This is a genomic window from Nioella aestuarii, from assembly GCF_050896395.1.
Taxonomy (GTDB): domain Bacteria; phylum Pseudomonadota; class Alphaproteobacteria; order Rhodobacterales; family Rhodobacteraceae; genus Nioella; species Nioella aestuarii.
On sequence record NZ_JBPBBA010000003.1, the window covers coordinates 1 to 205,919 of the forward strand.

The following is a 205,919-nucleotide window of genomic DNA, read 5'->3' on the forward strand; positions in this document are numbered from 1 at the left end:
TCATTTGGCCTTTTTTGTATTCCTCCGCATACATTTCCGCTGCCGGATGCGTTTTGAGGAAAGAGGTGGATTGTTGCGTCATTGTCGTCTCCCTGTGACACACTCTCTTGTTTTTTGCCCGCCTTCAGGTCAGAGAGCAGCTGAGCCCAAAGATCGGTTACGAAGAGCATTAGCGCACCTTTACAGCCCATGCGTCAATGGTGCCGTCATGTCTTTTTTTGTCATTTTGCGACATGCGGATCGATTAAATGCGACACGCTTGGCTTTCTGTGTCCTGTGCAGCTGCGGCATTGGCCGCGGGTCACGGGATCAGCCTGAGATCAGAATCTGCTGCGCAGGTGGCAGCTTTCGAAAGTCCGACGGGGTTCGCCCGGTCAGTTTAGAAAAGGCGCGTGTGAAATACGCGGCCGATGAGAACCCAAGTTCCGAGGCGATATCGCGGGCGGCCATGTCCGAGTCTACCAGCATTAGGCAGGCTTCATGGACGATGCGTTCCTGCAAGATGGCCAGTGCCGGGCGCCCCGATGCATCCCTGCAAATGCGGGACAAATGCGTTGGCGTGACGCCAAGCTGTTCGGCATAGTCCGCCACGCCCTTGCCGGTGCGAAAACCTCGTTCGACAAGGGTTGCGTATTTTTCGGCAAGGATATGGGTGCGATCGCGCAGGATGGTCCCGTCGTGAATGGCCAGCTGCCGAGCGACCCAGACCGAGACCAGAAGGCCATAGGCGCGCAAGGCCTCGTCCCAGGAAACGGCACGGGCGGCCAGTTCCTGTTCGATCTTGTCGAGATAGCCGGAAAACTGCGATTGCGCCTCGACGCTGGTCACTCGAACGTGAAAGGGCACCGTTGGCAGGTTGAGCGTCGGGTCAAGCGGCAGTTCCAAAAGCTCACCCTGAACCTGCGTTGACAGTTCCAGCGACATCATCGTGGCAGCCGGGATGAACACCACGGTATTGGGGCCATAGCCCCGCGTCACCGCGCCGATGGAAAACCGCCCCTGACCACGCGTGAACCAGAACAGCTGCGGTCGTGGATGAGAATGCAGCGTCGCATGCCGCCAAGGGGCAGCGCTGCGCAACTTGGCCAGCGATGTGACACGGTAGACCTGAGACATGGAGCGGAGCCTAGGCGCAGATTCCTGTTAAGGAAAGTGATCTGTTGGCAAAAACTTTCGGGGCGTCTCAGGGCAGGGATATCGCCTGCCAGTCCCGCATCCGGGCCCGAAACCAGGTGCGCTGGCGTTTGGCGTATTGTCGGCTGCCGATGATGGCAGCCTCGCGGGCGTCGTCCAAAGACATCTCGCCACGAATGACCGCGATCAGCTCTGGCCCGCCAATGGCCTTCGCGGCACCGGCGGCGCGATGCCAGTCAGGTTCCAGCGCACGCGCCTCTTCCAGTGCCCCACCTGCAAGCATCAGGTCAAACCGCCGTTCGATTCGCTCCGCCAGCCAGTCGCGGTCAGCGTCCAGCAGCAAGGGCTGCGCACTCGCAAGGGGCAGAGCGGGGGCGGGTGTCTCTGCTTGCCAATCAGACAGCGGCCGTCCGGTGGCGCGGAGCACTTCCCACGCGCGCTGAATTCGCATGGGATTTTGCCGGTCGATGCGGGCAGCGATCACGGGGTCATGGCGATCAAGCGTCGCCAGCATCTCAGCGGGCTCCAGCGCATCGGCCTCCGCCCGGATGTCCGTTGGGGTTGGCGGAATTTCGGCCAGGCCTTCCGTCAGGGCCGAGAAGTTCAGCCCGGTGCCGCCGACAATGATCGGGCGAAGCCCGTCTGCCAGCAACGGCAGCACGTCTCGCAACCAGTGGCCGGTGGAATACTCGGCGTCAAAGGGCACATGGCCAAAAAGCGCATGGGGCGCGGCGGCTTCCTCCTCGGGCATAGGGCGCGCGGTTAGAACGCGCCAGCCGTCATAGACCTGCAACGCATCGGCATTGACGATCCGTCCGCCTTGCCGATCAGCGATTTCCAGCGCCAGGGCGGATTTGCCAGACGCGGTCGGGCCGGCGATCAGAATCGGCTGCTCGGCAGAAAATGTATTTATATTTATCAATGCTGTACGGGCCGTCCCTATCTTCTGTCTCCGGTTCCGAAACACATCCGATTGACCGTTGAACCTGCACGCTATTTAGGCCATGTTGCGCCCGGTCGCAAAGCGGCCCAAACTTGTGGCACATCCAGCGCCAGTCCTATCATCGCCAATCAAGGATTCCCCATGCCCTCCGACACCGCATCCGCACCCGCCTATTCCCGCGTCATGCTGAAAATCTCGGGAGAGGCGTTGATGGGCGATCAGGGCTATGGGCTGCATCCCCCGACCGTCGAGCGTATCGCCAAGGAAGTGCAGTCGGTGCATTCCATGGGCGTGGAAATCTGCATGGTCATCGGTGGCGGCAACATTTTCCGCGGCCTCCAGGGCAGCGCCCAGGGGATGGAACGGGCGACGGCAGACTACATGGGGATGCTGGCCACGGTCATGAACGCGCTGGCGATGCAGGGCGCTCTGGAAAAACTGGGCATCCACACCCGCGTCATCAGCGCCATTCCGATGGATCAGGTCTGCGAGCCATACATCCGCCGCCGCGCTGTGCGCCACCTGGAAAAAAAGCGCGTGGTGATCTTTGCCGCCGGTACCGGCAACCCCTATTTCACCACCGACACCGCTGCAACGCTGCGCGCCAATGAAATGAACTGTCAGGCGATCTTCAAGGGCACCAAAGTTGACGGGGTCTATGACAAGGATCCGGTCAAATACGAAGACGCAGAACGCTATGACACGATTTCCTATGACGACGTGCTGGCGCAGCATCTGGGCGTCATGGATGCCTCGGCCATTGCGCTCGCGCGAGAGAATGACATGCCGATCATTGTCTTCAGCCTGGACGAGCCCGGCGGCTTCAAAGGTATCCTTGCCGGGGAAGGCACCTATACAAAGGTGCTGTGAACGGGGTAGAACCCAATCAACGATCAAGACCTGACGGAGTAACGGGCATGTCCGAGGACGATATCGAGATTGATCTGGACGATCTGAGCCGCCGGATGGATGGCGCTTTGGCGTCCCTCAGAACGGAATTTGCATCATTGCGCACGGGTCGGGCATCCGCCGCGATGCTGGAGCCGGTGCAGGTTGAGGCCTATGGCCAGATGACACCGATCAACCAGGTGGGCACGGTAAACGTGCCTGAGCCGCGCATGGTCACCATCAATGTCTGGGACAAGTCGATGGTGAACAAGGTGGAGAAGGCCATTCGCGAAAGCGGCCTTGGCATCAATCCGCAGATGAACGGCACCATCATCATGCTGCCGATCCCGGAATTGAACGAGGAGCGCCGCCGCGAACTGACCAAGGTGGCCGGAAACTATGCCGAACACGCCCGCGTTGCGATCCGCAATGTACGACGTGATGGTATGGATCAGGTCAAGAAGGCCAAGGCAAACGGCATGTCTGAGGATGACCAGAAGCTATGGGAAAGCGAGGTCCAGGACCTCACCGATGCCCATATTGCCAAGGTCGACGCCTTCCTGGCTACCAAACAGGAAGAGATCATGCAGGTCTGAGGACCTGTGTGATCGCCCAGTGGGGAAGGCCGATGGCCCCTAAGGACCAAGAAAGCAGCACCCCACGCCATGTGGCGATCATCATGGATGGCAATGGCCGGTGGGCCAAACAGCGCGGTCGTCCGCGTCTGGTGGGCCACCACGCCGGGGCGCGCCGTGTTCAGGAAATCGTCGAGGCCTGCACCCCCTTGGGCGTCAAGTACCTGACGATCTTTGCCTTTTCGACCGAGAACTGGAAACGTACCCAAACCGAAGTTGCCGGGCTGATGCGCCTTTTCAAGCGCTTCATCACCAACAAAGCGCAGGAATTGCACGCCAAGAACGTCCGGGTTCGCTTCATCGGAGACCGGGTCCGGCTGGAGCCGCGGCTCCAGGACATGATGGACAATCTGGAACTTCTGACTGCCGATAATACCGGCGTCAATCTGACCATCGCTCTGAATTATGGCGGTCGGGACGAGGTGGCACGCGCCACCAAACGACTGGCGCAGGATGTGGCGGCGGGCAAGCTGAAGCCGGAAGATGTCGATGGCGAGACACTGCCACGTTACCTGGACACCTGCTACCTGCCAGACCCGGATCTGGTGATCCGCACCTCTGGCGAGGCACGTATTTCCAACTTCCTGCTCTGGCAGTCAGCCTATGCGGAATACGAGTTCATTGACACGCTCTGGCCCGATTTTTCGGATGAAGAATTTGCCAAGGTTTTGGCCCGCTACGGTCAGCGCGACCGCCGCTTTGGTGCGGTGAAGGCATGAGCGGCGCGGGAAAATGGGGCGATCTGGGGCCGCGCGTGGCCTCTGGTGTTGCATTGGCAGCTGTAGGGTTCGGATTGATTTATGTGGGTGGCTATCCGCTTCTCATTGGATTGGTCGTGCTTGGCGGTTTCGGCATCTGGGAATTGCATCGCCTGCTTGGGGGGCAAGCTCCCGTTCGTGCCGGGGGGCTTGCTGCAACGGCAATCTTCGCGACCTGTTTTGCCCAGATATTCACCTTTGCTACCGGCGAGGGTTTTCTCGATTCCATTTATCTCACGCCTTGGATTGTTCCGTTCCTTGGGCTGGCCCTTTGGGGCGGTGTGCAGAATGTCGAGGCGCAAAACCGTTGGATCTTCGTGCTCTACGGTATGTTCTTCCTCTTTGCTGTCGCCGGCATGTTCTATTTGCGGATCATGTATGGACTGATCTTCGTTGCGTTCCTTGTGGGCGTCGTGGTCGCAACCGATATCGCAGGCTATTTCGCGGGGCGTATCATCGGCGGGCCAAAATTCTGGCCACAGGTCAGCCCCAAGAAAACATGGTCCGGCACCATTGCAGGCTGGATCGCCTCTGCTGCCGTGGCCTGGGGGCTGCTCGGATTTGAACCTGTCATGGTCCTGCTGATCGCGCCGCTATTGTCGCTGGCCTCGCAGATGGGCGATGTGGTGGAAAGCGCAATCAAGAGGCATGTGGGCGTCAAGGACGCCTCCAACCTCATTCCTGGCCACGGCGGCGTGCTGGACCGGTTTGACGGAATGACCGGCGCAGGTGCCGTTGCGACGCTGGCCATGGCCACGGTCGGGGGCCTGTTGATGTGAGCCGTTCGGTCAGCATCTTCGGGGCCACCGGGTCAATCGGGCAAAGCACGCTCGACCTTATCCGGCGCGATCGGGGGGGCTATCGCATTGTGGCACTGACTGGTGGGCGCAATGTGGCGCAGCTTGCCGCAGACGCCCGCGAATTCAATGCCGAGATTGCCGTCACCTGTTTTGACGATTGCCTTCCTGCGCTGCGAGAGGCGCTGTCTGGCACCACGATTGCTGTGGCAGCAGGGGAAAAGGCGTTGATTGAAGCGGCTGACCGGCCCGCCGACTGGACCATGTCCGCGATTGTCGGCGCTGCGGGGCTTGCACCTGGGTTTCACGCGCTGCGACACGGGCGGACTTTGGCACTGGCCAACAAGGAAAGCCTTGTGACCGCCGGACCGCTGTTAATGGCAGAAGCCCGCGCCCATGGCGCCCGCATTCTACCCGTGGACAGCGAGCATTCCGCCGTGTTCCAGGCATTGGTGGGCGAGGATATGGCCGCAGTCGAGCGGATCATCATCACGGCCTCGGGCGGCGCGCTGCGCGATTGGCCGCTTGAACGGCTTGCACAAGCGACCGTTGCCGACGCCTGCAAGCATCCCAACTGGGACATGGGCAAGCGGATCACCATCGACTCGGCCTCGATGTTCAACAAGGCGCTAGAGCTGATCGAGACCCGCGAGTTTTTTGGGATCAGCCCGGAAAAGATCGACACCGTCATTCACCCTCAGAGCATTGTTCATGCGCTTGTGGGGTTCAATGACGGGGCGCTGATGGCGCATCTGGGCGCGCCCGATATGCGCCATGCCATCGGCTATGCGCTGCACTGGCCTGAACGGCGGAACTTGCCAGTGGATCGAATCGACCTTGCCAAGCTTGCGACGCTAGATTTCCGCCCGGCGGACGAAACGCGGTTTCCCGCGTTGCGCTTGGCGCGGCAGGTCATGGAAACCGGCGGCGGGGCAGGGACGGTGTTCAATGCCGCGAAAGAGGTGGCGCTCGATCATTTCATCGCCGGAAACATCCGGTTTACCGACATGGCGGGACTGGTAGAGGCGACACTTGACGCGATGTCGCGCGAAATTCGTCTTACCGATGCCATGGACAGCCTTGAGACAGTGCTGCAAACCGACCATCTGACACGGATCCGGGCAGAAGACCTGGCCAAACCCAGACAGGAGCAGACCGCGTGACCGATCTTATCCCCACCTTTGGTGGCTTTGCCTTTACCATTTTGGCCTTTGTTGCGGCGTTGTCGATCATCGTCGCGATCCATGAATACGGCCATTACATCGTGGGGCGCTGGTCGGGAATCCACGCGGAAGTGTTCTCGCTCGGCTTCGGTCCGGTGCTTTTTTCCCGAGTGGATCGACGCGGAACCAAGTGGCAGATCGCGGCGTTGCCATTCGGCGGCTACGTGAAGTTCCTTGGCGACGCGGATGCGGCATCGGGCAAGGATGCGGCCGCCTTGGATGCGCTTGACGCCAACGAGCGGCGCCGGTCGATGCATGGCGCGCCGCTATGGGCGCGGGCTGCCACCGTCGCGGCCGGGCCTGTTTTCAACTTCATCCTGTCGATCATAGTGTTTGCGGGCGTGATGATGTTTTCCGGTCAGGCGTCCGACGAACCGGTCGTGGGTGACTTGCGCCCGATGCCCGCCGAGATGCAGCTGTTGCAACAGGGCGACCGAATTACCGCGATCGAGGGCCAGCCCGTCGAAAGCCTTGCCGATGTGTTCGAGCTTGGCCGCACGCTCGCCCCGGCTGCCAGCCTGAATTATGACATCCAGCGCGATGGTTCTGCCATGACGGTTCAGGCCAATTTTCCTTTGATCCCCGTGGTTGAGAGCATCACACCGCGGTCTGCCGCGATGGATGCGGGCCTTGAACGCGGCGATGTCATCCGCACAATCAATGGCGATCCGGTTTATGCGTTCGAGCAATTGCGGACGGCGGTTGAGGCTTCACAGGGCGCGGATCTTGCATTGGAGGTCTGGCGCTCTGGCGAATTGATCGACATCACTCTTGCCCCGCGCCGTATGGATCTTCCATCGCCCGAGGGCGGGTTCGAAACCCGCTGGCTGATCGGTGTCACTGGCGGGCTGTTTTTTGGTCCGGAGATCACCCATGTCGGGTTCGGATCAGCGATCACCGCTGGCGCAGCAACGGTTGTGAATGTGATCCAAACATCGCTGTCAGGGCTTTGGCACATGATCACCGGAGCGATTTCCAGCTGTAACCTGCAAGGCCCGATTGGCATCGCTGAAACCTCGGGGGCGGCAGCCAGCCAAGGGCTGGACAGTTTCTTCTGGTTCGTGGCGGTTCTGTCTACAGCCGTTGGATTGCTGAATCTCTTCCCGATTCCGGTTCTGGATGGTGGTCATCTTCTGTTCCATGCGTTCGAGGCCGTGGCAGGGCGCCCGCCCTCGGACAAAGCGCTGCGGATCTTTATGACCGTTGGCTTGACGCTGATCCTGTCGCTGATGCTGTTTGCCCTGACAAATGACCTGTTCTGCCCGTAACCCGGCAGGACAGGTTGGGCATGTTGGGCAAATCTCCTAAAAAGCGAAACAATTCGCAAAAGCGTCAAGGCCATGCCCAACTCCCGCCCCAATTGACCGCGAGTCTTGGTGCTGCAAGGGCAATCCGCCCGTAGACAGACCGAGGCAAGACCCATGAGAGTGATCAACAACAGCTACCGCAGCTTCAGCTTCTTCGTAGAGGTGAATATCGACCGGTTCCTGGTGCCAGTGACGATTGTCGGCGCCTTGACCGTGGCCGCCTGGCTGGTCACACTCTGAATTCCAAGATTGTCGGCCCCTGCCAGGGCCACGATACGATGCAAACCGGCGCCGGTCAGGCCGCCGGTTTGGCGATTCAACACCCGAATAATGTATATCTTGTGCCACGGTCAGGAATTACTCCTACACCGTGGGTTAACGCGTTTTGACAAGCCCCACCTCGCACGATAGAGCTTTCTATAGCTTAGATACTTGGCGGGGCGGATTCGATGGATGTGATAACGGGTTTTTCCGGTAGTTTCAGGCGTTTTGCCGCCGTTCTTGCCGTATTTATGGCAGGGCTGATTCTGGTGCCGGGCGATGCTCAGGCGCAGACCTACCGCTTCACCTCGTTTTCCGTCGAAGGGAATGACCGTGTCGATCCTGCCACGATCCTCGCGTTTCTTGACCTTCCCGCCGGTCAGACGATTTCTGCCGCGCAGTTGAACGACGCGTATCAGCGTCTTCAGAATTCCGGCCTGTTCGAAAGCGCCGAACTTGATCCACGTGGGTCGCTTCTCGTTGCCATCGTGCAGGAATACCCAACGATCAACCGCATCAATATCGAGGGAAACCGCCGTCTCGAAGATGATATGCTGATGACGGTTGTCTCCTCGCAGCCACGTCGTGTGTATTCCCCGTCTCAGGCCGAGCAGGATGCCGCGTCGATCACTGAGGCATATCGTCTTCAGGGCCGTCTGACCGCAACCGTAACCCCGGTGATCATCCGTCGCGAAGAAAACCGCGTTGATCTTGTGTTTGAAGTGACCGAAGGCCGGGTCGTCGAAACCGAACGCATTGCCTTTGTTGGCAACCGCGATTTCAGCGATCGCCGCTTGCGCCGTGTTCTGGAAAGCACTCAGGCAGGGATCTTCCGGCAACTGATTGGATCCGACACCTTCGTTGCGGATCGTGTCGCCTTTGACCAGCAGTTGCTGACCGACTTCTACCGTGACCGGGGCTATATCGACTTTTCGGTGCAAAGCGTGACGTCGGAACTGGCGCGCGAACGCAACGCGTATTTCATCACGTTCAATATCCGTGAAGGGCAGAGCTTCTCCTTCGGTGAAATCACCACCATCAGCGAGATTGCCGATGTGGATGCAGGTCCGTTTCAGGATGCGATACGTGTGCGCCCCGGCGTTACCTATTCGCCGCGGCTGGTGGACAGCACGATCACCCGGATGGAAAACCTGGCCTCCAGCATGGGGCTTCGGTTTGTCCGCGTTGAGCCCCGCGTGACGCGTAACGATGCCGACCTGACGCTTGATATCGAGTTCGTCATCACCCGCGGAGATCGCGTCTTTGTCGAACGCATCGACATCGAAGGTAACGCCACAACCCTTGATCGGGTAATCCGCCGTCAGTTCCGCAGTGCCGAAGGCGATCCGCTGGACCCGCGCGAAATACGGCAAAGCGCCGAGCGTATTCGCGCCCTCGGATTTTTCTCCGACGCGCAGGTCCAGAGCCGCCCTGGGTCCACACCGGATCAGGTTATTCTGGATGTCGATGTTTTTGAGCAACCCACAGGCTCACTTGGCTTCGGCGTGAACTTTGCAACCGACACTGGTGTCGGCCTTGCCGTGAACTTCTCAGAACGCAACTTTTTGGGGCGGGGGCAATCTCTGAACTTTGGCTTCGACACGTCAGAAGGGTCGCGCAGCTTTAACTTCTCGTTCGCGGAACCGGCCTTCTTGGGGCGTGATCTTCGGCTTGGCCTTGCTGCGTATTACACCACCACGACGCAACAAAATGCGACGTTCAGCACGCGGAGTGTCGGGTTTAGTCCCTCGATCGCCTTTCCTCTGACCGAAAACAGCCGCTTGGCTTTGAACTATCGCATCTCCGAGGACAGCATCTTCGACGTGCCGACCACGTCGTCCGATATTCTTGAGCGTGAAGCTGGAACCCAGCTGACCTCTTCTGTTGGCTACACGTATACATACAGCACCCGCGGTACGGGGCTTAATCCTAATGCAGGGATCAGCTTTAGCTTTGGTCAGGACTTTGCCGGCCTTGGTGGTGACTCCGACTACATCAGGACCACTGCGGCTTTCGTAGCTGAAACTACAATCATGCGAGAAGAGGTGTCTTTGCGGGCGACCTTGGAAGGCGGCGCATTGAACATGTTGTCTGGCAATAGCCGTCGTACCGACCGCTTTGGCTTGAACAGCCGCCAGCTGCGCGGTTTCGATGGAAACGGTGTTGGTCCGCGCGATGTTAATGCAGCAACAACCGATGCGTTGGGTGGTAATTACTATTTCGCGGCCCGGTTCGAAACGGCATTCCCCATTGGTCTGCCCGAGGAATATGGGATCACCGGCGGCCTGTTTTATGACATCGGGTCCGTTTGGGGGCTGGATGATGTAGTCGGCGAAGGCGGTATGCTTGTTGATGACGATATGCATATTCGTCAGTCGGTTGGTGTCTCGATCTTCTGGGATACTCAGATTGGTCCGTTGCGCTTTAACTTCAGCCATGTGCTGCAAAGCCAGTCTTATGACCAGACCCGCAGCTTTGACTTCTCCGTCGAAGCCCGGTTCTGACAACGGGCAATGCGCCTCATCTTGATATCTCTCGCGATGCTGGCCCTTTCCGGGCCAGTTTTCGCTCAACCTCTGTCGATCGGGCGTGTCGATGGGCCGCCGATTGTAATTCTCAACCAGGAACGATTGTTTTCGGAATCCCTGTTCGGTCAGCGTGTTCAGACAGAGCTTGAGCAGGCGTCCAGCGACCTGTCGCGTCAGAATCGCGAACTGGAGGCGGCGCTTCTGGAAGAGGAGCTATCCCTCACAGAACAGCGCGCAACGATGAGTGCTGAGGAATTCCGCCCTATAGCGGAAGAATTCGATACCCGCGTCGAAGAAATCCGCGCCGTTCAATCGGAACGGCTGCGAATGCTCAGCTTACAGGCGGATGGGGCTGAGCAACTGTTCATCGAACTGACAACACCCATATTGCGGGCGCTGTTGGCCGAGATCGGGGCGTCTGCCGTGCTCGATTCCCGAGTTGTGATTTATGTGGCCGAAGGGGGCGACGTTACGGACATGGCGCTGCAGCGGGTCAATGCTCAACTGGGCGATGGCGGAGAAGAGCCGATCCTGGACCGGCTAATCCCGAACGCGCCCTAACCGCTGCTTGTCGGCTCCGGCCCGAATTGCTACCACCAAGACAGGTAAACAAGAAGGAACGCAGCCCTATGACGGCCGACAAACCCACAACCGCCGATATCGACCTGATCCAGCGGATCATCCCGCATCGCTATCCGTTCCTTCTGGTGGACAAAGTGCGCGATATCGTTCCGTTCCAAAGTGCTGTTGGCATAAAGAACGTAACAATGAACGAGCCGCATTTTCAGGGTCATTTCCCCGGTGTGCCAATCATGCCTGGTGTCACAATCATCGAAGCGATGGCGCAGGCCGCCGCGATCATGGTCGGCGTTTCGGCCGATTTGGCGGACAAGAACATGCTGGTTTATTTCATGGGCATCGACGGTGTGAAGTTCCGCCGCAAGGTGGTTCCTGGCGATGTGCTTGAACTGAATGTGTCGGTCATCCGTGGCAAGCCTGGCGGCAAGGTCTGGAAATTCGCGGGACGCGCCGAGGTGGAGGGTGAGCTGGCTTGCGAGGCAGAATTCACTGCAATGATGGATCTGCCCGCCTAGGAGTGCGCCCAATGGCTATTGATGCCAGTGCCGATATCCATAGCTCGGCCGTGATCGAACAGGGTGCCGTCATCGGCCCCGATTGCCGGATCGGCCCGTTCTGCGTGGTCGGGCCTGACGTCGTGCTTGGGCGCGGCGTTGTGCTGAAATCACATGTCGTTGTTACCGGCAATACACAGGTCGGCGATGAAACGACCATCTTCTCATTCGCGGTGATCGGAGAGATCCCGCAGGATCTGAAGTTCAAAGGTGAGAATACGCGCCTTGTGATTGGTCAGCGAAACCGCATCCGCGAACATGTGACCGTGAACTGTGGCACCGAAGGCGGTGGCGGCGTCACGCGCATCGGCGACGATGGCCTGTTCATGGCCGGTTGCCATATTGCCCATGACGCGCAGGTCGGTGATCGGGTGATCGTAGTGAACTCTGCTGCTGTTGCGGGTCACTGCGTGATCGAAGATGACGTGATCATCGGCGGGCTGTGCGGAATTCACCAATGGGTGCGCATCGGCAAGGGCGCAATTATCGGCGCCTTGTCCATGGTCACAAATGACGTGATTCCTCATGGCCTGGTTCAGGGGCCACGCGGGGAACTTGATGGTCTTAATCTGGTGGGCCTGAAACGCCGTGGCGTTGATCGGGCCGAGATCACCGCGTTGCGTGCCGCCTTCCAGCAACTGGCGCAAGGGGAAGGCACCTTTATGGATCGTGCCCGTCGTCTGTCCGAGGACAATCCGGATTCTCCCCATGTCACCCAGATCGTCGAGTTCATCATGGGTCAGACCGACCGGTCTTTCCTGACCCCGAGGTAAGTTGAATGGCGCGGGCAATCATCGCAGGCGCAGGCGCGCTACCGGGGCTTTTGTTGCAGGCTGGACCGGCTCATATCGTACGGTTGGCCGGTGTTGAGAACGATCCGCTGGACGCGCCTGACATCCCGGCGCGCTTCGAAAGGTTTGGTGCACTTTTTGCAGATCTGCGGGCGGCAGGCGTCAAAGACCTGGCCTTTGCCGGGGCGCTGAGCCGTCCGGCCTTCGACCCCGCCTTGATGGACCCTGTAACCATGGCGTTGATGCCCCGCGTCGCCGGGGCAATGGCGCAGGGTGATGATGCCTTGTTGCGCGTGATCGCAGAAATTTTCGAGGAGCAAGGGTTCCGCGTAATTGGCGCGCTCGACCTTCGGCCGGATCTGACGGCGGCACAGGGGCCAATAAGTGGCACACCGACAGACGCGCAGGTCCGCGATGCCGCCCGCGCACGGTCTGTGCTCGACGCGCTCGGGCCACTGGATGTTGGGCAAGGGGCCGTCGCCGCCAAGGGGCAGGTGATCGGGATCGAGACCCTTCAGGGCACTGACGCGATGCTGCGCTTTGTCGGCGTGTCGCTGCCCGGATCGGGTGGCGTTCTGGTCAAGCGGCCCAAGCCGGGGCAAGATCTGCGCATGGATACCCCTGTGATTGGCCCCGCGACCGTGATGAAGGCGGCTGAAGCCGGGCTATCGGGAATCGAGATTGCCGCTGGCAGTGTTCTGGTCCTTGACCGTGACGCGGTGGAGACGGCGTGCGAGGCTTCGGGCATTTCGCTTTGGGCCGCAGCATGACGCTAAGCCTGTTCCTTATCGCGGGTGAATCCTCTGGCGACAGGCTGGGGGCCGCGTTGATGGCCGGCGTGAAGGAGCTGCACCCGGACGTGATATTTCATGGGGTCGGCGGGCCGCAGATGCAGGCCGAAGGGCTGGACAGCCTCTTTCCAATGGAGGAACTGGCGGTCATGGGCATTGCGGAGGTGCTGCCGAAACTGCGCCACCTCTTTGCGTTGAAACGGCAGGCGGCAGAGGCTGTCGTGGCGCTGAACCCTGACGCGCTGATCACCATCGACAGCCCGGATTTCTGCCTGCGCGTGGCCAAGCAGGTGCGTGAAACCGCGCCGCATATCCGCACAATGCATTATGTTGCTCCGTCTGTCTGGGCGTGGAGGGCAGGGCGAGCGGCCAAGATGGCGCGGCATGTGGATCATGTGCTTGCACTGTTGCCCTTCGAGCCGCCTTATATGGAAGCCGCAGGCATGACCTGCGATTTCGTCGGTCACCCGGTGGTGAACGAACCCGTAGCGAGCGAGACCGAGGCCGCCGCCTTTCGCGCCCGTTATGACATCGCCCCTGACGCGCCCTTGCTGTTGATGTTGCCCGGATCGCGGCGCAGCGAAGTCGGGCGCCTTGCCCCCGTCTTTGGCGAGGTTCTGGCGCAGCTTTCGGCGCGGGTACCGGGGCTGCAAGCCGTGTTGCCGACGGTGGCGCATGTGGCGCCTGCCTTGCGAGACGCTCTCGCGAACTGGTCTGTCAGGACAATCCTGCTGGACCCGAGCGAAGCCCCGGACAGCTACGCCGCAGACAAACGCGCGGCCTTCCGCGCCGCCGACGTGGCCTTGGCGGCCTCTGGCACTGTCTCGCTGGAACTGGCGGCCAATGCCACCCCGATGGTGGTGGCCTATGACATGAACCGTCTGTCGTTCTTCCTGATGAAGCGGGCGGCGTTGATCGACACGGTGACGTTGGTCAATCTGGTCTCCGAAACCCGCCATGTGCCCGACTTCCTGTCACCGGAATGCCGCCCCGAGCTGATCGTTCCGGCGCTGGAAAAGCTGCTGACTGACGATGCCGCCCGCGCCGCCCAGACCGAAGCGATGGACGTTACCATGGACCGTATTGGGGCAGGGGGCGAGGCACCGGGCTTGCGCGCAGCCCGGTCCGTTCTGGCGCATCTCTAGGCGGTGAAATCGGCGGGAACGGCACCGGTCAGACGCAGTAGATCTTCTGGCGTGATCGGCACGATATGGCGCGGGGTGCCCGCCGCCGCATAGACTTTGTCAAAGACAGAAAGGCGCGGATCGAACCAGGCCCGGATCGGGTTCAGATGCCCCACGGGCGAGACGCCGCCAATGGCGAACCCGGTCTGTGCACGGATCAGGCCCGCATCGGCCTTGCCAAGCGGCTCGCCCGCAAGCGCGCCGGCCTTGGCCGCATCCACCTGATTGCCGCCTGCAGTGATGAACAATAGCGCCGCGCCGCTGTCCTCACCCTTGAAGATCACCGATTTGCAGATCTGGTCGATCTCGCATCCCGCCTGATCCGCCGCTTCCGCAGCCGTCCGCGTGCTGCCATCCATTTCCATCACATCTGCCGCCAGCCCGGCCTCTTCCAAGGCCCTGACCACGCGCTTGAGGCTTTTACTCATGTCCGTCACTCCGTTTCCCGGCCCCTTGTTGCCCGCTCCCCCTGCGACGTGCAAGCAATTGACGAAACCTTGGCCGCCCGCCATCACAGAGGGTATGAGCTTTGCATCCCGCCTGACCCGACATCCCATTCCCTTCGATCCCGATCGCGGTTCAGATGCACTTGCGCATTTGCCGGACCTTTCGCCGGACCTTCGCCCGCTGATCGAGGGCGCTGGCGGGTGCAGCCCCTATCTGCTTAGCCTGATCGGAAAGGAAAGGGACTGGTTGGCCGAGGCGCTGACGCAAGACCCTGACGCCGTTCGTCGCGCTTTGCTGCTCGATACCGGGGCCGTGCAATTAAGTGACCTTGCGCCGGAATTGCGCCGGTTGAAACGCCGGGTGGCGCTTTTTGCGGCGCTGGCCGATCTGGGGGGCGTCTGGCCGCTGGAAAAGGTCACCGGCCTGTTAACCGATTTCGCAGATGCCGCCGTTGATGTGGCGATCCGGGAACTGGTGGCGGCAGAGGCGCGGCGCGGCAAGATTCCCGGCATGTCCGAGGAGGACGCGCAGACCGGGGCTGGCATGGTGGCGCTCGCCATGGGCAAGATGGGCGCCGGAGAGCTGAATTATTCTTCCGATATCGACCTGATCGTGTTGTTCGATGAAACCCGGTTCGATCACGGGGACGAGATGGAAGCGCGCGCGAGTTTCATCAAGGTGACACGCCGCATGGCCGCTGCCCTGTCGGATGTGACGCGCGATGGCTATGTCTTCCGCACCGATCTGCGGCTGCGCCCTGATGCGTCCGTGACGCCTGTCTGCATCTCGATGGCCGCCGCTGAGCGCTACTACGAGGCCGAGGGCCGCAATTGGGAACGTGCGGCTTATATCAAGGCGCGCGCCTGCGCCGGCGACATTACGGCGGGTGAACGGTTTCTGAAAACCCTCACCCCCTTCGTCTGGCGCAAGCATCTGGATTTTGCCGCCATTCAGGACACCCATGAGATGCGCGAGAAAATTCGCCGTCACAAGGGCCTGCACGGGCCGATCACCCTGGAAGGCCACAACATGAAGCTGGGTGCGGGCGGCATCCGAGAGATCGAGTTTTTCGCACAGACCCGGCAGATTGTGTCAGGTGGGCGTGACCCTGACTTGCGCTGTCGCGGGACGGTGCCGGCGCTGGCGGCTTTGGCCGAAAAGGGCTGGATAGACAGCACGACACGCGACCGGCTGACCCGGCATTACCGACTGCACCGGGAAATCGAGCATCGGGTTCAGATGGTCAATGACGCGCAGACGCATCTGCTGCCCAATTCCGACGAAGGCTTTGACCGGTTGGCACGGTTTTGCGGCGTGGCGGATACCCGTGATTTCCGCGCGGAGTTGCACGGCCGTTTGGAAGAGGTCGACCGGCTATGCGAACCGTTCTTCAAACCCGAAAAGGTGGAAACCGATCTGCCGGACCTGTCCACCACCGCAGAAGAGATCGTGGCCAGATGGCCAGGTTATCCGGCACTTCGATCTGCGCGGGGGCAGGCGATATTCGCGCGGCTGAAACCTGATCTGCTGACCCGCTTCGCGGCCACCCCGCGCCCGGAAGAGGCGCTTGGCAACTTTGACGGCTTCCTGAAGGGTCTGCCTGCCGGGGTACAGCTTTTCTCACTCTTCGAGGCCAATCCGCCGCTTGTCGATCTGATCGTGGATATCTGCGGAACGGCTCCGGGTCTGTCGCGATATCTGTCTCGGAACTCGGGCGTTCTGGACGCGGTAATCGGTGGGGATTTCTTTTCAGGCTGGCCAGACCGGGAAGATCTGACCGCCCATCTGGAAACGGCCTTTGAGGGTCTGGACTACGAAGGTGTTCTGAACACGGCGCGGCGATGGTTGAAGGAATGGCATTTCCGCGTAGGCGTGCACCATCTGCGCGGCCTGATCCACGCAGAGGAGGCCGGTGCCCAATATTCGATGCTGGCAGAGGTCATCCTGCAAGCATTGTGGCCGCGTGTCTGTGATGAGGTCGCCCGGAGGCACGGTCCCGCGCCGGGGCGCGGCGGTGCGGTGGTGGCCATGGGCAGCCTTGGGGCCGGTCGGCTGACGGCGGGGTCTGATCTTGATCTGTTGGTGATCTATGATCCCGGCGAGGTTGAATTCACCGAGGGACGCCGCCCGCTTGATCCGCGCGGATGGTTCGCCAAGGCCACCAAGACGCTGATCACTGCACTGACCGCGCCGACGGGTGAAGGAAAGCTTTATGAGGTCGATATGCGTCTGCGCCCCTCCGGGCGCCAAGGGCCGGTCGCGACTGCATTGGAAGGCTTCCGCCACTACCAGATGACCGAAGCCTGGACCTGGGAACATTTGGCCCTGACCCGCGCGCGGCCCGTGGCGGGGGACGCCAGCCTCTGCGCCGACATAGAACAGATTCGGATGGAGGTTCTGACCACGCCTCGTGACCCAATTAAGATCATGGCCGACGCACAGGACATGCGCGATCGGCTTGCCGCGGCTGGCCGCGTGGGCGAGGGGCTGGACGCCAAAGAAGGTCCGGGCCGGATGAAGGACGTGGAACTGCTGGCAGAAACCGCCGCCCTGATCGCCGGGGTCCCTGCGCGTGATGTGGAGGGGCAGTTGGAGGCTGGCGTGTCGATCGGCTGGATCAAGGCCGATGACGCGCGCACCCTTGCCGCGGCCCATCACCTCTATGGCCGCCTGAATCACGCCACACGGCTTCTGACGGATCGGCGGCTGGATCTGGACGAGATCGGATCGGGCGGACGCAGCTTCATTTCGCGCGAGGCCGGTGTCGCAGACAGCGCCGAATTGGCCGCGAAATCAGAGAGCCTGCGCATCGAATGTGAGGCTATCATCAATCAGGCGTTGGCAACTCCGCCACGCAAGGAGGATGAGGCATGAAAGACGCAAGCGATCCCAAGAACCTGATCCGAGAGGCGTACCGGATCGAGGGAATCACTGATGGCGAATGTCGCTCGATTTTCATGGATTGGGCCCTTAGCCAACCCGACCCCGATCCCCTGCCTCATATCCAGGTCTTGCTGGACCGTTACGGAATTGATGCTCCGGATCATCCGATGACTGTTGTTCTGAAACAGGGGCTGAACCGTCCGCCCGCTGCGAAACGCCGAGGTGGCCGAGCGGCGCGGGTCATCGAAGGCTGACAGATCAATCCTTGACCCGAGTCGACTGCGCACCTCTTTCCCGGTAGGGGGTGGTGTCGTAATGCGCCCGATAGCATTTGGAGAAATGCGAGGGCGAAGCAAATCCGCATGACAGCGCCACGTTGATCACGCTCATATCGGTTTGCATCAGCAGGTTGCGCGCCTTTTGAAGCCTTAGCTCCATGTAATAGCGCTTGGGACTACGGTTGAGGTAACGACGGAACAACCGTTCCAGCTGCCGCGTCGACATGCCGACCTCTTGCGCCAAAATGGACGGGCTGATCGGTTCTTCGAGGTTCTGCTCCATCATCCGGATGACCTGGCTCAGCTTAGGATGGCGCACGCCAATCCGGGTGGGGATCGACAAACGCTGCGAGTCCTGATCGGTGCGGATCGAGGTGTAGATTTGCTGATCGGCAATCTGGCTTGCCAATTCTTCGCCGTGATCGTTGGCCACAATCGTCAGCATCAGGTCAATGGACGCGGTGCCTCCGGCTGTTGTCATCCGGTTCCCATCGATAACGAAAACCGACTTGGTCAGCTTTACCTCTTCGAACTCTTCAGAAAAGCTATCCTGGTTTTCCCAATGGATCGTTGCGCGTTTGCCATCCAGAAGCCCCGCCTTTCCCATGGCATAGGCCCCGGTGCATAGCGCCGCAATTGTCACCCCGCGCCGTGCTTCTCGGCGTAGCCAGTTGATCAGCTTCTTTGTCGTGGCCTTCTGGACGTCAATGCCGCCGCAAATGACAATCGTGTCTTCGCGGTTCAGTTCCTCAAAATTCATATGCAGCTTGATCCGCGCATAGGAACTGCACTTTGCCTCGTCACCTTCCTCGCCCGCATAGAGAATCTTATACAGGTTTGCGCCGCCGAGCCGGTTGGCGATCCGCAAAGTATCAACCGCACCAGCAAAGCTGAGCAGGGTGAACTGATCCAGAAGCACGAAGATAAAGCGCTTGGGTTGGCGGGGAACGCCATTCAAAAGAGTGACCATTGCGCTTCCTTTCCATCGCGGCCCGGTTGATTTCGCCACGTTTTCTAGCGAAACCACCATTTTTTGGGTTTCGCAATCCCCCGAGAGAACGAATTTCGCATTGGCCCCCGCTTTTCTCTGCCCTATAAGCGCGGTCTGACACTGACAGGAGTTGCGTTATGGCACAGGCATGGACGAAATCGGATTGGCGCGCAAAGCCGCGGATTCAGATGCCCGACTATCCCGATGCGGAAGCATTGGCGGCTGTCGAGGCTCAACTTGCCAGCTATCCACCACTCGTCTTCGCAGGCGAGGCGCGCAAATTACGCAGCCAGCTCGCCTCCGTGTCTCGCGGTGAGGCGTTTCTGCTGCAAGGCGGTGATTGTGCTGAGAGCTTTGCCGAGTTTTCTGCCGATTCCATTCGCGACACCTACAAGGTGATGCTTCAGATGGCCGTGGTGCTGACATTTGGCGCCAAGGTTCCGGTCGTGAAAGTGGGCCGCATGGCGGGCCAGTTCGCAAAACCCCGTTCCGCGCCGACCGAGGTCAAGAACGGGATTGAGCTGCCCTCTTACCGGGGTGACATCATCAACGAGCTGGATTTCACCGAGGCGGCTCGTCTTCCGAACCCGCAGAAAATGTTGCAGGCTTACACGCAGGCGGCGGCAACGCTGAACCTTCTGCGCGCCTTCAGCCAGGGCGGGTTTGCCGATATTCACCGGGTTCACAGCTGGACGCTTGGCTTTACCGATGCCGACGACGCCGATCGCTACCGCGACATGGCCAACCGGATCTCTGATGCGCTCGACTTCATGACCGCCGCCGGCCTGAACTCGGAAACCGCGCATCAGCTTGGAACCGTGGATTTCTACACCAGCCACGAAGCGCTGCTGCTGGAATACGAAGAGGCTCTGTGCCGGATCGATTCGACCTCTGGCCTGCCGGTGGCAGGGTCGGGCCATATGATCTGGATCGGGGACCGCACCCGCCAGCCTGACGGTGCCCATGTGGAATTCGCCAGCGGCGTCCAGAACCCCATCGGTCTGAAATGCGGGCCGACAACTACCGAAGAAGACCTCAAGGTGCTGATGGCCAAGCTCAACCCCAAGAACGAGGCTGGCCGCCTGACCCTGATCGCGCGGTTTGGTGCGGGCAGCGTCGGCGATCACCTGCCGCGCCTGATCAAGACCGTTCAGGAAGAGGGTGCCAATGTCGTTTGGTCCTGCGATCCGATGCACGGCAACACCATCAAGGCGGCATCGGGCTACAAGACCCGTCCGTTCGAGTCGGTTCTGCGCGAGGTGCAGGAATTCTTTGCGATCCACCGCGCCGAGGGAACGGTCCCGGGCGGCGTGCATTTCGAGATGACCGGCAAGGACGTGACCGAATGCACCGGCGGCGTGCGCGCCGTGACGGATGAGGATCTGTCCGACCGCTACCACACCGCCTGTGACCCGCGTCTGAACGCGTCTCAATCGCTGGAACTGGCGTTCCTTGTGGCCGAGGAGCTGAGCCGCGATGGACGTAAGGCTGAGGCAGCGGCTGGCTGAAATACAGTGTGAGTGATTTAAGAAACGCCCCGGATCCTGGCAGGGTCCGGGGCTTTTCCGTTAACCAAGAAGCCTGGAGCGTTCTCAGATCGCGGTTAACGTCGCTTGGCGTTCAGCTCAGGCAAGCCCACCTTGAATGACGCGAAGGCCGGGACTTTTCTGACCGCGCTCTTGCACCGAATGTTCAACTGGCAAGGGGGCTGTGACACCAGCAACGCAAGACGCGCCGATGTGACGAATGCGAAAGCGGCGTGGGGGCAGTCCGATCAACCCGTCCGTGGCCAGAACCCCAAGCGCGCGGTCGATCTCTCCCTCGGGGCCGACCAGCGGCAAAAGGCACATCCGACCTTCCAGCACTACCCGGCCTTGTGCATCGGACACCAGTTCCAGATCCAGAACAGCAGGATCGGAAAAAACCTGAGACACCCTTTGCATCAACCGCTTACGGTCCGAAATTTCAAAAAAGGCCCGCAACGGCATACCCCTTACATCCATTCCCATCGTGTGGTGAAGGTGCTGTCCTGCCAGCCAGAACCGGACCATATCGGCGCGCGTGCGTTCGAGCAAAAAGGCATTGGGCAGGACAGGGCACAGGGCCTGCGGGTCCAGATCGGCCCGGCGCGGCACTGCACCATCCCTGCGAAGGCTGTTCCAGTAAGTCACGACAGTGTTGACCACAGATCCCATCTGCCGGCCTTTTCGGCGCCAGAGAGGCACAACGTTTCGCCGCTGTTCAGAACAGGTTTTCATCTTACGCTCCTGCATTACGGCCCCTGAAACGACCCTGCCCGGCAATAGCGTCGCGCGTGCATTTGTGTTAACGCTGACCCGGAGATCCTTACCCAACCCTTAATAACATCCGTACAATTCAACGAGCAGGGGGGAAAAGCTTAAGTGGTTAATTCGATGACAGGATATGCCGCACGCGATGTGGCATCAGATGGCATCCTTCGCAGTTGGGAATTGCGCAGCGTCAATGGCCGTGGTCTCGATATGCGGCTGCGGTTGCCGGACCGTTTGGGACGGCTAGACATCGCGTTGCGGGAAAGGCTGAAAAAGGTCATTGCCCGCGGATCGGTGACGCTTAGCCTGCGGATCACCAAGGAAGACAGCGGAACCGCAAGCGCAATTGACGAGGCGGCTCTGCTGGAAACGCTGGCAGCGCTGTCCCACATACAGCGCAGCGCCGAAGCACAGGGCCTGCCCGTCAATGCGGTGGATCCCGCCCGAATTCTGAGCTTGCCAGGCGTGATGGCCAGCGGTGGCGCGGATGATATTTTTCCGTCTGATGAAACCCTTCTGGCCGAGTTCGACGAGGTGCTGGCCGCTTTCCTGACCTCTCGTGCAGAGGAAGGCGCGGCCCTGAACCAAACGCTGAGCGATCAGATCGACGCCATGACGCCGTTGGTTGCACAAGCCGCTGCATTAGCGGACGCGCGCAAGGGCACGGCAGCCGACCGGCTGGCAGAAAACTTGAAGAAAATTCTCAACACCGCAGACGGCATGGACCCGGATCGCTTGGCACAGGAACTGGCGCTCCAGGCGGTGAAATCGGACGTGACCGAGGAGATCGACCGTCTCGCCAACGCCCATATTCCCGCAGCCAGGGCGCTGCTGGACGCGGATGGCCCTGTGGGACGACGTTTTGATTTCCTGATGCAGGAGTTCAACCGAGAGGCCAATACGCTCTGCTCCAAGTCCAACGACGCGGCGCTGACCCAGACCGGCCTTGACCTCAAGGTCGCGATTGATCAGATGCGCGAGCAGGTTCAGAACGTGGAGTGATCATGCCCCAACCCGATAGCCGCCGTGGCCTTCTTATCATTCTTTCGTCGCCCTCGGGCGCGGGAAAATCGACGCTGGCCAAGCGCCTGATGGAATGGGATCCGTCCCTGAGCTTCTCGGTCTCCGCCACCACCCGCGCCCCGCGTCCGGGCGAGGTGGACGGCAAGGACTACCATTTCCTGACTGAGAAAGGCTTCAAGACGCTGGTTCGTGATGGCGCGATGTTGGAACACGCCCATGTCTTCGGCAATTTCTATGGTTCGCCCATGGCACCGGTGAAAGAGGCGATCGACAGCGGCTGCGATGTGCTGTTCGACATCGACTGGCAGGGCGCGCAGCAGATCAAGGTGTCGAAACTGCGTGATCATGTCTTGTCAATTTTCGTGCTGCCGCCGTCCATCGCGGAACTGCGCCGCCGTCTGGTCAGCCGGGGGCAGGACGCGCCCGAGGTGATCCAGAAGCGGATGCAGAAAAGCTGGGACGAAATCAGCCACTGGGACGGGTACGACTACGTTCTGGTCAATGACGATCTGGAAGTGACGTTCGAGCGGCTGAAAACCATCGTCAGCGCCGAGCGTCTGCGTCAGCCGCAACAGCCCGGGCTCGCAAGCTTTGTGCGTGGGCTTCAGTCCGAGTTTCAGGAGGATGAACAGTGATTTATGCCCTCGACGGCATCGCACCCGAGATTGCGGACGACACCTGGATCGCACCGGACGCCAATGTGATCGGGCGGGTGGTGCTGGAAACTGGCGCGTCCGTTTGGTTCGGTTGCACCCTGCGTGGCGATAACGAAGAAATTCGGATTGGCGCAGGATCGAACGTGCAGGAAAACACCGTCATGCATACCGACCCCGGCTGCCCATTGCAGATCGGGGCCAATTGCACCATCGGTCACAAGGCCATGTTGCATGGGTGCCAGATTGGGGATGGCAGCCTCATCGGCATGGGCGCCACGGTTCTGAATGGTGCGAAGATCGGCAAAGGCTGTCTGATCGGGGCCGGGGCGCTGATCACCGAAAACAAGGTGATCCCTGATTTCTCACTGGTGATGGGCGCTCCGGGCAAGGTTGTGCGGACACTGGATGAGGCCGCGCAAGCGGGCCTGCTGGCCTCTGCCGAACATTACCGACAGAACATGCGCCGTTTTCGGGCGGGGCTGGTCGCGCAGGGTTAAGCCTTCGTGACATGCACGGTGAATTTCAGATCCTCCTGATCCTGTACCAGCCGAACGCGCTGTCCGTTTTCTGCCGTGTCTCTCGCCAGCAGGGCGAACTGAACGCGAGACGCAGGGAGCGACGCAACAGCAAGCGCCGGTTCATCCAGCAGCTGCCAAAGTGTTTCGTCTATGGCCAGCTTGCGACCTGTCCCTGACAATTCCCACCTCTCACCCTCGCGCCGAACGCTCAGACAGCCACCAAGCGGCAGGACGCTTTCCGCGCAGTTTAGCAACAGAAAGCCCTGCTTTGCGTCCTTGCGAGGCAGATCACCGCGGACCTGCCAATCAACGGTCAGACGCCCGGACCCAAAGATCGCAGCCACGATTTCCCGCATCTCGCGTTCTGACAGGGTTTCGTCCGCCCGGGCTGCACCAAAGGCGACACGGAAAAAGCGGATACGCGCCATGGCATCTTCGATCGCCGATCCGATCAGGTCCAGTTCCGGGCTTCGAGGAGCGCCAGACAAACCGATCAGTTCCATCCCGTTGGAAATTGCGGATAGCGGGTTTACAAGGTCATGGCACAGCCGCGATCCCACCAGTTCGGCAAGTTCAGGCAGGGGGAAGTCATGGCGATCATCCATTACGAAAGGCCCCCTGAAATGGTCAATGATTTGAATGCGATGCTGGAACCGGGCATGATGGTGCGCCACCCTGGCCAGCCCGATTGGGGACTGGGACAGGTGCAATCAAATATCGCCGGCCGGATCACGGTTAATTTCGAACATGCCGGCAAAGTGGTGATCAATGGTGAGCGTGTGGGCCTTGTCATCGAGTTCTGATCCCCTCGGGTCTGTTGCTCTGAAACGCTAGTCCATGCTCGGTTAACAGATTCCTAACGGACCCCCGGAGCTGCCCGCCTGCGGTTGCAATGCGCAAGCCAATCGCTTACCCCGCGCGCAGGAATATCGGCAGGCAAAGCATGGTCATCGACGACACCCAATTCGAGCTGCGTCTTGCGCAAACCGCCGAGGATCTGCGTCTGGCCCAATCCCTGCGCTATGATGTCTTCGTTCGGGAATTGGGAAGCGACGGCGACATGGTGGACCATGCCGACGGGCTGGAGATCGACCGCTTCGACCCGTTCTTCGATCATCTGATGCTGATGGACCGTTCCAGGGAGGATAACCCTTGCGTGGGCGTCTACCGTCTGATGCGCGAGGATCAGGCCGCCGAGGCCGGCCAGTTTTATTGCGACGACGAATATGATCTTACGGTGCTGAAGGCCGGTCCCTTGAAACTGTTGGAACTGGGCCGGTCCTGCGTCCATGCAGATTATCGCGGCGGTACCGCAATGCTTCATCTGTGGAACGGGCTTGCCGAATATGTGGAAAACCACGGAATCGACCTGATTTTCGGCGTGGCCTCCTTTCATGGCACCGATGCCAGCGCGTTCGCCGCCCCCCTGTCGCTGCTGCATCACCGCTATCTCGCACCGCAGGAGATCCGGGTTCGGGCCCGTGATGAGGGGTTCCAGCGCATGGACCTGATCGACGAGGCTGAACTGGACCGGGTGGCAGCCGCCCGCGCGATGCCCTCGCTGATCAAGGGATACCTCAAGATGGGGGGCTTTGTGGGAGAGGGCGCCTTTATCGACCGGCCCTTCAACACGACGGATATTTGCCTGTTGCTGGACGTAAAACGCGTGTCGCAAAAGCAATTCGGTCTTTATGCCAAAGGGGCACGGCGGTGACGATCTGGGATGACGGGCAAGTCCCGGTGGACACCCCGATCACTTGGGCGGGTTGGGTGCGCGTGTTGCGCCGGGGCGGGCCGATTGTCCTGTTGTTGCTGATCTGCTTTCCAGCGCTGCTGATCTTGCGCATCCCGGAGAAGTGGATTTGGGGCTATCGGCGTCCGGTCACGCCATGGATCACACAATTTGTATGTATTTCAGCCTGTTGGCTGATGGGGTTAAAGCGTCATGTCAGTGGTTCTCCATCACCTGCTCGTGGCGCGTATGTGGCCAATCATTCCAGTTGGCTGGATATTTTCGTTCTGAACGCCTCCAAGCGGATCTACTTTGTCGCCAAGGCCGAGGTGCATGGCTGGCCCGGAATTGGCTGGCTGGCGCGGGGCACGGGTACAGTCTTTATCCGTCGTGACCGGCGCGAGGCAAAGCGCCAACAGGAGATGTTCGAGGATCGGTTGCGGGCGGGCCACCATCTGCTGTTCTTCCCTGAGGGAACCAGTACCGACGGTCAGCGGGTTCTGCCCTTCAAAACCACGCTCTTTGCGGCCTTCACCACCGAGACGTTGCGCGATTTCCTGACGATCCAGCCTGTCAGCCTGCGTTATCACGCGCCCGAGGGTGAGGACCCAAGGTTTTATGGCTGGTGGGGCGATATGGGCTTTGGCTACGGGCTGCTTAAGGTGCTGGCCGTCCGGCGGCAGGGCGTGGTCGACGTGATCTACCATCCGCCCTTGAAAGTGGCGGACTACCCCGATCGCAAAGCGCTGGCCTTAGCCTGCGAAAAGGTCGTTCGTCAGGGATTTACCGGATCGGCGCGGTAAGTGCCTTCAGCGCTGCAAGCGGATCCTCGGCTTTCCAGATCTCTTGCCCGATGGCAAAGAAATCGGTGACAGGGGCCAGCTTTGCCACCAGATCGGCCGTCAATGCGCCCTCTGCGACCACCGGCAGTTCGATCATCTGTGACCACCAGGCGAACAGGTCATGTTCTGCCTTGCTGCCATCGCCAAGCGGGCTGTCACCCACAGGGCCGTAGGCGATATAGTCCGCACCCACTTCGCCCGCTGTCATGCCTTCATGGGTAGAGACCCCGCAGAAAGCTCCGACGATGGGATCGGCCCCCAGATCCTTGCGCGCCTTGCGCACGGACCGGGCGCCATCGGTCAGGTGAACGCCGTCAAGGCCAAGCCGTTCCACCATGCCAAGGTGCTTTTCGATCACAAGCGGCACGTCGCGTTCATGTGCAATCAGGCGCAGCGCATCGGCGGCGCGGGCGACCTCATCGGCGTCCGAGGACGCATGGGCCAGCCGAAGACAGGCGATCTCCATTCCGTCCAGAACGGCGGCAAGCTTCGGGGTGAAGTCGTCAATCTCGAAGGCGGGCGGCGTGATCAGGTAGATCTGCGGCTGCTCTGGGGCGTCCTGTGGCATGGGTCTGTCCTTCATCACTATTGGCGCGGTGATAGCCGGTGATGGCGTCGGGAACAATGGGGCGCTTGCATCGCAAAGCCCTCGGATTTATGCGGCTGGCATGGACAGCAAACACCCGCAACCCGCTTTCATCCTCGTGCGCCCGCAGATGGGCGAAAACATCGGCGCCGCCGCGCGGGCGATGTGGAATTTCGGTTTGGACCACATGCGCGTCATTAGCCCACGCGATGGCTGGCCCAATGAACGCGCCGTGGCGCTGGCCAGCGGTGCCGGGCGGCTGCTGGACAATGCGGGCCTTTTCGAAACCACACAGGAGGCGCTGCGCGACTGTACCTACGTGTTCGCCACCACCGCGCGCCAGCGGGGCCTGACCAAACCCATCGTGACGCCTGAGCGCGCCATGCAGCAAGCGCGCGAGATCCACGCTCAGGGCGGTAAGGTCGGGGTGTTGTTTGGCCCTGAACGCGCGGGGCTGGAGAATGACGATATTGTTCTTGCCAACGCCATCGTCTCAGTGCCGGTCAACCCGGAATTTGCCTCGCTCAACCTTGGGCAATGCGTGCTGCTGACCGCTTATGAATGGCGTCGTGCGACAGAAGAGATCGTCGCCGAGGTCATGGAACTGGCCGGGACCGACTTCGCGACCGGGCTGGAGATTGAAAAACTGGGTGATCATTTTGAGAACCGGCTGTCAGAAGCCGGGTTCTTCTTCCCAGAGGCCAAGGCCGAAAGTATGCGCTTGAACCTGCGCAATATGTGGGCCCGGCTGCCGCTGACGCGTGCGGATGTGCAGACGCTTCATGGGGTCCTGCGCCAAATGGTCCGCTGGAAGGAACGTGGCTGACCCGCGACCCATTGCCGTGGCGCTTGATCCTCCCGTGGGGCAGGGCTAGGTCTGGCGGAAAGGAAATGGGAGCCTGAGGCATGAGCGGACAGCGCAGCATTTTTGAAGAGGTCACGGAAACCCGGAAACCCGCCGCTACACCGGGCGCTTTGACAGCAGGCCGGGGTAGGGGGCGCGGTTTTGCGCGGATCTGGCTGATGGTGCTTTTTGTGATGGTGGTGGTGATGATCGCCGTGGGTGGGTTGACCCGGCTGACCGACTCAGGCCTGTCGATCACGGAGTGGGCACCGATATCCGGCGCCGTTCCACCGCTGAACGAAACCGATTGGCAAGCGGAGTTCGAGGCCTATCAGCAGACAGACGAATACCGGTTGCAGAATGCTGGTATGAGCCTCGCTGAATTCCAGTACATCTACTGGTGGGAATGGGGACACCGGCAGCTTGGCCGCACCATTGGCCTTGTCTGGGCGATCGGCTTTGGCTTCATGCTGGCGACCAAGCGTATGCCAACTGGATGGACCGGGCGGTTCTTGCTGCTAGGGGCCCTTGGCGGCGCACAAGGGGCCATTGGCTGGTGGATGGTGCATTCCGGGCTGCAGGAGGGGATGCTCGACGTTGCGTCCTATCGGCTGGCCACGCATTTGGGCCTGGCCTTCCTGATCCTGGGCCTGATCGCCTGGTATGTCTTCCGCCTGTCACGGGACGAGGCTGAACTGATGCAGGCCCGTCGCAACATGGACCGCAAGATGAAGGGCATGACCACGGGCCTTCTGCATCTGTCCTTCGTGCAAATCCTTCTGGGTGCTCTTGTGGCGGGCATTGATGCGGGCCGCATGTTTCCCGATTGGCCGCTTATGTCCGGCGGTTTCTTCCCGCCCGATATGTGGCAGATCGAGCCCCTGTGGCGGAACTTCTTTGAGAACGCAGGCACCGTGCAGTTCATCCACCGGATCGTGGGCTATGTGCTGGTGCTGATGGCGATCGGCATCCTGATGGCAGCCCGCAAATCCGCCAATCGCAGCGTCAAGGGCGCTGCGCAGGTGGCGGCAGTGATGATCTTTGTTCAGGCCACGCTTGGCATCGTAACCGTCATGCATTCCTCGCCCCTGGCGCTGGCACTGCTGCACCAGTTGGGGGCGGTCTTGACGATTGTCCTGATCCTGCGCGCTCGCTTCACCGCGATGCACCCGCGCGCGCAATCCGTAAGGGGAACCTGAGATGTCGGCCTATGACGATCTGATCGCCTATCAGAAAGACACGCAGGCGCTGGCGCAGGTGATGGGACGCCTTGGCTGGGACCAGGAAACCGTGATGCCGCGCGGGGCGGCTGATCAGCGAGCGGAAGAAATGGCGGCAATGGAATCTGTCCTTCATGCCCGCCGCACCGATCCGAGGGTGGGCGAATGGCTGGCCAAGGCAGAGGCCGCAGACGACACGGCCCGCGCCAATCTGCGCCTTATTCGCCGGGAATATGACCGTGCCACCAAGGTGCCTGCCGATCTGGCAAAGGCGCTGGCAAAGGCCACGTCGCGGGCTCAGGGCATATGGGCCGAGGCCCGCGCGAGCGAGGATGTTGCGGCTTTTCTTCCCACATTGACTGAAATTCTGCGTCTGCGCCGAGAGGAAGCCGCCGCCATCGCAGGCGACGCAGACCCCTATGACGCGCTCTTGCAGGATTACGAGCCGGGGATCACCGGCGCAGAGCTGGAGGCGCTCTTCTCTCGTATGCGGCCGCGTCTGGTTGACCTGCGGGGGCGGGTTCTATCCTCGGGCTTTGACCCCGACCCGCTTCACGGCCATTTCCCGGAAGCCGCGCAGCTGGCGCTCTCCGCCGATCTGGCGCGCGTTTTCGGCTATGATTTCACCCATGGCCGCATAGACAAGGCGGTGCATCCGTTCAGCTCTGGGTCTGGCCACGATGTTCGGATCACAACGCGGGTGGATGAGGGCGAGCCCTTTGGCTGTCTCTACTCGACCATCCACGAGGTTGGCCACGCGTGCTATGAGCTGAACATCGACGATGCCTATATGCTCAGCGTTCTGGGGCAGGGCGTGTCCATGGGGGTGCATGAAAGCCAGAGCCGGTCCTATGAAAACCAGATGGGCCGCAGCCGCGCCTTTACCGGTTGGCTGTTCGCTAGGATGACCGATGTCTTTGGGCCGCTGAATATCGGTGATGCCGATGCGTTCCACGCCGCCGTGAACCGGGTACAATCTGGCTACATCCGCACCGAGGCCGACGAGGTTCATTACAACTTGCACATCCTGCTTCGCTTCGATCTGGAACGCGCGCTGATCAAGGGCGATCTGCAAGTGTCTGATCTAGAAGCAGCCTGGAATGACCGCTTTGCCGCCGATTTTGGTGTCGCGGTCGACAAGCCTTCGAACGGGATGCTTCAGGACGTGCACTGGTCGGTGGGGCTGTTTGGGTATTTCCCGACCTACACGCTTGGCAACGTCTATGCGGGCTGCCTGTTCAAAGCGCTTCGCGAAGACTTGCCAGACCTGGATGCGCAGATGGCGGCGGGCGATCTGAGCGGCGCAACAGGCTGGATGGCGGCGAACCTGCAAACCCATGGTGGGCTTTTCGAGCCTCGTAAGGTCGTGGAACGGGCATCGCGCGCGCCGGTCAGCGAGGAGCCGTTGTTGGATTATCTCGACGCCAAGTTCGGCGCGATTTACGGGGTTTAACATGGAAGTGCGGCCAAACCAGGCCGCACGCGGCCCCGCAGTCTGGATGCTGGCGGTCGGCCTGACTCTCAGCTACGCCTGCCTTTACTACATCTTTGCGGCCCTCATCCTGAGCTGGGAGGCCGATCTGGGTTGGGATCGGACAGTTCTGGCTTCGGGGCCGTTTCTGTCCATCGTGATCGCTGCGGCATTGGCCCCGTTCGCAGGCAGGCTGGTAGACCTCGGCAAAGGGCCAGAGGCGATGGTTGCGGGCGCGGTGATCGGGGCAGGGGCCTTGTCGCTCCTGGCCATAAGCCACACACCAGCGGCCTATCTCTCGGCCTGGGCATTGATCGGGCTGGCGCAGTCGGTGGCGCTCTATGAAACCTGTTTCGCATTCCTGATCCGTCGCCTCGGCCCCCACGCACGGGCGGCGATTGTCCGGGTCACTTTGGTGGCAGGCTTTGCATCCACGCTGGCTTTTCCGGCTGGCGCAACGCTCAGTGCTTCAATCGGCTGGCGAGGCGCGGTGTGGGTTGCGGCGGCGGTGATGGCGTTTGTACTGGTGCCGCTATTTGCAATCGCGGGCCGGATGCTGCGCCGGGTAGAGGGTGCGCCGGATACAAGAGAGGCCGACAAGGGCGCTTTGGTCCGGGCGCTACGCTCTGGCAGTTTCTGGATCTTGGCAATCGTCCTGTCGCTTGTGTCGCTCAATCACTGGATGCTGATCAACTACGCCGTTCCCATTTTTGTGGCCCAGGGGGCAAGCCAGCCCTTTGCGGTTCTCGCGGCTTCTACAGTCGGGCCCGCGCAGGTGGCAGGCCGTCTGGTCCTGATGCGATATGAGGCCCGGATCGGTACTGCAACCGCGACCCGGATCACCTTCCTGACCATGGTGGTAGGCACGTTGGCGTTGTTCCTTGCGGGGTTGGAGCCGTTGCTGATCTTCGCCTTCACCATCATTCAGGGTGGGGCAATCGGCATCATGACCATCCTGCGCCCCGTGTTGATTTCAGAGGTTATGGGACCGGCGGGCTACGGCGCGATAGCGGGCACCATACAGATCCCGGCGCTGTTGGCAGGTGCGCTGGCCCCGCTATTGGGCGCGGTCATGCTGGACGGATACGGGGTGACGGGCCTGCTTGGCCTGTCGCTGCTGGTGCTGGCGGCCAGTATCGCAATGCTGACCTTGCTGTTGAGGCGGACCGGCTGACTTAACCTGGCTGCTTCCAGTCAGGCACCCGTTTTTCAATGAAAGCGTCAATGCCCTCGGCCGTGTCGTCGTCCAGCATGTTCTCCACCATCACGGCCCCGGTAAAGTCATAGGCCTGGCTGAGGTTCATCTGGATTTGGTCGTAAAACGCCCGTTTGCCGATGCGCACTGCGCTGCCAAGCTTGTCGGCCACGGTCTGCGCCAGGTCCATCACCTCGTCTTCCAATCGGTCTGCGTGGACGGATCGGTTGATCAACCCGAGGGCTTCGGCACGGTCAGCAAAAATGAAACGGCCTGTGGTCAGCATCTCCATCGCCTGCTTGCGCGGGATGTTGCGTGACAGGGCCACCATGGGCGTAGAACAAAACAGGCCGATATTCACGCCATTCACCCCGAACCGAGTGTCATCGGCAGCCACCGCCATGTCGCATGAGGCCACCAGCTGACAGCCCGCCGCCGTGGCAATACCGTGGACCTGAGCAATGACCGGTTGCGGCAGGCGCGGTATCATCTGCATGACCTCGCCACAGCGATTGAACAGATCACGCAAGGCGGCTGCGCCCTTGTCAGGGGCCTGGCGCTTGGCACGCATCTCCTTGAGGTCATGACCGGCGCAGAACGCTTTGCCAACCCCGCGCAGGATCACGACGCGCTGTGTCTCGGACCCCATCAATTCGGTGAATTCTTCCTTTAGACGCGCCAGCATCGCATCCGACAGCGCATTCAGCGCACCGGGCATATTCAGCGTCAGCCGGGTGATTGGACCAAGATCCTCGCGGATAAGAATATCCTGTGACGTAGCGTCCGACATCTGGCCCTCCCTTGCCAATTCGCTTCAAGACCCGGAATGCTATGCCGAAAGATGGAGGAGGAGCAATGGGACTGCTCATGGACAAATCCGCGCTGGCAGCTTTTTTGCAGGCGGAGTTCCAGCAGGTGGCGGATGATTTCACCGTCGAAGAGGTGCGCGAGATGGGAATCCTCGTACGGCTGAACGTCGATGACCGGCATCTGCGACCCGGCGGCACGATCTCGGGCCCGTCGATGTTCGCACTGGCTGATGTGTCGATCTACCTTGCGGTGCTGGCGATGATCGGACCCAAGGCGCTGGCCGTGACTACGAATATCTCGATGGATTTCATGCGAAAACCTGCTGCGGCCACGGATCTGCTATGCGATTGCCGATTGTTGAAACTGGGTCGTTCCCTGGCTGTGGGCGACTGTCTGATCCGATCGGAAGGAATGGAAGCGCCAGTGGCCAGGGCCTCGATGACCTACGCCATTCCCCCGGAATAACGCGCAAGCCAAAACGGAGCCTCCTCGAAGCGTTTCGTCTCGGGGAGGAAGCCAAAGCACCTGGAACCCGTGAAACTTCAGCAAAGCCTTGTTGCCGTTCGGGGACAGGCCAGTGTGACTCGAAGGTTCATCCCCGGCCTTTCCCATTGGCTCGTCTTCATCACGACCGGTTGTTGGCAGAACCCGCGCTCTAACGGGGTGCGATGGCTGCGTTCAGGGCGCGGCTGGTGTCGCGTGAACAGGCCCAGAAAGCCGCCGCATGTTCACAGGCAGGAAGAATGTCATAAAACTCCGTCGCTCTTCCAGCGCGCTGCGAGGCGCATGGACCAACCCCGAAAAGGCGCGATTTCCCGCCGCTTTCCTCGCGTGCCTTTTGACCCTGTCATTTACCCCGCCTATAAGGCGAAAGCGCCACAGGAGTCGCGGGCATGATCCGATTCATTTTTTCCTTTTTGGGGGCAATTTTTAGCCTCGTGACCAATGGGCTCGTCATGGGTGCGCTGATTGCTGGTGGGGTGATCTTTTCCTTCACCCGCGATTTGCCTGACTATCAGACTCTACAGCAGTATTCGCCCGCCACGATCAGCCGGATCTATAACCGCGATGGCGAGATCATGGATGAATTTGCCGCCGAACGCCGGATCTATGCCTCGTATGAGGAAATTCCGCCGGTCGTCGTACATGCCTTCGTCAGCGCCGAGGACCGCAACTTCTTTGAACATTCCGGCTATGATCCGCGCGCCATCGGAGCCGCGGTTGTCGAGGCGATCCGGTCTCGCGGGCAGGATGTGCGTGGGGCATCCACGATCACGCAACAGGTTGTGAAGAACTTCCTGCTCGATGGTTCGCGCCGGATCGAACGGAAGATCCGAGAGATCATCCTTGCCGCGCGGATCGAGCAGACGCTGTCAAAAGAACGGATCATGGAGCTTTATCTCAACGAGATCGAGCTTGGTCAGCGCTCCTTCGGCGTGGCCGCTGCGGCGCAGACCTATTTCAACTCCGACCTTGTCGACCTGCGCCCCGAACAGGCCGCCTACCTGGCGGCGCTGCCACAATCGGGGGGCACCGCGCTGCATCCGGTGCGCAACTATGAACGCGCTGTCAGCCGCCGCAATTACGTGCTGCGCGAGATGTATGAGAACGGCTATCTTTCGCAAGAAGAGATGGAGGCCGCGCAGGCCATGCCGCTGGAAACCGTTCAGGGCGGCCATATTGAGCCGTTCCGGGCGCAGTTGCCATCACGTGACTATTTCTCTGACGAGATCCGCCGCCAGCTGAGCCGCGATTTCGGAACCGAAGGGTTCCTGTCGGGCGGCTACACCGTGCGTGCCACGATGGATGAAAGCCTTCAGGATGCCGCCGCACAGGCCCTGCGCCGAGCGCTGGAGCGCTATGACCGGGAACGTGGCCTGTGGCGCGAACCGCTGGCAACCATTGAGCCCGAGCTTCTGGCCGCAGCCGAGGGCGAGGGCTGGCGTGAGCTGTTGGCAGAGGTCACCTTTCCGCGTGACATAGATGGCTGGCACGCGGCTGTGGTTCTGGAAGTGGGCAACACCCACGCCCGGATTGGCATCGAAGGCGTTGAGGATGACGAGGACGGCCACTGGATTCCGCCAGAAGACGTGACATGGGCCCGTCCCGTGGATGCAGACGGCAACCGGGGCGATACCGCGCGCACTGCTGGCGATCTGCTGGACGTGGGCGACGTGATCCATGTGCGCGCCATGACCAGCGACAGCGACGGCAGCTTTATCCGCTGGACCCTGCGCCAGATCCCCGAGGTGCAGGGCGGGTTCATGGCGATGGATGTGAACACGGGCCGCGTTCTGGCGATGCAGGGGGGATTTTCCTACCAGTATTCCAGCTTCAACCGCGCGACACAGGCGACGCGCCAGCCGGGCTCTGTCTTTAAGCCCTTCGTCTATGCAACCGCGCTTGATACCGGCTATAGCCCCAACACCATCGTCATCGACGCCCCGATCGAGGTCGATACGGGCGAAGGCATCTGGCGGCCAACCAACGCGTCCAATGAATTCTATGGGCCTGCTCCGCTGCGCACCGGGATCGAGCGGTCACGGAACCTGATGACCGTGCGTCTGGCGCAGGATGTGGGCATGGAGACCGTGGCCCGCTATGCGGAACGCTTCGGTGTCTATGATGAGCTTCAACCCTATCTGGCCAATTCGCTCGGGTCGCAGGAAACCACGCTTTATCGTGTTGTGGCGGCCTATGCGATGTTTGCCAATGGCGGCGAGAGGGTGGAACCCACTCTGGTTGACCGGGTGCAAGACCGGTTCGGTGCAACAGTCTATCGCCATGATCAGCGCATCTGTCAGGACTGCCTGCTAAGCGATTTGCAGGATGGCCGCGCGCCCCGGATCGTGTCGAACCGAGAGCGGGTGATTGACGCAATCACCGCCTACCAGATCACCTCGATGATGCGCGGCGTGGTCCAGCGGGGCACCGCGGCGGGAAGCGTCGGGAATGCGGGCCTTGGCGTTCCGCTTGCTGGCAAGACCGGTACGACCAACGATGCACGCGACGTTTGGTTCGTTGGGTTCTCCAACACCATCGTGGCAGGCTGCTATATCGGCTTCGACACTCCGCGCAGTCTGGGCCGGGGTGCATCTGGCGGCGGCATGTGCGGGCCGGTCTTTGCGCAGTTCATGCGCGAGGCAATTGCCGAATACGGCGGCGGCGAATTCGAAGTGCCGCCCGGCGGCCATTTCTATCCGATTGACCGCTTCTCTGGCCAGAGACTGGAAGAGGGCGCGTCCGGCCCCGACGTGGTGATGGAGTATTTCCGCGACGGCGAAGAACCCTTCTTTGGCATGTTGTCCATTGTCGATGGTGGATTTGGAATGGGGTCGAACCTGCCGATGTTCGCACGTGGCCAGGAACCCGGCGGCGATGGCGGTGAAATCGTCGATGGGGACCCGTTGCCACCCACGGACAGCACCGTGGAAACCTCAACCGGTGGGACTGCTCGGGTGCCCCTTGGTACCGGGTTTGGAGAGCTTACCTCGGGCGGGCTATACTGACCATCATAGGCCCTTGCCCGCTTGCAGCGGCGCGGGGGCTGGTCTACATCCCTCTGACAGTCCTTTCACGAGCCAAGCGAGCAGACCATGCGGGCCGAAACCCAAAGCCATATCGAGAAAATCCGTAAATCCCTGACCCTTCTGGGCCAGCGGATGGACCTTGAAACGGCCCCTCATCGTTTGGAAGAATTCAATGCCCGTGTCGAAGACCCGGATCTTTGGAACGACCCTGAGAAAGCCCAGAAGCTGATGCGCGAGCGGCAGATGCTTGTCGACAAGATGGGCACCTACAAGGCGATTGAGACCGGCTTGAACGACAATGTTGAGCTGATCGAGCTTGGCGAAATGGAAGACGATCAAGAGGTGATCGCCGAGGCGGAGGCCGCGCTGGCCGAGCTGACGAAGACCGCCGCCGCAAAGGAGCTGGAGGCATTGCTGGATGGCGAGGCCGATAGCAATGATACCTTCCTGGAAATCAATTCGGGCGCGGGCGGCACCGAAAGCTGTGACTGGGCGTCGATCCTGGCGCGCATGTATGTCCGTTGGGCCGAGAAGAAGGGCTATGACGTCGAGCTGCAATCCGAAAGCGCGGGCGAAGAGGCGGGCATCAAATCCGCCACCTACAAGATTTCCGGCCACAATGCCTATGGCTGGTTGAAGTCGGAATCGGGCGTACACCGGCTGGTCAGGATCAGCCCTTATGACAGCGCCGCTCGCCGCCATACCTCGTTTAGCTCTGTCTGGGTCTATCCGGTCGTGGATGACAATATCGAAATCGAGGTGAACCCCTCTGATATCCGTATCGACACCTACCGGTCGTCGGGTGCCGGCGGTCAGCACGTGAACACCACGGACTCGGCTGTTCGGATCACCCACATTCCGACCGGCATCGTCGTGACCAGCTCGGAGAAATCCCAGCACCAGAACCGCGATATCGCCATGAAGGCGCTGAAATCACGGCTTTACCAGCAAGAGCTTGACCGCCGAAACGCAGCCATCAACGAGGCGCATGAGAACAAGGGCGACGCGGGCTGGGGCAACCAGATCCGGTCCTATGTGCTTCAACCCTACCAGATGGTGAAGGACCTGCGCACGGGCTATGAGACTTCGGACACGCAAGGCGTTCTGGACGGTGACCTTGATGGCCTGATGGCCAGCGTGCTGGCAATGGACGTGTCCGGCAAGACCCGCGCACAGGCGCAGGCAGAGGACTGATCCATCAACCGGTCCTAAAGCAAGCTGTCCTTATTGGGCTTGGAGATCCTGCCGTTGCTCGTGTAGCAATGTTGCGGGGAGGGCGCGATGACATTCAGCTTTCTTGAACGCGGCAAGGGGCCGCCGGTTCTGTTCCTTCCAGGATCATTCAGCACAACGGCTGCATGGTCCGGGGTATGGGATGCGTTGCCCGACGGGTTTTGTCTTCTGTCGGCCAACTTGCCTGGCTACGCCGGTGCTGATGACCCGCGCATTGCTTCGGACAACTCAATGGCCCGGCTTACGGATTGGTTGTTCGGATGTCTCGATCAGATCGCAGAGCCCGTTCATCTTGTCGGCCATTCCTTTGGCGGGCAGATTGCGATTGCTGCCATGCTGCAAGATCGGCGCAATGTCCTTAGCCTGACAACCTTCGAGGCCAATCCCGTCTTCGTCAAACCATTGGGCCAATCTTTTCCCTGGTTAAGGGACGTTCAAGAGATCGCACCGCGATTGGCCCAGGCCCATGCGCGCAACGATGCGGATGCGGCAGGCATCGTGATCGACTATTGGACCGAAGCGGGCACTTTTGCCGCGATGCCGGAGCGGATCAGGGATTTCTGCAACTCAGGTGTCGCCACAAACCTGAGGGATTGGGACTCTGCGCGATCCTTTGACCCCGAGATATCCGCGTTTCAAGATATTGATCTGCCTGCAACTTTTTCCTGGGGCAGCAGGGCCAGCAAACCCATTGCCGATGCGTGCAGCGCCATTGCGAGGGAATGGCCGAATTGCGCCACACGGATCATTCAGGGGGCAAATCACTTTCTGATCACCTCGCATCCAGAGGATTGTGCGGCCGTCATCGTGGACAGAATTCGGGGTTGCGAGGCGGGATAATTTCTCTTGGCACGGTCAAGCACCTTCCCTTAGCATTTCAACAGGGGAGGACTTCGTGATGAGTGACACCAGCCAGGCTTTGCCCGCCGCCTCGAAAGTGCCCGAGGTCCGGCACATGGACATGGGTGACATCGGCTATGCTTTACGGGCCGGGTGGCAGGATTTCAGGCGCAAGCCGATGATGGGGCTGTTCTTTGCCCATATCTACGTGATCGGCGGCTGGCTTTTGTACATCCTGCTCTTTGTGACTGAACAGATCTGGCTGTCGCTACCCATTACCGTGGGCTTTCCGCTGATTGCGCCGTTTCTGGCCGTTGGCCTGTACGAGGTGTCACGTCGGCTGGAACAGGGTGACACGGATTTTCGGCGCAATGACATATTCGGCGTGGTCTGGCGTCAACGCCTGCGGCAATTGCCTTTGATGTCGTGGGTGATCATCGTCTATTTCCTGTTCTGGTCCTTTTTCGCCCATATGCTCTTTGCGCTTTTCATGGGGCCGTCGGTGTTGATGAATGTCAGCTCCAGCTATGCTTATCTGTTACAGCCTCAGGGACTGGTGATGCTGTTGGTTGGAACCGGGTTCGGGGCGGTGTTCGCGTTCGTCCTTTTTTGTCTGACGGCGATTTCACTCCCGCTCTTGCTGGATAAGGAGCTGGATTTCGTGACGGCCATGCTGACGTCGATCGCGGTCGTCAAACGCAATCCCTTGGTGATGCTCACATGGGGACTCACCATTGCGGCACTCACCTTCGCGGCGATGATCCCGGCGCTGCTTGGGCTTTTTATCGCATTACCGGTCCTGGGTCATGCCAGCTGGCATATCTATCGGCGCGCTCTGGAACACGATTGAGGCGCAAAAACGAAAACGGCCCCGCAAAACGGGGCCGCCATGAACCGTCATTCGCCGGATTTGATCAGGCTTCAGCCGAGCCGTTGGTGGCCGAGGCCACGGGCGCAGCAGCTGCGGGAACAGCGCGCTTGGTGCCGCCATTGGACAGCGGATCTTCCTGACGCTGAACAGAGCCTTCGAAATGCGCACCGCTTTCGATCGCGATGGTCTTGTGGATGATGTCGCCCTCAACCTTCGCAGTCGCGGTCAGACGCACCTTCAGGCCACGGACACGGCCCACGACACGACCGGTCACGACGATATCGTCGGCCACGATCTCGCCCTCGATGGTGGCGCCTTCGCCAACCGTCAGCAGATGGGCGCGGATGTCACCATTCACGGTGCCTTCCACCTGGATATCACCAGTGGTACGCAGATTTCCGGTGATCGTCAGGTCAGAGCTGAGTACGGATGCGGGCGGTTTAGGCTTGTTCGAGGTAAGGGGCATTGAGCTTTTATCCGAGGATCCTGCCTTGGGGGCATCTGCCCCGGTTTCGGGTTTGCTATCAGCGGCGCCAGCCTGTTTGGGGCCGGGTTCATTGATCTTTGACTTAGAAAACATCTCTACCTGCCGTGATGTAGTTCATGGGATTTCGGGGCGTATCACCGGTGCGAACCTCATAGTGGAGATGGGGCCCCGTAGACCGTCCGGTGCTTCCCATATCACCTATGCGATCCCCGCGCGAGACCCTTTGGCCTTCCGTCACCCGGATCCGGTGTAAATGCGCGTAGCGGGTTTCGAAGCCGAAGGCGTGCTGGATGACGATGATATTGCCATAGCCGCTCTGCCGTCCGGCGAAGCTGACGACGCCATCGGCGGTCGCATGGATGGGCGTGCCAGTGGGGCCAGCCATATCGACACCGGTGTGCAACCGGCTGCCGCCATTGAACGGATCGCGGCGGTAGCCAAACGGGGAACTGAGCCGGTAACTGGCGAAGACAGGACGGGAAAAAGGCAATCTTTCCGCGACCATACGGTGAAGGTTCAACATATCAAGCTGCGCCAGAACCTCATTCGCGCGCAAGGAAGCCGTGTCGGGTTCTTCGCCCCTGGTCGACATCGTGATCGGCATCAAAGGGCCACCCTGGCCGTCATAGCTGGCACGCATCTGGTTCACCAGATCATCGGTCGACAGACCCGCCGCAGAGAACATCCGGTCAAGCGGTGCCATCGACATTTCGACAGCATCTTCCAACTGCGCGAAAATCCGCTCGTTGCGTTCATCGGCCAGGGCCTGGGTGAATTCCAGCTCGTCGATTTCTTCTTCGGCGCTTTCCGCGATCTCGAACGCGTCGTCTCGCTGCGCGGCGGCTCGGGCAAGCGCCATGGTCAGATATTCCAGCGTGCGTTCAAGTTCACGCTGGCGACCAGCGGCGGTCTGGACCGATCCGTTTTCGGCCTCGATCTCGGCGAGCAGAGCGGCGGTCTGTTCGCGTGCCTCATCACGCTCTGTCATTACCCGGCGCAGCGTGGTCTGAATCACTTCAACGGCGGTTTCCAGTTCGCGGCGGCGCTCTTCCGAGGCCAGAAGCCGTGATTGCATCGCCGAGACTTCGCCCATGGCCACCGCGAACCGTTCCTGGCTGGCCTGAGCCTCTGATGCGCGGGCATCGCGTTCTTCGGACATGGCGTTCAGGCGCTGTTCATACGCCACCTGCGCCCGTTCCGCCTGTTCGCGGACCCCGCCAGCACTGATGGAATCGATCAGGAAGATTGCTGTCACGATCACGGTCCAGCCAACGAAAAGAGAGCTTCCCGTCAACATGATGGCCTGCGTCGCAGGACGCAGACGCACATAGCGCATGCCCTGGTCGGATTTCAGGAAAAGCCGCTGCTCCGGCAAATACCGTTCAAGCGCACCGTTGAACCGGTCAGTCAGGCGTGTCTTCACGTCGCTGTGCCCCATTACCCTTGTCATAGCCAAATGCGCCGTCCTGTCCCCACAACCCGTCGCACCGGTAAACACCGAATTAGGGGAAAGCCTCCCGAGGCTCAAACCTTTTTCTGCATGGCTGTGGATAAATGGGGCAATTCGCCGGTTTTTGGCGGGTTTTTGCCCATGTCACTGGGTCAGCCCACTGATCCGGATGCAGACAAGGGCCAGTAGAAATCGGGCGGCAACCCGGCCTCGGCGCGTTTTTCTTCGTTGAAGGGCGGTTTTAGCGGTCCGTGGAAATAGGTGCTTACCAGGCGGTGAAACTCGTCCTTGGGGTCGATGTCATTGCGCCCGCACAGAAAATGGAACCATTTTGACCCATAGGCGACGTGGTGAACCTCTTCCGAATAGATGACTTCCAGCGCCGCAACAGCCTCCTGTGCAGCAGGATCACCGGCCTTTCGAAACACCTCGATCATGCCGGGCGTCACGTCCAGGCCCCGCGCCTCCAGCACCATAGGCACTACGGCCAGCCGTCCCATGATGTCCCCGGCAGTATCCTCTGCCGCGCGCCACATTCCTGCGTGGGCGGCCAGATCGCCATAGAAACTGCCCATGCTCTCAAGACACGCGCTGACCAGCTGGAAATGCTTCGATTCCTCGTCTGCCGATTTGACCCAGTCGTCAAAGAAGCCAATGGGCATTTTTATCCGCCCGCCAAAGCGCGCGATGATATCCCAGTGAAGGTCCACGGCATTGAGCTCGATATGGGCAACCGCATGAAGCAACGCCTTGCGTCCCTCCGGGCTTCCGGGGCGGCGCCGTGGAACATCGCGCGGGTCCAACAGGGCGGGTTGCGAAGGACGGGCAGGGCGCAAGGGTGGGTCTGCGGTGCCGATCTCGATCGCGGGCGCATCGCCTTTGCGCGCGGCAAACCATTGTGCTGCATAGCGACGGCTGAGATCTGTCTTTTCCTTTGCATCGGCGGTCTCCAGAACCACCGTTGCCATTTCCGCAAGGCTTGAAGAAGTCACAGCGCCTTCACTGCCTCCAGCACCTCTGCGGCATGACCCGCCACTTTCACCTTCGGCCAGACGCGAGCCACCACGCCACCTGCATCAATCAGGAACGTCGCGCGCTGGATGCCCATGCTTTTCTTTCCGTACATGTTCTTTTCCACCCAGGTCCCATACCGTTCGCACAGATCACCTTCGGAGTCCGAGACGAGGATCACGCCAAGATCATGTTTGGTGATGAATTTTTCATGTTTGGCGACCGTATCCTTGGACACGCCGATCACCGTCGCACCCGCCGCTGCAAATTCCGGCAGGAGGGTCGTGAAATCATTGGCTTCCGTCGTGCATCCTGGCGTGTCGTCGCGCGGGTAAAAGTAAAGCACGACTGGACCGCCCTTCAGGGAAGATAACGATACGTCCGTGCCGCCATCGCGGGGCAGCGTGAAATCAGGGGCGTCTTGGCCTGCTTCGATCATTGGTCTCTCCTTGTTCATCGGCGGGAATCTGCTTTCGGCGATTTGCAAGCTAGGGTAAATCCGGCGAAGATAAACCCTGAAACCGACCGTATCCCTTCGGCAGATCGAGCGCGCATTACGCATGTCAGACACCGGCCCCGACCCAGAGCCGCGCCGCCCAAGGCGACGAGGCCCGCTGCGCTGGATCCTGCGCGGGCTGACGCTGGTCATCGTGCTGGCCGCTGTCGGCATCCTGTTGCTTGCCTTTCCCCCTAGCGGCCGGTCTGTGCCCCTGCCAGACTGGTCGCGGGCCCGGATAGAAGCGGCCATCGATGCCACGATGCCGGGCGGGCATGTCACATTGGGTGAGGTGGGGCTTTCCCTGTCGCGCGGCAACTTGCAACCACGCATCCGGTTTATCGACATGCAGCTTAGCGATGGCGACCGGCCGCGTGTCGTCTTCCCGGTGCTGGAGGTGGAGCTTGACCGCGCCGCCGCGCTCAGGGGAGAGCTACGCCCTCGTCAGGTCTCTGTCGGGGGGGCGGGTCTGCGCATCCGGCGCGATCGGGACGGAAGCTTCGATCTGGCCTTTACGGGCGCAGAGACCGGTGAGGCGCGCGACCTGTCCCAGACCCTCGCGGGCATTGACCGGATGTTTCAGCAGACGGTGTTTTCCCGGCTGCTTCGGGTGGTGGGCGAAGACATAACGCTTGTGATCGACGATGCCCGCAGCGGGGAAACCACGCGGATCACGCAGGCAACACTGGCTTTGGTGCCAGAAGAAGACGCGCTTGTCCTGTCGGTCAGTGGACAGCTGGAAGGCACTGAAGACAGCACCATCGAGCTAAGCTTCAGCCGCCGGCCCGAAGCCGGAGAGACCGAATTTGATGCGGCCTTCATCAATCTCGACAGTGCCGATCTGGCGTCGGCCTCAGACGCGCTGGCCTGGCTCTCGCTTGTCGAGGCGCCCCTGTCGGGACGGCTGTCCACGGTTCTGTTCGATGACGCGACGCTTGGGACACTGTCCGGTGCGCTAGAGGTCGGGGTCGGGCAGGTGGACCCTGGGGGCGGTGTCGATCCGATCCCTCTGAACGGGTTGAACCTGGCCTTTGACTATAACGCCGCCAACGCCCGAATGTGGATTGAAGAGTTCACCATCGACGCCCCGGCGTTGACGGCCCACGTGACCGGCCATGCGACACTGCTTGAGGGGCCGGTCTATGTCTCTCAGCTGCAGGTCAGTCATATCATCGCTGATCCGCCGGGGGTGTTCGAAGCACCGGTCAGCTTTGACGGCGGTGCGATTGATCTGCGATTGCAGTTGTTTCCGGTGGTGGCCATCGACTTCGGCCAGGTGGTTTTGTTTGATCAGGGGCTGCACCTGACCGCTCGGGGCCGGGTCGCGGCAGAAGAGGCAGGGCTTGCCGTGCGCCTCGATGCGGAGATCCCGGAACTGGATGTGTTGCGTGTCACGCCGCTTTGGCCCGTTTCGCAGATCCCGAATACCCGTGACTGGCTGGTCCAGAACGTCATTTCTGGAACCGTACAAAACGTCCATGCCGGTCTTCGCATCGCCCCGCAGACAGAGCCACAATTCGGCTTGACCTTCGATTTCGAAGAGGCAGAGGTGCGTGCCATCCGCGAAATGGCCCCGATCCAACAGGGGCGCGGCTATATGGATATTTCACGGAACGTTATGTCCCTTTCTGTCCATGAGGGCTTTGTCACTGCGCCCAATGGCGGGCGGCTTAGCCTTGGCGGCAGCAACATGCGCATCGAGGACACGCGCATCCGTCATTCCCCGGCCACGTTCGATCTTCAGATCGGCGGGCAGGTGTCATCCGTCCTGACCCTGATCGGCGCGAACCCCTTCAACCTGCTCGATCAGTTCCCCTATGATCCCGGCACGGTCGCCAGCGGTCAGGCGGACCTGGACGTGTCCCTGGCGATGGAAATGCGGCCGCGGATCGCCCCGCAAGACGTGACCTTCCAGATCGCTGGCACGCTGCGCAATGTGCGCTCGGAAGAGTTTGTACCGGGCCGGGTTTTGCGCGCGACTGCCCTGGAGATCATCGCTGACAACTCCAACCTTTCCATCAGCGGTCCTGCGCGTCTGGATGAGCTGCGCGCCACGGCAACCTGGAGCCGGGCGCTCGGCCCCGACAGCACGCCCGCCAGCCGGGTCGAGGGCACCGCCACCCTGACGCCAGAGGTGCTGGCAGATTTCGGCGTGGTGTTGCCGGACGGTATGGTGCGAGGGCAAGGGCAGGCGGCGTTTGACCTTGCGCTTGATCGGGGGCAGCCGCCGCGCCTGTCCGTGACATCCGACCTTGCCGGAATTGCGCTTGCCATCCCTTCGCTCGGCTGGTCGCTACCCGCGGATAGCACCGGACGACTGGAGGCGGAGCTGATCCTAGGCGAAACGCCGGATGTCCCTGTGCTCGATATTTCCGGGAACGGGCTCACCATGGCCGGATCCGTGCAGATCAACGAGGAACGACAGTTTGAGCGGCTTGAGGTGTCACAGCTTCGCGTGTCCGACTGGCTGGACGTGACCGGTTCGCTCGTGTCCCGTGGCCCGGAACGCAGCCCACAGATCAACGTCACAGGCGGTACGGCAGACCTTAGGGGGTTGCCATCAAACGGGGCAGGATCAGGCGGGCAGGGGCTTCCTCTCAATATTCGGCTGGACCGGTTCGAGATCACCGACAGTATCTTTCTGACAGACCTGCGCACCGAACTTTCCGGTAGCCTGATCAGCGGCGAGTTTCGCGGCCTTATGGGCGGGGTGGTGCCGGTCAACGGCTCTATCTTGGGCGAGGTCGAAGGCACCTCAATTCGGCTTCGGTCCAATGATGGTGGTGCGGTTCTGCGCGCGGCGGGCATTTATCCAAACGCTTATGGCGGCGTGATGGATCTCATCCTAAGGCCCCGCGCAGGCGAGGGCCATTATTCGGGCCTACTGACCGTCGACAATCCGCGTCTTCGCAACGCGCCTGCTTTCGCGGAGCTTTTGTCGGCCATCTCGGTCGTGGGTCTTCTGGAACAGATGGTCACTGGTGAAGGCATCGGCTTGGGTGACGTAAGCGTTGCGTTCACCCTGTCGCCCAGTGTTTTGTCTATTCAGGAAGGCACGGCGCTTGGACCCTCCATGGGCCTGTCGCTTGATGGCGTTTATGACCTGCGCTCGCGCTACTATGATTTCGAGGGCGTGGTATCACCTTTATATGTGGTCAACGGGCTGGTCGGCGGGTTATTCACCCCGCGCCGCGAGGGGTTGTTCGGATTCACCTACCGTCTGACTGGCACACCCGAGGACAGTAGCGTCTCGGTCAACCCGCTTTCGGTGCTGACCCCCGGTATCTTCCGGGAAATCTTTCGCCGACCGCCACCGGAGCCTGCTGAATGACCCTCGACGATTTCGATTTCGACCTGCCCGAGGGGCTGATTGCAACGCGGCCTGCCAAGCCCCGGTCATCTGCACGGCTACTGCATGTCGCGGGCAATCTTATGCAAGATTTGCGCGTCTCCGATCTTCCGGGGCTTCTGCGCGAAGGCGATCGGCTGATCCTGAACGATACCAAGGTGATCCCCGCGCGGCTCTTTGGCCAGCGCTGGCGCGACAGCGCACAGGGGCGGGTTTCGGCCAAGGTGGAGGTTACGCTTCTGGAACCGCAGGCCGATGGCAGCTGGTCGGCACTGGCCAAACCGCTACGCAAACTGGCGCTTGGGGAAACGCTGCAATTCAGCGACGAGTTGTCCGCCGACGTGGTCGGGCTGGAGGCTGGGTTGCGACTGCGCTTCAACCTATCGGGCAGCGATTTCGACGCGGCACTGAACGAGGCAGGTGCCATGCCCTTACCGCCCTATATCGCCGCCAAACGTCCCGCCGACGCGCAGGACAAGGAAGATTACCAGACCATCTGGGCCCGCAATCAGGGCGCTGTTGCGGCCCCGACGGCATCACTGCACTTCGATGAGGCATTGATAGAGAGCCTGAGAAGCAATGGCATTCAGTTCACGTTCGTGACGCTCCATGTTGGGGCAGGGACGTTTCTGCCAGTTACGGTAGAGGACGTGACCACTCATAGAATGCATGCCGAATGGGGTGAAATAACGCAGAAGGCCGCCGACGAAATGAACGCAACCCGTGCCTCGGGTGGCCGCATCATCCCGGTCGGGACCACGGCGCTTAGGCTTATCGAAACTGCCGCAGCTCAGGACGGGCAGATTCAGTCCTGGCAGGGCGATACCGACATTTTCATCTATCCCGGCTACCGGTTCAAAATCACCGATGGTTTGATGACCAATTTCCATCTTCCCAAATCAACCTTGATGATGCTGGTCTCTGCGCTGATGGGCTTTGATCTTGTAAAAGATATCTACGCCCATGCCGTTGCCGAAAAGTACCGATTCTTTTCTTACGGTGATGCGTCGCTGCTTTTCCCCGAAAATGACGCAAAAGGCTGTTACCCTGCCTGAATAACGTCGCTTTTTGGCGGTGGCGGTTCCGGCTGCACTGTCATAAGGACCGGAACGACGAGCGGTGGAGCAGCGCCATGAAACAGGTCATCGCAAGTGCGTGGGCCATTCTCCTCGGGTTGATGCTCTTGCAGGTTGGCAACTCTCTGCAGGGCTCTCTGATGGGTGTGCGCGGGGGGATCGAGGGTTTCACCACTTATCAGCTGTCGCTGATCGCCTCCGCCTATTTCCTCGGTTTCCTTGGTGGATCAAGACTTGCGCCCTACATGATCCGGCGCGTCGGGCATGTGCGTGTTTTCGCGGCGCTCGGGTCTTTCATATCCGCCGCGCTGATCCTTTATCCCGTTCTAACCGATGCATATGCGTGGATGGTGCTGCGGGTGATCATCGGCTTTTCCCTGTCCGGCGTTTACGTGACCGCGGAAAGCTGGCTGAACAACTCGGCCACCAATGAAACGCGCGGGCAGGCATTGTCGGCCTATATGCTGGTGCAGATGGTCGGGCTCGTGCTGGGGCAGGGGCTGTTGAATCTCGGCGATCCCTCGGGCTTCGTGCTGTTCATTATTCCCTCGGTTCTGGTCTCGTTGTCCTTCGCGCCGATCCTGCTGGCCGTGGCGCCCACGCCCGCCTTCGAAACCACGCGCCCGATGAGCCTGGTCCAGCTATACCGCAATTCACCTCTCGGCTTTGTCGGCATGATCCTGATGGGTTTTGTTTTCTCGGCACAGTTCGGAATGGCTGCGGTCTACGCGACGCAGGCAGGCATGTCGGTGCGCGAGATCTCGATGATGGTCTCTGCGTTCTTCATCGGCGGTATCGTCTTTCAATATCCGATCGGCTGGCTGTCTGACAAAATGGACCGCCGGGTTCTGATTTTCTTCGTCGCGCTGGCCGGTGCGTTTTCCGCGCTGATCGGGTACTTGTTCGAGAACACGTTTGAGGCAGTGCTGCTATCGGCACTTCTGACCGGTGGCTTGGCACAGCCGATGTATGCGCTGCTCATCGCCTATACCAACGACTATCTGGAAACGCAGGATATGGCCGCCGCGTCCGGCGGTCTGATCTTCATCAACGGGCTTGGCGCCATCGCGGGTCCGCCTGTCGTTGGCTGGCTTATGGGACTGACAGGGCCAAGGGGGTTCTGGTTGTTCCTAGCTATCACCCTTGCCGTCATGGCCGTCTATAGTGGTTGGCGGATGACACGGCGCCAGTCGGCCTACGCCGCAGAGGCGGAGGACTACGACGCGGTACCCTATTCGCCGATCATGCCAACCGCATCCATGGTCGCCGTTGAAACCGCACAGGAACTCTACGCCGAAGCCTCGGAAGAAATGGCCGAGAGCGGCGAATCGGAGGAGCAGAGGCCCACAGGGACATAGCCCTGGGGTTTTGAGGCAGAAGGAAGGAGAGCACTGCCATGACACAGCAATTTGAGGATGTCCTGACATTCTGGCTGGAGGAGGCCGGACCGGACAAGTGGTACATGGGCGGCGAAGAATTCGACGCAGAGATCAGGGAAAGGTTTCTGCCACTTTGGGAAGAAGCCGCAGCCGGCAAGCTGAACGATTGGACCAGCCATCCGCGAAAGGCGCTGGCGCTGATCATCGTGCTGGACCAGTTTCCGCGTAATATGTTCCGAGGTGACGCGAAAGCGTTCTCGACCGATAGCAAGGCAAAAGCCGCGGCCTGCTATGCGCTCAAGCAGGGGTGGGACGAACGGTTCGATCAGCCCACACGGCAGTTTTTCTACCTGCCCTTTATGCATTCCGAAGCGTTGACCGATCAGGATCATTCCGTTCGTCTGACCTGTCAAAAGATGCCAGATGAGCGTGAAGACAAGCTTCCTCATGCGATCGCACATCGCGAGATCATTCGCCGCTTTGGCCGGTTCCCCTATCGCAATGATGCGCTTGGACGGACAAGCTCGGACGAGGAAAAGGATTTCCTTGCGAACGGCGGTTATGGCAAAGTGGTGGAGGAGGCCCGCGCCGCCGCGGTTTGTAAGTAGTTTAATCGTTAAGCTGATATCCCTTCCGGCGTGGTAGATCTGCGTTGAGCGCAAGGCTGTCCTGCCCCCCAGGACTTGCTCTGCGATCAATAATGGTTTAACGTTAAACAAATTTCGACCGGAGGAGTGGACAACGTGGCGGCACAATCTTTTGATACGGTGGTGATCGGGGCTGGACCTGGCGGGTATGTAGCGGCAATCCGTGAAGCACAGCTTGGCCAGAAGGTTTGCATCGTCGAACGTGAACATATGGGCGGCATCTGCCTGAACTGGGGCTGTATTCCCACCAAGGCGCTGCTGCGCTCGTCCGAGGTGTTCCACCTGATGGAACGCGCCAAGGAATTCGGCCTGAAGGCCGACAATATCGGTTATGACCTTGATGCTGTTGTCAAACGCTCTCGTGGCGTCGCCAAACAGCTGTCCTCGGGCATCGGTCATCTGATGAAGAAGAACAAGGTCACGGTGATCATGGGTTCGGCCACCATCCCCGCCAAGGGCAAGGTGAAGGTCGAAACCGACAAGGGCACCGAAGATCTGACTGCCAACAACATCATCCTTGCCACCGGTGCCCGCGCCCGCGAATTGCCGGGGCTGGAGGCGGACGGAAAACGCGTCTGGACCTATAAGCACGCGCTGGTGCCGCCGCATATGCCGAAAAAGCTGCTGGTCATCGGATCGGGCGCGATCGGCATCGAATTCGCCAGCTTCTACAACACGCTCGGCGCAGACACGACCGTGGTGGAGGTCATGGATCGGGTGCTGCCGGTGGAAGACGAGGAAATCTCGAAATTCGCCAAGAAAGCCTTTGAAAAGCAGGGGATGAAGATCCTGCAAAAGGCGATGGTCAAACAGCTCGACCGCGCGGCCGACAAGGTGACCGCCCATATCGAAATCGGCGGCAAGGTCGAGAAGCACGACTTTGACACAGTGATTTCCGCCGTGGGCATCGTCGGCAATGTCGAAGGGCTGGGGCTGGAGGCGCTCGGCGTCAAGGTTGACCGGACCCATGTTGTCACCGACGAATACTGCCGCACTGGCGTCGACGGGCTTTACGCCATCGGCGACATTGCGGGCGCTCCGTGGCTCGCCCACAAGGCCAGCCACGAGGGTGTGATGGTCGCGGAACTGATCGCGGGCGGCAAGCCCCACCCGATCAAGCCGAATTCCATCGCGGGCTGCACCTATTGCCACCCGCAGGTGGCCAGTGTCGGCCTGTCCGAGGCCAAGGCAAAAGAAGCAGGGTATCAGGTCAAGGTCGGTCGTTTCCCGTTCATCGGCAACGGCAAGGCGATTGCGCTTGGCGAACCCGAGGGGCTGATCAAGACCGTCTTTGACGCCAAGACCGGCGAGCTTCTGGGCGCCCATATGATCGGAGCGGAAGTGACCGAACTGATCCAGGGCTATGTCATCGGACAAAAGCTGGAAACAACCGAAGAAGACCTGTTCGAGACAGTTTTCCCGCATCCCACGCTCAGCGAGATGATGCACGAAGCCAGCCTCGACGCCTATGGGCGTGTGATCCACATGTGATCCGACATCCACGAAAAAAGCCCCCGGAAACGTTAGTCTCCGCGGGCTTTTTCATGTCTGGGGCCCAATCAGGGGGCAAGCACCGTAAAGGGTATGCTGGCCAGCGTCCGACGATCCTGGTTCATCACGTAACGGATCTCGTATTCCCCCGGCTCATCGGGCAGGTCCAGCTGCACCGGGTTCCCGTTGCGGGTGTAGGCATAGTCCTCGTGCCCGTCATCACCGACGCGGGATATGGCGATGAAATCGTTCCGGTAATCCGGCCCGTTATGGCCCACCATGATAGATCCACCCGCAATCCCGCTGCGCTCAGTTTCCAGGATCACTTCTATATCAGTCACCGTAACGGGCACGCGGGCCTGAATGCTGCGATCCTGATTGACGTAGTAGCGGATTTCATAGCTGCCCGGCACCGAGGGCATTGTCAGCCGCGACGGGCTGCCTTCTCGGGTATAGACATAGGTCTCATAGCCATCGTCATCGGGAAGCGATGCGGCGATGAAATCGTTGCGATAATCGGGGCCGTCCCAAGTCACCATGACTGTCTCACCCACACGCGCCGTTTCCGGGGCCGTGACGGTGACGGACAGGGCTGTCACCTCAATCTCCCGCCGGGCGATAACGGTTCGGTCCTGATTGAGGAAATACCGCAGTTCATAGCGTCCCGGCGTAACCGGCATTTCCAGCCGGGCCGGGCTGCCATCACGGGTATAGGCATAGTTTTCATATCCGTCAGGATCGTCCATCGCACCGATAGCGATGAAGTCGTTACGATAATTGGGGCCACCCCAGGTGACATTTATCGTGTCGCCCGCCATGGCGCTTTCCGGCGCTTCAATGCTGGCGGAAACGGATGAAACCGTGATCGGACGCCGAGCAATGACTGTGCGGTCCTGGTTGACGAAGTAACGGATCTCATAGTCACCTGGTTCCACAGGCATCACCAGGCGGGCAGGGCTGCCGTCGCGGGTGTAGGCGTAGTTTTCATAGCGGTCGGGTTCATCGACACGACCCACAGCGATGAAGTCGTTGCGGTAATCCGGGCCTTCCCAAGTCACCAGTACAGTTGAGCCCGCCTCGGCGCTGTCAGGGGCGTCCAGACGCGCGCCCACTTCTGCCACGGTGATCGGATGGCGCGCGATCACGGTCCGATCCTGATTAACAAAATAGCGGATCTCGTATTCACCGGGTTCGACCGGCATCACGAGCGCTGCGGGGCTGCCATCACGGGTATAGGAGTAGTTCTCATAGCGATCGGGTTCGTCCATAGCGCCTACGCCGATGAAGTCGTTCTGGTAGTCTGGCCCGGTCCAATGCACTTGCACCGTGGCCCCGGCCTCGGCGGTCGAGGGTGCTTCCAGCGTGGCAATCACATCTGTCACGGTGATGGCGTGGCGGGCAATGACCGTGCGGTCCTGATTGACGAAATAACGGATTTCATAGCTGCCCGGTTCCGTCGGCATCACGAGAGCTGCGGGGCTGCCATCGCGGGTGTAGGCGTAGTTCTCGTAGCGATCGGGTTCGTCCATCGCGCCTACGCCAATGAAGTCATTGTGGTAATCAGGCCCGGTCCACGTCACCTGAACCGTCGATCCCGCAACAGCAGAGGCAGGGGCCTCCAACGTCGCCTCAACAGCGGTGACGGTGATCGGATGGCGGGCAAGGACGCGGCGATCCTGGTTCAGGAAGTAGCGGATCTCGTATTCCCCCGGCTCCACCGGCATGACCAGCGAGGCGGGGCTGCCATCGCGGGTATAGGCATAGTTTTCATAACCATCCGCATCGCTCAGAGCCCCGACAGCGACGAAATCGTTCTGATGATCGGGCCCGGTCCAGTAAACCTGCACGGTCGATCCGGCGACAGCTGTGGCGGGCGCTTCCAGAGTGGCGACGATATCGGTAACGTCGATCATCCTCGTGCCGATCACTTCTTCATCCACCTGCATCAGATACCGCAGCTCGTAACGGCCGGGTTCAGACGGGGCCTGAAGAGTCACGGGATTGCCTTCGCGCACCAAGATGCGGGCAAGGATCCTGTCCTCGCCCGGAACCGCAAGAACGATCTGGTCGGGGTCATATCCCGGTCCGGTCCAGTCCACCGCAATTGGTGTGCCGATCTCGACACTGTCAGCGGCCTCCAGCGTGGCGCTGGCGGGGGTCACATCCAGCATCCGCGTTGCCAGTACCCGCTGAGTGGTTCCGTCCAGATAGCGCAGCTCATACCGCCCGGCCTGCGACGGCACCCGCAGCGGCATCGGGTTGCCTTCGCTGACAAGCCCGCGCGTTTGCACGATATCGTTCGATGGAGTCACGGCGGCAATGACGTCGCCCTCACCCCCCGGTCCGTCCCATGTCACATCGATGGTTGATCCAGCCACCGCGCTGAGTGGAGCCTCCAAACTGGCGGGCAGGGGAAGGGCGCGGATCGTGCGTTCCGCGAGAACCCGGTTCATCGCCGGATGCACGTATTGCAGCAGGTAGTCGCCGGGCTGATTGGGCAGTGTCACCATCAGCGGATTGCCATCGCGCGGGAAGACCTGAACAAAGCTTTGCGACCGGTCGGTTGTCGCCAGCAACAGATAATCCTCTGCCGCACCGGGGCCCGTCCAGCCAACAGGCACAGAGGTTCCGATCACCGCCTCTTCCGGGGCGGTCAGGCTGGCCTCTGGTACAAGCTCCGGCAGTTGAAAGACAAATTCTTGCGGGCCGGGCAAGGTGACCGTGATCGGTCCGCCATGCTGGGTGCCAGTCGCCACACGGGTCAGCGAGACCTGATACATGCCCGGTTCCAGGTCGGTCTGAAGGCTGGGTGCCTCGTGGCGGTCATAAACCACAGCGCCATTTGCATCGAAGATTTCCCACACCAGCGGCGATACCGGCGCAGTCTGCCCGGGCATCACCACCGCACGCAGGGTGACATTGGTCAATGGCGGTGGTGTCGGGGCCACCGCCACCTGAGTCAGCGCATCGGCCAGTTCCTCGGCGTTCGAGGCCGTCAGGAACTGCCCGCCGGTGTTTTCCGCCAGGCATTGCAATTCAGCAATCCCCTCGGGCTCATCCACATCGAAGCCAATCACATGGGCGGTAAAGTCAATCCCCGCCTGTTCCAGCGCCCGGCCAACGGCACAGGGGTCTGCATCGCAGGTTTCACGCCCGTCCGACACAAGGATCACGGTCGCCGCGTTTTCTGTATAGCGCATCTCCTCTGCGGCCTGAATCACAGCATCAGACAGCGGCGTGCGCCCGCGTGGGTTCACGGAATTTACGATGCGGGCAATTTCATCGCGATTGTTCAGCCCTGGCGGCACCATGGTTTCAATATCGCTACAGTCACCGCGCCGGTTGTGGCCATACATCGTCAGCCCCAGCTCCATATTGTCCGGGATCTGGGTCAGCAGGTCGGTGATGACCTCGCGCGCGATAACGATCTTGTTCACCCCGTCGATCTGCCCCCACATGGAATTGGAGGCATCGAGCACAAGGATCGTTGCCGGATTGTCATTGCTCTGTGCCGATACAGGCATAACAGCAAGGAACGACACAAGGAGAGCGGTAAATAGCGTACGCATAGCGGATCCTGAAACATGAAGGTCAAACAATGACCCAATGCTACGCGTAAATGCTCTCCCATGCAAAGTGATCTGTTGCAGGGCCTATCGCCCGATCACGCCACCCGCCATTTCCCAATGGGCCAGCCCGCCGAGGTTATAGACCTCTTCAAGCCCCATATGGCGCAACATCCGAACAGCGATCTGTGACCGGCTGCCAGAGGCGCAATAGAGAACCACGGGCTTGCCCGAGCGGAATTCCTCCAATTGCTCGGGACTGGCCGGGTCCGCCTTCATTCGGAGTGCCGCGAGGGGCACATGCAATGCACCTTCAGCCTTTCCGGTGGTTTTCACTTCGCTCGGCTCGCGAATGTCGATCACGGATATGCGATCCGCTTTCAGATCGCTGACCGCCTGACCGGGGTCATAGGTGAAGTCTGGGCTGTTTGAGCGAAAGAAACCGAACATAGTGGAATTTCCAGGCATAATTGTTCATGCCTTGTGTGGATGTGCGCCCCGCAGAGATCAAGCTCCTTTCGAAGTGGGTTGCACCGGATTCCTCAATCGCACGGGGACCTTACAGATAGGCGCGCAGATTGCCTGCAAAACAGGCAACGCGATAAACGCTCTGTGGATAAAAGTTCACATTATGTTCTTACTTTTTGGTTGGAGACTCGGGCGCGCTCAACTATCTCTTAACCATGACATCCCCGGGGGCAGGCATGGCCGAGCTGAAGAAGATCGAAGTGCGCGGCGCGCGCGAACACAATCTCAAGAATATCGACGTGGATATCCCGCGCGATGAGCTTGTGGTCATTACCGGCCTGTCGGGGTCTGGCAAGTCGTCCTTGGCCTTCGATACAATCTACGCCGAGGGCCAGCGCCGCTATGTCGAAAGCCTGTCCGCTTATGCCCGGCAGTTTCTCGACATGATGGAAAAACCGGATGTAGATCACATCAGCGGCCTTTCCCCTGCGATTTCCATCGAGCAGAAGACGACCTCGAAGAACCCAAGGTCCACTGTTGGCACGGTGACCGAGATCTACGACTACATGCGCCTTCTGTTTGCCCGCGTTGGCACGCCCTATTCCCCCGCCACCGGTCTGCCGATCGAAGCGCAGCAGGTCCAGGATATGGTCGACCGGATCATGGCGATGGAAGAGGGCACCCGCGGCTACCTGCTCGCCCCAATCGTGCGCGACCGCAAAGGCGAGTATCGCAAGGAAATGCTGGAACTGCGCAAGCAGGGTTTCCAGCGGGTGAAGGTAGATGGCGCGTTCTACGAGCTGGACGAACCGCCCACGCTGGACAAGAAGTTCCGCCATGACATCGACGTGGTCGTAGACCGGATTGTAGTCCGCGAGGGGCTGGAAACCCGGCTGGCCGACAGCCTGCGTACCGCTCTGGACCTTGCCGATGGCATCGCCATTCTGGAAACCGCCCCGAAGGAGGGCGACCCGGAGCGTATCACCTTTAGCGAGAAATTCGCTTGCCCCGTCAGCGGCTTCACCATCCCCGAGATCGAACCACGCCTGTTTTCCTTCAACGCCCCCTTCGGCGCCTGTCCCTCCTGCGATGGACTTGGGGTAGAGCTTTTCTTTGACGAACGCCTTGCCGTTCCCGATCAGACCCTGACCCTTGAAGACGGCGCGCTCGCCCCATGGCGCAAGGGAAAATCGCCCTATTTCCTGCAAACCATCGAGGCGATTGCGAACCATTTCGGTTTTGACCCCGCGACCCCGTGGAAGAAGCTGCCCGACACTGTGCAGCAGGTCTTCCTGCGCGGCTCGGGCGAAGAAGAAATCCCCTTCCGTTATGACGATGGCGGCCGCGTCTACCAGGTCACGCGCACCTTCGAGGGCGTCATCCCCAATATGGAACGCCGCTATCGCGAAACCGACAGCGCGTGGATCCGCGAAGAGTTCGAGCGCTATCAGAACAACCGCCCCTGCGGTGCCTGCGGTGGCTACCGCCTGCGGGAAGAGGCGCTGGCGGTGAAAATCGCGGGTCTCCACGTGGGCCAAGTGGTGCAGATGTCCATCAAGGAAGCCGCCAATTGGTGCGCCACGGTCCCCGACAGCCTGACCAACCAGAAAAACGAAATCGCCCGCGCGATCCTCAAGGAAATCCGCGAACGGCTCGGCTTTCTCAACAATGTCGGCCTCGAATACCTGACCCTCAGCCGCAACGCCGGCACGCTTTCGGGTGGCGAAAGCCAGCGCATCCGGCTTGCCTCTCAGATCGGCTCGGGCCTGACGGGTGTGCTCTATGTGCTCGACGAACCCTCCATCGGCCTTCATCAGCGCGATAATGACCGGCTTCTGACGACGCTGAAAAACCTGCGTGACCAGGGCAACACCGTGATCGTCGTGGAACATGACGAAGAAGCGATCCGCGAAGCCGACTATGTCTTCGACATCGGCCCCGGTGCAGGCGTGCATGGGGGCAGGGTGGTCGCCAAGGGCACCCCGGCTGAAATCGCCGCAGATCCCGCCTCGCTTACCGGCCAATACCTTTCCGGCACGCGCGAGATTGGAGTGCCGATTGATCGCCGGAAGGGCAATGGGAAATCAGTGAGCGTCGTGAAGGCAAGCGGCAACAATCTGCAAAACGTCACCGTCGATTTCCCGCTCGGCAAATTCGTCTGCGTGACGGGTGTGTCCGGCGGCGGCAAGTCTACCCTGACCATCGAGACGCTGTTCAAAACCGCGTCAATGAAGTTGAACGGCGCCCGCCAGACGCCCGCGCCTTGCGAAACGGTCAAGGGGCTGGAACATCTCGACAAGGTGATCGACATCGACCAGCGCCCCATTGGCCGCACGCCGCGGTCAAACCCCGCCACCTATACCGGCGCCTTCACCCCGATCCGCGACTGGTTCGCCGGTCTGCCAGAGGCACAGGCGCGCGGCTACAAGCCTGGGCGCTTCAGTTTCAACGTAAAGGGCGGCCGATGTGAGGCTTGCCAGGGCGATGGTGTCATCAAGATCGAGATGCATTTCCTGCCCGATGTCTATGTCACCTGCGAAACCTGCAAGGGCGCGCGCTACAACCGCGAGACGCTCGAAATCAAATGGAAAGGCAAGTCAATTGCCGACGTGCTGGACATGACGGTCGAGGACGCGCGCGAGACCTTCAAGGCCGTCCCCGCGATCCGCGATCGGATGCAGGCGCTTAGCCGCGTGGGGCTCGACTACATCAAGGTGGGTCAGCAGGCGACGACGCTTTCCGGGGGCGAGGCGCAGCGGGTCAAGCTTTCCAAGGAACTCAGCAAACGCTCCACGGGCCGGACGCTCTACATCCTTGATGAGCCCACCACGGGCCTGCATTTCGAAGACGTCAAGAAACTCCTCGAAGTGCTCCACGAACTTGTCGATCAGGGCAACACGGTCGTCGTGATCGAGCACAATCTCGACGTGGTGAAAACCGCCGACTGGATCATCGATATCGGTCCAGAAGGCGGCGATGGCGGCGGCACGGTGGTGGCCGAAGGCACGCCAGAACAAGTGGCCGAGGTCGAGGCAAGCCATACGGGCCGATACCTCAAGCCGATGCTCAAGGGTCGGACCCTCGCGGCAGAATAGCCCCTTCTTCTTTGTCCAAATACTCCCGCCGGAGGCATCCTGCCCTTACCACGGTTCCAACCGCTGAGCCGGGGCGACTGCGTCTCAATCAATCCGTGGCAACGCGGCCCTTCGAGGCCTCCGGCGCAAGCCGGGGGTTGAGAAGGGCCGCTCTCGGGTCGACGCCGACAGGCGGCGAAACCGCGTTTCATTTGCACGGTGGTCCAGGGCGTGTACGCAGGGTCCGCGCCCGGCACCACCCGAATTTGCGCCCGACAGGGCGCCCGGATCGACGCGCCGAAGGCGCGGCGAAATCCCTCTCAGCGCGTCACCAATAACCGCTCCAACCCGTGGAAATGGTAGATATCCGCGTAACGAGGCTCGGCTGACAGCGCCAGCAAGGGACAGCGATCAAACAGGATCGGCAGGGCAATCTGCAGCTCCATCCGCGCCAGCGGTGCGCCGACGCAGAAATGCAGCCCTGCACCAAAGGCAAGATGGGTCGCCGCCGCGCGATCGGGGTCGAAGAGTTCGGGCGCATCATTCACTCGCTCATCATGGCCGACCGAGCCAAGCAGCAGCCCGATTTCATCTCCACGCTGAAAGACATGTCCGAAAAATTCTATTTCTTCATAGGCATAGCGGGTGAACATATGCAGCGGCGGATCAAAGCGCATGATTTCTTCAACCAATGCGTCAACGGTCCTTTCAGGCACGACGACCCCATGTTCCAGCATCGCCTTTACCCCGTTTCCAAGCGTATGCACCGTCGCCTCATGACCCGCGTTCAACAGCAGGATACAGGTGGTGATAAGCTCATCGGTGGTCAGCCGTTCGCCATCCTCCTCGGCTGCAATCAGGCTGGTGATCAGATCATCGCGCGGATCTTTGCGCCGTTCATCCACATAGCCGCGCATGAACCCTACAAACGCACCCGTCGCAGCCACCGCCGCATCCTCATCCGACCGGCTGCGCCCTGCCATGTACATTTTCACCATGTCATTGGACCAGCTCAATAATTTCTCGCCCATTTCCTCCGGAACTCCCAGAAGTCGGGCGATAATCGTCACCGGCAATGGACGGGCATATGCGTCGAGCAGGTCAAATTCGCCTTCGGGAAACTGGTCGATCAGCTCATGGCAGAGGCTCTCAATGCCGTTCCGTAACCCGGCAATCCGGCGCGAGGTGAAGGCGCGCAGAACCAACGAGCGCAGGCGCGAATGGCGTGGCGGTTCCAGTTCCAGCATGGAATGGGCCTCGACCGCATAAAAGGGCTTCAGGTGATCCGGGACCGGTCTGCGAAGCTCTTCCGGCTGCTCTCGCCCGAACCGCCGGTCGCGCAGCACCGCATTCACGGCCTCATGTGTCGTTGCGCAGGGCATGGCGTAATTTTCCCACCAGATCAAAGGCCCCGCAGCCCGCGCACGGGCGTAGAACGGGTAAGGGTTTTGCACGAATTCGGGATCGGTGGGGGATTGGCTCAGGCGCTGCACGCTAATGTCCTCGGTCGCTGGTTGGGCCAGTTTGTCGCCATTGGATCCCGGCTGCAAGCGGTGCGAAATCGGGGCTGGCAGTCGCGCCGGTCTGGGCTAAGCTGAGCATCACGGGTCCGAACCCACACCGTTTGAGGAGGATTTTCCATGATGTATAAGACAGGCACAGCCCTTGCCGGCGCGTTGTTCACCTTGCTGGCACTGCCTGCTGCCGCGCAGGAGGCCGCTTGCGGCGCAGCTGTGCCCGCCGGTCAGTGGGTTGGCGGCAGCTCTGCCGCATCCGACATCGCCACCGCCGCAGCCCCCTTTGACCTCGTGGGCGCAGTGCCGCCCGGCGGATATCACGTGTCGAACTTTACCGTATCGCAGCCGATGCCCATTCGGGTCGAGGCACAGGGACAGTTCGGCGGCGACCCTGTGATCGAGCTGTATGATCAGTTGGGAACACTGGTGCTGACCGATGACGACAGCGGTGGAAACTGGGCGTCCCGTGGTGAATTGACCCTCAATCCCGGCACCTATTGTCTAGCCACGCGCAGCTATGGTGGCGGGCCGATCCAGGCGGATATCCGGGTTGGGTTGATCGACCACGCGGCCCTGACCATGGGCTCGGGTGGATCAAACATTCAGGCTTGCACGGCTGCAACTCCGGCAACACCTCTTGGCAATGGCCCGATCGATCAGGTCGCAGGTCAGGAGGCGCGGGCCACCAACACCGTGAACGGCGCACCCTATTACCGTTTCACGCTATCCTCGCCAACGCCCGTCTCGATCCGTGCCGAAAATCAGAGCGCAGATCCCTATATCTATATCTACGATGCACAAGGCGTGTTGCTGGATGAGAATGACGACTACAACAGCCTAAATGCCCGCGTGGACTTCCCCGAACCTCTGCCCGCTGGCAGCTATTGCATCGGGATGCGGGCGCTGAACAATCCCGATCTGCCTGTTGAGGTCTCTGTTCAGGTCTATTCCGAGGCCAATATGATGCACGACCTCTACGTCAATGGCGAAGCAAGCCCGCCGCCTGACGGCAGTGCTTTCCCGGTGGTGCAGCTTGGCGACCTGTCCACGATGCTGATCAACGATGGCACTGTCGGGGCGGATGCCCGTTGGCTCAGCTTCTCTGTGCCCGAGGGGGGGCTGGTGCTGATCGACGCTGTTGGTATCGGCATGTCAGACCCGATGATTGCGCTGTTTGACGGCGTTGGACGAGAGCTAGCGTTTAACGACGACGCAAACAACTCGCTCGATTCTCAGATTGCCGCGCGGGTGGCTCCGGGCACTTACATGTTGGCGGTGATGCAGTATCACCGGCAGAATGGGGCGATCCGGATTGCGATTGAACGCTACGTCCCGGCGCGCTGACACCACCGGCAGAAAAAAGGAAAGCCGCCCCTCGGGGCGGTTTTTTATCTTGGTGTCAGGACGGTGATGCCGATATTGCCAGCGGCCGCCAGTTCAGGGTCCAGTGACATGGGAATGTATTCACCGCGCCGCCACAGCTCGCCCAGGTTATCATAAAACCGGCTGAGTGGATGGCCCGACTGGCCCGTTGCGGTGATGAACATGGAACTGTCGGGATCAGCGAAATCATAGACCCCGCGATAGCCCGCCGCATGAACGTTACGGAATGGCGTTGGCAATTCGGCGGTGGTCCGGCCCCGGTTCAGCGTGTTGTCGCCGCCCGATGTGGATTGCCGGATATTCACCGCCCATCCAAACAGCGACGTATTGCCAAGAACCTGATGTTCGTGCACCGCCTCATGGGCGTCGCCCCATCTCCAGGACGAGATGTTGCCGCCGTATTCCTCCGTCAGGTATTGCAGCGCGTCGTCCAGAGCCATTCGGGCGATGTCGGTGCAGGTTTCCTCGATGGTCGAAGGTTGCACATCGCACCAGTCGGACGCGCCCTCGATATTCCGATAGACACGCTCAATGAAAATGGGTTCCAGCCGCTGAAACTCGGGCGCAAGCGGCCCAAGCTCATCCTGAACCAGCCGCTGTTGCAGGGCGCGCATCCAGGCAGCGTAGATCAGAGGCTCAGGCAGATGTTCGTTCATCTCGCCGTTCCAAGCCGCCAGCAGGTTCAGAGCCTCACCGCGTTGAGCCTCGATCGTACCGGCGGGTGCGGCTTGCCCCGTGAACCACAATTCACGACCAACCAGCGGCAGCAGGGTGCGCGCGGTCTGCGAAACGGTGTCGAGCTGAGCCTCGATAAAGCTGTCACGGGTATGGACTTGGCGTGACTGCATCAGATGTTCCCACCGGCGAATACGCTGCGTATCGCCCCAGGAATGGCTGACATGAAGCGGATAATCGCGATCTACCATCCGGTTGTTGGTGTTTCCCAGAATGCCGCCCTCTGGGTCTTCGAAATGGGGATTGGCAAAGTATTGCGTAACGCCCTGCCAGCGTTCTTCTGCCACCCATCCGCGCGATGGAATGCGCCCCTGGGTTTCGCTTTCAACCAGCCTCCAGGGCATGTGGCCGATCACCTGCATGGCGATCCGGTCACGAGTGGCAATGGTCAGGTTCTGAGAGGGCGCGACGAAATACTGGCCGGCGGCCTGGGCCTCTTCGATGGTCTGAGCGCGCATCAGCTCCAGCCCGGTCCGCAGCGAGGTGTTGCGATCCGTCAGCGCGGTCCACGCCATGGACAGGACATGGCCGGGCGGAGTGATGGTGCCGAAATTCCAGTGATGGCCAGGAATGACGGGGCCGTTTTCCGTCCAGCGAAGGGTGATGGTGACGGGGGCGCTGTCGGCCACCTCGATGATCGTGCGGCGGGTCTCGAACTCGGCCCATCCGTCGGGCGTGCGGTATTCTTCGCGGTTGTCGGGGTTCAGCTCTTCAATAAAGAGGTCTATGTCATCCATGTAGGAGGACGTAATACCCCATCCGATCTCCTCTCCGCGTCCCGCCAGCACAATCGGCATACCGGGTACGGTTCCGCCGATAACTCCGCCGGTCGAGAGCTCCAGACGCGCAAGATACCAGATTGTTGGTGCCGTCAGACCCAGATGCGGATCATTTGCAAGCAGAGCCGCGCCTGTTGCCGATCGAGAGGGGGCAGCCGCCCACGCATTGGATGCGCCCGCCAGACCCGGCCCCATATTGAGAAAGAGCGGATCGCGCGGGGCGGTGTTGCTGGCGACATAGCGCGGCATGTCGGGGAACAGCGCGGCATATTCGGGCAATTCCGCCACCGGTGCGCCGGGCGGGTTGGGCAGAATATCGGCGAGCCTTGCGGGATCATTCAGCATCAGCGAGGTTCGCGCGCGCAGTACCTCTGTTTCATGGTGGCCCGCCAGTTGCAGCGCCATCATGTTAACGACAGCGATGGAATCCGCGGGCCGCCATGGCGCAATCTCCGGTGAAAACAGCAGCAGTTCCGGCGCCCCCCGGCCAAGCGCCTCATCCGCGACCAGCCCAAGCCATGCATTCACCCCATCGGAATAGGCTTGCAACATCGCCAAGGTTTCGGGGTCTTGCGCCTGAACCGACCGGCTGGCATGGCCGTACAGGTCGAGCCTGCGCATCAGCTCATCAATTTGAAGGGTGCGTTCGCCAAAAATTTCGGACAACCGGCCCTGCGCGGTGCGGCGGGTCATCAGCATCTGCCACAGCCGGTCCTGCGCATGTACGAAGCCTAGCCCGTAGAAGATGTCGCGATCCGTCTCGCCAAAAATATGCGGGACGTTTGCGTTGGTGCGGATAATCTCAACGCGGTCATTCAAGCCAGACACCCGCCAGTCCGTGTCATAGTCAGGGATCGAGCGCGAAAAGATCCACCAGGCCACGAACAGCGTCAGCACCGTCAGCACAAGGGCCGCAGTCACGATCCGGATCATCCAGCGCAGAAAGGGGGCCATAGGCGTCTCTTGTCTTGGGGCAGGTCGTCAAGCGTCCGCACCCTAGCGAGATGCGCGGCGAATGCAACGAAAGAGGCGGCCAAAATGGCCGCCCCGATCAATCAAAACTTTGTTTCCATCAGGGAAGGATACGGGTGTAGCGCTGACCTTCCAGAGTGGCACCGGCGATCAGGCCGGCCTGCCCGAAGACGATGGCCACCACTGGGCTGAGCAAGCTGTTGGTATCGGTGCCGATATTGCCGCCTTGGGTGCTCACCGCGTAGCGCACATCGCCACCGACTGCCCACCCAGAGGAATAGCGGAAATCGCGCAGTGCCTCTTCGGTCATAAAGAACAGCGCGTGGGCATATTGCTGAGCGCCGATTTGCAGGCCGAACGTGGCAGAGGCAGATGAGAAGTAATCGACCGTCGCGCCGTTGATCCGAAGCGCCCCACGGCCATAGCCACCGCCGATGCCAAAGCCCGCCTCGGTGATCAGTGGGATGACAAGCACACCCTCGGCATCGGACATCAGGTTCCGGGTGCCGGGAATGTTGGCATACATAAAGTCGATCGCGCTATCGACGCGGGCGTCGATCCGGCTGCTGGCATTGCTGCCGAGCCCGTTTCCGCAGGCCGAAAGAAGCGGAATGCTGGCCGCGCCCATGATCATGCTGCGTCTGTTGAGAGTGCTCATAGTCTCTACCGCCTGTGTCTGTCCTCAGGATATTGGGCTTTTTCGCCCTTGATGCGCAAAATACGCGGGTTTTTTCCAGGTGTCACGCCAATAGCGCCTAGAAGCGCAGGATTTCGCCGATCATAGGCCCAATGCGGCGCGTTCTGCCTGGCGGGCAGGCTTCCATCGGCGATGAACCCAGAACCATTGTCCAGGCCGTTCGCGAACCTGCGCCCCAAGGCTGTCCATCAGTGCCTGCGTCATCGTTGTGGGGTCGCTATGGGCTATGGGGGCCTCAAGAAGCACGTCAAAATCAACCCCATTGTCCAGCCGACGCGCATAGATCGGCACAACCAAGGCATTGAATTTCAGTGCAATATCCCCAACCGATTGGGCAGTAGGGGCCGGTTTGCCCAGAAAATCGACGACCACACCCTCGCTGTAGTACTGATCAATCAGCAGGGCCCCATGCCCGCCTTCCTTGACATGGCGCATGAAGTTGGCAACCCCACGGCGACCACGGGCAAATGCGGGGCCTCCCACGGCCTCGACCGTGTGAACATAGTGATCGTTGAAATAGCCGTTATTGAGCGGCCGGTAGAGCCCGCCAAGGCTGAATCCCCGGACATTCATTGCGGCGCGCGCGGCCTGATAGTTGCCGAAATGGCCGGATACGAACAGGATCGGTCGTCCCTCTGCCAACGCTTGCCGGGCCGGTTCCAGGCCCGGACCATGGGTGTTCCAGGTCTCCGCCCGCGCCAGTTGTTCGTCAGTTGCGTAGTTTTCGATAATGACGCGACCAGCATTGTCCAGAACCTGTCGCGCAATGCTCCGACGCTCTGCCTCTGGCATATCGGGCCAAACATAGGCAAGATTGGCTCGGGCGCGGCGGGTATATCCTGTCAGGGGACCGATAAGATTTCGTGCGATCCACCCCATGGCCGAGACCCGGACCGTATGCGGCAGAAACAGAAGCACGGCAATCAAGGCCCGCGCCACGCGGTCCACAATCCAATCGCTCCAATTTCGGCTTTGCGTGTCTTCTACGGCCATAGAGGGCAGCTGTCCCTGACATGGTGGCAAACGGCATGGCCACCAGCGTCACACATAAAGTGGGCGCGGGATGATCTCAAGCGGGCAGGCGGGTCAACCTTCGCGTGCGGCGAGGGCGTCGATCTGTCCGCGCATCCCCTCTAGCTGGTAGCCGGCAGCCCCCGCGGCGGCGATGATATCATCGGTGGCAATCTGCCCTGCCTGCGAGAATGCCCACATGACCGAAGACCTCATGCCAGAGGCGCAATAGGCAACCGATGCACCCTGCGCGCTGTCCAGGGCCTCGGCCTGTTCCTCGACATTGTCCATTGTCATCGCCGCGCCATTGACCGGGTTATAAACGAAGGCCAGCCCCGCGGCCTCGGCGGCAGCCTGCATGGCGGCGGCCTGATGGCTCGGCGGCACTTCCATATCTGGGCGGTTGCAGATCACCGTGGTCACGCCTTGTGCGGCCAATTCGGCCATATCGGCCGGATCAAGTTGGCCAGCTACGGAATGATCTTCGGAAAGCGGTCTCAGGTCCATCTGGGGGCCTCATCGTTGCGGATCAGTCAAATGCCTAACCTGCCGCGCGGCCGGGCAAATGAAAAGCCGAAAGCGTGGCGATTTACGCCAAGCCGTTGATCTCGGTCAAAGTGGGGGCAGGTGCGGCGCGATAAACTCTGATCCAGGCGCCGGACCAGGGCGCATACTAGGAACGCCTACGAAGAGGACAAGAAGATGATCGACCTCGTCAAACGCCGCGATAGCATGATGAAACGTCTGGCCGTGCTGGACGTGAAACTGCACGAAATCGAGGATGAGCTGGAAAGCCATAACACCCGTGATTGGGAAGAGGCTGCAGTTGAGCGCGAGGGCGATGAGGTGCTGGAAGGCATGGGGGTGTCCGGCCAGCACGAGATTCGCATGATCAAGGCGGCGCTCCAACGCATGGATGCAGGCGAATACGGGCTCTGCGTCAAATGCGGGGACGAGATTTCCGAGGATCGGCTGGAGGTGCTGCCCTGCACGCCCTTCTGCCGCAAATGCGCGTCCTGATCGACCGCAGGGAACGGCCATGGGTGGGGACTTCTGGCTGTTCCAGCGGGGTCGGGCCTTCGGGTCCGGCCCGCAAATTCTACCACCCGTTTCGTGACACAAAAAGGATCGCCAGATGACCAAACCACACCCGAAAGCGCCCGAAGAAAAGGGCGAGACCAAGGTCGATCCGGCAGCGGCGCGTGTGGACAATCCGCGCCCGGCACCGCGATGGAAGCCCGATCCGGCCCTGGAAGACGACGACGACCTGTTCAACGATATGCCGGTCTGAAAGAGCCGCTGTGCCTGCTCCCTCGTTGGCGCACGCGTCTTTCGTAAAACCGCCCCACGGATCATTCTGCGGGGCGGTTTTCGATTCAGCCGTTCAGAATGCGTGCCACCCGTGGGGCGAAATAGGTCAGCACCCCGTCACAGCCAGCCCGGCGGAAGCTCATCAGGCTTTCCATCATGACCCGCTCGCCGTCGATCCAGCCATTGGCGGCCGCGGCCTCGACCATCGCGTACTCACCTGACACCTGATAGGCAAAGGTCGGAGCGCCGAAAGCGTCTTTGACATCGCGGCAGAGGTCCAGATAGGGCATCCCCGGCTTGACCATCACCATATCCGCACCCTCTGACAGATCACGCTCGACACAGCGCAATGCCTCGTTCCGGTTGGCCGGGTCGATCTGATAGGTCTTCTTGTCCCCCTTCAGAGCCCCGGACGCCCCAACCGCATCGCGGAAAGGACCATAGAACGCACTGGCGAATTTCGCGGCATAGGACATGATCGAGACATTGCTGAACCCCTCCGATTCCAGCGCGTCCCGCATCGCGCCAATCCGACCGTCCATCATGTCGGACGGGCCTAAGATATCGGCCCCTGCGCGTGCCTGCGCCAAAGCCATTTTTACAAGGGCTTCAACGGTTTCGTCATTGACGATGATCCCGTCGCGCACGATCCCGTCATGACCGTTGGCATTATAGGGATCAAGCGCGATATCGGTCATGATGGCCAGATCGGGCACCGCATCCTTGATCGCGCGAATGGCCCGGTTCGAGATGTTGTCGGGATCCCAGGCAATCTCGCACAGCTCGGTCTTGAGGGAAGGGTCGGTGTAGGGAAAGATGCAGATCGCGGGAATACCCAGGTCGTAGGCCTCCTGCGCTGCCTTGACCAGGCAGTTGATGGAAAAGCGATGCACGCCGGGCATTGAGGAAACCGGCTCTTCAATGCTCTCGCCCTCGCGCACGAAGACCGGCCAGATCAGATCATCGACCGACAGGTTGTTTTCCCGAACAAGCGCACGGACGGAGGCGTTGGCACGGGTGCGGCGGAACCGGGTTTTGGGGAAGGGGGCCTGGTTGTTGCGCATGGGGTCTTCCTCCTCATCATGTGTTGCAAAATGGGGTGGCATGTTCGCGCAGTTTTCTCAAGGGCTGGAAACCTGCGCGGTGCGCGACTAATGTTCCCAGAAATTGTGAATTGAGTGGCAGAGCGGCCTTGGATTTTCTCGAACTTGCAACGGAAGTGATCGACCTTAGGTCGTTCTCGAACCTGTGGTACTGGATCGCGCTTGCAGCGCTGTGGTCCACGGCCAGCCATTGGATTGTCGGCGTGCCGTTCGACATGGTGACCCGCGCCCGTCGCGGGCATGAGCGGTCGATCCATGACATGCGCGTTCTGGCAGAAGTCAACGTGAACCGCATCCTTGCGTTGGTCGAGTTATCGGGTGTTTTCGCGATCGGCTTTACTTCGTTTCTGATCACCGGTCTTGCGGTTCTGGGATGGGGATACGACGTTGAGTTCTGTCAGGCTGTCTTCCTTCTGCTTGGCCCGATGTCGGGCGTCGCTGCCCTGAATATCCGCACCGCGCACAAGCTGCGCGATACAGGGTTCGAAGACTTGGGTCGTCGCTTGCGCACGCATCGGATGATGGTGCAGATGATCGGTATGGTCTCAATCTTCATCACGGCGTTCTGGGGCATGTGGACCAACCTGCACTATGGTGCGCTCTGACTTTAACTTCGCGGGGCAACCCACTCATGGATAATAAAAACCATGTCCTCATGGGGGGCGTTCCAGAGGGGTTTGATGCGACCCGGCTGCTGCGGGAATTGTCCACTGGGGATGGCCCCGTGCTACATGTGGCGCGCGATGACAAGCGTCTGGCAGCCATGGCCACGGCATTGGAGTTCTTTGATCCGTCCGTGCCGGTTCTGCGCTTTCCCGGTTGGGATTGTCTGCCATTCGACCGTGTCTCGCCCAATGCCGATATCTCAGCCTCTCGGATGGCAACACTGGCGACGCTGGCCGCCGGGCTGGAGGGGCGGTTCATCGTTCTCACAACGCTTAGCGCCGCCACTCAGTACGTGCCACCGCGCGACCTGCTGAAAAGCTCTGCCTTCGTGGCGGAGGTCGACTATCGTTTGAATGAAGAAGATCTTCGCAACTTCCTGGTTCGTATGGGATTTTCCCAATCCCCCACTGTGATGGAGCCGGGCGATTACGCAATCCGCGGGGGCATCATCGATGTCTGGCCCCCGGGCGAAGACATGCCGGTAAGGCTGGATCTGTTTGGCGATGTGCTGGATGGTGCGCGCAGGTTTGACCCCGCGACGCAACGCACCACCGAAAAGCTGATACGCGTTGAATTCGCTCCGGTGTCCGAGGTCATTCTCGACGACGCTGCGATTGCCCGATTCCGACAGAATTACCGGGTAGAGTTCGGCGCAGGTGGCGGTGAAGACCCGCTTTATGAAGCGATTAGTGCGGGCCGCAAGCATCAGGGTGTCGAACATTGGCTGCCATTCTTTCATGAACGGCTGGAAACCCTGTTCGATTATCTTCCCGATGCGACGATCACACTGGACGACCAAACCACGCCGCAACGGCTGGCCCGTTGGGAAACCATTGAAGATCAATATGATACGCGCAAAACTGCGATGACGCAAAAGGGCCGGATGGACACGGTTTACAAGCCGTGCCCGCCGGAATTGCTGTATCTGACGGATGCCGCCTGGGACACGGCCATCGCAGGTCATCGCGTGGTTCAGTTTTCGCCGTTGCCACAAGCCTCCGGCCCTGGCGTGGTGGATGCGGGCGGGCGGATCGGGCGCAGTTTCGCGCCGGAGCGTCAACAGGAAAACATTAGCCTTTTCGGAGCTTTGGCCGATCATATTCGGTCAGAAAGCAAGCGCCATGCAGTCGTCATGGCCTCTTGGTCCGAAGGCGCGCGGGAACGATTGTGGGGCCTGCTGGAAGATCAGGACATCACAGATCTGACGGAGATCTCCGACGGGCTGGTCGGCCTAAAGGCGGGCAGTGTGAATTTGGCGGTCTGGCCATTGGAGCAGGGCTTTACCGGTGCCGGGGTCACGGTGATTTCGGAACAGGACGTGTTGGGCGACCGCCTGATCCGGCCAAAGCGGAAAACCAAGCGGGCGGAAAACTATCTGACCGAGGCGCAGAGCCTTAGTCCCGGCGATTTGATCGTTCATGTCGATCACGGGGTGGGCCGTTATAAGGGGCTTGAAACCGTTACCGCCATGGGCGCGCCGCATGAATGCATCGCGTTGGAATATGCGGGCGGCGACCGTTTGTTTCTACCTGTTGAAAACATAGAACTTCTTAGCCGATATGGCCATGAAGAGGGGCTGCTGGACAAGCTCGGTGGCGGGGCTTGGCAGGCCAAGAAGGCCAAGCTCAAAGAACGCATTCGCCAGATTGCCGACAAGCTGATCCGCATCGCCGCAGAACGCGAACTGCGCCACGCCCCGGTGATGGAACCGCCCGGCGACATGTGGGAAGCGTTCTGCGCGCGCTTTCCCTACGAGGAGACCGACGATCAGCTGTCCGCCATTGGCGATGTGATCGAGGATCTGGAACGTGGCCGGCCGATGGACCGGCTCGTGGTGGGCGATGTTGGCTTCGGCAAGACCGAGGTCGCCATGCGCGCGGCCTTTGTTGCGGCGGCATCCGGGATGCAGGTCGCCCTGATCGCGCCCACAACGCTTCTGGCCCGCCAACACGCCAAGACCTTTGCTGATAGGTTTCGGGGATTTCCCATCAATGTCAGGCAGTTATCGCGCTTTGTTCCGGCAAAGCAAACGACTGACACCCGCAAGGGTCTGGCAGATGGCAGCGTCGATATCTGTATTGGCACCCATGCGCTTTTGGCCAAAAACATCCGGTTCCAGAACCTCGGGCTTCTGATCATCGACGAAGAACAGCGTTTTGGCGTCGGCCACAAGGAACGGCTGAAGGAAATGCGATCCGAGGTGCATGTGCTGACATTGTCTGCCACCCCCATTCCGCGCACGTTGCAGATGTCTTTGTCCGGGGTTCGTGATCTGTCTCTTATTGGCACGCCGCCTGTCGACCGGCTGGCGATCCGCACCTATGTCTCCGAATTCGACGCGGTTACGATCCGCGAGGCGCTGTTGCGTGAACATTACCGGGGCGGGCAGAGCTTTTACGTCGTGCCGCGGATCGAGGATTTGCCCGAAATCGAGGAATTCCTGCGCACACAGGTGCCCGAGGTCAGCTTTGTCGTTGCCCATGGCCAAATGGCGGCGGGCGAGCTGGATGACCGGATGGTGGCCTTCTATGACGGCAAGTATGACGTATTGCTGGCCACCACGATCATTGAATCGGGCATCGACATCCCGACCGCCAATACGATGGTGATCCATCGGGCCGACATGTATGGCCTCGCGCAGCTTTATCAGATCCGGGGCAGGGTGGGCCGCGCCAAAACGCGCGCATACGCCTATCTTACCACGGAACCGCGTGCGAAGCTGACTCCTGCGGCAGAGAAACGGTTGCGCGTGCTTGGCAGCCTCGACAGCCTTGGCGCGGGTTTCACCATCGCCAGCCAGGATCTCGATATTCGCGGTGCGGGCAATATCGTGGGCGAGGAACAATCCGGCCATGTGAAAGAGGTGGGCTTCGAGCTCTATCAGTCCATGCTGGAGGAGGCGATAGCCAAGATCCGGTCGGGCAACATGGAGGCGCTGACCGATGACGATGGCACCTGGGCCCCGCAGATCAACCTTGGCGTTCCGGTCCTGATCCCTGCTGATTACGTGCCCGATCTGGATGTTCGCCTCGGGCTCTACCGGCGCCTGTCGCAGCTTCACACGAAAGTGGAATTGGAAGGCTTCGCCGCCGAGCTGATCGACCGGTTCGGGAAACTGCCCAAAGAGGTCAACACGCTGTTGCTGGTCGTGCGCATCAAGGCGATGTGCAAACGGGCCGGAATTGCCAAGCTCGATGGCGGGCCAAAGGGCGCGACGATCCAGTTCCATAACGACAAGTTCGCCAACCCTGCGGGTCTGGTCGAATTCGTTCAGGCTCAGAACGGGCTGGCCAAGGTGCGTGATACCAAGATCGTGGTGCGAAGGGACTGGTCCAAGGACAGCGACAAGATCAAGGGCGCCTTCGCCATTGCCCGTGATCTGGCCGAGAAGGTGATTGCCGCGAAGAAGGCTTAACGCCCCTCACGCGGCAGTTTGGTTGCAATCATCAGGCTGATCGCGGTCACCACCAGCACCGACAGAACCAAAGGCGTTGGCGTCCCATTGAAAAGCTGCCCGATCACGGCGCCAATGACCGCACCGCCTACGGTGGCCACGGCCCCCATGACGGAAGAGGTCATTCCGGCTATGTGGCCCATGGGTTCCAGCGCCAGCGCATTTAGGTTGCCGATGGTGAAGCCGGTTGCCGCGAACTGCCCGGCAGTCCAGACGAGGAAGATCCAGAATGTCCAGGGGGCCTCGGTTCCAATGAACAGAAACACCACCCCCGCCCCGACAGAAACGGCAATCTGCGCCATCAAGGCCCGGCGGATAAGCGGCCGCATACCAAGCCTGACCACAAGCGTCGCATTGACCAATGGCGGCAAGGCCGCGAACACAGCAATCCCTGCGAACCAGAAGTGGAAGTGCCCGCCACGGTCGTAGGTTATGTCAAACACCTGCTGAATAGTGCTGATGGTGGCGAAGAGAACCCCGAAGATCATGATCTGGATAAGCGTTGAGAGCATCACCTGCCGATGCCCCAGAACCTCCTTCATTCCGGCCCACAACATGGCGCCCTGCAACGGGCGACGTCTTTCGACCGGCAGGGTCTCTGGCTGGCGAATGCCGACCCAGCCAATGGACACGACGGAAAACAGAACAAAAGCCAGGAAGATGGACCGCCAGCCAGCCAGGGCGATGATCCCCGCGCCGATCATTGGGGCGACGGCGGGAAAGATCATGAAAACCAGCATGGCAAAGGACACGATCCGGGCCATCTCTCGTCCGGAATAGAGGTCGCGCACAAGCGCCATCGAGGCAATGCGCGGCCCGGCGGCTCCAAGCCCCTGAATGGCGCGGGCGGCCAGAACCAGTTCGAGCGTCGGCGCAAAATAGGCCATGACCGCCCCGATCACGTATAGACCCGCCCCCCAATAGATCACCGCTTTGCGCCCGAACGCATCCGACAGCGGCCCGGTGAAAAGTGTGCCCGCACCCATTCCGAAGACGAACGAGGTCAGCACCAGCTGCGCGAGATTGGCGGCGTCCGGCGTCAGCTCCTCTGCAATCTCGGGCAGGGCTGGCAGCATGGAGTCGATCGAAAAGGCGATGGTCGCGAACATCATCCCCATAAGGGCGATGAACTCACCCTGGGACAGGCGGCGGGTATTGGAATCGGTCATGAGCGGCTCGAAAATCTCGGCACAAGGAACGGGGTTTTGGCGGAATAAGCCGCAAAGAGGTCTGGATGGCGCGATTGAATGGCGAGGTCCTCGACCCTTGATCCGTATCCCAGCATGAGCGACGCGGCAACCCCGAGGATCAGCGCCTCAGGCGAGCCGATGATCAGCGCCAGTCCAACAATGCTGACGATCTGCCCCAGATATTGCGGATGCCGGCAGAGCGCATAGGGGCCACGGGTGGCGATCCCCACATCCCATCCACTGGTGCCCTTCAGCCCGAGGGCGGCGGTGGCCCATGTGTGTACAACGCTGCCAATAGCGGCCAGCGGCAGACCCAGTCCAAAACGCAGGCCAGCAGGCAAAACCGGGCTCTGCCCCCAGGTCTGCACCAGACCCACATAAATCAGCGTGGTCAGCCCCCAGGCCCATGTCGCAGTAAAGAAGTTTCCTTTGCGGGGGGGCCATGGACCATGGCCGGGCTGTCTGTCGGACAGGATCAGGATCACGGTCCAGATCACGGTGGCCGACAGACCCAGAATGAACCCGCCGCTCATTCGGCCTCTTTCATCATTCCCCGGATATCCTCGATCACCTTGCCCCACAGTTCGGGCGGTTGCGCACCGGTCAGGACGTGCTGGTTGGCGATGACGAAGGTCGGCACGCCGGTGACGCCACGTTCGCGGGCATGGGCGTCGCGGGCTCGGATGTCGTCCGCATCGGCCTCGCCCTCAAGCAGGGTTGCAACCATGGCCGCGTCAAGCCCGCTTTCCCCGGCAATCTCGGCCAACGTTTCCTTGTCACCAATATCGCGCCCGTCGACGAAATAGGCTTTGAACAGCGCCGAGACGACGGGTGTCTGGCGCTGCTCGATCCCGGCCCAATGGATCAGCCGATGTGCGTCGAGCGTATTGGGCGTGCGCGCGATGCCTTCGAAATTGATCTTCAGGCCGGCCGTTTCCGCGTGCTCCACCACCGGGGCATAGGCCCGGACGGCCCCTTCCTTGCCACCGAACTTGGCCTCCAGATAGGCGCGTCGGTCCATGCCGCCTGCGGGCATGTCCGGGTTCAGCTGGAACGGATGCCATTCGATGGCGAACGGGTGGTCGCCAGCGGCTTCAAGCGCGCGGTCGAGATAGGCTTTGCCGATATAGCACCAGGGGCAGATCGGGTCGGAAAGGATGTCGAGCTTGATCATTGAGTGTCCCTGATCGCGGCGGCCAGCGCCTTACGGTTGAGTTTTCCGTTTGCGCCACGGGGCAGCGCATCCATGCGGGCATAAAGCCTTGGTTGCTTATAGCGCGCAAGACAGGCTTGCGCGTGGTGGCGCAGGTCGGGATCGGAGAGATCGCTGGTATGCGCCAGACAGATGATATGCGTATCTTCGCGGATTTCCACCGAGACCGCGGCGCAATCCCCCACAATCGGCGCAAAAGCGCGCTCGATCTCTTGCGGGGACACGCGAAAACCACCGGCATTCAGCATATCGTCGGCTCGGCAATGGTAGACCAGTGACCCGTCGGGCGCGGCATGAACCATGTCACCGGTTACGAACCAATCGCCGGTCAGCGGCAGGTCGAAGCAATCATTCTCCAGATACCCCAACATAAGCCCGTGATCGCTGCGATGAATGGCGAGAATGCCGGTTTGCCCGAGTGAAACCTCTGCACCGGTTTCGTCCAGAATGCCCACGCGACGGCCTGCCTGTGCGAACCCGAGCGTATGCGGCGGCGCGGGCCGGTCGGGGCTGCCTGAGATGAAGGTCGAGCATTCCGACATGCCAAGCGCTTCGTGGATTGTGGTGCCGGTGGCTTTACACCACGCCTCGCGGATTGGCTCGGACAGCTTTTCACCGGCGCTCAGCCCGTGGCGCAGCTTCGGCATGTGCGCGATTGGGGCGCGCAGCATCTGTCGATAGACACCCGGCGCGGCGGCGAACATTGTAGCGTCATGGCGTTTCAACAGCAGGGGCAAGGCAGAGGGATTGGTCCCCTCGGCCGGTATCAACGCCGTTGCCCCCAAGGACCACGGGTCCAGCAGACCGGTGCCAAGTGTGAAGGTCCAGTTAAAGGCCCCGGCATGAAGCAGACGGTCATTTTCACGCAGCCCATACCATCCTTCGTGCATCAGACGCCGAGCCCAAATGGCCCGATGCGCATGGGCTACGGCGCGGGGTCGGCCAGAGGTGCCGGAGGTGTAAACCAGATAGGCCAGCCGGTTTGGGTCGCCCATCTGGTAGTCCGCACGGTCATGATCGGCCAATGCCTCCAGATCGCTCACAACGGGGCAGGGAAGGGGATCAGGCAAGGCGATGCCTTCATGAGAAAGGATCAGTTTTGGAGCTATCTCTGGGGCGAGACGGCTGATTTCCGGCTGCGTCAGTTGCGCCGAAGTCGGCACCGGGACCAAGCCGACAGCTATGGATGCCAGATAGGCAATGGGAAAGTCGGGCCGGTTGCCAAGACGCAGAAGAATCCGATCGCCCGGTACCACCCCTTGCGCCAAAAGCCCGCTGGCCATGCGCAACACCCGGTCCTCAAGTCGCGCATAGCTCCAACGGTCGGACCGGGTGGGCGACAGCACTGCAAGTGCGATCTTGTCTGGCAGGTGCTGCGCCTGCGCCAGAACATAGGCCGCGAGGTTAAAGGGCGTGGGACAGGGATCCAGCTGTGACATGAAACCGGGGTAGGCAAGGCGCGGGACAGTTGCAAGACCTCGTGGCGCGGGCTAAATCGCTGATATGGATTTTTCAGACGAACCCAGCCTTATCCGCCTTGCCCGCGAAAGCGGCACGCAAGATCGCCCGCAACCGGTTGATCTTGCCATTCGCGTCCGAGAGTTGCGAAAGCAGCGGGAATGGACGCTGGAACAGGCGGCGCAAAAGGCTGGCCTGGCGCGGTCAACGCTGTCCAAGATCGAGAACGGGCAGATGTCGCCCACATATGACGCGCTTAAGAAACTGGCGGACGGGCTGGATATCTCGGTGCCGCAACTGTTCACGCCCACGGTGAATCCCAAGGTCAATGGCCGCCTTGCCGTGACGCAGACCGGCACCGGCGAGCCGCATCCGACCGCCACTTATGAGCACGAAATGCTGGCTCCGCAGCTGACCCAGAAAGCCATGCTGCCCTATCGCGCCCGCATCCGCGCGAGAAGCTTCGACGAGTTTGACGGATGGGTCCGGCACGAGGGCGAAGAGTTTCTATATGTCCTGACCGGCGAGATCCAACTGATCACGGAATTCTATGCCCCGGTGAACATGCGCAGGGGCGACAGCGCCTATTATGACGCGACCATGGGGCATAACGTGATCTCGATCAGCGCAGAGGATGCAACGATCCTTTGGGTGACGTGTCTGGGGTGATCTGCGACGCAAGGTCAGTTCAATCGAACATCGCCCCCAGATCGGCGCTGCTTTCCACACCGATTTTATCAGCGTCCGTGCGCAGGAATGCTTCGCAGGACGCGACGCCGGATTCATATAGCTGATGCAGCACCTGGGGAACCGGTACCACCTTGGTGGCGACCGAGAGCTGCCGCATAAGCGCATCATCCGCGATCATGTGCACCAGAACGTTCTTCATGCTACCGGGGTTCAACGATCCGTCCGCCAGAAGGCGCTGCACGAACCGAATGGCACGAAGCTCGCTTAACAGCGAAGCATTGAAGCTGACCTCGTTTACCCGGTTCTGGATCGCGCGGGCGGTAGTGGGGACATGGTGGCGCACGAGGGGATTGATATTGATGATCAGGATATCGTCCGGCAAATGCGGTTCAAATAGCGGGAAAAGTGCAGGATTGCCCGTATAGCCGCCGTCCCAATAGGCCTCGACCTGACCGGTTTGCGGGTCGTCGATCTCTACCGCCTTGAACAGTGTTGGCAGGCAGGCCGATGCCAAGAGCGGTGCTGTGCCGATCTCGTCCCCGCCAAAGACACGGATCTTGCCTGTGCGAACATTGGTTGCGCATACGAAGAAGTCGGGCCCGTCAGCGCAACAGATATTTTCGTAGTGGAACTTTTCGACAATAGGGTTCAGCGGATTGCCGAAGAACGGGCCATAGCTGTAAGGGCTGACCATCCGGCTGACCGCATCGCCAATCGCGAAGGGCAAGGACGTCTCGATCCAGTGGCTGATCGCCAAGGGCGACACCGCGCCAAGCCAGGCGCTAAACCTTTCATCGGTGATGGCCCCCATCTGCTCCCACAGCCAGGCGAGGTTCTCGCGCGCCAGATCGCGGCTGCCCTGACTGAGCCCTGCCTTCACAGCAGCGCCATTGAGAGCCCCCGCAGAGGTGCCGGAGATGGCGGCGATCTCGATAGATGGCTCTTGAAGCAGCCGATCCAGAACGCCCCAAGTGAAAGCGCCATGCGCACCGCCACCTTGCAGGGCGAGATTGATCCGTTTTGCTGTCATTCGCGGTGTTCCGCTTGTGGCATGGGCAGGACGCCTCCGGCGGGAGTATTTGGACCAAGTAGAAAGGCAGGGCGCGGCGTTAACCTTAATATTGGGCTAACAGGCAGGGGTTAGAGGGCCGTCCAGCCGCCATCGACGCTGATTGTTGTACCGGTGATCTGGGCCGCGGCGTCTGAGCAGAGGAACACCGCAGTGCCGCCCATCTGTTCGACAGTGGCGAATTCGCGCGAGGGCTGGCGCAGCAGCATGACCTCTCGAACGACTGTATCGCGGTCCATGTTATGGGCCTTCATCTGGTCGGGGATCTGCGCCTCCACCAATGGGGTCAGCACATAGCCGGGGCAGATTGCGTTTGCCGTTATTGGCTCTTCCGCCGTTTCCAGCGCCGTTGTCTTAGTCAGGCCGACAACGCCATGCTTGGCGGCGATATAGGCGGATTTGTACGGGCTCGCCGTCAGGCCATGGGCCGAGGCAATGTTGATCACCCGGCCCCACCCGGCTTTGCGCATCATTGGCAGGGCGGCGGCGGTCGTGTGAAAGGCGGAGCTGAGATTGATTGCAATGATCGCATCCCATTTCTCGACCGGGAACTTGTCGATTGCCTCAACATGCTGAATGCCCGCATTGTTGATCAGGATATCGCAGGCCCCTGCCTGTTCGACCAGGGCGCGGCATTCATCCCCCTTGGACATATCGGCTTTTATGTAGCGTGCCGTCACGCCGTGTTCAGTTGCGATACCGGCGGCCAGGGCGTGATCCTCATCCCGATCCGTGAAAGAGTTCAGCACGATGTCGGCCCCTGCGCGGGCCAGTTCACGGGCGATTCCCAGGCCGATTCCCGAATTGGACCCGGTGATCACGGCGGTTTTTCCGGCAAGCGATGTTGTGATGGCCATCGGGGGCTCCTGTCCTTTGCGAATTTGCCAGCACCGTAATGCTGCATGTGCAGTATGGACAGGGGTAAAAGCCGCGCAGTCGGGCCAAAAAAAACGCCGGCACGAAGCCGGCGTTAAGTTATTGAGGCAGGTTTCATACAGGCAAGAAACCTATCGAGCAGTGCCACCTTTATAAGCAATGACTTGCTCAGAGTCCAACCGAAAAGTTTGAAACCAAAACCGGGTAAGGGTAGCGTCTTGGTTAAGCAAACAAGGCATCAAGGGGATTGTTCACAGATGGGCAGGAATTGTTTCAGGCAGATTGCGGGCGTTTTTGGCGTCATGGCGATTCTTTCAGGCGGCGCTGCGGCAGAGCCTTCTTATGGCATCGCTATGTATGGCGACCCTGCTTTGCCCCCAGATTTTGCGCATCTGCCCTATGCCAACCCTGACGCGCCAACCGGCGGGCGGATCGTGACGGGCGAGGTCGGCAGCTTTGACAGCCTCAATCCGCATATCCGCGCAGGATCGACCCCGTGGCAGCTCCGCTTTCTTGCATATGAAAGCCTGATGGGTCGGAGCTGGGACGAACCCTTCACGCTTTATGGTCTGTTGGCCGAATCGGTTGAGGTGGGCGATGGCGGAGCCTGGGTGGAATTTCAGCTTCGGCCCGAGGCCCGATTCTCTGATGGAAGCCCTGTCACCGTGGCCGATGTTATCTGGTCCTATGAGACGCTTGGGACCGAAGGCCACCCGCGTTATCTGAACGCCTGGAACCGCGTGTCTTCCATCGAGGCCGTTGGAGAACGCGGCGTGCGCATAAGTTTCAGCGAACCCGACCGCGAGTTGGCTCTGATCATGGGGATGCGGCCCATTTTGCAGGCCGCACAATGGGAGGGGCGTGACTTTACCGAAAGCGGGCTTGACCAGATTCCGATTTCATCGGCGCCTTACGTGATCGACGATTTCGAAGCCGGGCGGTTCGTGTCGCTACGCCGGAACCCTGATTATTGGGGGGCCGATCTGCCATTCCGCCGGGGCACCAATGTGATTGATGAGATCCGGCTGGAGTTCTTCGGCGATGGCACCGCCATGTGGGAGGCCTTCGTCGCTGGCGAGATCACCACGATCCGTGAAACCAATGCTGCCGATTGGGAAACCAACTATGACTTCCCGCGCGTACAGTCGGGTGACGTGGTTCTGTCAGAGGTGCCTCATGAACGGCCCACAGGCATGTGGGGCTTCGTGATGAACACCCGGTCTCCCCAGTTCGAGGATTGGCGGGTTCGCGAGGCGATGATCCAGGCCTTCAACTATGAATTCATCAACCAGACTCAGAATGGCGGGCTGGCACCGCGCATCACCTCTTACTTCTCCAACTCGATTCTCGGCATGGAACCGGGGCCTGCAACGGGCCGCGTTCTGGAACTGCTGGAACCATTCGCAGATGACCTGCTGCCCGGCGCTTTGGAGGGATATGAATTTCCCGTCTCTGACGGGCGTGAGGCTAACCGGGCTGGTATCCGTGCAGCCATGGGATTGATGGAAGAGGCGGGCTATTCGGTTCAGGACGGTGTGATGACGGGCTCCGACGGGCAGCCCTTCACGTTTGAAATCGTGCTGAGCCAGGGGTCATCCGAGAACCAGGCGATCATCAACATCTATGTCGAATCGCTGTCACGGCTCGGAATCACGCCAACCGTGACGACGATCGACAGTGCTCAATATCGTGAACGCACTGATGCCTATGATTTTGACATGACCTGGTTCGCGCGAGGCGTGTCGCTGAGCCCTGGCAATGAACAGTATCTCTATTGGGGCTGCGACATGGTCGATGTGGAAGGCAGCCGCAATCTGATGGGGGTCTGCAACCCGGCGATTGAGGCCATGGTGGGCGAGATGCTCACAGCGGAGAGCCAGGATGATTATCGCGCGGCGGTCCACGTACTGGACCGGGTGCTGACCTCTGGCCGCTATGTCATTCCGATCTGGTATTCTCCTGTCAGCCGCATCGCGCATGTGCGTGAACTGCACTACCCCGAGATGCTGCCGATCTATGGCGACTGGTTGGGATTCCAGCCCGATGTCTGGTGGTACGAAGAGGAATAATGGGTTTCGCCGCGGCTTTGGCCCGCGTCGTCCGGCGCGCGATCATATGGGTCGCGCGTCTGGGGCTCTGCCCCTGGCCTGAGGGCTCCTTCGGAGTATTTCAGTCCAGAAGAAGGGCATGGACGGCGACGGCTGGCTTGCCTAAGGAGCGTTCATGAGAGACCGCCCTGATATCCTGTGCATCGGATCTGTCCTTTGGGACATTATCGGACGCACCGATCTGCCCATGAGTGCCGGCAACGACAAGCCCGGCCGCATCACCCGTTTGCCCGGCGGGGTGGCGCTGAATATCGCCATGACATTAGTGGGGCAGGGGCTGCGGCCTTCGCTGTTGAGCGTCGTAGGAGACGATGCGGCGGGCACCGCGCTGCTGGTCGAATGCGCGCGGATGGGGATCGAGGTGGATCACGTTCTGGTCGATCACGATTTGCCGACCGATCAATACATGGCCATCGAGGCGCAGGGAAACCTGCTGGCGGCGCTCGCGGATGCGCAGTCGCTGGAAACCGCGGGCGCGCGCATTCTGGCACCGCTGGAAAACGGTGGCCTAGCTAATGTCGATGCGCCATGGATGGGTCCAATGGCAATTGACGGGAACCTGACACTCGATCTGCTGACCGAGATTGCGGCCAGCCCTCTTTTTGCCCATGCGGACCTGCGTCTCGCCCCGGCCTCGCCTGGCAAAGCCGAACGACTGAGGCCCTTCCTGTCCCATCATGGCGCCACGATCTATGTGAATGCCGAGGAGGCCGGTCTGATCTCGGGTGCCGCGACCCATTGCGCTGAAACCGGAGCCGAGGCGCTGCTAAAGGCGGGTGCACGTCGGGTGCTGGTTACAGATGGCGGAAGGCTGGCCGTTGATGCGACACCAGAACGGACGTTGTCGCTTTCCCCGCCCAAAATCACTCCACGCCGGATCACCGGGGCAGGGGACACATTCATGGCGGCTCATATTGCCGCCGAAATCCGTGGCGATACACCAGAGGCCGCCTTGGCCCATGCTCTGTCGACCGCCGCCACCTATGTTGCGGGATAGTTCAATGACCCCTGATCTTCTGACCATGTCACCCGAAGTGGCCAAGGCACTGGCACTAAATGCCCCGGTTGTGGCGCTGGAAAGCACCATCATCACCCATGGGATGCCATACCCTCAGAACCTCGAAACCGCCCGCCGGGTGGAGGACGAGCTGCGCGCTGCGGGTGCGGTTCCGGCGACCATCGCGATCCTGTCAGGTCGTTTGCATGTCGGCCTTACCGCACAGGAACTGGAGGAGCTCGCGCAGGCCGAGGATGTTATGAAGCTCAGCCGGGCCGATCTGGCCGTTGCCATGGCCACGGGCCAGACGGGGGCGACGACTGTCGCCGCCACGATGATCGCGGCGAAGCTGGCAGGGATTGGCGTTTTCGCAACAGGCGGAATAGGCGGCGTTCACATTGGCGCGGAAGACAGCTTTGACATTTCTGCCGACCTCATGGAACTGGCGCAGACCCCTGTGACCGTTGTCGCAGCCGGAGCCAAGGCCATTCTGGACATACCGAAAACACTGGAGGTCTTGGAAACCCAGGGTGTACCGGTCATCACCTTTGGACAGGATGAGTTTCCGGCCTTCTGGTCGCGCAGTTCGGGCTTGAAATCGCCTTTGCGCCTGGATGACGCAAGCGCCATTGCAGCCAGTGCCCTGATGCGCGCGCGCCTTGGCCTGCCCGGTGGCCAACTGGTGGCCAACCCGATTCCCGAAGCGGATGAAATCGCGGCCCAGACACTTGCGCCGATCATCGCTCAGGCGCAATCCGAAGCCAATGCACAAGGGTTTGCGGGCAAGGCAGTAACACCCTTCCTGCTGCAACGCATTTTCGAACTGACCAACGGAAGGTCACTCGAGGCCAATATCGCCTTGGTTCTGAACAATGCGCGTCTGGCTGCGGCAATTGCCCACGCCATGGTCGCAAAGGATTGAACACACTCTCTTGTTTGGCGCGAAACGCACCCTTAGTAACAGGTAAGACAGTTTCTTCAGGGACGACCGGCAAGAATGGAATTGCCCGAACCACCACCGCCGCCCCGGCGCGGCTGGATATCTTCACTACAGGCCAGTTTCCTGACCGGTCTTGTGGTGATTGCGCCCATTGGCCTGACCGCCTGGTTGATCTGGTCCATCATAGGCTGGATCGATTCATGGGTTCTGCCGTTTTTGCCCGACGCCTATAACCCGGCGCTGCTGATCCGGAACTACTTCAATATCGATGTCGATATCCGCGGCATTGGCGTGGGTATGTTCCTGCTGTTCACGATCATCGTTGGCTGGATTGCCAAGGGGCTGATCGGGCGGTCGCTGATCCGCACATCTGAAACCATTGTTTTGTCGATCCCTGGTGTGCGCTCGCTCTATTCCGGTCTGAAGCAGATCACCGAAACCGTTCTGGCGCAGTCAAAGGGGTCTTTCGACAAGGCCTGTCTGGTGGAGTATCCGCGAAAAGGCATTTGGGCGATTGCCTTCATTTCGACCGATGCGAAGGGTGAGATTGCCGACAGTCATGACAAACACATGATTTCTGTCTTCCTCCCAACCACGCCAAACCCGACCTCGGGCTTCCTGCTGTTCCTGCCGAAGGAAGATGTGCAGATCCTGAAGATGTCGGTCGAGGATGCGGCGAAGCTGGTGATCTCGGCGGGGCTTGTCTACCCAAGCACCGGCGACAAGGATGGCGACCGAATCCCAGATGAGGCGGAAGTGGTCGAGGTGGAGGGCACGGCAGCCAGCCTGCTGACGCAACCGACCGAGGCGCAAACCACGCCCGACCGGCGCACCGAAGACGCCTAACTCACCAACATTTCCGGGTTTTGCCGATCTGTCGGGGCAGGGGGGTTGCATTCCCCCCGCCACTGCCTTAATGGCGCGCTTACTTCACAGGCAGAGGCGGGCCCTCGGGGGAGACATCCCTGAAAGGTCCACCGGTTGGGTTCAGTCCCTAAACCTCTGCCAAGGCGCAAACCGGAAAAGGATACTAGGACATGGCGCTTCCTGATTTCACCATGCGTCAGCTGCTTGAAGCTGGCGTTCACTTCGGCCACCAGACGCAACGCTGGAACCCCCGTATGGGCGAGTTCATCTATGGCGAGCGCAATGGCATCCACATTCTCGACCTGACGCAGACCGTTCCGATGCTGGACCAGGCCTTGCAGGTCGTGCGCGAAACCGTCGCCAAGGGCGGCAGCATCCTGTTCGTCGGCACCAAGCGTCAGGCACAAAAGCCCGTCGCCGAAGCGGCTGAGCGTTGCGCGCAGTACTACATGAACCACCGCTGGCTTGGCGGCACGCTGACCAACTGGAAAACCGTGTCCAACTCGATCTCTCGCCTGAAGCAGATCGACGAAGCCATGGAAAACGGGCTGGAAGGTCTGACCAAGAAAGAGCGTCTTGGCATGGAACGTGACCAGGCGAAGCTTCAGGCCTCGCTTGGCGGCATCCGCGAAATGGGCGGCCTGCCCGACCTGATCTTCGTCATCGACGTCAAGAAAGAGGATCTGGCGATCCTCGAAGCCAAGAAATTGGGCATCCCGGTTGTGGCCGTGGTCGACACCAACTGTTCGCCCGATGGCGTAGACTACATCATCCCCGGCAACGACGACGCGGCACGTGCGATCTCGCTCTACTGCGATCTGGTTTCCCGCGCGGCGCTGGACGGCATGACCGCCCAGATGGAAGGCGCAGGCGTTGACCTGGGCGCTCTGGAAGAAGGCAGCGTTGAAGAAGCCCTGACCGGCGAAACCCAAGCAGAGGCAGAAGCCCCCGCCGAGGAAGCCGCAGAAGGCTGATCTGCCTTCACGCATCTGACACATGGACCGGCTAATGGCCGGTCCTATCCATATCCCGAATAAAGGAGCAGACCGATGGCAATTACCGCTGCAATGGTCAAAGAGCTGCGCGAAGCCACCGCCGCAGGCATGATGGACGCCAAGAAGGCCCTGGTTGAAACCAATGGCGATTTCGACGCCGCAGTTGACTGGCTTCGCACCAAGGGTCTGGCGAAAGCCGCCAAGAAATCCGGCCGTGTTGCCGCCGAGGGCCTGGTGGCCGTCGCTGTCGAGGGCGGCGTTGGCGTCGCTGTCGAGGTGAACTCGGAAACCGACTTCGTTGCCAAGAACGCCGAATTCCAGAAGATGGTTGGCGCAATCGCGGGCGCCGCAACCGGCGTGGCAGATGTCGAGGCGCTGGCCGCAGCCGATCTCGGTGGCAAGACCGTCGCTGACACGCTGACCGACAAGATCGCCACCATCGGCGAGAACATGACCCTGCGCCGCATGGCCCGCATCGAAGGCGACACTGTTGTGACCTATGTCCACAACGCCGCTGCCACCGACATGGGTAAAATCGGCGTTCTGGTCGCGCTGACCGGCGGTGATGAGGCGCTTGGCAAGCAGATCGCGATGCACATCGCCGCTGTTAACCCCGCCGCCCTTGACGAAGGTGACATGGACCCGGCCGTGGTCGAAAAGGAACGTCAGATCCAGATCGACATCGCCCGTGAATCCGGCAAGCCGGAAGCCGTGATCGAGAAGATGATTGAAGGCCGCATGAAGAAATTTGTGGCCGAGTCGACTCTTCTGAACCAGGCGTTCGTGATCAACCCCGATCTGACCGTCGGTGCCGCTGCGTCCGAGGCCGGCGCAACCGTGACTGGTTTCGTTCGCATCGAAGTGGGCGAAGGCATCGAGAAGAAAGAAGAAGACTTCGCAGCTGAGGTTGCGAAGGCTGCCCAGGGCTAAGGCCCATGGAAGAGGGGCAGGGGTGTTGGGAGGCGCCCCTGTCACCTGAACTAAAAAAAGCGGTGCTGCGAGGGACAAAGTTGCAGCACCGCTTTTTCTTTCGTTGCCGCGCAAACCTGATTGGGGATGGGCAGGCGCGGGATCAGGGATCTAGAGTTTTTGATCTCAGCACCCTGACGAACTGGACCGCCAGGCCGGAAATGTTCCTGACGGTCCGATGCTCCTGACCGAAGAAATCTCAGCCATCACTCACGGAACTTGAGTAAAGTGACGCAAAGTCATCCCGTGGGAAAGTAAGGAATCCTTTACCTTATCGGCTGAATATTCCCGTTAAGAGAGCTGAGTCCCCGGATCGACGATGAAAATCTGGTTTAGAACCGAGGCTTTGCGCACAGCCTGGGCCGTCGTTTCCACCCCGAGAGATTCCCGCGCGCCGCGCAAATGCTTGTCCACCGTGGCGACCTTTCGACCAAGCAGCAAGGCGATGTCGCGCACCGATTTACCGTCGGCCACAAGCTCCAATACCTCAGACTGCCGAGGCGTCAGTATCCGGCTTTGACCGGTCGCGGGAAGCTGAGTGATTGCCAGATGGGCCACCTGGTTAATGATCTCCAGCTCTTCTCCTTTGTCTTCCCACAGCGCATCCACGTCATTCTGGGTCATGCCAGCGCGCGCGACGAGCCCGATCCCGGCGGCCGAACGTTTGATCGCCATCGGAAAGGAAATCGTGTACCCGCAGGTGATCCCGAACCGCTTGTTCAGCGCCATCAGCTCTCTTCGAGTTGCACCGAGGGGCGTGTTATCCGGGTCATCCCACATGTACCGCCAGCTGATCGCACCGACATTGCGCGACGCCCATTTCATCATCGGCGCATCCCGAAACAGACCATGACCGATATAGGCCTCGATATACTCTGACGGGTAGTTTGTGAGGATCAGCGCGTCCTCGGGATTGGTCAGCGACTGTGCCGATTGAAAACACGTATAGGCATAGATCAGACGGTCAAAACCGTAGCTCTGCATCAGTTTGGTGTGATATTCCCAAAGCTCCTCAACTGTCCGAGCCTTGAGATAGGGCATTAACGATTTCATAGAGCAGCTCCGCGTTCGTTTTCACGAAAGCGCGTACAGACAGAACGGGGCTTGCCCTGTATCAGGCAGCTCAAAAAGTCGCGTATCATGATATTCCCCAAAATCAGACACTAGAATAGTCTGCTAACTTTCAAGCTGTCGAGCGCAATTTCACATGAAATCAGAGTGTTGTGGAATGCGAGATCCAGATGCCGCTCAAGATCGGCGGTTCTTTGCGCGATCGTTGGAAGGGGAAATGTAAGGCGCGTGCATTAAGTAGTCTGCGGAGGGGTCTGTTTTTACAAGTTTTATTGGCAAAGGCCGACCGTGCAGGTCAGCCACGGCTTAACACCATATTTAACATAATCATGATTACAGGCGCAATTGATCTGCGCAGCGAACGTGTTCCAAGACCCGCATCCAGATCTTAACCCAATGCGTAGCCTGCCCCACGGACAGTTCGGATCGGATCCGTATCGCTGGATGCCGTTTTTAAGGCTTTTCTCAATCGTCCCACGTGCACGTCAACAGTACGGCTATCAACATAGATATCCCGGCCCCACACGCGGTCCAAAAGCTGTTCACGAGACCAAACCCGGCCCGGTCGTTCCATGAAAGCCGTCAGCAAGCGGAATTCTGTTGGTCCGAGCGACACTTGCTGCCCGTTGCGATAGACACGGTGTTCTTCCATATCCAGCAAGATGTCTTCGAAAGTCAGATGTTCGCCCACAGCTGCTGGCCGCGTGCGACGCAGCTGGGTGCGCAGTCGGGCCAAAAGCTCGGCCACGGAATACGGTTTTACCACGTAGTCATCTGCCCCGGTCTCCAGGCCACGCACCCGGTCCACCTCCTCCGAGCGCGCAGAAAGCATGATCACCGGGATTTTGCGTGTTTCATCCGCAGCCTTGAGCTGCCGGCACACCTCGATGCCCGAAACATTGGGCAGCATCCAGTCCAGAACAATCACGTCCGGCGGGGTTTCGCGGGCCATGACAAGTGCCTCGTCCCCTGCCCCCGCAGAAATGACCGCGTAGCCTTCGGCGCGGATATTGTAGGCCAGCACCTCGCGTTGCGCGGGTTCGTCCTCGACAATCAGGACAAGAGGCTCACCAGCCATGGCTCATTCCTCCCCGGCACCCAAATCATGGGAAGACTGATCACCCTTTTCTCGTTCATCATCAGGGTATTCACCTGTTGTCAGGTAGATCACCTGTTCGGCGATATTGGTGACATGATCGCCCATCCGCTCGATGTTCTTGGCCATGAAGTGAAGATGCATGCAGGTGGTGATGTTGCGTGGATCTTCCATCATGAAGGTCAGGTATTCGCGGAACAGCGCGGAATACATCTGGTCAACTTCCACGTCCCGTTCGCGCACATCGGCGGCCAGGTCGGCATCGCGCTGGATATAGGCGTCCAGCGCGTCTTTCAACATCAGCTCCACCTGACGGGCCATGCGGCGCAGCCCGGCACCAGATCCGTTGATCTGCTGCATCTGCATGATGACCCCTGCCCGCTTGGCCATGTTCTTTGCATAGTCACCGATCCGTTCCAGGCTGGCGGCCAGACGGAAGACTGTCAGAACGGTCCGCAGATCGCCTGCGGTTGGCTGACGAAGGGCGATGATCAGCGCGGCTTCCTCGTTCAGGCGCTCTTCCAGCTCGTCAATGACCTTGTCAGCTTTGCGGACTTTCTTCGCCAGTTCCTCATCGCGCGTTTCAAGCGCCGTGGTGGCGTCAACAATCGCTTCTTCGACCAACCCGCCCATTTTCATGATCAGGGCTTGGATCGCCTCTAGGTCCCGGTCGAAGGATGCAACGATATGTGATTTGTTTTCCATGGGTTACAGCTCTTTCCTCAACCGATACGGCCGGTGATGTAGGATTCCGTGCGCGAGTCTTTGGGGTTGGTGAAGATCTGGCTGGTATCGCCAAATTCAACCAACTCTCCCAAGTGGAAGAACGCGGTTTTCTGGCTGACACGGGCCGCCTGCTGCATCGAGTGGGTCACGATCACAACCGAGAAGCGCGCGCGCAATTCGTCGATCAGTTCCTCGACCTGCGCGGTCGCAATCGGGTCGAGCGCTGAACATGGCTCATCCATCAGCAGCACTTCCGGGCTGGTTGCCACAGCCCGCGCAATGCATAGGCGCTGCTGCTGCCCCCCGGACAGACCGGTTCCCGGCGCGGTCAGACGATCCTTGACTTCCCCCCACAACGCAGCGCGGCGAAGGGATTTCTCAACGATTTCATCCAGTTCCGCTTTGTTCCTCGCAAGCCCGTGAATACGGGGGCCATAGGCAACATTGTCATAGATCGACTTGGGAAATGGGTTCGGTTTCTGGAAAACCATTCCGACCTTGGCACGCAACTGCACAGGATCAACCTTGGCATCATAGATATCTTCGCCATCCAGCAGGATATCCCCTGTCACCCGACAAATATCAATTGTGTCGTTCATCCGGTTTAGGCAGCGCAGAAAGGTCGATTTCCCGCAGCCCGAGGGGCCGATGAAGGCAGTGACGGTCTTGTCCTGGATGCTAACATCCACGCCCTTGATGGCGTGGGTGTCACCATAGAACACGTCCACCCCATTGGCTGCGATTTTCAGGTCTTTGTCGTCCACGGCGCGCTCCACCATTCGCATATCGTTCATGTCTTCCATCCCCGGGCTTACCAGCGGCGTTCAAAGCGGCGGCGCAGGATCACGGCCATCGCGTTCATGAATATCAAGAACACAAGCAGCACGATTGTTGCCCCCGAGGCACGTTCTACAAAAGCCGGGTCCGAGCGCTGTGTCCAGTTATAGACCTGCACCGGCAGGGCCGATGTCGGGTCGAAAAATCCTTCTGGCGGCGCACCCGGGAACTCCCGGACGAACGCGACCATGCCAATGAGCAGCAGGGGCGCGGTTTCGCCAAGCGCTTGCGCCAGCCCGATAATGGTGCCGGTCAGAATGCCGGGGGCAGCCAGGGGCAGCACGTGATGAAACACCGACTGCATCTTCGAGGCCCCAAGGCCAAGGGCCGCATCCCGGATCGAGGGCGGCACGGCGCGCAGGGACGCGCGGGTCGCGATGATGATCGTCGGCAGGGTCATCAGCGTCAGCACAAGACCACCCACAATTGGGGCCGATTGCGGCAGGCCAGCAAAGTTGATGAAGATCGCAAGGCCCAGAATACCGAAGACGATGGACGGAACCGCGGCGAGGTTCGAGATATTCACTTCGATCGCATCGGTGAAGCGGTTCTGGGGCGCGAATTCCTCAAGGTAGATCGAGGCAGCAACGCCAATCGGCAGAGCCAGCACCAGCACAACGATCATCATGTAGAAAGAGCCCAGAATGGCGATGCCAAGACCGGCTGCTTCTGGCCGTTGATCCGACGCATCCGGCCCGGTGATGAAGGCCCAGTTGAACCGGGTCTCGATCATCCCGGCTTCTGCCATACGGTCGGCCAGCAGAAGTTGCGCGGGGCTGACATTGCTGTCGCGCTCTGCGCTTTCAAGCGTCACGCGACCCTTGAAGTAGCCGTCGATCCTGCCACCGGCCAGCATCTCGAGCGTAACGGTTTCACCGACCATCTCCGGGTTCGCCAGAACCAGGGCGCGCAGCTGCGCAGGGGCTTCCTGGCTGATCATGGCCATCAGGTCGCGGGGGGTTACGCCCTCCATCGAGATCCCCTGCCCTTGCAGATGCTGTTGCAGCGCCTGCGCCAGCAAAGGGGCATAGCCAAAGGTCGTGACACGCGCCATTTCAGCCGGGTCGCGGTTGCCGGCGGGGTCGAGCCGCGCTTCGGCCAGTTCCACCGGGATGGTGATATAGGTCTGCCGGAAGGCACTTGCGCCGTTGCTGACGATCGAGATCACCAGCAGGATCAGGGCCAGAACACCGACCGAGATCGCGGCGAACCCATAGGCGCGAAACCGGGCTTCACTACGGTTGCGCCGCTTCACGCGGTCTGAAGTTGCATAAAGCGAGCTTTTTGGCGGCACGGGTATGGACGCATCGGTCATTCGTATTCTTCCCGGTATTTGCGCACGATATAGAGGGCGAGGATATTAAGCCCGAGCGTGATGGCGAAGAGCGTCAGGCCGAGCGCAAAGGCCACAAGCGCCTCGGGGCTGGAAAAGTCGGTATCGCCGGTCAGCTGACCTACGATCTTAACCGTGACAGTGGTCATTGCCTCGAACGGGTTGAGGCTGAGCGTCGCCGCGGCGCCTGCCCCCATGACCACGATCATGGTTTCGCCAATGGCGCGGCTGGCGGCCAGAAGGACAGCCCCCATGATGCCGGGCAATGCCGCAGGCAGGATCACCTGCTTGACCGTTTCCGATTGCGTCGCGCCAAGCCCGTAGCTGCCATCGCGCAAGGATTGCGGAACCGAGTTGATGATGTCGTCAGACAGCGACGATACGAACGGGATCAACATGATCCCCATGACGATACCCGCGGTCATGACAGAAGAAGACGAGGTTCCGAGCCCAAGGGGTTGCGCAAAGTAGTCTCGCAGCATCGGACCGACGGTAATCAGGGCGAAAAGACCGTAGACGATGGTCGGAATACCAGCCAGAACCTCGATCATCGGCTTGGCAAATCCGCGCAAGCGGCGACCGGCATATTCCGCCAGATAGATCGCGGAAAACAGACCCACCGGAACCGCGACCAAAAGCGCGATAAAGGTGATATAGAGCGTCCCCCAGAGAAGCGGCAACAGCCCGAGGTGAGAGCCACCTTCGAATGACGGGATCCACTCGGTCCCGAAAAAGAACTCACGCGCGGGATAGAGATGAAAGAAGTCTCGCGTCTCCAGCACCATCGACAGCACAATGCCGACGGTGGTCAGGATGGCGATGGTCGAGGCCAGGATCAGGATCGACAAAACCGCGCGTTCCACCGTGTTGCGGGCGCGGAAATCCTTGTGGGTACGGCTGTAAGCGTAACCCAGACCAAGCGCAGCAAGGATTAGGACCGCTGCCGCCATCAAGGCGATGCCGGTATTCTGAAGCGTTCGGTAGCTTTGCGCGGCGGCCAGCACATCTGCGCTGACATCATTGCCTAGCGCTACGCCGATCTCTCCAAGCAATTCCCGGACATCAGCCGTGTCGGCCTGCAGATCCCGCGCTTCGTCGCCAGTCATGCCCCCTTGCTCCACGGCCAGATCCAGGCCGTCCGCCACACGGCGCACATCGGTCATGATCAGACTAAGCTCGCCCGCGCTTTGCGCTGCATCAGAGGGGATTAGCTGTGTAACCTGCCGTTGAATGATCGCAGGCTGGACAAGTAGCCAGACCACCATGACCAGCAAGGCAGGAACGACGGAGGTCAGAAAGACATTCATGCCGTAATAATTCGGCAGCGAATGCAGGACGCGAATATCGCCCCCCGCACTGCTGACCGCACGCCAGCGGCCAAGAACGTAGCCGACGGAACCAAGGGCGAGCACGGCCAGGATGATCCAGATCAGGGGCATATCGGTCTTTCAGATCCGTTTAGTCAGGAAAACGGGGCGCCCTGAACAAATCAGGCCGCCCCGCAGAATGGTCAGGGGATTACATATCGCCCATGGTCACACGCTCGGCGACAATGCGCTGCGTCTCGGCCAGTTCCGGGTCAGAGACCAGACCGTAGGCTGCCAGCGGGCCCCAGGGGCCTGCGATGTCGTCAGACACGAAGAAGTCCGCGTATTCCTGCAGGCCAGGGATCACGTCGAGATGTGCTGCCTTGATGTAGAAGTACAGCGGGCGCGACACGGGGTATTCACCCGATGCAATGGACTCGGTCGAGGGAACCACGCCATTCATGGTGGCAACCTGAAGAACGCTGGTGTTGTTCTGATAGAAGCTCAGGCCGAACACACCGATGCCTTCGGGGTTTGCAGTGATCCGGGCCAAGGTTTCAGTGTAGTCACCGTCGATGTCGACAGACACGCCGTCACCGCGGATCGCCATGCAAGCCTCTTCGGCTGCGTCTTCGTCACCACCGTTGATTTCCATGATTGCAGCCATGGCGCCAGTGTCTTCACAGCCCTGAAGGATCACACGTTCGTCGAACACTTCGCGGGTGCCGTGACGGGTGCCGGGGATGAAAGCGGCGATGGCCTGATCAGCAAGACCGTCGCGAACCTGGCTCCAGTTGGTGTTCGGGTTGGCGACCATGGCGCCATCGACGGGCAGTTCAGCGGCCAGGGCCAGGTACCAGTCAGCCGGGGTGAACTCGAAGGAGTTGCCGTTGATGTCGGAGGCGAAGACGATGCCGTCATAGCCGATGCGCACTTCGATGATGTCAGTCACACCATTGGCGGCGCAGGTCTCGATTTCGGAGGGACGGATCGAGCGGGACGCGTTTGCGATATCGGTGGTGTTCTCGCCGACACCCTCGCAGAAACGGCGCAGACCGGTCGAAGAACCGCCGGATTCCACAACCGGGGTCGGGAAGTCGAAGTTTTCACCAAAGGCTTCGGCAACGATGGTGGCATAAGGCAGAACGGTCGAGGAGCCCGCGATCTGGACGTTGTCGCGGCCCTGGGCAGCGGCGGAGGTGGCGGACACGGCGGCCAGCGCGAGGGCGGACACGGTCAGCTTTGCGAAAGACATGTTGGATTTCTCCGTTTGGTTTTCCTGTCGGAACGCGGTCTGTCGCGCTCTCAGGGGCCATCTATCGGCTGCGCGCTATGCTTTTGTGACAGCTGCGTAACGGTTTTATGACAGTGTAGATCTCAGGGGATTTGTTGGCGTGTCCGGATTAAATGAAATCAATCACTTAATGGCAGGCGCCCCAAAAATTATTCCGTTACACTTGCTGCGTGTCACAGATCACGCGTGTTTTCCCTTCTCAAGCATCCTCTGCATTACGTGATTCCCAAACCGCTAAGGAATCGATTCTCTTGCAAAGCGCGCCCGAGAAGATCAGAACCTGCCGCGACGGATGCAAAAGGGAAAGACCATGGGCAATTTCGAGCGCTTTCTGACGATCTGGGTGGCTCTGGCCATGGTGGGCGGCATCCTGTTGGGCATCGTCGCGCCCTCGTTGATCTTTGCGATATCGGTGGCAGAGGTGGCCTCGGTCAATCTTGTTGTCGCGGTGCTGATCTGGGCGATGGTCTATCCGATGATGGTTGGTGTCGATCCGTCCTCATTGAAAGGGGTCGCACGTCAGCCCACGGGATTGATCATCACGCTGGCCGTGAACTGGCTGATCAAACCGTTCACCATGGCGGCGCTTGCCGTTTTGTTCTTTGAGACTGTCTTTGCGCCCTGGATCGAGCCGGAAGATGCCAGCCAGTACATCGCGGGCCTGATCCTGCTTGGGGCCGCGCCGTGTACGGCCATGGTCTTTGTCTGGTCGCAACTGACCAAGGGGGATGAGACCTATACGCTGGTACAGGTCAGCGTGAATGACGTGATCATGGTCTTCGCCTTCGCGCCGATTGTGGCCTTCCTGCTTGGCGTCACCGATATTGTCGTACCCTGGCAGACATTGCTGCTGTCGGTTGTTCTCTATGTCGTCCTGCCTCTTGTAGCTGGCCTGATAACCCGCGCGCGCCTTGGATCACCAGCGGCCATCGAACTGTTCAAAGAACAGGTGAAACCCTGGTCGGTTATGGGTTTGATCGTCACTGTCGTGATCCTTTTTGCCCTGCAAGGACAGACGATCCTGGATCGCCCAATGATCATTGCGCTGATTGCGGTGCCGATCCTGCTGCAGAGCTATGGCATCTTCGCGCTGGCCTATGGTGCGGCCTATCTCATGAAGGTCCCGCACCGGGTTGCAGCCCCGTGCGCGATGATTGGCACGTCGAACTTCTTCGAACTGGCGGTTGCCGTCGCCATCAGCCTGTTTGGCCTTCAATCGGGGGCAGCGCTGGCCACTGTTGTTGGCGTTCTGGTCGAGGTTCCGGTGATGCTGTCGCTGGTCGCCTTCGCCAACCGCACACGCGGGCGCTTTGCCTAAGCCTTAGCGGGGCAGCACAACCGTAAAGGTGCTCCCCTTGCCCTTCTCACTAGCAATGCGCAGCCGCCCACGATGGCGGTTGATGATATGCTTGACGATCGCCAACCCAAGTCCCGTGCCACCCATTTCACGACTGCGGTGTGAATCGATCCGATAAAACCGTTCTGTCAGGCGCGGAAGATGCATCGAGTCGATGCCCTCGCCCCGGTCGATCACCTCAACCCGAACGACCGGCCCGCGCATGGACCCCCTGCCCTCACCGGTTTCCAGCCGCACCGTTACAGGCCGCCCCCTACCGCCGTATTTCAGGGCGTTCTCGGTCAGGTTGGTAAACACTTGCGTCAGCTGATCCCGGTCCCCCCGGATCAGGTAGGTGCCCGGTTCAGTCACTAAATCCAGCGCGCTGCCCTGTTCCTCTGCCTGAGGGCGCAGCGTGGTCAGCACGCCGGAAATCACATCGCTCAAATCCACGTCCTCAGACGGACGTACCCGTTCTTCCGATTCAACCCGGGAAAGCGACAGCAGATCACCCACCAAGCGGTTCATGCGGAGCGCCTGTTGCTCCATGATCTCCAGAAAGCGGTCGCTGGCGGATGCATCGTCTCTGGCAGGGCCACGCAGGGTTTCGATGAATCCCAGAACAGCGGTTAAAGGCGACCGCAGTTCGTGGCTGACATTCGCCACGAAATCGCGCCGCATCTCTTCGGCTTCACGTAAATGGGTGATGTCGGTGAAATGCAGCAGGACGCCGGGCTGCCCGGCATCAATGGCTCCTATTGGCGATACCTTGACCCGAAACTGGGTTTCGCCTGTCTGATCGGATTTCACATAGCGGGTTTCCGAGGGCGGGTTGCCTCTCAGGACGCTGTCGATCTCTCCCAGCAACGCCGGTTGCCGCAGGGCGGTGATATAGCTGCGGCCCCTGACCCAGCCTCCAAAAAGGGCCTCGGTCGCGGGGTTGATCAGCTCAATCATACCGTCCGAGCCGATGAACAACATCGGGTCGGGCACGGCGTTCAAGGCTGCGGTCAGCGTATTGCGGGCCATATGGGTCCCCCCAAGCGGACAAGTCTTGCCCGCCTAACCGGTGCAAGGCCGATTCGACAACAGGTCCTCGGTCAGACCGTTGCTGCCGCCGCCGCGCATCCAGCCGCGAAATCCGCCTTCAGGATCTCAATATCCTCAATGCCGACGGACACACGGAAGAAACCTTCGGTGATCCCGATGGCCTCACGCTCCGCCACAGGAACCAGCCTGTGCGACGAGGTGGCAGAATGACTGACCGTGGTGCCGACATCGCCAAGTGTTGGGGCAAACGCCATGTCGGGCATGGCACGGATCATCGCGTTCGCGGCAGCTCGTCCGCCCTCGACCTCAAAGCTGACCATGTTGCCAAACTGTCTGTTCAGCAGATGCGCGGCGCGGGCGTGATCGGGGTGATCCGCACGCCCCGGATAGACCACGCGTTTGACGCCCGGCAGGGTCGCAAGATAATCGGCCAGCAGCGCCGCGTTGTCCTGCGATTTCTCATAGCGCAGGTCGAAAGTGTAAATCCCCCGTTCGGCCAGCCAGCAGTCATGCGGGGACGGCGTCGCGCCCATGGTGATCCAGAAAACTTTCATCTTTTCCGCAATCTCCGGATCGCGCGCAGAGACGTAGCCAAGGGTCACATCCGCATGGCCAGCCAGCAATTTCGTCACAGAATGGATGACGATATCTGCCCCATGATCGAAAGGCCTGTAGGCCGTGGGCGTGGTAAAGGTGTTGTCGACCGCCAGCAAAATGCCCTTGTCCCGGCAGAGCGCTGCGATGCCCTCCATATCGGCAATGGCAAGCGTCGGGTTGGCCATGACCTCGACCAGGATCATCTTCGTCTCTGGCCGGATCGCGGCGGTCACGGCCTCCACACTCCCGGTATCGACCAGCGACGTGGCAATTCCGAACCGCGGCAGATCCTGCGTCATCATCCGAAGCGACCGGCCATAGAGCTGATCGCCGCCAATCACATGGTCGCCCTGAGAGAGCAGCCCCATAAGAGCGGTGCCAACAGCAGCCATGCCCGAGGCGCAGATGATCCCCCCCTGCCCGCCTTCCAGCATGTCGATTTTGGCGGTCAGCAGATCGGCGTTCGGGTGGCCCTCGCGGCTATAGGTGTAGCCGTGCTCCTTGCCCTCGTACTGGCCTTCCAGCTGATCGGGGCTTTCCGAAGAATAGACCACCGAGGGCTGAATGGGCGTCACGACCGGGCGGCTCACCCCCGGTTCCAGCGGCATGCGGCGGACGAGAGTCTTGGGCAGGTTGGAACCGTCGGTCATGGGACACCTATGTGAAGGATTGGAAGCAAAGCTGACCTAAATTCAACCGACCAGAAAGGTCAAGCCCGACGCTACGGCCGGGCTTGTGTTGAATGTCGCGATTTAGGTCAGCAAACCTTACGGACGTGTCGTGCCATCGCCCGTGACAAGGTATTTGAACGAGGTCAGCTGTTCCGCCCCGACCGGTCCGCGCGCATGCATCTTTCCAGTGGCGATCCCGATTTCTCCGCCCATCCCAAACTCACCGCCATCGGCGAACTGGGTCGAGGCATTGCGCATCAGGATCGAGCTGTCGAGCCGTTGGAAGAACCGTGCTGCGGCCTCATCATCCTCGGTCAGGATGCTTTCCGTATGGCTGGAGCCATGGCGACGAATATGGGCAATCGCGGCGTCGACATCGTCCACCACCTTTGCGGCAATGATCATGTCGAGGAACTCCTTGCCGTAATCGTCATCGCTGGCCGCTGTTACGCCTTCGATGGCTTGCAACGCTGCGTCCCCGCGCACCTCGACGCCTGCATCCAGCAGCGCCCTGACAACGCCTTGCCCGATCGTGTCCAGCACGTCGCGGTGGATCAGCAGGCATTCCGCCGCGCCGCAAATCCCCGTCCTCCGGGTCTTGGCGTTCAGCACGACGTTCAGCGCCTTCACAGGGTCCGCCGCCTTGTCGATATAGACGTGGCAGATACCTTCGAGATGGGCGAAAACCGGCACCCGCGCCTCGCGCTGGACCAGCCCCACCAGCCCCTTACCACCGCGCGGAACAATGACATCCACCGTATCGGTCATGGTCAGCAGTTCCTTGACCGCAGCCCGATCCCGCGTCGGCACCAGTTGCACCGCGTCCTCGGGCAGACCCGCAGCGCGCAGACCGTCCTTCAGGCACTCCGTCAGCAGGCCGGAGCTGTGAAAGCTCTCCGAGCCACCGCGCAGGATCACCGCGTTGCCGGATTTGAGGCACAGCGCGCCCGCATCCGCCGTCACATTGGGGCGGCTTTCGTAGATCACGCCGATGACGCCAAGGGGCGTGCGTACGCGCTGGATGTGCAGACCCGAGGGCATGTCCCACTCCGTCATGACCGCGCCAACCGGGTCGGCCTGCGCCGCCACGGCCTGTAGGCCCTTCACAACGCCTTCAATCCGCGCCTCGTCCAGCATCAGCCGGTCAAGCATGGCCGCAGAGAGCCCCTTTTCCCGGCCAAACGTCATGTCCTTCTCATTGGCGGTAATGATCTCTGCCCGCCGCGCCCACACGGCATCAGCGGCCGCGTTCAGCGCCTGAGTTTTCTGCTCGGCTGGCGCAAAGGCCAACTCCGCAGCAGCCGCTTTTGCGCGGGTGCCCATCTCGGCCATGAGGGCGGGGATGTTGGACTGGTCGGTCATGTGTGCCTCCGATTAGGGGGAATTTTGAAGATGTTCGAAGAAGAAAGGTTAAAGCGCCATGTCGTCACGATGGATCAAGGCGGCACGGCCCGGATATCCCAGGATTGGTTCGATCTCTGCCGATTGGTGCCCTGCGATGGCGGCAGCCTCGTCCGAGGTATAGCGGATCAGACCCAGGCCAAGCCGCGCGCCGTCGGGGCCTTCCACGGCCACGGGGTCGCCGCGCAGGAACCGGCCAGAAACCGCAGTGACCCCGGCAGGCAAGAGCGACTTTCCCCGGCCAAGCGCCGCAACAGCACCCGCATCAAGCCGCACCGTGCCCTTTGGCTTCATCGCGGCAATCCAGTGCTTGCGCGCGGTCTGCGGATCCTGAGTTGCCGTGAACCAAGTGGCGTTCGCACCATTTTCCAATGCTGTCAGAGGGTTGAGAACCGATCCCTCCGTAATCGCCATGGCACAACCCGCGGCGGTTGAGGTCCGCGCAGCCATCAGTTTGGTCTTCATCCCACCCTTGGACAAGCCCGACCCTGCATCACCCGCCATTGCCTCGATCTCGGGCGTGATCGCCGGGATAACATCATAACGGGTGGCCGACGGATCATCCTTGGGATTGCCGGAATAGAACCCGTCTACATCCGACAACAGGACCAGCTGATCGGCAGCGACCATCGCGGCCATGTTGGCGGCAAGACGGTCATTGTCGCCATAGCGGATTTCATCCGTGGCGATGGTGTCATTCTCGTTCACGATCGGCAGCACGCCAAGGCCAAGCAGGGTGGCCATCGTGTTGCGGGTATTCAGATAACGGCGGCGGTCGGCGCTGTCTTCCAGGGTGACGAGGATCTGGGCAGTGGATATCCCGTGGGGTGCCATCGCTTCTTCATACGCGCGGGCCAGGCGGATCTGGCCAACGGCGGCGGCGGCCTGTGCCTGTTCGAGCGCCAAAACCCCCTGCCCCAGACCAAGAACCGAACGGCCGAGCGCGATGGAGCCCGAGGACACCAGAACCACGTCAACACCACGCGTCTTTATGCGCGCCACATCCTCAGCCAGCGAATGCAACCAATCGGTACGCAACGCTCCGGTGTTGCGGTCGACCAGCAGGGCGGACCCGATCTTGACCACCAGACGCCGGGCGTCCGACAGGCTTACGGCTGCCATGCGTCGGGTGCCTCCTCCGCACCCTTTTTTTCACGCAGGCGCTTTGCGTCGATCTTGCCGCGCAAGGCGCGCAGCACATCTGTCACGCCTATCTGGGCCACACCGGACATGGTCATGACGGGACCGGCAGCAGCCTCCAGCGCGGCTTTCTTTTCGGCCAGTTCATCCTCATCCAGCGCGTCGATCTTGTTCAGGACCGTGATGCGCGGCTTGTCGGCCAGACCGGCACCATATTGTTCGACCTCATGGATGATGGTCTGGTAGTCTTCTACCACATCCTCAGACGTGCCATCGACCAGATGCAGCAGCACCGCGCAGCGTTCGACATGGCCGAGGAAGAGGTCGCCAAGCCCCCTGCCCTCATGCGCGCCTTCAATAAGGCCGGGAATGTCGGCAACGACAAATTCCACCCCATCCACACCCACAACACCCAAATTGGGGTGGAGCGTTGTAAAGGGATAGTCAGCAATCTTGGGCCGCGCGTTCGAGGTCGCGGCGAGAAATGTGGATTTTCCTGCATTTGGCAGGCCAAGCAGACCTACGTCAGCGATCAGCTTGAGCCGCAGCCAAATGGTGCGTTCAATCGCTGGCTGGCCGGAATTTGCCCGACGCGGCGCTTGGTTGGTAGAGCTTTTGAAATGCAGGTTGCCGAAACCGCCATTTCCGCCACGGGCCAGAACCACGCGCTGACCCAGTTCGGTCAGATCTGCGATGACTGTTTCCTCGTCTTCTTCCAGCACCTCGGTACCAACGGGAACGCGCAGAACGATGTCATCGCCATCCTTGCCGGTGCGTTGATTGCCCATCCCCGGCTGACCGTTCTTGGCGAAGAAATGCTGTTGGTAGCGAAAGTCGATGAGCGTGTTCAGCCCGTCGACGGTTTCCACAACCACATCGCCGCCCCGGCCGCCATCACCGCCATCCGGGCCGCCATATTCGATAAACTTTTCGCGCCGGAAGGATACGCAGCCGTTACCACCCGCTCCGGAGCGGATGTAAACCTTGGCTAGATCGAGGAATTTCATGTGTAAGGTTCCCCGCGGGGTCGTCCCGCATGGTCAGAGGGATTAGAGGGAACCGGGCCGGGGCTCAAGCCCCGGCGCGCGCGCCCTCAGCTTAGTTTGCGCAAATAGGTCCAGGTTGGCACCTTGGCGCCGCGGGCCACTGAAAACGCCTCGGCATCACCCAGATAGGCGAATTTGGCGTTGGTCAGCACGCGTGCCGATCCCGGATTGTCCTGAAACACGCTGGCAAAGATCGTGTCATTCATCAGCGGGTTGGCTGCTACCAACGCCTTTACAGCCTCAGACGCCAGCCCGGTGTTCCACATCACAGGTGCGACCCAATAGCTGATTTCAGACTGGTTGCGGTCCATCTGCTGAAGGGAAATCACCCCCATCAGTTCGGACCCGCCCTGTTCCGTGGCATCCATAGCCCAGACATGTTCGCGCCGATCCTCGCGCTGTGCCTTGGCGACAAGCGCTTCGGCCGCGCCTGGTGGCAGCGGATGCGGGATAGAGGTGGTCTGTTCAGCGACACGACGATCGGACGCATACATATTCAGCAGCCCGGCATCCGAGGTGCGCAAGGGCCGCAGCACGAAGCGCGGGGTATCGACGGCGGTCTGTTGAACGATCGTCTCCTGTTTCATTCTGTTCCTCCTCAGAACAGTGGTCTTTCCGGGGTCTCGCCCGCCACCTGCCCTTTTCACTTGGGGCCTCTGGCGGGGCTCCTCAAGGCCACTGCCCCGAAAAGTGAAAGGGGACCGGCCTTGATGCCGATCCCCCTTTTATCTTGCAAAAGGTCCGGCGTTACTCGGCGGCTTCCGCCTCCGGCATCACGGAAATGAAGGTGCGGCCCTTCAGTCCCTTGTGGAACTTCACGGCGCCGTCGACGGTTGCAAAGATGGTGTGATCCTTGCCCATGCCGACACCTTCGCCCGGCCACCATTTGGTGCCACGCTGGCGCGCGATGATGTTGCCCGGGATGACGGCTTCGCCACCGAACTTCTTGATGCCAAGACGGCGACCGGCAGAGTCGCGGCCGTTACGGGAGCTACCGCCTGCTTTTTTATGTGCCATGGGTGTCTCTCCTTATTCTGCGATTTTGGCTTGAGCCTGAGCGACCCAGCCTTCGCGTTCGATGCGGCCCTTGAACGAAAGCTTTTCGTCCATGGCTGCGATATCGTCAGCAGTCCACGCGGCGATCTGAGCGAAGGAGGTCACGCCTGCTTCGTGCAGTTTCTTTTCCAGCGCGGGGCCGACACCGGACAGTGCCTTCAGGTCGTCAGCGCCGGCAGCTTCTGCTGCGGGGGCGGCTTCGGCCTTGGCGGCTTTCTTGGCGGGCTTGGCGGCGGGGGCTGCTTCGGCTGCGGTCGAGACCGAGCCTGCGCCCACGGCTGCTTTCACACCGGTTGCATCCGCGCCAGAGGCGAGAATGTCGGTGATCCGCACGAGGGTCAGCTTCTGACGGTGGCCCTTGGTCCGCTTCGAACTGTGCTTACGGCGACGCTTGACGAAGTGGATGAGCTTTTCGCCCTTGATCTGGTCGATGACAGTGGCCTGAACGGCAGCACCGGCAACAGTCGGCGCACCCAGAACGGTGCTATCGCCACCGAGCATGAGAACGTCGTTGAATTGGATGGTTTCGCCAGCATCGGCAGCCAGTTTCTCGACGCGCAGAACGTCACCGGACTGAACCTTGTACTGCTTGCCACCGGTCTTGAGGACCGCAAACATAGGCATCTTCCTTTTTCTCCCGCGCCCTGTGGCCCCCTACTCGGGTGTTGGTGCGACCGGTGTCGCGCCTCGGACAGCGTGCCCCGCTTTGGGACATCGGTTGTAAATAGCAAGCGCCGCCCGAGTCGTCATGGGCGGCGAATGAAGCCCGCTGATGCCCTAGCCCGCCGGTGAAGTCAAGCGACAAAGGCCGATATTGCCTGACATCAGCCGACGTTTTTCCCCGTGTCGGCACACGCTGCAACTGTGGGCCCTTGCCCATAACACGCTTCGTCGACTGGTGTCGCGTTATCCTACCTGAAACGCCACGTCGACGGCTATCATCATAGGCCTTGCCACATAGCCCCAGGCCCGTTGGTCAATGCGGCGGCGGGGAACATTCTATTAGGGTAGTCCGGCCCGGCAAAGGCTTAGGTGGGCTCCCCTGTCATGAAGATCGCTGCGGCGTTGCCAAGACGGTAGCTCATCTCGGAAAAAACAGCTTCATAGCCTGCGAAGATCGTAGAGTTATAAAGCTGCCCCGCATCGGATTCAGAGAAGGCGATATAGGCTTCAAGCTCCTCATCCGACAGTTCCGCATAGGCCATCAGCTGGAAGGAATAGAGCCACAGGATCGTGTCTTCCCGGATTTCTGGCTCGGATTGCCAAACCTGGGTCAGGATCATGTCCTCCGGGATGGGACGTTCATAAGCGCCGCCATCGGACATGCCACGCAGGAACGAGAAATTGGCGTTCAAAGCGCCCATCACGTTGAAATCCACGAAGTCATTCACTTCAGTAAAGCGTTCGAGCAAGTCCAGCCGGGGATCGGCATCGGCAAGATACTGAAAGTAGACTTCGTTCGCGGCGTCTTCCACCGCCTGATCCGTGATCGCTTCCCACGCGGTCAGTTCGCCCTCTACAATCCGCTCGCCAAGCTCGGACGAGAAGAAGGCCAGGATCTCCTCAGCGCGTTCTTCTGTCAGCCGATCCTCTGGAAAACCCTCGTAAAACGCCGCCCGCAAACTGTCATGCGCATAAAGCCCGTCCACGATGTGTCCCCAAGCCGCGCCACCGCGCCCGGGAAACAGGTCTTCTTCCAAGCCGCGCCCGTCGCGTGTGCCCGCCTGCACCATGATCCCGATGCTTTGCTCAAGGCCGATTGCATCCAGCATCGCCAGCGTATCCTCGCGCAGCGCGACAGAGGTTTGGGCAAGCAGTGGCCCGGCCCCGATGACGAGAGAGACAGACAAACAAATCGCACGCAGCATGAGCGGTCCTTTCGATGGAAACCTGCAATGGCTCTGCATCAGACAATGGGGGGCCGTGTTGGGGATTTCCAGCCATCGTCAGGACAAATCCGCTTGATCGGCGGGAAACCGTCACTTCCCCCCTTGCACGCCCGGAAAGGACCGTCTAAATCCCCGCCTCACGACCCCTGATAAAGCGCGGAGAGGTGCCGGAGTGGTCGAACGGGGCGGTCTCGAAAACCGTTGTGGGTGCAAGCCCACCCAGGGTTCGAATCCCTGTCTCTCCGCCATATCTTTTCTCCATGCATCGTGATCCTGCCGATACTTTGAGTGGTCCTGTGCGATGTGGCACAAAGCACTTCAGCAGAGTCCGGACTCATCGCTAATCTTTACCAAGGTGCGCCAGACAATCGACCCAATGGTTGATCGGCCTGATGCGCTGCCAAAAACAGCCCGATGCCCGGATTTGTGCATCACAGAAGTGGATTGCCCTGCGTCAAAGCATGGCTTTATCCCTGCCGGGTCAGCCTAAGACGACAAGCCGCGTGTCAGACCTTGAAGGCTTTTGCCAGCTCTTCACGTGACAGCTCTGCCTTCGCCTTTTGATAGGAAACGGCACCTCGGTCGATGACGTAGAACTGGTCTGCCATCTCGTAGGCGAAATCGAAATACTGCTCGACCAACACAATCGCCATGTTTCCCTGATCCCGGAGAAATTGGATCACGGTGCCGATCTGTTGGATGATATTGGGCTGGATTCCCTCGGTCGGCTCGTCAAGCAGAAGGAGGCGCGGGTTGGTGACCAGTGCCCGACCGATCGCAAGCTGCTGTTGCTGCCCGCCCGAAAGGTCACCCCCTCGGCGGTTCTTCATTTCCTTGAGAACGGGGAACAGTTCGAAGATCTGGTCAGGTATCATCCGCTTTCCGCGCGGAAGACAGGCCAACCCGGTTTCCAGGTTTTCCTGAACGGTCAGAAGCGGAAAGATCATCCGTCCCTGCGGGACATATCCGACACCACGATTGGCCATCGCGTGCGGGGGAAGTATCGGCAGGCTTTCTCCGTCCAGGGTCAAAGACCCGCCAGAACGTGGATGGGTGCCGGAAATTGCCTTGAGAAGGCTGGTTTTCCCGACACCATTGGTGCCCATTACGCATGTCACCTGGCCGATGCTGGCCTCCATCGAGATCCCGTAGAGAATCTGGCTGCCGGAATAATGTAGGGTCAGGTCAGTGGTGCTCAGCATCATTCAGCGTCCCAGGTAAACGTCGATGACCTGCTGGTTCGAGGTCACGTGATCAAGGCTGCCTTCGGCCAGAACGGAGCCTTCGTGCAGAACCGTCACTTTGCAATTCAGCTTGCGGACAAAATCCATGTCGTGTTCCACAACGACGACAGCACGGGTGCGGGCGGCTTCCTTCAGCAGCTCGGTCGTGTGATCCCGTTCCGGCCCTGTCATGCCTGCCGCCGGTTCGTCGACCAGCAGAAGTCGCGGCTCCTGGGCCAGCAACATTCCGATTTCCAGCCATTGCTTTTGCCCGTGGCTTAGAATGCCGGCAAGGGTGCCCAGATGATCAGACAGCCCGATTTCCCCGGCCAGCTGCCGCACCCTGTCATGATCCGCCTCAGAGGGCTTGAACAGCAGGACCTTGAACGGTCCCCGGTCCTTCTTCAACGCAACCATCAGGTTGTCGGCGACGGTCTGATCCTCGAACACGGTCGGGCGCTGGAACTTTCTTCCGATCCCTTCCCGAGCGATCTGCGCCTCGCTGAGGCCGAGCAGGGAAATCCCCTTGTCGCCCCAGAGCACCCTGCCCTCATCTGGCTTGGTCTTGCCGGTCACGATGTCCATGAAGGTGGTTTTTCCGGCCCCGTTCGGCCCGATCACCGCGCGCAGCTCAGGTTCACCGATCTGAAACGCCAGATTGTTGATGGCGCGGAAGCCGTCAAACGTGACGGAAACGCCGGAAACTTCCAGAAGCGTGCTCATTTCGCGGTCTCCTCAGGGCGTTTTCGAATGATGAAGTCGACCAGACCACCCAAACCCTTGGGTGCAAAAAGGGTGACAAGGACAAAGCCCAGACCAAGAAGAACGGTCCACCAGTCGACCCAATGGATTGTGTAGAACCCAAGGTTCACATCCGGCGCCCGCCCACCTGTAAACCAGGTTGACAGAAGCGACACGACCGCAGCGCCGATCACCGCGCCATAGAGCCTTCCGCGGCCGCCGATTGCCACCCAAACCGCAAGGTAGATCGACGCAATCGGGGCCAGCTCGTCAGGGTTGATGATCCCGGCCTGCGGGTAGTAGAGCGCACCGGCTATTCCGGCGATGATCGCCGTGACGGTGAACACGAAGAGCTTGTAGCCCTCGACCGAATAGCCAAGGAACCGCACGCGTGCCTCATCGTCCCGAATGCCCCGGATCACGCTGCCGAACTTGCCCGACATCACCCAGGCAGCGAAGACATAGGCCACCGCCAGCGCCAGCACGGAGGCCCAGAGAAACCAGATCGAGATGATGCTTTGCGGTACGTCCTCCGCCCCGGGAATGTTCTGCAAGCCTGACAAACCGTTGTTGCCGCGAAGACCGGTGTCGTTCTGAAAGAGGTAGAGCGACAAGGCCAGGGTCATGGCTTGCGTCAGGATCGACAGGTAAACGCCGGTGACACGGCTGCGGAAGGCCAGCCAGCCAAAGACCAGCGCCAGAAGCCCCGGCACCAGCACAACCAGCGCAAGCTGAGCAACCAGGCTATCCGCGAAGGCCCACATCCAGGGCAAACTGTCGCCGCCCACCACGCCGAAAATCTGCACTGCAATGGCGTCGGCAAGCTCGGTCGGTGTCGGCGGCAGCTGCCCCTGAGACAGCGAGGCGGCGATCACGTCCTCCGTCCGCGCGTACATCAGCCACATTCCGATCATGTAGCCGCCGAGCGCGAAGAAGGCGAAATGACCAAGGCTCAGGATACCGCAATAGCCCCAGACCATATCCATGGCGAGCGCGATGAGGCACAGGCAGATTGTCATTCCCAGGGTTTTGACCAGAGAGGTGGAGATCACCCCCATCCCATAGCCTTCGGCCAGCAATGAGACGCCAAGTGCGAAGCTGGCAAGCACGGCAAGCATGATCGGCACAGAGCGGTTTTGGCTGAACAGATCTTTCATGGCTCAAGCCTCTGCTGCGCGGCCCTTTAGGGCGACGATGCCCTTGGGGCGGAACTGGATGAAGAGGATGACGAAGAGGATCATATAGGTCTGCGCCGCAAGGGTGTTCGACGGGTTCAGCCACTCGATCCCCTTTTGCAGGAAGCCGATCAGTGACGCGCCTGCAAGCGTGCCGAAGATGTTTCCAACGCCCCCCACGACCACGGTCATGAAGCTCTGCACGATATAGTTGGCTCCCAGTTCGGGCGTGACCTGCGCGAACAGGCCAATCGCGACGCCAGCAATGCCCGCGATGCCCGAGCCAAGCCCAAAGGTCAGCATGTTGATCCGGTCGGGGTTGATCCCCATCGAAGATGCCATCGAGGGGTTCTGCGTGACCGCGCGCACTTCCAGCCCCAGGCGTGTTTTATTCAGGATCAGCCACAGCAGACAGAAGAACAGAACGCCAAGCCCGAAGATCGCAATGCGGATATAGCTGATCGCAACCACGTCGTTGAACACAAGCGATCCGGCAAGCCAGTCCGGTGCCGTAAAGGGCCGCGCCTGCGCGCCGAAGATCTGCCGCACGATCTGTTGCAGGGCAATGGATATGCCGAAGGTCGCAAGCAGCGTTTCCAGCGGCCGGGAATAAAGCCAGCGGATCACCAGCCGTTCCATGGCCACGCCTGCGCCGAAGGTAATAACAAATGCCAGAGGCAGGGCCACGACGATGGACATCGTGTAATCGGGGATGAACGTTTGCACGACATAGCCTGTATAGGCGCCCATCATGATGAATTCGCCATGCGCCATGTTGATGACGCCCATCACCCCAAAGGTGATCGCCAGCCCGATGGCCGCAAGAAAATAGATCGAGGCAAGTGAGATCCCGTCAAGCGACAGGTCCACCAGCTCCAGCATACCTACCCTTGTGTTAATCGCCGCAACGGTTTCTTCGGCGGCGGTGGTCACGGCAGCAGAGGATTCGCGGTAAAGGTCATAGAACACATGGGCCGCCAGCAGCTCTTCCCGCTCCGCTTCGCTTGGCGATGCTGGCGCAAGGCCAGCCTCAACGAGGCTATCATAGGCAGCGGCGCGCGCGGTCTCTGTATTCAGCGTGTGCACGGGGTAGCCTGCGACCATGCCGTCCTCGATATTAGCGATCAAGGCGTCGCGGCGGTCTACTGCGGTCACGTAGGCGGGCGCAAGATCGGCCTCGACAAGCATGTCATAGGCTTCATCTGTCGGCAGCGCCTCGGTTCCGGGTGTCAGAACACGGGCGATGTTGCCGCTTTCTGGCAGGGTTTCGGCCACTTGCCGGCGGGTGGTCAACAGCGGGTTGAGCGCCGCCCGTGCCTCGACCCTCAGATCACCGGCGAGGCTTTGGATGGCAGCCACCCGCTCGGCTTCGTCCTCCGCAAAAGCGATAATCATGCGGGTTTGCAGCCACTCGGCCGAAGCGCGCAGGTCCGGGTCGGTTTCCTGTTCCAGCATCCGGGCGATAAGGGGCAATTGATCGGCATCGGGGGAACGGTCGATGGCGTCCAGTGCCGTAGCGCGGGTCGCCGGATCGGGCGACAGCAATTGAAACTGAACGAGAGCTGCACCAATCACTGTCTGCACGCCCCTGTTGGGCCGCAGCTGCGTGACCTCTCGACTGCCTGCGGTTCCGATGGCTTCCCCGGTATCTATGTCCAGCAAGACAAAGGGATCGGCATCTTCGTCTTCGACAAATACGAACACCCCGTCGCTGTCACGCATATACAGTTCGCGCGCCTGCCAACGTTGCAAAAATTCTGGAACCCCATTTGCATCGCTGTCTGTCAGGGCATCGAGCACCTCTTGTACCGTTCGGCGCGAGGCGTTTTCGACGAGGTCATGATGAGCTTGAAGAACTGGCTGTAGGCCGGTGGCATCCTGGGCTGACAGGGGCGCGGATGAAAGGAAGACTGCCGTTAAGGCGGCCAGGAAAAGCCTGGTCATGTCGTGAACGATCCAGATTGGTGCGGGAGAGACAGTGGTAGGGGCCGCATGGTCACAGCCCCCACCTGGTTGATCCTTAAGTGCCAGGGATCAGTAGTTCGATTCCAGCTGCACGCAGGTCTCGGTTTCGGTGTTGTACATGCCACAGCCGAGACCGGGCCAATCCGACACCAGCACAGCGCTTTCGGGCAGGTAGTCTGTCCATGCGTCGCCGGGCACTTCATCGGTCTGGCTGATGATCTCAAACTGGCCATCGGCCTGGATTTCACCGATCAGCACAGGCTTGGCGAGGTGGTGGTTGGGCAGCATTACCGCGGTGCCGCCGGTCAGGTTCGGGAATTCCTGGCCATACATCGCTTCACGAACGGCGTCGACGTCGGTGGTGCCCGCTTCGGTCACTGCGTTCACCCACATGTTGAAGCCGATATAGTGGGCTTCCATCGGGTCGTTGGTCACACGGTCCTCGCCGGCAAAGGCTTGCCATGCCTCGATGAACGCCTCGTTCTCGGGGGTATCGGCAGATTGGAAATAGTTCCATGCCGCCAGGTGACCAACGAGGTTGGAGGTATCAAGACCGGCCAGTTCTTCTTCACCGACCGAGAACGCAACCACAGGAATATCGTCGGCAGAGACACCGGAGGCGGCCAGTTCGTTGTAGAACCCGACATTCGCGTCGCCGTTGATGGTCGAGATCACACCGACCTGCTGCCCGCTTTCGCCAAGGGCGACCACATCAGACACGATGGACGACCAGTCGGAATGGCCAAAGGGCGTGTAGTTGACGAAGATGTTTTCCTGAGGGATGCCGTGATCCAGCAGATACTGTTCCAGGATCCGGTTGGTGGTGCGCGGGTAGACATAGTCGGTGCCGAGCAGAGCGAAGGTTTCGACGCCCAGTTCCTCAAGGAAATAGTCGACCGCCGGGATCGCCTGCTGGTTGGGCGCTGCACCGGTGTAGAAAACATTGCGCGAGCTTTCCTCGCCCTCATACTGAACGGGGTAGAACATCAGGCCGTTAAGTTCTTCCAGAACCGGCAGAACCGATTTGCGGCTCACGGAAGTCCATGCCCCGAAGATTACATCAACTTCATGCACGGTCAGCAGCTCACGGGCGCGTTCCGCGAATAGCGGCCAATCCGACGCCGGATCTACCACAACCGGCACGATTTCTTGGCCCAACAGACCCCCTGCTTCGTTCTGCTGTTCGATAAGCATCAGCATGACGTCGCGAAGAGTGGTTTCCGAGATCGCCATCGTGCCGGACAGCGAATGCAGGATACCGACGCGGATTTCTGCGTTTGCACCGGTCGCACAAAGGGCTGCGATTGCGCCCGAAAGTAGCAGTTTCTTCATGGAATTAGTCCCTTCTTCCTCCCTGCATTGTGCAGGTGCAGAAAGTGTTTGCAATTCTTCCTGTTGCTGTCTGCATCAAAATATTGCTATGCCCGATGCAGTTTTTGCATCACCTGGAAAGGTTGTGGCGTGCGTCACCTGCGAATTTACCGCGCGATCCGGACCATTCTTCGCGAAGGTTCAATCCGTAAAGCTGCTGAAATCCTGACGATTTCTCCCTCGGCGCTGAACCGAGCCATTCTGTCATTTGAAGACGAACTGGGGGTGGAGATTTTCGAGCGTCTTCCCGGTGGGGTGCGCCTGTCGGTTGCAGGCGAATTGTTGTTTCGCCACTTGGATGAGCACCTTTCGCGCATGGATGATTTCGTTTCACTCGTTTCTGAAATGCGCAGTGGCGTGGCGGGTGAGCTGCGCCTGTCAGTCAGCCGCGATCTGACAGAGGGTTTGCTGCCCCAGATCCTTGCACGCTATCGCGCTGCGCATCCCGGAATACGGATCAACATCGAGGAATCTGAAGGCCCCGATCTGCTCTCGGCCCGGCGGGTGGACCTGGCGCTTGTGACATGGCCTGAAACCAACAAGGGTTGCGAGGTTCTGCACTCTCATCAGGCGCGCGTCGTGGGCCGGGTCGGCCCGGCCTATCCGTTTGCCGGGCAATCGCTCTCGCTTGCGGATCTCTCTGACCACGTGCTGATCCTTCCGCCCGAGGGGTCTGGCCTACGGGTTGCGGTGGATCTGGCTCTGCGCCGCAGCCGAGCGACACCGCGAACAGTTCTCGTCTATCCGCGCCTGCTGCCCGATCTTGCCACAGCCCCACTGCCCGAGGTTCAGCCTGTTCTCAACTGGCGGAGCACGGTTCCAGACGGGTATGTTGACCTTGCGCCGTTACGGATTGCGCCGGTTCAAATCACGCTGATGAGGCGAAGCGATGGCATCCTGGCCAAACCGGCAGAGCAGTTTCACGCCACGTTGCATCGTTATTTCGATCAGCCTGAATGAGAGGCGAAATCCCCATTCAAAGCGGGGCGAAATACCCGGCGCATCGTCAGAAACCGTTTCCCGCCCCCGGTTGCACATGCAGGATCTCAGAAGGGGCAGCATCAGATGCGGCCGGTCACTGACGTTTTCAGAAGTCTTGCCTTCTTTGCGAACTCACTGATCCCAAGACGTCCATCGGCAACCCTGTGTGGATCGGCGACGATGGATCGCAGCAAAGGTTCCGTTGTCGAAAATGCGAACAGAGACGATCTGGCCGCAGCAGATATCTTGGATTGCGCGGCCCTGCCGCGTCGAAAGCGTGCCAATGCCCGTTCGGCCAGGGCTTTCACACCTTCGGGCCTGCCATCTAGCAGGGGCACCCTGCCGCGTGATTCCAGTTCCGGCACGGCACGCAGAAACGCGCCCACGCCACCGCCCCATGCGATATCTCGCACTGCCTGTTGCGCCTCCTCTGACGCGCCAAGCGCACGTGCGGCGATCCAGGTCAGATTGCCAGATGTCGCGTCGATATAAGCGTCAAATCGCGCGTCATCTTCAAACGCATCGCGGTAGACATCCCACCGGCGCGCCGCAACAAGAGCATCCAGAAGCGGGGCGTCCTCTGCTTGGACAGCTCCGGCGAGGGGCTCTGCCACCTCATGCGCGCGGGCTGGTTTGCCCTGCCCGATCTCCTCGGCCACATCGCGCCAGAACTGCAAGCGCATCTCGGCAATCATCGGCTCAGACGCGACCCATGGGGCGCGCGCCACCTCGAGGTTGAAGGCGTAAATCGGAAAGAGAATGGCACGGGCCGCTGGCGCTGCCGCCATTGTGGCAAGGAACCGGTCCGGGTCGCCACGTTCGACCAATTCAGCGCAGGCCTGAAGGCTCATGCCCCGGGCGCCCCGTCGCGGACCAGCTTCCAGGTGATGGCATCCAGCAAAGCCTCAAAACTGGCATCGACGATATTGGGCGAGACACCGACCGTAGACCACCGCCGTCCGGTGCTGTCCTGGCTGTCGATGATCACGCGCGTCACAGCCTCGGTTCCGCCTTGCGTGATGCGAACCTTAAAGTCCACCAGCCGGATATCGTCGATATAGGACTGGTAGGGCCCCAGATCCTTGGCAAGTGCCTTCGACAAGGCATTCACCGGGCCGCGATCCGCGCCAGTTTCATCCATGCTTTCGGACACAGACAGCATCTTCTGATCACCGATCTTAACCACCACAACGGCCTCGGAGAGGCTGACCATGTGATTGTATTTGTTCTTTCGACGCTCAACCGTGACCTTGTAGCGCTTGACCTCGAAAAAGGTGGGCAATTGTCCAAGCGCCCGGCGAGCCAGCAATTCGAAGCTGGCCTGTGCCGTGTCGTAGGAATAGCCCTCTGCCTCGCGCGCCTTGATCTCTTCGAGAATAATGCCAAGAGCCGGATCGCCCTTTTCAACGGTCAATCCTGCCTCTGACAAGCGGCGGATCAGGTTCGACTGCCCGGCCTGGTTGGACATCGGGATGATGCGGGCATTGCCGACCGTGGCGGGGTCGATATGCTCATAGGTCGTGGGATCTTTGAGGATCGCGCTGGCATGAAGCCCCGCCTTATGGGCGAATGCGGAACTGCCCACATAGGGCGCCTGGCGCATCGGCACGCGATTGAGGATATCGTCCAGCTTACGGCTGATCTTGGTCAACCCGGTCAGCGCGTCGAGGGTGATCCCGGTCTCATAGCGGCTGGCATAGGGTTCCTTCAGCAGCAGCGTCGGGATGAGTGTGGTCAGATTGGCATTGCCACAGCGTTCGCCCAATCCGTTCAGCGTGCCCTGAATCTGGCGCGCCCCGGCTTCCACGGCGGCAAGACTGCCGGCCACGGCGGTTTCTGTGTCATTGTGGGTATGGATGCCGAGCCGCTCGCCGGGGATGCCCGCCGCGATGACGTCAGCGGTAATGCGCCCGATTTCGGCAGGCAGCGTGCCGCCATTCGTATCGCACAGCACGATCCAGCGCGCACCATTGTCGAGCGCAGCCTTGAGACACTCCAGCGCATAGCCCGGATTGGCCTTGTAGCCATCAAAGAAATGTTCGGCATCAAACAGAGCTTCACGCCCCTGCGCGACCAGATGAGCGATGGACTTCGCGATGTTATCCACATTCTCGGGCAAACTGATGCCAAGCGCGGTTTCGACATGGAAATCATGAGTCTTGCCGACAAGGCACACCGCGCCAGTGCCCGCATTCAAGACGCCCGCCAACACATCGTCATTCTCAGCAGAGCGCCCTGCCCGTTTGGTCATTCCAAAAGCGGTCATTGTCGCGCGCGTTTTCGGGGCTGCATCGAAAAAAGCGCTGTCCGTAGGGTTCGCCCCAGGCCAGCCGCCTTCAATGTAGTCTACGCCAAGACGATCGAGCATGTTGGCGATGGACTGCTTTTCAACGGTGGAGAACTGAACGCCCTGCGTCTGCTGTCCGTCGCGCAACGTGGTATCATAAATGTAGAGGCGGGATTTGGTCATACGAACGCCTCCAAAGAAAAATCTTCTCGAAGATTTTTCTGGTTGCCGATCGTAGAAAAATCTTCAGGAAGATTTTTCAGGCCAGAAGAATTTTCGGGAAAATTCTTCATGCCAGCCCCTCCAACTTCGACGCGTCGAATTCCGGGGTCGGCACAAGCTCCACCCCTGACTTCGACATGCGCACTTCCAAACCCGCATCGATCAACGCGGCCTTGAGCCGGTCGACCTCGGAGAAGTCCTTTGTTTGCATCGCTTTGGTGCGCTCTTCGAATAAGAGCGTCGATAGAGAACTCAACTGGGCCTCGGCAGCCAGTTTCTCAGCAGCGCCATCAGACACCCATGCGCCCATGTCAGCAGTATCTTCAAGCAATCCCAACAGGCGCGCGGAAGCCGCAAAGTCATTGACCTCCATTGGATCGACATCAGAGCGCTGCTGGTCGCTGATACTTTTGGCGAGATGAAATAAGCGCGAAATGGCCTTTGACGTGTTGAGGTCATCTGCAAGCGCCTCGACTACATCATTGTCGGCCGTCCCTCCAGGTCCGGCTGACTCTGCCAAGGCTCTCCACCTGCGAAGGGTCTTCTCTGCATCCTCCGCCTTCTTTGCAGTCCAGTCCATTGGTTTGCCATAATGGGTGGACAAGAAAACAAACCGGATCACCTCGCCCGGAATGCCCTGCTCCAGCAAGTCATGGATGGTAAAGAAATTGCCAAGGGACTTGGACATCTTCTTGCCCTCGACCTGCAGCATCTCGTTGTGCAGCCAAACCCGGGCGAAACCGCCCTCGGGATGCGCGCAGCAGCTTTGGGCGATCTCGTTTTCATGATGCGGGAACATCAGGTCGTTGCCGCCGCCATGGATATCAAAGGTCTCACCAAGCAGCTCATAGGCCATGGCAGAGCATTCAATATGCCAGCCGGGCCGTCCCCGGCCCCAGGGGCTGTCCCATCCCGGCAGATCATCTGAAGATGGCTTCCACAGGACGAAATCCATCGGGTCGCGTTTGTAAGGGGCCACTTCGACCCGCGCGCCCGCAATCATGTCATCGACCGACCGGCCAGATAATGCCCCGTAGCCATCGTAGCTTTTCACCGAAAACAGTACATGCCCGTCCGCCGCATAGGCGTGACCCTTGGCAATCAGCGTTTCGATCATTTCAACCATCTGGCTGATATACTGCGTGGCGCGTGGCATCTGGTTGGGCTCCATCACGCCCAAGGCACCCGTATCGTCCAGATACCACTGCGTCGTTTCCGCCGTGATCTCGGAAATTGGCCGCCCGGTTTCTGCCGCCTTAGCGTTGATTTTGTCATCCACGTCAGTGAAGTTGCGCACATATGTGACGTGATCGGGCCCGTAGACATGGCGCAGCAACCGATAGACTACGTCAAATACCACAGCCGCCCGCGCGTTTCCGATATGGGCACGGTCATACACCGTGGGTCCGCAAACATACATGCGAACGTTATCGGACTCGATCGGCTCGAAGACCTCTTTCCTTCGAGTGCGGGTGTTGTGAAACTTAATCGTCGTCATGCCTGATCCTCACGCGGGGCGCTTGCGGGCGGACGTAGCAACTTCTTCGAGAATTTGGAAGCAACGAACGGACGGCTTTGCATGAGTTAACTCGCGGAGTTGCCGGTGCACCTGCCCGGTATCCATCGATGAATACCGGATAGAGGCAAATTAAGTCAGGGTATTATGCGGTTTTTCTGCCATTCTTTCAGTCCGGTTTTCTTTTGCGCTTGCAGGCTTGCACAAGCCTCCTTGTGTGTTGTGAAAGGCCCACCTTCGTTTCCGATGGGGGCATATGGCCGTGTCCACCGCCCAAACCGATCCGACAAATCAAGGCAATGGTCACAACCGAAATCTCGAAGGCAAACTCGCCAAACCGTTCCGGGGGGGGACACGCCCGCGATGGCGATTGCGACAAGAGAACTAAAAGCAAACCCGCCGCACGCAGGAACAGCGTTGCAGCGGTGTGCCCAGACATGAGTCGAGGATTGGTCAAACAGGATTATCCAAGTCGTGAGGCAACTTAGAAAAAGGTCGAAAGGGTGAACTCGAAAAACGTGTCCCCATCCAGCACTGTCAGGGGGTCAAACTGACTGCCGGTTTCAACATGGCTAGCGCTGATCTGGGCGCGCATCCGGTCTCCGATCCGGCGAGACAAGGACAGCGAGTAAAGCTGAGCAGAGCTCTCAAGATCCTGGAAAAGGCCAAACTCTACTCGGCTGTCATTGGGGTCGTTCAGACTGTAGTACAGCCCCAAAAAGGCATCATCGTTAAAAATCGTTGCGGGTTGCATCACGCTTCGATCATCGAAGTGATATTCCAAAGCCAGGATCAACGTGCCATCGGTTCCGGCAAAATCGTAGAAGGTATGATCGCCCCCGATAATGCCCGCCGTAAAGCGCTCGTTATCTGTTTCCCTGACATATCCCTCAAATCGGAACTGCGTGTCTCCTTGGGCATAGACCGCGGTCAGGCCCACTTGCTGGATGTCTTGATAGTAAGGAACCTGGGCCAGGACATTCGGGCCTTCACTGGCCACCGCAATCCCGAATTGGCTGACCAGCAATGCTGCAATCTCGGACACGCTGGTTGGGGTAAGGGTGCCGGCCTCGTAAGCGTCTCGCAGCGCGGTCGACATTTGATCGCAGATCGCCGGAGTTACCGGGCCAGAGGTCGTGACACATCCTGGCAGCAGAACGGCTTCCCTGTTCGTGCCCTGATAGTAGGAAAGTCCGAAATCGAGCGACCCGCTGCCGACGGAGAAATAGTTGCTGTAGCGCAGGGCGACATCAAGCTCATCGTCTTGCTGATAGGTGGCGAAGTCACCATAGGTCGGGAACGGACCGCGCTGGCGGGTTGCTTGGCCGCCATAGTTGCTGCTGACATCCCCCCCAAGAACATAGGCACTGAACGTCCCGATCCCGGTAAAGAAATTCGCGTTCAGCATGGGCGTACCGATCAGCTCGCTGCCGCCAACCTGGTTGGAGGCGTCGCGTGCATTCAGCACGTTCACGATCGTTCGACCGTTGCTGACGCCCCAGTCTTCAACATTGTATCCGACGACAAGATCCCAATTGTCGAAGCTTTGGGTGTAGTAGGCCTTCTGAATGTTGAAGGTGGACCGGTCATTCGCGTCATCGCCCAATCCGTCGAACTGAAACACCAGCTCACCCGGGCCGACGGACATCCCGCCATTCAACTGCATCCCGATAAAAGGATAATAGCCTGCCGGCCCCTGTCCGCTATATTGCCCATCTTCGGTGTAGAAACGGAATCCCAGGTCGATCTGACCTGACAGATCCAACACCGGGCCGTCCGCCAAAGCGGGGATCGCAGAGGCAACGGAAAGCAATCCTGCTATCGCGCATGTTTTCATGACCTGCCCCCCCGGGGATGTGTCTGGATACCCAGCACCATGATACCCGACCGCAAGAATATCGCAGAATTCCGCGTTCAGGTAGCAGGGCCATTAAGCATTTGTCATTTCACTGCCTCAGATGCCTTTTAAGCAACATCTTTGACATTGTTCAGCGTTCTAGTTGATCCGGCGCAGGGCATTGACCGTGAAGGCGTTTTCACGAAGTCCCTGGTTGAACTGGTAGTCTCCCCAGTTAAGCAAGGTGCTTGCGCCCGTAAGATGGTTCGTCATCTCCATGCGTGACGCCCGCCAGAATCGACCCGCGTAGCGCCTGTATCCGCTAATGGCGAGTGTCTTAAGATGCGCCCCCCGCCGATCAAAATAATGAACTTGCTGAAGTCGCAGCTCCTGCTGGTCCAGCCAGATGCGCTGACGGCTATAACCGGAATTCGTGGTCGGGATACGGTCGATCACATGGCATTGGCCAGCGCCGGCAAGGCGCTCATCCGCAATCCAGCGATGATCGAACTTGTCGACTTCCTGATCGACCATGTCCTCGAACGCAAACTCGCTTCCCACGAATGACCCGGACCGCCCGGAGCCACTAATGCGCCGCACCCGTTCCATTGCCGGCAGAAACAACCACTGATCGTCAGACTCTCCCCGATATGCATGGGTCAGCAATGCAGTGTTTCGAATGTCGCCGGGCCAGCGGAAAATCAGCAGGGATCGAGACCGGCCCGGGCCAGTCGTAATCCAACTGGCATCAAATCGGCGGGTTGCTTCCTGCCCACTGGCCGTGCGCAACACCATGTCGCCAGAGACCGAGATATCCTGATATCCGGACTGTCGTTCCGATGCCTCGGTTGCAATCGCCAAACCGCGATCTTCAGCGGCATCGGTGCGTCCCGGGGTGGCCAAAGGCAACAGCGGCAGGGACAGACCAAGAGAAAGAAAGAAGCGGCGATTAAGGCTCATTTTGGGCTCCCTTGGAACAAGGCCAACAGCGCTGGCAACAGTAACAGGTCGGACAAAAGCGCAAAGAATATCACGACAGAGGTCAGCAGGCCGATATGCTGATTAATCGCAAACCCCGACGCTGCCATGATAGCGAAGCCCAGTACCAAGGCAACAGAGGTCAGCACGATGGCTGATCCGACGACCGAGAACGTATCTTCCAAGGCAGCTTGCGTTTGCATTCCCCGACGGCGGCAGCGCAGGTAATGCATCAGGAAATGCACCGTGTCATCGACCACGATGCCAAAGGTCATCGTTGTCACCACGGTCGAGCCAAGATTCAAATCTCCTAGCGTCATTCCCCAAAACCCAAAGGCCAGAACTGCCGGGATCAGGTTTGGCACAAGGCTTAGGGCGCCGTAGCGAAGGCTGCGCAATGTGGCCATCATTGTGATGGAGACCAGAACCAGAACCAGCAGAAATCCCGCCAGCATCTGGCTGTTGTTGCGTTCGGAAATCCGCGCGAAGGCAATGGCGACACCGGAGGCTCGGGTGGCTATCTCAGGCTCGTTTTCGCGCAACCACACTTCTGCATCCGCCGCTACGGCCCGGATTTCGGCGCTATGTTCAGAGCGGATGACCGCGCTTATCAGTGTCTGGGTCCGATCCACATCCATCATCACGTTGAGATCCATGCCAACCGGAAGCGACAGCTCGTAAAACATGAGCAATTGCGCATTGGCAGCCTGGCTATCGGCAACCCTGTGTGAAAGCGGATCGCCACCGCTCATGTTCTGGTTCAGATCCTTGATGATGTCAGTCAGCGACGTGACCGAAACGACCTCTGGCTGTTGCTCCAGCCATGTCACGAACCGGTCGATGCTGTTCAGAAATTCGGGGTCGAATACGCTGGCATCATCTGGGGCCTGAAAGGAAAACTGCAGGCTCTCCAACCCGGTCAATCGGGTCTGAATAGCCTCGGAATCCTGGCGCAGTTCGTAACGGTGATCGAAATATCGGATGACGTTGTCATCATAGTCGATCCGGGTGATCCCAAGCACGGCGATGCCGATCCCAACCGGAAAGATCATCAACCAAAGCCGTTTCTTCCTGATCACCCATACGGCCAACCGGCGCATCTGGTCGCCCGTGACCATAAGCCTCCCGGCCCCGAGTGTTTGGCGACTGCCCAGAAAGGCAGGCAGAATAATGAATACTGCCAAATGCCCGAATATCAGCCCGAAGGCGACGATGTTGCCCATATCAGCCAAGGGGGGCGCAGGAGAGAAATTAAGACAGAGAAAGCCAAAGGCAGTTGTCAGGTGGCTAACTGTAACCGACGCCATGTTTTCACGAAGCGCATGGCGAAATGGGTCTGGATCGTCGCCATGTTCCGTCGTGCGGATCCAGGCCAAGATGATGTGAACGCAGCTGGTCGAGACCAGAACCATGACAGCCAACGGGCTGATCGCCGTTCCTGCCGTCAACTCGACACCGGTCCACCCGGCAAAGCCGTAAGTCGCTACGGTTGATGCAAAAAGAACCGTCAGACAGGCCAATACCTTGAACGCCGAGCCCATGGCCAAGGCAAACAGGATCGTGACCGCCAGAAACGCAAAAGGAACCAGGACAGCGATGTCCTCGATCGCCACGCGGGCCAATAGATTATTTCCTAGCATCGCACCGGTGGCCCTCAGCTCCCATCCCGGTAGATCGGCCCGCCATTCGCTGATCATGTTTCGAAGGGCCGTTTCGGCCTGCCGTCGAACACCCGGCTGATCTTCAGGCAGAACCATGCGGATCGTTATGCCGTAGGCCGCACCATCGGCCGACAGAAGCGTGTTGCGCATATCGTCCGAGGCCAGTGCAAGATCCCGAAACCGCGCCGCAGCCTCGGGCGTGACTTCGGCGAACTCGTCCAGCATCGGCTCCACAAGAATTTCATCTTCAATCGCATAGCTGTGCATGTGATTGACCGGCGAATCCACCCGCAGCGCAAAGGGCATTTGCCATGCGTCCTCTGTCATACGCTGCAAAGCCCGCAAGGTTTCCGGTTCGAAGGACGTGCCCTCAGGGGGGGCGACCATCAGAAGCAGAACGGTTGACAGGGTATAGGTTTCGTCGTTGCTCTGAAGGTCCATGAACTCCTGATTGGACGCACCGAAGAACGCGCGGTTGTCGTCAGATACCCGCAAGCGCGGCAAACCTGAGGCGAGCAGAACCAGAACCGCCGCCAGACCGCAAAACAGCACCCATCTGCGTTTGAGAACGAAATCTGAAAGGCGTTCGGCAGGTGTCATGTGCTGCCTGTGCTGCTGCGTTCAGATAGTTTTTGGTATCCATAGCGCTGGAAGTAATCATGCCAAAGGCGGTCAATCTCGGCCACGATTTCCGGCTCTATCTCAAAGGTGTTTGTCTTGTAGTTGCGGCTGCCAGCGGCCTTTTGCTGATAGAGATTGGCCACCTGATCGAAATCCCCTAGGTCCAGAGCCTCGTAAACTCTGCGCATCGTGGCCAGCGTATCTTCTTTCAGATCCTCATATGAAAGCGTCACGAGCTGCCGTTCAGGGATTTCCGTCATATGGGCGTGATAGATGGCATGGAATTGTGCGAACCCGTCAAGCAGTTTGGCATCAAACACTTCCTGGCTGGGTATCTGGGTTTGCAATGCCTGAGACGCTCGCATGGCATCGCCGGATTTCCGCGCAGAGAAAAAGATGCGGTATGGATCGCGAACGATATGGATGAACCGCGCATTGGGAAACAGGCGAAGGATTTCTTCGATGCGCAGGGTGTGGGCCGGGGATTTCAGAACCAGACGCTTGCCGGGGTTGATCCACTGGACCCGGCGTAGAAACCCGAGCCAAACCCGACGCCAGTTCTCGGCTTCATGCTCTGGCATGTTCTTGGTCTGGATGATTGTGCCGCCCATGGTGTCGCACGGCAGCAAAATTTCCCGGTAGGGAGAATACGCTCCGCTCAGAAGGAGCGCGTGTTCATCTTCCTCCGGGGCGTCAAGTCCAACGCCGACATTGTCCATCGGCCGCCTTGTTGGAAATATCAACCGAAGAAGGGGTTCCAAAGCCCTACGGCCCACCAGGAAACATTCCGGGGTAAAGCAATTTTGCATGGTCGGTGCGGCCAATCCGGGGTCCGCCAGCATGGTATGATGCAGCCATGTGGTGCCGCTGCGCCAATGGCCAATCACGAAAATCGGGTCCGGTTCGATCTTCACCTTCCGGATTGTTGGCTCCAGAAATGCAAGCCCGATCCATTTTCGCAGTTGATTGAAGGATGCCGTCACCAGGATTGTCGCAACCGCAGGGTATCGGCCTGGTGACACGCGTGACCAGTTGCCTTTCATCAGTTTCAGAAACGCGTCCAGCGCCATTCCATTCCAGATCCGCAACGCAAAGGGGCTGACCCCCACATCGCGGGGGCCGATCTTGCGTGTGGTGCCTTCTGGCTCTTTCATGACGCGCTCGTCCCGGTTGTTTCGAGATCGAGCAGGTCACAGATCTTGTCGGCCAACTGAGCTATCTCCTGTGCGGTGTAGGCGATGCTATCATAATACAGGATAAACCCACCCGCGCCGTTATCCGGGCCGATGTTGAACTGAAGCTCTGCCAAAGAGCGGTGATGCATGGAAACATCAACAGTCGAGATCCAATAAGGTCCTACACGCTCTTCCACGCCGATCTCCCGGCTGAACCCCTTGCTGAACAGTGATTGGTTCTGACGCGCGACTGCACGCGGCTGATACGCGCAAAACTGGTTTGGGTAACAACCTGCCGAGATCATTTGGTCTTCCCAGGCAGATCCCCGTCGGGCTGCATCCGAAGGCAGGTGATCTATTGCCAGCATCATCGTCTTGTGCAGTTCAAGAGCACCGGCTTTCACCCCGCCCTTTCCGGCTGCTTGATATGGAAAGATCACATCCAGAGTGCAATCGCCCATATAGGTGGCCAAAGCCGGGTTTGTGCGCGAGATCGGAGACACAAAAATCAACCGGTCCTGATCATAGCACTGGCACAGCGCCTCAAGGAAACCGGTGCAGAACAGTGTTGGCACACCGATATTCATTTGTTCGGCTATTGCGACCTGCCGCGCAGCGCTTTCGGGGGTGATCTTGATCTGCAGCTTGGCTGGCTCAACCTTACCGACTACGCGCCACAACGGCTCCAGCCCTTTCGCCTTTCTTCCAATGTTCGGAGCTTTTGGAAAACTGCGCACCATGTCTTTCCAGAAAGCCTCTATTTTCCTGGCTCTCGAGGGTAGCGGATTTTCATAGTGCTGAACGAACTCCGCATGGCTGACGGCGCGTGATAGGATTGGCAGGCCTATCAGATACTTCAGCAAATCCTCTGTCAGAACCACCATGCCATAGCCGTCTGTGATCGCATGGTGCACACGGGTTACGATGACATCGCCACGTTCGCCGCAATGCACTACGATCATCTCCGCCAGAGGAGAGTCCACCAATTGCATCGGTGCATTGGCAATCGCCTTTATCTGAGATTGAAAGCTCTCATCGTCCAGATCACCCAGATCGATTTCGCGTATCTCGGTGCGCGCATTCGGATCGATGACCGCCATCCACTTTCCACGGATGTTTTGCAGCCGCAAGCGCAGGCAGTCGTGCCGCGCGCTCAGCTTGTCCATAGCCCGGCTCAGGCGCCGCAGATCCACACGGGGCCTAACACGCGTCGCATTGGTCACGACCCAGTTCTGTCTCAGATCATCGAGGCAGTCCGGGTTTGTATACTGATCCAGCAGATACACCTGTCGAGCATCAGCGCGATGGATCTGAAGAGACTGTTTGCCAATCGACATGGCCTCATTGCCCCAGTGGTTGCGCGTCCCTGACCTCATCCGCGGCAGGGTGTGTTTGACCAGCTAGCTCAGACTGAACCGCACTTAGAATCCTGGAAGCATATTCCCTGTCCATGACATCCTGATCGAAGTTCAGGCGTATCCGGGGGTGTTCGCCGCCCTGTTCCACCTGAAGCCAGACATCGTGCAACATGTAAGCCGGTGAAACGGAAGACCACTCCATCGATTGTTCAAACAACACCTGGAACGGCGCCGCTCCCCACTCTGCATAGGCTGATGCAAACTCGGCTGCTGCGGCGTGGCTGTCAAAAGCACGATGATTGGGGGCCATCTTAAGCGTTGGCTCCAGCCCCGCACGCCCGATCCGGTCAGTGTTGTCCGCAGGTACGCGCAGGGGCTGATCCATCTCGAAGGGGCCGACCACTGCATATTTGGTCAGATCCCCGCGCAAAGAGTGGCGGCGATCAATGAGAACCGGGCCGCTGCTCTGCGTCACACGGCGCAGGGCCGACGCAAAGGCACACAAGAGCGTGGCCTCGGTGTACTGCGCTTCAAGCTTTCCGGTGACTTGCGCCGCAGCTCCGTGGTTCAACCCGACACCGGCCGGCAAGAGCGCCCGGCTTCTCCGTGGGAACGGCAGCGCCGAGGCACCGGCACACAGGCTGTACCACCAAAAGGCACGATCCGTCTGAGCATCTGCCCGTTCTGCATCGTACCGGCAGGCAGCCAACCTGGCCAGAACGGCCTTTCGCGGCATTGGCCGGTCGAGCGCATCTCCGCGCAATATGTGCAACACCTCGGTCAGGATCACCTCGCAGGACATTGCATCACCCAAGACAGCGTGCATCGTCACCCGAAGCCTCTGATCTGCCATGCTCAGACGCAGAAACTCGCCCGAGGCGATATCCAGCAAGCGATCGTCGTGACCCTCGACAATCTGTGTTGCCCGTCCATCCAGATAGAGCTGACCCTCATTGTCGAACCGCATGGAGAGCAAAGGATGACGCCGTTCCAGTTTCCGAAGCGCCTTTTCAAGATCGTCCATGGAACTGCCGTGCGGCACTGGGGCTTCGACCGTGTGTTCCATGGCGCGGCGCGCAGCATCAGAGGTCATCGGGGCGCGCGCCATCCGCAACATGCCGACCTGCGAATTACTGGCAAGCAGCCCCGTGTTCGACATTTTGGCCGTTCCAGGTTCATCAGATGCTTCGCCCGCGTCCTCAGCGGCGGCCGAAGCGCGTTTAAGGTTCTCGATCTCGTCGCCCAATATCTTCGAAAGATCGTCGATCGAGGGAGCTTGGAGAAACTTCGAGATCGGCAAAGAGAAGTCCAATGCCGTTTCGATACGGATCTTCAGTTCAAACGACGAAAGACTATCCAAACCAAGTTCGCTCATCGGGCGATCGCTCTGGATCGCAGCTTTGTCGATCTTCAGAACACCAGCGATTTCGTCCATAATGAACTCACGAGCGGCACCAACCAGTGCCTCTCCTTCCAACGTCATCAGGGTTGTCCGCACCTCTTGCGTCGCGCTGCCGTCCGAAAGCAGCGTACTCGCCATGCGTGGACTGGTTCCAAGCGCTGGATTGGCGCGGGTTATCTGGGTCCAGTCGGCGCGCGAATACACAAAAGACGGTGCATCTCTCGTAACACTCAGATCCATTGCGGCGGGAAAATCTGTCGCCGTCAGACCGTGCAGACCCAAGGTTTCGAGATAAGAGGCCAGGGCCGCGTTTCTGGCCACAAAACCCGCATCCGCAATCGCGCCCCAGTCAATGGCAGTACCGGGCCGGCCAAGCGCGGATCTGTAATACGCCAATGCATCAAGAAAGGCATTGGCGGCCACATAGTTACATTGCCCGGCCAAGCCGATGACCTGCGAAATCGACGAGAAGCCTATCAGAAAATCCGGCTCGACCCCGGCCTCGGCAAAGGCCCGATGCAGGTTCCAGCCACCTCTGACCTTGGGGGCCAGAACCTCGGAGATCATGTCTTCCGTCAGCTGATTGGCAAACCCGTCCTTGATGACCGCCGCACCGTGGACAACGCCTTTCAACGGTTTGTCGCTATCGAGATTGCTCTGAACGAATTCTGAAACCGCTGATGCGTCGGTGATGTCCAACGCAATGATATCCACATACGGGCCACGTGCGCGCAGCGTCTCGATGAACCCCTTACCGGTCTGGTCCGTCTTGCCGGACCGAGAGGCCAGCACCAATCGCCCTGCCCCGGCCTTTTATAGCCAATCCGCAATGCTAAGGCTGAAGCCTGCCGTGCCACCTGTGATCAGGTAACTGCCGTTCTTGGAAAGGCGCACCGGCCGGTTCTTGTCGCGACGGACTTGGAACTCCTCCTCCTGCAGCGTCACAACAACCTTGCCCACATGCTTGGCCTGGCTCATGTAGCGGATCGCATCCCCGATCTGGCTGATCGGAAACTCGGTGTACGGAAGGGGTGTTAGCGCCTGGTTGTCCAGCATTCCGATCAACTCTTGGAACATTTCGGCAAGAAGCTCGGGCCTCTCTTCCCCCATGGCCGCTAGATCCAGCACCGAAAGTGACACGTTCCGGCGCAGCGCCTTCATCCCGATCGCCGCATCTTCGTAGACATCACGTTTTCCGATCTCAAGAAAGCGACCATATGGCGCCATGATGTCCAGACCCTTGGCGATATACGCGCCGGGCAGGGAATTGAGCAGGATGTCGACCCCGGCGCCTTTGGTGATCTTCATGACGTCATCAGCAAATTTGAGGGACCGTGAGTCCATCACATGAGGCACGCCCAGATCTTTCAGAAGGCGGCGTTTCTCGGGGCTGCCCGCCGTTGCGAATATCTCCGCTCCGGCAGCTTGGGCGAGCTGAACCGCAGCGGTGCCGACGCCACCCGTGGCCACATGAATGAATACCTTTTCCCCCGGCCGCATCCGCCCCACATGGTTCAGCGCATAATGGGCCGTGGCGAATGCACTGGGAATGGTGGCTGCCTGCGCAAGCGAGATGTGATCTGGCAGCAGGGTCAGAACGCTTGGGTTCACCGTCATGAACCGCTGAAGGCAGCGTTTTCCAAGCCCCATTACCCGGTCGCCAGCTTTGAACGCAGTCACGGCCTCCCCCACGGCCTCGATCACGCCCCCATATTCCAAGCCCAGGTTTTCCCACGCGGGTTCGGGCTCTGCCTCGGCTGGCAACAATCCTGTCACGGCCATGATGTCCCGGAAATTCAGCCCGACCGCAGAAATTCGGACCCGAACCTCGTCCGGTCCGATCGGTTGCAACGGGATTTCGACCAAGCCGACATGGTCGATGACACCGGGATTGTTCATCGTTGCATGGAAATTGATGCTTTTGTCGGCTTTGGGAACGGTCAGCAGCTTCCATTCGAAGTCATCCGGCCCCGCATGGCGTAACCGCGGAACAAGGCACGCCGCGTCGCGCAGGATCACCTCGGTTTCGGGGCCAGGCCGCAGGATCCGATCTGCCAGTTGTGATAAGTTGGACAATGACCGGGTGTCGGCATCGATCAGACGGATCCGGTATTCTGGCGTCTCGGTCGCCAAACCACGCGCCACCGCGACCACCGGCATCTGGGTTAAGATCCGGCTGCTATTGGCTCCGCCGCCGGAATCCGGATAGGCCCCGGATGTCAGGACCACGATTTCAGGCAGTCCATTCTCGCCGCTCCGCGCGAAATCCATGAGGTCGCCAAGCGCGATCAGATCCTTGGTGCATCGGTCGATGGTCCCGAAAAGCTCATCTGTTGAACTGTCTTCCGATACAGACGGCAGCGCCAGAGGCCACGTGACGGCAATACCGGCCAGGTCACCGGCTTCAATCATATCAGCAGCCAGTTCAATCAGCCCGCTGCGGATATCCTCGCCCAGTTCAGAACGCGCGACACCGATGACCTCTGCGCCCGAGGCGGTCAGCGCCTTTGCAAGGGACGCGTCATCCTCCGCTCCGCCCTCCAGCAACAACCAACGACCGACCACCGGTGCAATCTCGGCATCCTCTTCACGCAGGGGCACGAGGTCTTGCCGAACAAAGTGGGCAGGAACCTCATCTCCCTCAGTCTCGGTCCGGGAGTTTGGCAAAAGGCTGATCTTTAGCCGCTCAACAGACATCAGGACACGCCCATCCCCGTCGCGCACGGTAAAGCCGGCGGTTGGCTGCAGTTTGTTGGTCTGCTTGATCTGATCTGCTTCAACGAAAACTTCGTCGGGGAAATCGCCATAAACCCGAATGCGGCCGACGCCGACAGGCAGGCACACTGGATCACCGGGCCGAGGGCCTTTGCGGATGCGCTTCAGTGTCATACGCGGTTCCAAAACCTGAAGACAGCCATCCAGCATCGTCGGATGCGCGAAGTGCCGGTGCTTGGTAGATTTTCCACCCTCTTGCAAAACAACACGCGCATAGGTCTTGGACGCAGTCATCCAGAGCTGATCGATGGTCTGGAAGGCGTCGCCATAGTTAATGAATCCGGTCGAGGTATCGGCAAAGTAGACGTAGTCTGTGTCGATTTCCTTCAAACCCTTGCGCTCTTGGTTGAATGGGCGGGCGGGCGGTGCCTTGACATCGGTCACCCGAACCCGCGCTTCACTTCGCAATACCCAATCATCATTCGCGTCGCGCACCCGTGAATAGAGCTTTACCCTGCCTCTGTCGGGATCGAGGATCGTGCTGAAGAGGATCTCTGCGTCCGGGTCTATGAACAATGCTTCGTGAATGATCGCATCTTCGATCTCCAGGGTCTTGTCGGCCCCGAACTCTTCTCGGCACATGGCGATCATGGTGTCGATGTATCCTGCCGCCGGGAAGATCACGTCCGACTGCAACCGATGATCCTTCAGATACGCATAGGCACGCAGGTTGAGCTCTGAAAGCCAGCTTTTGCTGTTGCCCCGCGCGCGCTGGCCCAGGAACGGATGCTTGATCGGCTTGAACAGCACCAGATCGCTTTCCTCGGATCCCTGCTAGAACGGCTCTGACTGCCATGCATTGGCCGGCAGATCGATATGTCTCGAAGGCTGACCCGTGATTGCAGGCCAATTCAGGTCAACCCCCTGCACGAATAGTTCTGCTGCCGCCTGCGCCATGGTCTCAAAATCCGACGCCTTGCGCGACAACGAGTTCAGAACGCTGACATTCGCCCCCGCCTCCAACGCGGTGCTGCGGGTTGGCCCCGCAAGCGTTGCAGCCGGCCCAAGTTCAAGGAAGGTCGTCGCGCCGTGCAGCAAAGCCGCTTCGATACCTGATTGGAAATTCACCGGGCGGCGCAGATTGAGCCAACCATAGTCGGTGTCGAACCGGGTTTCCGGCCGGCCCGTAACGGTCGACAGAAACGGGATATCAGGAACTGACCAGTCAATCGTTGCCATCTCACGGCGGAACCAATCTTCACCGGCATCAAGATGATAGGAATGCCAAGCGGTATCCACGGTCAGCGCACGGATAAACGTGTCCGGGTTCATCATCTGAAACTCTTCGACGAAATCGTGCAGAGCATCATGATCGCCGCTGATCGTCGTCGACCCCGGCCCATTGATTGCAGCTATTCCAAGCTTGCCGTGGTCGGGCAAAAGGGCCTCGACATCCCGAACATTCAAACCAATGGCGGCCATGGCGCCTTTCTTGCCCAACTGGTCGCGGATGATTCCGCGCTTGGACAGGAACCGTGCCGCCCCGGACAGGGACAACCCACCCGCAAGATAGCTGGCCGCGGCTTCGCCAATGGAATGACCGACAACCATGTCCGGCGTGACGCCAAAATCACGCCATACCGCCGCAAGCCCATATTGAATTGCAAACAGGGCCGGTTGCGTCACCGTCGTATCATCTATCCGAGAGCTGTCCTTGTCGCGCAGCAGTTCTTCCTTGATGGAGAATCCTGCGACCGGATGGAATTCGGCGTCGAACGCCTCGACCGCCGATCGGAAGGTTGCATTGTGAAGCAGCAGATCGCGGGCCATGCCCCACCACTGACTGCCCTGCCCGGCAAAGGTGAAGCACAGCTTGCGATTGCCCTGTCTCTGACCGGTCACGATGTTGGGTTGATCCGTAGCCCCTGCTGCAAGTTTGCGAAGGGCCGACCTGAGTTCTTTCTCGCTTCGAGCCAAAATGGCTGCGCGATACATCAGGTGGCTGCGCTTTGTGGCCAATGCCGCCGAGAGATCTGACAAAGGGACATTTGCCAAGCTCCCACCTTTGGCAAGCTCCCTTAGCAAAGCCGACGCATTTGCCCTGAGCGCTGACTCCGTCGAGCCTGAGATCGGAAAGAAAAGTGGGAAGGACGGCACTTAGCTGTGGTCCTGGGCGACTGGCCTCGCCGGAACGGGGTGGTGATCATAGGAAATCGGGGGAGGTGAAGACAGCAATGCGCAGGCATTCGCCCCGCCAAAACCGAATGAATTGACGACGGCGTGCCGTCGCTCCGCCACCTCTGGAAACGGCTCTGGCTGAATTGGAACCTGAAGGTTGAGAGCGTCAAATGGGATATGCGGATTGGGCGTTTTGAAATGGATGTTCGGGGCCACGGTTCCGGTCTTGACGGACATCGCAGCCTTGATCAGTCCGGTGATCCCCGCCCCGCTTTCCAGATGACCGACATTCGCCTTGCATGATCCCACGAAAACCGGGCGATCGGGCGTGTTCTGGCCGATAACAGTGCCAATCGCCCCGGCCTCGATCGGATCACCGACAGGGGTGCCCGTGCCATGCGCTTCGACAAAGCCAATTTCGGCAGGCGTGATCTGCGTGCTGTCGAACAAGGCAGACAACATGGCGATCTGGGCGTTTTGACTGGGGGCGGTGATGGTGTTGGTCGCCCCGTCCTGATTGGCAACGGTCGCATCAATAATGGCGTGGATGCGATCCGCGTCCGCCCGCGCACGACTGAGCGGCTTGATGACAATCATCCCGACGCCTTCACCCCGCACAAATCCGTTCGCCGCGGCGTCAAAAGTGGAGATTCGACCAGTGGGCGAAATCATGCCCGCCTTGGAAAAGACCATGAAGGGTGATGGATGCGCCATCGCGTTCACACCACCGACAAGGGCCATGTCACATGCACCGCTGCGCAGGTTCCACACGGCTTGGTTAAGGGCAGTCAGAGACGATGAGCAGGCCGTATCGACAGCATAGCTTGGGCCGGTCAGGTTTAGCCGGTGGGAAATCCGGTTGGCATTGATGCAGAGCGCATAGCCAGTTCCGGCATAGGCCTCTGTCGCCGTAAGCCGCATTTCCTGCAAGCTGCGATAGTCCGACTGCGACACGCCGATGAACACGCCGGTGCTTTGACGCGAAAACTCCTCCAGTGGGATCTGAGCATCCAGCATGGCATCGACGGCACCTTGCAGCACCAAGCGCTGCTGTGGGTCCATCCCCTGAGCTTCGCGTGGTGAAATACCGAAGAACTTGGCGTCGAAACCGCGCAGATCGTCAATGAAACCGGCCCATTTGCTGACTGATTTGCCGATCGAATCCGGGTTCGGATCATAGAAAACATCCACGCCCCACCGATCCTCGGGAATTTCGGAAATTCCGCATTGCTTGCGCATCAAGAACGAAAAAAACTCTTCCGGGCTGTTGTTCCCTCCGGGAAGCGTACACGACATGCCCACAATCGCTATTTGATCGCATTCTGCGCGTGGAAATCCTCGGTCAACTGTCGTCATCTTCGATCCCCCCCGGGTCAACAGCGTCAAGAGAAGTAGAGCGAGCCGATCCAACTGACGCCGTTAATATTTTCTTTGTGAGCTATTCTGATAAGCCTTTCAAGCGGGGCTCTGATGATGTGACTGCCCCCAGGACGACATCATGGCGCCAGGGTGGTCTGGGATGATGCACGAAGGTGGGCGATCTCATGATCAGGGCCTCTTTGAGGGGATCTCGCAAGAAGGAAAACGCAATGTATTCCATGTGAAGGGTCTTCTTGGCGTGGCCTGATTGCGTCCGCCGTGCTGCCGAAACATGGCGACACTCTGCCGGGGACGACGTTGACATTGTTCAGATCATCTGCGCCCCTCGTGGCCTTGGATTCGAGACAGACATGACAGGTGCAACGATGCAGCAATCTCGGCGGATTTCGACGTTGAACGGGGATGGTGACGACGGCTGGGGCCTGTTCATCGCCGCTCGCGAGATGATCGCAGCGGGGACGCCCGTGACCGAGCTTACAATTGGCGAGCATGACGTGCGCACCGATCCGGTGATCCTTGACGCCATGCACGCATCGGCACGTTCGGGAAACACCGGTTATGCGATGATCCCCGGCATCGACGCGCTGCGCGATACGGTTGCCGCGCGGGTGCAGCAGCGGTCCGGCCAGAAAACCACGCGCGACAACGTGATTATAACGCCGGGTGGTCAGGCGGCGCTGTTCATGGCCCACCACGCCACCTGTGACGAGGGCGACCGAGCCTTGTTTATCGACCCGTATTACGCCACCTATCCCGGCACGATCCGGGCCGTGGGTGCGGTGCCTGTGCCCGTTAAGGCGCGATCAGCCCATGGGTTTCAGCCTGATCCGAAAGAGATTGCCAAGGCAGCCCCCGGTGCAAAATCGCTTCTGATCAACTCTCCCAACAACCCCACAGGCGCGGTCTATGGGGCCGAGACGATGAACGGAATCGCCCGCGTTGTGCAAGAGCATGACCTGTGGCTGATCTCGGACGAAGTCTATGACACGCAGGTCTGGGAAGGCCCCCATATCAGCCCACGTACCCTGCCGGGGATGGAAGAGCGCACGTTGCAGATCGGGTCGCTTTCGAAAAGCCATGCGATGACCGGGTCGCGCTGTGGCTGGATCGTGGCGCCAGAGGATGTGACTGAGAACCTGATTCAACTGGCCACCAACACCAATTACGGGGTCGCGGGTTTCGTTCAGGCTGCGGGGCTTTTTGCGCTGGAACTTGGCGAAGATTTCGAGGCCCGGATAGCAGAGCCTTTCCGGCGCCGTCGCGGGCTGGTGCTGGATCTGGTCGCGCAGCAGCAGATTGTCCGCGCGATTCCGGCCCAAGGGGCGATGTATGCAATGCTGGACATTCGCGCCACCGGGATGACCGGCGAGGAGTTTGGGTTTGCCCTGCTGAACAAGCATCATATCGCTGTTATGCCGGGTGAAAGCTTTGGCCAGGCAGCTGCAGGCCATATCCGCGTTGCGCTGACTGTGGACGATGACCGCCTGCGCGAGGCGGTGGCGACACTGCTGGACTTCGCGTCCAAGCAAGTGAAGGCGGCATGAAGATCGAATTGATTTGAATGAAACGATCTGTGCGCTATCCTTAGTTAACATTCACAACCATTGGATGTAGCGCCATGCCTTACCTTTCTGTCCGCCGCACTGTCGCCGTGATCGCCCTACTTGTGCTGCCCTCGTCCCTTTTGGCACAGGATATGGCCTTTGACGTTGGCGAGGTTCCTGCATCCGTCGAGAACGGTGGATTTCGCTACTTTTCCGTGATGACCGAAAGCGGGCCACTCAACCTGCATGATGGACCCTCTGCAGGGGCGTCCGTGACCGCGCGCCTGGCGCGGGGGACGTTTCTCAACAATCTCGGTTGCCAAGGTGGCGCAGAACGAGCCTGGTGTGACGTGCAACCTGTGGGAGGCGGGCCTCGTGGCTATGTAGCGGCCGAGTTCCTTGCCCCAGGTGTTGGCCCGAACGGCGCAGCCATGTCCGGATATGACGACAGCGCCTCGCGCGCTGGACAAAGAGATTTCGATGCGACCGGGGCTGTAGCCTGTAGAGTTTCGGCCGGACAAGCTCCGGCACAATGCCCCTTCGGCGTCGCCCGTGCCGGCGGCGGGGATGCAACCATGATCGTAACGCTGCCTGACGGGCGCAGTCGCGCGATCTTCTTCCAGCTAGGACAAGCCATCGGCGCCGATGGCATTGGAACATTTACCGTGACCCGCATGGGCGACACGTCGCTGATTGCACTTGATGGAGAAACCTACGAAGTCCCCGACGCGATTCCACTCGGGGGCTAGGCGATGGAATTCCAATCAGTCTTGCTGAGTGTGCTTTTCATAGCCGGCACGATCCTTTTGGCCCTGGCGGTCTATTTCACGATGCGCCGACTGGTCGGCGATAATTTTGAAACCGACACCGAAACACTGGCCGGGTCTGTTATCTTCCGGGTGTCCGCCCTCCACGGTTTGATCCTGGCGCTCGTCTTCGCGCAGGAACTGGTAGCCTATGACCAGTTGCAGACCAACCTCGTGCGCGAGGCAACGGCAATTGCCGATATCTACAACGACATCCGGCGCTATGACACTGATGTGGAGGAAGACGTTCAGGCGGCGCTTTCGGCCTATGTGCGCGTAGTGATCGAGGAAGAATGGGCGCTTCTGGCGGACCAGCAAGCCTCAAGCGGCCAAGGCTGGGTGCTGCGTGAACAGGTGTACAATGCGTTGCTTGACCTCACACCAGACACGCCGCGCCAGGCCACGCTGCGCGATCATATGTTGTATAAGATCCAGCTGATTGCGGAGCTTCGGCAGGAAAGGGAAAACACAGCAAGCCATTCGATCAGCCCGCTTTTCTGGGCTGCCTCCCTTATCGGGATCGTGCTGGTCACAATCCCCTATTTCATCTTCAAACCAACCAAGCTGCACATCGCACTATTGTCCGTATATGGCGGTTTCACGGGGCTGGTGATGTACACGATATTTGCCTTCTCCGATCCATTCGACGACCCTGGCGCCTTGCGGCCCGTGGCTTTTGAACGTCTTTTGGAAACCGAGATCGGCGACAGCTAGGGGTTTGGGCTTCCCTCATATTCCTACGCATGTTAAGCATTTCTCTGCGATAACAGTAAAGGTACGGGGATGAACCACGACGATCTGCCGAAATGGTCCGCAAAAGCCGCCTCCTGGGCTCAGGACTATCACGCCACTCTCCGAAACCGGCCCGTGCGGCCATCCGTTGAGCCCGGCAGCGTCCGCGAAGCCTTGCCTGAAACCGCACCCGAGAACGCGGAGCCAATGGAGGCGATTTTCGCTGATTTTGAGCGTCTGGTGCCCGATGCCATGACCCACTGGCAACACCCGCGCTTCTTCGCCTATTTCCCTTCCAATGCCTCGCCCGCTTCCATGCTGGCAGAGCAGCTGGCCAATGCCATCGCCGCGCAGTGTATGCTCTGGCAAACCTCGCCCGCCGCGACCGAGATCGAAGAACGGATGATCCAGTGGCTGCGCGCGGGGCTGGGATTGCCCGAGGGGATGACGGGCACGATCCACGACACTGCAACCACGGCGACACTTTCGGCCGTCCTGACCATGCGTGAACGGGCGCTGAACTGGCACGGGCTGACCGAGGGGCTTTCCGGCCAGCCGGTCTTGCGGGTCTATGCATCTGCGCAGACACATAGCTCTGTCGACAAGGCCGTTCGGCTGGCCGGAATCGGGCAGCAAAACCTGGTGAAAATTCCAACGCGGGACGACCTGTCGATGGATCCCGATGCGCTCGCAGCCGCCATCGCGAATGATCGGGCGGCGGGGATGGTTCCGGCAGGCGTTATCTTCTGCGCGGGCGGTACGTCGGTGGGGGCCTTCGACGATATCGCAGCCTGCCTGCCCGTGGCGCAGGCAGAGGAACTCTATACCCATGTCGACGCAGCTTGGGCCGGCTCGGCGATGATCTGTGAGGAATTCAGGCCGTTGTGGGCGGGGGCTGAGGACTGCGATTCCATCATCTTCAACCCGCATAAATGGCTTGGTGTGCAGTTCGACTGTTCGGTTCAGTTCCTGCGCGACCCCACCCCACAGATCCGCACCCTAGGGCTGCGTCCGGATTATCTGGAGACGCTGGAAAGCTCTGATATTACCGATTTCAACGAGTGGACGGTACCCCTAGGCCGCCGGTTCCGGGCGTTGAAGCTGTGGTTCGTGCTGCGCGCCTATGGGGTGGAGGGGCTGCGCGAGCGGCTGCGCAACCACGTGGCCTGGGTTGCGGAACTGGCCGACCGGGTGGCGGCGATCCCCGGGCTGGAGATTGTGACTGCCCCCCGCCTGGCGCTGTTTTCCTTCGCGCATCAGGACGGCGACGCTGCAACAGAAGACCTGATCCAGCGCGTCAATGCCGATGGTCGCGTCTACCTGACCCAAACGCGCCATGAAGGTCGCTTCGTCATCCGCATGACTGCGGGCAGTTTCGACTGCACCCGCGATGATGTGATGATGGTGGAAACGGTCCTGCGCGAGATGCTTGGATAGGGGGATTTCGCCGTGGCTTTGCCGCGCCGATCGGCGGGGGGATCCACCCCACGCCCCCCCCTGAGGTTTTTGACCAAGATGAAAGGGTCAGCGCGGCAGGGCTGCGGCCTCTTTCGCAAGTGCTTCAATGCGCTGCCAATCGCCGCTTTCCACCGCGTCCTTGGGGGCGACCCAGGACCCGCCCGCGCAAACAACGTTCGGCAAGCTTAGGTAATCATTCGCATTTTTCATGCTGACACCGCCCGTAGGACAAAAAGCAATCTGCGGGATCGGCGCGCCAATGGCCTTTAGCGCCGGTGCGCCGCCAGAGGCTTCTGCGGGAAAGAACTTGAGCATCGAATAGCCGCGTTCCAGCAGGCGCATCGCCTCACTGGCTGTGGCTGCGCCGGGCAGAAGTGGCAAGTCGGCCTCTTCACAGGCATCAAGCAAGCGATCGGTGGCACCAGGCGAAACGCCGAACTGTGCCCCCGCGTCCTTGGCCGCCTGCACATCGGCAGGCGTCAGCAGAGTCCCTGCTCCGACAACGCCGCCAGACACCTTGGCCATTTCGCGGATCACATCAAGCGCGGCAGGCGTGCGAAGCGTCACTTCCAGCGCCGGAAGCCCCCCCGCGACGAGCGCTTGCGCCAAGGGCTCTGCATGGGCTGCATCATCGACGACGAGAACCGGGATAATTGGGGCAAGCGCCGCAATCTCGCGGGCACGGATAGAGGCTTGTTGCGGGGTCATGTTCAATGTCCTTCGGATCGGGGCCGGTTGCGGGATTGGTGCGTCTCCGGCGAGAGTATTCGGGCCAAGAAAAGATTAGACGACAACACCCGCGCCAGAGGTTGCGGGGCCTGCATTGATGCGGAATGCCTCGAACAACTCCCGGCCGATGCCAAAGCCGTTTGCGGACAGGTCCGGCGCTGCCGCAACGCGGTCTGTAACACCCTCGGTCAGGACATCGAGCGTGCCGTTTGTGGCATCGACGCGGATCAGGTCACCGTCCTGAATCTTGGCGATCAGACCGCCGTCGAGCGCCTCGGGCGAGACATGAATTGCAGACGGCACCTTGCCGGATGCGCCCGACATGCGGCCATCAGTCACCAAAGCAACCTTGTGTCCACGGTCCTGCAACACCGCAAGCACCGGGGTCAGGCTGTGCAGTTCCGGCATTCCGTTGGCGCGCGGTCCCTGAAAACGGACAACCACAACAACGTCGCGGTTCAACTGACCGGCATGAAAGGCTTTTTTCACATCGCCTTGATCGTGGAAGATGGCTGCCGGGGCCTCGACCACATGGCGTTCAGGGGCGACGGCAGACACTTTCATGATGCCCTGACCGAGATTGCCGGTCAGCTCCGCCAAACCGCCAGATGCCTGAAACGGATCAGTGGCCGGCCGCAAAATCTTTTCGTTCAGGCTGGTTCCGGCACCATCCGCCCAGACAACCTTGTCGCCTTGCAGCTTGGGTTCCTGCCGGTAGCGTGACAGGCCATCGCCAGCAATGGTAACGGCGTCTTCATGCAATAGCCCGGCGTCCAGCAGTTCGCCGATCATGTAGCCAAGTCCACCAGCGGCGTGGAAATGGTTCACATCGGCAAGCCCATTGGGATAGACCCGCGCCATCAGCGGGGTGACGGCAGAAATGTCCGCGAAATCAGAAGGCTCCAAAATAATCCCCGCCGCGCGTGCCATTGCAGGCAGATGCAGAACGAGATTGGTAGAGCCGCCCGTCGCCATCAGCCCGACGATTCCGTTGACGAATGCCTTTTCATCCAAGACCTCACCCGCCGGGCGATAATCATTGCCAAGCGCGGTGATCCCAATCGCCCGTTCTGTCGCGGCAACCGTCAGTGCATCGCGAAGCGGCGTGTTGGGGTTCACAAAGGACGATCCCGGCAGGTGAAGCCCCATGAATTCCATCAGCATCTGGTTGCTGTTGGCAGTGCCATAGAAGGTACAGGTTCCGGGACCGTGATACGAGGCCATCTCGGCCTCCATCAGCTTGTCGCGCCCCACTTCGCCGGTGGCAAACTGCTGACGGACCTTGGCTTTTTCGTCGTTCGGCAAGCCGCTGGTCATTGGGCCTGCGGGCACGAAAACAGCCGGGATATGGCCAAAAGTGGCGGCGGCAATGATCAGACCGGGCACGATTTTGTCGCAGACCCCCAGATACATCGCCGCGTCAAAGCAGTTGTGGGACAGGGCTACACCTGCCGCCAATGCAATCACGTCGCGGGAAAAGAGGCTCAGCTCCATTCCCGGCTGACCTTGAGTCACCCCGTCGCACATCGCGGGAACACCGCCCGCCACTTGTGCGGTGGCCCCTCGGGCACGTGCTGCATCCTTGATGAGGCTGGGGAACCGTTCAAACGGCTGATGCGCCGACAACATGTCATTATAGGCGGTAACGATGCCAATATTTGGCGCACGACCTTCCGCCAGACGTCCCTGATCACCTCCCATTGCGGCATAGGCATGGGCCTGGTTGCCACAGGTCAGGTGGGCTCGCGCCGGGCCTTGATCTGCGGCGCGGCGCATCCGGTCGAGATAAACGCTGCGGCTGTCAGCCGACCGGGCGATGATCCGGTTTGTGACCTCTGCAATCTGAGCGTTAAGCGGCATCGGAGACTCCCTGAGTATTTGCTACCGCACCATATAGTCCGTTAGCGCTAACATTACCAGTCCCGAATTGAACGTTCGGCCTGCTAGAGCGTCGTTCCCACAAGAGCCCCGATCGCTGATGTGGCCCCCATGGCCAGCACCCCCCATATGACGACCCGCATAGCAGCACGCATCTTGGGCGCCCCGCCTGCCTGAGCACCAAGGGCACCAAGCGCGGCAAGAGCAACAATCGTGGCGAGCCCCACGGACCAGACCAACCCGTTTAGCGGTGCGAACATGGCGACAAGTAGCGGTGCGGCAGCCCCCACGGCAAAGGTCAGGGCAGATACAACGGCTGCCTGTACCGGCGCGGGTGGCGACAGGTCGGTTATTCCAATCTCGTCTCGCAAATGCGCGGCGAGTGCGTCTTTCTCGGTCAGTTCCACCGCAACCTTGCGGGCCAGATCGGGCGACAATCCACGGAATTCATAGATCGCTACCAGTTCTTCCAATTCCGATTCCGGGTTGTGTTCCAGCTCGTATTTTTCGCGTTCCGTATCGGCGGCCTCGGTGTCGGCCTGGCTGGACACCGAGACATATTCCCCTGCTGCCATGCTCATCGCACCCGCCATCAAGCCGGCGGTTCCGGCCAGCACGATGGCCATCCGGTCCCCACCACCAGCGGCGACACCCGCGATCAGCGAGGCGGTGGACAGTATGCCGTCATTTGCCCCCATCACGGCGGCGCGTAGCCAGCCGGTGCGAAAGGACAGATGTGGTTCTTCGTGCGATGAGGGTTGGTTCGAGAGATCAGACATCAGACAAAAGGATCTTTCCAGGGTTGAAGATGTTGAACGGATCCACGCCGCGCTTCACTGCCGCCATCATGGTCAGGGCACCTTCGCCCAACTCTCCCATCAGGTACTCCGCCTTGCCCTGCCCGATCCCGTGTTCACCGGTGCAGGTGCCGTCCATGGAAATGGCTAGGTCGTTCAGCCAGCTGATAAAAGTCCTGGCGCGTGCCACCTCGTCCGGGTCTTCCATCAGGATCAGCGGCAAAGTGTGGAAATTGCCGTCGCCCACATGCCCCACCACAGGCGCGATCAAGCCCAATTCCTCGGCCTTGGCCTGCGCGGCTGTCACGCATTCGGCAAGGCGGGACACGGGAACGCAGCAATCGGTGGAAATGCCCTTGGCCCCAGGTCGCAGTGCGAGGCTGGCCCAGTAGGCATCGTGTCGTGCCTGCCAGAGCTTGTTGCGATCCTCGGGCTTCGTGGTGAAGGCAAAGCCCTGGCTTCCGAACTCTTCCGCAATGTCGCCAAAGGTTTGCGCCTGTTCCCTCACGGAGTTTTCAGATCCGTGGAACTCTAGCAACAAAAGCGGCTGTTCCGGCAGGTCCAGCTTGGAATAGGCGTTCACCCCCTTGACGGACAGTGCGTCCAACAGCTCGATCCGTGCCACAGGCAGGCCCATCTGGATCGTCATGATCACCGCGTTGCAGGCGTCCTCGACTGTCGCAAAGGAGCATGTGGCCGCCGAGATCGCCTCGGGGATGCCCTGCAGCTTCAGCGTCAATTCGGTGATCAAGCCAAGCGTACCCTCAGAGCCCACGATCAACCGTGTCAGATCATATCCGGCGCTGCTTTTGCGGGCCCGATTACCGGTCTTAACCATCTCACCAGACGGCAGCACCGCCTTCAGTGCCAGCACATTGTCTTTCATCGTGCCATACCGCACCGCGTTCGTGCCTGACGCCCGTGTCGCGGCCATCCCGCCAAGTGAAGCATTGGCACCGGGATCGACGGGAAAAAACAGGCCCGTATCGCGCAGATAGGTATTCAGCGCCTCTCGGGTCACGCCGGGCTGAATCACCACATCCATATCCTCGGGATGCACGGCCAGAATCTTGTCCATGCGGGTGAAGTCCACGCTGATTCCGCCAGCGGGGGCGTTGACATGGCCTTCCAGGGACGTGCCAGTCCCGAACGGGATGACCGGCACCCGATGATCTGCACAGATGCGCACCACATCCTGAACTTCTTCGGCAGTTTCCACGAAGATCACTGCATCGGGCGGCTGGTTGTCGATCCAGGTGGTGGTATGAGCGTGCTGCTCCCGGATTGAATCGCCCGTTTCCAGACGCTCTCCGAACCGTTGCTTCAGCAGGGCAACGGCCATGCCTATGCCGTCCTCATTTCGCGGCAAGACCATCAGCTCGGCCATAGCGACCACCTCCCTCATTTGCACCCAACAGCCAGAACCTAAGCCTGTGCTTGGCTCGGTGCAATTGCCGCGGAGGACGCTTCTGTCCGAAATTCGCCTTGTTAACCATTATTTTGCACCCGACGTCATCTGGACGATACAGATTGCCTGTATTGCTTGGCCAAAACATGGCTTGAGCGGTCTTCACAATGTCATATCACCTGCCACCCATACGCCTGACCGGGGCCCGGATTTTGCGAAACGGCCAGTTTCAGCGCCGGTCAATTGGAATAACGCGCGGACGGTTGACCACGGGGCCTCTGCCACAGGTCGATCTTGGCGGATACCTCGTACTGCCGGGCATCGTCGATCTGCACGCCGACCGTGTGGCACCCGCGAAGCTTCGGGATTTGGAAGCGATCAAGGCCCGACTGTCCAGAGAAGGCGTGACGACGGCCTGGCTGGCGGTTCCGTCTGACCCCGCCCCATTGATTGATCAGGTTCTGACACGTCTGAATGCGATCCGCGGCGGGATCGACCTGCGTGCCAAACTGATCCTTGCCCCCGATGCGTATTTCAGCCCCGATCATCTGCGCCGATTGGAATCCCAGAGGCTCGATTTCGCCTGTTTCGATTCTGTTGGCAGAACGGATACCGGGGACAGCTCCGGCCCAACCTTCCCACGAGAACTCTGTCGGATGGCCGAATGCCTCGACGCGCTTGGCATTCCCTATGGCAGCCTTGGAGACGCCACTGCAGAAACGCGGGAATATTACCGGATGCTCGGCGCGCGCTTTGTGGAACAGCCGCGCAGCCGGGCTGCGGCGGCCACCGCCCATGCTATGGACGACTGCGTCATTGCCACCGCCGCCAGCCTAAAGCCGAGTGCCAGTGTGGGTGAAGCAAATGGAACCGCACGCCTGGTGGCAGAGGGCCTTTGCGATGCGATTGTGTCGAACGGTGTGCCCGGCGTCATGTCCGACGCGGCCTGGATCTTGGCCAATGGAACAGCCGAGGCGCTGGCGACTGCCTGGTCGCTCATCTCCCGTCGCCCTGCCGAGCTGATGGGGCTGGCCGATCGCGGGGTTCTGGAACCCGGCAAACGCGCCGATCTGACCATCATTCACGAAAAGACCCGCAGGGTTGAGGCGACCATTGCGAAGGGCCGGCTATGCTTTTCCAGCAGCGAGGTTGCGGCGCGTTTCGGGTTGTCCCGCGAGGAAGTCCCAATGGCCGCAGAATGACCATTGCCGACGAACTGCAGCGCACTTTAACCCTTTCGTAATATATCTTTCCTTACTCTTGCCGATGTGTCCGAGGTAGCCGACTGCCAAAGACGCTGAAGGACGGCCCCTGGCGTATTGCACCCAAAACACCGCGCCAGGGGTCGGCCGGAATTCCGGCTGTCTGCCCAAAAAGCTGAAAGAAAAGGTTAAGCCTGGATCATTCTGCTGCGTCGGCCCGCGCGGCATCGATCTCGGCCGCCTTGCGTTCGACCTGTTCGACGATGTGATCCACCATGCCCTCATTGGCCAGCTTATGGGCCTGTTTGCCGTCGAGATAGACCATCCCCGACCCTGCCCCGCCGCCGGTAAAGCCGACATCGGTCAACAGCGCCTCTCCCGGCCCGTTCACCACGCAGCCGATGATCGACAGGCTCATCGGGGTCTTGATATGGGCGAGCCGGTCCTCAAGCAGTTCCACCGTCTTGATCACATCAAAACCCTGCCGCGCGCAGGACGGGCAAGAGATGATGTTGACCCCGCGATGGCGCAGCCCGAGCGCCTTGAGGATTTCATAGCCAACCTTGACCTCTTCGACCGGATCGGCAGACAGGCTGACCCGCAGCGTATCGCCAATGCCCATCCATAGCAGGTTGCCAAGCCCGATGGCGGATTTCACCGTGCCTGTCATCAGGCCGCCCGCCTCGGTGATCCCTAGGTGAATGGGCGCGTCTGTGGCCTCGGCCAGACCCTGATAGGCGGCGGCGGCCATGAACACGTCAGACGCCTTGACGCTGATCTTGAACTCGTGGAAATCGTGATCCTGAAGAATGCGGATATGGTCGAGCCCGCTTTCGATCATGGCATCGGGGCACGGCTCTCCATATTTATCCAGCAAGTGCTTTTCCAAAGATCCTGCATTCACCCCGATCCGGATCGAACAGCCATGATCGCGGGCGGCCTTTACCACCTCGGCCACGCGGGTGGCGTCACCGATATTGCCGGGATTGATACGCAAGCAGGCGGCGCCCGCCTCGGCGGCTTCAATCCCGCGTTTATAGTGGAAATGGATATCGGCCACGATCGGCACCGGGCTTTCCGAGACGATCTCTTTCAGTGCTTTGGACGACGCCTGATCAGGCACCGAAACCCGGACAATATCGGCCCCTGCCTCGGCGCAGGCCTGAACTTGCGCGATGGTGCCCGCCACATCTGTTGTCAGAGTATTGGTCATCGTCTGAACGGAAATCGGCGCGCCGCCCCCCACGGGCACGTTGCCCACCATGATGCGGCGGCTGTGGCGACGGTCGATATTGCGCCAGGGGCGGATGGGATTGTGGGACATGTCAGTCTGCCTCGGGCCTGATCAAACGCTGTTACCCGTCAGATAGCCCTTGCGCCGGGGCGCGGCAACGGGGTGCGTCAGTTATCGTCGCTCAGAACCAGAGCTGCCACGCGCGGCAGGTCGGGATCGGCGGCGGCATCGGCCATCACGTAATTGTCCGACAGCGCATCAGCGGTCAGAACGACGTCACGGGCAATGGAGGTTCCGGGTCCGGCGGGGCCAAGGGTCACGCCATTTACCGCGAAATAAAGCGAGCCGGAATTGCCCGCCCGCAGGGTCGGCAGATCGGCGCCTTCGGGCAGGGTGTAGCTGTCACCCGCATTGAGCGTGCCTTCGAACAAAACGGTGCCGGAGGCAGAGCTCACGCGGATCCAAGACGGGCGCACGGCAAAGAGCACGACCTCATCGGAAGTCGGAGCCTCAGTCACCTGAACGGCACCAGCCAGTTCATAACTTTCCTCGGGCGCGGTCGGACGGGCAAGGCCCGGTGGCTGCGCAAATTCACCAACCGCATCTGGGTCAAGCGTCGCAATGGCCTCGTCGCGTGGGGTCAGGACCGGAGTGTCGAGCGCCTGAGGACGATAAAGCCGGTCAATCGGATCGACCGTGGGCAAGCGCGGTGTCGTGGCATCGGGCAGATCCGTCGCGGCAAGCGACATGACACCAGCCGCTTCGACAGGGTCAAGCGTGGCGACCGTCTGCGGTGCCTCTTCAACGGGCACGAACTGAACCCGCTGGATTTCGGTCAGAACCGACCACGCCCCGTATCCGATGACACCCACAAGGGCGATCAGGACAGCGGCAGAACCAAGCGCGCCGGGTTCCAGCCGGTTGAAAAGGCTTTCGCGTTCGGGTGCGAACGACACGCGGGCGGTGGACATCACATCATTGGGATTCAAACGCCGCGGAGCATCCCCAAAGACCCGCTTCGCCTTTTGGGCCTGAGTCGCGCTGTCGCCATGAACGCCGTAGAAACCCGCCTCCTGGCTGAAGCGGCGGAACGTCCATTCCGGATCCATGCCCAAATAGCGCGCATATGAGCGCACATAGCCGGCCACGAACCCTTTGGTCGCGAAGACAGAAAGATCAGCGTTTTCGATGGCCGCGATGTGAGAGGCCTTGATCTTCAGCTCTCGTTCCACATCCAGCAATGATTTTCCAAGGGTCGCGCGTTCACCGCGCATCAGATCACCCAAGGGCACGTCGAGCGTGTCAAGTTCGTCAAATGGCAAGCTGCCACTGTTTGACGTATCTGTGTTCATGCCCATGCGGCCCTGCGCCCCGCGATACAAGCTTCGGTCATTGACGGTTTTCCGATCTACCGACCGAAGACATCCCCATTACTCCCCGGTGATTCCCCAAAATCACCGGTGTTAGTGGGGTGTTAACACAAGATAGGGTTGTTTTGCACCTGCGGAACCTGCGTCAGGCACTCATTTCGGCACGATTCAGCGCACAGTGGTTCCAAAGCGCGTCCATCGCCCTCACCAGACCGTCCAGCATCTTGGGATCATGGACCGGAGACGGGGTGAAGCGCAGGCGCTCTGTTCCGCGCGGAACGGTCGGGAAATTGATCGGCTGGACATAGATGCCGTATTCCGACAGCAGCATGTCCGAGATCTTCTTTGTATGGACCGGATCGCCCACCATGACCGGGACAATATGGCTGCCGTGATCAATGATCGGCAGGCCCATGCCCTTAAGCCGCAGCTTCAGAACCTTGGCGCGTTCCTGGTGCAAATCACGCAACGCCTGATCGGATTTCAGATGACGAACCGAGGCCGCGGCCCCTGCTGCCACGACCGGAGGAAGCGAGGTCGTGAATATGAAGCCCGGCGCATAAGACCTTACGGCATCACACATTTTTGCACTGGCTGCGATATAGCCGCCATGCACGCCAAAGGCTTTGCCCAAGGTGCCGTTGATGATGTCGATCCGGTGCATCAGGTTGTCGCGTTCGGCTACGCCTGCACCACGGGGGCCGTACATACCGACCGCGTGAACCTCATCGAGATAGGTCAGCGCGCCGAATTCATCGGCCAGGTCGCAGATCTCTTCGATGGGGCCGAAATCGCCATCCATGGAGTAGATCGACTCGAAAGCGATCAGCTTGGGCGCGGCCGGATCGTCGGCTTCCAACAGTTCGCGAAGATGCTCAACAGCATTATGACGGAAGATGCGCTTGGCCCCGCCATTGCGGCGCACGCCCTCGATCATCGAGGCATGGTTCAGCGCATCGGAATAGATGATCAGCCCCGGAAACAGCTTGGGCAGGGTCGACAATGTCGCGTCATTGGCGATGTAGGCCGAGGTAAAGAGCAGAGCGGCCTCTTTCTGGTGAAGGTCGGACAGTTCGGCCTCCAGCTCCTTGTGATAGACCGTGGTGCCGGAAATGTTGCGCGTCCCGCCAGAACCTGCGCCGGTATCTTCAAGCGCCTTGTGCATTGCTTCCAGAACGACGGGATGCTGGCCCATGCCCAGATAATCATTGCCGCACCAGACTGTGATGTCCTGCTCCGAGCCATCAGGTTTTTTCCAGACAGCATGGGGGAACTGACCGCGGCGGCGTTCGATATCGATAAAAGTCCGGTAACGGCCTTCTTCGTGGAGGCGGTTCAGGGCGGCATCAAGCGCGGCATCGTAGTTCACTGGCGGTCTCCTTTTCCCGGACCCGTTCGCAAGGGCCCGAAAGACGCGGCTGGCATGGCTTCGGACGGATGCGTTTCCTTTGGTGCCCGAAGATTTGGCTGATCTAGGCCCTGAGGCCCACCCCTCGCAAGTTACAAATTGACGCGCAGGTTACTTTGACATGGATCAACGGACCAGCGGTTTGATCAGTTCAAAACCACGACACGGCAGTCTTCTTGTCCACAATTGGCGACGGCTGTTTCCTCATCCTCACCGATTCCCCATTGGCCGGTCGCGTTCGAAATCGCCATGGCGCGGGATCGGCCAAGCCGGCGATAGTCACCGCGCAGGGCCGCAGACGCTTCGGTATTCAGCTGCAAGCTGCGGCCCGGTTCCCAGCCTTCTGGACGCACCACCAGAACGACGATGCATTCCGGGCCGGAACTGCGCTGCGCCTCGCAGCCCTCAAGCGCGACCCGGCGGGCGTTTTCCTCATCATGGTAATTCGCGGCAGCAACCGTAGCTTCCGACGCCAACCCCATGCCCGGCGCGATGGCAATCGCCCCATAATAGCTGATTGCACCGGACAATTGCGGCGATTGCAGGACCGCGCGGTCGGTATCCGACAGGCTGTCATGCTCGATCAGCTCGACCTCGACCACGCCACGCTCGGCAAAGACCAGACGGCGGGCTTCACGCAGGTTGGGCAAGTCCTGAGCAAATGCAGGTAGACCGGTCGCCACAAGGGCAAGGGCCAGGCCCGAAGTTCTAAGAAAGGATATCGCGCGCATGAAAAACTCCGCTCAACTTTGGGCCGGATGTCCGAAACCTTATCAGGGAATACCGTGTCGCCTGCCCTTCGGCAACATCTGGACAGTGGCGAGCGGGCTGGTAGGCTCCGCCTCAACACGCGATTGTGAAAGGAACCCCCATGTCGCTCGACGCTGTGCTTGCCCGCATTGACGAAAACCTGGAAGCCGCGACTGACCGGCTGATGGAGCTGTTGCGAATCCCGTCGATCTCGACCGACCCGGCGTTCAACGACGACTGCGATCGGGCCGCTGATTGGCTGGTGGAGGAGCTGAAGGGCCTGGGCTTTGACGCCACCAAGCGCCCTACCCCCGGTCGCCCCATGGTCGTGGCCCATGCCAATGCCGACGCCGGGGGGCCGCATCTGCTGTTCTATGGGCACTATGACGTGCAGCCCGTTGATCCGCTGAACCTGTGGAACACGCCGCCCTTCGAACCTGCAATTGAAGACACGCCAAAAGGCAAGGTTATTCGCGGGCGTGGCGCGTCTGACGACAAGGGACAGCTGATGACCTTTGTCGAGGCGTGCCGGGCGTGGAAGGCCGTGCATGGCAGCCTGCCGGGTAAGATCACGCTGTTTTTCGAGGGTGAGGAAGAATCGGGCTCGCCGTCCTTGGTACCGTTCATGCGGGAAAACGCCGCCGAGCTGACGGCAGATATCGCGCTGATCTGTGACACTTCGATGGTCGCGCCCGGTGTGCCGTCGATCCCGACACAGCTGCGCGGGATGCTTAAGGATGAATTCACCCTGACCGGCCCGCGTATCGACCTGCATTCGGGCCATTACGGTGGCCCCGGCCTGAACCCCCTGCGCGAACTGGCGCGGATCGTGGACAGTTTCTATGATCCCAAGACCGGGGCCGTTGCCGTGGAAGGGTTCTATGAAGGCGTCCATGAGGTGCCCGAAGAGATCCTGCGCCAGTGGAACATGTCCGGCTTCGATGAGGCGGACTATCTTGGCGAGGCTGGTTATTCCGTGTCCCACTACGAACAGGGCTTCTCCACCCTTGAAAAGCAATGGGCGCGTCCGACGCTGGAGGTGAACGGGCTTTGGGGTGGCTACCAGGGGGCCGGGTCAAAGACCGTGATCCCCTCCAAGGCGCATTGCAAGATCACTTGCCGCCTTGTGGGCGATATGGACCCCGACGCATTGCGGGGAAAGATCCGCAAACATGTGGCCGACCGGCTTGGACCCGATCTGACGGTCGAGTGGGATCAGGACCTGGAAGGATCACGCGCGCCCGTAATGAACGTGAATCGCCCCGAATTCGAGAAGGCGCGTCAGGCATTGTCCGACGAATGGGGCCGCGAGGCCGTCTTTATCGGCATGGGCGGTTCCATCCCGATTGCCGGGTTCTTCAAGGACGTGCTCGGCATGGACGCGCTGCTCACCGGTTTTGCCAATGACGACGATGCAATCCACTCCCCTAACGAGAAATACGATCTGGAGAGCTTTCACAAAGGCATCCGCTCCTGGGCGCGGATTCTGGATGCACTGACGCGTTAAATCTGCTCTGCGGGGCGCGGTACGTTTGCTGCCGTGCCCCACCAGAAGCGCGCCATCATGGTGAGACCGGCAATCGACAGGCCAATGGCCATTCCAAGCCAGATACCAACGCCTCCCATCCCGAACGAAAATCCCAGCACATAACTGGCAGGCACACCGATCACCCAGTAGCTGAACACAGCGTAGATCATGGGCCGCTTGGTATCCTGAACACCGCGCAGAAAGCCAAGCGCCATGACCTGCATCGCATCCGCCAGTTGGAAAAGCGCCGCCATCGCCAGCAGCGACACTCCGAGGGCGATCAACTGATCGCGATGAGGTTCGGCCGGGTCGAGGAACAGACCGATCAGGAGATCGGGAATACCAAGGAACAGCGCGATGGTCAGACCGACCATAGCCAGTGACAGGATAAGAGCCGCCTGCGCCCCCTTGCGAAGATTGACGGTGTCCCCCTGTCCGAACGCGTTGCCCGCCCGCACGGTCGCAGCGGAACTCAACCCGAGGTGGATCATAAAGGTTGCCGCCGTGATTTGCAGCGCGATGCCGTGAACGGCCAGGGCCTCTTCACTGATCCAGCCCATCATAAAGGCGCTGGCCGTGAATAGCCCACTTTCGGCCAACATGGTCAGGCCAATCGGCAGGCCGAGACGGAAGACCTGCCCGAACGCGTCCCAATCAGGCCGCCAGGCGCGGGCGAGAATGGCATAGCTGCGAAGATCCTTGGCAAGCGCGGCATAGGCCGCAAGAAAAACGAACAGCACAATATTCGTGCCGAGCGAGGCAATGGCCGCCCCGCGCAGCCCCAGCTCCGGCGCGCCAAGATTGCCGAAGATCAGCACCCAGTTCACAAACGCGTTCAACCCCGCCGCCGCCAGCGTCGACCACAAGACGATCTGCGTATATTCCAGCGCGGACAGATGGCTTTTAAAGACCATGGCGATCAGGAAAAACGGCATCGACCACCCTGCGATCCTTAGATAATCCTGCATGGAAAGCGAGAGGTCGGGCTGCTGTCCAAGGGCTAAGAAAATCGGATCCGAAAACCAGAAAAACGGGATGAACGCCAGCCCCGCCAAGGCCGAGATCCAGACCCCCATACGCGTGACCCGGCGCACTTGCACCCTGTCTTCATTGGCAATTGCAGCCGCTACCAGCGGCATCACTGCGATTGCAAAACCTGATCCCAGAAGGTACAGCACAAAGTAATAGGACGTCGCCAAAGACAGCGCCGCCAGTTCCTCGACCCCGTACCAACCCACCATCACCGTATCAGTGATACCGATGGATAATTGTGCAAGATAGCTTCCCGCCAATGGTAGACCGAGCAAAAACACAGCCTTTAGATGATGGCGAAAAGGTGTCATGAGTGGTACTCTTCCTAGTCAGAGGCCGCGTCGAAGCAGCTTCGCAAGCACTTGAAAATTAGTTACAAATTGAATACGCGTTTCCGTATTGGAACCGCACTGTTGCGCCGCACATACCCCTCTTCGCCACATTGGCGCCACAATTTTTGACGAGACATACACGTGCGTAAACAACGAGCAGAAGAAGCAAGAATGCAAGACTCACGTTGGCATAAATTCCTGAGATCCGAAAGTGGCGGTGTCTCGGTTGACTGGACGGTCCTGACGGCCGCGGTCGCCGGTATGGCCCTGGCTGCCACTGCCGTGATCGAAGACGGAATTTCCACACTTGCATCCAACCTTGAAGCCGAACTTCGCACGCAACAAGTCAGCGATGCCTTCGTGGTGTTTACGTCAGCTCATTTCAACGCGCTCTATGACCAAGGCCTGATCGACGAAGCCGGCGCGGAAAGCCTGTTCGAATTCGCAAACGCCATGACGAATGCCGAGATTTTGAACGGCGTCGAAGATGGCATTCTCGCTTTCAACGACGGTCTCATGTCCGACCAAGAAGTGGCCTTGCTTGTCGCGATGGCCAGCGTTGGCTTGCAGCGCAATATCATCAGCAGTGACGAAGTTAACCTTGTGTCTACCTACTAGGCCTTCACCGCGGTTGTCTGCCCCGGATCGGTTTGGCCAGCAAAGAAACGGCGCCCAGAACGGGCGCCGTTTCTTCGTATATTACCGGGTCCGGCGATGATCCGGATGCAGGGATGACCCCAAGATGTGATCTGAGGCGTGGACCACATGGCTGGCATGACCAACGATCAGCGGGTCTGGGGCTTGGGCAATCTCAGGATCCTTGCCGGGATAATCCAGCGTCGACAGGAAATGGCGCATCGTGTTCAGGCGCGCGCGCTTTTTGTCGTTGGACTTGATGATCGTCCAGGGCGCATCGGCCGTGTCGGTATAGAAGAACATCGCCTCTTTCGCCTCGGTATAGGCATCCCACTTGCCAAGGCTCGCCTTGTCGATCGGGCTCAGCTTCCACTGTTTCAGGGGATCGGTTTCACGGCTTTCAAACCGCGCGCGCTGTTCTTCCTGAGTAACCGAGAACCAATATTTGTATAGCCGGATACCGGACCGCACCAACATCCGTTCCAGATCGGGCGTCTGGCGCATGAATTCCAGGTACTCATGAGGTTCGCAAAAGCCCATCACCCGTTCAACGCCCGCACGATTGTACCAGCTGCGGTCATAGAAGACCATTTCACCCGACGTCGGCAGATGGTTGATGTAGCGTTGGAAAAACCACTGTCCGCGTTCCTCGTCCGTCGGCTTGTTCAGCGCCACAACACGGGCAAACCGCGGGTTGAGGTGTTCGGTAAACCGTTTGATCGTGCCGCCCTTGCCGGCCGCGTCACGCCCTTCGAACAGGATAACGAACTTTTGCCCGGTTTCCTGCGCCCAGAGTTGCACCTTAAGCAGTTCGGCCTGAATGCGCGCCTTCTCGGCCTCGTATTCCTTGCGCTGCAATTTAGCGGAGTAAGGGTATTCCCCGGTTTCGAACGCATGGCGGATGTCATCCGTCGTCACCGTGGGAAAGCCCTTGTCAGACCCGTTGGTCTGGCTCGCCTCGGTCGCGTCATTGCGGGCGTCGATGGCTGCGGGTGCGGTCATTACGGTCTCCTTTTCTTTGTCCTGCTTCCGTCTTGCACAAAACCTGGCAGCGCGCCTTGATCGGCATCAAGAAACCGTCACATAACCCGTTTGCACCCGTGGATTGTGCTGGTCCGCCCCTGCCCCACAAAATCCTGCGTTGCCCCTTGTCGGGTGCCCCACCCCTGCGATACCCTGCGAGACAATCAAAAGCACAAGACAAAGAGCAGATGGCATGGCCGACGATCTTCTTTCCCCGCCGGTGGACACCGGAGGATATGACGCCTCCTCGATCGAGGTGCTGGAGGGGCTGGAACCCGTCCGCAAGAGGCCCGGCATGTATATCGGCGGCACCGATGAACGCGCCCTGCATCACCTGGTCGCCGAAATCCTCGACAACTCGATGGACGAGGCCGTCGCAGGCCACGCCACCCGCATCGAGGTCGAACTTCATGCCGATCATTCCGTCACCATCCGCGACAACGGTCGCGGAATGCCCGTTGATCCGCACCCGAAATTCCCCGGCAAGTCGGCGCTGGAGGTGATCTTGTGCACTCTGCACGCGGGCGGCAAGTTCTCGGGCGACAGCTATGAAACCTCGGGCGGTCTGCACGGCGTCGGTGCATCCGTGGTCAACGCCCTCTCAGATCACCTGCGCGTGGAAGTCGCCCGCAACCGAGAGCTTTTCGCGCAGGAGTTTTCGCGCGGCATCCCGAAGGGCCCGGTGCAAGCCATCGGCGCTGCCCCCAACCGGCGCGGCACCACCGTCACTTTCCATGCGGATGAACAGATCTTTGGCCATCACCGGTTCAAACCCGCCCGGCTTCTGAAGATGGTCCGCTCCAAGGCGTATCTCTTTTCCGGCGTTGAAATCCGCTGGAAGTCGGCCATCGCGGAAGGCGACACACCGCTGGAGGCCACCTTCCATTTCCCCGGTGGTCTGGGCGACTACCTCAAGGAAACTCTCGGCACCGCCTCAACCTATGCCGATCAGCCCTTTGCCGGTACGGTCGATTTCAAGGAACGCTTCAACACGCCGGGCAAGGTGGAATGGGCGATTAACTGGACGCCCTCGCGTGATGGGTTCATCCAATCCTATTGTAACACCGTGCCCACGCCCGAAGGCGGCACGCATGAGGCCGGGTTCTGGGCTGCGGTCCTGAAAGGCATCCGCGCCTATGGCGAGCTTTTGGGCAACAAGAAGGCGGCGCAGATCACCCGTGATGACCTGATCACTGGGGGCTGCGCGCTGGTGTCCTGTTTTATCCGGGAACCCGAATTCGTCGGCCAGACCAAGGATCGCCTCGCCACGACCGAGGCGCAGCGGCTGGTGGAAAACGCCGTGCGCGACCATTTCGACAACTGGCTGGCCGCCGATACAAAGGCGGCGGGCGCGATCCTCGATTTCCTGGTGCTCAGGGCCGAGGAACGCCTGCGCCGCCGGCAGGAGAAGGAAACGCAACGGAAATCCGCCACCAAACGCCTGCGCCTGCCCGGCAAGCTGGTGGATTGTTCCAACTCCAGCCGCGACGGGACGGAACTTTTCATCGTTGAGGGCGACTCGGCCGGTGGCTCCGCCAAGATGGCGCGGGACCGCAAGACACAGGCACTCCTGCCCTTGCGCGGGAAAATCCTGAACGTGCTTGGCGCGGCGGGGTCCAAGATTACGACAAATGCCGAGATCAACGATCTCTGCCAGGCCATGGGCGTGGGGATCGGGACGAAGTTCAACATCGACGACCTGCGCTATGACAAGATCATCATCATGACCGACGCGGATGTGGACGGCGCCCATATCGCCTCGCTCCTGATGACCTTCTTCTTCACCCAGATGCGGCCCATGATCGACGCAGGGCATCTTTATCTGGCTTGCCCACCTTTGTATCGCCTGACGCAAGGCTCGCGCCGCGTCTATTGCCTGGATGAGGCGGAACGGGACGAGTGGCTCTCCAAGGGGCTCGGCGGCAAGGGCAAGATCGACGTTTCCCGCTTCAAGGGCCTGGGCGAGATGGACGCCAAGGACCTGAAGGAAACCACGATGGACCCCGAGCAGCGGAAACTGATCCGCGTCAGCATCGACGACGAGGTGCCGGGAGAAACCGGAGACCTGGTGGAGCGCCTGATGGGCAAGAAACCCGAACTGCGCTTCCAGTATATCCAGGAGAACGCGCAGTTCGTGGAGGAGTTGGATGTTTGATTGGTCGTCTTGTTAGGGCAATTTCGTCGCTTGTGGCGCTAATGCTTCTTCCGCTCGCCGTCTTTTCCATTGATGGGCGGGCAACAGCTCAAGAAGCCTTGGATGGCGAAGAACAGCCTTTTTACTATTGTTACGACTATCAGATGTTCCTCGGTCGCCTCGACCGAGATTCGTCTGGCGAATGCAGCGAACTTGAGGATTTCATGGCCTCCTATGAGGCGCGGGATCGGCGGCAATATCTCGAAGACTTCGAGGCACTGTTCTCGGACCCGAACGCGCTCACACGTCTAGCGGGCGCACTAGCCGTGCAGCTAGATGGTGATCTCGTAAGTTCGTTTACTGATTTGGACGCTGCTGACCGCGTGTTGTATGGCGCGTTCCAGAGGAACAACGATCAAGGCCGGGCAACGGTGTATGCGGTCTTCATGTCCTCGGCGAAGGCCAATCTCCTTGGACAGGTTTGCCGTGAAGACGGGGGCGCGAACGGATGTCCGGATGTTGAAGGGTTCATGACGGCTGCGGAGATGTTGGGTGACTCCCGTTCCATTCTGGACACCGTTAGTCCGTTCGACGTCCTCTATTGCCTACTGAGAGTGGATGCACATGCGGGCCCGATCGGCGATGTGCTGTCGAGTCGCCGGTTTAATCTTTGTGTGGTCGAGAACTTGTAGCGAGCGCCATCGACTACGCGCGCGGAGGCGATCCCACGGTCTGTAACTCGCGCTTTATGGCTGCCACATCCGCGCTCCCTCTCCGTTTCGCCCAACCTCACCAAATCGCCTCCGCGTGGGCGCGCGTCATGCCGGAGGCATGCGTCCCGCATGACGATGGCGCGGCGGCTTCGCCTTGGTTCCGCGCCGGGGGCACAGCTCCACCCTTTCCCTTGACCGCTCCCACGCAACCCGCAACAGTTGACGCACGCAACCGGGGGGAACGGGCATGTGTTGGAGCGAAGGGGCCAGTCTGGCGATGGTGGGCGTCGGGGCCGTTGCAACGGTCGTCACCTGGAAACGCGGTGATCCGCCCGCGATCCCGATCACGCTGGCCTTTTTCGCCTCGATGGAGGCGCTGCAATTCTGGGGCTACCAGACCATCGACCAATGTGAGTTACCGGGCAACCAGGCCTCGGCGCTGCTCAGTTACGTCCATATCGCGCTGCAACCCCTCTTCATCAACGCCTTCGGCATGGCGCTTGTCGGCGGCGTCCCGGCCCGGATGTGGAAGACCATCATGGGGCTGACGGCGGTGGTGTCCATGCTTCTGCTGATGCGCATGGTGCCGATGGCGTGGGTGGGCACATGCGTGCCGGGCACGACGCTGTGTGGTCCGCAATGGTGCACCCTGTCGGGATCGTGGCATCTGGCGTGGGACATGCCGCTATCGGATTTCGCGGGCCGCTTTGGGGGCGATGTGTTCCGACATTGGGTGCCCTTCCCCGATTACCTGCTGGCAGTGTTTGTCTTCCCGCTCTTCTACGGGGCGTGGCGATACGTGCTCGTCCATGCGCTTCTTGGCCCGATATTGGCCGCGTCACTGGCGCAATCGCCAAACGAAATGCCCGCGATCTGGTGCCTGTTCTCAGTCGGTCTGGTGCTGATTTCCCTGACGCCCTGGGTGCGCCGGACGGTGACGGGATGACCCGCATCTGCTAGCCTGAGCGGCAGGAGGATAGCATGGCCCCTTGGTTGCAGGTTCTGTTCGCGCTTGTCTTCGCCGGTCTGGCGGGGGCGCTGGTCTGGCGGCTCAGATCCATCGACGGGGCGCTATGGCAGAACCGGCCTATCCTGACCAAGCGGCTGGAAATCTACGATCGCATCGCGCCCGATATGAACCGGATCTACTGTTTCCGGCGGTTGGTGGGGTACTGGAAAGAGATCTCACCCCCCGACATGATCGCCACCAAGCGGCGTCTGGACCGGGAGGTGAATATCTACCGCCATCTGCTGTCCGAAGATTTCTACCAGCGGCATTTCGAATTCATGCAGCTTTGCTTTCACACCTTCACAGGCCAAGGCGAAGACGCCAAGATCCGCGCGGTGGTGACGCATGATCTGGGGGATCGGCGCGTCCATGCGGGATATGACTGGGATGAAGCCTGGGAGGCGATGTTCGCCCCCGACGACCTGCCCACGGATTACCAGATCGACGAGGCCTATATGCAGGCGATGAACGCGCTGAGACGGTCGATCGGGCTGAGGGACGTGGAATAAATACCCCCGGGGAAGCGCAGGGCCGCCCCTGGGTGATGCATGACAAAGTCAGGTTTGTCCGATCAGCGCAGGATCACCGTGCGCGAAATCGGGGTGTAATGCAGCGGCATGGGCGGGCAGCTCAGGCAGGTGTCCGGCAATGGGATCGGACGGGGCATGGGCAGCACCACCGGGAAGGGGAACGGCAGCGGGCGCGGCTCAGGCAGCGGCGTCAGCTTCACGTCGTCTTCGATCACATGCAGGGGCGAGCCAAGCACGATGATGTCAGCCGAAGCGGCGGGGGCAATGGCAGCGACGGTCAGAGCCGCGGCGATGAGGGTCATAACTGGTTTCTTCATGGGTCAAATTCCTTGGGTCATGTGGAGTTGGTCAATTGAGTTGCGCCGGAGGGATGGGAGGAGCCGACACCGAAACCCTGCCAGATTGGCCCGCGTCATCCAAAATCGTGCCGCTGACAGCAATAAACAGCGGTTGGCTATCGGATAACGCGGCGGGGATTGCCGGTTCATTGCCAAGGGCTTACGCTGCAAGCAGCCCAATCTGGAAAGGCCACACCCGATGACAGCCCCTGCCCTTACCCCCGACGATCTGAACGGTTTTCTGGCCGATAATTTCGCGCAATGGGTGCGGGATCTGGCGTTGGACATCACCGAAGTGACCGAATCGCACACCATTTCCCGGATGCCCAACAGCGATCGGCTGGCGCGTGTGGGTGGGATCATCTCTGGTCAGGCGCTGATGACCATGGCCGACACGACGATGGTTCTGGCTACGGCGGGGTTCTTCGGATCGTTCCGCCCCGTGGCCACCACGAATTTCACCTGTCAGTTTCTGCGTCCTGGCGTCGGTGACTGGATCGTTTGCCGGGCCGATATCGTGCGGGCGGGGAAATCCATGGCCTTTGTCGAGGCCGAAATGCTGGCGGAGCCATCCGGCAAGCTCGTCGCACGCGCGCAGGCCACCTTCTACGTGGTCTGACATGCGTTTCTGCACGGGCCCATGCAAGAGCAGGCGCTAGCCTCAAACGACGAGGACCGCTAGGCTTGCCATTGGAGCGGAGGTCTCATGCGCGCATTCAACGACATCTATCAGATCGCCCTGAAACGACACGGAGAGCCTGCGCTTGCCGCCCGGCTCCAGTCCCCGAAACCCGCTGATGAACTAGCCGCCCTGCCGCCTGACCGCTGGCTGTCTTTGATGACACGCTGCATCTTCCAAGCGGGGTTCAACTGGCGGGTGATCGACGCCAAGTGGGACGGGTTCGAGGAGGCGTTCCATGGCTTTGATATCGGTCGCTGCGCGATGATGGATGATGCATGGCTGGACACCCTGCTGCGCGACACGCGGATTGTCAGGAACGGGCCCAAGATTCAAACCGTTCGGGATAATGCTGTTTTTATCCAGTCACTTAATGCACAAGGCGGTGCCGGAACGGTGCTCGGCGGCTGGCCCTCCACTGACTTCGTGGGCCTGCTGGACCTCCTGAAATCGGAAGGCAGTCGGCTTGGCGGAATGAGCGGCCAATACGCCATGCGCTTTGCTGGGCGCGATGCCTTCATTCTCAGCCGCGATGTCACGGCACGGCTGATGGCCGAAGGCGTGATCGACAAGCCCGCCGGGTCAAAATCTTCGATGCGCGCAATACAGGATGCGTTCAACATCTGGATGGACCAGTCAGGGCGCGGTCTGACGCAGATTTCTCAGATACTGGCGATGTCCGTCTGATCCGCTAGACTGGGACCATGCGCTGGATTCTGGGCCTTTTTCTTCTGCTCGCCGCTTGTGGCCGTCCGCTGACCGAGGCGGAACGCGCATTCATGGGTGAATTGCAACCGGGGCTCGACACGGCACCGATCCGCATCGTGGAAATGCCGCTTGTCGGCCTTCGCAGCCACACCCGCCCCGTGCGCCCGCGTGTCACTTGCAGAGAAAGGATTTTCCCGCCGCCAGAGGGGCCTACCGTTGAAAGCCGCGCGGCGGGCATCGCCACATTTCGGCACATCTGGGTTACACCGGACTACTATCTGGAGGATTACCTCGAGGGCTATCCGGATGAATTGCGGCTGGTCGCGGCAATGTTCTTCTCTCATGAAATGACCCATATCTGGCAATGGCAGAACCGGGCTGTGACGGGCTATCACCCCTTGCGCGGCGCATCGGAACACTGGGTTAGCAACGATCCTTATCTCTTTGACATTCCACAGGAAACGCCAGACTTCCTGAGTTACGGATACGAACAGCAGGCCAGTCTTGTAGAAGAATATGTGTGCTGTCGCGCGCTGGACCCGGCCGGGGCGCGCACCGAACGGCTGGAAGATATTCTTCAACCATATCTGAATCTTACCCCTCTCAGAGATCGGATCAGCCAACCCGATATCCGGTTGCCCTGGCAAGATGCGGATCTTCGCGGGATCTGCTCCTGACCCCTTGCGCATCCCAACAATCCGCCGCAGCTTGCGCCGAACACAAATGGAGCGCAGACAGATGACCCAACACGCACTGATCATGCTGGCCGCAGGGCTTGGCATTCCGGTTCTGGCGGCCCTGAATGCGCGGCTCGGGGCCAATATCGGGTCTCCTGCTGCGGCGGCATTCATCTTGTTTATCGTTGCGTTATCAGCCACTTGCGTTGTGATGGTCACTACTGGGACAGGCGCTCTGTCCCGTTTGCCCGGCCAACCCTGGCACCTGTTCCTGGCCGGGATCCTCGTCGCTTTCTACGTGCTGTCCATCACCTATGTCGCCCCACATTTCGGCATCGGGAATGCGGTGTTCTTCGTGCTTCTCGGGCAGCTCATCTCTGCCGCTCTGATCGACCATTTCGGCCTGTTCGGGGCCTCCCAATCCCCGCTGACAGCGCTGCGTGCAGGCGGCATCGTGGTCATGGCGGCAGGTGTTGCCCTGACCCAACTTGCCGCCAGATAGGGCTCTGACCCCGCGCACACACCCCGCACCGACGGGGCGCATATTCAGCTTGGCGCAACCCCTGGGGGGAGAAGCGACGCGAGGTGGGCAATATCCCCGATTTTCTTGCTGGAAGATGTCTGCGCGGCGTGGCTACGCGCCTAGCCGCCCGATTTTTCTTCCAGCAGCAACCATTCCTCTTCCGCCTCTGACAGCTTCTGCTGCCTCTCGGTCAAAGCTTCGGTCGCCTTGCGAAATTTCACCGGTTCCAGGGTGAACAATTCGGGGTCAGAGAGCAACCCTGCCAGTTTGCCAATCTCGGCCTCCAGCCGTTCGATGACACCAGGCAGTTCCTCCAACCGGTGCTTTTCCGTATAGGACAGCCCCGATTTCGGTTTGGCGACTGTTTTCGGCTCGGCCACTGGGGCAGATTTCGGCTTCACGGCCCGCGCTGGCTCGGCCAAACCGCTTTCACCCCGTTGTGCGCGGTAATCTGTCCATCCGCCCGCGTAAACCGTGGCCTGCCCGTTGCCCTCCATCGCGATGGTCGTTGTCGCCACACGATCGATGAAATCGCGGTCATGGCTGACCAGCAGCACGGTGCCGGGATAGTCGCCCAACAGATCCTGCAGCAGGTCGAGCGTTTCCACATCCAGATCGTTGGTTGGTTCGTCGAGCACCAGGACGTTCGATTCCTTCGCCATCAGGCGTGCCAGCAGAAGCCGCGCCTTTTCGCCGCCCGACAGTGACCGCACCGGTGCGCGGACCTGGCGTTCGTCAAAGAGGAAGTCCTTGAGGTATCCCACCACATGACGCGGGCTGCCCCGCACCATCACCTGATCGGACGCGCCGGACACGGCCATGGACGGATCGAGCGACAGCGAATCCCAAAGCGTCGCATTGGGATCGAGCGCTGCGCGGGTCTGGTCGAAGACGGCCATCTCCAGATTGGTGCCATGGGTGACTCTGCCAGTATCTGGCGCCAGCCGTCCGGTCAGCACATTCAGAAGCGTGGTCTTACCCACCCCGTTGGGGCCGACAAAGGCCACCCTGTCGCCACGCAGGATACGCAGGTCGAAGGGCTTGAAGATGGTTTTGCCGTCGAAGGATTTGGAAATACCCTGCGCCTCGATCACCCGTTTGCCGGACTTGGTGCCTTCCTCCAGCGCCATCGCGGCGGTGCCCTGACGGCGGATCATGCCGGCGCGTTCGGCGCGCAGGTCGCCAAGCGCCCGAACCCGGCCCATGTTGCGTTTGCGCCGCGCGCTGATACCTTCGACGGCCCACCTGGCTTCGGATTTGATCTTGCGGTTGAGCTTGTGGCGATACTGGTCTTCTTCTTCCCAGATCTTGTCGCGCCAATCCTCGAACTGTGCAAAGCCCTGCTCGTTGCGCCGGACCTGTCCCCGGTCGATCCAGAGCGTGGCGCGGGTCAGCGCATTGAGGAAAGCCCGGTCGTGGGAAATAATCACGTAGCCCGCGCGGGTTTCTTTCAACTGGGTTTCGAGCCAGCCAATTGCCTCGATGTCGAGATGGTTGGTGGGCTCGTCCAGCAACATCAGCTCCGGAGCTTCGGCCAGCAGTTTGGCAAGAGCCGCGCGACGGCGTTCACCCCCGGAGGCTTCGTCCGGCGCGGAGGCGAGGCGCAGTTTCAAACCCTCGGCAGCAGCTTCGACCTTCCAGGCCTCAGACGGGTCCAGCCCGCTGGTGGCATAATCGCCAAGCTTGGCAAAGCCTGCGAAATCGGGGTCCTGTTCCATGTAGCCCACGGAAATACCGGGCGGAAGGATGCGTTGTCCGTGATCGGGTTCCACCAGCCCGGCCATGATCTTCATCAGCGTCGATTTCCCTGACCCGTTTCGACCCACAAGCGCCACCCGGTCGCCCTCGTGAACGACGAGCGAGAGATCGGAAAAGATCGGGTCGCCCCCGAAGGTAAGCGAGATGTCATTGAGCTGGAGAAGGGGTGCGCGTGCCATGATCTCCGCTAGCGCTGCACGGTCGGGAGGTCAAGCCACGAGTGAAGCGGGGGGAAGCGGCTTTGAAGCCGCTTTTCAAAAGGCGCTTCGAAGCGCCTTCCCCGCGCCCGGTTTCACTGTCCCAGCATCCAGTCACCGTCGGGCCAGAAGGCATGGAAGGCAAAGGCGAACATCACGTCATGGGGCAGGTCCGCGCCCTGCCCGTCGCGGACCCGGATATTGCCCACGTCGCGGCCTTCGCCAATGCGGTTGGTATCGAGCGCGGAGGCCTGCCCGGCGGTCCAGCTGAGGAAGACCCCATCTTCTTCGATCTGCCCTTCCTCTGCCAACCGGGTCAACGGCCAGGCCCGGTCGCCAACGCGCACCACCCGCACCAGCGGCGGGATGTCGTGGGGCGGCATTTCCCCGTTGTAGAGGAACGGCCGGGGGGAGCTGTCATAGCCCACATAGGGATTCGTGCCATAGGGTCGGCGCCATCCTGGTTCATCCATCACCAGGCCGTTCGGATTTCGGCTGCGGAACTCTTCCCAGCTTTCCATCCAAGTGGGCAGTGTCACCAGATCCGTGTGCATATGGTGGCCAACGATGCCGCGCCCGATGGCCTGCTGCCACCAGCTTTCGGTTTCTCGGTCATACATGACCATGTCAGAATGCCTGAGCATCCCGGACACACCGAAGGTCAGGATCTCTCCCTCCACGCGTCTATCGAAGGTGATGGCTGAGTTGCAGAGCGGGCAGAAGGTCACGGCAACCGGCACACCTGCCACCTCGTCATTCACGATTTCGTGCCAAGTCAGATAGCGCAGCGGATAGGCGCGCGGCTCGGCCCCATCGAATTCCACGGCGATCACGGGTTCGGTCGGGTCAAGCCGGGTCTCCAGGTCTACGGCGATGAAGCCGGGGTCTGAAAGCGCGGGGATACCGTCGCGGGGCGGGCCGCCGGACATGATCTCGGAGAACTCGACGGCTGTACGGGTGAAATCCGTGTTTGGCCAGGCGTTGCGCCAGCGGTCGGGAGTGGCGGCGGCAGGAACGGCGAGGCTGACGGCGATGAGAAAGGCAAACAGGCGCATGTGAGATCCTCCTGCCCGGAACGCTGACAGAAAGGAAGCGATTGCGACAGCCCCGCTCACGCGAAGGTTATGGAGGGTGAGTGGACCGCGGGGGGACGCGTGGCGGCTGGCCCCCACCAAAATGCAGGGGCCAGCTGAGCTCAGTGCCGAGAAAGGATCAGTCGATCACACGCATCGCAGTGATGTAATCGGGCTGACCGACAACCGCGCCGTTGCGTCCGGCCCCGCGCTTGATGGCATCCACGACATCCATCCCTTCGATCACCTGGCCCACGACGGTATATTGCCCGTCGAGCTGCGGCACGTGGTCGAACATAATGAAGAACTGGGAATTGGCCGAGTTCGGATCCTGCGCACGGGCCATGCCGACGATGCCCCGTTCAAAGCTGATCTCGGGATCAAACTCCGCCGGAAGGTCTGGGTAATCCGACCCGCCCCGCCCGGCATAGCGCATGTCCTGACCCAGATGGCCGAATTCCACGTCACCCGTTTGGGCCATGAAACCCTCGATCACCCGGTGAAAGACGACATCATCATAGGCGCCTTCCCGGGCCAGCGTGGTGATACGTTCCACATGAAGCGGGGCGACCTGTTCGAAAAGGTCGATGACGATGGTGCCCTCGGCCTCTCCGGTGACGTCGATTTCCAGCGTGGTGGCCGCCGCAGGGGCAGCCATCAGCATCAGGGCAAGCGCAAGCTTACGCATCGGCGGCCACTTTCATCGAGATCATCTTATCGGGATTCGCGGGCGGCTCGCCCCGGACGATCTTGTCCACATGTTCCATCCCCGACACCACGCGGCCATAGACGGTATATTGCCCGTTCAGGAAGTGGTTGTCCTTGAAGTTGATGAAGAACTGCGAATTCGCGGAATTGGGGTTCTGAGACCGGGCCGCGCCGATGGTGCCGCGATCATGGGGCAGCTTGGAGAATTCTGCCGGGACGTTGGGCTTGTCTGAGCCACCGGTTCCCGCAGCGCGGATATTCAGACCCTTGTCGGCATTGCCGTGGGCCACGTCACCTGTCTGGGCCATGAAGCCTTCGATCACCCGATGGAACACGACGCCATCATAAGCGCCTTCGCGGGCCAGTTCCTTCATCCGTGCGCAATGCTGCGGGGCCACGTCAGGCAGCAGCTCGATGGTGACGGGGCCATCTTTCAGTTCGATGATGATGGTGTTCTCGGGGTCTTTGATCTCGGCCATTTCGGGCTCTCCTCAATTCAATATCGCTGAGGAACCTAGTGGTGTGGAAGGGAAAGGAAAAGGGGGTGCGTCGCCTGTTGCAACCTGTTGCGACGGAATCCGGTCTCGCTTGCGTGGAACAGTGTGACCGCGCACGGAACGAGAGCAAGAGGAGCCGCCTCATGATCCTGCCCCATGTTGCCAGACAGATCGCCCAACCCAGCCTGATGCCCGTGGGCTTTGCCCTTGCGTTGGCCATTCTGGCCACCTTCGCAACGCTCACCTCCGAAAGGCTGTGGGCGGCAGAAACCACTGAACAGCCCGCCCCGCAGGCGGTCCAGCGCTAAGCGCTCAGGCCGCTGCGACGATCCCGATCTGGTGCCGGACAGAGGCCGGTAGCTGCCGGGCACTCATCGCGCGGGGAAAGGGCAGTTCGTCCATTTCAGGCACATCCCCGTAGAGCGCTTCGAACTACTCGAAATTGTCGGATGTCCGGCGGCTCACGTTGTCGATAAAGGTTTCCGCAGGCGCACCGTTGGCGAGAATAATTTCGTGTTCCTCGGTCTCTATATGATAGACGGTGTAGCTTTGTCCCAGCTCTGACGAGGGAACATTGGTGATCGTGCTGCCGTTCACCAGCGCGCCGGCATGGCAAAGAACCCCGTCGATCAGCAGCGCGTGGTCTGCGGTGACAGTCAGGTCAGTGTGGGGCACACCGGCCCCAAGCGCGCCCGCCGCAACCCGCACCAACCTCCGGCCAGCATTGCGGTTGAAAGTCGGGAAGATTGTTTGACGACCGATCCATTTGACCGGAACCGGCCGACCGTCTGCCGAGAGAACCTCATCGCCGATCACAAGGTCTTCGACAACGCATTGGCCCGCCGCAGTCGCAATCTGCGTGCCGACGGCAAAGCACATAGGAAACGGCGCCCCTACGTTGATCGTTCCCGGCGAAATGTTATTGGGCAAGGGGTCGGTTGTTGTCGAGATTATCAGCAGTTCAGCAAAGATATCCGTTGTCTGAAAGACCGGATAGGTCAGCCCGCCGATCTCGATCGTGCCGTAATAGACAGTCGGAAAAAGAAGGGCAGGCGACGGGCCGGCCTCACCTGCATCGAATTCATCATCGTCGTTTACGTCAGTTACGGTTCCGCCGGTGGTGCTGCCGTGGAGTTGGCTTCCTGATGCTGAGTATGCCCACTGTGACGCGAAAGTGTAGTCACCCATAAACGCCTTTCCACATCCGCTTCGGGCTACTTCACCCACATACATCATATTCTGCGATGAATATGCGCGAACCAGCACAAAGTCAACGGGTTATTCGGGCAGGAACCTGTCCTGCAAGGCCGTCAGAACCGGAGGTGTTACGAAATGCGACACGTCGCCACCAAGCCGGGCGATTTCCTTGACCAGTTTCGACGCAATCGCCTGGTGCTGCGCGTCGGCCATCAGGAAGACGGTCTCGATTTCCGGGTCGAGCTTTCGGTTCATGCCAACCATCTGAAATTCATACTCGAAATCGGCCACGGCGCGCAGTCCCCGGACGATCACCTGCGCACCCACATCCCGGGCGCAGTCGATCAGCAGGTTTTCAAATGGATGAGCAACGATCTCGGTTCCGGTCTTCTCCGTCAGATAGGCGCATTCGGCCTCGACCATGGCCAAACGCTCTTCCAAGGAAAACATCGGCCCCTTGTCGCGGTTGATGGCAACACCGATCACAAGACGGTCAACGAGCGAGCAAGCGCGGCGGATAATGTCGATATGCCCGAGCGTGATCGGATCGAAGGTTCCCGGATACAGGCCAATGCGCATGGGTGGTCCCTTTCCATCCCGCAAGAATTTGGCGGCACGCAACAATATTGCGCACTGCATTGCAACCCCTTCCGGGTTATTGCCTTTGCATCTGCGGCAATTGGGGTCAGAACCCCTTGATCATGCCTTCCAGTGCTTCTTTCTCCATGGAAAGCTCTGCAAGCTGCGCCTTGACCACATCTCCGATGGAAATCAGGCCGACCATTTCATCGCCTTCCATGACGGGCATATGGCGGAAACGGCCTTGCGTCATTTTACCCAGAACATCTTCCGATGTGTCCGCTGCACTGCAGGTGATGATCTCAGAGGTCATGACCTCGTCAACGCTGTCGGTCATGCAGGACACGCCCCGCTTGCCAAGTTCGCGCACGATGTCGCGTTCAGAAAGGATACCGGCCAGCGACTTTCCGTCGGGCGAAACAACCACGGTCCCAATGCGTTTGCCGGATAGCATCTCAGCCGCGTCCCCGATGGTCGACCCCGGTTTGATCGTGACAACGCCCTGATCCGGTTTGGACTTGAGAATTTGCTGAACCAGCATCGCGGCCTCCATTTTGCGTGGCTTGTGATTGGGTTCAGCGTCCCCCCTTAAGATAGGCCGTGTCAAGCGTCGTGACGGGCCAGATCCTCCAATCGCGCAATTTCAGCCCGCATTCCCTGCGCCAGTGCCCGTGCAAATCTGTTAAGACGTTCCGATCCCCGGTCAGAAGCGTGGCGCACCAGATAAAAAGTGCGGGTCAGCGACACCTGATCGCGTAGAACCAGCCTGAGTTCGGGCGCGAAGGGCATGGCAAAGTCATGGGCAATGCCGATGCCGCGCCGGGTGCGCATCAGCATGAGCTGCACGGAAAAGGAATTGGACGCCAGATCCACGCGCGACACTCCGATGGAGGATAGATAGTCGAGCTCCTGATCGAAGATCATATCCTGAATATAGCCGATGACCGGACGCCCTTTGAGGTCATCCAAGCTGCGGATATCGGCTGAAATCTCTTTTGGCACCGCCAGATGCAAGTGATAGTCGGCCACTTTCTGCACGGTCAGGCGTCCGGTCTGGGGCGGACTGACGGTGATCGCCATGTCTGCTTCTCGCTTGGACAGATTGACGACGCGCGGCAATGCGAGGATCTGGATCTCCAGATCGGGGTTCTGTTCCCTGATCTGGGCGCAGACCTGCGGCAGAAGGAAATTGGCCGACCCGTCCGGCGCACCGATCCTGATGGTGCCCGACAACCCCTCATCGGCCCCCGTCACAGCGCCCTGACCCGCTGTCAACGCGGCCTCAGCCACCTCCAGCGGTTCCAGCATTCGTTCGCCGGCCTCGGTCAATGCATAGCCTTGCGGGGATTTCGCGAAGAGAATGGCGCCGAGCGATGCCTCCAACCGCGAAATCCGGCGCCCAACCGTGGCCGGATCCATGCGCAGCTCTTGGCCTGCCCGGCTGAGACTTTCAGCTCGTGCAACCGCCAGGAACACCCGCAGATCATCCCAGTTCTGTGTCATGACAGGGGTTTACCGTCATTTTGCAAAAATGCAAAACGATTTTGAAAACCTGCCCCTTTGTGGCGCAGGAATGCAAGACTATAATGCGCTCAAAGTTTATGGAGATGAGGAGAGGTTCCATGGAAGAACTCGGTCACTGGATCAACGGCAAGCGCGTGGCAGGCACGTCGGGGCGTTTTGCCGATGTCTACAACCCGGCCACCGGCGAGGTGCAGGCCAAGGTTGCGCTCGCGTCCAAGGAAGAACTGGACAGCGCCATTGCGGATGCCGCCGAGGCACAGAAAGCATGGGGTGCCACCAACCCGCAGCGCCGCGCGCGGGTGATGATGAAGCTTGTGGGCCTGCTGAACCGCGACATGGACAAGCTGGCCGAGGCGCTGAGCCGCGAACATGGCAAGACCTTCCCCGACGCGAAAGGTGACGTGCAGCGCGGGCTTGAAGTGATCGAATTCTGCATCGGTGCACCGCAGATGCTGAAAGGTGAATTCACCGACAGCGCCGGCCCCGGCATCGACATGTATTCCATGCGCCAGCCTTTGGGCGTTGTCGCGGGCATCACCCCGTTCAACTTCCCTGCCATGATCCCGCTGTGGAAGATGGGCCCCGCCCTGTCGTCTGGCAACGCAATGATCCTGAAGCCGTCCGAGCGTGACCCCTCCGTTCCGCTGATGCTGGCAGAGCTGTGCCAGGAAGCGGGCCTGCCCGATGGCGTGTTGCAGGTTGTGAACGGCGACAAGGAAGCGGTGGATGGCATCCTCGATTCCGAAGTCATTCAGGCCGTGGGCTTCGTCGGCTCCACCCCGATTGCACAGTACATTTACGAACGTGCAGCCGCGACCGGCAAGCGCGCGCAGTGCTTCGGCGGCGCCAAGAACCACATGATCATCATGCCTGACGCCGATCTCGATCAGGCTGCCGATGCGCTGGTGGGTGCCGGTTACGGCGCGGCGGGCGAACGCTGCATGGCCATTTCGGTGGCCGTTCCCGTTGGCGAGGAAACCGCTGACCGGCTGATCGAAAAGCTGGTGCCGCGCATCGAAAAGCTGAAGGTCGGCCCCTACACGGCGGGTGACGCTGTCGACTACGGCCCCGTCGTGACCGCCGCCGCCAAGGCCAATATCGAACGTCTGGTGCAATCCGGCGTCGATCAGGGTGCGGAGCTGGTTGTCGATGGTCGCGGCTTCAGCCTGCAAGGCTATGAGGACGGGTTCTTTGTCGGACCGCACCTCTTTGACCGTGTCACCCCCGACATGGACATCTACAAGACCGAGATCTTCGGGCCGGTCCTGTCCACCGTGCGCGCCGGGTCCTATGAAGAGGCCATCGGCCTTGCGATCAGCCACGAATATGGCAACGGCACCGCGATCTTCACCCGCGACGGCGACACCGCGCGTGACTTCGCCAACCGGATCAATATCGGTATGGTCGGCATCAACGTCCCGATCCCGGTGCCGCTGGCCTACCACACCTTCGGCGGCTGGAAAAAGTCGGGCTTTGGCGATCTGAACCAGCACGGGCCGGATGGCTTCCGCTTCTATACGCGCACCAAAACCATCACCTCGCGCTGGCCCTCGGGCATCAAGGAAGGTGGCGAGTTCAACTTTAAAGCGATGGAATGACGCTACGAGACCTCTGGTAATCTTCGTGAATGCCCGGCTATTGTCGGGCATTCTTTCTTTTTGAAGAAGGGGGTTGCGGTGTGCCAGTGAGTTTCAGGATTCTCTCGGAGCGTGGCCTCGTCTTCGTGCGCTACACCGGGTTTGCGCGTCTGGATGAAAGCTTTGAGGTCTTCGGCCAGTACGCCGCCCATCCGGATTTTAGACCGGGACAGAAACAACTGGTGGATCTGTCGGGCGTGACCGGGCTGGAAAAGGATTACGTCAAGCTTTTCGCCCTTCAGGCCCGAAAGGCGGATGTGTTTCTTGGATCCGGCGCACAGACCTTGCTGGATTACTATGCCCCCACACCTCTATCACTGGATTTAGCGGAAACGATCCTGAGATCCTGGGAGCCATCTGGCGCGGTGATCCCACTTATCCAGCAGGACGAGCAGGAGGCTCTGCAACTGCTGGGTCAACCAGAGCGCAGTTTCGAGGAACTGCTGCAAGCTGCCCGTTAACACGAAGAATAGGCCCGCCTGCGAACAGACGGGCCGAGCGGTGCTGAAATTCTTTGACGAGCGCCGCAAATGCTGCGGCTTTCACAGACTGGATATCTGTCTGTCGTTTGACACTGGTCATCGGTTCAAAACTGGCCGGGACTGTCGGCCAAAAGCAACCGATGGTTGATTTACGGCCGACATACTGCAAGCGTGGAACCATTCACCATCAGGAGATTACCCATGACCATACTGACCCGCCGCACCACCCTTGCCGGGCTGCTGGCCACTCCACTCGCCCTGATCGCAGGCCGATCGCGCGCCGCGACACATGCGGTGACCATCGAAGGCTTTGCCTTTTCGCCTGCCGACCTGACAGCCGCCGTCGGCGACACCATCACCGTCACCAATAACGACGGCGCCCCGCACACGCTGACCGCCGATGACGGCAGTTTCGACACCGGGCGCCTGAACCGTGGCGAAAGCGCCGAGATCACGCTGAGTTCTGCCGGTAGCTTTCCTTACAAATGCGCCTTCCACCCGAATATGCGGGGCACGATCACGGTCAGCTAGACCGCTGCGTTAACCGCAAGGCAACGGTTGCAGAGGTAGGGTCATGCTGTAATCCAGCAGGCCCCAGCTTTGGCTGAGCATGGCCGCCCGCGAACATCCAAGATTGACCGACCCCTGAAAATCCACCTCCAGCAGGTTGCACGTCACGCCCGGACCATCGCCGCTGGCGTCTCTTGTCGCCTGAGATACGACGAGAACGTTGTAGCCGAAACTTGCCAGAAAATCGGGATGGCTACAGGCGTGCCAGTATTGGATGTTCATAAGATCTTGCACCGATTGGGCTTGCGCCGTCACAGGAAGCACAGCCGACAAGATGGCTGAAAGCAGGACTCGTCTCATTTTTTCCCCCAGTTCATGGCTCTGAGAATGGCATGGATCTTATCATATAAGGGGCTATACGCGGCCGATTTCCCTCTGCTTGCCCTTTTTCCTTGGAATTCGCAGCGGTTGCCTGCTTTGCTGGACCGAAATAGCGGAGGACACAATGGCACCCAAAGAGCCCCCCTTCTCTCTCGGGATCGAGGAAGAATATCTGTTGGTCGATCAGACCAGCTGTGACCTGGTCGAAGCCCCCAAAGAGCTGATGGACGCCTGCGTTGCCGAACTGGAAGGCCAGGTCAGCCCGGAATTCCTACAATGCCAGATCGAAATCGGCACACGTGTCTGTGCAAACATTGCCGAGGCGCGAGAGGATCTGAAGCGTCTGCGCTCTACCGTATCCCGCGTTGCGGACGCCTACGGCCTGTCGCCAATTGCCGTGTCCTGCCACCCGTTTGCCGATTGGAAGAACCAGCACCACACCGATAAGGACCGCTATAATGCGCTGGCCCGCGATCTGGGTGGTGTGGTGAACCGGATGCTGATCTGCGGGATGCATGTGCATGTCGGTCTTGGGACCGACGATCTGCGCAATGACCTGATGGGGCAGCTATCGTATTTCCTGCCGCATCTCTTGGCGCTGTCGGCATCCTCGCCCTTCTGGCAAGGGCGCGATACCAAGCTTGCCTCCTACCGGCTGACGGTCTTCGACAATCTGCCCCGCACCGGGTTACCGCCGTCTTTCCCGTCTTTTGCCGATTACGAACGCACCGTGGATGTGCTGGTTGACCTCGGCATAATCGAGGACAGCTCCAAGATCTGGTGGGATCTGCGCCCGTCAGCGCGCTTTCCGACGCTTGAAACCCGCATCTGTGACGTGAACCCACGGCTGGAAGACACGCTGACCCTGGCCGCGATGATTCAGAGCCTGTCGCGGATGCTCTTCCGTCTGCGGGGCCTCAACCAGCGCTGGCGGCTTTATGATGCCTTCCTGATCGAGGAAAACCGCTGGCGGGCACAGCGCTATGGCACGTCGGAAGGTCTTATCGACTTCGGCAAGAGGGAGATATTGCCGATGGCCGAGCTGATCGAGGACATCATTGAATTGACCGCTGAGGACGCCGCCTATCTGGGCTGCAACGCCGAACTGGACCGCGCCCGCGACATGGTTGCGCGTGGAACCTCCTCTGACCGCCAGCGCGCAGTGCTCGCCGCATCAGAGGCCGCCGGAAAACCCCATGACGAAGCCATGCGCGACGTTGTGCGCCACCTGATCGAGGAATTTCACGCGGATTTGTGACGCAGCGGCCCGCCTTGCAAAAGTCTTGCAAGAATTGGTAATTAAACAAGCGTTCAATTCCAAGCTGCACCGGGAGGAGCCCCCATGGATTTCGCATTGTCCGAAGAACAGGTGATGATCTTCGACATGGCCAAGGCCTTTGGCGAGGAACATATCGCCCCTTTCGCCATGGAATGGGAAGCGGCGGGCACGATCCCGAAGGACCTGTGGCCCAAGATCGCGGAGCTTGGCTTTGGCGGGCTTTACGTGTCCGAGGAGTATGGCGGATCGGGGCTGAGCCGCCTGGATGCGACGCTGGTCTTCGAGGCGCTGGCCATGTCCTGCCCCGCCGTCGGCAGCTTCCTGTCGATTCACAACATGTGCGGCGGCATGATCGACAAGTTCGGCTCGGACGACACCAAGGCGCGCTGGCTGCCCGACCTGTGCACGATGGAGAAGGTGTTTTCCTACTGCCTGACCGAACCGGGGTCCGGGTCCGACGCCGCTGCGCTCCGCACCCGCGCGGAGCGGACGAATGAGGGCTATACGCTCAATGGCACCAAGGCGTTCATCTCGGGCGGCTCCTATTCCGATGCTTACGTGACGATGGTCCGCACCGGCGAGGATGGCCCAAAGGGAATTTCGACCGTGGTCGTGGAGGACGGCACCGAGGGGCTCTCTTTCGGGGCGCTGGAGAAAAAGATGGGCTGGCTCGCCCAACCCACGGCGCAGGTGCAGTTCGACGATTGCAAGGTGCCTGCCGACAATCTGATCGGCGAGGAAGGCAAGGGGTTTTCCTACGCGATGGCAGGTCTCGATGGCGGGCGGCTCAATATCGCGGCCTCGGCCCTTGGCGGCGCGCAGAAGGCGCTCGACCTGACGCTGGCCTATATGGGGGAACGCAAGGCCTTTGGGCGCACCATCGACAGCTTTCAGGCGCTGCAATTCAAGCTGGCAGAGATGGAGGTCAAACTGCAATCCGCCCGCACCTTCCTGCGCCAGGCGGCATGGAAGCTGGACAACAAGGCCCATGACGCCACCAAGTTCTGCGCCATGGCCAAGATGTATGTGACCGATGCCAGCTTCGACGTGGCCAATACCTGCCTGCAACTCCATGGCGGCTATGGCTACCTCGCCGATTACGGAATCGAGAAGATCGTCCGCGACCTGCGGGTGCACCAGATCCTCGAAGGCACCAATGAGATCATGAGACTTATCGTGTCTCGTCAGATGCTTGCGGAGCGCGGTTAATGTCGGACATCACCTGCCGCATCGAGGGCCGCGCGGGCCGGATCACGCTCAACCGCCCCAAGGCGCTGAACGCGCTGACCTGGGACATGTGCCTGGAGATCGAGAAAGCGCTGATTGCCTGGGCCGATGACCCGGTGGTCAAGCTGCTGATCATCGACGGGCTGCCCTGCGAAAAGGCCTTCTGCGCGGGCGGCGATCTGGCCGAGATGTATGCGACCGGCAGCGCGGGCGATTATAGCTATGGCCGCCGCTTCTGGCAGGACGAATACCGCATGAACGCGGCCCTGTTCAATTTCCCCAAACCCGTCATCACCTTCCTGCATGGCTTCGTCATGGGCGGCGGCGTGGGCGTCGGCTGCCATGGCTCGCATCGCATCGTCTGCGACGACACGCGGGTCGCGATGCCGGAAACCAAGGTCGGGCTGGTGCCCGATGTGGGCGGCTCGCTGATCCTTGCGCGCGCGCCGGGGCGCTTGGGCGAATATCTCGGCGTTACCTCCGCCCGGATGGGACCGGGCGACGCGATCCATGCGGGATTTGCCGATTACTACATCCCGCGCGACCACTGGGCGTCGTTGATGGAGACGCTTGTGGAAACCGGCGATTGGGAGGCCGTGGATCGCAGTGCCCTGCCCGCCCCGGACTCGAAGATCGCTGCACAACAAGCTGAAATAGTTGATCTTTTCGGCGGAGAAACGCTGCGCGATATTGTGAATCTGTTGGCCGCGACCGATAGCGACTTCGCCCGCAGTGCTCTGAAGGAGATGGAGAGTAATTCACCGATTTCAATGGCTTGCGCGGTGGAGTTAATCCATCGCAGCCGCGCCAAGGACACGATCGAAGGCGCGCTTGAGATGGAATACCGCTTTACCGCGCGCTCCATGGAAAAAGGCGATTTCCTTGAAGGCATCCGCGCCATCATCATCGACAAGGACAACGCGCCCAAGTGGCGCCATGCCGGACCGGGCGCGGTTCCCCCCGCTGACGTGGCCGCCATGTTCCAGCCGCTTAGGGCGGACGCCCTGACCCTCTGAAGGAGAGATATCATGAAGATCGGATTCATCGGCCTTGGCAATATGGGCAGTCCCATGGCGGCCAATCTGGTGGCAGCCGGCCACGAAGTAACGGGCTTCGACCTCGCCGCACCCGCGCCTGAGGGCGTGACCATGGCCGCCAGTGCCGCTGACGCCGCCAAGGGGCAAGACGTGGTCATCACCATGCTGCCCAATGGCGCGATCCTTAAGGCGGTGGCGAGCGATGTGATCCCTCCGATGACCGCAGGCGCAGTGCTGCTGGATTGTTCCACGGTCGAAGTGGACGCCGCGCGCGACGTGGCAGGCCAGTGCGAGGCGGCGGGGCTTGGCTTCCTCGATGCGCCCGTGTCTGGCGGTGTCGGCGGGGCTGCGGCGGGGACGCTCACCTTCATGGTTGGTGGCAGCGACACGGCCTTTGCCACAGCCAAGCCGCTCTTTGACATCATGGGCCAGAAGGCCGTGCATTGCGGCCCGGCGGGCAACGGACAAGCCGCCAAGATTTGCAACAACATGATCCTGGGCGTCACCATGATCGCCACCTGCGAGGCCTTCGCGCTTGCCGACAAGCTGGGGCTGGCGCGCGACAAGATGTTTGACGTTGTCAGCACCTCATCGGGCTATAGCTGGACCATGAACGCCTATTGCCCGGCGCCGGGCGTGGGGCCGCAAAGCCCCGCCGACAACGGCTACAAGCCCGGTTTCGCGGCAGAGCTGATGTTGAAAGACCTGCGCCTGTCTCAGGCCGCCGCCGAAGCAGCAGATGCCGATACGCCCATGGGTCAGGCCGCAGCTGCGCTGTACGCGCAGTTCGTTGAGGCCGAGGACGGCAAGGGCATGGATTTTTCCGCCATGCTGCCCCGGTTTGAAAAGCGCGGGCGCCAGGGCTGATCACGATCAGCTCATCAAGTGGATCCGGCAGGGCAACAATCGCACCTGTCGTTTCCCTCGTTCCATGTCCACATGCGTGATCGTCCGCTTCAGCGGAGAGCGGGCCGACGAAGGCCCCCGCGAAAGCGGGGGTTTGAGGAGGCGCGCAGCCACCGCCCGTCAGGGCAACAATTCAACGAATGTGAATGAAAGTGGCGCGGTTGACGGGGCTCGAACCCGCGACCCCCGGCGTGACAGGCCGGTACTCTAACCAACTGAGCTACAACCGCCCGCTGCATCGCCCGCGACCCTTCGGCCTCGTGGCGTGAGGCGGGTTCTATGTGCCCCGCGCCCCCCCGTCAAGCGCGGTTTTGCGCTTAAATCCCCGCCGGGCGAATTTTTTCGCAGCCACCCTGCGCAGGCCTATCCACGCCTGAGCGGGCGGCGCGGCGCGACCGGGCTTCGGCGCTGCCGCTCACGCATGAAAACATAGATGCCAGCCCCCGCGATCAACATGGTTCCCGCCAGCACCCAAAGGTCTGGCACCTCTCCGAACACAAGCCAGCCCGAGGCGATGGCCAACGGCAGCGCAGTGTATTCGAAAGAGGAGATCGTCGCGGCGTTACCCATCTTGTAGGCCGCCGACAGCAGGTATCCGATTGCGCCGGACATGCAGCCAAGCAGGATGAAGAGCGGCCAATCGCCTGGCGTTGGCCAGACCCAGGCCCGAAACAGAAAGACCAGGCTCTCCGCCTCAACCCCTTCAGCAAACCGTCCATCGCCTGCCACCAGAAAGAAACCAATGCTGACCACAAGGAACACGCCCTGGATATAGACTGCCAATGCCGAGGCCTTGGAATAGACCCCCAGCTTTCGCGTCATCACCTGCATCGCCGCATAGGCCGTGGCCGCAAGGACCGGCAGCAGGAGTGTCCAGCGTTCTGGCGCATCTTCACCGGCCATACCGGGGCGTGTCATGACCAGAACGCCCGCAAATCCCACGATGATGGCCGTGATCCTGTGAATCCCAACCTTTTCTTTCAGCACCACGACCGACAACACCGTGATGATCAGCGGCGCCACGAAAAAGGTTGCCACCGCATCGGCCAGCGGCATCACTGCCAGCGCCGCAAAGTAGAGCATGTTCGAGATCACGACGAATACCCCGCGCAGCAGGTGCAACCCCGGCGTGGCCGTGCGCAATTCCCGAAATCCGCCCTCGAATTGCAGGATCACCAGCGAAAAGACGATCCCGATGGCCGAGCGGACAAAGACCATCTGGTGCAACGGATAGTCGCCACCAAGCGCCTTGATCAGGGAATCGTTCACGGTGATGAAGACCATGCCCGCAAGAATCAACAGGATCGCGAGCGGCTGTGTCTCCTCGGTGGGACGCGGAGCGCCGGGCATGTCGTTTGCTTTCATTGGGTTGGGCGCGGACGCAGATGAACTCCGCCGCGCTCAATCAGCCCTAGCGCGAAAATCAAACGCTGAGAACCCTTTGCGGCCTCAGTCCCCTTTCGCCCAAAGCGGCCCTCGATCCGGAGCGGGGATGAATTCCGCGTCATCTCCGGGGGGCAAATGGAACGGGCCCGACTGCCAATCCGCCGCGCGCCACGCTTCCTTGGCCTCCAGGATCCGCTCCTTGCTGGAGGACACGAAATTCCACTAGATATGGCGCGGACCATTCAGGGTGGCGCCGCCCAGAAGGATCAGCCGTGCGCCTGCCGGTCCTGCAGTCAGGGCCAGCCTGTCACCGGGGCGGAACACCATCATCTCGCCGGCCTTATGGCTGTCCCCTGCCAGTTCGACAGAGCCCTCGGCGACATATACACCCCTGTCCTCTTGGTCATCTGGCAGCGGCAGCACTGCTCCGGCCTCCAAGATCGCGTCCGCATAGAACATTTCGGACGGGACCGGGACCGGGGCAGTTTCGCCATAAGCAGACCCCAAAATCAGGCGCAGTTCCTTGCCCTCGGCCTTCAGCACCGGCAATTCGTCCTTGCCCGCATGATGAAAGTCTGGCGCGCGCTCCTCCTGGTCCTCGGGCAGTGCAATCCATGTCTGGATGCCGAAGAAGGGCATGGGCAGGGTCTGGGTCTCGTCATCGGTGCGTTCGGAATGGGTGATCCCCTGCCCGGCCACCATCAGGTTCACATCGCCCGGTTCGATCCATCCATCGGTGCCAAGACTGTCGCGGTGATGCATCCGGCCCCGGTAGAGGTAGGAGATCTTCGCCAGTCCGATATGCGGGTGCGGGCGCACATCCAGGCCCTTGGTTGGCAGCATTTCGGCCGGGCCCATCTGGTCGAAGAAAATGAACGGTCCAACCATCTGCCGCTTGGGGGCTGGCAGCGCGCGACGCACTTCAAATCCACCCAGGTCGCGGGCGCGCGGGATGATCAATGTCTCGATGGCATCGACCCCATCACCCAATGGGCAATGCGGGTCGAGGGCGGGGTTCCAGCTCATGTCCTTTGTCTCCTATCGTTTTGCAGGTGAGACAAAGATAGGTCCAAAAGACGCGCATACCTATTATCGCTCCGCACACAGGCACCGCGCAGCATTGCACGAGCGTAAACCTGATAGACTGCAAAGCCGGACCTCCCGCCAACGGAACAAAGTCGCTGGCGGGAGAGCGGAACGGGGGCTGCAGCCGCTATTACATGAACTCTAAAGCGTCCTCTTCCATGCCATCTCCGTCCATGGCTGGGTCGTCATAGGATCCGTCAAGGCTGAGGGCAGCTATCAGTTCGACGCCTTCGTCAGCTGAGACCCCATCGAGGGCTCCATTGGCCACGGCTTCCTCATAGGAGGCAAGCAGATCATCGGCGGAGTTCCACCCGTCCTCGGGCGCGTCGATGCGGAACAGTTCCTGCGGGATGTCGATCGGGTTTCCGTTGTCATCGGTGCCCGGGACAAGTTCCAGGAAGATCACAGATTCCAGCTGAGTGATGTTGTAGTCCGGATCTTCTGCATAGAGGCTATCGTAGTAGGCGACGTAATTCTCGAATGTGCCGTCCTGGCCTTCCGGCAGGGCCTCTTCAAAGACGTAGACGCCATTCGCAATGCCGCCATTTGCGCCGATTTCGACGCCAAAGCCGATTTTCTCGAAGGTGGGATCTTCGGGGTCTTCTGGATCTTCGGGTTCGTCGGAGACGGATTTGATGGACCCTTCTTCGGTCGTCGTCGAAGTTGCGCGGATGCCAAGCACGTCAATCTCGTCAATGCTGCTGACATCGGTGAGTTCCACCAGGTAGCTTTCGCCGCTTTGAAGATAGGTTTCCTTCTCATCCGCATCCGGACCAAGCCCCGGATCCGATAGCGCAACTGCGCCATCCCACTGGATATGCTCACCTTCCAGCCGTGTGCCGTTCATGTTGAGCGGGCCATCAAGCGACGCGCTGTCACCTGAGAAGTCATCATCCCCGTAATAGATGGCATTCACATCCATTGAGCCTTCGAGAACTTCGACCTCCGCGAACACACTGCCGGTCACAGGATCTTCAAACACGGTCACCGTGTAAGACAGCCCCTCCAACTCGTAAGTGAAAGTTTTGGAATGGTCGGGCATAGGTATTCCTCCGGTCATAAAACCAGATACCGAGGAATATGGCTTCCACGGCTGGTTTTCGAGCCCCCACCCGAACGCCACAATTTCGCCACGAATTTTTCCAGATTTCGCCGATAATTGACAGATACCGCGGAGATATGCCGGGGAAACAAATTGTTTCTGGGCAACAAAGCTTTGATGTAATTGAGATTTCTGTTGAGAGCATACCGGACCTGAATCGAGATATACCGATCCTGAATGCGGAAAGCGCAAATCACCGACAATGCTTATACTACGATATCGGGAGGGGGAATGGTGGGTCGTGAGAGGCTCGAACTCCCGACATCTTCGGTGTAAACGAAGCGCTCTACCAACTGAGCTAACGACCCGTCGGCGGTTCTGATAGCGCGGGACCAAAGGGGGCGCAAGCCCTAAGCGGACAGGATTTGCGCCTTGCCGTCACGAATGTGATGAACCACCCCCTGCCCGCCCGGAACCGACGCCAGATCGGTGACCGGAATCCCCAGAACGATGCAGCGCAAAAGCCGCGATGTCACGCCATGGGTGACCAGAACTGTTGGGCCGGTCAGCCCCTCCAGAACCGCCTGTACCCGCGCCGACATCTGGCCAAGTGTCTCGCCACCCGGCGCACCGAATTTCCACAGATGCGGGTCGGTTGCACGGGCGATGTCTGGGTATTCGGCCCGAAGCTCCTGTACCGTTCGGCCTTGCCAGCGACCCAGGTTGATCTCGGCCAGGCGCGGATCGGATTCGATGACCAGACCCAATCCCGAAACCGCGATCTCTGCCGTTCGCATCGCGCGGGGGGCGTCGCTGGAAATGACGCGCACCGGGCCAGAAAGGTGGGCTGCCAAAAGCCGCCCCTGCGCGCGTGCCTGATCCAGCCCCACAGCGGTCAGGGGCGAATCCAGAAGGCCTTGCAAACGTTCTTCGGTGTTCCACTCGGTCTCGCCGTGGCGCAGCACCCAAAGCTCGGGGAATTCAAGTCTGGCAGTGGTCATGTAGCGCGCTTTCCGGTGCCCTCTGGTCCTATGAAAACGAAAAGGCGCCACGAGTTCGGGGCGCCTTTCGGAAGGAAAATGGTGGGTGATAAGAGATTTGAACTCCTGACATCTTCGATGTGAACGAAGCGCTCTACCACTGAGCTAATCACCCGCCGTGGGGCCGTCTTTTAGCGGCGCTTTCCCAGCTATGCAAGGGGCTGATCACGGATTTTCCGCGCCGTCTTCCTTGGTGATTTCGTCCAGTTCTTTCCCCTTTTGGACCAGCTTGATCCGCGCCGTCAGCAGATCACCAGACGGCTTGCTGTCGCGCTTTCGCGGGGTGATCTTGCCAAGTCCCGGCAGGGAAATCGTCTGCCCGTCATCAAGCGCCTGACCGATAGCCTCGCAGACCAGCCCGGCCGCTTCGCGTAGTTCCGAGCGCTTGAGCGCCGACTGCCCGGCGATGGCCTGCATCAGATCCTGCATCTTGTAGAGTTGCGGTTTGTCGGCACTGTTTTCTTCAGCAGCGGTGTTGTCATCTTCCACGCTGGAAGAGAGCGTCACGATTTCTCCAGCAGTCATAAGTCCCCCATTCGGCAGTTTGTTGCTTCTATTGGGGCAACCTAGCAACCGAAGGGTCGACGCACCAGAGCGCGTTTGGAAAGATGCTTAATCCGCGCTGCTTGACGCCAGACGGATATTGCGCGTGTCCCAACGGGGCCATCCCATCAGCTCCGACACGGTCGTGAACCGATAGCCACGGGCGATCAGCCCATCCAGGGCCGCAGGCATCGCGCGCACGGTCGGGCCGATAATGTCATGGGCCAGAATCACCGCGCCGCTGTGAGACCGGCTGACGATGCGATTGGCCACCACCGAACTGCCCGGACGACGCCAATCCTCAGGATCGACGGACCACAGGATGGTGGGCAACTGCCGCGCTTCGTAGATCAGGTTGCGCTGACGCATGGACAGCAGCCCATAAGGTGGGCGCATGGTGACGGGCAGACGGCCAACGGTTTCGTTGATCACAACCGTGGTGCGATCCAATTCCCGAAGCAGCCCGTCATTGCCGAGTGACGTCAGACGCGGGTGGTTCCAGGTGTGATTGCCGATTTCATGCCCTTCCGCGGCAATGCGGCGGGTCAGTTCCGGATACAGCGCCACACGCCGTCCAATCAGGTAGAATGTGGCCCGGATATTGCGCGCGGCCAGCATGTCCAACAACTGTGGCGTCAACGTTTGATGGGGGCCGTCATCGAAGGTCATGGCCACCACTGGCTGATCGGTGGGCACCCGCGTGATCGTCGTCGGACCGCCCTGAGTGATCCCCTCGGGAATCGAAAAATCCAGCCGGGCTTGCGCTTCGGCGCGGCCAACAAGCGCTGGCGCGGCCATGATAGCGGTCAGGCAACCGGTAAATCTGCGACGTGTCAGCTTGTTTTTCATTATGGCACCAGGCAATGCGGTTTTCGGCAATTCGACTAAGCAACGCGCGAATCGGCTGCGAATCAAGTTGTGCCATAGCAATGGGGCGCCCATCCGTTGCAAAAGGGTGTCACTTGCCGCATCTGTGACGGCTTTGCGGCGGCAGGGGCGCTTGCATCGCAAACCGACAATGTGGTTGATTGTGGTTGATAATGATCTGGGGATACGGGCCATCACGGCCCGAGGGGAATAATCATGAAAAAGCTGATGGCCGCAACGACAGCACTGGCGCTATTGACCGCCACCGCAACCTATGCCGACGAAGCTGCACCGAACATGCCGGTCGAAATCGTCAGTCAAGACGCCGTGACCACCGGGGCCGATGGTGGCATTCTGGTGCCGATCCTGACCATGATCTTCATGCTGCTGGCCTCCAGCGGCAATGGCATGGTGGATCTGTAACCGCCGCATTCCCGGCATCGGCCGGACGCGCACGCCAGCCGATCGGGCACACCGAAATGACGAACCTATAAATACGAGGGTGACAATGAAAAAGCTCATGGCAGCAACAACGGCACTGATGCTGATCACATCCAGCGCAGCCTTTGCTGACGACGCGGCGACCATGCCGGTAGAAATCGTGACCCAGGATACGGTGTCCACCGGAGCAGACGGGGGCATCCTCGTTCCCATCCTGACGATGATCTTCTTTCTGTTGTCAGTGTCGGGTAGCAACAACTATCCCGCCTAAGGTGGCAGGGCACTGTCGCCTTCTGGGTGCCCTGTCTGACGCGGGTCAGATTGATCCAGCTCAACAGATCATTCTGTCCAGTCGGGTTACTGGCCTCTCTTAGGACCAGGGCCGGAAAATTGTGCGTCTTTGACATCTAGGAACATCACGAACAGGCCCACGCGATCAAAAACGGTCGCGTGGGCGTTTCTTTCCTGGGCGTTCAAGGCCATCCTGCACTAACGAAATCCCCCGCCGATCATGTGCAATCGGCGGGGGATGTCATGTTGTAAGCTGTTGGTCGCGATCAGTGGGCTGTTGCCCCTGCCCCGCCGCTTGCAGCTGCCTGGGCAGCCGCTGCTGCGGCTTCCTCGGCTTCTTCGTCCCAATCAATCGGTTCCGGTGAGCGCACCAATGCCTGGGCAATCACATCGCGAACATGGGCAACGGGAATGATCTCCAACCCTTCTTTCACATTGTCCGGGATCTCTGGCAGATCCTTTTCATTGTCGATCGGAATCAGAACCGTCTTGATGCCACCGCGAAGCGCCGCCAGCAGCTTTTCCTTGAGCCCACCAATCGGCAGCACATTGCCGCGCAAGGTGACCTCTCCGGTCATGGCGATGTCCTTGCGGACCGGGATCTGGGTCAGCACCGAGACAATCGACGTCACCATGGCGATACCCGCAGACGGTCCGTCCTTGGGCGTGGCGCCTTCGGGAACGTGGACGTGGATGTCGATCTTGTCGAATTTCGGAGGCTTTACCCCGATGGCCGGGCTGATGGACCGCACAAAGGAACTGGCGGCGTCGATGGATTCCTTCATCACATCGCCCAGTTTCCCGGTGGTCTTCATCCGGCCCTTGCCCGGCAGGCGCAGCGCCTCGATGGACAGCAGATCGCCACCGACAGAGGTCCAGGCCAAGCCCGTCACCACACCGATTTGATCGTCCTTTTCCGCCAGCCCGAACTTGAACCGCTTCACGCCCAGGAAATCTTCAATGTTCTCGGGTGTGACGCGAACTGTCTCGACCTCTTTTTTGAGGATCTTGGTCAGAGCCTTGCGGCAGATCTTGGCAATCTCGCGTTCAAGGTTCCGAACCCCGGCTTCGCGCGTGTAGTAGCGGATGATGTCGGTCAGGCCATCCTCGGTCAGCTCAAACTCCCGCGCTTTCAGACCATGGTTCTTGGTCTGCTTGGGCAGCAGGTGACGCATCGCGATCTCGCGTTTTTCGTCCTCGGTGTAGCCCGCAAGCGGGATGATCTCCATCCGGTCCAGAAGTGGGCCCGGCATGTTGTAGCTGTTCGACGTGGTCAGGAACATGACGTTCGACAGGTCGTATTCAACCTCAAGATAGTGGTCCACGAAGGTCGAGTTCTGTTCCGGATCCAGCACCTCCAGCATTGCCGACGCCGGATCGCCACGGAAATCCTGCCCCATCTTGTCGATCTCATCGAGCAGGATCAGCGGGTTCGTGGTTTTCGCCTTTTTCAGCGCCTGGATGATCTTACCGGGCATAGAGCCGATATAGGTCCGACGGTGGCCGCGAATTTCGCTTTCATCACGCACACCGCCAAGCGAGATGCGGATGAATTCGCGCCCGGTGGCCTTGGCAACAGATTTGCCAAGCGATGTCTTGCCGACGCCCGGAGGGCCGACAAGGCACATGATCGGGCCCTTCAGCTGCTTGGAGCGCTGCTGTACGGCGAGATATTCGACGATGCGTTCCTTGACCTTCTCCAGCCCGTAGTGATCGGCATCGAGTACGTCTTGGGCGCGGCCCAGATCCTTTTTCACGCGCGATTTCACACCCCACGGAATGGCCAGCATCCAGTCGAGATAGTTGCGCACGACAGTGGCCTCGGCGCTCATCGGGCTCATGTTCTTGAGCTTCTTGATCTCGGCATCGGCCTTTTCACGGGCTTCCTTGGACAGCTTGGTGTTGGCCACCCGCTCTTCCAGTTCGGCAACCTCGTTGGCACCTTCTTCGCCATCGCCAAGTTCGCGCTGAATGGCCTTCATCTGCTCATTCAGGTAATATTCGCGCTGCGTCCGCTCCATTTGGGATTTCACGCGCGTCTTGATCTTCTTCTCGACCTTCAGGACGCTCATTTCGCCCTGCATCAGCCCATAGACCTTTTCCAGCCGGTCCGAGACGGACAGCGTTTCCAGAAGATCCTGTTTCTGATCAACCTCGATCCCCAGATGGCCAGAAACAAGGTCCGCCAGCTTAGCCGGATCGGTGGTCTCTGACACGGATGTCAGCGCCTCTTCGGGGATGTTCTTCTTGATCTTGGCGTAACGCTCGAACTCTTCCGCGACAGGGGTCAGCATCGCCTGAATCGCTTCGGCGTCGCCGTCATCCTCTTCCAGCGGCTCGGCGCTGGCCTCGAAGAACTCGGGATTGTCGAGAAAGCCAGTGATGGTCACGCGGTTGCGGCTTTCGACCAGTACTTTCACCGTGCCATCGGGCAGTTTCAGCAGCTGCAACACGTTGGCCAAAACACCTGTGCGGTAGATGCCGTCGGTGTCGGGGTCGTCAACAGCCGGGTCGATCTGGCTGGACAGCAGGATCTGACGATCGTCCTGCATCACCTCTTCCAGCGCACGCACCGATTTTTCGCGACCGACGAACAGCGGCACGATCATATGCGGAAACACGACCACATCGCGCAGAGGGAGAACAGGATAAGTGGTGGTATGATCTGGCATATTGCCTTCCTTGTACTTGGCAAGAGGGCGCTGGCCCCGCTCTGCGGCAACCTTTGGCCCTCTCCGGGGGGGACACTTGAAGGTGGGGGCGTTTCCGCCCGATTTCAACAGGTCATCCCGGCTTTGGGTCGCACGCAGTCTGCACGGCGGCGCTGGCAGGGGCAAGGCGTGATCTTAGCCAAGGTGAAGGAAATGTGACAGCCCCCAAGGGATCAACGCGGAAGCTCTGACAGCGACAGGTTTGGCGTGGCAAAGACAGGCTGCAGGCGGGCGCGGGTCTGGGGCCATGCCTCTGGCTGACGGGCATCCAGTGCCGAAATGGCACGTGAGGTCAGCAAGATACGCCCCGGTCCGGTTTCTGCCGCAAGGTCCAGCGCGTCGACAGGCAGCAATTCGGCAGGGGAAAATAGCAGCAGATAGCCTGTGCAGATGTATCCGCAATCGTCGACCACCACGTCGCCGGGTCGCACCTCATCCAGCAGGGCCGAATGGGTGATCTGCCAATAGTCACTGTCCGCCCGCGCAAATCCCAGCATTGCACCAGCGCCGTTGGCCAACCAAAGGGAGACGATTCCGGCCACCAGGATGCGCTGAAACCCGCGCGCGGGCGGCAGGCGCAGGACAAGCAGCAAGGCGAGGAAGGGCAATGTGACAATCCAGAATTCCTTGTTCGTCGGCTCCCAGATCGTGGCAACCACTGCGTAGGTGCCCGCATGAAGGACCAGAAGCGGCCCGAACCCCGGCGTCAGCGCTCTGCCCCGCCGCATCACAACCCGCAGCGAAAGGCCGCCAATGGACAGCACACTTGCGACGGTCAGCAGCAACAAGGGCCAGAACCCGAGTGCCAGACCGGTTGCAGCGAAATGCGTTTCCTCGACCAATTGTCGGCCCGCGAACACGCGCTCCAGCGCGCCTGCGGCATCAGGCGAGGCAAAGAGGAACAGGCTCGACCAGATTGCGGTGCCAAGCCCGATCAGCGCCTTCACCGGGGCAAGCAAGGACAGTGGCGTCCAAAGCCCGTCGGCGGCATAGCCCTTGGCCCAGAGGATCAGCTCAGGGATTGTACGATGGCCCAAAAGCACCCAACCGGCCCAGAGATAGACAGCCCCCACAACAGCGCCGAACACGGCAAGCCACAGCAAGGCGGCACCGAACCGGCGGGCAACGATCAGAACGACCAAGGCAGGCACCGCCAGAAACACATGGCTTTGATGGATCAAGGTCGCGATGCCCGCCAGAAACGCCGCCATGATGACGGCGCGCGAACCTGCGCTGTCCCATCCAACCTGCCAAAGTGCCAAAAAGCTGGCCAGGACGAATGGCAAGGGCAGCGTGTAAGTATCTGGATACATGCCATAAAGCCAGAAGGCGAAGCTTCCCGCCAGAAGCCAGACAGCGCCCGACGCCCCGGCCAGCCCGCCGCCTGACAGCCGCGCAATCTTCCACACCAATGCCAGCGTCCAAAGCGCCGCTATCAGGCTTGCCACCTGCATTACCGCCAAGGCTGTCGCCCCCGGCCAGACCGCTTGCGCCACCCTGGTCAGGCCCTGCATCAGGGGTTCGTAGATCAGGTGGTTCGGATGCCATTGCGCCACCCCGCCCGATACGCGATCGACGTAATAGACTGCGTCCTCCCCTTCGGTGAAGTTCTGAGGGAAGGTCAGCAGGTAGAGCAGAGCGATCAGGGCTAAGGTCAGCCCCGGCAGCAGCTTGTCACTACGAGTTTCCACAATGCGTTTCCCCCTACCCCGGACCTTATGTCTCTCGTTAAGGCTGCGTCACCACCTGATCGTTAGCATGAGCAGACGAATCCGGCCAACCCTCCCTGTCTGCTGGATTCGAATCCGATTACCGTTTCAGAGCGGATCGATATCTCCCAATGCCCGCCCGGCATGAAACTGCGCCTCGAAGCCTGCGAAATCATCGGCCTCGATGGCATCGCGCATGTCCTGCATAAGTTCCTGGAAGTAATGCAGATTGTGCCAGGTCAGCAGCATGGAGCTGATGATCTCCTTCGCGCGGAAAACATGGTGCAGATAGGCGCGGGAATAGCCGGTGCAGGCGGGACAGCTGCAATGCTCGTCCAGCGGGCGCGGGTCGTCCTGGTGGCGGGCGTTCTTGATATTGACCACGCCGCGCCTTGTGAAAGCCTGCCCGGTCCGGCCAGACCGGCTTGGCAACACGCAATCCATCATGTCGATGCCGCGTTTCACGGCCCCCACGATATCATCGGGTTTGCCCACGCCCATCAGGTAGCGCGGCTTGTCGACGGGCAGAAAATCGGGTGCGTAGTCGAGGCAGCCGAACATCGCCTCCTGCCCCTCGCCCACTGCAAGGCCCCCAATGGCATAGCCTTCAAAGCCGATCTCGGTCAGCGCCTTGGCGCTTTCTTCGCGAAGGTCCTGTTCCAGGCCGCCCTGCATGATCCCGAATAGGGCGTGGCCCGGCCTGTCGCCAAAGGCATCACGGCTGCGCTTTGCCCATCTCATAGAAAGCCGCATGGACTCAGCAATCCGGGCGCGGTCGGCAGGCAGCGCCGGGCATTCGTCAAAGCACATCACGATGTCGGAGCCCAGAAGCCGCTGAATTTCCATCGAGCGCTCGGGAGTCAGTTCATGTTTCGATCCGTCCACATGGCTGCGGAAGGTCACACCATTTTCGGTCAGCTTGCGCAGATCGGCCAGGCTCATGACCTGAAAGCCGCCGGAATCGGTCAGGATGGGTTTGTCCCAGTTCATGAAGCTATGCAGCCCGCCAAGCCGATCAATCCGTTCGGCCGTGGGGCGCAACATCAGGTGGTAGGTGTTGCCAAGCAAGATGTCGGCGCCTGTTGCCGCGACGCTTTCGGGCATCATCGCTTTCACGGTCGCAGCTGTGCCGACGGGCATGAAAGCGGGCGTGCGGATCTGACCACGCGGGGTCGAGATCACCCCCCGGCGCGCCTTTCCGCTGGTCGCTGTCACCTGAAACCCGAACCGATCTGTCATGGCCTGTGCCATCCTTCTGCTTGAACCGGCCCCTGTATTAGGCTTTTTGGGCGCGAAGCCAAGGGAGGAACCCGACCATGACCATCGATGATGTCCTGAGACTGGGATGGGAAGAATGGGTTGCCCTGCCAGGGCTCGGCCTGCCGGCCTTGAAGGTCAAAGTGGATACCGGGGCCAAGACCTCGGCGTTGCACGCGTTTGACATTGAAACCTTTGGCCCCGCCAACCGCCCCAAGGTGCGCTTTGCCGTGCATCCGGTCCCGGGGCGCACCGATATCACCATTCCCTGTTCGGCCACGATCAAGGACCGGCGTGACGTGACCTCGTCCAATGGCGAGACCGAGCAGCGCTTCGTGATCGAGACCGACCTGAAAATCGGTCAGGTCAAAGCACCGATCGAGATCACCCTGACCGATCGCACCTCGATGGCCTACAGGATGTTGCTGGGACGTCAGGCGATCCAGCCTGACTGGCTGATCAGTCCCGCGGACAGTTTCTGCCAGCCAGAGCTAAGCTATGACGTCTACCACTCCTCAATGGTGAAACAGGCCGCCCCCAAACGCTCGCTTCGCATCGCGGTGCTGAGCCGCGAGACCAATTATTCCACCGGACGGTTGGTGGCGGAAGGCGAGGAGCGCGGGCATACGATCGAGCTGATCGACACCACCCGGTGTTATATGGCGATCAACACATTGGCCCCCGAGATCCACTATGACGGCACCCGCCTGCCCCGCTATGACGCCGTGATTCCGCGCATCGGGGCCTCGATCACGTCCTATGGCACGGCCGTGCTGCGCCAATTCGAGACGCTGAATACCTATTGCGTGAATGGCAGCGCCGGGATCACCGCAAGCCGCGACAAGCTGCATGCCCATCAGTTGCTGGCCCGGCACCGTATCGGAATGCCGCGCACGGCCTTCGCGTCGTCGCCCAAGGATACCGGCAACCTGATCGGCCTAGTGGGCACGGCACCGTTGATCGTGAAACTTCTGGAAAGCACCCAAGGTAAGGGCGTGGTGCTGGCGGAAACCAAGAAAGCCGCGCAATCGGTTATCGATGCGTTTCGGGGGTTGAAGGCCAACTTTCTTGTGCAGGATTTCGTCAAGGAAGCGGCGGGGGAGGATATCCGCTGTCTGGTGGTCGACGGGCGCGTGGTGGCAGCGATGAAGCGGGTCGCCGCGGGCGATGATTTCCGCTCGAACCTGCATCAGGGCGGCAGTGCAACGGCGGTGCGGATCAGCCGCGAGGAACGCGACACGGCGCTGCGGGCGGCAAAGGTGTTTGGGTTGGGAATGGCGGGCGTAGACCTGCTGCGCAGTGTCGATGGACCGAAGGTTCTGGAGGTGAACAGCTCGCCCGGATTCGAGGGCGTGGAGAAGGCGACCGGCAAGAACATCGCAGCGCATCTTTTTGATGCGATCGAGAAGAAAGTCCGCCCGACCCCGGCCCGTAAGCGAAAATCGAAATAGAAGTTTCGCCGCCTTCGGCGTCGACCCGTGGGCGGCCCTCCTCAACCCCCGGCTTACGCCGGAGGCCTCGTCGGTCCGCGTTGCCACGGACATGCGGAGAGGGGATGATTGACCGGGCCCGGCGCCTGGCCTTTTGGCACGGACAGGATGCCTCCGGCGGGAGTATTTGGGCAAAGAAGAAGGAATCAGGCTTTGAGACGTCTGAGGGTGGTTTCCATAGCATCGAGGAAGCGGCTTCGATCGGCTTTTGAGAAGGGTTTTTGGCCGCCGATCCCCTGCCCGTCGAGCCCCGCGCGCAGGTCGGCCATGATGGCTCGGGTGGCGATCTGGCCGCCGATGCTGTCGAGCGTGAAGGGGCGGCCCTTGTGATCCATCACCTCGGCTCCGGCCTTGAGGCAGCGTTCGGCCAGCAGGATATCGGCGGTGATGACCAGATGGCCCGGGCCTGCCGTTTCGGCAATGGCATCGTCTGCGGCATCGAACCCGTCTGACACGGTGAACTGCTTGATCAGCGGGTGATCCGGCAGGCGCAGACCCTGATTTGCGATGAAGATGATGACCAGGCCATGGCGGAGCGCCACGCGAATGGCCTCTTGCTTGACGGGGCAGGCATCGGCGTCGACCAGGATCATTCCGCCGCCAATGTCCTGAGCGCATCGCCAAGCAATGTTGCCTCACTGCCGAGGCCAAGGAAATTGACACCGAGCGCAACCGCATTGGCACGTGCCTCTCGGGTTCCCAAAATGATGCCCGCCGCCTTGCCGGCGGCGCGGATGCGCGGGATGGTGCCAGCAATGGCCGCTTGGACATCCGGGTGTCCGGGATCGTCGCGATGGCCCATATCGGCGGCCAGGTCTGCAGGACCGATAAAGATGCCGTCAACGCCCTCGACCGCGGCGATCCGGTCGAGATCGTCTAGGGCGGCTCGGCTTTCGGCCTGAACCAGAACGCAGATCTCGTCATTGGCATTGGTCGTGTAGTCCGAGATGGCATTAAAGCCTGTAGCCCGGGCAACGAGCGCCCCCTGCCCGCGCACGCCATCTGGCGGGTAACGGCAGGCGCGGACCACGGCTGCGGCGTCTTCCGCACTGTCGATCATCGGCACAAGAAGCGTCTGCACACCCAGATCGAGCGCCTGCTTGATGATCCAGTCTTCGGCCACCGGCACCCGGACCACCGCCTGCGCCGGTGTGGCCGCAATCGCCATAAGCTGTGCGCGGATCGCTGTCGGATCCCAGGGCCCGTGTTCTCCATCGACAAGGCACCAGTCAAAGCCGCTATTGCCGGCAAGCTCTGCCACCAGGGGTGAGCCGAGGTTGAGCCAGATGCCCTTGCAGAGACGTCCGGCGCTCAGATCCGATTTCAACCTGTTCTTTGGGGCGGGCATGGCGGGCTGATCCTTGGTCCGATTGACTGTTCGGCGCGAATTTGTAGGAAAAGCACCCGATATGAAAGCCGCTTTCAGCCGCTTTGCCTTTTCTGACAGAAAATATCGGTCGGCAGCCTGAAAGGGTCCATTTCGGCCCTTTTCAATTCGCAGAACCCGTCATAACCTGCCCGCACAAGAATAATTTGTCCAATAGGGAGACAATCATGAAGAAGCTTCTGCTGGCCTCTGCGGCCACCGCAGTTCTTGCTGGTGCGGCCGCTGCCGACGAAATCAGCATCGGCGTGATCCTTGGCTTTACCGGCCCGATCGAATCGCTGACCCCCAACATGGCTGCCGGCGCGGAACTGGCCATGGCCGAAGTGAACGCCGCGGGCGGTATCATGGATGGCAGCACCTTCGTGTCGGTGCGCGCAGACTCCACCTGTATCGACTCTGCCGCCGCGCAGGCCGCTGCCGAACGTCTGATCACCGCTGATGGCGTTGCGGGCATCGTGGGTGCCGACTGTTCCGGTGTGACCACCTCGATCCTGTCCAACGTCGCCCTGCCCAATGGCATGGTGATGATTTCGCCCTCCGCCACTTCTCCGGCCCTGTCTCTGGTCGAAGACAACGGCCTGTTCTTCCGCACCGCCCCCTCTGACGCGCGTCAGGGTGTGGTGATGGCAAACGTGCTGATGGATCGCGGCATTTCCGAAGTTGCCGTGACCTACACCAACAACGACTACGGCCTGGGCCTGGCAGACAGCTTCGCCGCAGCCTTCGCAGAGGCCGGCGGCACCGTGACGCTGGTCGCGGCCCATGAAGATGGCCGTGCGGACTATGCCGCGGAAGTTGGCGCGCTGGCCTCTGCCGGTGGCGCGGCGCTCGTCGTGGCGGGCTACGTGGACCAGGGTGGCTCTGGCATCATCCAGGCGGCGCTCGACTCGGGTGCGTTCGACACATTCGTCTTCCCCGACGGTATGGTGAGCCAGGCACTGGTCGACAATTTCGGCTCTGACATCGACGGCTCGTTCGGCCAGCATCCGGGCACCGACTCGGATGGCGCGGCGATCTTCCAGGGCATGGCTGCTGAAGCGGGCTTCGACGGCACCTCGCCGTTTGCTGCCGAAAGCTATGACGCTGCTGCGCTGATGATGATGGCAATGGCAGCAGCCGGCTCCACCGCGCCCGGCGACTATGCTGGCCACATCATGGATATCGCCAACGCACCAGGTGAACTCATCCAGCCCGGCGAACTGGGCCGCGCGTTGGAAATCATCGCTGCCGGCGGCGAGGTGGACTATGAAGGTGCCACCGCCGTTGAATTGATCGGCCCCGGTGAATCGGCAGGCAACTACCGTGAAATCGAGATCCAGGGCGGTGAGATCGTCACCGCGCAGTATCGCTGATCCGATCCTGATCGTATGATCATGAACAGCCCGGTCATCCGCCGGGCTGTTCGTTTAAGACCTAAGGGACTTTGGGGAAAGTGAGCCTTCACGCATGATCACCGTTCATGACCTGCACAAGCATTTCGGCGGCTTCCATGCCGTGGATGGAGCAAGCCTTTCCATTGCGCCGGGGTCCATCACCGGGCTGATTGGCCCCAATGGCGCAGGCAAGACCACGCTGTTCAACGTGATTGCCGGGGTTCTGGCGCCCACATCTGGCCGGGTGGAAATGGATGGTGAGGATATCACCGGTCTGCCGCCGCATGAGCTGTTCCACAAGGGGCTGCTGCGCACGTTCCAGATCGCACATGAATTCAGCTCCATGACTTGCCGCGAAAACCTGATGATGGTGCCGGGCGGGCAGTCGGGCGAAAGCCTGTGGAACACCTGGTTCGGGCGCAAGCGGATCGCGAACGAAGAACGCGCACTGCGGGCTAAAGCCGACGAAGTGCTTGAATTCCTGACGATTTCCCACATCGCTGACCTGAAGGCGGGCGAGGTATCTGGCGGGCAGAAGAAGCTGCTGGAACTGGGCCGCACGATGATGGTCGATGCCAAGATCGTGTTCCTGGACGAGGTCGGCGCGGGCGTGAACCGGACGCTGCTTTACACCATCGCCGACGCGATCAAGCGCCTGAATACAGAGCGTGGCTACACCTTCGTCGTCATCGAGCACGACATGGATTTCATCGACAAAATCTGTGACCCGGTCATCTGCATGGCCGAGGGCAAGGTGCTGGCGGAAGGCACACTGGATGAGATCAAGGCCAATGAGCAGGTGATCGAGGCATACTTGGGCACCGGGCTCAAGAACAAGGACAAGGTAGAGGCATGACCGGCAACCCCTATCAGGACGATCGCGGCAACAAGGACCGCTCGATTGGCAACCCCGACGGGATCGGCACGCTGACGCCAGCCGAGGGGCTTGGCACCAAGACCGCACCTGCGGCAGGGCAGCCGTTCCTCATCGGTGAAAACATGACCGGCGGCTATGGCAAGGGCGCGGATATTCTGCATGACTGCACCATTGCCGTCGAAAAGGGCGAGATCGCCGTCATCGTTGGCCCCAACGGGGCGGGCAAATCCACCGGCATGAAGGCCGTCTTCGGAATGCTGAACCTGCGACAGGGCCGCGTTGTGCTGGATGGCGAGGATATCACCGGCCTCACACCGCAGGCCCGCGTGGCCAAGGGAATGGGCTTTGTCCCTCAGACCTCGAACATCTTCACCTCGATGACGGTCGAGGAAAACCTGGAGATGGGCGCCTTCATCCGCACCGATGATTTCCGGGGCACGATGGAGCAGGTCTATGATCTCTTCCCGATCCTCAAGGAAAAGCGCCTGCAACCGGCGGGCGAGCTTTCGGGCGGCCAACGCCAGCAGGTCGCTGTGGGCCGGGCATTGATGACGCAACCCAAGCTCTTGATGCTGGATGAACCGACGGCGGGCGTTTCGCCTATCGTCATGGACGAACTTTTCGACCGGATTATCGAGGTCGCGCGCACCGGGATTTCCATCTTGATGGTGGAACAAAACGCCCGACAAGCGCTTGAAATTGCAGATAAAGGCTATGTGCTCGTTCAGGGCCGCAACGCATATACAGATACCGGCAAGGCGCTTTTGGCCGACCCGGAAGTCCGCAAGTCTTTCCTAGGAGGTTGATTATGAAACACATTCTGACAACGGCCGTTCTGGCCACCCTGATGGCGGCCCCGGTGATGGCGCAGGACCGCACCTATGAATGCACTATGACCGAAGCCTGCCGGCAGGATGGCGGCAATTGCGCACCTGACAACATCCCCTACAACTTCACCCTCAATGCGACGACAGGCGTCGGAGAGATGGAGCAGCGTGAGGGCAACTTCTTCGACGGAACAGTGCACGAAAGCGATGGCGCCATGCATTTCTATTTCACCAATAGTGCAGGCGTCGAACTGGGCACGATCACCGACACGGGCCGGATCATCTATACCGGCAACATGGCGCTTGGCGACAGTTTGATCCACTACCGGCTGAACGGCACCTGCACGGAAACCACTGGCAACGCGGGTGGCGGCAGCAAGTGACGCAAACCGGGGGCATCATCGGGGGACTGGCGCTGGCAACGGCGCTAAGCAGCGCAGCAGCGGCGCAGACGGGCAGCTATTATTGCCTGTTCAGCACGCGCTGCGACACCGATGACTGCACGAGCGAGACCTTCACGGTCGAGATCGGATTGGCTGATCATGGCGACGGGCTTTGGCTGACGTATGAAGGGCGCAATCGTTCGGTCGAAGATGTAACCCCGTCCGATACGCCGATGCAGATGTTTGTCTCGCCCGGCTACGAGGACAACCTGATGCTAACGATATTCCCCACCGGCGAGGCGCTGCATGTCCTCCAAGACTATCAGCCCGGCCACGGCCCGCGTCAGCAGACCGCTTACGGACAATGTGAGGTTCAATAGATGATGTTCCGCCTGGGCCTTGCCGCCCTGCCCTTTCTAATCCCCCTGCCAGCCGCCGCGCAGCACATCGCCATAGAGCGTGTGTGCAACATGGCGGTGATCTGCATCGAGTCGAACCCGTGCCAGGACTGGGGGCAAGAGATCCATGTGACCGAGCAGGAAGACGGCAGCTGGCGGGTGCTGTGGGAGGAAGACCTGCCCTCGGATTACGAGCTGGCCGCCGACATTCTTGCGCCCGAAGGGGCGCTGGAACCCACCCGGCTGCGCAGCCTGATCTTCGCCAATCACGAAACCCAGGCCGTGCAGATGGTCAGCATCGCCGATAGCGGCCATGTGGTCGTCACCCTTCACCAACCACAGGCGCGGCCCCGGTCAGTCACCGGCTTCGGTCTGTGCGAGGACGTGGACAATTCGGAGACCGACGGGTGAGGCTTGCGCCGCTCATATCCCTGTGCCTTCTGGCCACTCCTGCCATGGCAGAAACCGGCTATAGCTGCGCCTTTACCGTGGCTTGCGAGGCCGCGGGCAGCTGCGCGCCTGCCGAGATCCAGACCGAGATCGGGACGGGTGAGGATGGCGTAATGGCCTTTCTGGAAGCGGATGCAGCCCCCCTGCCCGCCCTGACCTTGTCCGATGAAGACAGTATGCCTTTCACCATCGCCACCACCGCACCCGGCGCGGAAAGCGACCTGATCACCATCCATGCCGATGGCACTGCCCTCCGCAGCCGCCACCCGGCGGACCCCGGCAGCCCCGCCACCACCTATTTCGGCATCTGCGAGGAGACTTGAGTTGGACTTCCTGAACGCCATTGTCGTCCTAGCCAATTTCGTCATCGTGCCAGCGACCGCCTATGGCGCGCAGCTGGCCCTTGGCGCGCTTGGCGTGACGCTTATCTACGGGATCCTGAGATTCTCGAACTTCGCCCATGGCGATACGATGGCCTTCGGGGCCATGGTGACCATCCTCGTGACATGGGCCTTGCAGAGCGCGGGCATCACGCTCGGGCCGCTACCCACGGCGCTTCTGGCACTGCCGATTGGCATTGCGGCCACGGCGTTGTTGCTTATTGGGACCGACAAGGTTGTCTACAAGTTCTACCGCCAGCAGAAGGCCAAGCCGGTGATCTACGTGATTGCTTCGCTTGGCGTCATGTTCATCATGAACGGGCTGGTGCGCTTCATCATCGGAGTCGATGACCAACGCTTTGCCGATGGCGAGCGGTTCATCATTTCGGCGCGCACCTTCCGCGAGATGACCGGGCTGGACGAGGGGCTTGCCATTCGGACCAGCCAGGGGATCACGGTGGTGGTGGCGCTTATCTGCGTGGTGACGCTGTTCTGGTTCCTCAATCGGACCCGGACCGGTAAATCCATGCGCGCCTTTTCCGACAACGAGGATCTGGCGCTCTTGTCGGGGATCAACCCCGAGCGTGTGGTCCTTGTGACATGGATCATCGTGGCGGCGCTGGCGACCACGGCGGGGGTGCTTTACGGGCTCGACAAGAGCTTCAAGCCCTTCACCTATTTCCAGCTGCTCCTGCCCATCTTTGCCTCTGCCATCGTCGGCGGGCTTGGCAATCCGCTTGGTGCTATCGCGGGCGGCTTCCTGATCGCTTTCTCGGAGATCACGGTGACCTATGCGTTCCGCCGTTTCGTGAACCACCTGGTGCCAGAAGGGTGGGAACCTGAGGGGCTGCTGCAACTGCTGTCCACTGACTACAAATTCGCCGTCAGCTTCGCGATCCTGCTGATCGTGCTTCTGTTCAAGCCCACGGGCCTCTTCAAGGGGAAATCGGTATGACGCAGATCAACGGCAAAAATTTCCTGCTTTTCGGCCTGGTGGCCGCACTGTTCATAGGAACAGGGTTCATGCAATCGTGGAACACCACGCTGACGATCCTGAACATGGGGCTGATTTCAGCCATCATGGCGCTTGGGGTGAACATGCAATGGGGCTACGCGGGTCTCTTCAACGTCGGTATTCTCGGCTTTACCGCGCTTGGCGGGCTGGCGGCAGTGCTGGTGTCGATGCCGCCGGTGCCCGAGGCCTGGGCGGCGGGCGGGCCGCGCATTCTGCTGGCATTGGCCGCCGGAGCCGCGTCGATCTTTGCCGCGGTCATGATTTATAAGAAGATGCCGGCGGGGCTGTTGCGCGTGGTGGTGATGCTTGCGGTGCTCATCGCGGGCTTCATGCTGTACCGGGCGATCTTCGATCCCGCCCGCGACGCGATCGAGGCGGTCAATCCGGCGCTGACGGGCTATCTGGGCGGGCTTGGCCTGCCAATGCTGCTGGCCTGGCCTGTGGGCGGGCTGTTCGCGGCAGGCGCGGCCTGGATCGTCGGTAAGACCGCGCTTGGTCTGCGGTCGGACTACCTGGCGATTGCCACGCTTGGCATTGCCGAGATCATCCTGGCGGTTCTGAAGAATGAGGACTGGCTGGCGCGCGGCGTGAAGAATGTGACCGGCCTGCCACGGCCCTGGCCCGTGCCCTACGAGGTGGAACTGCAGGAGGCCGCGTGGTTCCTGTCGCTGGCAGACCGGTTCGGCGCCGATCCGGTGACCGCATCCTCCATATTGGTCAAGCTGAGCTATGGGATGCTCTTTGCCATCGTGCTTTTGGTGCTGATCTGGATGTCGGAGATGGCGCTGAAATCGCCGTGGGGCCGGATGATGCGCGCGATCCGCGACAATGAAGTCTCGTCCGAGGCCATGGGCAAGGACGTCACCAAGCGGCATTTGCAGATCTTCATCATCGGCTCTGCCGTCTGCGGTATTGCGGGCGCGATGATGACCACACTCGATGGTCAGCTGGTGCCCGGCACCTACAACCCTCTGCGCTTTACCTTCCTGATCTGGGTGATGGTGATCGTCGGCGGATCGGGGAACAACTGGGGCTCGGTCCTGGGCGGCTTCCTGATCTGGTGGCTGTGGATCATGGTGGAACCCATTGGCCTGTGGCTGATGCAGACGATTACGGCCGGGATGGCAGAGGATAATGGCCTCCGTCAGCACCTGATCGACTCGGCGGCGCATATGCGGCTTCTGACCATGGGGCTGTTCCTGCTGCTGATGCTGCGCTTCAACCCGAGGGGACTGATCCCCGAACGCTGAGGCTGGGCGCTGGAAGGGCCTTCGAAGGCCCTTTCAGAAGGCGCTTGCAAGCGCCTTCGTTGCGCCCGTTAATCAAGGCAGTCGCAGCCAATCCGCCGGACCACCTGGCAGATGCGGGCGAAAATAGATGATGGCACGCCCCTCTGGCGGGGCGACTGCCCCCTCCTGCCAGGGGGCGACCCCGTGCAGGACCAGCCGATGCAACAGCGTGGCCTCACCGGGCCGGGCAGGGAGTTCGATACGCTCGCAGGTCTCGAACACCTCGCGCCGTGCGGCGTGGTAGGCGTCGGTCAGATCGACCTCTGACCACACGGCCTCTGGATACCCGGCAAGCACAGCCCCAAGCCGGGCGCGCATGATTTCGTGGCTGCCCGCCCAGACCACCAACGCGGATGTCCCTGGCCCGCATTCTGTCACCGGCAGGCCCAGGATCCAGCCATGGGGTTCCTTGATCATGCGCCGCCGATCCGGCCCCACTGGCAATAACCCGTCCAGATGCGCCGCATCGCGGGCCTTGCGATAGCGGTGACTGGCATCGCTTTCGCCAAGGTCCTGCTTTGGGTAGCCCGGATAGATGATCGAGACTTGCCCCTTATCCAGCGGCAACGGACCTGACACGGCCTCGGCCGCCCGCAGCGCCGCTCCGGCGAGGGAGGGGCCACCAGCCACACGGCCCGATCCGTCATTGTCGAGAACATTGACCCCGGCGAACCACGTGCCACCATGGCGAAGCCAGGTCGCGCGATGCCCTGGATCAGCGGCGGCAGCCAGCGCGGCGGGACCTGTGGTCTTTAGCCAGCCTTCGATCTCCGGGTCGGGCCCAAAGACCTGATACCCGTCGGTCAGCCAGCTCAATACCCGAACGCCTTTCGCAGCATATTCGCCGCCATGATCATGATGAACACCGCAAAGAAACGTTTCAACGGCTTGGGATCCATGGCATGGGCCAGTTTCACGCCCCAGGGCGTGGTGATCATGGTCATGGCTACGATCACCACGAAGGCGATCAGGTTCACCTGACCGACCGTGTAGGGCGGGCGCCCCTCGGTTCCGCCCCCGACGAAGAGAAAGCCCAAAACCGACGGCACCGCGATGATCACACCGAAACCTGCGGCTGTGGCTACTGCCCGGTGAATGGGCCGACCATAGAGCGTCATCAGCGGCACGCCAAAGCTGCCGCCACCGATGCCCATCAGAACCGACAAGAACCCGAGCGCCGGTGACACGATCGCCCGAGAGACGCCGCCCGGCATCTCGTCGCCAAGCCGCCACTCGGGCTTGCCGAACGCCAGATAAAGCCCCACGCAGAGCCCCAGCACCCCGAAGATACCCATCAGCACCTCATTTCTGAGGCCAGAGGCAGCGGCCACGCCAAGAGCAGCCCCGATAGCGATGCCCGGACCCCAGCTTTTCAGGATCTCCCAATCCACGGCGCCTTTGCGGTTATGCGCCAGGACCGAGCGCACCGATGTCACAACGATGGTCGCCAAAGACGTCGCCAAACAGATCTGCATCAGCTCTGGCGTGTCATAGCCAAGGGATGAGAAGGCGAAAAAGAAGGCCGGAACAAGGATAATGCCACCGCCCACGCCCAAAAGCCCTGCCACGATCCCGGCAAATCCCCCGATCACCAGGATCAGTCCAAGAAGCGGCAAATATTGTGTGAGGTCTGCCATGTCGTGTCCTTATGCGGTTCGGCGCGACTTAAGCAGAGCGCAGCGGGAATGGAAAGCGGGCTCAGGCGGCAAACTGGCTGACAGCGTCAAGCGCTCGCTTCACCACCTCTGGCCCCGCCCCGTCGCGATGTGCCTGTTCGGACAGGATGCGTTTCCAATGACGTGCGCCGGGGCGACCGGCGAAAAGCCCCAGCATATGCCGCGTGATCTGGTTGAGACGCCCACCCGATGCCAGATGCGCCTCGATATAGGGAAGCATCTCTTCAGCCACTTGATGGGCGGTCTTGTGGGGCGTGTCCGCGCCGAAAATGCGCTGATCTGCCTCCAGCAAGATCTCTGCCGGGGTGTGATAGGCGGCACGCCCGATCATCACGCCATCCATCCCAGCCTCCAAATGCGCCTGAGTGGCATCGAGCGTAGCGATACCGCCATTGATCGACAGGTGCAGATGCGGAAATTCTGCCTTCATCCGATGTACCAGCGGGTAATCGAGCGGCGGGATATCGCGGTTTTCCTTGGGGCTGAGCCCTTGCAGCCAAGCCTTTCGGGCGTGGATCGTGAAGCGTGCGACCCCGGCTTCGGACACGACGCGCAGAAAACCCGGCAGCACTTCCTCGGGCACCTGTTCATCCACCCCGATCCGGCATTTGACGGTGACCTCCACCGGGCTGGCCGCGATCATTGCGGCCACGCAGTCCGCCACCAAAGCGGGCCGTTCCATAAGTACCGCACCAAAACTGCCTGACTGAACCCGATCCGAGGGACAGCCCACATTCAGGTTGATCTCGTCATAGCCATAGTCGACAGCAATCCGCGTTGCCTCGGCCAGTTGCGCCGGATCAGATCCGCCAAGTTGAAGCGCGACGGGATGCTCCTGTGGGGAAAACCCCAGCAACCGGTCCCGATCGCCATGAAGCACGGCGGGGGCTGTGACCATCTCGGTATAAAGCAGCGCATGACCGGACATGAGCCGATGGAAATACCGGCAGTGGCGATCAGTCCAATCCATCATCGGCGCAATGGACAGTTTGGCATGTTGCTTCATTTGCATTTGTCTTGCATCTTCAAAATGTTGCGGGACAAAGCTGAACCGTGAGCTACATCCCAACACCCCGCGCCTTGCCCCGTTTCGGCGCCTCATTGCACATTCCACGCACGCGGGCAGGACCTTAACGCTGTGTTTCCCAATCGTGGATGACCCATGTCCAGATCAGACGCAAGTCCCGCGACGCCAGATTAATGCCGAATACCCGTTCTGCTGTCCCCAAGGCTCTCGTTGGCATCGCAGTCTGGGTTGCAACGCTGTCCGAGTCGAACATCTCGATTGGGTTCTGGGTAAAACACGGCAGGGTGGCTGGCGCACTTTAGATGCTAACGTTCTGAAAACATGACTTAAAACAGGGTCTTCGACACTGGCAGGGTGCGACTTGTCGCAAGTTTGGGCGACATGGGCAGGGCTGGTTTCTTCTATATCCCGGAATTGTCCGCGCGGGCGAACGACCATCAGGATCATCCCGATGGCATCATTCAGCGAGCGTTATCAGCCTGTTAAGGCGTCATCAAAACTCTGCCATTGCGGTCATGGCCAGCGCGCCGTCATGCCGTTTGGCCCAAATGCCAAGGCCCTCTTTCGCGGCTTCTGCCTCGATCCGAAACGGGGCCATTCCCGCAAGCGGTGCGGTTCCCCTGAAGGAAAAGCTCTTGGGCATTCGCCCGGAATGGCGACAGGCAAGGTCAATCAGCAAGGTTGCGGTCAGGGGGCCGTGGAAGACGAGCCCTTCATAGCCCTCTACCTCGCGGGCATAGTCCACGTCATAGTGAATGCGGTGGCCATTGAAGGTCAGGGCCGAATAGCGGAACAGCATGACCTCTGACGGCTTAACCGTTTCAGAGACATCGGCCCCATCAGGGGCCATGGCTGGGTCTGGTGCGGGAACGCCAGGCGCGGGGTCGTCACGATAGACGATGTCGTGTTCCTCGGTCAGGGCCAGTTGCCCGTTCTGAAACAGCTCATGTTCGACCGTTACAAAACACAGCCGGCCACTGCGCCCCTGTTTCTCGGTGATCGCCCGGATGGTGGACCGTTTGCTGGCCTCCAGCCCCAGAACCAGAGGCTTATGAAACCGGAACCGCCCTCCGGCCCACATCCGCCGGGGAAGGTCGACCGGCGGAAGGAAACCACCCTTTTTGGGATGCGCGTCGCGACCAAGTTCACTGGCGGGGCGGGCGTCAAGGAAATAGAGCCAGTGCCACAGCGGCGGCAATGCGTCGCCGTCAGACAGGCTAGGGGCACGGTCCAACGTCGCTTGCATGAATCGCGCGGGCTGTGCACGCAAAAGGTCGGTCACTGTCTCTTGTCGGCCAATCCAACTTTGCAGATCGGGGGCAGGATGGGTCATCACCGGGCCTCGTCCATTATCTGTTCCCTTATTGATCGCCTACTCCCACTTATTCAAGCCACTCGGCGCTATGCATGATCTGGCCCGAACAGCGACCGAACCTGATCGCGCAGCCAGGCGCAGGCCGGGTCCGTGGCGGTGCGTGTGTGCCACACCATGCTGATTGGGCTGACAGTGTCGGAAATTATGATGTCCAGCACACGCGCCTGCCCTGCCCCAACCAATTGATCAGCCAATTGGCGCGGCACCACGGCGACAAGATCAAGCTGCGCCAACAACTGGGGCAATGCCCCGAAATGGCCAAGCCGCAAGACGACACGATCCGCCAACCCTATGGCAAGCAACGCCCGGTCAACGGCGCTTCCAAAGGTCGTTGCGGGTGCGGGCACCATCAACCGGGCCGCGCGCAGGGCCTGCAGATCAGCGGGAGGAGAACCAGACAGCCCCGATCCGGCGATGGCCACATAGTCTTCGTTGAACAATCGCTCAGACCGCACGCCGCGCCCCGACAGCGCCACCATGCCGATCGCCAGATCGACCTCACCAGCCTCCAGCGAATCTGCCAGCATGTCGGTTGGGGTGGATGTATTGACCAGCCGAATCCCCTTCCCGGCCTGAATGGTCCGCACAGCCAACCTCGGCAGAAACACCGCCTCGCCGAGCCCCGACAGCGACAGGCGAAAGACCCGCGCATCGGTGACGGGATCGAAACCGGCCCCACGTTCCAGCGTCTTGAACAGCGCCCCAAGATGGGTTCGGATCTCGGGTAGGATGGAGTCGGCAAAGCCGGTTGGAACCATACCGTCCTTGCTGCGCAAAAACAGCGGATCATCCAGCGTCTGACGCAGTCGAGACAGCGCATTGCTGGCAGCGGGCTGACTGAGGCCCAACCTCTCGCCCGCCAGAGATACCGAGCGCGTATCATCCAACGCCACCAGCATTCGCAGCAGGTTCAGGTCTAAGGTGCGATCGTTTATTGATTTCATGAATGCAGTCTATTCCGCCTATCCGTTTGACGAAAGTGCTTCCACACCGGATGCTCATATTGAAACTCCGGGGAGGGCCGCGCGTGGAAGTCTCATTCGCCAAGGAAATCGAAAAGCTGAAGCTCGGCGCGGGCGAAACCTTTCATGGCGAGGGCATTCTCGCCGTCACCAAGGCGCTGCTGCAATCGGGCGTGTCCTATGTGGGCGGCTATCAGGGGGCACCGGTATCGCATCTGATCGACGTGATGGTGCAAGCCGCCCCCGACATGGCGCAACTGGGCGTCCATGTGGAACCCTGCACCAACGAAGCGTCCGCTGCGGCGATGCTTGGGGCGTCGATCATGTACCCGGTGCGCGGTGCGGTGACGTGGAAATCCATCGTCGGCACCAATGTGGCCGCTGACGCGCTGTCAAACCTCGCCTCGCCCGGCGTCATGGGCGGTGCGCTGATCATCGTGGGTGAGGATTATGGCGAAGGGTCCAGCGTCATTCAGGAACGCACCCATGCCTATGCGATGAAATCGACCCTGTGGCTGATGGACCCGCGCCCGAACCTGCCAAGCATCGTGAATTGCGTTGAACGGGCGTTTGAGCTGTCAGAGGCATCCAACACCCCCGTCATGATGGAGCTGCGCATTCGTGCCTGTCATGTGCAGGGATCATTCGAGGCAAAGGACAATATCGCGCCGGACATTTCGGGCCGGCATTTGTTGGCGGAACCCGCACCGCATCAATATGAACAACTTGCGCATCCGCCCGTAACCTTCGGGCACGAGCGCAAGAAAAGCAGCGAGCGCATGGCCGCTGCGCGGGCGTTTATTCGGGAACACCGTCTGAACGAGGTCTTTGACGGCGCGCAGGGCGATGTAGGGATCATCGTTCAGGGCGGGCTGTACAACGCGCTGATCCGGGCCCTGGCGGAACTGGGGCTGGCCGATGCGGAAGGAAACTGTGACCTGCCAATCATGGCGCTGAACGTCGTCTATCCGCTGGTGCCGGAAGAGATCCTGGGTTTTGCGGAAGGAAAACGCGCGGTTCTGGTTCTGGAAGAGGGCCAACCGGAATATATCGAGAATGAGATAGGTACCATACTGCGACGCGCGAAAGCGCCGGTGGTGCTGGCGGGCAAGGACATTCTGCCCTTGGCGGGCGAATACACGTCTGAGGTTATGGCCAAAGGCGTCGGCACTTTTCTGCGCGATCACCTGCCGGGCATCGGCAACCAATTGGGCGACACGGCCTATGCCGAGGAGATCGAGGCCTTGCGGGCAGAGGCGCAGCGGTTACTGGCCGCCCCCGTCCCGCCGCGCCCGCCAAGTTTCTGCACCGGCTGCCCGGAGCGGCCCTTCTTTGCTGCGCTCAAGCTGACCCAGCAAGAAATCGGGCCGGTCCACTATTCCGCCGATATCGGCTGCCACGCATTCGCGACCTTCGCGCCGTTCAATTTCGGGAACTCCATTCTTGGCTATGGGATGAGCCTTGCCTCCAACGCCTCGGTCGCCAGTTTTCAGCAAAAACGCCCGCTCGCCGTGATGGGTGATGGCGGGTTCTGGCATAACGGGTTGCTGTCCGGCGTGACCTCTCGGCTTTTGAACGGCGGTGACGGGGTGCTGGTGATCATGAAGAATGGATACACCTCGGCCACCGGCACGCAGGAAGTCATCTCCTCGCCCGATCCGGCGCTGAAACTGGCGGCAGCAGAGAAAAGCGCGACGCATGGTGAGACCACCATCGAGGACGCGCTGAAGGGCGTCGGCGTAAAATGGCTGCGCACGGTGCACACCTACAAAGTCTCGCAAATGCGCGACACACTGCGTGAGGCGTTTTCGACCAAGTTCAGCGGGCTCAAGGTCATCGTTGCCGAGGGTGAATGCCAGTTGGAACGACAACGCCGGATCAAACCCATTCGGGCCAAGGCACTGGCCGCTGGCGAACAGGTGGTGCGCACCCGCTTTGGCGTCGATGAGGACACCTGCACCGGCGATCATTCCTGCATCCGCCTGTCCGGCTGCCCGACCCTGACCGTGAAAACCGCGACCGACCCGCTTAAAACCGATCCCGTCGCGCATGTTACCAATGGGTGCGTCGGCTGCGGGCTGTGCGGTGAGGTCGCCCATGCGGCGACGCTCTGCCCATCCTTCTGGCGGGCCGAGGTGATCAGCAATCCCGGCTGGTGGGACAGAACACGCAGTAGGTTGCGCCGGATATTCACTTTGGGGGCGGTGGCATGACACGCGCGGAAAATCCCCCCCTGCGGATCCTGCTGGCAGCCCTTGGCGGTGAAGGCGGCGGCGTTCTGATGAACTGGATCGTAGAAGCCGCGCGCAATGCGGGGCTTGTCGCGCAAGCGACGTCCGTGCCGGGCGTGGCGCAGCGCACCGGATCGACGAGCTACTATATCGAGATCGCGGGAAAGGATGCGGCGGGCTCTGTCCTCAGCCTCGTGCCGATGCCGGGGCGGGTCGATGTGGTGGTGTCGTCAGAACTGGTAGAAACGGCGCGGGTGATGGCGGCGGGCTTTGTCTCGCCCGGTCTGACGACGCTCATATCCTCGACCGCGCGCACATATTCGACGGCGGAAAAGATTCAGTTGGGCGACGGTCGCTATTCCGAAGACAACGTGCGGCGCACAGCCGAGGCGCTGGCGCGGGACGCTTACCTGCTGGATCTGGGCCAGATCGCCGAAGACAGCGCCACTTTCGTCAGTGCCACCATGTTCGGGGCCCTGGCTGGCAGCGGCGTGTTGCCATGGGACATTGCAGCGTCACGGGCCGTACTTGGGGAGGGTCGGTCCGCAACCGCCAGCCGCGCCGGGTTCGACGCCGCCGCGCAAGCGGTGCAGGACTTGCGGGACGCTCCGGCGCAAGTCACAGCGCCCGCCGCTTCGGACGTGCCCGGAGATATCGCAGAGGTGATCCGCCTCGGGGTGGAGCGTTGCGCCGACTATCAGGACGCGGCCTATGGCCAGACCTTCCGCGCCCATGCCGACAGGTTGATTGCGGCGGCGGACCTGTCCATTCCAAGTGCCGCCCATGCGGTGAAGGAAGCCTGCCGCCGTCTGGCACTGTGGATGGCCTACGAGGATATCGCCCGCGTAGCCGATTTGAAAACAAGGCCCGAGCGTTTCGCCCGCATCCGGGCCGAGGCGAAGATGCAGCCCGGACAGTTGATGACAGTGACAGAATACCTCAAACCCCGCGCCGAGGAGATTGCCGATATCCTGCCCGCCCGCCTTGGGGCGCGGATCATGGCGCGGGTGGAAACGGGCAAGGGCCTGCCCTTCCTGGGGCGCGGCATCCATGTCCGGTCTAACGGTGTTGCAGGCTACTGGATGCTGCGCCTGATGGCGGGGTTTCGCCGTATCCGCCGCCGGTCTTACAGGTTCGCGCAGGAACAGGCGGCGATTGCTGAATGGCTGGAGGCGATGGACACCGCCCTGCCCCGCGCGCCAGACTTCGCAGAGGCCCTGGCCGAGCTGCCCCGCGTTCTGAAAGGCTATTCCGATACGCTGATGCGGGGCAAAGCGGCCTATGCGCGGATCATGGCGGGCGTGGTGCGCCCGGCGCTTGCCAGCGGTCAGATGTCAGACGCGGCCCCATCCTTACGTCGCGCCATAGCGGCGGCGCTGGCCGATGACAGCCATGCCAAGCTGGACGAGACCCTGGGGACACAGCCCGCCATCCCCAATCTGCGCAGCGCCTAAGCCAAGGGAAGGACCGAACCGATGCTGACCAGTCACCGCAACGTGCAGATCGAATGGGGCGATTGCGACCCCGCCGATATCGTCTTCTACCCGCGCTATTTCGCGTGGTTCGACGCTTCGACCGCGCATCACTTCAAGGCCGCGGGCCTGCCCAAGGCGGAACTTGTCCGCCGGTTTCAGGTGGTTGGCTTTCCGATGGTCGATACACGCGCGACATTCCATATACCGTCCAGCTATGGCGACGAAGTTGTGATCGAAACCACAATCACCGGCTTTGGAAGGTCCAGTTTTGACGTTGAACACCGGCTTATGCGCGGGGATGTGCTGGCCGTGGAAGGGTTTGAAAAACGGGTTCTGGTGCGCCGGAAAGAGGGTGGCGGGATCACCTCTTGCCCGGTGCCGGACGAAGTTCGGGCGCTCTTTGGCGTAGCAGGAGGATGACGATGCGGATCGCGGTTCTTGGCGCAGGGGCCATGGGGTCCGTCTATGGCGCGCGGCTGGCGCGGGCCGGGGCGGAGGTGACGTTGCTCGACGTGAATGACGCCCATATTGCGGCAATCAAAGCAGGCGGGTTGCATGTGGCACTGGATGAGGGCGAAAGCATCCACCACTTGCCGGCCATGCGGCCCGAGGCGTTTCAAGGCCCGGTTGATCTGGTGTTGCTGTTCACGAAGGTCTTTCACACGGATCAGGCGCTGACATCGGTCAAGCCGCTATTGGCCGACGCCTATGTCCTCAGCCTGCAAAACGGCGTCGGCAATGTCGACCGGATCGCCGCACATGTGGACCGCGAGAGGATTCTCGTGGGCATGACGATGACACCTGCCGAATATCTGGGCCCCGGTCGGGTCGCGTCCCACGGGGCGGCCACGACCGATCTTTACAGTGCCAGCGGGCAGGATGTGCCGATCTTGCATAAGATTGCTGCCCTGATGGACAAGGGCGGCATCACTGCGCGACTGGAACCGGATATTGACGTGGCGATCTGGGAAAAGGCCACTTTCAATTGCTCCCTGAACCCACTTTGCGCCCTGACCGGTGGCACACCCGGATCTGTCGGCGCGTCAGAGCCCGGTCGCAGGCTGGCCTCGCAGGTGGCGGCCGAAGCGATTGCCGTTGCGAATGCCTCTGGCGTCAACGCCTCGTTGGACAAGGTTTCTGCGATGATGGAACACGCCTTTGCGCACCATTTGCATCATGAACCGTCGATGTTGCAGGATCGGATGGCCGGGCGGCGCACCGAAATCGACGCGCTGAATGGCGCGGTGGTCCGCATAGGCGAAAACCTTGGCATTCCGACCCCGGCCAACCGGATCGTCACTGATCTGATCCGCATGACCGAGGACTCCACCCGCTACCGCGCCTAAAGCTCGCCCGCCTCTTCCAGCACTTTGCGGGCGGCGCGGAAACACTCCAGCGCCTGAGGTACACCGCAATAGATGGCCACGACGTGGATGATCGCGCGGATCTCCTCTTTCGAGACGCCGTTGTTCAGCGCGCCGCGGCAGTGCAGTTCCCATTCGTGCATCTTGCCCAAGGCCCCGATCATGGCGAGGTTCATCATGCTGCGCGTCTTTGGGTCGATCGCGTCATCGCCCCAGCCAAAGCCCCAACACCACGCGGTCATCGCCTCTTGAAACGGCCGGGTGAACCCGTCGGCGGCGGCGAGGTTCTTTTCCACATACTCCGCCCCGAGTGTGGCTTTGCGCTGCTCCATTCCCTTCAGGAACAGGTCTTCGTCAAATGCGCTCATGTCGTGTCCTCACCTTCGGATTTACGCCGTACCATCCACCGCTTCGCGCATCCACTTCTGCAGATGCATCACGGAATGTTCCGAGTTCACACCGCAGCCGGGATCAAGCACCAGTGGCCCGGGTACATAGCCCCGCGATTTCAGCCCGCGCTGAACCGATTCCACAAGGCGAATATCCTCTTCCACGGTGGTCGCCCGGTCCTGCACCGCCATCCGGCGCACGGTTTCGTTGTCTTCACCACCTACCGAATACCAGCCGCGCCAGACCACCACGCGGCCTGCATCGACGGCGCGCCAATGATAGGTGTTCAAAAGGTTGCCGGGATAGACCTGAAAGCTGAACATCGGCCAGAGAAACCAGCTGGAGTACTTGTCGTTGTTGGGAAAGCCGGAATTGATGTCGTAGCTCATATTCTCCAGCGAATTGCACTCGGTCGTGTGGCGCAGGCAATAGCCCTGGGGCTGGATGTCGTAGGTTTCGGGCTTGATGACACCGGTCGCAAAGGTCGGGTGATTGAGCGAGCAGTGGTAGCATTCTGAATAGTTTTCCACGGAGACCTTCCAGTTGCATTCCTCGGGGATTTCCACCCATTCCAAAGGCTTCAGATCGGCCCAATTGGGCACGAAGCCCTCAAGCTCCGCCCGCGCATTGGGAAACCATTCATCCATCGGCGCGGCATTCGGGTCGAGATTGACGAAGATGAAGCCAAGGAACACCTCTGTGCGCACATCCGTCAGGCAGATCTTGGACTTGTCAAAACCCGGAACCGCCTTGATGTTTGGTCCCGCCCGCAGCTCTCCGGTCAATTCATAGGTCCAGGCGTGGTACGGGCAGACAACGACCCGCGTTGTGCCCTGCCCTTCGACCAACTGATGCGCCCGGTGCTGGCAGACATTGTAGAAGGTGCGGATTTCCCCGTCGCGCCCCTTGATGCAAAACAGGCTTTCGCCCGCAAGTTCAAAGGCAAAGTAATCGCCCGCCTTTTCCAACTGACTGGCATGACCTGCGAACTGCCATGTGCGGGCAAAGAGCCCCGCTTGTTCAGCCGCATATATCGCGGGATCGGTGTAATAGCGGGCGGCAAGCGATCGGATAGGGTCGGTCATGGGCGTAATCCGGCGAACTGGGTGAAGGGGGCAGAGGCGTCCGCTTCCCAGAAGGCGCGTGCCTCCTCGGGCAGGCCGCCACAGGCGATGAACTTGGCACTCAGCTCGGCGTCGGACAGCACCTTTGCAGGGCCGCCACGCACATCAGAGACGCTGGCTGAGAGGGTCTGTCCGTCAGCCAGGGTCAAATGCAGGCTGTCGGGTGCCAGAGGGCTCATGTCGCCCGCACCTGCGGGCAGAGGGTAGAGCTGGGGCGAAATCAACGCCTCCAGCGCTCTTACTGCGGGATCGGCCAACGCCTGAGGCTCGAAGTCTCGGGGAGTAATCGCACCCCTGACCAATCCTGCCGCCACGCAGTAGCTGGCCGAGAACCGCGCCTGTGCCTCGGTTTCAGGGGCTCGGAAGCCGGCAACACCGAAATAGGCGTCTGGCATGGTCAGCCGTGCGGACAGAATGCCACTGGCCCCGTCGGGCCCAAGGCGCGCGGACAGCTCCAGCGCCGCCTCGATCGCGCGATGCGTGTAGCCGCAGCTTGGCCAGGGCTTGGCATAAGGCGGGTATCGGCTGATCGTCTGCGTCGGAACATCCGGCCAGTCCTGTGTTACCCCACCCATCAACGATAGAAAGCCGGTCGGGCCGGTCAGAAGGTCAGGCTCAGCCTGTATCCCCGCAGCCGCAAGCAGCGCCGCCAGCACCCCGGTTTCGGCGGCCAAACCCGCATGCAGCGCCTTTACCTCGGATCCGAACTGCCGTTTCAGCCCCCCCGCCCGCGTCATTGCAATGGACAGCGCCGCGCCGCCTCGGTCGGGCGGCAGATCGAGCAGCCGCGCCACGGCCACGGCCGCGCCAAGCGCGCCAAGCGTGCCCGTTGCATGCCACCCGCGCAGATAATGCGCATGGGTCAGGGCGTAACCGATGGTCAGGATCGTCTCGTAGCCCGCCACATAGGCGCGCAGCACCTCGCCCAGGGTCGGAGCGCGCCCCGGCATCACGCCAAACAGCGCCGCCAGAATCGGCACGCTCGGATGGGTCGATCCGACATCCTCGTAATCGTCAAAGTCTAGCGCATGGCCCGCAGTGCTAAAATTGCGCGCGTTGGAGTTGTTCACCCCAACCCCGAGCGTAAAGACCTGCCGAGAAGACCAGATCGCCTCTGCC

At 60.4% G+C, this 205,919-nt stretch carries 187 protein-coding genes, 4 tRNA genes and 3 pseudogenes; 91 read left to right on the top strand and 103 right to left on the bottom strand.

From position 1 onward, the window contains the following. Nucleotides 1-309 precede the first annotated feature (309 nt). Together ACROHD_RS02880 and miaA are read right to left on the bottom strand one after the other, a co-directional pair. A complete protein-coding gene (locus ACROHD_RS02880) occupies nt 310-1,116 on the bottom strand; it encodes a helix-turn-helix domain-containing protein (RefSeq protein WP_432675821.1) in 807 nt (268 codons plus the stop codon). 67 nt (nt 1,117-1,183) lie between these two features. Further along, entirely contained in the window at nt 1,184-2,056 is an 873-nt protein-coding gene (miaA, locus tag ACROHD_RS02885; RefSeq protein WP_432675822.1) for a tRNA (adenosine(37)-N6)-dimethylallyltransferase MiaA, read from the bottom strand. Nucleotides 2,057-2,218: 162 nt separating this feature from the next. Between miaA and pyrH the strand changes: the two genes are divergently transcribed. The 13 genes from pyrH (at nt 2,219) to lpxB (ending at nt 14,334) form a co-directional block, all read left to right on the top strand. Next, entirely contained in the window at nt 2,219-2,947 is a 729-nt protein-coding gene (gene pyrH, locus ACROHD_RS02890) for a UMP kinase (RefSeq protein ID WP_432675823.1), read from the top strand. A 47-nt stretch (nt 2,948-2,994) separates the two neighbouring features. Further along, complete coding sequence (gene frr / locus ACROHD_RS02895; protein ID WP_432675824.1) at nt 2,995-3,561, top strand: ribosome recycling factor; 567 nt, start codon at nt 2,995-2,997, stop codon at nt 3,559-3,561. Nucleotides 3,562-3,593: 32 nt separating this feature from the next. Then, nucleotides 3,594-4,319 (top strand): undecaprenyl pyrophosphate synthase, encoded by a 726-nt coding sequence (gene uppS / locus ACROHD_RS02900; protein ID WP_432675825.1) that lies wholly within the window; start codon nt 3,594-3,596, stop codon nt 4,317-4,319. After that, nucleotides 4,316-5,137 carry a phosphatidate cytidylyltransferase gene (locus ACROHD_RS02905; RefSeq protein WP_432675826.1) on the top strand — a complete coding sequence of 274 codons (822 nt, stop codon included), beginning with the start codon at nt 4,316-4,318 and terminating at the stop codon, nt 5,135-5,137. Before uppS ends, ACROHD_RS02905 begins: the two co-directional genes overlap by 4 nt. Beyond that, nucleotides 5,134-6,318 (top strand): 1-deoxy-D-xylulose-5-phosphate reductoisomerase, encoded by a 1,185-nt coding sequence (gene dxr / locus ACROHD_RS02910; protein ID WP_432675827.1) that lies wholly within the window; start codon nt 5,134-5,136, stop codon nt 6,316-6,318. The genes ACROHD_RS02905 and dxr overlap by 4 nt, the downstream gene beginning before the upstream one ends. After that, nucleotides 6,315-7,646 (top strand): RIP metalloprotease RseP, encoded by a 1,332-nt coding sequence (gene rseP / locus ACROHD_RS02915; protein ID WP_432675828.1) that lies wholly within the window; start codon nt 6,315-6,317, stop codon nt 7,644-7,646. Before dxr ends, rseP begins: the two co-directional genes overlap by 4 nt. Before the next feature lie 153 nt (nt 7,647-7,799). After that, complete coding sequence (locus tag ACROHD_RS02920; RefSeq protein WP_432675829.1) at nt 7,800-7,925, top strand: hypothetical protein; 126 nt, start codon at nt 7,800-7,802, stop codon at nt 7,923-7,925. Nucleotides 7,926-8,197: 272 nt separating this feature from the next. Next, nucleotides 8,198-10,450, top strand: a complete 2,253-nt coding sequence (gene bamA, locus ACROHD_RS02925; RefSeq protein WP_432675830.1) for an outer membrane protein assembly factor BamA — start codon at nt 8,198-8,200, stop codon at nt 10,448-10,450. Between the two features lie 9 nt (nt 10,451-10,459). After that, a complete protein-coding gene (locus ACROHD_RS02930; protein ID WP_432675831.1) occupies nt 10,460-11,035 on the top strand; it encodes an OmpH/Skp family outer membrane protein in 576 nt (191 codons plus the stop codon). Between the two features lie 68 nt (nt 11,036-11,103). Further along, on the top strand, nt 11,104-11,568 hold the full coding sequence (fabZ, locus tag ACROHD_RS02935) for a 3-hydroxyacyl-ACP dehydratase FabZ (protein ID WP_432675832.1): 465 nt from the start codon (nt 11,104-11,106) through the stop codon (nt 11,566-11,568). Nucleotides 11,569-11,579: 11 nt separating this feature from the next. Further along, the gene (gene lpxA, locus ACROHD_RS02940; protein ID WP_432675833.1) at nt 11,580-12,380 is read left to right on the top strand and encodes an acyl-ACP--UDP-N-acetylglucosamine O-acyltransferase; all 801 of its coding nucleotides are present in this window, start codon (nt 11,580-11,582) and stop codon (nt 12,378-12,380) included. A gap of 5 nt (nt 12,381-12,385) precedes the next feature. After that, nucleotides 12,386-13,168, top strand: coding sequence for an LpxI family protein (locus ACROHD_RS02945; protein WP_432675834.1), 783 nt, complete (start codon nt 12,386-12,388; stop codon nt 13,166-13,168). Continuing rightward, nucleotides 13,165-14,334 carry a lipid-A-disaccharide synthase gene (gene lpxB, locus ACROHD_RS02950; RefSeq protein ID WP_432676015.1) on the top strand — a complete coding sequence of 390 codons (1,170 nt, stop codon included), beginning with the start codon at nt 13,165-13,167 and terminating at the stop codon, nt 14,332-14,334. The genes ACROHD_RS02945 and lpxB overlap by 4 nt, the downstream gene beginning before the upstream one ends. Here the strand turns inward: lpxB and ACROHD_RS02955 are convergent. Further along, nucleotides 14,331-14,801: a YbaK/EbsC family protein gene (locus tag ACROHD_RS02955; protein ID WP_432675835.1), complete on the bottom strand. Its 471-nt coding sequence runs from the start codon at nt 14,799-14,801 to the stop codon at nt 14,331-14,333. The two genes, lpxB and ACROHD_RS02955, sit on opposite strands and share 4 nt — an antisense overlap. 94 nt (nt 14,802-14,895) lie before the next feature. On the opposite strand from ACROHD_RS02955, the gene ACROHD_RS02960 reads away from it, so the two are divergent. Further along, entirely contained in the window at nt 14,896-17,694 is a 2,799-nt protein-coding gene (locus ACROHD_RS02960) for a [protein-PII] uridylyltransferase family protein (RefSeq protein WP_432675837.1), read from the top strand. Continuing rightward, nucleotides 17,691-17,957, top strand: a complete 267-nt coding sequence (locus ACROHD_RS02965) for a hypothetical protein (protein ID WP_432675839.1) — start codon at nt 17,691-17,693, stop codon at nt 17,955-17,957. Before ACROHD_RS02960 ends, ACROHD_RS02965 begins: the two co-directional genes overlap by 4 nt. A gap of 4 nt (nt 17,958-17,961) precedes the next feature. Here the strand turns inward: ACROHD_RS02965 and ACROHD_RS02970 are convergent, their stop codons facing one another. Then, a complete protein-coding gene (locus ACROHD_RS02970; RefSeq protein WP_432675840.1) occupies nt 17,962-18,951 on the bottom strand; it encodes a GlxA family transcriptional regulator in 990 nt (329 codons plus the stop codon). A gap of 158 nt (nt 18,952-19,109) precedes the next feature. Between ACROHD_RS02970 and ACROHD_RS02975 the strand changes: the two genes are divergently transcribed. Beyond that, the gene (locus ACROHD_RS02975; protein WP_432675841.1) at nt 19,110-20,480 is read left to right on the top strand and encodes a class II 3-deoxy-7-phosphoheptulonate synthase; all 1,371 of its coding nucleotides are present in this window, start codon (nt 19,110-19,112) and stop codon (nt 20,478-20,480) included. A 117-nt stretch (nt 20,481-20,597) separates the two neighbouring features. On the opposite strand, the gene ACROHD_RS02980 is transcribed toward ACROHD_RS02975, so the two are convergent. Then, nucleotides 20,598-21,167 carry a PAS domain-containing protein gene (locus tag ACROHD_RS02980; protein ID WP_432675842.1) on the bottom strand — a complete coding sequence of 190 codons (570 nt, stop codon included), beginning with the start codon at nt 21,165-21,167 and terminating at the stop codon, nt 20,598-20,600. Nucleotides 21,168-21,386: 219 nt separating this feature from the next. Between ACROHD_RS02980 and ACROHD_RS02985 the strand changes: the two genes are divergently transcribed. Genes ACROHD_RS02985 through ACROHD_RS02995 form a run of 3 tightly spaced genes read left to right on the top strand, consistent with a single transcriptional unit; the run spans nt 21,387 to nt 23,439 of the window. Next, nucleotides 21,387-22,265: a YicC/YloC family endoribonuclease gene (locus tag ACROHD_RS02985; RefSeq protein WP_432675843.1), complete on the top strand. Its 879-nt coding sequence runs from the start codon at nt 21,387-21,389 to the stop codon at nt 22,263-22,265. Nucleotides 22,266-22,267: 2 nt separating this feature from the next. Further along, nucleotides 22,268-22,921: a guanylate kinase gene (gene gmk / locus ACROHD_RS02990; RefSeq protein ID WP_432675844.1), complete on the top strand. Its 654-nt coding sequence runs from the start codon at nt 22,268-22,270 to the stop codon at nt 22,919-22,921. Continuing rightward, nucleotides 22,918-23,439 carry a gamma carbonic anhydrase family protein gene (locus tag ACROHD_RS02995; protein WP_432675845.1) on the top strand — a complete coding sequence of 174 codons (522 nt, stop codon included), beginning with the start codon at nt 22,918-22,920 and terminating at the stop codon, nt 23,437-23,439. Before gmk ends, ACROHD_RS02995 begins: the two co-directional genes overlap by 4 nt. On the opposite strand, the gene ACROHD_RS03000 is transcribed toward ACROHD_RS02995, so the two are convergent. Then, nucleotides 23,436-24,065, bottom strand: a complete 630-nt coding sequence (locus tag ACROHD_RS03000) for a histidine phosphotransferase family protein (RefSeq protein WP_432675846.1) — start codon at nt 24,063-24,065, stop codon at nt 23,436-23,438. The two genes, ACROHD_RS02995 and ACROHD_RS03000, sit on opposite strands and share 4 nt — an antisense overlap. On the opposite strand from ACROHD_RS03000, the gene ACROHD_RS03005 reads away from it, so the two are divergent. From ACROHD_RS03005 to olsA, 3 genes are all read left to right on the top strand, one after another. Next, nucleotides 24,051-24,263, top strand: a complete 213-nt coding sequence (locus ACROHD_RS03005; protein ID WP_432675847.1) for a DUF3553 domain-containing protein — start codon at nt 24,051-24,053, stop codon at nt 24,261-24,263. The genes ACROHD_RS03000 and ACROHD_RS03005 overlap by 15 nt on opposite strands. Nucleotides 24,264-24,403: 140 nt before the next feature. After that, the gene (olsB, locus tag ACROHD_RS03010; protein WP_432675848.1) at nt 24,404-25,174 is read left to right on the top strand and encodes an L-ornithine N(alpha)-acyltransferase; all 771 of its coding nucleotides are present in this window, start codon (nt 24,404-24,406) and stop codon (nt 25,172-25,174) included. Further along, entirely contained in the window at nt 25,171-25,995 is an 825-nt protein-coding gene (olsA, locus tag ACROHD_RS03015; RefSeq protein WP_432675849.1) for a lyso-ornithine lipid O-acyltransferase, read from the top strand. Before olsB ends, olsA begins: the two co-directional genes overlap by 4 nt. Here the strand turns inward: olsA and ACROHD_RS03020 are convergent. Then, nucleotides 25,976-26,602 carry a thiamine phosphate synthase gene (locus ACROHD_RS03020; protein ID WP_432675850.1) on the bottom strand — a complete coding sequence of 209 codons (627 nt, stop codon included), beginning with the start codon at nt 26,600-26,602 and terminating at the stop codon, nt 25,976-25,978. The genes olsA and ACROHD_RS03020 overlap by 20 nt on opposite strands. Nucleotides 26,603-26,702: 100 nt before the next feature. Here ACROHD_RS03020 and ACROHD_RS03025 point away from each other — a divergent pair, with 100 nt between their 5' ends. The 4 genes from ACROHD_RS03025 (at nt 26,703) to ACROHD_RS03040 (ending at nt 31,329) form a co-directional block, all read left to right on the top strand. Next, nucleotides 26,703-27,446: an RNA methyltransferase gene (locus ACROHD_RS03025; protein ID WP_432675851.1), complete on the top strand. Its 744-nt coding sequence runs from the start codon at nt 26,703-26,705 to the stop codon at nt 27,444-27,446. An 80-nt stretch (nt 27,447-27,526) separates the two neighbouring features. Next, a complete protein-coding gene (gene ctaA / locus ACROHD_RS03030; RefSeq protein ID WP_432675852.1) occupies nt 27,527-28,663 on the top strand; it encodes a heme A synthase in 1,137 nt (378 codons plus the stop codon). A 1-nt stretch (nt 28,664) separates the two neighbouring features. Then, on the top strand, nt 28,665-30,137 hold the full coding sequence (locus tag ACROHD_RS03035; protein ID WP_432675853.1) for a carboxypeptidase M32: 1,473 nt from the start codon (nt 28,665-28,667) through the stop codon (nt 30,135-30,137). A 1-nt stretch (nt 30,138) separates the two neighbouring features. Then, a complete protein-coding gene (locus ACROHD_RS03040) occupies nt 30,139-31,329 on the top strand; it encodes an MFS transporter (RefSeq protein ID WP_432675854.1) in 1,191 nt (396 codons plus the stop codon). Nucleotide 31,330: 1 nt separating this feature from the next. On the opposite strand, the gene ACROHD_RS03045 is transcribed toward ACROHD_RS03040, so the two are convergent. Next, a complete protein-coding gene (locus ACROHD_RS03045) occupies nt 31,331-32,140 on the bottom strand; it encodes an enoyl-CoA hydratase (protein WP_432675855.1) in 810 nt (269 codons plus the stop codon). A 65-nt stretch (nt 32,141-32,205) separates the two neighbouring features. Here ACROHD_RS03045 and ACROHD_RS03050 point away from each other — a divergent pair, with 65 nt between their 5' ends. From ACROHD_RS03050 to ACROHD_RS03070, 5 genes are all read left to right on the top strand, one after another. Continuing rightward, nucleotides 32,206-32,625 (top strand): PaaI family thioesterase, encoded by a 420-nt coding sequence (locus ACROHD_RS03050; RefSeq protein WP_432675856.1) that lies wholly within the window; start codon nt 32,206-32,208, stop codon nt 32,623-32,625. Between the two features lie 428 nt (nt 32,626-33,053). Further along, entirely contained in the window at nt 33,054-35,669 is a 2,616-nt protein-coding gene (locus tag ACROHD_RS03055) for a penicillin-binding protein 1A (protein WP_432675857.1), read from the top strand. 87 nt (nt 35,670-35,756) lie between these two features. Next, nucleotides 35,757-36,884 carry a peptide chain release factor 2 gene (prfB, locus tag ACROHD_RS03060; RefSeq protein WP_432675858.1) on the top strand — a complete coding sequence of 376 codons (1,128 nt, stop codon included), beginning with the start codon at nt 35,757-35,759 and terminating at the stop codon, nt 36,882-36,884. 87 nt (nt 36,885-36,971) lie between these two features. Beyond that, complete coding sequence (locus ACROHD_RS03065; RefSeq protein WP_432675859.1) at nt 36,972-37,763, top strand: alpha/beta fold hydrolase; 792 nt, start codon at nt 36,972-36,974, stop codon at nt 37,761-37,763. A 58-nt stretch (nt 37,764-37,821) separates the two neighbouring features. Beyond that, nucleotides 37,822-38,613: a DUF2189 domain-containing protein gene (locus ACROHD_RS03070; RefSeq protein WP_432675860.1), complete on the top strand. Its 792-nt coding sequence runs from the start codon at nt 37,822-37,824 to the stop codon at nt 38,611-38,613. Between the two features lie 64 nt (nt 38,614-38,677). Here the strand turns inward: ACROHD_RS03070 and ACROHD_RS03075 are convergent, their stop codons facing one another. The 4 genes from ACROHD_RS03075 to ACROHD_RS03090 form a co-directional block, all read right to left on the bottom strand. After that, nucleotides 38,678-39,214 carry a bactofilin family protein gene (locus ACROHD_RS03075; RefSeq protein WP_432675861.1) on the bottom strand — a complete coding sequence of 179 codons (537 nt, stop codon included), beginning with the start codon at nt 39,212-39,214 and terminating at the stop codon, nt 38,678-38,680. Beyond that, entirely contained in the window at nt 39,204-40,544 is a 1,341-nt protein-coding gene (locus ACROHD_RS03080) for a DUF5930 domain-containing protein (RefSeq protein WP_432676016.1), read from the bottom strand. The genes ACROHD_RS03075 and ACROHD_RS03080 overlap by 11 nt, the downstream gene beginning before the upstream one ends. Before the next feature lie 179 nt (nt 40,545-40,723). Next, a complete protein-coding gene (locus ACROHD_RS03085) occupies nt 40,724-41,539 on the bottom strand; it encodes a ferritin-like domain-containing protein (protein WP_432676017.1) in 816 nt (271 codons plus the stop codon). Nucleotides 41,540-41,559: 20 nt separating this feature from the next. After that, on the bottom strand, nt 41,560-42,021 hold the full coding sequence (locus ACROHD_RS03090) for a peroxiredoxin (RefSeq protein WP_432675862.1): 462 nt from the start codon (nt 42,019-42,021) through the stop codon (nt 41,560-41,562). Between the two features lie 121 nt (nt 42,022-42,142). On the opposite strand from ACROHD_RS03090, the gene ACROHD_RS03095 reads away from it, so the two are divergent. From ACROHD_RS03095 to lpdA, 5 genes are all read left to right on the top strand, one after another. Beyond that, nucleotides 42,143-45,409, top strand: a complete 3,267-nt coding sequence (locus ACROHD_RS03095; RefSeq protein WP_432675863.1) for a YhdP family protein — start codon at nt 42,143-42,145, stop codon at nt 45,407-45,409. Further along, entirely contained in the window at nt 45,406-46,482 is a 1,077-nt protein-coding gene (gene queA / locus ACROHD_RS03100) for a tRNA preQ1(34) S-adenosylmethionine ribosyltransferase-isomerase QueA (RefSeq protein WP_432675864.1), read from the top strand. The genes ACROHD_RS03095 and queA overlap by 4 nt, the downstream gene beginning before the upstream one ends. A 77-nt stretch (nt 46,483-46,559) precedes the next feature. Further along, nucleotides 46,560-47,861 (top strand): MFS transporter, encoded by a 1,302-nt coding sequence (locus ACROHD_RS03105; RefSeq protein WP_432675865.1) that lies wholly within the window; start codon nt 46,560-46,562, stop codon nt 47,859-47,861. Nucleotides 47,862-47,899: 38 nt separating this feature from the next. Further along, nucleotides 47,900-48,490, top strand: a complete 591-nt coding sequence (locus tag ACROHD_RS03110; RefSeq protein ID WP_432675866.1) for a DUF924 family protein — start codon at nt 47,900-47,902, stop codon at nt 48,488-48,490. Nucleotides 48,491-48,625: 135 nt separating this feature from the next. After that, nucleotides 48,626-50,020: a dihydrolipoyl dehydrogenase gene (lpdA, locus tag ACROHD_RS03115; RefSeq protein WP_432675867.1), complete on the top strand. Its 1,395-nt coding sequence runs from the start codon at nt 48,626-48,628 to the stop codon at nt 50,018-50,020. Nucleotides 50,021-50,088: 68 nt separating this feature from the next. On the opposite strand, the gene ACROHD_RS03120 is transcribed toward lpdA, so the two are convergent. Together ACROHD_RS03120 and ACROHD_RS03125 are read right to left on the bottom strand one after the other, a co-directional pair. Further along, complete coding sequence (locus ACROHD_RS03120; protein WP_432675868.1) at nt 50,089-53,589, bottom strand: VWA domain-containing protein; 3,501 nt, start codon at nt 53,587-53,589, stop codon at nt 50,089-50,091. An 84-nt stretch (nt 53,590-53,673) separates the two neighbouring features. Continuing rightward, a complete protein-coding gene (locus ACROHD_RS03125; RefSeq protein WP_432675869.1) occupies nt 53,674-54,036 on the bottom strand; it encodes a rhodanese-like domain-containing protein in 363 nt (120 codons plus the stop codon). A gap of 254 nt (nt 54,037-54,290) precedes the next feature. On the opposite strand from ACROHD_RS03125, the gene uvrA reads away from it, so the two are divergent. After that, nucleotides 54,291-57,149, top strand: coding sequence for an excinuclease ABC subunit UvrA (uvrA, locus tag ACROHD_RS03130; protein ID WP_432676019.1), 2,859 nt, complete (start codon nt 54,291-54,293; stop codon nt 57,147-57,149). Nucleotides 57,150-57,448: 299 nt separating this feature from the next. Here the strand turns inward: uvrA and ACROHD_RS03135 are convergent, their stop codons facing one another. Then, nucleotides 57,449-58,621 carry a cytochrome P450 gene (locus tag ACROHD_RS03135; protein ID WP_432675870.1) on the bottom strand — a complete coding sequence of 391 codons (1,173 nt, stop codon included), beginning with the start codon at nt 58,619-58,621 and terminating at the stop codon, nt 57,449-57,451. Nucleotides 58,622-58,768: 147 nt separating this feature from the next. Here ACROHD_RS03135 and ACROHD_RS03140 point away from each other — a divergent pair, with 147 nt between their 5' ends. Beyond that, nucleotides 58,769-59,989 (top strand): DVUA0089 family protein, encoded by a 1,221-nt coding sequence (locus tag ACROHD_RS03140; RefSeq protein ID WP_432675871.1) that lies wholly within the window; start codon nt 58,769-58,771, stop codon nt 59,987-59,989. A 44-nt stretch (nt 59,990-60,033) separates the two neighbouring features. On the opposite strand, the gene ACROHD_RS03145 is transcribed toward ACROHD_RS03140, so the two are convergent. The 4 genes from ACROHD_RS03145 to ACROHD_RS03160 all read right to left on the bottom strand — a co-directional run bounded on the left by ACROHD_RS03145 (nt 60,034) and on the right by ACROHD_RS03160 (nt 64,729). Beyond that, the gene (locus tag ACROHD_RS03145) at nt 60,034-62,496 is read right to left on the bottom strand and encodes a penicillin acylase family protein (protein WP_432675872.1); all 2,463 of its coding nucleotides are present in this window, start codon (nt 62,494-62,496) and stop codon (nt 60,034-60,036) included. Between the two features lie 118 nt (nt 62,497-62,614). Then, nucleotides 62,615-63,172: a lipid-binding SYLF domain-containing protein gene (locus ACROHD_RS03150; protein WP_432675873.1), complete on the bottom strand. Its 558-nt coding sequence runs from the start codon at nt 63,170-63,172 to the stop codon at nt 62,615-62,617. A 120-nt stretch (nt 63,173-63,292) separates the two neighbouring features. Further along, nucleotides 63,293-64,204, bottom strand: a complete 912-nt coding sequence (locus ACROHD_RS03155; protein WP_432675874.1) for a lysophospholipid acyltransferase family protein — start codon at nt 64,202-64,204, stop codon at nt 63,293-63,295. A gap of 93 nt (nt 64,205-64,297) precedes the next feature. Further along, the gene (locus tag ACROHD_RS03160; RefSeq protein WP_432675875.1) at nt 64,298-64,729 is read right to left on the bottom strand and encodes a protein tyrosine phosphatase family protein; all 432 of its coding nucleotides are present in this window, start codon (nt 64,727-64,729) and stop codon (nt 64,298-64,300) included. Between the two features lie 195 nt (nt 64,730-64,924). Between ACROHD_RS03160 and ACROHD_RS03165 the strand changes: the two genes are divergently transcribed. Next, the gene (locus tag ACROHD_RS03165) at nt 64,925-65,242 is read left to right on the top strand and encodes a TraR/DksA family transcriptional regulator (RefSeq protein ID WP_432675876.1); all 318 of its coding nucleotides are present in this window, start codon (nt 64,925-64,927) and stop codon (nt 65,240-65,242) included. Between the two features lie 115 nt (nt 65,243-65,357). Next, nucleotides 65,358-65,513, top strand: coding sequence for a hypothetical protein (locus tag ACROHD_RS03170; protein ID WP_432675877.1), 156 nt, complete (start codon nt 65,358-65,360; stop codon nt 65,511-65,513). An 85-nt stretch (nt 65,514-65,598) separates the two neighbouring features. Here the strand turns inward: ACROHD_RS03170 and hemB are convergent, their stop codons facing one another. Further along, nucleotides 65,599-66,597: a porphobilinogen synthase gene (gene hemB / locus ACROHD_RS03175; protein WP_432675878.1), complete on the bottom strand. Its 999-nt coding sequence runs from the start codon at nt 66,595-66,597 to the stop codon at nt 65,599-65,601. Between the two features lie 128 nt (nt 66,598-66,725). Between hemB and ACROHD_RS03180 the strand changes: the two genes are divergently transcribed. Beyond that, nucleotides 66,726-67,241 carry a component of SufBCD complex gene (locus tag ACROHD_RS03180; protein ID WP_432675879.1) on the top strand — a complete coding sequence of 172 codons (516 nt, stop codon included), beginning with the start codon at nt 66,726-66,728 and terminating at the stop codon, nt 67,239-67,241. A gap of 26 nt (nt 67,242-67,267) precedes the next feature. Continuing rightward, nucleotides 67,268-70,717, top strand: a complete 3,450-nt coding sequence (gene mfd, locus ACROHD_RS03185; RefSeq protein ID WP_432675880.1) for a transcription-repair coupling factor — start codon at nt 67,268-67,270, stop codon at nt 70,715-70,717. On the opposite strand, the gene ACROHD_RS03190 is transcribed toward mfd, so the two are convergent. From ACROHD_RS03190 to ACROHD_RS03205, 4 genes are read right to left on the bottom strand one after another with little or no spacing between them, the layout of a single operon-like run. Further along, nucleotides 70,714-71,925, bottom strand: a complete 1,212-nt coding sequence (locus ACROHD_RS03190) for a multidrug effflux MFS transporter (RefSeq protein WP_432675881.1) — start codon at nt 71,923-71,925, stop codon at nt 70,714-70,716. The genes mfd and ACROHD_RS03190 overlap by 4 nt on opposite strands. Further along, nucleotides 71,922-72,479, bottom strand: a complete 558-nt coding sequence (locus ACROHD_RS03195) for a methyltransferase family protein (RefSeq protein ID WP_432675882.1) — start codon at nt 72,477-72,479, stop codon at nt 71,922-71,924. Before ACROHD_RS03195 ends, ACROHD_RS03190 begins: the two co-directional genes overlap by 4 nt. After that, nucleotides 72,476-73,120, bottom strand: a complete 645-nt coding sequence (locus ACROHD_RS03200; RefSeq protein WP_432675884.1) for a DsbA family oxidoreductase — start codon at nt 73,118-73,120, stop codon at nt 72,476-72,478. The genes ACROHD_RS03195 and ACROHD_RS03200 overlap by 4 nt, the downstream gene beginning before the upstream one ends. Beyond that, a complete protein-coding gene (locus ACROHD_RS03205; protein WP_432675885.1) occupies nt 73,117-74,598 on the bottom strand; it encodes a class I adenylate-forming enzyme family protein in 1,482 nt (493 codons plus the stop codon). Before ACROHD_RS03205 ends, ACROHD_RS03200 begins: the two co-directional genes overlap by 4 nt. A 64-nt stretch (nt 74,599-74,662) precedes the next feature. Here ACROHD_RS03205 and ACROHD_RS03210 point away from each other — a divergent pair, with 64 nt between their 5' ends. Continuing rightward, nucleotides 74,663-75,286 carry a helix-turn-helix domain-containing protein gene (locus tag ACROHD_RS03210; RefSeq protein ID WP_432675886.1) on the top strand — a complete coding sequence of 208 codons (624 nt, stop codon included), beginning with the start codon at nt 74,663-74,665 and terminating at the stop codon, nt 75,284-75,286. Nucleotides 75,287-75,305: 19 nt separating this feature from the next. Here ACROHD_RS03210 and ACROHD_RS03215 read toward each other — a convergent pair whose 3' ends face one another. Both ACROHD_RS03215 and ACROHD_RS03220 read right to left on the bottom strand, forming a co-directional pair. After that, complete coding sequence (locus ACROHD_RS03215; RefSeq protein ID WP_432675888.1) at nt 75,306-76,337, bottom strand: patatin-like phospholipase family protein; 1,032 nt, start codon at nt 76,335-76,337, stop codon at nt 75,306-75,308. Nucleotides 76,338-76,447: 110 nt separating this feature from the next. Continuing rightward, nucleotides 76,448-77,233 (bottom strand): 3-hydroxybutyrate dehydrogenase, encoded by a 786-nt coding sequence (locus ACROHD_RS03220; protein ID WP_432675889.1) that lies wholly within the window; start codon nt 77,231-77,233, stop codon nt 76,448-76,450. Between the two features lie 321 nt (nt 77,234-77,554). Here ACROHD_RS03220 and ACROHD_RS03225 point away from each other — a divergent pair, with 321 nt between their 5' ends. From ACROHD_RS03225 to tsf, 6 genes are all read left to right on the top strand, one after another. Beyond that, a complete protein-coding gene (locus ACROHD_RS03225; protein ID WP_432675890.1) occupies nt 77,555-79,321 on the top strand; it encodes an extracellular solute-binding protein in 1,767 nt (588 codons plus the stop codon). 154 nt (nt 79,322-79,475) lie between these two features. Beyond that, a complete protein-coding gene (locus ACROHD_RS03230; RefSeq protein ID WP_432675891.1) occupies nt 79,476-80,357 on the top strand; it encodes a PfkB family carbohydrate kinase in 882 nt (293 codons plus the stop codon). A gap of 4 nt (nt 80,358-80,361) precedes the next feature. Next, nucleotides 80,362-81,279 (top strand): pseudouridine-5'-phosphate glycosidase, encoded by a 918-nt coding sequence (locus tag ACROHD_RS03235; RefSeq protein WP_432675893.1) that lies wholly within the window; start codon nt 80,362-80,364, stop codon nt 81,277-81,279. Between the two features lie 75 nt (nt 81,280-81,354). Then, entirely contained in the window at nt 81,355-82,143 is a 789-nt protein-coding gene (locus ACROHD_RS03240; RefSeq protein WP_432675894.1) for a DUF502 domain-containing protein, read from the top strand. A 191-nt stretch (nt 82,144-82,334) separates the two neighbouring features. Continuing rightward, nucleotides 82,335-83,138: a 30S ribosomal protein S2 gene (gene rpsB, locus ACROHD_RS03245; RefSeq protein WP_432675895.1), complete on the top strand. Its 804-nt coding sequence runs from the start codon at nt 82,335-82,337 to the stop codon at nt 83,136-83,138. Between the two features lie 75 nt (nt 83,139-83,213). After that, entirely contained in the window at nt 83,214-84,089 is an 876-nt protein-coding gene (gene tsf, locus ACROHD_RS03250) for a translation elongation factor Ts (RefSeq protein ID WP_432675896.1), read from the top strand. Nucleotides 84,090-84,419: 330 nt separating this feature from the next. Here tsf and ACROHD_RS03255 read toward each other — a convergent pair whose 3' ends face one another. From ACROHD_RS03255 to ACROHD_RS03285, 7 genes are all read right to left on the bottom strand, one after another. Further along, nucleotides 84,420-85,181, bottom strand: coding sequence for a helix-turn-helix transcriptional regulator (locus tag ACROHD_RS03255; RefSeq protein WP_432675897.1), 762 nt, complete (start codon nt 85,179-85,181; stop codon nt 84,420-84,422). Between the two features lie 406 nt (nt 85,182-85,587). Next, nucleotides 85,588-86,277, bottom strand: coding sequence for a phosphate regulon transcriptional regulator PhoB (phoB, locus tag ACROHD_RS03260; protein WP_432675898.1), 690 nt, complete (start codon nt 86,275-86,277; stop codon nt 85,588-85,590). A 3-nt stretch (nt 86,278-86,280) separates the two neighbouring features. Continuing rightward, on the bottom strand, nt 86,281-87,000 hold the full coding sequence (phoU, locus tag ACROHD_RS03265; protein WP_432675899.1) for a phosphate signaling complex protein PhoU: 720 nt from the start codon (nt 86,998-87,000) through the stop codon (nt 86,281-86,283). 17 nt (nt 87,001-87,017) lie between these two features. Then, a complete protein-coding gene (gene pstB / locus ACROHD_RS03270) occupies nt 87,018-87,815 on the bottom strand; it encodes a phosphate ABC transporter ATP-binding protein PstB (protein ID WP_432675901.1) in 798 nt (265 codons plus the stop codon). Nucleotides 87,816-87,832: 17 nt separating this feature from the next. After that, the gene (gene pstA, locus ACROHD_RS03275) at nt 87,833-89,173 is read right to left on the bottom strand and encodes a phosphate ABC transporter permease PstA (RefSeq protein WP_432675902.1); all 1,341 of its coding nucleotides are present in this window, start codon (nt 89,171-89,173) and stop codon (nt 87,833-87,835) included. Beyond that, on the bottom strand, nt 89,170-90,630 hold the full coding sequence (gene pstC, locus ACROHD_RS03280) for a phosphate ABC transporter permease subunit PstC (RefSeq protein ID WP_432675903.1): 1,461 nt from the start codon (nt 90,628-90,630) through the stop codon (nt 89,170-89,172). Before pstC ends, pstA begins: the two co-directional genes overlap by 4 nt. Nucleotides 90,631-90,709: 79 nt before the next feature. Beyond that, the gene (locus ACROHD_RS03285) at nt 90,710-91,753 is read right to left on the bottom strand and encodes a substrate-binding domain-containing protein (protein ID WP_432675904.1); all 1,044 of its coding nucleotides are present in this window, start codon (nt 91,751-91,753) and stop codon (nt 90,710-90,712) included. A gap of 349 nt (nt 91,754-92,102) precedes the next feature. On the opposite strand from ACROHD_RS03285, the gene arsB reads away from it, so the two are divergent. Next, on the top strand, nt 92,103-93,110 hold the full coding sequence (gene arsB / locus ACROHD_RS03290) for an ACR3 family arsenite efflux transporter (RefSeq protein WP_432675905.1): 1,008 nt from the start codon (nt 92,103-92,105) through the stop codon (nt 93,108-93,110). A gap of 3 nt (nt 93,111-93,113) precedes the next feature. Here the strand turns inward: arsB and ACROHD_RS03295 are convergent, their stop codons facing one another. The 9 genes from ACROHD_RS03295 to ACROHD_RS03335 all read right to left on the bottom strand — a co-directional run bounded on the left by ACROHD_RS03295 (nt 93,114) and on the right by ACROHD_RS03335 (nt 101,957). Beyond that, nucleotides 93,114-94,157: an ATP-binding protein gene (locus ACROHD_RS03295; protein ID WP_432675906.1), complete on the bottom strand. Its 1,044-nt coding sequence runs from the start codon at nt 94,155-94,157 to the stop codon at nt 93,114-93,116. Between the two features lie 71 nt (nt 94,158-94,228). After that, nucleotides 94,229-95,425 (bottom strand): trans-sulfuration enzyme family protein, encoded by a 1,197-nt coding sequence (locus tag ACROHD_RS03300; protein WP_432675907.1) that lies wholly within the window; start codon nt 95,423-95,425, stop codon nt 94,229-94,231. 117 nt (nt 95,426-95,542) lie between these two features. After that, nucleotides 95,543-96,808, bottom strand: a complete 1,266-nt coding sequence (locus ACROHD_RS03305) for a glutamate-5-semialdehyde dehydrogenase (protein ID WP_432675908.1) — start codon at nt 96,806-96,808, stop codon at nt 95,543-95,545. Nucleotides 96,809-96,856: 48 nt separating this feature from the next. Then, entirely contained in the window at nt 96,857-97,969 is a 1,113-nt protein-coding gene (proB, locus tag ACROHD_RS03310) for a glutamate 5-kinase (protein WP_432675909.1), read from the bottom strand. Then, the gene (gene obgE, locus ACROHD_RS03315) at nt 97,957-98,994 is read right to left on the bottom strand and encodes a GTPase ObgE (RefSeq protein WP_432675910.1); all 1,038 of its coding nucleotides are present in this window, start codon (nt 98,992-98,994) and stop codon (nt 97,957-97,959) included. The genes proB and obgE overlap by 13 nt, the downstream gene beginning before the upstream one ends. A gap of 86 nt (nt 98,995-99,080) precedes the next feature. After that, a complete protein-coding gene (locus ACROHD_RS03320; RefSeq protein ID WP_432675911.1) occupies nt 99,081-99,620 on the bottom strand; it encodes a GNAT family N-acetyltransferase in 540 nt (179 codons plus the stop codon). 160 nt (nt 99,621-99,780) lie between these two features. Further along, nucleotides 99,781-100,050 carry a 50S ribosomal protein L27 gene (gene rpmA, locus ACROHD_RS03325; protein WP_432675913.1) on the bottom strand — a complete coding sequence of 90 codons (270 nt, stop codon included), beginning with the start codon at nt 100,048-100,050 and terminating at the stop codon, nt 99,781-99,783. 12 nt (nt 100,051-100,062) lie between these two features. Further along, entirely contained in the window at nt 100,063-100,707 is a 645-nt protein-coding gene (locus ACROHD_RS03330; protein ID WP_432675914.1) for a 50S ribosomal protein L21, read from the bottom strand. Nucleotides 100,708-101,117: 410 nt separating this feature from the next. Further along, the gene (locus ACROHD_RS03335; RefSeq protein ID WP_432675915.1) at nt 101,118-101,957 is read right to left on the bottom strand and encodes a DUF2059 domain-containing protein; all 840 of its coding nucleotides are present in this window, start codon (nt 101,955-101,957) and stop codon (nt 101,118-101,120) included. Between the two features lie 179 nt (nt 101,958-102,136). Between ACROHD_RS03335 and ACROHD_RS03340 the strand changes: the two genes are divergently transcribed. Then, a tRNA-Ser gene (locus ACROHD_RS03340) sits at nt 102,137-102,226 on the top strand. 258 nt (nt 102,227-102,484) lie between these two features. Here the strand turns inward: ACROHD_RS03340 and urtE are convergent. The 5 genes from urtE to urtA form a co-directional block, all read right to left on the bottom strand. Next, the gene (gene urtE / locus ACROHD_RS03345; RefSeq protein ID WP_432675916.1) at nt 102,485-103,183 is read right to left on the bottom strand and encodes an urea ABC transporter ATP-binding subunit UrtE; all 699 of its coding nucleotides are present in this window, start codon (nt 103,181-103,183) and stop codon (nt 102,485-102,487) included. Then, entirely contained in the window at nt 103,184-103,924 is a 741-nt protein-coding gene (urtD, locus tag ACROHD_RS03350; protein ID WP_432675917.1) for an urea ABC transporter ATP-binding protein UrtD, read from the bottom strand. After that, the gene (gene urtC / locus ACROHD_RS03355; protein ID WP_432675918.1) at nt 103,921-105,099 is read right to left on the bottom strand and encodes an urea ABC transporter permease subunit UrtC; all 1,179 of its coding nucleotides are present in this window, start codon (nt 105,097-105,099) and stop codon (nt 103,921-103,923) included. The genes urtD and urtC overlap by 4 nt, the downstream gene beginning before the upstream one ends. Nucleotides 105,100-105,102: 3 nt before the next feature. Next, nucleotides 105,103-107,061, bottom strand: coding sequence for an urea ABC transporter permease subunit UrtB (gene urtB, locus ACROHD_RS03360; protein ID WP_432675919.1), 1,959 nt, complete (start codon nt 107,059-107,061; stop codon nt 105,103-105,105). Nucleotides 107,062-107,151: 90 nt separating this feature from the next. Next, the gene (gene urtA, locus ACROHD_RS03365; protein ID WP_432675920.1) at nt 107,152-108,414 is read right to left on the bottom strand and encodes an urea ABC transporter substrate-binding protein; all 1,263 of its coding nucleotides are present in this window, start codon (nt 108,412-108,414) and stop codon (nt 107,152-107,154) included. Nucleotides 108,415-108,543: 129 nt separating this feature from the next. Between urtA and ACROHD_RS03370 the strand changes: the two genes are divergently transcribed. Continuing rightward, entirely contained in the window at nt 108,544-109,413 is an 870-nt protein-coding gene (locus ACROHD_RS03370) for a LysR family transcriptional regulator (protein ID WP_432675921.1), read from the top strand. A gap of 101 nt (nt 109,414-109,514) precedes the next feature. Here the strand turns inward: ACROHD_RS03370 and ACROHD_RS03375 are convergent, their stop codons facing one another. From ACROHD_RS03375 to ACROHD_RS03435, 13 genes and pseudogenes are all read right to left on the bottom strand, one after another. Then, complete coding sequence (locus ACROHD_RS03375) at nt 109,515-110,285, bottom strand: squalene/phytoene synthase family protein (RefSeq protein ID WP_432675922.1); 771 nt, start codon at nt 110,283-110,285, stop codon at nt 109,515-109,517. Further along, nucleotides 110,282-111,904, bottom strand: a complete 1,623-nt coding sequence (gene cimA, locus ACROHD_RS03380) for a citramalate synthase (RefSeq protein ID WP_432675923.1) — start codon at nt 111,902-111,904, stop codon at nt 110,282-110,284. The genes ACROHD_RS03375 and cimA overlap by 4 nt, the downstream gene beginning before the upstream one ends. A gap of 106 nt (nt 111,905-112,010) precedes the next feature. Beyond that, nucleotides 112,011-113,441 (bottom strand): cysteine--tRNA ligase, encoded by a 1,431-nt coding sequence (gene cysS, locus ACROHD_RS03385; RefSeq protein WP_432675924.1) that lies wholly within the window; start codon nt 113,439-113,441, stop codon nt 112,011-112,013. A gap of 502 nt (nt 113,442-113,943) precedes the next feature. Next, entirely contained in the window at nt 113,944-115,296 is a 1,353-nt protein-coding gene (locus tag ACROHD_RS03390) for a hypothetical protein (protein ID WP_432675925.1), read from the bottom strand. 159 nt (nt 115,297-115,455) lie between these two features. Beyond that, nucleotides 115,456-116,256: an outer membrane lipoprotein-sorting protein gene (locus tag ACROHD_RS03395; protein WP_432675926.1), complete on the bottom strand. Its 801-nt coding sequence runs from the start codon at nt 116,254-116,256 to the stop codon at nt 115,456-115,458. After that, nucleotides 116,253-118,535 (bottom strand): efflux RND transporter permease subunit, encoded by a 2,283-nt coding sequence (locus tag ACROHD_RS03400; RefSeq protein WP_432675927.1) that lies wholly within the window; start codon nt 118,533-118,535, stop codon nt 116,253-116,255. Before ACROHD_RS03400 ends, ACROHD_RS03395 begins: the two co-directional genes overlap by 4 nt. Further along, nucleotides 118,532-119,710: a sulfotransferase family protein gene (locus ACROHD_RS03405; protein WP_432675928.1), complete on the bottom strand. Its 1,179-nt coding sequence runs from the start codon at nt 119,708-119,710 to the stop codon at nt 118,532-118,534. Before ACROHD_RS03405 ends, ACROHD_RS03400 begins: the two co-directional genes overlap by 4 nt. Further along, entirely contained in the window at nt 119,707-121,068 is a 1,362-nt protein-coding gene (locus tag ACROHD_RS03410) for a condensation domain-containing protein (RefSeq protein ID WP_432675929.1), read from the bottom strand. The genes ACROHD_RS03405 and ACROHD_RS03410 overlap by 4 nt, the downstream gene beginning before the upstream one ends. A 4-nt stretch (nt 121,069-121,072) precedes the next feature. After that, nucleotides 121,073-122,731 (bottom strand): phosphopantetheine-binding protein, encoded by a 1,659-nt coding sequence (locus ACROHD_RS03415; protein WP_432676020.1) that lies wholly within the window; start codon nt 122,729-122,731, stop codon nt 121,073-121,075. Nucleotides 122,732-122,836: 105 nt separating this feature from the next. Beyond that, a pseudogene (locus tag ACROHD_RS03420) lies at nt 122,837-123,289 on the bottom strand (ketoreductase domain-containing protein); the annotation flags it as partial. Nucleotides 123,290-123,304: 15 nt separating this feature from the next. Continuing rightward, nucleotides 123,305-126,016: a zinc-binding dehydrogenase gene (locus ACROHD_RS03425; protein WP_432675931.1), complete on the bottom strand. Its 2,712-nt coding sequence runs from the start codon at nt 126,014-126,016 to the stop codon at nt 123,305-123,307. 24 nt (nt 126,017-126,040) lie between these two features. Next, nucleotides 126,041-127,246, bottom strand: coding sequence for an acyltransferase domain-containing protein (locus ACROHD_RS03430; protein ID WP_432675932.1), 1,206 nt, complete (start codon nt 127,244-127,246; stop codon nt 126,041-126,043). 117 nt (nt 127,247-127,363) lie between these two features. Next, on the bottom strand, nt 127,364-128,740 hold the full coding sequence (locus ACROHD_RS03435; RefSeq protein WP_432675933.1) for a beta-ketoacyl synthase N-terminal-like domain-containing protein: 1,377 nt from the start codon (nt 128,738-128,740) through the stop codon (nt 127,364-127,366). A 389-nt stretch (nt 128,741-129,129) separates the two neighbouring features. Here ACROHD_RS03435 and ACROHD_RS03440 point away from each other — a divergent pair, with 389 nt between their 5' ends. The 4 genes from ACROHD_RS03440 to ACROHD_RS03455 all read left to right on the top strand — a co-directional run bounded on the left by ACROHD_RS03440 (nt 129,130) and on the right by ACROHD_RS03455 (nt 133,283). Further along, complete coding sequence (locus tag ACROHD_RS03440) at nt 129,130-130,308, top strand: pyridoxal phosphate-dependent aminotransferase (protein WP_432676021.1); 1,179 nt, start codon at nt 129,130-129,132, stop codon at nt 130,306-130,308. Between the two features lie 74 nt (nt 130,309-130,382). After that, a complete protein-coding gene (locus tag ACROHD_RS03445) occupies nt 130,383-131,057 on the top strand; it encodes an SH3 domain-containing protein (protein WP_432675934.1) in 675 nt (224 codons plus the stop codon). 3 nt (nt 131,058-131,060) lie between these two features. Beyond that, the gene (locus tag ACROHD_RS03450) at nt 131,061-131,828 is read left to right on the top strand and encodes a bestrophin-like domain (RefSeq protein WP_432675935.1); all 768 of its coding nucleotides are present in this window, start codon (nt 131,061-131,063) and stop codon (nt 131,826-131,828) included. 69 nt (nt 131,829-131,897) lie between these two features. Beyond that, nucleotides 131,898-133,283, top strand: coding sequence for a pyridoxal phosphate-dependent decarboxylase family protein (locus tag ACROHD_RS03455; protein ID WP_432675936.1), 1,386 nt, complete (start codon nt 131,898-131,900; stop codon nt 133,281-133,283). Nucleotides 133,284-133,370: 87 nt separating this feature from the next. On the opposite strand, the gene eda is transcribed toward ACROHD_RS03455, so the two are convergent. From eda to ACROHD_RS03475, 4 genes are all read right to left on the bottom strand, one after another. Beyond that, a complete protein-coding gene (eda, locus tag ACROHD_RS03460) occupies nt 133,371-134,012 on the bottom strand; it encodes a bifunctional 4-hydroxy-2-oxoglutarate aldolase/2-dehydro-3-deoxy-phosphogluconate aldolase (protein ID WP_432675937.1) in 642 nt (213 codons plus the stop codon). Between the two features lie 75 nt (nt 134,013-134,087). After that, nucleotides 134,088-135,893, bottom strand: a complete 1,806-nt coding sequence (edd, locus tag ACROHD_RS03465; protein ID WP_432675938.1) for a phosphogluconate dehydratase — start codon at nt 135,891-135,893, stop codon at nt 134,088-134,090. An 83-nt stretch (nt 135,894-135,976) separates the two neighbouring features. Continuing rightward, nucleotides 135,977-136,690, bottom strand: a complete 714-nt coding sequence (locus ACROHD_RS03470; protein WP_432675939.1) for a VIT1/CCC1 transporter family protein — start codon at nt 136,688-136,690, stop codon at nt 135,977-135,979. Beyond that, a complete protein-coding gene (locus ACROHD_RS03475; protein WP_432675940.1) occupies nt 136,683-138,095 on the bottom strand; it encodes an FAD-binding oxidoreductase in 1,413 nt (470 codons plus the stop codon). Before ACROHD_RS03475 ends, ACROHD_RS03470 begins: the two co-directional genes overlap by 8 nt. 188 nt (nt 138,096-138,283) lie before the next feature. Here ACROHD_RS03475 and ACROHD_RS03480 point away from each other — a divergent pair, with 188 nt between their 5' ends. Then, nucleotides 138,284-139,318, top strand: a complete 1,035-nt coding sequence (locus ACROHD_RS03480) for a hypothetical protein (RefSeq protein WP_432675941.1) — start codon at nt 138,284-138,286, stop codon at nt 139,316-139,318. 199 nt (nt 139,319-139,517) lie between these two features. Here ACROHD_RS03480 and ispG read toward each other — a convergent pair whose 3' ends face one another. From ispG to ACROHD_RS03500, 4 genes are all read right to left on the bottom strand, one after another. After that, the gene (gene ispG, locus ACROHD_RS03485; RefSeq protein ID WP_432675942.1) at nt 139,518-140,642 is read right to left on the bottom strand and encodes a flavodoxin-dependent (E)-4-hydroxy-3-methylbut-2-enyl-diphosphate synthase; all 1,125 of its coding nucleotides are present in this window, start codon (nt 140,640-140,642) and stop codon (nt 139,518-139,520) included. A gap of 77 nt (nt 140,643-140,719) precedes the next feature. Continuing rightward, on the bottom strand, nt 140,720-141,910 hold the full coding sequence (locus ACROHD_RS03490) for a helix-turn-helix domain-containing protein (RefSeq protein ID WP_432675943.1): 1,191 nt from the start codon (nt 141,908-141,910) through the stop codon (nt 140,720-140,722). Between the two features lie 157 nt (nt 141,911-142,067). Continuing rightward, on the bottom strand, nt 142,068-143,291 hold the full coding sequence (gene hemA, locus ACROHD_RS03495) for a 5-aminolevulinate synthase (RefSeq protein WP_432675944.1): 1,224 nt from the start codon (nt 143,289-143,291) through the stop codon (nt 142,068-142,070). 185 nt (nt 143,292-143,476) lie between these two features. Beyond that, entirely contained in the window at nt 143,477-144,061 is a 585-nt protein-coding gene (locus ACROHD_RS03500) for a 5-aminolevulic acid synthase (RefSeq protein WP_432675945.1), read from the bottom strand. Nucleotides 144,062-144,201: 140 nt separating this feature from the next. On the opposite strand from ACROHD_RS03500, the gene ACROHD_RS03505 reads away from it, so the two are divergent. Then, nucleotides 144,202-145,587, top strand: a complete 1,386-nt coding sequence (locus ACROHD_RS03505; protein WP_432675946.1) for a M20/M25/M40 family metallo-hydrolase — start codon at nt 144,202-144,204, stop codon at nt 145,585-145,587. Here ACROHD_RS03505 and ACROHD_RS03510 read toward each other — a convergent pair. Continuing rightward, nucleotides 145,584-146,951 carry an MATE family efflux transporter gene (locus ACROHD_RS03510; RefSeq protein ID WP_432675947.1) on the bottom strand — a complete coding sequence of 456 codons (1,368 nt, stop codon included), beginning with the start codon at nt 146,949-146,951 and terminating at the stop codon, nt 145,584-145,586. The two genes, ACROHD_RS03505 and ACROHD_RS03510, sit on opposite strands and share 4 nt — an antisense overlap. Nucleotides 146,952-147,143: 192 nt before the next feature. On the opposite strand from ACROHD_RS03510, the gene ACROHD_RS03515 reads away from it, so the two are divergent. Then, nucleotides 147,144-147,590: a hypothetical protein gene (locus ACROHD_RS03515; protein ID WP_432675948.1), complete on the top strand. Its 447-nt coding sequence runs from the start codon at nt 147,144-147,146 to the stop codon at nt 147,588-147,590. 81 nt (nt 147,591-147,671) lie between these two features. Here ACROHD_RS03515 and ppk2 read toward each other — a convergent pair whose 3' ends face one another. Next, the gene (gene ppk2, locus ACROHD_RS03520; RefSeq protein ID WP_432675949.1) at nt 147,672-148,610 is read right to left on the bottom strand and encodes a polyphosphate kinase 2; all 939 of its coding nucleotides are present in this window, start codon (nt 148,608-148,610) and stop codon (nt 147,672-147,674) included. Nucleotides 148,611-148,824: 214 nt separating this feature from the next. Here ppk2 and parE point away from each other — a divergent pair, with 214 nt between their 5' ends. The 4 genes from parE (at nt 148,825) to ACROHD_RS03540 (ending at nt 152,996) form a co-directional block, all read left to right on the top strand. Continuing rightward, nucleotides 148,825-150,786, top strand: a complete 1,962-nt coding sequence (gene parE / locus ACROHD_RS03525; protein WP_432675951.1) for a DNA topoisomerase IV subunit B — start codon at nt 148,825-148,827, stop codon at nt 150,784-150,786. Nucleotides 150,787-150,827: 41 nt separating this feature from the next. Further along, entirely contained in the window at nt 150,828-151,457 is a 630-nt protein-coding gene (locus ACROHD_RS03530) for a hypothetical protein (protein ID WP_432675952.1), read from the top strand. 268 nt (nt 151,458-151,725) lie between these two features. Next, entirely contained in the window at nt 151,726-152,424 is a 699-nt protein-coding gene (locus tag ACROHD_RS03535) for a DUF5765 domain-containing protein (protein WP_432675953.1), read from the top strand. A 35-nt stretch (nt 152,425-152,459) separates the two neighbouring features. Continuing rightward, the gene (locus tag ACROHD_RS03540) at nt 152,460-152,996 is read left to right on the top strand and encodes a hypothetical protein (protein WP_432675954.1); all 537 of its coding nucleotides are present in this window, start codon (nt 152,460-152,462) and stop codon (nt 152,994-152,996) included. 62 nt (nt 152,997-153,058) lie between these two features. Here the strand turns inward: ACROHD_RS03540 and ACROHD_RS03545 are convergent, their stop codons facing one another. Next, nucleotides 153,059-153,334 carry a hypothetical protein gene (locus ACROHD_RS03545; RefSeq protein ID WP_432675955.1) on the bottom strand — a complete coding sequence of 92 codons (276 nt, stop codon included), beginning with the start codon at nt 153,332-153,334 and terminating at the stop codon, nt 153,059-153,061. 220 nt (nt 153,335-153,554) lie between these two features. On the opposite strand from ACROHD_RS03545, the gene ACROHD_RS03550 reads away from it, so the two are divergent. From ACROHD_RS03550 to ACROHD_RS03565, 4 genes are all read left to right on the top strand, one after another. Further along, nucleotides 153,555-153,974, top strand: a complete 420-nt coding sequence (locus ACROHD_RS03550; protein WP_432675956.1) for a PaaI family thioesterase — start codon at nt 153,555-153,557, stop codon at nt 153,972-153,974. 87 nt (nt 153,975-154,061) lie between these two features. Beyond that, nucleotides 154,062-154,721, top strand: a complete 660-nt coding sequence (locus ACROHD_RS03555; protein ID WP_432675957.1) for a DNA-3-methyladenine glycosylase I — start codon at nt 154,062-154,064, stop codon at nt 154,719-154,721. 17 nt (nt 154,722-154,738) lie between these two features. After that, the gene (locus ACROHD_RS03560; RefSeq protein WP_432675958.1) at nt 154,739-155,419 is read left to right on the top strand and encodes a hypothetical protein; all 681 of its coding nucleotides are present in this window, start codon (nt 154,739-154,741) and stop codon (nt 155,417-155,419) included. Between the two features lie 61 nt (nt 155,420-155,480). Then, on the top strand, nt 155,481-155,921 hold the full coding sequence (locus tag ACROHD_RS03565; RefSeq protein WP_432675959.1) for a DMT family transporter: 441 nt from the start codon (nt 155,481-155,483) through the stop codon (nt 155,919-155,921). Nucleotides 155,922-156,061: 140 nt separating this feature from the next. Here ACROHD_RS03565 and ACROHD_RS03570 read toward each other — a convergent pair whose 3' ends face one another. From ACROHD_RS03570 to ACROHD_RS03585, 4 genes are all read right to left on the bottom strand, one after another. Further along, nucleotides 156,062-157,879, bottom strand: coding sequence for an ABC-F family ATP-binding cassette domain-containing protein (locus ACROHD_RS03570; protein WP_432675960.1), 1,818 nt, complete (start codon nt 157,877-157,879; stop codon nt 156,062-156,064). 113 nt (nt 157,880-157,992) lie between these two features. Then, nucleotides 157,993-158,952, bottom strand: coding sequence for a DUF3179 domain-containing protein (locus ACROHD_RS03575; RefSeq protein WP_432675961.1), 960 nt, complete (start codon nt 158,950-158,952; stop codon nt 157,993-157,995). A gap of 157 nt (nt 158,953-159,109) precedes the next feature. After that, nucleotides 159,110-159,658 carry a peptidylprolyl isomerase gene (locus ACROHD_RS03580; RefSeq protein ID WP_432675962.1) on the bottom strand — a complete coding sequence of 183 codons (549 nt, stop codon included), beginning with the start codon at nt 159,656-159,658 and terminating at the stop codon, nt 159,110-159,112. Continuing rightward, nucleotides 159,651-160,157: a peptidylprolyl isomerase gene (locus ACROHD_RS03585; RefSeq protein ID WP_432675963.1), complete on the bottom strand. Its 507-nt coding sequence runs from the start codon at nt 160,155-160,157 to the stop codon at nt 159,651-159,653. The genes ACROHD_RS03580 and ACROHD_RS03585 overlap by 8 nt, the downstream gene beginning before the upstream one ends. Nucleotides 160,158-160,318: 161 nt before the next feature. On the opposite strand from ACROHD_RS03585, the gene ACROHD_RS03590 reads away from it, so the two are divergent. Next, nucleotides 160,319-160,483 (top strand): hypothetical protein, encoded by a 165-nt coding sequence (locus ACROHD_RS03590; protein ID WP_432675964.1) that lies wholly within the window; start codon nt 160,319-160,321, stop codon nt 160,481-160,483. A gap of 124 nt (nt 160,484-160,607) precedes the next feature. On the opposite strand, the gene ACROHD_RS03595 is transcribed toward ACROHD_RS03590, so the two are convergent. The 4 genes from ACROHD_RS03595 to ACROHD_RS03610 all read right to left on the bottom strand — a co-directional run bounded on the left by ACROHD_RS03595 (nt 160,608) and on the right by ACROHD_RS03610 (nt 163,454). Beyond that, nucleotides 160,608-161,363, bottom strand: a complete 756-nt coding sequence (locus tag ACROHD_RS03595; RefSeq protein WP_432675965.1) for a Hint domain-containing protein — start codon at nt 161,361-161,363, stop codon at nt 160,608-160,610. A gap of 90 nt (nt 161,364-161,453) precedes the next feature. Further along, complete coding sequence (coaD, locus tag ACROHD_RS03600; RefSeq protein WP_432675966.1) at nt 161,454-161,951, bottom strand: pantetheine-phosphate adenylyltransferase; 498 nt, start codon at nt 161,949-161,951, stop codon at nt 161,454-161,456. Between the two features lie 106 nt (nt 161,952-162,057). Next, on the bottom strand, nt 162,058-162,492 hold the full coding sequence (locus ACROHD_RS03605; RefSeq protein ID WP_432675967.1) for a CBS domain-containing protein: 435 nt from the start codon (nt 162,490-162,492) through the stop codon (nt 162,058-162,060). A 62-nt stretch (nt 162,493-162,554) separates the two neighbouring features. Continuing rightward, nucleotides 162,555-163,454, bottom strand: a complete 900-nt coding sequence (locus ACROHD_RS03610) for a LysR family transcriptional regulator (RefSeq protein WP_432675968.1) — start codon at nt 163,452-163,454, stop codon at nt 162,555-162,557. Nucleotides 163,455-163,573: 119 nt separating this feature from the next. Between ACROHD_RS03610 and ACROHD_RS03615 the strand changes: the two genes are divergently transcribed. The 3 genes from ACROHD_RS03615 to ACROHD_RS03625 all read left to right on the top strand — a co-directional run bounded on the left by ACROHD_RS03615 (nt 163,574) and on the right by ACROHD_RS03625 (nt 166,125). Next, on the top strand, nt 163,574-165,073 hold the full coding sequence (locus ACROHD_RS03615) for a CoA-acylating methylmalonate-semialdehyde dehydrogenase (protein ID WP_432675969.1): 1,500 nt from the start codon (nt 163,574-163,576) through the stop codon (nt 165,071-165,073). A gap of 86 nt (nt 165,074-165,159) precedes the next feature. Beyond that, entirely contained in the window at nt 165,160-165,573 is a 414-nt protein-coding gene (locus ACROHD_RS03620) for a hypothetical protein (protein ID WP_432675971.1), read from the top strand. A 222-nt stretch (nt 165,574-165,795) separates the two neighbouring features. Next, nucleotides 165,796-166,125 (top strand): cupredoxin domain-containing protein, encoded by a 330-nt coding sequence (locus tag ACROHD_RS03625; RefSeq protein ID WP_432675972.1) that lies wholly within the window; start codon nt 165,796-165,798, stop codon nt 166,123-166,125. Between the two features lie 9 nt (nt 166,126-166,134). Here ACROHD_RS03625 and ACROHD_RS03630 read toward each other — a convergent pair whose 3' ends face one another. Further along, entirely contained in the window at nt 166,135-166,464 is a 330-nt protein-coding gene (locus ACROHD_RS03630) for a hypothetical protein (protein WP_432675973.1), read from the bottom strand. Between the two features lie 145 nt (nt 166,465-166,609). Between ACROHD_RS03630 and ACROHD_RS03635 the strand changes: the two genes are divergently transcribed. The 4 genes from ACROHD_RS03635 to mmsB all read left to right on the top strand — a co-directional run bounded on the left by ACROHD_RS03635 (nt 166,610) and on the right by mmsB (nt 170,895). Next, nucleotides 166,610-167,743: a carboxylate-amine ligase gene (locus ACROHD_RS03635; protein ID WP_432675974.1), complete on the top strand. Its 1,134-nt coding sequence runs from the start codon at nt 166,610-166,612 to the stop codon at nt 167,741-167,743. Between the two features lie 84 nt (nt 167,744-167,827). Next, entirely contained in the window at nt 167,828-168,973 is a 1,146-nt protein-coding gene (locus ACROHD_RS03640; protein ID WP_432675975.1) for an acyl-CoA dehydrogenase family protein, read from the top strand. After that, nucleotides 168,973-170,007, top strand: a complete 1,035-nt coding sequence (locus ACROHD_RS03645) for an enoyl-CoA hydratase/isomerase family protein (RefSeq protein WP_432675976.1) — start codon at nt 168,973-168,975, stop codon at nt 170,005-170,007. The genes ACROHD_RS03640 and ACROHD_RS03645 overlap by 1 nt, the downstream gene beginning before the upstream one ends. A gap of 12 nt (nt 170,008-170,019) precedes the next feature. After that, a complete protein-coding gene (gene mmsB / locus ACROHD_RS03650; protein WP_432675977.1) occupies nt 170,020-170,895 on the top strand; it encodes a 3-hydroxyisobutyrate dehydrogenase in 876 nt (291 codons plus the stop codon). A 192-nt stretch (nt 170,896-171,087) separates the two neighbouring features. Here the strand turns inward: mmsB and ACROHD_RS03655 are convergent. The 9 genes and pseudogenes from ACROHD_RS03655 to ACROHD_RS03695 form a co-directional block, all read right to left on the bottom strand. Continuing rightward, nucleotides 171,088-171,164: transfer RNA gene (locus tag ACROHD_RS03655), tRNA-Asp, on the bottom strand. Between the two features lie 133 nt (nt 171,165-171,297). Beyond that, complete coding sequence (locus ACROHD_RS03660) at nt 171,298-172,284, bottom strand: DMT family transporter (protein WP_432675978.1); 987 nt, start codon at nt 172,282-172,284, stop codon at nt 171,298-171,300. 99 nt (nt 172,285-172,383) lie between these two features. Then, nucleotides 172,384-173,346: pseudogene (locus tag ACROHD_RS03665) on the bottom strand (pirin family protein). Nucleotides 173,347-173,536: 190 nt separating this feature from the next. After that, entirely contained in the window at nt 173,537-174,448 is a 912-nt protein-coding gene (locus ACROHD_RS03670; protein WP_432675979.1) for a hypothetical protein, read from the bottom strand. 292 nt (nt 174,449-174,740) lie between these two features. Then, nucleotides 174,741-174,816, bottom strand: a tRNA-Val gene (locus tag ACROHD_RS03675). Between the two features lie 42 nt (nt 174,817-174,858). Continuing rightward, a complete protein-coding gene (locus ACROHD_RS03680; protein ID WP_432675980.1) occupies nt 174,859-175,449 on the bottom strand; it encodes a histidine phosphatase family protein in 591 nt (196 codons plus the stop codon). A gap of 79 nt (nt 175,450-175,528) precedes the next feature. Then, nucleotides 175,529-175,603 (bottom strand) — tRNA-Val (locus tag ACROHD_RS03685). A 50-nt stretch (nt 175,604-175,653) separates the two neighbouring features. Beyond that, on the bottom strand, nt 175,654-176,013 hold the full coding sequence (locus ACROHD_RS03690) for an HU family DNA-binding protein (RefSeq protein ID WP_432675981.1): 360 nt from the start codon (nt 176,011-176,013) through the stop codon (nt 175,654-175,656). 87 nt (nt 176,014-176,100) lie between these two features. Next, nucleotides 176,101-176,880 (bottom strand): polysaccharide deacetylase family protein, encoded by a 780-nt coding sequence (locus ACROHD_RS03695; protein WP_432675983.1) that lies wholly within the window; start codon nt 176,878-176,880, stop codon nt 176,101-176,103. Between the two features lie 234 nt (nt 176,881-177,114). On the opposite strand from ACROHD_RS03695, the gene ACROHD_RS03700 reads away from it, so the two are divergent. Next, complete coding sequence (locus tag ACROHD_RS03700; RefSeq protein WP_432675985.1) at nt 177,115-177,321, top strand: hypothetical protein; 207 nt, start codon at nt 177,115-177,117, stop codon at nt 177,319-177,321. Nucleotides 177,322-177,418: 97 nt separating this feature from the next. Continuing rightward, a complete protein-coding gene (locus ACROHD_RS03705) occupies nt 177,419-177,610 on the top strand; it encodes a hypothetical protein (protein ID WP_432675986.1) in 192 nt (63 codons plus the stop codon). 286 nt (nt 177,611-177,896) lie between these two features. Here ACROHD_RS03705 and lon read toward each other — a convergent pair whose 3' ends face one another. The 3 genes from lon to tgt all read right to left on the bottom strand — a co-directional run bounded on the left by lon (nt 177,897) and on the right by tgt (nt 183,289). Continuing rightward, nucleotides 177,897-180,302, bottom strand: a complete 2,406-nt coding sequence (gene lon, locus ACROHD_RS03710) for an endopeptidase La (RefSeq protein ID WP_432675987.1) — start codon at nt 180,300-180,302, stop codon at nt 177,897-177,899. Nucleotides 180,303-180,514: 212 nt separating this feature from the next. Then, the gene (locus tag ACROHD_RS03715; RefSeq protein ID WP_432675988.1) at nt 180,515-182,032 is read right to left on the bottom strand and encodes a hypothetical protein; all 1,518 of its coding nucleotides are present in this window, start codon (nt 182,030-182,032) and stop codon (nt 180,515-180,517) included. A gap of 126 nt (nt 182,033-182,158) precedes the next feature. Then, nucleotides 182,159-183,289: a tRNA guanosine(34) transglycosylase Tgt gene (tgt, locus tag ACROHD_RS03720; protein WP_432675989.1), complete on the bottom strand. Its 1,131-nt coding sequence runs from the start codon at nt 183,287-183,289 to the stop codon at nt 182,159-182,161. Nucleotides 183,290-183,366: 77 nt separating this feature from the next. Here tgt and rimK point away from each other — a divergent pair, with 77 nt between their 5' ends. Next, nucleotides 183,367-184,758, top strand: a complete 1,392-nt coding sequence (rimK, locus tag ACROHD_RS03725) for a 30S ribosomal protein S6--L-glutamate ligase (protein ID WP_432675990.1) — start codon at nt 183,367-183,369, stop codon at nt 184,756-184,758. 185 nt (nt 184,759-184,943) lie between these two features. Here the strand turns inward: rimK and ACROHD_RS03730 are convergent, their stop codons facing one another. Both ACROHD_RS03730 and ACROHD_RS03735 read right to left on the bottom strand, forming a co-directional pair. After that, nucleotides 184,944-185,390, bottom strand: a complete 447-nt coding sequence (locus ACROHD_RS03730; RefSeq protein WP_432675992.1) for a YaiI/YqxD family protein — start codon at nt 185,388-185,390, stop codon at nt 184,944-184,946. Further along, nucleotides 185,387-186,145, bottom strand: coding sequence for an HpcH/HpaI aldolase family protein (locus ACROHD_RS03735; protein ID WP_432675993.1), 759 nt, complete (start codon nt 186,143-186,145; stop codon nt 185,387-185,389). The genes ACROHD_RS03730 and ACROHD_RS03735 overlap by 4 nt, the downstream gene beginning before the upstream one ends. A gap of 206 nt (nt 186,146-186,351) precedes the next feature. On the opposite strand from ACROHD_RS03735, the gene ACROHD_RS03740 reads away from it, so the two are divergent. From ACROHD_RS03740 to ACROHD_RS03780, 9 genes are all read left to right on the top strand, one after another. Further along, entirely contained in the window at nt 186,352-187,536 is a 1,185-nt protein-coding gene (locus tag ACROHD_RS03740) for an ABC transporter substrate-binding protein (RefSeq protein WP_432675994.1), read from the top strand. Nucleotides 187,537-187,630: 94 nt separating this feature from the next. After that, nucleotides 187,631-188,413, top strand: a complete 783-nt coding sequence (locus tag ACROHD_RS03745) for an ABC transporter ATP-binding protein (RefSeq protein WP_432675995.1) — start codon at nt 187,631-187,633, stop codon at nt 188,411-188,413. Further along, entirely contained in the window at nt 188,410-189,240 is an 831-nt protein-coding gene (locus tag ACROHD_RS03750) for an ABC transporter ATP-binding protein (RefSeq protein WP_432675996.1), read from the top strand. The genes ACROHD_RS03745 and ACROHD_RS03750 overlap by 4 nt, the downstream gene beginning before the upstream one ends. 2 nt (nt 189,241-189,242) lie before the next feature. After that, nucleotides 189,243-189,644, top strand: a complete 402-nt coding sequence (locus ACROHD_RS03755) for a hypothetical protein (RefSeq protein ID WP_432675998.1) — start codon at nt 189,243-189,245, stop codon at nt 189,642-189,644. Then, on the top strand, nt 189,641-190,024 hold the full coding sequence (locus ACROHD_RS03760) for a hypothetical protein (RefSeq protein ID WP_432675999.1): 384 nt from the start codon (nt 189,641-189,643) through the stop codon (nt 190,022-190,024). Before ACROHD_RS03755 ends, ACROHD_RS03760 begins: the two co-directional genes overlap by 4 nt. Beyond that, nucleotides 190,025-190,453 (top strand): hypothetical protein, encoded by a 429-nt coding sequence (locus ACROHD_RS03765; RefSeq protein ID WP_432676000.1) that lies wholly within the window; start codon nt 190,025-190,027, stop codon nt 190,451-190,453. Next, entirely contained in the window at nt 190,450-190,815 is a 366-nt protein-coding gene (locus ACROHD_RS03770; RefSeq protein WP_432676001.1) for a hypothetical protein, read from the top strand. The genes ACROHD_RS03765 and ACROHD_RS03770 overlap by 4 nt, the downstream gene beginning before the upstream one ends. A 1-nt stretch (nt 190,816) precedes the next feature. Next, complete coding sequence (locus tag ACROHD_RS03775) at nt 190,817-191,827, top strand: branched-chain amino acid ABC transporter permease (RefSeq protein WP_432676002.1); 1,011 nt, start codon at nt 190,817-190,819, stop codon at nt 191,825-191,827. Beyond that, a complete protein-coding gene (locus ACROHD_RS03780) occupies nt 191,824-193,137 on the top strand; it encodes a branched-chain amino acid ABC transporter permease (RefSeq protein WP_432676003.1) in 1,314 nt (437 codons plus the stop codon). Before ACROHD_RS03775 ends, ACROHD_RS03780 begins: the two co-directional genes overlap by 4 nt. Before the next feature lie 72 nt (nt 193,138-193,209). On the opposite strand, the gene ACROHD_RS03785 is transcribed toward ACROHD_RS03780, so the two are convergent. The 5 genes from ACROHD_RS03785 to ACROHD_RS03805 all read right to left on the bottom strand — a co-directional run bounded on the left by ACROHD_RS03785 (nt 193,210) and on the right by ACROHD_RS03805 (nt 198,198). Further along, on the bottom strand, nt 193,210-193,992 hold the full coding sequence (locus ACROHD_RS03785) for a hypothetical protein (protein ID WP_432676004.1): 783 nt from the start codon (nt 193,990-193,992) through the stop codon (nt 193,210-193,212). Beyond that, complete coding sequence (locus tag ACROHD_RS03790) at nt 193,989-194,813, bottom strand: sulfite exporter TauE/SafE family protein (protein ID WP_432676005.1); 825 nt, start codon at nt 194,811-194,813, stop codon at nt 193,989-193,991. Before ACROHD_RS03790 ends, ACROHD_RS03785 begins: the two co-directional genes overlap by 4 nt. 61 nt (nt 194,814-194,874) lie before the next feature. Further along, on the bottom strand, nt 194,875-195,864 hold the full coding sequence (gene dusA, locus ACROHD_RS03795; RefSeq protein ID WP_432676006.1) for a tRNA dihydrouridine(20/20a) synthase DusA: 990 nt from the start codon (nt 195,862-195,864) through the stop codon (nt 194,875-194,877). A 508-nt stretch (nt 195,865-196,372) separates the two neighbouring features. Next, the gene (locus tag ACROHD_RS03800; protein WP_432676007.1) at nt 196,373-197,212 is read right to left on the bottom strand and encodes an HTD2 family dehydratase; all 840 of its coding nucleotides are present in this window, start codon (nt 197,210-197,212) and stop codon (nt 196,373-196,375) included. 68 nt (nt 197,213-197,280) lie between these two features. Beyond that, nucleotides 197,281-198,198: a LysR family transcriptional regulator gene (locus tag ACROHD_RS03805; protein ID WP_432676008.1), complete on the bottom strand. Its 918-nt coding sequence runs from the start codon at nt 198,196-198,198 to the stop codon at nt 197,281-197,283. Between the two features lie 83 nt (nt 198,199-198,281). Between ACROHD_RS03805 and ACROHD_RS03810 the strand changes: the two genes are divergently transcribed. The 4 genes from ACROHD_RS03810 to ACROHD_RS03825 are packed head-to-tail and all read left to right on the top strand — an operon-like array spanning nt 198,282 to nt 203,268. Beyond that, entirely contained in the window at nt 198,282-200,429 is a 2,148-nt protein-coding gene (locus ACROHD_RS03810) for a thiamine pyrophosphate-dependent enzyme (RefSeq protein WP_432676009.1), read from the top strand. Continuing rightward, a complete protein-coding gene (locus tag ACROHD_RS03815) occupies nt 200,426-201,901 on the top strand; it encodes an indolepyruvate oxidoreductase subunit beta family protein (protein ID WP_432676010.1) in 1,476 nt (491 codons plus the stop codon). Before ACROHD_RS03810 ends, ACROHD_RS03815 begins: the two co-directional genes overlap by 4 nt. A 21-nt stretch (nt 201,902-201,922) precedes the next feature. Beyond that, a complete protein-coding gene (locus tag ACROHD_RS03820; protein ID WP_432676011.1) occupies nt 201,923-202,342 on the top strand; it encodes an acyl-CoA thioesterase in 420 nt (139 codons plus the stop codon). A gap of 2 nt (nt 202,343-202,344) precedes the next feature. After that, complete coding sequence (locus ACROHD_RS03825) at nt 202,345-203,268, top strand: ketopantoate reductase family protein (protein ID WP_432676012.1); 924 nt, start codon at nt 202,345-202,347, stop codon at nt 203,266-203,268. Here the strand turns inward: ACROHD_RS03825 and ACROHD_RS03830 are convergent. From ACROHD_RS03830 to ACROHD_RS03845, 4 genes and pseudogenes are all read right to left on the bottom strand, one after another. After that, the gene (locus tag ACROHD_RS03830) at nt 203,265-203,654 is read right to left on the bottom strand and encodes a carboxymuconolactone decarboxylase family protein (protein WP_432676013.1); all 390 of its coding nucleotides are present in this window, start codon (nt 203,652-203,654) and stop codon (nt 203,265-203,267) included. The two genes, ACROHD_RS03825 and ACROHD_RS03830, sit on opposite strands and share 4 nt — an antisense overlap. Before the next feature lie 21 nt (nt 203,655-203,675). Next, nucleotides 203,676-204,761: an aromatic ring-hydroxylating oxygenase subunit alpha gene (locus ACROHD_RS03835; RefSeq protein ID WP_432676014.1), complete on the bottom strand. Its 1,086-nt coding sequence runs from the start codon at nt 204,759-204,761 to the stop codon at nt 203,676-203,678. Then, a complete protein-coding gene (locus ACROHD_RS03840) occupies nt 204,758-205,375 on the bottom strand; it encodes an MmgE/PrpD family protein (RefSeq protein ID WP_432676023.1) in 618 nt (205 codons plus the stop codon). Before ACROHD_RS03840 ends, ACROHD_RS03835 begins: the two co-directional genes overlap by 4 nt. Before the next feature lie 51 nt (nt 205,376-205,426). Next, nucleotides 205,427-205,795: pseudogene (locus ACROHD_RS03845) on the bottom strand (MmgE/PrpD family protein); the annotation flags it as partial. Nucleotides 205,796-205,919 lie beyond the last annotated feature (124 nt).

Excerpts from the sequence above, each read along its gene's own strand:
- ACROHD_RS02880 (WP_432675821.1), bottom strand. The coding sequence starts at position 1,116 with ATGTCTCAGGTCTACCGTGTCACATCGCTGGCCAAGTTGCGCAGCGCT.
- pyrH (WP_432675823.1), top strand. The coding sequence starts at position 2,219 with ATGCCCTCCGACACCGCATCCGCACCCGCCTATTCCCGCGTCATGCTG.
- frr (WP_432675824.1), top strand. The coding sequence starts at position 2,995 with ATGTCCGAGGACGATATCGAGATTGATCTGGACGATCTGAGCCGCCGG.
- uppS (WP_432675825.1), top strand. The coding sequence starts at position 3,594 with ATGGCCCCTAAGGACCAAGAAAGCAGCACCCCACGCCATGTGGCGATC.
- ACROHD_RS02905 (WP_432675826.1), top strand. The coding sequence starts at position 4,316 with ATGAGCGGCGCGGGAAAATGGGGCGATCTGGGGCCGCGCGTGGCCTCT.
- ACROHD_RS02920 (WP_432675829.1), top strand. The coding sequence starts at position 7,800 with ATGAGAGTGATCAACAACAGCTACCGCAGCTTCAGCTTCTTCGTAGAG.
- bamA (WP_432675830.1), top strand. The coding sequence starts at position 8,198 with ATGGCAGGGCTGATTCTGGTGCCGGGCGATGCTCAGGCGCAGACCTAC.
- ACROHD_RS02930 (WP_432675831.1), top strand. The coding sequence starts at position 10,460 with ATGCGCCTCATCTTGATATCTCTCGCGATGCTGGCCCTTTCCGGGCCA.
- fabZ (WP_432675832.1), top strand. The coding sequence starts at position 11,104 with ATGACGGCCGACAAACCCACAACCGCCGATATCGACCTGATCCAGCGG.
- lpxA (WP_432675833.1), top strand. The coding sequence starts at position 11,580 with ATGGCTATTGATGCCAGTGCCGATATCCATAGCTCGGCCGTGATCGAA.
- ACROHD_RS02945 (WP_432675834.1), top strand. The coding sequence starts at position 12,386 with ATGGCGCGGGCAATCATCGCAGGCGCAGGCGCGCTACCGGGGCTTTTG.
- lpxB (WP_432676015.1), top strand. The coding sequence starts at position 13,165 with ATGACGCTAAGCCTGTTCCTTATCGCGGGTGAATCCTCTGGCGACAGG.
- ACROHD_RS02955 (WP_432675835.1), bottom strand. The coding sequence starts at position 14,801 with ATGAGTAAAAGCCTCAAGCGCGTGGTCAGGGCCTTGGAAGAGGCCGGG.
- ACROHD_RS02960 (WP_432675837.1), top strand. The coding sequence starts at position 14,896 with ATGAGCTTTGCATCCCGCCTGACCCGACATCCCATTCCCTTCGATCCC.
- ACROHD_RS02965 (WP_432675839.1), top strand. The coding sequence starts at position 17,691 with ATGAAAGACGCAAGCGATCCCAAGAACCTGATCCGAGAGGCGTACCGG.
- ACROHD_RS02970 (WP_432675840.1), bottom strand. The coding sequence starts at position 18,951 with ATGGTCACTCTTTTGAATGGCGTTCCCCGCCAACCCAAGCGCTTTATC.
- ACROHD_RS02975 (WP_432675841.1), top strand. The coding sequence starts at position 19,110 with ATGGCACAGGCATGGACGAAATCGGATTGGCGCGCAAAGCCGCGGATT.
- ACROHD_RS02980 (WP_432675842.1), bottom strand. The coding sequence starts at position 21,167 with ATGGGATCTGTGGTCAACACTGTCGTGACTTACTGGAACAGCCTTCGC.
- ACROHD_RS02985 (WP_432675843.1), top strand. The coding sequence starts at position 21,387 with ATGACAGGATATGCCGCACGCGATGTGGCATCAGATGGCATCCTTCGC.
- gmk (WP_432675844.1), top strand. The coding sequence starts at position 22,268 with ATGCCCCAACCCGATAGCCGCCGTGGCCTTCTTATCATTCTTTCGTCG.
- ACROHD_RS03005 (WP_432675847.1), top strand. The coding sequence starts at position 24,051 with ATGGCGATCATCCATTACGAAAGGCCCCCTGAAATGGTCAATGATTTG.
- ACROHD_RS03000 (WP_432675846.1), bottom strand. The coding sequence starts at position 24,065 with ATGGATGATCGCCATGACTTCCCCCTGCCTGAACTTGCCGAACTGGTG.
- olsB (WP_432675848.1), top strand. The coding sequence starts at position 24,404 with ATGGTCATCGACGACACCCAATTCGAGCTGCGTCTTGCGCAAACCGCC.
- ACROHD_RS03020 (WP_432675850.1), bottom strand. The coding sequence starts at position 26,602 with ATGCCACAGGACGCCCCAGAGCAGCCGCAGATCTACCTGATCACGCCG.
- ACROHD_RS03025 (WP_432675851.1), top strand. The coding sequence starts at position 26,703 with ATGGACAGCAAACACCCGCAACCCGCTTTCATCCTCGTGCGCCCGCAG.
- ctaA (WP_432675852.1), top strand. The coding sequence starts at position 27,527 with ATGAGCGGACAGCGCAGCATTTTTGAAGAGGTCACGGAAACCCGGAAA.
- ACROHD_RS03035 (WP_432675853.1), top strand. The coding sequence starts at position 28,665 with ATGTCGGCCTATGACGATCTGATCGCCTATCAGAAAGACACGCAGGCG.
- ACROHD_RS03040 (WP_432675854.1), top strand. The coding sequence starts at position 30,139 with ATGGAAGTGCGGCCAAACCAGGCCGCACGCGGCCCCGCAGTCTGGATG.
- ACROHD_RS03045 (WP_432675855.1), bottom strand. The coding sequence starts at position 32,140 with ATGTCGGACGCTACGTCACAGGATATTCTTATCCGCGAGGATCTTGGT.
- ACROHD_RS03050 (WP_432675856.1), top strand. The coding sequence starts at position 32,206 with ATGGGACTGCTCATGGACAAATCCGCGCTGGCAGCTTTTTTGCAGGCG.
- ACROHD_RS03055 (WP_432675857.1), top strand. The coding sequence starts at position 33,054 with ATGATCCGATTCATTTTTTCCTTTTTGGGGGCAATTTTTAGCCTCGTG.
- prfB (WP_432675858.1), top strand. The coding sequence starts at position 35,757 with ATGCGGGCCGAAACCCAAAGCCATATCGAGAAAATCCGTAAATCCCTG.
- ACROHD_RS03065 (WP_432675859.1), top strand. The coding sequence starts at position 36,972 with ATGACATTCAGCTTTCTTGAACGCGGCAAGGGGCCGCCGGTTCTGTTC.
- ACROHD_RS03070 (WP_432675860.1), top strand. The coding sequence starts at position 37,822 with ATGAGTGACACCAGCCAGGCTTTGCCCGCCGCCTCGAAAGTGCCCGAG.
- ACROHD_RS03075 (WP_432675861.1), bottom strand. The coding sequence starts at position 39,214 with ATGTTTTCTAAGTCAAAGATCAATGAACCCGGCCCCAAACAGGCTGGC.
- ACROHD_RS03085 (WP_432676017.1), bottom strand. The coding sequence starts at position 41,539 with ATGGCAACGGTGGTTCTGGAGACCGCCGATGCAAAGGAAAAGACAGAT.
- ACROHD_RS03090 (WP_432675862.1), bottom strand. The coding sequence starts at position 42,021 with ATGATCGAAGCAGGCCAAGACGCCCCTGATTTCACGCTGCCCCGCGAT.
- ACROHD_RS03095 (WP_432675863.1), top strand. The coding sequence starts at position 42,143 with ATGTCAGACACCGGCCCCGACCCAGAGCCGCGCCGCCCAAGGCGACGA.
- queA (WP_432675864.1), top strand. The coding sequence starts at position 45,406 with ATGACCCTCGACGATTTCGATTTCGACCTGCCCGAGGGGCTGATTGCA.
- ACROHD_RS03105 (WP_432675865.1), top strand. The coding sequence starts at position 46,560 with ATGAAACAGGTCATCGCAAGTGCGTGGGCCATTCTCCTCGGGTTGATG.
- ACROHD_RS03110 (WP_432675866.1), top strand. The coding sequence starts at position 47,900 with ATGACACAGCAATTTGAGGATGTCCTGACATTCTGGCTGGAGGAGGCC.
- ACROHD_RS03120 (WP_432675868.1), bottom strand. The coding sequence starts at position 53,589 with ATGCGTACGCTATTTACCGCTCTCCTTGTGTCGTTCCTTGCTGTTATG.
- ACROHD_RS03125 (WP_432675869.1), bottom strand. The coding sequence starts at position 54,036 with ATGTTCGGTTTCTTTCGCTCAAACAGCCCAGACTTCACCTATGACCCC.
- uvrA (WP_432676019.1), top strand. The coding sequence starts at position 54,291 with ATGGCCGAGCTGAAGAAGATCGAAGTGCGCGGCGCGCGCGAACACAAT.
- ACROHD_RS03140 (WP_432675871.1), top strand. The coding sequence starts at position 58,769 with ATGATGTATAAGACAGGCACAGCCCTTGCCGGCGCGTTGTTCACCTTG.
- ACROHD_RS03145 (WP_432675872.1), bottom strand. The coding sequence starts at position 62,496 with ATGGCCCCCTTTCTGCGCTGGATGATCCGGATCGTGACTGCGGCCCTT.
- ACROHD_RS03150 (WP_432675873.1), bottom strand. The coding sequence starts at position 63,172 with ATGAGCACTCTCAACAGACGCAGCATGATCATGGGCGCGGCCAGCATT.
- ACROHD_RS03155 (WP_432675874.1), bottom strand. The coding sequence starts at position 64,204 with ATGGCCGTAGAAGACACGCAAAGCCGAAATTGGAGCGATTGGATTGTG.
- ACROHD_RS03160 (WP_432675875.1), bottom strand. The coding sequence starts at position 64,729 with ATGGACCTGAGACCGCTTTCCGAAGATCATTCCGTAGCTGGCCAACTT.
- ACROHD_RS03165 (WP_432675876.1), top strand. The coding sequence starts at position 64,925 with ATGATCGACCTCGTCAAACGCCGCGATAGCATGATGAAACGTCTGGCC.
- ACROHD_RS03170 (WP_432675877.1), top strand. The coding sequence starts at position 65,358 with ATGACCAAACCACACCCGAAAGCGCCCGAAGAAAAGGGCGAGACCAAG.
- hemB (WP_432675878.1), bottom strand. The coding sequence starts at position 66,597 with ATGCGCAACAACCAGGCCCCCTTCCCCAAAACCCGGTTCCGCCGCACC.
- mfd (WP_432675880.1), top strand. The coding sequence starts at position 67,268 with ATGGATAATAAAAACCATGTCCTCATGGGGGGCGTTCCAGAGGGGTTT.
- ACROHD_RS03190 (WP_432675881.1), bottom strand. The coding sequence starts at position 71,925 with ATGACCGATTCCAATACCCGCCGCCTGTCCCAGGGTGAGTTCATCGCC.
- ACROHD_RS03195 (WP_432675882.1), bottom strand. The coding sequence starts at position 72,479 with ATGAGCGGCGGGTTCATTCTGGGTCTGTCGGCCACCGTGATCTGGACC.
- ACROHD_RS03200 (WP_432675884.1), bottom strand. The coding sequence starts at position 73,120 with ATGATCAAGCTCGACATCCTTTCCGACCCGATCTGCCCCTGGTGCTAT.
- ACROHD_RS03205 (WP_432675885.1), bottom strand. The coding sequence starts at position 74,598 with ATGTCACAGCTGGATCCCTGTCCCACGCCCTTTAACCTCGCGGCCTAT.
- ACROHD_RS03210 (WP_432675886.1), top strand. The coding sequence starts at position 74,663 with ATGGATTTTTCAGACGAACCCAGCCTTATCCGCCTTGCCCGCGAAAGC.
- ACROHD_RS03215 (WP_432675888.1), bottom strand. The coding sequence starts at position 76,337 with ATGACAGCAAAACGGATCAATCTCGCCCTGCAAGGTGGCGGTGCGCAT.
- ACROHD_RS03220 (WP_432675889.1), bottom strand. The coding sequence starts at position 77,233 with ATGGCCATCACAACATCGCTTGCCGGAAAAACCGCCGTGATCACCGGG.
- ACROHD_RS03225 (WP_432675890.1), top strand. The coding sequence starts at position 77,555 with ATGGCGATTCTTTCAGGCGGCGCTGCGGCAGAGCCTTCTTATGGCATC.
- ACROHD_RS03230 (WP_432675891.1), top strand. The coding sequence starts at position 79,476 with ATGAGAGACCGCCCTGATATCCTGTGCATCGGATCTGTCCTTTGGGAC.
- ACROHD_RS03235 (WP_432675893.1), top strand. The coding sequence starts at position 80,362 with ATGACCCCTGATCTTCTGACCATGTCACCCGAAGTGGCCAAGGCACTG.
- ACROHD_RS03240 (WP_432675894.1), top strand. The coding sequence starts at position 81,355 with ATGGAATTGCCCGAACCACCACCGCCGCCCCGGCGCGGCTGGATATCT.
- rpsB (WP_432675895.1), top strand. The coding sequence starts at position 82,335 with ATGGCGCTTCCTGATTTCACCATGCGTCAGCTGCTTGAAGCTGGCGTT.
- tsf (WP_432675896.1), top strand. The coding sequence starts at position 83,214 with ATGGCAATTACCGCTGCAATGGTCAAAGAGCTGCGCGAAGCCACCGCC.
- ACROHD_RS03255 (WP_432675897.1), bottom strand. The coding sequence starts at position 85,181 with ATGAAATCGTTAATGCCCTATCTCAAGGCTCGGACAGTTGAGGAGCTT.
- phoB (WP_432675898.1), bottom strand. The coding sequence starts at position 86,277 with ATGGCTGGTGAGCCTCTTGTCCTGATTGTCGAGGACGAACCCGCGCAA.
- phoU (WP_432675899.1), bottom strand. The coding sequence starts at position 87,000 with ATGGAAAACAAATCACATATCGTTGCATCCTTCGACCGGGACCTAGAG.
- pstB (WP_432675901.1), bottom strand. The coding sequence starts at position 87,815 with ATGAACGATATGCGAATGGTGGAGCGCGCCGTGGACGACAAAGACCTG.
- pstA (WP_432675902.1), bottom strand. The coding sequence starts at position 89,173 with ATGACCGATGCGTCCATACCCGTGCCGCCAAAAAGCTCGCTTTATGCA.
- pstC (WP_432675903.1), bottom strand. The coding sequence starts at position 90,630 with ATGCCCCTGATCTGGATCATCCTGGCCGTGCTCGCCCTTGGTTCCGTC.
- ACROHD_RS03285 (WP_432675904.1), bottom strand. The coding sequence starts at position 91,753 with ATGTCTTTCGCAAAGCTGACCGTGTCCGCCCTCGCGCTGGCCGCCGTG.
- arsB (WP_432675905.1), top strand. The coding sequence starts at position 92,103 with ATGGGCAATTTCGAGCGCTTTCTGACGATCTGGGTGGCTCTGGCCATG.
- ACROHD_RS03295 (WP_432675906.1), bottom strand. The coding sequence starts at position 94,157 with ATGGCCCGCAATACGCTGACCGCAGCCTTGAACGCCGTGCCCGACCCG.
- ACROHD_RS03300 (WP_432675907.1), bottom strand. The coding sequence starts at position 95,425 with ATGACCGACGGTTCCAACCTGCCCAAGACTCTCGTCCGCCGCATGCCG.
- ACROHD_RS03305 (WP_432675908.1), bottom strand. The coding sequence starts at position 96,808 with ATGACCGACCAGTCCAACATCCCCGCCCTCATGGCCGAGATGGGCACC.
- proB (WP_432675909.1), bottom strand. The coding sequence starts at position 97,969 with ATGGCAGCCGTAAGCCTGTCGGACGCCCGGCGTCTGGTGGTCAAGATC.
- obgE (WP_432675910.1), bottom strand. The coding sequence starts at position 98,994 with ATGAAATTCCTCGATCTAGCCAAGGTTTACATCCGCTCCGGAGCGGGT.
- ACROHD_RS03320 (WP_432675911.1), bottom strand. The coding sequence starts at position 99,620 with ATGAAACAGGAGACGATCGTTCAACAGACCGCCGTCGATACCCCGCGC.
- rpmA (WP_432675913.1), bottom strand. The coding sequence starts at position 100,050 with ATGGCACATAAAAAAGCAGGCGGTAGCTCCCGTAACGGCCGCGACTCT.
- ACROHD_RS03330 (WP_432675914.1), bottom strand. The coding sequence starts at position 100,707 with ATGTTTGCGGTCCTCAAGACCGGTGGCAAGCAGTACAAGGTTCAGTCC.
- ACROHD_RS03335 (WP_432675915.1), bottom strand. The coding sequence starts at position 101,957 with ATGCTGCGTGCGATTTGTTTGTCTGTCTCTCTCGTCATCGGGGCCGGG.
- urtE (WP_432675916.1), bottom strand. The coding sequence starts at position 103,183 with ATGATGCTGAGCACCACTGACCTGACCCTACATTATTCCGGCAGCCAG.
- urtD (WP_432675917.1), bottom strand. The coding sequence starts at position 103,924 with ATGAGCACGCTTCTGGAAGTTTCCGGCGTTTCCGTCACGTTTGACGGC.
- urtC (WP_432675918.1), bottom strand. The coding sequence starts at position 105,099 with ATGAAAGATCTGTTCAGCCAAAACCGCTCTGTGCCGATCATGCTTGCC.
- urtB (WP_432675919.1), bottom strand. The coding sequence starts at position 107,061 with ATGACCAGGCTTTTCCTGGCCGCCTTAACGGCAGTCTTCCTTTCATCC.
- urtA (WP_432675920.1), bottom strand. The coding sequence starts at position 108,414 with ATGAAGAAACTGCTACTTTCGGGCGCAATCGCAGCCCTTTGTGCGACC.
- ACROHD_RS03375 (WP_432675922.1), bottom strand. The coding sequence starts at position 110,285 with ATGAGCCTTCAGGCCTGCGCTGAATTGGTCGAACGTGGCGACCCGGAC.
- cimA (WP_432675923.1), bottom strand. The coding sequence starts at position 111,904 with ATGACCAAATCCCGCCTCTACATTTATGATACCACGTTGCGCGACGGA.
- cysS (WP_432675924.1), bottom strand. The coding sequence starts at position 113,441 with ATGACGACGATTAAGTTTCACAACACCCGCACTCGAAGGAAAGAGGTC.
- ACROHD_RS03390 (WP_432675925.1), bottom strand. The coding sequence starts at position 115,296 with ATGAAAACATGCGCGATAGCAGGATTGCTTTCCGTTGCCTCTGCGATC.
- ACROHD_RS03395 (WP_432675926.1), bottom strand. The coding sequence starts at position 116,256 with ATGAGCCTTAATCGCCGCTTCTTTCTTTCTCTTGGTCTGTCCCTGCCG.
- ACROHD_RS03400 (WP_432675927.1), bottom strand. The coding sequence starts at position 118,535 with ATGACACCTGCCGAACGCCTTTCAGATTTCGTTCTCAAACGCAGATGG.
- ACROHD_RS03405 (WP_432675928.1), bottom strand. The coding sequence starts at position 119,710 with ATGAAAGAGCCAGAAGGCACCACACGCAAGATCGGCCCCCGCGATGTG.
- ACROHD_RS03410 (WP_432675929.1), bottom strand. The coding sequence starts at position 121,068 with ATGTCGATTGGCAAACAGTCTCTTCAGATCCATCGCGCTGATGCTCGA.
- ACROHD_RS03415 (WP_432676020.1), bottom strand. The coding sequence starts at position 122,731 with ATGGATCTGAGTGTTACGAGAGATGCACCGTCTTTTGTGTATTCGCGC.
- ACROHD_RS03435 (WP_432675933.1), bottom strand. The coding sequence starts at position 128,740 with ATGACGACAGTTGACCGAGGATTTCCACGCGCAGAATGCGATCAAATA.
- ACROHD_RS03440 (WP_432676021.1), top strand. The coding sequence starts at position 129,130 with ATGCAGCAATCTCGGCGGATTTCGACGTTGAACGGGGATGGTGACGAC.
- ACROHD_RS03445 (WP_432675934.1), top strand. The coding sequence starts at position 130,383 with ATGCCTTACCTTTCTGTCCGCCGCACTGTCGCCGTGATCGCCCTACTT.
- ACROHD_RS03450 (WP_432675935.1), top strand. The coding sequence starts at position 131,061 with ATGGAATTCCAATCAGTCTTGCTGAGTGTGCTTTTCATAGCCGGCACG.
- ACROHD_RS03455 (WP_432675936.1), top strand. The coding sequence starts at position 131,898 with ATGAACCACGACGATCTGCCGAAATGGTCCGCAAAAGCCGCCTCCTGG.
- eda (WP_432675937.1), bottom strand. The coding sequence starts at position 134,012 with ATGACCCCGCAACAAGCCTCTATCCGTGCCCGCGAGATTGCGGCGCTT.
- edd (WP_432675938.1), bottom strand. The coding sequence starts at position 135,893 with ATGCCGCTTAACGCTCAGATTGCAGAGGTCACAAACCGGATCATCGCC.
- ACROHD_RS03470 (WP_432675939.1), bottom strand. The coding sequence starts at position 136,690 with ATGTCTGATCTCTCGAACCAACCCTCATCGCACGAAGAACCACATCTG.
- ACROHD_RS03475 (WP_432675940.1), bottom strand. The coding sequence starts at position 138,095 with ATGGCCGAGCTGATGGTCTTGCCGCGAAATGAGGACGGCATAGGCATG.
- ACROHD_RS03480 (WP_432675941.1), top strand. The coding sequence starts at position 138,284 with ATGTCATATCACCTGCCACCCATACGCCTGACCGGGGCCCGGATTTTG.
- ispG (WP_432675942.1), bottom strand. The coding sequence starts at position 140,642 with ATGTCCCACAATCCCATCCGCCCCTGGCGCAATATCGACCGTCGCCAC.
- ACROHD_RS03490 (WP_432675943.1), bottom strand. The coding sequence starts at position 141,910 with ATGGGCATGAACACAGATACGTCAAACAGTGGCAGCTTGCCATTTGAC.
- ACROHD_RS03500 (WP_432675945.1), bottom strand. The coding sequence starts at position 144,061 with ATGCGCGCGATATCCTTTCTTAGAACTTCGGGCCTGGCCCTTGCCCTT.
- ACROHD_RS03505 (WP_432675946.1), top strand. The coding sequence starts at position 144,202 with ATGTCGCTCGACGCTGTGCTTGCCCGCATTGACGAAAACCTGGAAGCC.
- ACROHD_RS03510 (WP_432675947.1), bottom strand. The coding sequence starts at position 146,951 with ATGACACCTTTTCGCCATCATCTAAAGGCTGTGTTTTTGCTCGGTCTA.
- ACROHD_RS03515 (WP_432675948.1), top strand. The coding sequence starts at position 147,144 with ATGCAAGACTCACGTTGGCATAAATTCCTGAGATCCGAAAGTGGCGGT.
- ppk2 (WP_432675949.1), bottom strand. The coding sequence starts at position 148,610 with ATGACCGCACCCGCAGCCATCGACGCCCGCAATGACGCGACCGAGGCG.
- parE (WP_432675951.1), top strand. The coding sequence starts at position 148,825 with ATGGCCGACGATCTTCTTTCCCCGCCGGTGGACACCGGAGGATATGAC.
- ACROHD_RS03530 (WP_432675952.1), top strand. The coding sequence starts at position 150,828 with ATGCTTCTTCCGCTCGCCGTCTTTTCCATTGATGGGCGGGCAACAGCT.
- ACROHD_RS03535 (WP_432675953.1), top strand. The coding sequence starts at position 151,726 with ATGTGTTGGAGCGAAGGGGCCAGTCTGGCGATGGTGGGCGTCGGGGCC.
- ACROHD_RS03540 (WP_432675954.1), top strand. The coding sequence starts at position 152,460 with ATGGCCCCTTGGTTGCAGGTTCTGTTCGCGCTTGTCTTCGCCGGTCTG.
- ACROHD_RS03545 (WP_432675955.1), bottom strand. The coding sequence starts at position 153,334 with ATGAAGAAACCAGTTATGACCCTCATCGCCGCGGCTCTGACCGTCGCT.
- ACROHD_RS03550 (WP_432675956.1), top strand. The coding sequence starts at position 153,555 with ATGACAGCCCCTGCCCTTACCCCCGACGATCTGAACGGTTTTCTGGCC.
- ACROHD_RS03555 (WP_432675957.1), top strand. The coding sequence starts at position 154,062 with ATGCGCGCATTCAACGACATCTATCAGATCGCCCTGAAACGACACGGA.
- ACROHD_RS03560 (WP_432675958.1), top strand. The coding sequence starts at position 154,739 with ATGCGCTGGATTCTGGGCCTTTTTCTTCTGCTCGCCGCTTGTGGCCGT.
- ACROHD_RS03565 (WP_432675959.1), top strand. The coding sequence starts at position 155,481 with ATGACCCAACACGCACTGATCATGCTGGCCGCAGGGCTTGGCATTCCG.
- ACROHD_RS03570 (WP_432675960.1), bottom strand. The coding sequence starts at position 157,879 with ATGGCACGCGCACCCCTTCTCCAGCTCAATGACATCTCGCTTACCTTC.
- ACROHD_RS03575 (WP_432675961.1), bottom strand. The coding sequence starts at position 158,952 with ATGCGCCTGTTTGCCTTTCTCATCGCCGTCAGCCTCGCCGTTCCTGCC.
- ACROHD_RS03580 (WP_432675962.1), bottom strand. The coding sequence starts at position 159,658 with ATGCGTAAGCTTGCGCTTGCCCTGATGCTGATGGCTGCCCCTGCGGCG.
- ACROHD_RS03585 (WP_432675963.1), bottom strand. The coding sequence starts at position 160,157 with ATGGCCGAGATCAAAGACCCCGAGAACACCATCATCATCGAACTGAAA.
- ACROHD_RS03590 (WP_432675964.1), top strand. The coding sequence starts at position 160,319 with ATGATCCTGCCCCATGTTGCCAGACAGATCGCCCAACCCAGCCTGATG.
- ACROHD_RS03595 (WP_432675965.1), bottom strand. The coding sequence starts at position 161,363 with ATGGGTGACTACACTTTCGCGTCACAGTGGGCATACTCAGCATCAGGA.
- coaD (WP_432675966.1), bottom strand. The coding sequence starts at position 161,951 with ATGCGCATTGGCCTGTATCCGGGAACCTTCGATCCGATCACGCTCGGG.
- ACROHD_RS03605 (WP_432675967.1), bottom strand. The coding sequence starts at position 162,492 with ATGCTGGTTCAGCAAATTCTCAAGTCCAAACCGGATCAGGGCGTTGTC.
- ACROHD_RS03610 (WP_432675968.1), bottom strand. The coding sequence starts at position 163,454 with ATGACACAGAACTGGGATGATCTGCGGGTGTTCCTGGCGGTTGCACGA.
- ACROHD_RS03615 (WP_432675969.1), top strand. The coding sequence starts at position 163,574 with ATGGAAGAACTCGGTCACTGGATCAACGGCAAGCGCGTGGCAGGCACG.
- ACROHD_RS03625 (WP_432675972.1), top strand. The coding sequence starts at position 165,796 with ATGACCATACTGACCCGCCGCACCACCCTTGCCGGGCTGCTGGCCACT.
- ACROHD_RS03630 (WP_432675973.1), bottom strand. The coding sequence starts at position 166,464 with ATGAGACGAGTCCTGCTTTCAGCCATCTTGTCGGCTGTGCTTCCTGTG.
- ACROHD_RS03635 (WP_432675974.1), top strand. The coding sequence starts at position 166,610 with ATGGCACCCAAAGAGCCCCCCTTCTCTCTCGGGATCGAGGAAGAATAT.
- ACROHD_RS03640 (WP_432675975.1), top strand. The coding sequence starts at position 167,828 with ATGGATTTCGCATTGTCCGAAGAACAGGTGATGATCTTCGACATGGCC.
- ACROHD_RS03645 (WP_432675976.1), top strand. The coding sequence starts at position 168,973 with ATGTCGGACATCACCTGCCGCATCGAGGGCCGCGCGGGCCGGATCACG.
- mmsB (WP_432675977.1), top strand. The coding sequence starts at position 170,020 with ATGAAGATCGGATTCATCGGCCTTGGCAATATGGGCAGTCCCATGGCG.
- ACROHD_RS03660 (WP_432675978.1), bottom strand. The coding sequence starts at position 172,284 with ATGCCCGGCGCTCCGCGTCCCACCGAGGAGACACAGCCGCTCGCGATC.
- ACROHD_RS03670 (WP_432675979.1), bottom strand. The coding sequence starts at position 174,448 with ATGCCCGACCATTCCAAAACTTTCACTTACGAGTTGGAGGGGCTGTCT.
- ACROHD_RS03680 (WP_432675980.1), bottom strand. The coding sequence starts at position 175,449 with ATGACCACTGCCAGACTTGAATTCCCCGAGCTTTGGGTGCTGCGCCAC.
- ACROHD_RS03690 (WP_432675981.1), bottom strand. The coding sequence starts at position 176,013 with ATGACTGCTGGAGAAATCGTGACGCTCTCTTCCAGCGTGGAAGATGAC.
- ACROHD_RS03695 (WP_432675983.1), bottom strand. The coding sequence starts at position 176,880 with ATGAAAAACAAGCTGACACGTCGCAGATTTACCGGTTGCCTGACCGCT.
- ACROHD_RS03700 (WP_432675985.1), top strand. The coding sequence starts at position 177,115 with ATGAAAAAGCTGATGGCCGCAACGACAGCACTGGCGCTATTGACCGCC.
- ACROHD_RS03705 (WP_432675986.1), top strand. The coding sequence starts at position 177,419 with ATGGCAGCAACAACGGCACTGATGCTGATCACATCCAGCGCAGCCTTT.
- lon (WP_432675987.1), bottom strand. The coding sequence starts at position 180,302 with ATGCCAGATCATACCACCACTTATCCTGTTCTCCCTCTGCGCGATGTG.
- tgt (WP_432675989.1), bottom strand. The coding sequence starts at position 183,289 with ATGACAGATCGGTTCGGGTTTCAGGTGACAGCGACCAGCGGAAAGGCG.
- rimK (WP_432675990.1), top strand. The coding sequence starts at position 183,367 with ATGACCATCGATGATGTCCTGAGACTGGGATGGGAAGAATGGGTTGCC.
- ACROHD_RS03730 (WP_432675992.1), bottom strand. The coding sequence starts at position 185,390 with ATGATCCTGGTCGACGCCGATGCCTGCCCCGTCAAGCAAGAGGCCATT.
- ACROHD_RS03735 (WP_432675993.1), bottom strand. The coding sequence starts at position 186,145 with ATGCCCGCCCCAAAGAACAGGTTGAAATCGGATCTGAGCGCCGGACGT.
- ACROHD_RS03740 (WP_432675994.1), top strand. The coding sequence starts at position 186,352 with ATGAAGAAGCTTCTGCTGGCCTCTGCGGCCACCGCAGTTCTTGCTGGT.
- ACROHD_RS03745 (WP_432675995.1), top strand. The coding sequence starts at position 187,631 with ATGATCACCGTTCATGACCTGCACAAGCATTTCGGCGGCTTCCATGCC.
- ACROHD_RS03750 (WP_432675996.1), top strand. The coding sequence starts at position 188,410 with ATGACCGGCAACCCCTATCAGGACGATCGCGGCAACAAGGACCGCTCG.
- ACROHD_RS03755 (WP_432675998.1), top strand. The coding sequence starts at position 189,243 with ATGAAACACATTCTGACAACGGCCGTTCTGGCCACCCTGATGGCGGCC.
- ACROHD_RS03765 (WP_432676000.1), top strand. The coding sequence starts at position 190,025 with ATGATGTTCCGCCTGGGCCTTGCCGCCCTGCCCTTTCTAATCCCCCTG.
- ACROHD_RS03780 (WP_432676003.1), top strand. The coding sequence starts at position 191,824 with ATGACGCAGATCAACGGCAAAAATTTCCTGCTTTTCGGCCTGGTGGCC.
- ACROHD_RS03790 (WP_432676005.1), bottom strand. The coding sequence starts at position 194,813 with ATGGCAGACCTCACACAATATTTGCCGCTTCTTGGACTGATCCTGGTG.
- dusA (WP_432676006.1), bottom strand. The coding sequence starts at position 195,864 with ATGCAAATGAAGCAACATGCCAAACTGTCCATTGCGCCGATGATGGAT.
- ACROHD_RS03800 (WP_432676007.1), bottom strand. The coding sequence starts at position 197,212 with ATGACCCATCCTGCCCCCGATCTGCAAAGTTGGATTGGCCGACAAGAG.
- ACROHD_RS03805 (WP_432676008.1), bottom strand. The coding sequence starts at position 198,198 with ATGAAATCAATAAACGATCGCACCTTAGACCTGAACCTGCTGCGAATG.
- ACROHD_RS03815 (WP_432676010.1), top strand. The coding sequence starts at position 200,426 with ATGACACGCGCGGAAAATCCCCCCCTGCGGATCCTGCTGGCAGCCCTT.
- ACROHD_RS03820 (WP_432676011.1), top strand. The coding sequence starts at position 201,923 with ATGCTGACCAGTCACCGCAACGTGCAGATCGAATGGGGCGATTGCGAC.
- ACROHD_RS03825 (WP_432676012.1), top strand. The coding sequence starts at position 202,345 with ATGCGGATCGCGGTTCTTGGCGCAGGGGCCATGGGGTCCGTCTATGGC.
- ACROHD_RS03830 (WP_432676013.1), bottom strand. The coding sequence starts at position 203,654 with ATGAGCGCATTTGACGAAGACCTGTTCCTGAAGGGAATGGAGCAGCGC.
- ACROHD_RS03835 (WP_432676014.1), bottom strand. The coding sequence starts at position 204,761 with ATGACCGACCCTATCCGATCGCTTGCCGCCCGCTATTACACCGATCCC.
- ACROHD_RS03840 (WP_432676023.1), bottom strand. The coding sequence starts at position 205,375 with ATGGGTGGGGTAACACAGGACTGGCCGGATGTTCCGACGCAGACGATC.